Source organism: Lentzea sokolovensis, from assembly GCF_033949975.1.
GTDB classification, from domain to species: Bacteria; Actinomycetota; Actinomycetes; order Mycobacteriales; family Pseudonocardiaceae; genus Lentzea; species Lentzea sokolovensis.
The window spans coordinates 676,724-906,133 of record NZ_JAXAVU010000010.1 but is presented as its reverse complement, the minus strand read 5'-3'; the positions used below and the strand labels follow the sequence as shown (position 1 = coordinate 906,133).

The following is a 229,410-nucleotide window of genomic DNA, read 5'->3' as shown; positions in this document are numbered from 1 at the left end:
CGGGAAGTAGGTGGCGTAGTAGGCGCCCATCCAGCTGCCGCCGGAGTAACCGACCCAGTCGACCTTCTTGCGGCCGATCACCTGGCGCAGCAGGTCCAGGTCCTTCACGGTCTGGTCGGTGGTGATGTACTTCCCGAGCTCACCGGACTTGGCCTGGCAGAACTTCGCCTGCAGCTCCATACCGCTGTAGATCAGGTCCAGGTTCGCCCTGCTGCGATCGCGCGGGTCCGTCGAACCGAGCGTGTCGTACCCGCCGCACGTGACGTTGCTGCTGGCGCCCGTGCCGCGCACGTCGATGCCGTAGATCTCGGCGTTCTCGCTGAGCTTCGGCCGGTCGAGATAGACCATCGGCAGCGTGCGTCCCTCACCGCCAGGCCCACCGGGGTTGGTGAAGACCGCGGTCTTCGCCTTGCCGTTCAACGGAACCGTGCGGCTGACGGCGATCGTGATGGTCTTGCCGTTGCGAGGGTTGTTCCAGTCCATCGGGGCGGTGAAGCTGCCGCACTGCAGCCGTTCGAACCCTGGTTCGTCGGTGCACTGCTGCCAGGTGATCCTCTGATCGGCCAGGCCGGTCGCCGCCTGAGCCTGTGGTGCGATGAACAGCGATGTCGCGGTGACGACGGTGAGTGCCACCGCGATCTTCTTGCGGTACATGCGTTTCCCCCTTCTACCAGCCGAGCCGGGTGGCGAGCTGCCGTGCCTTCGCGAGCGAGTTCTGCGCGCTCTGCCCGTCGGGAGCGGGCAGTGGAACGCCGGGGCACTTCAGGTCCGCGGCGGGAGTCACGCCGTCGACGAGGTAGCGCTCGACGATGTCGTTCACGCACGGGTTGCCGAAGCCGTAGATGCCGTGGTCACCCTCGTCCTCAACGGTGAGCAGCACGGAGTTCCTGAAGTTCCGGTGGGCCCGCTGCGCCTGCTCGATCGGCGTCGCCGGGTCACGCACCGACTGCACCATCAGCGTCGGGGCGACGCCGATCCCGGTCGGCTGCTTGAGCTTCACGTCCGGCCGGTCCCAGAACGCGCACGGGCCGGCGATCTGGGTGTAGCCGACGAGCGGCCACTTGGCGCCGTCCTGCGCGCCGTCGCGCTCCAGGTACTTCCTGCCGCCCTGGAACGGCGTGTCGTTGCAGAGGATCGAGTAGGCGGTGCCCAGCTGGGCGTCCGGGTAACTGGCCAGCGTCTTCAGCTGCGGGGACACCGCGCCGGCCAGCTCCGCGAGCCTCAGCGCGCCCTCGGGGAAGCTGTCCTTGTTGTACAGCGTGCTCCGCAGCACGAGGTCGAGCGTGACGCCGTTGTAGACGCCGTCCGGTCGCGTGACGGGCTGCGCGTTCAGCTTGGCGCGGGTGCGTTCGTAGGACTGGCGCACCTCCTCGCCGGTCTTGCCCAGGTGGTAGACCTCGTCGTACTTCGCCACCCACGGCAGGAAGTCGACGCGGAACCGGCGTTCGAAGGCCATGCCCCAGTCGTCGAAGATCGGCTGCCACGGCAGGGTGAAGTCGACGTTGGAGTCGAGCACGATCCGGTCGAGCGTCTTGGGGAAGTAGGTGGCGTAGTAGGCGCCCATCCAGCTGCCGCCGGAGTAGCCGAGCCAGCTGACCTTCTTCTTGCCGAGCACCTGGCGCAGCAGGTCGAGGTCCTTCACCGTCTGGTCGGTGGAGACGTACCTGCCGAACTCGCCCGACTTGGCCTGGCAGAACTTCGCCTGCAGTTCCATGGCGCCGTAGAGCAGGTCGAGGTTGGCCTTGCTGCGATCACGCGGATCGACCTGGCCGTCGGTGTTGAAGCTCCCGCACGTGACGTTGCTGCTCGCGCCGGTGCCGCGCACGTCGATCCCGATGATCTCGGCGTTCTCGCTCAGCTTGGGCCGATCGAGGTAGAGCAGCGGGATCGTGCGGCCGGGTCCACCGGGACCGCCGGGGTTGGTGAAGACCGTGGACTTCGCCGTGCCGCTCTTCGGCGTCAGGCGGCTGACGGCGATGGTGATCGTCTTGCCGTTGCGCGGGTTGTTCCAGTCCATCGGCGCGGTGAAGCTGCCGCACTCCAGTCGTTCGCCGCCTGGCGGAAGTCCCGGCGTTCCCGGGGCGAAGCACTGCTGCCACTGGATCTGCTGGGTTGGTGCTGCCAGTGCCTGTGGTGCGATGAGCAGGGATGTCGCTGTTACAACGGCAAGTGCCGCCGCGATTTTCTTTCGTAGCATTCGAGCCCCCTCCAATGTGCCTACAGCTCATCGGTTTTCAGGACTCTGAACATCCGCTGAAGGATGACGGACTCGTACGACTTGGGTCTTAGGCCACCCGGCCAAACAGCCATGACATGCGTAATGGTCCCGTAGGTGGAGACCCCGGTGTCATGATCGAAGGATGGGGAGATCCGAGATCGTCAACGTGGCCGGACTGGCCGGAGAAGAACGCTTGGAGTTCGTGCTGGAAGTGGCCATCCACCCGTTCACGATCGAGGTGCTGGAGCCGGGCCACCTGGCTTCGACGATCAGTGGGCGTGACGTGCGGGAGTGCTTCGACGCGCTGCGGAGACAGCTGGAGGACCACGGGATTCTGCTGTGCTGCATGGGCAGTCGGCCGGACGTGTGGTCGTCCGGGATGTTGCACCAGTTCTCCGACGGCAGGGAGGCCTACCTGCACAGGGAGGGAGAGAAGGCCACCAACGACGACGTGGTGGACATCTTCGCTCCCACCGATGCCTCGGAGGTCGTGACGCTGGAAGAGCAGCGGGCGGCGTTCCTCGACGCGCACCCGATCCTGAAGGAGCGCCTGATTGCGAAAGGGGCCGTCCCCGCACCGGGAACGGCCCCTTCGTCGTCAGCTGAAGATCAGCAGGATTCCTTGTAGAAGTACTTCGAGTTGGCCGACACGTCGTCCTTCGTGATGGCGACGAGGTCCGTCTCGATGTTGCGCTTGTTCTCCTTGCCGTCGATCGCGGCCAGGGCCTGCTCGACGCCCTGCTTGCCGATCGTGGCGGGGTCCTGGGCGATCAGGGCCTGCACGGTGCCCGCCTTCAGGTCCTCCACCTGCTTGGGCGAGGCGTCGAAGCCGACCAGGTTCACCGCGCCGGTCTTGCCCGCGTTGCGCAGGCCGGTCGCGGCGCCCTCACCGCTGTTGAGGTTGGTCGCGAACACGCCGATCAGGTCCGGGTTCGCCGCCAGCGTGGCGGTCACCTTCGAGGCCGCGGTGGCGGGTTCGTTGTCGGTGTACTGCTGGCCGATGTACTTGAGGTTCGGGTAGGCCTTGATGGCGTCCTCGAAGCCCTTGGCGCGCGCGTCCGTCGTCGACGTGCCCGCCTTGGTGTTGAGCACCAGCACCGAGCCGGTCTTGCCGGCCGCGAGCTTGTTCAGCGTCTCGGCGGCGAGCTTGCCGCCCTGCTCGTTGTTGGACGAGATGGAGGAGACGCCGATCGAGGTGTCCTGGAGCTTCGTGTCGACCTCGACGACCTTGATGCCCGCGTCCTTGAGCTGCTTCATCGGGCCGGCCATGGCCTTGTCGTCGGTCGGCGCGATCAGGACCGCGGCGGGCTTCGACGCGAGGACGCCCGTGACGATCGGGGTCTGCTGGGCCGCGTCGAACTTGGCGGGGGCCTGCGTGTCGAACTCGTAGCCCGCGGCCTTGGCCGCACCCTCGAAACCGCACTGCATCGAGATGTAGAACGGTTCCGCCGAGATGCCGGGGATCAGCACCAGTTTCTTGTTCGCGGCGGAGTTGCCCGAGTTCGAGTCACCAATCTGCCCACCCCCGCCACACGCGGCGAGCAGGAAAGCGGCTGAGACAGCCACTGCGGAGCGGATCTTCATTGGTCCAGCACCTTTCCTAACGTTGGTTGCGCGCCCGCCGCCGGGTCTGGTCCAGCCACACGGCGGCCACCAGCACGATCGCCACGGCGATCGGCTGCCAGAACTCCTTGACCCCGATGATCACGAGGCCCTTCTCCAGCACCGCCGGGATGAACACGCCGAAGACCGTGCCCAGCACCGAACCCATGCCGCCGAAGATGCTCGTCCCACCCAGGACGACGGCGGCGATCGCGTTCAGGTTGTCCGTCTCGTGGCCGGTGACGACCGCGACGCGGAAGAACGCGTTGCCCATGAACCCCGCGAGACCCGCCAGGGTGCCCGCGAGCAGGTACACCTTCGTCAGGTGGCCGCGCACCGAGATGCCGACGCGCCTGGCCGCCTCCTCGTTCGAGCCGACCGCGTACGTGTAGCGGCCGAAACGCGTGGTGGACAACAGCAACGCGCCGAGAGCGGTGACGATCGCGGCCACGATCACGATGTTCGGGATGCCGAAGTACGTGCCGGAACCGAAGGTGGTGTTCAGCTTGTCCGGGATGCCGGACACGTTGGAACCGTTGTTCAGCAACAAAGCCGCGCCCTGCGCCGCACCGAACGAACCCAGGGTCACGATCAGCGGCGGGATCTTCGCCCGCGAGATCAGCAGACCGTTGAGCAGACCCCAGACCGCGCCGCTGACCACGGCGACCAGCAGGCCGAACGCGATCACGCCCCAGCCCGCGTTCGTCGCGTCGCCGCCGGACACCGAGTTCATCGCCATCGCACTCGACACCGACGCGAACACCAGCACCGAACCGACGGACAGGTCGATGCCGGACGTGATGATCACGAACGTCATGCCGACCGACAGCACCAGCAGCACGGCGGTCTCCGCGAGCAGGAACTGCAGCGTGGTCACCTGGAAGATCGCGTCCGGACGGATCGCGCCGAACGTGGCGACCAGGACCAGCAGCACCAGGCCGATCCAGAGCGTGTTCGCGCCGGTCAAACGCTTGAGCAACGGGATGCGCTGCTCGTCCGGCTGAGTTGACAACGTTGTCTTCTCATCGGTCGTCATTACGCCGCGTCCTCCTGAGTGAGCGCACCGGTCATCGCGCCGACGAGCTCTTCCACGCTGGTGTCCGAGGCCTTGAAACGGGCCACGCGCCGGCCGAGGCGCAGCACCTCGACGCGGTCGGAGACCGACAGCACCTCGGGCATGTTGTGCGAGATCAGCACCACGGCGATGCCCTCGTCGCGGACGCGCTTGATCACTTCCAGCACGCGTTCCCGTTGTACGACACCGAGTGCGGCCGTCGGCTCGTCCATGAACACGAGCTTCGACGCCCACGCCACCGACCGCGCGACCGCGACGGACTGGCGCTGGCCACCGGACAGCGCCGCGATCGGCACGTCGATGCTCTGCAGCGTCGCGCCGAACCGCGAGAAGTGCTCGGCGGCCTGCCTGCGCATCGCCTTCTTGTCCAGCACGCCCAGCAGACCGAGGACGCCGGGCTTGAGGATCTCCCTGCCCAGGAACATGTTCGCGGCCGGGTCGAGGTCCGGCGCGACCGCGAGGTCCTGGAAGACCGTCTCGATGCCCCGGTCGCGGGCGTCGTTGGGGGAGCTGAGAACGAGCGGCTCGCCGTCGAAGAGCAGCGTGCCGCTGGTGGGCTGCTCCACCCCGGAAAGGCACTTCACCAGAGTGGACTTGCCCGCGCCGTTGTCGCCGATCAGCGACACGACCTCACCGGGATAAGCGGTGAACGCGGCACCGCGGAGAGCCTCCACGGTGCCGTAGTTCTTCGTGAGATCACGAGCCTCCAGCAACGGCTGGCTCACGGTTCACATCCTTCAGTGACTACACAGCGGACAGAACGGGTGGACGGCAGCGGATCGCCACCAGGTCACCGGTCAGACCGAGCTCGCCGGCCGCGTGAGGCACGACGAGGGTGCTGCCCTTGTGCACCTCCAGCTCACCGAGCTGGCCGGAACCCTCCAGCACGACCAGCACGGCGAACGACGGCTCCAGTGCGAAGGAGCCCTCCACGTGCAGGCGGTCGGCCTGGAAGAACGGGTCCGCGTCGTGGCCGAGCAGATCGACCGACGGCGCCCACTTCTCGGACGTCTGACGCACGAGCTTGTCGAGCTGACCGCTCCAGCCCTGCCGGTCCACGCAGTCCAGCGCGACGTCGTAGCCGAGGCCGAGGTGGCCGATGTCGGCGTTGGCGAGGAAGCCCTGCCACTCCAGCGTCACCGAGAAGTCCGTGGGCTGCTGCAGTTCGACGATGAAGACGCCCTCGCCGATCGCGTGCGGCACGCCGGCGGGCACGAAGACCGTGTCACCGGGCCGGACGCAGATCGGGTTCAGCGCGTCGAGCATCGCCGAGGTGTTCTGCGTGGCGACCCAGTCCGCGACGGTGGCGGCGGGCACGTCGTCGCGGAATCCGATGTAGACGGTCGGGGTCGACCCGGTCGTGCCCACGACGATCCACGCTTCGGTCTTGCCGTGGCGGCAGTTCAGGTGCGAGGACGCGAAGGCGTTCGACGGGTGGCAGTGCACGGGCAGGCGCTGGCCCGCGTCGAGCAGCTTCACCAGCAACGCCGTGTCGCCGCCGAACTTGGCCGCGTGGTCCGCGCCGAGCCATCCCGTCGGGTCCGCTTTCACCGCGTCGCGCAGGAGCACGCCGTTTGGCAACGTTGTCAGCCCTGCGTCGTCGCGTCCGTAGAGCGTGGTCGTCGACGCCACCCAGTCCTCGGGGCCGAAGTCGCCACTGGTCCCGCCGCGCAACGCGGCGATCGCCTCACCGCCGCGGTAGAACTGCTTCGGCTGGTTGGCGGGCAAGTTGACAGGCTGGTGGAGAACACCAGAACTCACGCGTGGACCTCCCCGGATCCTCGTGGCACCAAGCGCACCGGCAGCACGACGCGGCGCGGTGGTGAGTTGTCGCCGTCCAGTCGGGCGAACAACAAATCGGTGGCCGCCTTGCCGAGCGCGCTCGCGTCGTGCGCGATCACGGTCACCGGCGGCGACAACAGGTCGGCGAGTTCGAAGTCGTCGAAGCCCACCAGGGCGGGCCTTTCCGCGACGCCCGCGAGCGCGCGCAGGATGTACACGGTGATGCGGTTGTTGCCGGCCACGATCGCCGTCGCGGGCTCCCGCATGCTGTGCAGGCGCTGCAACGTGGTCCTGACGCTGCTTTCGTCGTGCGGTCCCATCGCCACGAGTTCCTCGTGGTAGCCGATGCCGGCTCGCACGCAGCCCTCGCGGTAGCCGCGCAGGCGCTCGTTGGCGGTGAAGATGTCCGGGGCGTCCCCGAGGAACGCGACGCGGCGGTGCCCGTGCGAGGCCAGGTGCGTGACCGCCTCGACGGTGCCGCCGATGTTGTCCACCAGCACGGTGTCGGCCACGACGTCGCCGGCGGGCCGGTCCAGGAACACCACGGGCGTGCCCGCGCGCATCTCCGGCACCAGGTAGCTGTGCTGCAGACCGGCGGGCACGATCAGCAGCCCGTCCACGCGCCTGCTGCAGAACTCCAGCGCGAGCTCGCGCTCGCGGCTCGGATCCTCGTCCGACGACCCCGAGATGACCTGTCTGCCGCGCAAACGGGCGATCTCCTCGACAGCGCGCGTCACGCCGGAGTAGAACGGGTTGCCGACGTCTTCCAGCACCAGCCCGATCGTGCCGGTGGACGAGCCTCGGCGCAGGTTGCGGGCACTCAGGTTCCGCCGGAACCCGAGCTGGTCGATGGCCGCCAGCACGCGCTCCGCGGTGGACGGATGCACGCCCGGCTCGTCGTTGACCACGCGTGAGACGGTCTTGATGCTCACGCCCGCGAGCCGCGCGACGTCGTTCATCGTCGCACGACGTACCTTGCGCTGACCGGCTACGGGCCCGCTGGGGGACAACGTTGTCATAGTGGGCGTATCTCACCTTGGCTTTACGGCCTTGTCAACAGTTCCTGACCGGTCAAGGGCGCGGACGCCTATGGCTCACAACGCTGCCTGCGACGCGACGAGCCGGGTCATGTGCGCCGACGGAGTGACGCCCAGCTCGCGGTGCAGAAGGGCGCGGTACTGCTGGTAGTGCCGCAGCGCCGACCCGTGGTTGCCCTGGGCGAGGTGCGCCGCGATCACCGTCCGGTGCGCGGTCTCCCGCACCGGGTCGATGGAGATCGCGGTGAAGGCGGCCTCCAGCGCGGCGAGGTGCGCGCCGGCCGAGATGAGGTGCTGGGCGATCGCCTCCAGCGCGTGCAGCCGGACCTGCTCCCACCGGCGCCGTTCGGGGGCCAGCCAGTCGTCGGCCCAGTAGGGCAGCAGGTCCCGCGACAGGGCGCCGGTCAGGTCCTCCGCGGCGGGTGCGGCGGAGCTGACGACGAGGTGGGCCGCCTCGACCGCCCGGCAGAAGTCGACGGTCAGCGCGGGGGACAGCCGCAGCCGGTCCACCGAGGGCTCGACGACCGGCCGTTCCGTCGCCCGGCGCAGGTGCCACAGCGCCTGCCGCACGTTGGCCGTCGCCCGCTGCCTGCGGCACTCGGGCCACAGCTGCTCGGCGGCGGCCTGCCGGCTCACCCCGTCGCCGTGATGGATCGCCAGGTAGGCCAGCAGCCGTTGCGCGCCCTTGGGCAGCGTGACGTCACCGCATCCGGCGAGCAGCTCGAACCGGCCCAGCAACACCAGATGCGCGTCATCGGCTTCTCTCATCGCGGTCCTTCCCTCGGCCGTCCCGAGCATCACCCGGCCGCGTCTCCAGGGCATCTCTCACCCACCTGTCGCGGCGTCCCGCCGACAACCGGTCAGCGGTGGGCACTCAGTCGTGCGGACTTGACCACCACCCGGTCGGGAACGAGCAGCGACGGCGCGTTGCCGGTTCCCCGGTCGTTCGCCCGGCACCCGTAACGCCAATGGCCCAACGGAACCCGCTCGGCCCAGTCCAGCCCATCGAGTGACGCCGATGCGTCCGCGACAGCACGTCGTGCGTCGCGGCGACTTTCAGGAGACGGGGCCACCGGAGCGTGTGTCACCGAGGCCGAACCGGCCCCGACGACATCCAGCCCAGGAGCGCCACCATGACGGACGGACAGATCAAAAGCGTCGACATCCGGATCGCCCCGGAGGACCTCAAGACGCTGAAGGACAGCGGCTACAAGATCTGCTTCGCGAAGAAGGTCAACGAGACCTACAACGTCGTGTGGCAGTCGGCCGACAACTACCTCCACGAGAACAAGTTCTCGTGGCAGCCGCTCTACCGGCTCTTCGGCAGCAACACCTTCCAGGGCAACGTGAGCGTGGCCGTCTCCACCAACGAGGTGGCCGTCGGCCTCGGCGACCAGGCGACGCTGGACAAGGAGGGCATCCTCGGCGAGGCGGTCACCGGTGGTCCGAAGACCGGTATCACGCTGGTCAACGACTTCGGCAAGATCCACCCCGGCCTGTCGGCGTACTCGACGGACATCAACGGCGTCGGCTCGACGACCCCCATCTACGTCGCCGAGAACCAGATCGTCTCCGGCAGCGACCTGCTCACACCGGTGGAGGCAGTGCAGGTGTGGTTCGAACAGGACGTCGTGACGGGCACCATGTTCAGCGTGGCCAGGTCGAACGCCGTCGACATCGACCTGACCGCGACCAACTCGGCGGTCCGGCTCTACAGCGGTGGCGCGTGGTCGACACCGAAGTCCGGTGCGCTCTACGTGGACCCGGTGACGATCCTGACGATCGTCGCCGGCCTGACCGCGGCGGTCATCGTCCACGACCTCGCGACGAAGATCGCCTCGAAGCTGACCGGCGTCTACAAGGACATCAAGGTCGACGTGACGGCGGCGGACGGGAGGAGCGTCAAGATCGTGTACAGCGAGCAGCCACGCCTCACCGGTGCCAGGCAGGCCCAGACGCAGCTGCTGCTCCTGAACCCGACCGCGATCGACCAGCTCTCCGAGTTCGCCCTGGAGGCGTTCGCGCAGCTCGGGGTGGGTTACACGACGCTGAACGCGATGCCGGCCCGCTGACCGCGCCGATGTCCAGAACCGGACAGGTGATCGTCATGGTCTTGACCTGGACCGTGTGCGCTCAGCGATGATCTGGTGACGGACAGCGTTCTCAGCCCACGCGGGTCCGGCGAGTAGGCCCCCGGGCCGGGGTGCGCATGCGGCGGCGGTCGCACCCCGGCCCGGTCCCTCACCACCCGGCCGGACCACCCGACCGGACCATCGGGCCACCCCACACCACCCCAGGATCCCAACTAGGGTGAAACCCGTGGACGCACTGGATCCCATTGAGTCGGTCAACACCTTCATCGGCACAAAGGACGAGGGCAACACGTTCCCCGGCGCGTCCATGCCGTTCGGCAAGGCGCATTCCAGCCCGGTCGGCTCCCACTACGCCGGTTATCGCTACGACGACCAGCAGATCCGCGGCTTCGGGCACTTCTTCCTGTCCGGCGCGGGCTGCTGGGAGCAGGGCGGCCTGGTCCCGATCCTCCCGGTCACGCAGCTGCCGCAGAACTTCGACCACAAGCGGTACGCCAGCGGCTACACGCACGACGGCGAGATCGGCAAACCCGGCTACTACAAGGTCAAGCTGGACCGGGACATCACCGTCGAGTGCACGGCGACCACGCGCGCGGGCGTCGAGCGGTACACGTTCCCCGGCGGCGTCCAGGGCACGCTGCTCGTCAACGTGGGCCAGGCCAACGACAAGGAACCGGTCAGCGCCAGTTCCGTCAGGATCGTCGGCGACCGGACGATCGTCGGAACCGTGGAGACGCAGGCGTTCTGCGGTGGCCGTCCGTACCTCACGCACTTCACCACCAGGTTCGACCGCCCGTTCACGCAGTTCGGCACGTGGGGTCCGACAGGATCCAAGGCGGGCCAACGGGATTCCGCCGGCGGCGCCGGGCTCAGGGGCGCCTGGGTGACGTTCGGCCCCGGCCCCGTCACGGCCATGACCGCACTGTCCCAAGTGGACGAACGAGGTGCGGCGAACAACCTGGAGACCGAGACCGGCGGCAGGACCTTCGACGACCTCCGCAACGAGGCGCAGGAAGCCTGGCGCGCGGAGCTCGGGTGCATCGAGATCGAGACGGACGACTGGGACGAGCGCGCGGTCTTCTACACCGCGCTCTACCACGTGCTGCTCCAGCCGCTGACCGGCAGCGACGCGGACGGCAGGTACCGGGGCTTCGACAACCAGGTCCACCAGGCCGACGGCTGGACCTACTACGAGTACTACTCGCTGTGGGACACCTACCGCGCGCACAACCAGCTCCTGGCACTGCTCCGCACGAAACGCTCGCAGGACATCGCGCGGAGCATCCTGGCGATTCACGACCAGGGCGGCTGGCTCCCGCGCTGGGCGTACGCGAACCAGGAGACGAACTGCATGACCGGCGACCCGGTCACGCCGTTCCTGGTCGACCTCTGGCGCTTCGGTCACCTCAAGGGCTTCGAAGAGCAGGCGTACCAGGCACTTCTGCGGAACGCCGACGGCGTCCCGCCGCAGACCTCCCGTTTCCAGGGCAGGTCCGGCAACCCGAACTACCTCGCGAACGGATTCGTCCAGTACGACAAGCGCTTCCCGAAGAAGGGCCAGGACACCGATCCGCACCACGGCGCGTCGGCGACCCTGGAGTACGCGCTGGCCGACGCCACGCTCGCGATCATGGCCGCGGAACTGGGTCACGCGGAAGACGCGGAACGGCTCCGCAAGCGCGGCCTCAACCACCGCGCCCTCTGGGACAACAGCGTCACGGACCGGGGCTTCACCGGCTTCCCGCGGCCGAAGCTGCAGGGCGGCGCGTGGCTCAGCCCGTTCACGCCGCAGGGCCCGGAGGGGTTCCACGAGGGCACGGCGTGGCAGTACCAGTGGCTCTGCCAGCACGACATCACCGGGCTGATCACGGCGCTCGGCGGCAAGGCGGCGGCCGAGGCGCGGCTGGACGACTTCTTCGCGTACCCCGACCTCTTGAAGGATCCGGCGAAGACCGTCCGCGAGAAGTGGGTCGTGGGGCCGTACGACTACTACAACCAGTTCAGGTACAACCCGAACAACGAGCCCGATCTGCACGCGCCGTGGATGTACGCGCTCATCGGCAAGCCGGAGAAGACGTCGGTGGTCGTGCGAGCCGCGCAGACGTTGTTCGTCAACGGGCCGGCGGGCGTCACGGGCAACGACGACCTCGGCACGATGTCGGCCTGGTACGTGTTCAGCGCGCTCGGCATGTATCCGGCCGTGCCGGGGACCGGCGAGTTCGTGCCCCACGCCCCCAAGTTCACGAAGGCCGTCGTCCACCTGGAGAACGGCAAGGACATCGTGATCAAGGCGGAGGCGGCCGACGTCACGAAGACGCAGGTGGTGCAGCGAATCCGCAGCGGCTGGCTCTCGAAGACGAAGGATCGGATCGAGCTCGCGGAACTGCGTTCGGGGACCACGCTGGAGGTCGACCTCCGCACACTTTCCAATTGAGATGCCGAAACGGTCGTAGTCTCGTGCGATGGGCATCTGCGCGAGCTGCGGCACGGGCTTCGCGCCCCTGCCGTCGCGGGCGCGATATTGCTCGAACGCGTGCCGTCAGCGCGCCTATCGCCGGCGTTCCGCCGGAACGTCCACTGTGGTCGTTGAGCTGCCCCGCTACGACGACGCGTTCGTCGGCAGGGAGAGCGAGCTCGCGGAGCTGCTTTCGTTGCTGCGCAAGCACAGGATGCTCACGCTGGTCGGGCCGGCCGGGGTCGGCAAGACGCGGCTCGCGGCCGAGCTCGCCGGACGTGCCAGACGCACCGAGGTCCGCACCGTCGAACTGGGCAGGCTGAGCCGGCCGGAGCAGGTGGTGCAGGCGGTCGCGGAAGCCGTTGGGGTGTACCAGCACGCGGGTGTCGCGCTCCGGACCACGTTGCTCCAGGAACTGACCAATCGCCGAATCTTGCTGTTCGTCGACAACTGTGAGCATCTCGTCGAAGAATGTTGTGCCGTCGTGGACGCGCTCCTGTCGCGGTGCCCGAACGTGCAGGTTCTCGCGACCAGCAGGGAAGCGCTGAGATCCATCGGCGAGGTCGTCTATCCGCTGCACGGCATGGCAGCCGATGCGGCGAGGTTGTTCACCGAACGCGCCGGAACCAGCGGCGACCACGTCGCGATCGCGACGATCTGCACTCGCCTGGACGGCCTGCCGCTGGCCGTCGAACTGGCCGCGAAACTCTCCGGATCGGTGCCGCCGGCCGAGCTCGCGGACCGCCTCGACCACCGGCTCGACCTGCTCAGCGACGCCGGCGAGCAGGTGCGCCACCAGAGCCTGCGGGCGGCCATCGCGTGGAGCCACGACCTGCTGACCGCGCACGAGAAAGAGCTGTTCCGGCGGCTCGCGCTGCTGCCGGGCGGGTTCGGGCTGGAGATCGCCCAGGTCGTGCACGGCGGCGCGGTGATCGGCCTGCTGACGGCGTTGCAGGCGAAGTCGTTGGTGGTGCGGGAGAACGACGGCCGGTTCCGGATGCTCGAATCGGTCGGTCTCTACGCCCGGGAACGGCTTGAGGAGCAAGGCGAGCACGAGGTGACGGCCGAACGGATCGTCGAGTGGCTGTGCGAGAAGGGCGAACCCGCCGTCTCGTCGTCGATCCTCACGCCGGAGCAGGTGAAGACGCAGCACCAGGAGTACGACAACGTGGCGTACGCGTTCGCCCATCTGGTGGCATCGCGCGACGACCGGCGGCTGATGCTCGCCACGATGCTGCTCAGGGTGTGCTTCGACCGCGGCTACTTCGCCGAGGCCGGCGCGGTGCTGATGCAGGTGCTGGACCAGTCGCCGGCCGACGGCCGCTACCGGATCCTCGCGCTGGAGTACGCGTCGCTGCTGGCGGGCCACGACCAGCGGCACGACGAGGCCGTGAAGTACGCCATCGAGGCGGTCGAGACCGCGGAGGCCGGCGGGCAGGACCTGATCATGTGTCGCCTGTTCCGGACGTTAGCGAGCGCTTACGACGGCATGGGCGACGTGGCGAACACCGCATGGGCGTTACGCCGATCGATCCAGCACGGCGTGAGCAACGGCAACGACGTGAGTGTCGCTGTGTCCAGCCAGAACCTCGGCTGGCGGCTGCTCGTCCAGGGTGACGTGGACGCCGCCGCGGCGCTGATCGAGGGCGCGTTGCCGGTCCTCAGACTCCATGCACGGCAGGACGTCGTGGCCGTCGCGGTGCACACGTCGGGCTGCATCGCGTTGGAACGAGGGGATTTGGCGGCGGCCGGCGCCCGGTTCGCCGAGAGCGCGCGGATGACGGCGACCACACCGCGAGCCGTGCTGGAGTCGGTCGAGGGCCGAGGCCTGGTCGCGATGCTGTCCGGACGTCACGAGCTCGGCGTGCGGCTTCTGGCCGCCTGTCAGCAGATGCGCGCGACGTGGGTCGTTCCGTCCGAAACGTGGTGGCGGCGGAAGAGGGACGCCGCGCTGGACCTCGCACGGGAATCCTTGTCTCCACCGGCTTTTCAACGGGCGCTCGGCGCCGGTCGGGCGATGGACGTGCGGCACGCCCTGGAAACCGCTCTGGACAAGGAGATCGTGCAGGAACCGGTGCTCAGCGACCGGCAGCGGATGGTCGTCGAACTCGTGGCGCACGGCCTGACGAACGCGCAGGTCGCGGCCAAGCTCGGCATCTCGCACCGCACCGTGGAATCCCACGTGCACAACGTGAAATCCGTGTTGAATCTTTCGTCTCGCGCGCAGCTCACGGCCTGGGCCCAGTCGCATTGACGCGTCCAACTGAGACGTAACGCTGCGGTTCATCCGGATGACTTCCCGCCCCCTGCCGTTCATTGTGAGTACGACAACGGAAGGGGAGGGGTGACGTGGAACCGTTCCGCCTGCTGCACCCCGACCTCGTGCCCCAGCAGCGCGAGTCGTTGCAGCACGCCGCGTCCACGCTCGTCCAGATGGGGCTGGACGACACGGTGCTCTCGGCGTCGCCCGTGCACCAGCGCCTCGCGCGCGTGGTGCTGGCGAGCAGCGGCGTCATCGAGTGGACTCCCGGCTACTGGGTCCAGGACGACGCCCTCGACGAGCGCTTCGGCGTCGTCCGGGTCGGCGGCGACCGCGGCGGGATCTTCCTCTCGGGCGTCCTGATCGCCTACCTCGACGTGCTGGAGAACGCGGCCAGGATGGGCACCTCGATCACCGAGGACTCCTGGCGCACCCTGCTCTGGGCGCCGACCGCGCTCTTCGACCACGTGCTGCGCCGCCCCCAGGTCGGCATGACCGTCGTGACGCCCGGCTGCGGCGCCGAGGACCTGCCGTTCGAACGCACCCAGGCCGGCCAGCGCCTCTACCTCGCGCTGATGCAGGCCGTCCGGTTCGCCGTCAGCGGCGTCCTGCGCGCCCAGGACGACCGCACCCTCGTCGAGGACTGCGTGACGCTCGCGACCGCGTGCCTGCGCGCCGCGGCGGTGGCGCTCGCGTTCGCCTGCGACGTCCCCGGCGACCCGGCGCTTCCCGTCGTGGAGACCACCGAGCACCGCTACCTGTGGCAGGTGATCAGCGAGGTCCGCGCGGCCGTCCCGCGTGCGCGCTTCGACCAGTTCGCGGCCGCTCTCCGCAGGCTCAACGACGTGTACACCGCCTGTCCGCTGCTGGTCGCGGGCGGCTGACCCACTTCGTCTCGACTTCGCTCCGACTTTCGTCTTTCCGCCCCGCGAACCACCAGGTGCTGACCTACCGTCACGCCCATGACGGAGGAACGGTCGGCGGTCGTGGTGCGGGACGTCCGCAAGAGCTACGGCGACTTGAAGGCGGTGGACGGGGTCTCGTTCACCGTGGCCGAGGGCGAGTTCTTCGGCATCCTGGGGCCCAACGGCGCCGGGAAGACCACCACGCTGGAGATCGTCGAGGGGCTGCGCAAGCCCGACAGCGGTGAGGTGCGGTTGCTCGGCGAGAGCCCGTGGCCGCGCAACGTGAAGTTGTTGCCCCGCATCGGTGTTCAGCTGCAGGCGACGTCGTTCTTCGACAAGCTGACGGCCAAGGAACAGCTGCAGACGTTCGGCGCGCTCTACGGCGTGAGTCACGGCACGGCCGCGGACATGCTGGAACTGGTCGGCCTCGCGGACAAGGCGAACGAGCAGGAGAACAAGCTCTCCGGCGGTCAGCGCCAACGGCTCTCGATCGCGTGCGCGCTGGTGCACGACCCGGACATCGTGTTCCTCGACGAACCGACCGCGGCCCTCGACCCGCAGGCCCGCCGCAACCTCTGGGACGTGCTGCGAGCCATCAAGGAACGCGGCAAGACCATCGTCTACACCACGCACTACCTGGACGAGGCCGAGATCCTCTGCGACCGGGTGGCCATCATGGACACCGGCAGGATCCTCGCGCTCGACCGGCCGGCGGTGCTGGTGCGCGGCCTCGACGCGCCGACCCACGTGACGCTGCAGAAGGGCGTTCTGTCCGTTGTGGACGCTTCCGCTCTCGAAGGTGTCGACGAGGCGCAGGAGGACGAGGTGTCGCTGACGCTCTCCACGCGCCGCCCGGCTCCCGTGCTGTCCGCGCTGGCCGAACGCGGCGCGCTCGACGGCCTGCAGGTCCGCACGGCCACCCTCGAAGACGTTTTCCTCAACCTGACCGGGCGGGAGTACCGCGCATGACCGCGTTCAAGACGCTCTCGGTGGCGATGCTCAAGGGATTCCTGCGGGACAAGGTGACGTTGTTCTTCACCTTCCTGTTCCCGTTGATGTTCCTCATCATCTTCGGCCTGATCCTGCGCGACGTCGGCACGGACAAGACGAAGATCGCGCTGGTCGGCGACGGCCCGATCGTGTCCGCGCTGCGCGACAGCGGTGCGCTGGAACTGGAGCCGTACGACGACGAGAGCTCCGCCGTGCAGAAGGTGAAGGACGGCGACCTTCCCGCCGCGCTGATCATCCGCGGGCAACAGCTCGACGTGCGGTTCGCGCAGAGCGACCAGGTCAAGTCCGCGACCGTGCTCGGGATCATCAACGGGTTCGTGGACAAGGCGAACCTCGCCGCGACCGGGCAGCCGCCGACCTTCACGTTCGCCGCGGAGAAGGTCGAGGACGCCTCGCTGAAGCCGATCCAGTACCTGACGCCGGGCATCCTGTCGTGGGGTGTGGCGGTGTCGGCGGTCTTCGGCTCGGCGCTGACTCTCGTGTCGTGGCGCCGCAAGCAGGTGCTGCGGCGCATCCGGCTGGCACCCGTCTCGACGGGTTCCGTGCTGTCGTCGCGGATCCTGGTCAGCGCCGGCGTCGCGCTGGTGCAGGGCGCGACGTTCATCGGCATCGCGTCGCTGCCGGTGTTCGGGCTGCAGCTGTCCGGGCAGTGGTGGCTGGCGATTCCGTTGCTGCTGCTGGGAACCATCGCGTTCTTCGCGCTCGGCATGCTGGTCGGCGCGTTCGCCAAGACCGAGGAGGCGGCGTCGGCGGCCGCGAACATCGTGGTGCTGCCGATGGCGTTCCTGTCCGGCACGTTCTTCCCCGTCGACCAGGCGCCCGCGTGGCTGCAGACCGTGTCGAAGATCTTCCCGTTGCGGCACATGAACGACGGCATGCTCGACGTGCTGGTGCGGGGCAAGGGGATCGAGGCCTTGGTGATGCCGGCGGCCATTTTGGTCGGCTTCTCGCTGGTGGTCGGTTTTGTGGCCTCCCGCGTCTTCAAATGGGAGGAATAGGACTGTGTTGGATTGCCGCGCCTCCGGCGCGACGGAGGGTTCGCCTTCAAGTCGGCCGGACGACCGACGCGAACCCTCAGGGTGGTTGCCGTGTGCCGCCGGTCACGGTTCATGATGGGGAACCATGACGTTCTCCAGCGTGGTCGGACGGTTCCGCATCCTCGCCCTGGCCGAGGCCATCTCCTGGGCGGGCCTGCTGCTCGGGATGTTCTTCAAGTACGTCGTCGTGCAGAACGAGATCGGCGTCAAGGTCTTCGGCCCGATCCACGGCCTGGTCTTCGTCGGCTACGTGCTGGTGACGCTGATGGCCGTCGCGCCGCTGAAGTGGGACGCGCGCACGACGGTCCTCGCGCTGCTCGCGAGCATCCCGCCGTTCGGCACGGTGATCTTCGAGCGCTGGGCCTCGAAGACCGGCCGCCTCAGCGAACCAGCCGCCGAACAGCTCTGAGCTCCACCTCGGGGTCGCCGTCGTGGTAGATCCGCTCGGACTCCTCGATGTTGTCCAGGAACTCCTGGTACTTCACCGCGTTGTGCAGGTGTGACGCGCGGCGGGCGACGTCGAGCGCTTCGAGCGGGCGGCTGTCCGGGCGGTGCTCGAGCCACGCCTCGCTCCACACCTTCCGGATGTGGTCGTGCAGTTCCGGCCCGGCGTACTCCATGACCCGGCACGCGTCGAGCGCCGGGTGGCCCCACACCGCGTCGGACCAGTCGATGACCTCGCCGCTCCTGCGCCAGTTGCCGGGGTGGAAGTCGCCGTGCGTCAGCGTGTCCGGCAGCCCGAACGACGGCATCGGCACGGTGGTCGGCCGCAGCCGCGCCTCGCCGGCCAGCGCGTTCTGCACGGCCACCCAGCGCGGCACGATCAACTCGACGTGCTCGGCCGTGACGGGCCAGCACTTGTCGCCCGGTGCGTCGCCGAGCAGGATCCGTTGCGGCGCCGCGGCGATCAGCGCCGGGACCAGCGTCGGGTCGTGCGCGCCGACCATCTCGATCACCGCGCCCTCGTCGGCGAAGAACGACGGAATGGCCTTCAGCCACACCGGGCCGTTCGCGGTGGGCAGCCGGTGCACGGTCGAGAGGTTCCACGTGCGGACCTGAACGGACGGGCCGGTGCGTTCGACGTGCTGGTCGGCCCACTCGATCAGCTCGGCAGGGCCGCCCGGCCGCGCGTACGGCGCCCGGAACTCCGCGTCCGCCTCGGGCTCCTGAGCTGGGTGGAGCTTCGCGCGGTCGGGTTCGCCGTGCGCCTCGACGTGGTAGGTGACCAGGCCGTCCTGCGGCGCGGTACCGCCCTCGACGGAGATCAGTCTGAGCACGCTCGTCCGGACGCCCAGGTGGGCTTCGAGCACCTCGTTGACCGGTTCGACGTGGTTCCAGTCGCGGGTGGGCACCGGGAGAGCGTCCGTCCGGCCCGCGAACCCGCCCGGCGCGCTGACCAGGGCGATGATCGTCCGTTCCGTCACTTGGTCACCAGTTCCCTGACGGTCCTGAGCTCGTGCGCGGGGTCTTTCTCGTGGTAGATCCGCTCGGAGTCCTCGATGTTGTCGAGGAACTCCTGGTACTTCACCGCGTTCAGCAGGTGCGAGGCGCGGCGGGCGGCGTCGAGCGCGTCGAGCGGGCGGCTGTCCGGACGGTGCCGGAGCCACGCCTCGCTCCACACGCGACGGAGGAGATCGTGGAGATCGGGCGGGCAGAACCCGAGGAGCCGGCCGGCGTCCAGCGCGGGATGCCCCCACACGACGTCCGACCAGTCGATGATCATGCCACCGCTGAACCAGTTGCCGGGGTGGAAGTCGCCGTGCACCAGCGTGTCCGGCAGTCCGAACGACGGCATCGGCACGGCGCACTGCCGCACTCGGGGCTCGCCTGCCAGCGCGTGCTGCACCGCGACCCAGCGAGGCACGATCTCCTCGACGTGTTCGGGCTTGGTGTTCCAGCAGTCCTCTCCTGGAGCCTCACCGAGCAGGACTCGCCGCGGTGCCGAGGCGATCACCTCGGGCACCAGGCCGGGGTCGTGCGCGGCGACCATCTCGATCACCGCGCCCTCGTCGGCGAAGAACGACGGGACGGTCTTCAGCCACGCGAAGCCGTTCGCGGTGGGCAGCCGATGCACGCTCGACAGGTTCCACGACTTGACCTGCACGGCCGGGCCGGTGCGTTCAACGTGCGCGTCGGCCCACGCGACCAGTTCGGACGGGCCGCCCGGTCGTGCCCACGGCAGTCTTCGCGGGGCGTCCGGAGCGGGCTCTTCCGCCGGGTGGAGGTGGGTGCGGTCAGGTTCGCCGTGCGCCTCGACGTGATAGGTCACCAGGCCTCCGCCGGGAGGGTCGCCACCCTCGACCGAGATCAGCCTGAGCACGCTCGTCGGGACGCCCAGCAACCGTTCCAGCGTCTCGTTGACGGGTTCGGTGTCGGCCCACCACGGTGACTCGACCGGGAGTGCGCCGGTCCGGCCCGCGAACCCGTTGGGCCCGCTGACCAGGGCGATGATCGACCGTTCCGTCACGCGACCATCATCGCGGGACGATCAACCGGATTTCAGTCCTCGAAGTCGCCGCTCGCCCGGCGGACCTTGGCGAGCAGGTCCGTGAGCTGCTCGGTCTGCCGGTCGGTGAGGCCCTTGAGGCCCAGGTTGACGTCGACGACGGCGGCGGTCGCGCTCTCCCGGCGCTGCAGGCCCGCGTCGGTGATCTCGACCAGCGTGGTGCGGCGGTCGGTCGGGTGCGGCGTGCGGCGGACGAGGCCGTCGCTCTCCAGCCGGTCGACGATGTTCGTGACGCTCGTCGGGTGCAGTTGCAGGCGCTCGCCCATGACCCGCATCGGCAGCGCGCCCTTGCGGGAGAAGTAGAGCAGCACCAACGCCTCGTAGCGCGCGAACGTGAGCCCGTGCGGTTTGAGAGCTGCGTCCACGGCGGACTGGATGATTTGCTGGACACGCATGACGCTCGTGACGGCGGCCATCGATGTGGAGGAACCCACCCGGTCGTCCCACAGCTCGGCCGCGCGGGCGATCGGATCGAACGGCAGCGGTGTCATGGGCAACGAAGCTACCAGTCAGTACTACCCGTGGATCACGAGGAGGCACGTGTGCTTGTCGCGTTCAGCGTCGCTCCGTCCGGTTCGGACGAAACAGGAGGCGTCGCGAAGGCCGTCGCCGAGGCGATCCGGGTCGTGCGGGAGTCCGGCCTGCCCAACGAGACGAACGCGATGTTCACCTTGATCGAGGGGGAGTGGGACGAGGTGATGGACGTGGTCAAGCGCGCGACGGAAGCCGTGCAGGCCAGTTCCTCGCGCGTGTCCCTCGTGCTCAAGGCGGACATCCGGCCCGGCTACACCGGTCAGCTCAAGGCCAAGGTCGAGCGGATCGAGGAACACCTCTCCGACACGCCGTGATCCGATCCGGTTCCGGCACGTCTCCTCGGATGGCCGAACGCTCTACGCCGGCCCGGTGAGTGCACCCGTGCACCGGCGTTCGCTGGGTTAGCGTGTCGGGCGTGGACGCGAGACAACTGTGGTTGAGGTTCGAGCCTTACCACGACGTCACGTACTTCACGCCCGAATCCCGTGCGGCGACCGACGCGCTGGGCTGCAAGGGCGGATGGATGGGCTACTTCGGCATGCGCGCCGCACCGCTGGGCGCCGCGTCGCCGGAGCTGGTGACGGCGGTCTTCTACAACTTCGCGCCGCGCATGGTCTCCCGTGCGCTGCCGGACGCGTGGGCGGTCGCCTCGCCGTCCGAGTACCTGCGTGTTCGGCTGGCGGGTGCGGACGACGCGTTGCGTCGTCTGCTGGGCTCGGTGGACACGCCCGAAATCGCCGAGGCGGCTGCTTTGGCTCGTGCCGCGGCCATGGCGGCGCCTCTCGCCGGGCGTCCGTTGGCTGCGGCGAACCGTGCGTTGCCGTGGCCCGCCGAGCCTCATCTGGAGTTGTGGCACGCCTGCACGATCCTGCGCGAGGCCCGCGGCGACGGTCATGTGGCCGCGCTGGTGGCTCAGGGCGTAGGGCCGTGCCAAGCGCTTGCGCTCTATGCGCGTGAGCATTCCCTCGATCCGGCATACATGCGCACCGCGCGTGGTTGGACTGTCGAAGAATGGGAAGCAGTGGAGGGAATGCCCGGTGACCTTCCCGCGGTGGAACGCGCCACGGACATGGCCGCTCTTAGTCCGTGGGAGGCACTGGGTGCAGTTGGTACGACGCGGTTCATCGACCTGATGACACCGCTGGCTCTACGCATCGCCTCAGCCAACGAGGCGATGCGCGTCAACCCGATGGCCCTGGACCCGGTCCGGGAACTAGCCGTGCCAGGATGGAACACGTGACAAGGCCTGATCCTCGCAAGACCGCCGCACTGTCCGCCGCGCTTTCGGGCGCCGTCGATCTGGGCGCCCTGAAGGCCCGCGCCGACGCTGCCCGCACCGCCGCCGCCACGCCGGCCGCTGCCGCCGCTTCCGCGCCCGACAACGGCTCTGTGCCGTGGATCGTGGACGTCACCGAGGCCTCGTTCCAGGCCGTGGTCGAACAGTCCCTGCAGGTGCCCGTCGTGGTGCTGCTCGGGGCTTCCTACAGTCCTGAGTCGCAGCAGCTCGCCGCGTCTCTGACCCGGTTCGCGTCTGCGTCCGGTGGGGCTTGGATTCTTGCCCGCGTCGATCTGGAGGCCTCGCCTCGGATCGGGCAGGCGTTCGGGGTGCAGTCGGTGCCCACGACCGTGGCCGTTGCCGCTGGTCAGCCTATTGATGCGTTTGCCGGGCCCATTGACGACGGTGAGTTGTCGCAGTGGATTGCCCGGTTGTTGGATGCTTTGCGGGAGCGGCTGCCTGGGATTCGGGCTGGGGAAGCCCGGGCCGGGGCTCCTGTCGTGGCTGAGGAAGACGTTGTCGAGGACCCTCGGATCGTTGCTGCCGAGGAGGCCTTTGAGCGTGGGGACTATGTTGCCGCTCAGGGGTATTACTCGGAGATTCTGGCGGTTGAGCCTGCTCACGAGTTGGCCAAGGAAGGGCTTGCTCAGGCTCGGTTCGCTGAGCGGGCCGAGGCTGTTGATCCTGCTGTGATCGGCAAGGCTGATTCCGCGCCTGAGGATGTTGACGCTCAGTTGGCCGCTGCCGATGCCGAGGTTGCCGGGCAGATGGTTGACGAGGCGTTTTCTCGGCTTGTTGCGACTGTTCGGCGGGTTTACGGGGAGGATCGGGATCGGGTTCGGTCGCATTTGGTCGGGCTGTTCGAGTTGTTCCCCGCCGATGATCCTCGGGTTGCTGCGGCTCGGCGGAGTCTGGCTTCTGCGTTGTACTGATTTGTTGTTCCGCGGCTTTGTCGGGTGGCTGGGTTGCGGGCGGCGGGTTCTGTTGCGCGCTTCCCCTGGGGGCTCTGCCCCCAGACCCCCGGCAATCTGATCGGGGGAGGGCGCCCTCGGCGGGTAGATGGCACGCCTGTTGCGTTGGGCGGCCGCCGGTTGCTTAGAAGGTTGCGTTGGCGGTGGGGTCCCGTCACGAGCCGCACCAAGAGCGGGCCACATGCGTGAAGGGGTGTCAACTCGACGAAAAGCGTGTCGAGTTGACACCCCTTCACGCATGCAGCAAGAGCTGTGGCGCGACTCGTGACGGGACCCCACCGCCGGGCCCGCTCGGTAAGGACGGCTCGCCTTCGGCTTCGCGGGCGATCAGATGCTTGCCGTGATCGCGCGCTTGCTAGGGGCGTCTGCGTTCCAAAAGGACTGTGTCTCGCCATTCGCCGTGGTGTTGCGCGATTCGTTCGCGTACTCCCACTGTGCGGAAGCCTGCTTTGTGGTGCAGGGCGATGCTTGCTCTGTTCTCCGGGAAGATCACTGCTTGCAGGGTCCACAGGTCATCCTCGTCTGCTGACTTGACCTGGTGGTGCAGCAGGGTTTTGCCCACGCCCTTGCCCTGGGAGGCGTCGGCCACGTAGATCGAGGTCTCGACCACGCCCGCGTAGCACTCGCGTGCCGAGATCGGGGTGGCTGCTGCCCACCCTGCTGTTGCGCCGTCCACCTCGGCTATCCAGCGGTGGTCCGGTAGCCACTTGGATTCCAGGGTTCTGCGGGACGGGACTTCTGTTTCGAACGTCGCGTTGCCTGAGGCCATGCCTTCGCCGTAGATGCGGCGGACGTCCGACCAGTCCGCTGTGGTCATGGGGCGGATGGTCACGCCTGGTGCTGGGCGGACTGTGCCTGTGGGCAGGGTGCCCATCACCGCGTCCGCTGCTTGGGGGAGGCCCGTGCAGCAGGCCGGGTTGACGGTGACGAGGGTGGTCGTGCCTTCGCGCTGGACGTGGAGGAAGCCGACCTCTGCCAGTTTGCGGACGTGGTGTGAGCAGGTGGACTGGCTCACGCCCAGCAGAGTGGTCAGTTCGCCGACGGTGACCGGGGCCGACGCCGAGGCCACGTGGTGGAGCAGGCGGACTCGGGTCGGGTCGGACAGCGTCGAGAACCATGAGGCGTAGGTCGTGGCTTCATCGGTTAGCACGGGGCAAGTATCGACGGTGGTCGATGGAAGAATCAAACTGAATACTTTTTGACGCAGAACGACAGGCCTCGGAAGAAGCCGTCGCCGAACGCCTCCACGCGGGCGAAGCCTGACGGGACGGCTTTGCCGTTGACGTCCGCTGCGATGAGGCTGTCGTCGGCCAGGAGTTCTGCCACCGCCTCGTCGAGGTCTCCTGGGGACAGGCGCAGGCCCGCTGCTGCGTCGGGGCGGTTCGTCAGGCCCGCCCAGGCTCCGGTCAGGCACGCGGTGCGCTGGCCTGCGGCGTCGTCGTCCAGGTCGAAGCCTGTGGCGTGCTGGATGGAGAGGGAGAAGCGGGAGGCGATGACGGCGAACGCCGCGAAGTCGCCGATGCCGCCCTTCGAGCCCCTCTTCGGGGGTGTGCCGATCTTCACCAGGGACGGGAGGTCCAGCTGGAGCTGGTTGACCGCGGGGCAGTAGGAGGCAGGCGAGGTGGTCTGGGCGTCCGCGCAGGGTTTGATGCCCGCCTTGTCGAAGGCCGGGAACGCCGCGCCGCTCGTCTTGTAGGCGTCGCGGAGGGATTCTTCGAGGGCCCTGAGGTACTTGTCCTCGTCGATCTTGGCGTTGCCGCGGCCCTGGCCCTGGTCGGTGTCGGAGAGGTCGAAGGGGCGTTCGGTGATGCGCTTGGCGATCTCGGCCTCGTTGATCTCGGCGCAGCGGGCGGCGCCTCGGGTGAAGCCGAACTGGAAGGCCGAGACTCGGTCGAACGCGCTGCCGTGGGCGCCCTGCTTCTCGAACGACGTGCCGGCGCTGTCGCGGATGAAGAACATGGTCTGCAGGACCTGGTTGAGGCCCTCGCCGGTGGAGAGTTCGAAGTGCTTCGACTTGTTCTCGGCGACCCAGCGCATGAAGACGCCGGTGTAGCAGTCGGCCTGCTGCTCCTTGACGATCGACGGGGTGTTGGCGCCGATGTTCGAGGCCGGGCCGAGCTTGTACTGGACGGCGTGGCCCATCTCGTGGGCGAGGACCGTCACGACGGCCATCGGGCCGAACGAGTCCTTGAGCATCGGCAGGAGTTCGCCGCGGTCCCAGGTGATGCTGTCGTCCAGCGCGCAGTAGAACGCGTTCGCGATGCCGGTGGTGTTGAGCTTGCAGACCTCGACGCCCTTGCCGTTGGAGTCGTAGGAGATGACGCGCTTCACCGGCTCGAAGGTCTTGCCGGGGAACGAGTTCGGGAACTCGCCCTTCCAGAACTCCTGCACGTCGGCGAGGGTGTTGATCGCGAGGCGGTCCATCTCGCCGCCGTCGCCGTTCTCCACGCTCAGGTCCGCGTCGGGCACGCCCGCCTTGGGGCCGGACGGGCCGTTGGAGATCTCCAGGCCCGCGACCTTGGACGGGTCGGGGCGCTCGCCCTTCGGTTCGCCCTCGACCACGGAAGCGCACGCGGTCAAGGCTGCGGTCACGGCCAGCGCGACGGCGATTCGTCCGAATCCCATGAGGTCAGACCCTACTAAGCGCGTTGTGGGCTGTTCGGCGAGGACCCTGCGGCCAAACGTGAAACTCTCTCACCCCCTGGGGTGATTCCAAGACTGTGCGGACTCGTTTTCGTTGTCTCGCAGAGGTTTCGGAGCGCACAGTCCCTGCGAGGCAAGCCTTCAGCGTGGAAGGAGTTCGGCAGTATGGGTAGAACGCGCTGGGCACGGTTCGTCGGGGTGCTCGGTATCGGTGTCGTGGGCGCCGGTGCCCTCCTCTTCGGCATGTCCCAGGGAGCGCTGGCCGCCTCGTTCGCGGTGTCCGGCACCAATTTCAAGGTCTCCGCCGAGAACTTGACGGGCCAGGGATTCGTCCAGTTCGGCGGTGTCGACGCGGGCGCGGGCAAGGTGCACGTCGTCGCGGTCAGCGGGTTCAAGACGGCGAGGCTCGACAAGTTCTGCCAGTCGGTGTTCGTCCCCGGCATGCCGATCGTCGGTGACGTGACGATGCGCATCACCGCGGACGGCGTCGGTGGCATGTCCGCCGACAACCTGGTCGTCAACCTCACGGACCTCAGCGGTGACCTGGTCCTCGGCAACCCCGAGATCGGCGTCGACGCGAGCAAGGTGACGAAGGGACCGGACAACCTCAGGGGTCTGCCGGGCTCGTTCGGTCTGCAGGCTGACACGGCGAACATCACCTCGTTGCAGCAGACCGCCTGGGCCACCACGGCCCAGACCATCAGGTTCAAGGGCATGAACCTGACCATTCGCCAGGGGAAGCAAGAGTGCTTCTGAACTTCTGGCGCGGCTTCACCGCGTGGCGACGTGGCCGGCCCTTCTGGGCCGGCCTGTTCGTGGCCGTGGGCGCGCTCCTCATCCTGTTCCCGCCGTTCGCCGGCCTGAAGTTCGGCGACCTGATGATCTCGATCCAGACGCTCGGCGGCGTCTCCGCGCTGTTGATCGGGACGCTGCTCGGGATCTGCGCGGCCGCGTTGTGGCTGCAACCCAGGTTCCGGCTGGCGGCGGGCATCGTCACGGTGCTGCTGTCGCTCGTCGCGATCGTCGTGACCAACTTCGGTGGCTTCATCATCGGCACCATCTCGAGCCTGCTCGGCGGCGCGCTCGCCGTGGCGTGGACGGACGAGCCCAAGAAGCCGAAGGAGTCGAACGAGCCGAAGGAGCCGAACGAGCCGGAGACGACCCAGAGGGTTCAGCCCACATGATGCGAACACAGCCGCTGGCCGCCGTCGCGATGGTCGCGGTGCTGGCGCTGCAACCGCCTTCGAGCACCGAGCCGCCGCCGTCGTCCACCCCCGGCAGCAGTTCACCGGCCCCGACCAGCACCACGTCGGAGCCACCCGCGTCGAGCACCAGTTCCACCCCACCGCCGGCGTCGTCGTCCGTGCCGACCCAGCCGCCCAGTGCTGAGCCGTCCTCGACGCCGCCGCCCCCGCCACCGGCCCCTGCACCGGTGGCGGCCGGAGGGCGCGAGTGGACCCTGACGGCATCGCGGCTCGACCTCGGCGGCCTCAACTTCGTCGGGATCGTCGACGCGCTGGTCAGCGGCCAGGTCATCAAGGTCCTGAAGTTCACGGCCAACGACATGAAGATCAAGGACCTGGTGCAGTCCGGCGAGATCTCGCCGGGCGTCAGGCTGGTCACCACGGCCCGGCCGGGCAGCACGTCCACGGTGTCACCGGGACGTATCGAGCTGTACACGGTGCAGCTCAAGGGCAACCTGGACCTGCTCGGGATCAAGATCCCGGTGGACTACACGGCCGCGCACCCGCCGCCGTTGAACGTGCCGTTCGTGACCTTCACCGAGGTCACGGTGCGCAACACGGACCTGGTAGGCGGCACGCTGAAGATCCCGGGCGCGCGGATCTCGGTCGTGTCCGACCAGGCACCGGTCGAAAGACGCTGAAGCCCGCACCTGGCCTGAGCCGGTGCGGGCTTCCGCTCGTTCAGAAGACCGTCAGACGCCGCACTTCTTCGCGCCCTCGAACACGCCCTCCCGGAACCGGGCCACGCGCTCGAACCCGGGATCCACGGGGTTGCCGCCCTTGGCGTCACGGGCCGCGTAGTCGAACTGCAGCAGCACGGTCACGGCCTCGTCGAAGTCACCCGGCGACAGCCCGAACCCGTCCTGACGCTGGAACACCGCGCCCGTGTACGCCCCGGCCAGGCACAGAGCAGCAGCGGAGGCGCCCTCGCCCTCGGTCGGCTTGCCGAACACGGCCAGTTCGGCCATCGCGTACCGGGACGCGATCAGCGTGCCCGTCGCGTAGTCGCCGAGTTCCTTGTGCAGGGCCGGTAGCTCGTCCTTGGTGTCGATCTTGATGGTCTTGTCCGACGGGCAGTACGCGACGGGGCCCTGGTCGCCGGAGCAGTTCGGCTCGGACTGGGCGGCCTCGGCACGCGGCGACGGCCAGGTCTTGCCGGCGGTCGTGGCCAGGTTCTTGAAGAAGCCGTCGAGGTCGGGCGTGACGGACTCGAGCATCTCCGAGAACGGCAGGTTGCCGCCGTTCGCGCGGTCCTTGACGCTGGTGAACGCGCGCTGCGTGAACTTGCGGTTCTGCACCGACATGGCCGCGCAGAACTTCGTGCCCTGCTCGTAGCCGTCCTGGAACGCCGCCACGCGGTCGAACGCGCTGCCGTGCGCCTGCTCGTCCTCCGGGGACGTGCCCACCGGGTCGCGGAACGTGATCAGCGCGCCCAGCGCCTTGTCCAGGGCGTCCGCGTTGATGTCCAGGCGAGCCGACTTGCCGTCCGTGACGTTGCGGACGAACGAGCCCGCGAAGCAGTCCGCCTGCGCCTCGGTGAGGATCGTCGGGTACTTGTCCGGCTCGCGGCGCTCGGCCTCCGGCGTGATGCCCATGCGGTTCTGCACGGCGTGGCCGATCTCGTGCGCGAGCACCACGACCACCGCGGCCTCGCCGAAGCGGTCCTGCAGCACCGGCAGCAGAGACGCCCTGTCCCAGGCGACCGCGTCGGCGGCCGGGCAGTAGAACGCGTTGCCCTCCACGTCCGCGGCCTTCTGCGTGCACGGTGGCGGCTTCGCCGTGGCGTCGGCCGTGTCGACCGAGAAGTAACCGCCGCTCAGCGGCTTCCACGGCTTGTTGAAGGTCGTCTGGAACGAGTCGGTCCAGAACTCCTCGATGTCCGTGAGCGCGGTCGCGGCCAGCTTGTCGATCGGGCCGTTGTCCGAGCCGCGGACCTGGACCGTGGCGCTGGACGCCTCTTTCTTCACCACCTTGGCGGCACGCGGGCGCCCTGGGATCTCAGCGGTGCAGCCCACCGCGAGCAGGGCGGTGGCGACGATCAGCGCGATGCTCCGGTGCCGCATGAACCCATTGTGCCTGCCGGCCGGTCTCAAGGGCGTCCCAGTCGTCCAAGTCAGGCGCATACAAGGGGCAACGTGCGCCGGGCTGATCAGGTTCACCGGCCCGGCGCACGCCGTTTGGATTCAGTCGGTGTCGACTGACGGATCAGGAACCAGCCACAGCACGCCCGACGGCGGTAGCTGCAGGATCGCGGAGTACGGCCGCCCGTGCCACGGCCTGGCCTCGGCGTCGACGCCACCGAGGTTGCCCACACCGGAACCGCCGTAGTGCGCGGCGTCGGTGTTCACGAGCTCCTTCCAGCGTCCGGAAGAGGGCAGGCCGACGCGGTAGTCGTGGTGCGGCGACCCGGAGAAGTTCGCCACGCAGGCGAGCGTCGAGCCGTCCTCACCGACCCGCAGGAACGACAGCACGTTGCCCGCCGAGTCGTTCGCGTCGATCCACTGGAACCCCTCCGGTGTGACGTCGTGCGAGAACAACGCCGCCGCCGTCTTGTACACCGAGTTCAGGTCCCGCGTCAGCGCCTGGATGCCCTGGTGCAGCGGCTCCTGCTCGACCAGGTGCCAGTCCAGAGACCGCGACTCCGACCACTCCTGCCGCTGCCCGAACTCGCCACCCATGAACAGCAGCTGCTTGCCGGGATGCGCCCACATGAACGCCAGCAGCGACCGCACACCGGCGGCCTTGTTCCAGTCGTCGCCCGGCATCCGCTGCCACAACGAACCCTTGCCGTGCACCACCTCGTCGTGCGAGAGCGGCAGCACGAAGTTCTCACTCCACGCGTAGACCAGCGAGAACGTCATCTCGTTGTGGTGGAACGAACGGTGGATCGGCTCGCGCGACAGGTAGTGCAGCGAGTCGTGCATCCAGCCCATGTTCCACTTGAAGCCGAACCCGAGCCCGCCCAGGTGCGTCGGCCGCGTGACGCCCGGCCACGCCGTCGACTCCTCGGCGATCATGACCACGCCGGGGTGCCGCTTGTAAACGGTCGCGTTCAGCTCCTGCAGGAACCGGACCGCGTCGAGGTTCTCCCGGCCGCCGAACTCGTTCGGCAGCCACTGGTCCGCCGGCCGCGAGTAGTCGAGGTAGAGCATCGACGCGACGGCGTCCACGCGCAGACCGTCGAGGTGGAACTCCTCGATCCAGTACAGCGCGTTCGCCACCAGGAAGTTGCGGACCTCGTTGCGCCCGAAGTCGAAGACGTACGTGCCCCAGTCGAGCTGCTCGCCGCGGCGCGGGTCGGCGTGCTCGTACAGCGGCGTGCCGTCGAACTTCGCGAGCGCCCAGGCGTCCTTCGGGAAGTGCGCGGGCACCCAGTCGACCAGCACGCCGATGCCGCGCTGGTGCAGCGTGTCGACGAAGTACCGGAAGTCGTCCGGCGTGCCGAACCGCGAGGTCGGCGCGTAGTACGAGGTGACCTGGTAGCCCCACGAACCGCCGAACGGGTGCTCGGACACCGGCAGCATCTCGATGTGCGTGAAGCCCATGTCCTCGCAGTAGTCCGCGAGTTCGACAGCGAGCTCCCGGTAGCTGAGACCGGGCTTCCACGAGCCGAGATGCACCTCGTAGGTCGACATCGGCGCGTTCGCCCACTGCGTGGCCTCGCGCCGGGCCTCCCACTCCGCGTCCTGCCACTGGTACTCGGACCGCGTGACGACCGAGGCCGTCTGCGGCGGGACCTCCGTCGCGAACGCCATCGGGTCGGCCTTCTCGTGCCAGATGCCGTCCTGGCCGAGGATGCGGAACTTGTACCGCGAGCCCGCCACGACGTTCGGCAGGAACACTTCCCAGACACCGCTGGAACCCATGGAGCGCAACGGGTTCGCGCGCCCGTCCCAGCCGTCGAAGTCACCGGTCACGCGCACACCGCGCGCGTTCGGCGCCCACACCGCGAACGAGACACCGGTGACGTCACCGGTGGCCGTTTCGTACGAACGGACATGTGCGCCGAGCACGTCCCAGAGCCGTTCGTGCCGGCCCTCGCCGATCAGGTGCAGGTCCAGCTCGCCCACGGTCGGCAGCCACCGGTACGGGTCGTCGACCTCGACCGCGGGACCGCCGTTGTACTTGACCAGGAGCCGGTAGTCGCCGGGGGCCTCCGGCAGCTCGCCCTCGAAGAGCGCGTCGGCGATGCGGGGCAGCTCGACCTGCTTGTCGCCCCACGCCACCGCGACCGAAGTCGCGCCTGGCCGCAGGGCCCGCGCGATCACCTGGTCGCCGACGGTGTGCACACCCAGCACCGAGTGCGGGTCGTGGTGCGCGCCTGACAGGAGTCGGTCCAGGTCGGCCTTCACGGCTTACTCTCCTCCAGAAGTCATCCGGGCGATCGACGACAGCGGAACCGTCAACCACTCCGGCCTGTTGGCGTGCTCGTATGCGACCTCGTAGACCGCCTTGTCCAGCTCGAACGCGCGCAGCAGCTGCGCGTGGTCCCGCGGGTCGCCCGCCACCTCGGCGTAGCCGTCGCAGAACGCCGCCCGGTTGCGCTTGGTCCACTCCATCGCGCGGTAGGCGAGCTGGTCGTCGTCGGGCTGACCGACGAGCAGCTGCCGGGCCGCGTAGTCGAACGACCTCAGCATCCCCGCCACGTCGCGCAACGGCGACCGCAGCGCGAGACGGTCCTCGACCTTGGCCGCGGGCTCGCCCTCGAAGTCGATCAGCAGCCAGCCGTGCACGGTCCGCAGCACCTGTCCGAGGTGCAGGTCGCCGTGGATGTGCTGGATCGGGAGCGCGCCGATGTGCTCGCGCGCCTCCTCGAACGCCGCGCGCAGCGGTTCCTCGTGGCGGCCCAGTTCCGGCACCGCCTCCAGCACGACGCCCAGCCGCCGTTGCATGCCGGCGATGGCGCGCGAGATGGCTTCCTCGTCGGCGATCTGGGTGCCCAGCGCCTCTGCCAGGTCAGCGTGCACCTTCGCGACCGCGTGGCCGAGCCGGTGCGCCTCACCGGCGAAGTCGCCGCCGACCTCGAACGCGTGCAGGTCGGCCTCGGCCATCAGGTCGCGCACCGAGGTCTTGGCCATGTCCCAGCCCTCGACCGCGTCCGGCAGGAACTCCTGCAGCATCGCGAGGGTGACCTGCTGGTCGTTCAGTTCGGTCGAGATCGCGCCCAGTGGCAGCGCGATGTGCTCGCAGCCGACCGAACGCAACGCGCGGTGCATCGTCAGATCGCGGTTCTCGCCGTTCGCGAGCTTGCGGAAGATCTTCAGGATGTACTGCTGGCCGTAGATCAGCGACGTGTTGGACTGCTCGACGCCGATCGGCCGTCCGCGCAGGCCCGAGCGCAGTTCGGTGCCGGGTTCGTGCGCGAAGGTGATGCCGTCCACCTCGTGCCCGGACGCGATCCGGTCGAGCAGCACGCCGTTGTGCTCGGGGTCGAGCAGCACGTCCCAGGCGCCGGTGCTCAGGCTGAGCGCGCCCTGGTACTGCTCGGTGCGGCCCGGCTGTTCGACCTCGAAGATCACGTGCACCAGATCGCCGTCCACCACCGTCGTCCTCAGTGGACGGACGGCCGTGATCGGCTTGTCCTTGCCGCCGAACCACCTGGCGGCCGGGAGCAGATCGGGCAGTGAGGCGACCAGCTTCTCGACTAGTTCGTGGGGGTCGGTCACGCGGGGTTTCACCTCATCTCGCTGTCGTCGCCCGCCTCTACCAGCTGGAACCAGTAGAAACCGTGACCCGGAAGGGTCAGCAGGTAGGGGAGTTCCCCGATCGCGGGGAATTTGACACCTCCGGTGAGCTCCATCGGCGCGTAGTCGCGGTGCTCGGAGAGGTCCAGCTCGACGGGTTGCGGGAAGCGTGACAGGTTGTTCACGCAGAGCACGATGTCCTCGCGGCCGTCCGGGCGCTTCCACTGCCTCTTGTAGGCGAGCACGCTCGGGTTCGAGCCGCCGAGCTCGGTGAAGTCGCCCTCGGCGAACGCGTGGTGCTGCTTGCGCACCTCGATCATGTGCCGGGTCCAGTTGAGCAGCGACGTCGAGCTGTTGAGCTGCGCCTCGACGTTGAGGCCCTGGTAGCCGTAGACCGGGTCCATGATCACCGGCAGGTAGATCCGGCCGGGGTCGCAACTGCTGAAGCCCGCGTTGCGGTCCGGGGTCCACTGCATCGGCGTGCGGACGGCGTCGCGGTCCTGCAGCCAGATGTTGTCGCCCATGCCGATCTCGTCGCCGTAGTACAGAACGGGCGAGCCGGGCAACGACAGCAGCAGTGCGGTGAACAGCTCGTGCTGGTTGCGGTCGTTCTCCAGCAGCGGGGCGAGGCGGCGGCGGATGCCGATGTTCGCCTTCATCCGCGGATCCTTGGCGTACTCCGCGTACATGTAGTCGCGCTCTTCGTCGCTGACCATTTCGAGGGTGAGCTCGTCGTGGTTGCGCAGGAAGATGCCCCACTGCGCGTTCTCCGGGATCGCCGGCGTCTGGGCCAGGATCTCCGAGATCGGGAACCGCGACTCCCGTCGCACCGCCATGAAGATCCGCGGCATCAACGGGAAGTGGAACGCCATGTGGCACTCGTCGCCGCCGACGGCCTGGTCACCGAAGTACTCCACGACGTCCGACGGCCACTGGTTCGCCTCGGCCAGCAGGACGCGGCCGGGGAACTCGTCGTCGACGACCTTGCGGCACTTCTTCAGGAACTCGTGCGTGCGCGGCAGGTTCTCGCAGATCGTGCCCTCTTCCTCGAAGAGGTAGGGCACGGCGTCCAGACGGAACCCGTCGATGCCGAGGTCGAGCCAGAAGCGCAGGGTGTCGAGCATCGCCTCCTGCACGTCCGGGTTCTCGTAGTTGAGGTCCGGCTGGTGGCTGAAGAAGCGGTGCCAGAAGAACTGCCCGCGCACCGGGTCGTAGGTCCAGTTCGACGACTCCGTGTCGACGAAGATGATCCGCGCGTCGCTGTAGCGCGAGTCGTCGTCGCTCCACACGTAGTAGTCGCCGTACGGACCAGTCGGGTCCTGACGGGACTGCTGGAACCACGGGTGCGCGTCACTGGTGTGGTTGAGCACCAGGTCCGTGATCACCCGGATCCCGCGCCGGTGCGCCTCCTCCAGCAGGTACACGAAGTCCTCGACGGTGCCGAACTCCGGCAGCACCGCCCGGAAGTCGCTGATGTCGTACCCGCCGTCACGCAACGGCGACGCGTAGAACGGCGGCAGCCAGAGACAGTCGACGCCCAGCCACTCCAGGTAGTCGAGGCGCGAGGCGAGTCCTCTGAGGTCGCCGGTGCCGTCGCCGTTGGAGTCGCTGAACGCCCGGACCAGGACCTCGTAGAAGACGGCGCCCTTGTACCAGTCCGGGTTGGGCTTCGCCTGCCGCGCGGACCGGTAGTCCTCTGCCTGGGGCTCGACCAGCAGGCCGTCGTCGGTGACGGCTTCTCCGGTGTGCGGGACACCATCCAACCCGAGTGCAGCGTCGGGACGGGAGTCGTCGGCCATTGTTCCCACCTCGTCGGGGGTTGTGCGGTTGATCAGCTGAAACGCCGCTGAAGGCTGACGACGTGCGCGGTGGCACGCCACGGTTCGAGGCGGACGTAGTTCGCCTGACCCCAGTCCCAGGTCTCCCCGGTGACCTCGTCGTGCGCGATCACGCGTTCATGCCAGTCGAATCCGAGCTCGGGCAGGTCGAGGTACAACGTCCCCTCCTGCGCGTTGTGCGGATCGAGGCTCACGACGACCACGACCGTGTCGCCCGTCTCCGGGTCGCGCTTGGAGTAGGCGACCAACGCGTCGTTCTCGACGTTCTGGAACCGCAGCGTGCGCATCTGCTGAAGTGCCGGATGCGCCTTGCGGATGTGGTTCAGCTTGCGCAGCCACGGTTCGAGCGAACGCCCGTCCGCCAGTGCGCGTGCGTAGTCCCGTGGACGCAGCTGGTACTTCTCGGAGTTGAGGTACTCCTCGCTGCCGGGCTTCACGGCCTCGTACTCGAACAGCTCGTAACCGCTGTACACGCCCCACGTGGGGGAGAGCGTGGCCGCGAGTGCCGCGCGGAGCCCGAACATTCCGGGACCGCCGTGCTGCAGCGACTCGTGCAGGATGTCCGGCGTGTTCACGAACAGGTTCGGCCGTGCCTCGTCCCAGTGGTCGCGGACGTCCTCGCCGAACTCGATCAGCTCCTGCTTGCCCGTCCGCCACGTGAAGTACGTGTAGGACTGGGTGAAGCCGAGCTTGGCCAGGCCGTAGAGGCGGGCGGGGCGGGTGAAGGCCTCGGCCAGGAACAGCGTGTCCGGGTAGACCTCCTTCACCTTCCAGATCAGCCACTGCCAGAAGTCCGGCGGCTTGGTGTGGGGGTTGTCGACCCGGAAGATCCGCACCCCGTGCTCGGCCCAGAAGAGGACCACCCTGAGCACCTCGTGGTAGAGGCCCTGCGGGTCGAGGTCGAAGTTGATCGGGTAGATGTCCTGGTACTTCTTGGGCGGGTTCTCGGCGTACATGATCGTGCCGTCGGGCTGCGTCGTGAACCACTCCGGGTGCTTGAGCACCCACGGGTGATCCGGCGCGCACTGCAGCGCGAAGTCGAGCGCCACCTCAAGGCCGAGTTCGTTCGCCCGCGCGACGAGCGCGTCGAAGTCCTCGATCGTGCCGAGCTGCGGGTGGATCGCGTCGTGCCCGCCCTCGTCCGCGCCGATCGCCCACGGTGATCCCGTGTCCTCGGGCGTCGCGACGAGCGTGTTGTTGGGGCCCTTGCGGTTGACCCGGCCGATGGGGTGGATCGGCGGGAAGTAGACGACGTCGAAGCCCATCGCCGCGACCCGGTCGAGCTCCTTGGTCGCCGTGGCGAACGTGCCGTGCACCGCCTGGCCGGTCTCGTCGATCCCGCCGGTGCTGCGCGGGAAGAACTCGTACCAGGAGCCGTACGCCGCCTTCTTGCGGTCGCACCAGATCTTGTGGGTCTTGCCCTTGGTGATCAGCTCGCGCACGGGGTGCTCGAACATCAACTTCTGCACGTCGGCCGCGAACGCCGGCGCGACCCGTTCGGCCAGCGGCCGGTCCTCGTCGCGCAACGCCGTCGCCGCGGACGTGAGCAGAGCTCGCTCTTGCCTTCGATCGGGTCGCCTTGCCACCCGATCGAGTAGCTGGGCGCCGATTTCGAGATCATTTGCGAGATCACCGGGACCCTGCCCCGCCGCGATCTTCACCTCAACGGCGTGGTTCCAGGTGCCCCAAGGGTCACTCCACGCGTCGATCCGGAACGTCCAAGCGCCTTCTTGGTCCGGAACCACGGTCGCGCCCCACCGGTCGAGGCCGATTCCGACCTCGTGCATGCGGGTCTGGCGAGCGACTCGGTCGTTCGGTCCGCGCCAGCTGACTGTGGCCGCGAGTTTGTCGTGTCCCTCGCGCCACACCGTGGCCGAAACCGGAATGTGTTCCCCCACAACGGCTTTGGCTGGATATCTGCCAGCCGACACCACCGGGGAAACGTCGTCGATTCCGAGTCGTCCGCTCATCGGCAACGCCCTTCCGCCGTGTCGCTTCGCGTCAATCCGTAATCCTGCCTTGCTCGATCAAGCCGTCTGACAGCGGGTTACCCCTTGTAGATCCGTACCCCGCCACTGTCGATCGCACACCTTGAGCGCTCATCGTGTCCAGGGTCTCTCGGCCACGTTCCCGGCATTCGGTGTCCTCTTCATTGGACTCTTCCTCGACAACTCACCGTGTTAAGAGGGCGCTACAGGTACCGTGCGCGCGTGAACAAGCTTGGCGATCGCTACGTACTGCTCGATCAGCTCGGCGCGGGTGCGATGGGCGTCGTGTGGAGGGCACGCGACGAGTTCCTCCACCGTGACGTGGCGGTCAAGCAGCTACTTCTCAACGACGTCCAGTCGAACGAGTTCCACGAGGCCGTGCAGCGCGCCATGCGTGAAGGCCGCATCGCCGCGCGCTTGCAGCACCCGAACGCGATCGCCGTGTACGACGTCGTGGTCGAAGACGGCAAACCGTGCCTGGTCATGGAGTACCTGCCGTCCAAGAACCTCTCCTCGATCTTGGAGAACGGCCCGATGCCCCCGATGGAGGCCGCGCGCATCGGCTCGCTGGCCGCCGGGGCGCTGACCGCCGCCCACGCCGCGGGGATCGTGCACCGCGACATCAAGCCCGGCAACGTCCTCATTGGACGCGACGGCACCGTCAAGATCACCGACTTCGGCATTTCGCGCGCTTTGGGCGATGTGGCCGTGACCAAGACCGGCATGCTCGCGGGCACTCCCGCGTACCTCGCGCCGGAACTGGCGCGCGGCGCCGCGCCCGCGCCGCCGTCCGACGTGTTCTCGCTCGGCGCGACGATCTACGCGATGACCGAGGGCGAACCGCCGTTCGGCAAGAGCACGAACGACCTGGGTCTGCTCTACAAGGTCGCGCGCGGCGAGACCCGTCCGCCGATGCGCTCGGGCCCGCTCACCGGCCTGTTGACCAGGCTCCTCGCGAACGAGCCGTCGCAGCGCCCCACCGCGGCCCAGGCCGCCGAGGAGCTGAAGGCGATCGCGTCCGGCGCCCCGGTCCCGGTCACCCGAGTGATCCCGCCGCGCCCGATGACCCCGCCCGCCGGCACCGCCGTGATGGGGGCCGCGGGTCCCGGCACCATGCAGGGCCCGCCGTCCCGCACGATGCCGCCCCAGGCGCCGCGCACCCGTCCGCCCGCGCCGCTGCCCGAGACCTACGACGACTACGACGGCTACGAGCCCGAACCGGAGCCGAAGAAGAACTACCGCGGCCTCGCGGTCGCCGCCGCGATCCTCGGCGTGCTCCTGATCGCCGGCATCACCTACGCGATCGTGAACAGCGGCGACAAGGACAGAAGCACCGCCGCCGGTCCCAGCTCGTCACCGAAGAGCACGTCGCAGACCCCGGAGCCCACCTCCGAGAAGCCGAAGCCCACCAAGCCCACCGCCACCTCCGAGAAGCCACCGCCGCAGACCTCCCAGAGCCAGCCCCCGTCGTCGAAGCCGCCGGCAACCAAGTTCACCCCGGCCCAGGTCACGACCTTCGTGAAGCAGCACTACGCCAAGCTGCCGTCGAACGTCGAGGCCGCCAGGGGCGACTGGGACCCGGACCAGGCGCCCGGCCTGGCCGGCGAGAAGGCCTTCTGGAGCAAGTTCTCGAAGCTCGCGGTCCAGGGCAACCCGGTGGTCACGCCCAACGACGACGGCACCTTCTCCGTGACGACGGCGCTGCAGCTGACCGACGCCGAGTCGAACAAGACCGATCTCCAGGAGCACACGCTCGAGATCTCCGGGAAGGGCGCCAAGCTGCTGATCACGGGCGAGGAGAAGGGCTGATCGGGCGCGTTCCGGTCTTGACCGGTTCTGCAAGTCGTTGCAGGTCTGACCGGGAACGTTGTCAGGCACTCAGGGGTGGCAGGTAAGTTCGCTCGTCATGCGAGCACTTCGCCGGTTCACCGTCCGAGCCAGCCTGCCGGAGCCCTTGTCCGCGCTCAGCACGCTCGCCACCAACCTGCGCTGGACGTGGCATCCGCCCACGCAGGACCTCTTCGCCTCGATCGACCCGCGCGTCTGGTCCGAGGTAGGTGGCGATCCGCTGCGCCTGCTCTCCGTCGTCGACGCGGGGAAGCTGGAGTCACTCGCGAGAGATGAGCAGTTCCTGCTCAAGCTCCACGCGCTCGCCTCCGACCTGGAGCGTTATGTCGGAGGGCCGCGCTGGTACCAGCGCAGGCAGGAGGAGATCACCCAGCGCCGTGAGCACGGGGCGCCGGACACACCGCTGCCCACGAGCGTCGCGTACTTCTCGATGGAGTTCGGCGTGCACGAGGCGCTGCCGAACTACTCGGGTGGTCTCGGCATCCTCGCCGGCGACCACCTCAAGGCAGCCTCCGACCTGGGCGTTCCGCTCATCGCCGTGGGTCTGCTCTACCGGTCCGGCTACTTCCGGCAGTCGCTGTCGCTCGACGGCTGGCAGATCGAGCACTACCCGGTGCTCGACCCGCGCGGGCTGCCGCTGGAGCTGCTGACCGAGCCGTCCGGGCTGCCGTTGCTGGTGCACGTGGCCATGCCGGGCGACCGGATGCTGCGCGCGAAGATCTGGAAGGCGCAGGTCGGGCGCATCCCGTTGCTGCTGCTCGACTCGGACGTGGAGCAGAACGACGAGGACCTGCGCGGCGTCACCGACCGGCTCTACGGCGGCGACCAGAACCACCGGATCCGCCAGGAGATCCTCGCGGGCATCGGTGGCGTGCGGGCCGTGCGCACGTTCTGCGAGCTCACCGGCCATGCGCAGCCCGAGGTGTTCCACACCAACGAGGGCCACGCCGGGTTCCTCGGCCTCGAGCGGATCCGCGAGTACATCACCAACGATGGCCTGGACTTCGATCAGGCGCTCACGGCCGCGCGTGCCGGTGCGGTGTTCACGACGCACACGCCCGTGCCCGCCGGCATCGACAGGTTCCCGGTCGACCTGGTTCAGCACTACTTCGGCGCTGAGAACCTCGTGCCCGGCGTGAACACCCAGCGCATCCTCGCGCTCGGGGCCGAGGACAACCCCGGCATGTTCAACATGGCCCACATGGGCCTGCGGCTCGCCCAGCGCGCGAACGGTGTGTCCAAACTGCACGGTGAGGTCAGCCGGGACATGTTCCGCGCCCTCTGGCCGAACTTCGACGGCACCGAGGTGCCGATCGGCTCGGTCACCAACGGCGTGCACGGCCCCACGTGGGCTGCTGCCGAGATGAGCAAGCTGCTCGGAGCGTCCGAAGCGGACACCCAGACCAGCTCCGGGTTCGGCATCGGCGCGTTCGAGCCGGTCACCGACGCGGGGCTGTGGGAGCTGCGGTCGACGTTGCGCGGCCGGCTGGTCGACGAGGTGCGTCGCCGGCTGCGGGAGTCGTGGCTGCAGCGCGGCGCGTCGGCGCTGGAGCTGGGCTGGACCGACTCGGTGTTCGACCCCGGCGTGCTGACCGTGGGCTTCGCACGGCGCGTGCCGACGTACAAGCGCCTCACGCTGATGCTGCGCGACCCGGAGCGGCTGCGTTCGCTGCTGCTGCACCCCGAACGGCCCGTGCAGCTCGTCGTGGCGGGCAAGTCGCACCCGGCCGACGACGGCGGCAAGGCGCTGATCCAGCAGATCGTGCGCTACGCCGACGAGGCGGGCGTGCGGCACCGGATCGTGTTCCTGCCGGACTACGACATGTCCATGGCCCGGTACCTGTACTGGGGCTGCGACGTGTGGCTGAACAACCCGATGCGCCCTCTCGAAGCGTGCGGCACGTCCGGCATGAAGTCGGCGTTGAACGGTGGCCTCAACCTGTCCATCCGGGACGGCTGGTGGGACGAGCTGTACGACGGCTCGAACGGCTGGGCCATCCCGACGGCGGACGGCGTCAACGACCCGGTCCGCCGGGACGACCTGGAGGCCAACGCCCTGTACGAGCTGCTCGGTCAGCAGGTCGCGCCGCTGTTCTACGACCGCGGCGAGGACGGCGTGCCGACCCGCTGGATGTCGATGGTCCGGCACACGCTGGCCTCTCTCGGCCCGGTCGTGCAGGCCTCCCGCATGGTCCGCGAGTACGTGGAGACCTACTACGCGCCGGCCGCCGCGTCCGCGCAGAACGTCGTCGGTGAGGGCTACCGGGGCGCCAAGGAGCTCTCCGCGTACCGGCACCGGCTGCGCGCGTCGTGGACGCGGGTGCGGGTGCTCGACAGCGACCTGGTGCTCGGCGGCTCGTCGGTGCCGGTGCTCGGGTCGCCGGTCATCGTGCGGGCGCGCGTCGAGCTGGCAGGGCTGGAACCGTCCGAAGTGGACGTCCAGGTCGTGCTGGGCAAGGTGTCGCACGACTCCGACGAGTTGAAGGACATCGTGTCAGCGCCGATGAACTACGCGGGCAACGGCAACTACGAGGCCGAGGTGCCGCTGCCGCACGCTGGAGCGCTCGGTTACACCGTGCGCGTGCTGCCGCGGCACGGCCTGCTGGCGACCTCTGCGGAACTCGGCAGGGTCGTTCTGGCTAGTTGATCGCTTTACGAGATCGACACAGGGCATCCAGTTCGCCTTCAAACGGCGAGCTGGATGCCCTGATGTGTTCGTCTTCCTTGTTGCCTGTTCACTGGTCGTGACGAGCTTCAGGCGTGTGCCCGGCTTTGGGCTTCCCTCAAACGAATGACCCATTTTTCGAGTGGGTGAATTCGCGATCTCCGCTGGTAGGGGCACGTGTGCAGGCTTACGCTCCATGGCATGGAATGAACCGCTCCTGAATTCATTGAGGGATTTCCGGTGCGGCTCCAAGTGAATTGCGCATTTGAGGAAGAAGGTAGCCGTGAAGAAAACGATTACCGCACTCTCGCTCGTCGCAGCTCTGTTCACCGCCTCGACCATCCCGGCTGCCAGTGCGTCGCCCGCCGCGCCAGAACTCCCAGCCGCCTGTGCCGGTCTCGTCCAGGACCTCGCCGGAAAACTCACGAAAACCGTCAGCAGTCTCCTGCCCCTGCCCAACGTGGGCGCCGTGACACCGTTGATCGGTGACCTTCTCGGCCTCGTGACCGCGTTGCAGAGCTCGGGCTGTCTGCCGACACCCCCGGTGAGCGTGCCGGGCGTGCCGATACCGGTGAAGGCCGCCGAGTACACCGGCCCGGTCGACCAGTGCCTGCCGGTCGTGCTGAACCTGATCTCCACCATCGCGGGCCTCGGCGGCACGGTCCTCGGCGCCGCCAGTGGCGCGCTACCTGACGTCGGCAAGCTCACCGGCCTGCTGACCACGTTGCTCAAGACCGTCACCGACCTGCTGAGCAAGTGCGGCCTGCCGGCGCCTCCCGGCGGCCTGCCCTCACTGCCCGGCCTCCCCGGTCTGCCGGTCGAGAACAGCTGATCCGAATATCGCGGGGTGAGAAGGGCCCGTCACCGGTCTCGGTGACGGGCCCTTCTCGTGTGCGCGGAGCGTAGTATTCCTTTTGGTGCGGAATAGGTGCGTCGAGCTGCGCGGTCACCCATTTGTCGCAGTTCAAGCGTTTTCCGGTAAAGCACACAATGGTGCTACCGATTCGTTTCTGTGCGGAAGTTGTGGTTAACCTGCAATTGCTCGATCCGCTGCAATCAGAACGGAACAAACGCAGATGATCAAGAAGGCAATCGTCCTCGGAGTCGCAATCGCAGGCATGGGCCTGTTCGCGTCGACCGCACAGGCCGCTCCCACTCAGAGCAGGGATGTGCTGGACACGCAGCTGGTGGGCCCGATCTCCATCACCGCGCTGTCGCACAACCCGTGGACTCCCGGCAACGGCAACGTCACCGGATCGGGCAACATCGGAGGCAACGGAAACAACGTCGGAAACAACAACAACGGCGGTAACGGCAACAGCAACGGTGGCGGCGGCAACAACGTCGGTGCGGGCAACTCGGGTGGGAACGGCAACAATTCGCCCGGTTTCCCCGGCTGAACTGACCGCCTGCGTTAGCTGATCTCCAGACGGGCGCGGGTCGCCGCCACCCGCGGACTCCAGCCCGCGAGCTCGTGCGCTTCGGCCACGAGTTCGCGGGCCTTCGCGTTGTCGCCGTCCGCCATCCACGCCCGCGCGATGGTGATCAGGTCGTCGGCGCGGCCCACGGCGTTCTCGCTCGACTCGGCGGAGTAGCCGGCGAGCTGCCGGGCCTTCTGGGTGTCGCCCTCGATCAACGCCATGATCGCCAGCGTCCCGTTCGCGCGCTGCTTCGGGTAGCCGGCCTCGTAGGCGTTGCCGAACATGCTGCGCGCCGTCTCCAGCCCCACCTCCGGCGGGAACTGTCCCGACTCGACCGCCAGCACGGCGACGCCGGCGGTGGTCGCCATGACGAACGCGAGGTCGCGCGTGCTCAGGTCGTCGCGTCCGGTCAGCCCGATCACCGTCTGCAGTGCTTCGAGGTACCGCTCGCGGGCGCACGCGGTGACGATCTTGAGTCCCACGACGGTGAGCAGTTCGGGGTGCTCCCGCACCAGCCCGGCGTAGATCCGCTCGGCCTCGTCGAGGTCACCGCGGCGATAGGCGTCCATGCCGGCGGCCACGCCCGGACGCGCCTCCAGTTCGCCGAGCGGTCGGCCGGTCATCTTCGGCAGCGAGAACACGTACCAGCCAAGGCTGGTGTGGCCTGCCTTCTCGACCGGCACGAGCTGCAGCAGGAAGCAGGCGGTGGCGGCGAGGGCCATGCCCTTGCCGAACGCGCTGCCGATCGCGAGCCACGTCAGCGCCGCGACCGCCGCGCAGAAGGCGATCGCGAACACGCCGTTCAGGACGGTTCGCCTGCGCACGCCCGGCTTGAGACCGGTGATCCCGATCGTGGCGAGCACGGGGATGGCGCGCAGCGTGACCCGCCGGTGCGTCCACGTCCACGACTTGACCTCGGCGCCGAGACCGATGATCACGTGGGTGATCCGGAGTCCGAAGAGGACGGCGCCGAGCGCCAGACCCGCCTGGACCGAGGTCAGTTCCACGAGCAGGCCGACCAGCGCTCCGGCGAGGCCGAGGTGGAACTCCGGGAGGGTCCAGACGACCGTGCCGGCCACCACCAGTGCCGTCGCGATCCAGCGCACAACTGTCACGATCACCAGACGTTACCGGCGTGACAGCGGTTCCCCCTCGTCAGACCACCGGCGGCGACCCGCCCTCGCGGATCGGCAGCCCGGCCGCGCGCCAGCCCCGGTACCCGCCGACGAGGTCCGTCGCGTTGGGCAGCCCGACGCGTTGCAGGTCCCGCGCGGCCAGCGACGACGCCCAGCCCTCGTTGCACACGACGACGACGGTCGTGTCCGCGGTGAAACCGGGCAGCCGCCAGTCGCCGTCCGGGTCGAGCCGCCACTCCAGCACGATCCGCTCGACCACGACGGAGTTCTCGATCTCGCCCTCGGCCAGCCGGTTGTGGGCCGGCCGGATGTCCACGACCAGCACGTCCTCCAGCGCGAGCACCTCGTGCGGTTCCAGCCGCTTGAGGTGCGACCGCGCCTCTTCGAGGATGGTGTCGAGGTTGCTCACGGGCCCTCCAGGTCGGCCAGCTGACGCAGTTCGGACAGCGGCAGGCGCTGCGCGGGCAGCGGCGGGATCGAGTCGGGGATGTCGAGCAGCGACGCGTACTCGCGGGTCGGCACGAGCGGCGGCGAGTAGGCGTGCACGGTCGCGGCCGGGCCGTCGAACGGGTTGAGCACCTGGTGCGCCCGCCCGGACCCGAAGCCCAGCGCGTCCCCGGTGCCCCGCACCGCGGACCGGATCGGCCCGGCGGGGTAGCGGTAGTCCTCCTGCAGCTGACCCGTCAGCACGGTGAACGAGCCGGCCGAGCCGCCGTGGTCGTGCGGTTCGGTGCCCTGGCCGGGCAGCCACGACAGCAGCCACAGCTCGACGCCCTCGGTCAGCCCCAGCCGCGCCCACCAGCGGCGTTCGGTCGAGTAGTCGAGGATCTGGAGCAGTCCGGTGGTCAGCTCGCTCGCCACGAACGAGGTCAGGTCGCGCAGCTCGCGTGGCGTCCACAGCGACCGGGACGGGTGGATCACGTCACGCAGCAGCTGACTGTCCAGCGTCGGGTGGAGATCGAATTGATCTTGGTCGGCATAGGTCGAAGTCACGCACTCGCTCCTGAAGGCCGCGTCGGGTACGGGGTAGCGATCAAGACGCGACGCAGGGCGCTGTCAGCGCATGCGTCGCGTCGAGCTACACCCGCACGACGCGACGAGCACGAGGTCGATCGTGCGGTCGGTCCAGCAATAGACGACCACGAGCGTGATGGTGCCAGACGTTCTCCGAATGTGGCTAGAGCGTCCACTGGCCGGAAGAACCTCTGTCACAGAGTCAAGTCACCGCAAGGAGTTCAGCGCGGAAGCCGGAGCAGCAGCAACGAGCGCGCCGCCACCGTCACCTTCTCCCGCGGCGCGAAAGAACCGGGATTGGCGGGGGAGCCGTCCGCCGTCGTCGTGTCCAGGTACGGCTCGTACGCCGGCCCGTAGCGCTCGTGCGGCAGCGTCACGCTGATCTCGTCCGCGCCGGCGTGCATCAGCATCAGCCACGAGTCGTCGGACACGAGCTCGCCGTCCCGCGTGCGCGAGAGGCAGTTCGAGCCGTCGATGAACATGCCGAGCGTGCGGCGGCCCTCGTCGAACCAGTCCGTCTCGGCCATCTCCTGCCCGTCCGGCCGGAACCACACCAGGTCCGGGTTGCCGCTGGGCGTCGTGCGGCCCTCGAAGAACTCGGGCTGCCGCAACGCCGGCGACGACGCGCGCAGTTCGATCAGCCGTTGCGTGAACCCCAGCAGCGCCTTCCCCGCGTCACTCGTCGTCCAGTCGACCCACGAGATCCGGTTGTCGAGGCAGTACGGGTTGTTGTTGCCGCCCTGGGTGCGCCACATCTCGTCGCCCGCCGTCATCATCGGCGTGCCGGTCGACAGCAGCAGCGTCGCGAGCAGGTTCCGCGCCTGCTTGGCCCGCAGCGTCAGGACCTCGGGATCGGTCGTCTCACCCTCGGCGCCGCAGTTCCACGAACGGTTGTCGTTCGTGCCGTCGCGGTTCTCCTCGCCGTTCTCCTCGTTGTGCTTGTCGTTGTACGACACCAGGTCGCGCAGCGTGAACCCGTCGTGCGCGGTGATGAAGTTGATCGACTGCCAAGGCCGGCGCAGGTCGTCCGCGTACAGATCTGAAGACCCCGAGAGCCGGTACGCGAGATCGCGCACGGACGTGTGGCCGCGCCAGAAGTCACGGACCGTGTCGCGGTAGCGGCCGTTCCACTCGGCCCACTGCACCCCGAAGTCGCCGACCCGGTAGCCGTCGCCCGTCGCGTCCCACGGCTCGGCGATCAGCTTGGACCGGCACAGCACCGGGTCCGTCGTGATGGCCGTCAGCAGCGCGCTGTCGCGGTCGAAGAACCCGCCGCCGGGACGGCCCATGGTCGAGGCGAGGTCGAACCGGAACCCGTCGACGCCCATCTCGTCCGCCCAGTACCGCAGCGAGTCCGTGACCAGCCGTACGACCTGCGGCGACCCGGCGTCCAGCGTGTTGCCGCAGCCCGTGATGTCGACCGTGCTGCCACCACCGGCGTGCAGGTAGTACCCCGGCGCGTCGTAACCGCGGAACGAGACCGTCGGCCCGTCCGGACCACCCTCGCAGGTGTGGTTGTAGACGACGTCGATCAGCACCTCGATGTTCGCCGCGTGCAGTGCCGCGACCATCGTGCGGAACTCCTGGATCTCGCGGCCCGGTTCGCTCGCGTAGGCGGCGTGCGGCGCGCAGTAGCCCAGCGGCGAGTAGCCCCAGTAGTTGCTCGCGCCCCGGCTCAGCAGCGACGGCTCGTCCAGGAACGCCTGGACCGGCAGCAGTTCGACCGAGGTGACGCCGAGCCGGGTGAGGTGCTCGATCGCCGCCGGGTGCGCCAGCCCGAGGTACGTGCCGCGCAGCTTCTCCGGGATCTCCGGGTGGTTCTTCGTGAAGCCCTTGACGTGCATCTCGTAGATGACGGCCTCTTCGAACGGCACCTCGGGCTTCACGCCCGTGTCCACGCCGCCCGGTGAGCTCACGACCGAGAGAGGCACGCTGCCGAGCGAGTCGACCGCGGACGGCGGCCCGTGCATCGGATCGCCCACGTACCCGAGCACGGCGTTCAGGTCGGTGATCCCGCCCTCGATCTGCCGCGCGTACGGGTCGACCAGCAGCTTCGCCGGGTTGCAGCGCAGGCCGCGGCCCGCGTCGTACGGCCCGTGCACCCGGAACCCGTACCGCTGACCAGGCGTGACGCCGGGCACGAGCCCGTGCCAGACGCCGAACGTCCGTTCGGTCAGCTCGACCCGTTTCTCGGCTCCGTCGTCGCCGATCAGGCAGACCTCGACCGCGTCGGCGACGTGGGACGTCACCGCGAACCGGACACCGCCTGCTTCGGCGTGTGCCCCCAGTGGGAACGGTCGGCCTGCCAGCACCTCGGACTCGGGTCGCGTAGCCATACCTCCGATCTTGGCATCCGGCACCGACAAAAAACTTGAGAGTTCACACAGGCGGCCCAGCGGCCTCACCCGGTGCGTGGGACACCCCGATGGAGGACCCGTGCATGGCCGTTCGGAAGAATGGAGCCGTGGCGGACGTCGACGTGACAGATCTGGTCGTGCACATGGCGGGCGTATCGGTCCGCCGCGGGAAGAACACGCTGGTCGGAAACATCGACTGGAGCGTGGAGCTGGACGAGCGCTGGGTGGTCCTCGGCCCGAACGGAGCCGGCAAGACGACCCTGCTGAGGCTCTCCAGCGCCGACCTGCACCCGACCAAGGGCAAGGTCCACCTACTGGGTGAACGTCTGGGCAAAACGGACGTCCAGGAGCTCAAGCCCCGGATCGGTCTCTGCTCCGCGGCACTCGGCGGCCGCATCCCGCCCGACGAGACGGTCGTCGACCTCGTCGTCTCCGCCGGCTACGCGGTGCTCGGCCGCTGGCGCGAGGAGTACGGCAAGCAGGACACCGACCGCGCCCGCGAACTGCTCGGCACCCTCGGCATGGCACACCTCGCCGACCGCCTCTACGGCACGCTGAGCGAGGGCGAGCGCAAGCGCACGCTGATCGCCCGCGCGTTGATGACCGACCCCGAGATGCTGCTGCTCGACGAGCCCGCCGCGGGCCTCGACCTGGGCGGCCGCGAGGACCTGGTCGCGAAGCTCTCGGAGCTGGCGCTCGACCCGGACGCGCCCGCGATGGTGCTGGTCACGCACCACGTCGAGGAGATCCCGCCCGGCTTCACGCACGCGTTGCTGCTGCGCGAGGGCTCGATCGTCGCCCAGGGCTTGCTAGACGACGTCCTCACCGAAGAGAACCTCTCCAAGACCTTCGGCCAGGACCTGGAGCTGCAGAAGTCGGGAGACCGCTTCTTCGCCCGCCGCAAGGTCTGAGAACTGTGCTTGTCGGCCGCTGCTCCGCAGACGGCGGCGAGTTCGCCTTCAAGTCGGTCGTCCGGCCGAATCGCCGGCACCGAATTGGGCTTCGCCGAATTCGGCACCGGCGGTTGACCGGACGACCGACGCGAACTCGCAACTACTGGCCGGTAACGTACGGTCGGTCCCGTTACTCATCGAGGAGGATCTGAGTGGCTGAGTTCGTGAGGCTTGAGGTCGAGGACGGGATCGGCACGATCCGCCTGGAGCGGCCGCCGATGAACGCCCTGAACCGGCAGGTGCAGACCGAGCTCCAGGCCGCCGCGAAGGAGGCCTCGGAGCGTTCGGACGTCTACGCGGTCATCGTCTACGGCGGCGAGAAGGTCTTCGCGGCCGGTGCGGACGTCAAGGAGTTCGCGCAGATCTCCCACGCCGAGATGACGTTGCGGGCCAAGGGCCTGTCGGACGCTCTCGGCGCGCTGGCCTCGGTGCCCAAGCCGACGGTCGCCGCGATCACCGGGTACGCGCTGGGCGGCGGCTTCGAGGTCGCGCTCGGCTGCGACCGCCGCATCGCCGGCGACAACGCGAAGGTCGGCCAGCCCGAGATCCTGCTCGGCCTGATCCCCGGCGGTGGCGGCACGCAGCGCCTCGCCCGGCTGATCGGTCCGTCGAAGACCAAGGACCTGCTCTACAGCGGCCGGTTCGTCGGCGCCCAGGAGGCGCTGGAGATCGGCATGGTCGACGAGGTCGTGGCACCCGACGACGTGTACGCCGCGGCCGTCCGGTGGGCCAAGCAGTTCGTCGGCGGGCCGGTTCTGGCCCTGGCCGCGACGAAGGCCGCCGTCGACGGTGGTCTCGACACCGACCTGGAGTCGGGTCTGAAGCTCGAAAGCCACCTCTTCGCGGCGCTGTTCGCGACGGAGGACAAGAAGGCGGGCGTGGAGTCGTTCATCGAGAACGGTCCTGGAAAGGCGAAGTTCAGTGGCAACTGACCCGGCACCCAACCCGCACGCGACCGCGGAAGAGGTCGAGGCGGCTTACAAGGACACCAAGCTCGCGCAGGTGCTCTACCACGACTGGGAAGCGGGCACGTACGACGAGAAGTGGTCGATCTCGTACGACGACCGCTGCATCACCTACGCGACGGACAGGTTCCGCGCCGCCGCTGGTGACGTCGGGCCGTACGAGCACGCGCTGGAACTGGGCTGCGGCACCGGCTTCTTCCTGCTGAACCTCATGCAGGGCGACGTGATCAAGAAGGGCTCGGTCACCGACCTGTCGCCCGGCATGGTCGAGGTCGCGCTGCGCAACGCCGAGCACCTCGGTCTCGACGTCGACGGCAGGGTCGCCGACGCCGAGCGCATCCCGTACGACGACAACACGTTCGACCTCGTCGTCGGCCACGCGGTGCTGCACCACATCCCCGATGTGGAGGCGGCGATGCGCGAGGTGCTGCGGGTGCTCAAGCCCGGCGGCAAGTTCGTGTTCGCGGGCGACCCGACGAACATCGGCAACTTCTACGCCCGCAAGCTCGGCCAGGTGACGTGGTGGCTGACCACCAACATCACCAAGGCCGTGCCGGTGCTGGGCGACTGGCGCCGTCCGCAGGAGGAGCTCGACGAGTCCTCCCGCGCCGCGGCCCTGGAAGCCGTCGTCGACCTGCACACGTTCGACCCGGACCAGCTGGAGGCGACCGCCAGGCGCGCCGGTGCCGTTCGTGTGCGCGCGGCGACCGACGAGCTGTCCGCGGCGCTGTTCGGCTGGCCGGTGCGCACGTTCGAGGCCGCTGTGCCGCGCGAGAAGCTGGGCTTCGGGTGGGCGATGTTCGCCTACCGCACCTGGCAGAACCTCTCGTGGGTCGACCAGAACGTCCTCTCGAAGGTGCTGCCGCGCGAGGTGTTCTACAACGTGTCGATCACCGGCCAGAAGACTTCCTGAGTTGGGCTACGCGTTCACCACCGCCGACGTGGCGTTCCTGCGCTCTGCCGCCGGAACCGCCGCGTTGGCCGAGGTGGACGCGTTGCCTTTTTCCGACGCTTCCCGGTTGCGCGACGTCGAGGTGGCACGGAGGCTTCTCGGGCCGTCGTTCGCCCCGGTCGTGGAAACCGTGCTGCTGCGGCGTCGCGCGGTGTCCAAACTGGACTCTGCCGGTTCCTGGCTCTTCACCGACGACGCGCTTCAGCAGGCCACGGCCTCCGCGGTCGCTCGTCATCGCGCCCTGCGGTTCGTTGATCGCGATGTGCACGACGTGACGTGTTCGGTGGGGGCGGATCTTTTCGCGTTGAGCGCGGTGGCGTCCCGTTGCCTCGGCTCTGACCTCGATCCTGTGCGGCTTGCCATGGCGCGCAACAACGTTCCGGGGCAGCTCGTCGTTCAGGCCGACGCGTTGCGGCCGGTGTCGAGGGCCGGTGCCGTCACCGCTGATCCGGCTCGCCGCGATTCCGCCGGCCGTCGCAAGTGGAATCCTTCCGACTTCGTGCCGCCGCTGGACGAGCTGTCCGAGGTGTACGCGGGCGTTGATCTCGCGGTGAAGTGCGCTCCCGGCATCGACTTCGCGGTCGCGCCGTGGGCTGCCGAGATCGAGGTCGTGTCGCTGGACGGTGCGGTCCGGGAAGCCTGTCTGTGGACCCGAGGCCTTGCCACGCCTGGGGTTTCGCGCCGCGCCTCCGTTCTGCACGGCTCGGATTCGTGGACCCTGACGGATGCCGAACCGGACGACTGCGCGGTCGCCCCTCCTGGCGCGTGGATCGTCGATCCGGACGGCGCGGTCGTGCGCGCCGGTCTGGTGCGGCACTACGCGGCGCGGCACGGGCTGTGGCAGCTCGACGAACGCATCGCGTACCTGAGCGGGGACAAGCCGCCGCCGGGCATCCGGGCGTTCCGCGTGCTCGAACACGGGCACTACACGGAGAAGTCGCTCAAGTCGTTGCTGAAGACGCGCGGGGTCGGCCGGCTGGAGATCCTGGTGCGCGGGCTGGACGTCGACCCGAACACGTTGCGCAAGCGGCTGAAGCTCTCCGGCTCCGCGTCGGCCACGGTCGTGCTGACCCGGATCGGCTCAAAGCCCGTCTTCGTGCTGTCCGAGGCTGAGCGCACCTAGCAGCAGGTCGAGGCGGGTCTCGTCGTGGGCCGGTCGCAGTCTGTTGCCCTGCACGAGGGTCGCGATGCCGTGCAGCGAGCTCCAGAAGACCTCTGTCAACGCCTCCAGGTCTCGTTCGCCTCGGACGGGTTCGACCGCGGCGACCAGTTCTCCGAACGCGTCGAGCAGTTCCTGCGGCACCTCGTCCGTGCCCCACGGAATGTCGGACTGCTGCACGAACATCGCGTCGTAGAGCGCGGGCCTTCGCCGCGCGAACTCGAGGTACGCCTCCGCTGCGGCCCGCAGCCGTGACTCTCCTCGCGACGGACGGGCTTTCCGCAACAGCCGGGCCAGCTCACCGCACCCCTGGATCGCGACGGCGCGCACGATCGCGTCCTTGCCCTTGAAGTGGCTGTAGAGCACCGGCTGGCTGTACTCGACCTTCTCGGCGAGCCTGCGCGTGGTGACCGCGTCCCAGCCGTCCGATTCGGCCAGGTCCCGGGCGGCGTCGATGATCAGCTGATGGCGTTCGGCTCGCTCACGCTCACGCCGGTTCTGGATGCTCACCCGCAGAATCTAGCACTGCTAGACAATCGAGCGCTCGTAGTGTTAGCGTCGCTCCTGTCGCTAGCAGTGCTAGATTCTTTCGGAGGATGCAATGCGCTTGACCACGATCATGGGGTGGCTCGTCGTGCTGGCCGGTTTCTACTTCGGCCTCAGCTACCTGCTGAACGGCGACGCCGCCGCGTCGGGTTTCGGCATCGTCGACCCGACCGGCTACTACGTCGTGAAGGGCGTGCGCGATGTCGCGTACGCACTGACAGCCCTGATCCTGCTGCTGATGGGCCAGCGGCGAGCCCTGGGCTGGGTGGTCCTGGCGGACTCGATCATCCCGATCGGCGACTGCCTCGCCGTGATCACGCATGGCGGCACGGTGGGCTACGCGCTCATGGTGCACGGCTCGGCAGCCGTGCTGGTGCTGCTCACGGCCGGTTTGCTGCTGCGGGAGACAGCCCCCGAACGGCCTCGCGCAGTTCCGGCTCAGTGATCTCCCCGAGCAACAGCCCGGTCAGCACGTGGAACGCCCGCGCCAGTTCGTCGGGATGCGTGGACAACACGAGCGTCCCGGTGAACGCGCCGGCGTCCTGCAGGTCGTCCAGCCCCCGCCCCTGCACCGCGTTCACCCCTTCGCGCAGGCACCACAACGACATCACGTGGTCGCGCATCCCGTTGATCATGTAGACCGCCTGCCACGAACGCCCGCGCGCGATGGACGACCGCGCGTGCAGCGCGTACAACCAGGCAAGCCCGATGAGCCCGTCCCGGTCGGGCTGCCCGGCCTGCGGCAGGTCGTTGGTCTCACCGAACAGCAGCTTGAACGTGGGCCCGGTCGCCCCGAACTCGTCCGACGGCCAGAACGCGACGTCCACCTGCAACGTCGACCGCATCAGGAACACGCGGAACAGGACCGCGCCGCGCCGGACGTCAAGATGGCCGACGGCGCCGCACGCGTACATCAACGCCGTCCAGTCGTCGACCACCGCGTCCAGGTCGCGCTCGACCGACAGCGCGAAGTCGATGTCGGACCAGCGATCTTCCTTGCCCACCGCCGCCGACCCGGTCAGCGCCGCCCCGACCACCCTGGGATCGACGTCGGCGGCGTTGACGAGGTCGCGGCGCAACTGATCACGCTCAGAAACCGAGAACACGCTCCAAGATTATTGACTGCGGCATCAGCTTCGCTGGAGACCGCGACATTCCACGTCAGCCGGGCTTGCGCACGAGATTCGTGTACCCCGCCAGCGCCAGCGTCGCCAACCCCCACACAGCAAGTTGCACCAGCCAGATGGCCGCCGTGAACGCCTGCCCCTTCTTCGACGCGGTGTCCAGATCGCACCTCGTCCGCATCCCGGTCATCGCCAACGGCAACCCGCGATCCAGTCCGAGCCCGACCAGTTCGACCGTGGAGCAGGGAACTCCCGCACTGGCGACCCGTTCGGCGACGTGATGTCCGGGACGGGTGTCGACCTGCCCGGCCCACCAGCCGATCGCCCCGGCGGCAACGAGCACCAGCAGCAGCGCGGCGGCGGTGCGGCGAGCCCGGTAGCCGTACCCGGCCAGCACTCCCCACAGCCAGTGGAACCACCGCGTCAACGGCCCACCCAACGACTGGGGGCTGCGCCGGCGCAGATCCGTCTGTTGCGCCATGAGAATCCGGCGCACGGTCCCGTCGTGTCCGGCGGCTCGCTCGACCGCGGCAAGCCGTTGGTAAGCGGACGCGTGATAAGCCGGTGTGTGGCAGCGGATCACGTGCAGCCACTGTTCCCAGTCCCACCCCGATCCGAGGGCGGGGTAGGAGAAGTCGTCGATGCGGACGAGGCTTTCGTGTTCGCACGCCGGGCCGCGGCCGAGCGCGGGGCACAGCGCCGCGTGCGGCAACCTCGCGGACACCCCCACCACCATGTGCTGGAGGTTCATCACCAGCTCCGACGCCGAACTCAGTTCGACCGTGTCCGCACAACCGAACCGGCCGTCGACGTGGGTGCCGATCAGGCTGAGCGCGGGGCCGTCGCCGCCCGCGGAGAACCGGTTCTGGCCGATCATCACCAGGGAGTCGCCGATGCGGGCACGGTCGGCCCTGATCGCGGGACCGGCCGTGTTCGTCAGGGTCGCACCGGCGAACTGGAGGGCGTTCCCGATGCGGGCGCCGGCCAGGTCGGCCGCGCCGAATTCGTCGTGCCCGGTGAGGACAAGACCGTCCCGCAGCAGGAAGTTCCCGTCGACCTGGATCCCGTTCGACTCCAGCGCGGGTCCCGCGGCGTTGGTGATCTCCGTGCCCGTCATCTCGGCATGTCCTGAGATGTGCGCGCTGACGAGGCGGACCGAGCCCGCTTCACCGTGCCCGGTGATCCGATTGCCCTTCCGCAGCGAGAAGTTGCCGCCGACGGTGACGTTGTCGAAGACCAGCGCGGCACCGGCGCTGTTGGTGATCTCGGACTCCGCCACCTTGAAGTTCGCCGCGACGTGGGCGCCGAAGAGGTTGAGCGCGCTGCGGCCGTCCCCGGCGATCCGCACGCCTCGCATGGTCAGGTTGCCGCCGACCTTCAGCCCGTCGGCGTGCAGCGCGGCGCCACCGGTGTTGATGATCTCCAGGTCAGCGAACTCGACGTCGCCCGCGATGCGCGCGTCGAGGAGCCTGATCGTGCCGCGGGCGTCGTCTCCGGTGAGCTGAATCCCGCCGCGCAGGAACAGGTCGCCGTCGAGCTGGAGGCCGTTCGCGTGGATCCCGGCGCAGCGTCCGCCGTAGAAGTGCAGTTCCGGCAAGCTCGCGTAGCGGGCCATGACGGGCTCGTCGATCGTGCAGTCGCTGAAGCTCAACCCGGCCACGGCTTTCACGCGGACGAGGTCGAGAGTGCCCTCGATCCGCACCCCGCGCAGTTTCACCCCGCCCGGATCGAGCTCACCGCGCCGACCCATCAGCAGCTCCCTGACCAGGCCGGCCCGCACCACGTTGGCGGGCTCGGCGCACTCCAGCCACTCGCCGTCGCGGGCCGCCTTGATGAGCCGCTGCTCGATGTCGGTCACGTCCGGATCATCCCCTCGACGGGTGCGGCTGGGCCGGTGAACCGAGCCGCACCCACCGGGATGGACTAACCCAGTGCCACCGCGAAGATGTGCATGTTGACGTCATCCGGCAGTACGACGCTCGCCAGCGTCTTGCCCTCCGGAGCCACGTACGTCTTCGTCGCGAAGATGTGCGTGGCGACCTTCTCGCTGCCGCCGCCCGACTGGTTGCGGTACGGCGTGTTCGCGACGATCACGTTGCCGAAGCTCGGCGCCGCCCCGCCGCCGCCCAGCGTCCAGTCGCTGAAGCCGACGTCCACCGATGCCGTGGTGCCGTCCGTGAACGTCACCGTGGCCGGCTTCGTTCGCGCTCCGTTGGCCGCGGAGCCGACGAAGGAGAGCTTGGTTCCGGACAGGGCAAGCGTTTGCTTCGTGGCGGTCGCGTTGTCGGGACGGCCGGGAGGCGACGACGGCCACGTGAACGTGAGGCCGTCGACGGTGCTCGTGCCGCCCGGCGGAAGACCGGCCGTGGCCAGCGCTTCCCGCGAGTAGCTGTAGCCGCCGCCGTCGAAGTCGCCCTCGCCGGTGGCGTCGGCGGAGGCGCCCACGTTGTTCACGGCGGCGAGCATGCTGCCCGCCGGCGCGACCTTCACCGTCTGCGGCAGCACGACCGGCTTGGCCGCACCCTCGACGGTCACCGTCACGGTGATGTCGTAGAAGCCTTGCGCGGTACCGGCTTCGGCCGTGACCGTGAACTCGGAAGGCACGGCACCGGTGGTGGGCGTGAACTTCAGCGTCTCCGGGCCGGTGATCGTGTAGGTCGCCTTCGGGTCGCCGTCGTAGAGCTTGACCGAGTTGACCTTCGCCGTGACCGACTTGCCGGGCTCGACCACGAGCTGCCGCGGTTCGACGGTCAGGAAGTACGGCTGGTCGTGCTTGATCGGCTTCTCTCCGTCGCGGAACGACGGCGGGGCGTCCGTCGCACCGGTGCCCCACGCGGAAGGTGCCTTGCCCAGCACGAAGTCCAGCTTGCCGCCGCTTTCCACGAACGACTCGGGCAGCCAGGTCTTCGAGGACGCCTTGCCGTTGACCTTCAACGACTGCACGTACTTCGTGGCGGCGTTGGCCTGAGGCGCGGTGATCGTGATGTCCTTGCCGCCACCGCGGTTGATCTTCACCGACGTGAACAGCGGGCTGCTCAGCACGAGCTCGGCGCGCGACGGCACCTGCGGGTAGATGCCCATCGCGGTGAACACGAACCACGACGACATCGCGCCGAGGTCGTCGTTGCCGGGAATGCCGCCGGGGGCGTTCTTCCAGAGCGTGCCGATCGTCTCGCGCAACGTCTCCTGCGCCTTGGCGGGCCGGCCCGTGTAGTTGTAGAGCCACGGCACGTTCACGGACGGCTCGTTGTCCAGTTCGGACTTCGCACCGCCGCGACCTGTGAGAGCCCAGCTGCCGTCGGCGTTGTGGAAGAAGTCGTCCAGCCGCTTGGTGGCGCGCTCACGGCCGCCCAGCGAGTCGACGAGCCCGGCGACGTTGTGCGTGACCATCCACGTGTACTGGGCGCTGCTGCCCTCGACGAACCCGTTGCCGGTGTCCGGCGTGAAGTCCTTGACCCACGTGCCGTCGGCGTTGCGGTTGCGGATGTAGCCGCCGGTGCTGTCGGCGACCGGGTCGAAGTTGTTCTGCCACCACTGAGCGCGTTCGGCGAACGTCTTCGCGATCTTCTTGTCGCCCGTGCGTTCGGCGAGCTGGCTGATCGCGAAGTCCGCCGCGGAGATCTCCAGGGTCTCCGCCGCGCCGCCCCACGCGTTCGACACGGACGGCATGTACTTGTTCTGCAGGTACTTGTCGAGCGACGGCCGCTGCCCGACCGACATCACGGCCCAGCCGTCCTTGCTCAGGTCCAGCGGCGTGGGCACGGTCGCGGCCTTCACCAACGACTTCAGCGACGCCTTGACGTCGTACCCGTCGCCGCCGAACGCCGAGATGGCCGCCAGCGCGATCGGCGCCGGGTCACCGTTCATCACGTGCGTGCCGCCGCCGTTGTGCGTCCAGCGGTCCCACACGCCGTTGTTCTGCTCGGACTGGTTGAGCAACGACTGCGCGATGTCCGAGCCGATCTGCGGTTCGAGCATGGTGAGCAGCTGCAGCTGCGAGCGGTAGATGTCCCAGCCGGAGAACGTGCCGTACTGGGCTTTCTGCCGTCTCTTGTCGATCTTGTGAGTCTTGCCGTCGAACCCGGCGTACTCGCCGTTGACGTCGCTGAACAGGTTGGGGTGCAGCAGGGAGTGGTACAGCGCGGTGTAGAACTTCGTCCGCTCGTCATCGGAGCCGCCGCCGACCTCGATGCGCTTGAGCTGCTTCTGCCACGCGATGTGCGCGTTGTCCCTCATGTCCTCAATGGACTGACCCTTGTTCTCGGCCTTGAGGTTCGCCTTCGCGTTGTCCAGGCTGACGTAGGAGATGCCGACCTTGACCCCGACCTGCGAACCGGGCGCGAAGCCGAGGTAGGCGCCGGAACCCTTGCCGAGCACCGGCCAGCCGTTCGTCCCGTACGTCGTGCCGCCCTTGGAGGACGTGCTTCCGGCCGTGACAACGTTGTCCTGGTACGTGCCGACCTCGGTGAACGCCTGGTCGAACTCCGCCACGAAGTGCAGCGTGTAGTAGCTGCGGCGGCCGACCTGGTTGATGTAGCCGCAGAAGTTGCCGCTGGTCACGGAGCCGGTGATGGTCCGCTTGTCCTTGTCGATCACCGTCTGGGCGTCGGACGAGCCGACCTGCGACTTGGAGGTGTTGATCAGCACCGTCGCCGGCTTGTCGGCGGGGAAGCTGAACCGCGCGGCACCGGTGCGTTCGGTGGCGGACAGCTCGGCCTTCGCGCCGGACTTCAAGGTCACGTCGTAGCGACCGGGCTTGGCCACCTCGTCCGCGTGCGCGAACTCGCTGGCGTAGATGGCGTCGGTCGCGTCCGTGGTCGGCGACGTGGTGACGGCCCCGACGTGCGGGAAGATCGGGATGTCACCGCTTCCGCCCGCGCAGCCGGTCCCGGACATGTGGGTGAGGCTGAAGCCGCGGATCTTCGTGGCGTCGTACCGGTATCCGCCGGGAGCCGCGGCGCGCAGGGTGTTGCCGCGACTGGCTTCCGGGCTGAAGGAGAACATGCCGAACGGCACGACCGCGCCGGGAAAGGTGTTCCCGAGGTTGGTCGTGCCGATGAACGGGTTCACGTGTGCGGCCGGATCCGGCACCACCTGGATCTGGGGCTGAGCGGAGGCAGGGACCACTCCGAACGTCATGGCCACCGCTACCGCAGCTGTCGTGAGGACTCTTCGCTGCATGGTCGCGGACCCTACTTTCCGTGCCCGCCCAACCCCAGACAGCGACGTGAAGTTGTCGTCAAACGGACAAGCGCTGCTCCATGAAGGCCCTCAGCGCGGGCCAATCGCAGTCTTCCGCGACCTCTACCTGGTGCTTTCCCTCGACGAGCGCACCCTCGTCGTCGATGTCGAGGCCGTGCGTCTTCAGGTGCAGGGTGCCGGGCACGATCGCCTCCGCCACGGCGACGGCGTCGTGGATCAGGATGCCCTCCTCGCGCCCGGACATGTTCTGCTCGGAATGCCTCGCGAGGTACGCCCGGTAGGTGCCGGTGAGGTTGCTGAGCACGGGATCGACGTTCGCGAGGAACTCGGTGTCCGCGATGCACCGCTGGGTCAGGTTGAGCGGCACGACGATCGGGTTGCCCTTGCGGATGACCGTCCGCGCGGCCTTGGCGTCCGCCCAGAAGTTGAACTCGGCACGCGCGGTCATGTTGCCCAGGCCGAGCCCGCCGCCCATGACGATCAGCCGTGGGAACTCGATGCCGGCTTCGAGCGCGTGAGCGATGTTCGTCAGCGGCCCGATGGCCGCGACCACGGTGTCCGGCTTGAGGTTGTCCGCGAAGAACTGCACGACGTCGTCACCGCGGATGCCTTCCGCGTTCTCCGGCAACGTGTGCGCCTGCCCGCCGAGCCCGTCCTCGCCGTGCACGTCCGCCGCACCGCCCGGCCCGCCGAAGCCCCGGATCACCGGCACGTCGGTGCGGCCGAGGTGGGCGAGCAGGCGCAGCGCGTTGGCCGTCGTGAGGTCGAGCCCGACGTTGCCGAAGACCGTGGTGAGGCCTTTCAGCTCGACCTCGGGACTGCGGGCCGCGAGCGCGATCGCGAACGCGTCGTCGACGCCGGGGTCGGTGTCGATGATGAGAGGAATCGCCATGCCCCTAGGGTGCCTGAGACTCGGCGCCGACCTCGGACACGTCCCACACGACACAGCGCACACCAGGCGGCTCCGTCGCACCTTGGTCGAGCATGTCCTGGTGATAACGGCGCGCGTCCGCCTCGTTGTCGTACACCTGGATCATGTGGCCGTCGAGCGTCCACGTGCCGTGCACGAACCCAGGCAGCCCGACCTTGCTCGACGCCATCAGCGGCACCTGCGCCCGCAACGCGTCGATCGCCTCGGGGCTGATGTCCCAGACGCCGATGACCGCCCACATGTCGCACCTCGCGTTCGTCGAGGCCACTTTAGAACCGTGTCCAGCGCGCCGGCAGGCCGAAGTTAGAGTCTTCGTCCATGACTTCGATGTGGGGCGCACCCGTCTGGACTCGCTGGCGCAGGTCGCGCCGTGACCCGATGCAGGCGCGGTTCCTCACGATGGCCTCCCTGCGCTGGATCCTGCGCCACCGCGCCTACACCCCCTGGTACATCGTGCGGTACTGGCGGCTGCTGAAGTTCCGCCTGCTCAACCCACACGTGGTGCTGCGCGGCATGGTGTTCTTCGGCAAGCGCGTCGAGGTCATGGCCCGCCCCGGCTTCGGCCGCCTGGAGATCGGCCGCTGGGTGCACATCGGCGACGGCAACGCCATCCGGTGCCACGAGGGGTCGCTGCGCATCGGCGACAAGGTCGTGTTCGGCAAGGACAACACGGTCAACTGCTACCTCGACATCGAGATCGGCGCGTCGTCGCTGGTCGCGGACTGGGTCTACATCTGCGACTTCGACCACAAGGTCGAGGACATCACGCTGCCGATCAAGGACCAGGGCATCGTGAAGTCGCCGGTGCGCATCGGACCGGACTGCTGGCTCGGCGCCAAGGTGACCGTGCTGCGCGGCACTCGTGTCGGCCGCGGGTGCGTGCTCGGAGCGCACGCCGTGGTGCGCGGGGACGTGCCGGACTTCAAGATCGCGGTCGGGATGCCGGCCCGGGTGGTGCGGGATCGGCGGGCCGACTACGAGGCCGATGCGCAGCGGCGGGCGGACATCGCGGACATGGCCCGCAAGGCCAAGGACGCCTTGGCCAAGCGAGCGGAGGCCTGACGGGTCAGCGAGTTGCGTGCCGCTGCCAGGTCAGCGGCACGAGCTCCGGGCGCTTCGGCGTGAAGCCGTCACCCGGCTGCCGCCCGATGAGCTTGTTGCGCGTCCGCGTGTAGGCGACGGGCAGCACCTGGTCGCGCAGCCACCGCCAGTGATCGAGAACGGAAGCGCTCGCGGCCGTGCCCTCCAGCGGCATCAGCCAGGACTCGTCAAAGGCGACGTCCAGCGCCGACAGCACGTGGCCGGCCAACCGCCTGTGCCCCAACGACGACAGGTGCAGGCGGTCCGGGCCGAAGTAGCGTGAGTCGTGCACGCACTCGTCGGCCTCCACGTCGACCAACACCGCGCCGTAGCGGGACGCGGCGTTGCGCATGGCGGAGTTCAAGGTCTCGATGCGCGGACGCATGCGCCGGCCGAACGGCATGCGGTGCGAGATGTCGCTCAACGTGAAGACGGCGACAGTTGGCGCGAACGACGTCACGGCGCGCACCATCGCGTCTGCCCGCTCAGCGATCTGGTCCGTAGTCGCGTTGGACATCACGTCGTTGCCGCCGCCGAAGAGCACGACCAGGTCGGGCTCCAACGCCGCCGCGGACGGGACCTGCTCCACCAGCATCTGGTCGAGACGGCGGCCGCGCACGCCGAGGTTGGCGTAGCGGAAGCCCGGCGCGTCCAGTGCGGACGCGACCCGGTCCGCCCAGCCCCGGTAGCGGCCGTCGGGAAGCAGGTCGTCCAGGCCCTCGGTGCAGCTGTCCCCGAGTGCCACGAAGCGTTGGTATTTCATTCAGTCCTCGGTCACCTGTTGTTAACGGGACCGGCGACTGTAGCGGACCTAGGTGAACAGATTTCCCGTCGCGATCTTGGGGCGGCCCAGGACGCGTGGTTCGCGCACCAAAGCCTTGGCGTAGACCGAAGCCGTGTCGGTGGCGATCGTGGCCCAGTTGAAGTCGGAGACCAGACGCGCCTTCGCGGCGCGCGCACGGGAGGCGGCCGAGGCGGGATCGGACAGCACGTCACGCACGGCGCGCGTGAGTCCGTCCACGTCACCGGGGGCGAACGACAGGCCCGTCACCCCGTCCAGCACGACCTCGCCGAGTCCGCCGGCGGTCGACGCGACCAGGGGCGTTCCGGCGGCCGCCGCTTCCAGGGCCACGATGCCGAAAGGTTCGTAGCGGGAGGGCAGCACGACGGCGTCGGCCGCGGTGAGCAACGCCGCCAGAGACCTGTCGGACAGATGGCCGACGAACTCCACGGCCCGCAGCACGCGGTGCTTGCGCGCCTGGTCCTGCAGCCACTCGGTCTGTGAACCGCCACCGGCCACGACGACCCGAGTGCCCCGGTGGACGCGGCGGATCCGGGGGAGTGCGGCGATCAGGTCCTGGATGCCCTTCTCCCACTCGATGCGGCCGAAGAACAGCAGCAGCGGATCACCGTGCGGCGAGTACGTGCGCCGGGCAGCACCGACGTCCTTCGCCCGCACCTTCCAGCCGCCCGGCTCGATGCCGTTGTGCAGCACGGAAACGTCGGCGGTGTCCACTTCGAACAGATGCGCGACCTCGCCGCGCATCGCCGACGAGCAGGTGATCAGCGAGTCGGCGCGGTTCGCCAGCCACCACTCCACCGAGTGCACCTGCTGGTTCAGCGGATGCGACAGCCAGCCCGAGTGCCGACCGGCCTCGGTCGCGTGGATCGTCGCCACCAACGGCACGCCGAACGCCTCGGCGAGCGCCACGGCCGGATGCGCGACCAGCCAGTCGTGCGCGTGCACGACGTCGGGACGCCACGAGTCCAGCGCCAGCCCGGCACGCGTCATCGCGTGACCCATCGCGAGCGTCCACGCCAAGAGGTCCTTCTCGAACACGAAGTGCGCGGGATCCTCGGCGACGCGGACCAGCCGCACGCCCTCGCTCACCACGTCCACCGTGGGATGCGTGATCGCATCGGTGCCCGAAGGTTGACGGCACAGCACGACGACGTCGTGCCCCTGCGCGGCCAACTGTGTCGCGAGCGCGTGGACGTGCCTGCCCAGCCCGCCGACGACCACCGGCGGGTACTCCCACGACAACATCAGCACGCGCATCCCGCTACCCCATTCCTCGCGCGTCCAGGTGCCCGAACGGGCCGTCTGCCGCGCGGAGCTCCGTTGCTCTCGCCTGTCCACGACCGTTTCGCGTCAACGCCGCGAGCTCGCTGAAACGATCGCTGTGAATCTTCGCGCGGTAGCGGGCGTAGTCGGCGGCCGAGTCCTTGGTGACCATGAACGCCCAGTCGCTCGACAGCGCCAGCAGCGCCTCGCGCACCGCCTGGTCCAGCACCGGATTCCGCACGCCGGAGGAGAAGTCCAGCCCCAGCAGTTCCTTCTGCACCGACTCGTTCAACGACACGATGTCCGACACCTGCGCGCCGTCCCACACGCGCCAGTCCTTGCCGCTGCCCCACGACGACGCCGGCAGCTCGACCGGAGCGCCCACGTGCCCGGCCTCGACGGCGCCCCGCAACGTCGTCACGCGCACGCCCGCTTCCGGCAGCGCACGCAGCACGGCTTCCAGCCACAACGGACCCTCGTGCCACCAGTGCCCGTACAGCTCGGTGTCGTAGGCCGCTACGACGAGACCGCCGTCGATCGCGCGCAACCGCCGCACGACCGTTTCCACGAAGTCGGCGACGTGCCTGTCGAGAGCTTCGCGCGCCAGCAACGGGTCGTACGGCCGCTTGTCCTCCGGCGCCACGTTCTTGCCCGTCACCCGCGACGGCTTGAGGCCCGTCGGGTGATCGTAGGTGTGAAAATCCCGGTACGCGGCATCGCCCGGATAGCCGACCTTCGGCGACCAGACGCGGTACGAGACCTCCAGATCACGCCCGAACGCCAGCACGTCGGACGAACCGACGGGATGCGCGGACGACGTGTCGCCGTGCAGCGCGGGCCCGTCGACCATGAAACGCCGCACGCCCGCCGTCGCGTACCCCGCCTCCATGCCGGGCGAGTAACCGCATTCCGGCGCCCAGATCCCTTCCGGCGCACGGCCGACGCGCAGCGCCGTGTCGTCCAGACCGGTTCGCAGTGCGAAGGCCCGCACCCGCGGATCGAGCAACGGCTGGAAGGGATGCGTGGCGGGCCCGCCGAGCAGCTCGATCGTCGAGGAGTCCACAAGGGACCTCAGAACGGGCGAGAACCCGTGCCGCCACTGGGCTTCGAACCGGTCCAGCGCCCAGGACGACGCGCGGTGCTCGTACGCCGACAGTTCCGGCAGCCGTTCCCCGGCGAAGTGCGAGCGCAGGTGCCAGTTGCCGAGCCAGTCGTGCATGCCGCGCAGGCAGTACGGATCGTCCAGCTGTGCGGCCAGGATCGGGGTGACGCCGAGCGTCAGCACGTCGGAACGGCCCTCGTCGGCGAACCGGCGCAGCATGTCCACGATGGGCAGGTACGAGTGCGCCCACGCCTGGTAGAGCCACTCCTCGCCGACCGGCCACGCGCCGTGGTGCGCGAGCCACGGCAGATGGCTGTGCAGGACGAGGCAGAACGTGCCCTCGGAAGCCTTGGAAGTGTTGCTCGACGTCACGGACGCACCGCCACGGCCACGAGATCGAGGCAGCCGTCCATGTCGTCAGGGGTGATGTCGAAGTCCTCCACCGTCACCGACTCCACAGCCTCCTTGAGCTCGGCCGGCCACGGTGCACCGGACAGCGCGACTTCGACCTGTGCGTTGATGATCTGTCCGTTCAGGAGCGTGTCAAGCCTCTGTCCGTGACGCAGTCCCGTCAGTTCGTCAACGCGGAAACCAGCCTCGCGCAGCATCTCGTCCAGTTCGGACGGTGCGAGTTCCCTGGTGTGGAACGGGTTCAGCGGTGTGTCCTGGCCGGGCGAGAACGTCAGCCTGTTCGGCGTCGTCACGATGAGCCTCCCACCTGGACGCAGCACCCGCAGGCATTCCGCCAGGAACCCCTCCTGGTCCCACAGGTGCTCGATGACCTGCAGGTTCGCCACGACGTCGACGCTCCCGTCGCGCAACGGCAGCGCCGCCAGGTTCCCGCGGAGCACGTTGAGCTGCGGGTACGCGCGCGACACGTGCTGCGACGTCAGCTCGTCGTAGTCGAGCGCGATCACCCGGCGCGCGACCGTGCGGATCAGCTGGGCGCCGTAGCCCTCACCGCAGCCCGCCTCCAGCACGACGGCGTCCGCGCAGTGGCCGATGAGGTGGAGATATGCGGCCTCATGGCGCCTGAACCAGTAATTCTCTTCCGCGATACCGGGCACGGTGCGTTCGCCGGTCAGGGGGAGGGTCACGCCCGCCAGGTTACTTGCCAGTAGACCGCCTGCGAACTACCTGGTGCGCGATGGCGGTCGCGATGCCCGCCGCGGCGAGTGCCGCCGTCGTCGTGAAGTCCATGTACTTGGACAGGCTGGGCGCCTGACTCGGCCCGGCCAGCCACATCGTCAACGGGGTGGCGTAGGCCAGCGTGAGGGCTCCTGACCACCAGCGCAGGGCTTTGGAACGGCCTTTGCGCAGGCTCGCGACGAGGACGACGGCGATCGGAATCCCGGACAGCAGGCCGAACTTGCCGATCACCATGACGGGCACGGCCCAGGCCGCGACCAGGATGCGCTTCGACGGGTGGACGGAGGCGCGGGTGTCAGTGGACATGATCTTCTCCCTTGGGTTTCAGGTGCCGGTTCCGGGCGTCAGCTCTGGGTGGGACGGGCTTCGGCCGCGGCCTTGAGGTCGGCCAGCCAGAAGTCGAGACCGGGGCCGAGGAGCTTGACGGCCGTGGCCGGGTCGGCCTCCACCTGGGCGCCGATCCAGCTCTCCTCGGTGCGGACCAGGACGCCGCCGTCGACCTCGGTGAAGGTCCAGACGTGGACGCCCTCGTCGATGCCCAGACCCTGGCCGACGGCGGGCCCGCTCCAGCGCACGCACTCGCGGGTCTTCACGTCGAGGACGGTCGAGGTGATGTTCAGCGTGGTGGCGGGCGTCGTCGGCGTCGCGGGTGCCGGGGTCGTCCACTCGAACTTCGAACCCGCCCGCAGCTCGCCCTGGTCCAGCCTCTTCGCGCTGGTGACGGCCTTCTGCCAGGCAGGCCAGCCCTCCACCTCGGTCTGCACCTTCCAGACCGTGCTCAGCGGCGCGTTGATGCGGGTCTCGGTCCGGTGGTGCAGCTGGGCGGCGGGGTTGATGCCCTTGCCTTCGCACGTCACCGAGTTCGACGCGGCGGTGCTGCTCGGCGCGGGCGAGCTGGACGGCGCGCTCTGGCACGCGGTGATGGCGAGCAGTCCGGCGCTGAGCGAGAGGGCGGTCAGGGCGGTGCGGGTGCGGGTCATGGGACCTCTCCTTTGGTTCGTTAGCGGCAGTCACCGTAGTTAGAAGCTCTAACTCTTGTGACATGCAGAAGCTAAACTGAAGCCCGCGTGACTGTCAATAACGAATGTGAGAGGGTCTAACCATGACGGAGTCGGCAGGGAACCCCCGAGAGCGCTACCGGGCCCAGGTGCGCGACGAGGTCAAGCGGCACGCGTGGGACCAGATCGCCACGGCCGGGGTGACGGCGTTGTCGCTCAACGCCATCGCCAAGGAGATGGGCATGAGCGGGCCCGCGCTGTACCGGTACTTCGCCGGTCGCGACGAGCTGATCACCGCGCTCATCCGGGACGCCTACCGCAGCCTCGCCGACACCGTCCGCGCCGCCCACGCGACCGGCACCACCGCGGTGGCCCTCGCCGCGGTCATCAGGGAGTGGGCCCTGAGCGACCCGCAGCGCTACCTGCTCATCTACGGCACGCCCGTGCCCGGCTATCACGCACCCGACGACGTCACCGCGATCTCGGACGAGATCCTGACGGTGTTGCTGGAGGTCTGCGCGGGCGAGCCGGACGAGCAGCCGAAGACCCCGTTCGACGTCGTCCTGGGCATGAGCCGGGGGTGGGCGGGCGCCCTGCCCGCGTCGTCGCCGACGGTGCACCGCGCGTTGGCCTTCTGGACGCGCCTGCAGGGCGTGCTCTCACTGGAGCTCGCCGGTCACCTCACACCGCTCGGGTTCGATCCGGGGCTGCTCCTCGCGGAGGAAGTCGCCGAGCTCTGATCAGAACGGCGAGACGGTGACGGCCAGCGCTCCCGGTCCCACGTTCGCGCCGATCGCCGCGCTGACCTGCGTCAGGACGACGTCGCGGGCGTGCGGGATCCGCTTCTGCAGCATCTCGAGCAGCACGTGGCCCTCCTTCTCGGCCGCGAAGTGCTCGACCGCGAGGTCCACGTTGCGTCCGTAGGCGAGCGCCACCGCCTTGTCCACGAGCTTCGCCAGCGCGCGGTCGCGGCCGACGACCTTGTCGAACGGCTCCACCTCGCCGTTCACGACCGTGAGCAGCGGCTTCACCGAGAGCGCGTCACCGAAGAGCTTCGCCGCCGCGCTGACCCGCCCCGCCTGGCGCAGGTAGTGCAGCGTGTTGACGTAGATCAGCACGTTGGCGTCCCGGCCGCGCTGCTCGGCGACGCCGCGCGCGTTCTGGACGTTGCCGCCGCTCTGCACGATCCGCGCGGCCGCGAGCGCCGCGAACCCGAGCGTCATGCCCGACGAGTGCGAGTCCACGATGAACACCGGCACGCGCGACTTGGCCGCGGCCACCTTCGCCGCGTCCGTCGCGGGGGAGAGCTTCGGCGTCACGTGCACCGAGATGATCGTCTCCGCGCCCTTCGCCCACGCGTCCTGGTACGCCCAGAAGAACGCGTCCGGCGCCGGCGGCTGCGTCGTGATCGGGATCTGCGCCTCCATCGCCTGCAGCAGACGGTCGGTCGGCACATATGCCTCGTCGATCAGTTCCGACCCGATCTTGAGCTGCATCGGGACCGTGATGATGTTGAACCGATCCGCCAGACGGGCCGGAAGCGACGCGGTCGAGTCGGTGACGACGGCTACTCGTGAGGACACGAACGAGAAGGCTAACGAAGCGTGATCGAAGTAGCCACGACCGATGGAAGGCAATTCGTGTGATCTCGACCTTGATGGTCGCTTTCCGTGCACGGCGAACGCACGGAGTGAACACCCCGAAAAGGAGCTCTGCTTGACACAATCGGGTGACTGCGAGCCGTTTGGTGTTGATCTACAGATGTCGCGTTTGCCCAGGAAAGACGGGTTATTCCACGTGTTACATCATCTCCGTCCGTCCATTGTCGACGCTGGTTGGGGTCACCGCCCGTGGGTAAGCTCGCACAATCTTCAGCCCGGTTGAGTGAGTAGGTGACCATGGGTGCAAAAGAGCAGGAACTAGTTCCGCTGCACGCCGGTTTCGACGTTGTCTACCGAGGTTTTCATCGACGTCAGGTCATCGACCACATCGAGAATCTCGAGGAGCAGCTGCGCTTCACGAGCCTCGACCGGGCCGAGGCGCTGGCACAGGCAGCCGATCTGCGCAAGCTGCTGGAAATGACGCGGCAGGACCTGGAGGAGGCGCGCGCCAGGATCGAGCGCCTCGAATCCACTTCGGGCACTCACGCGAGCGCCACCGAACGGATGCACCGCATGCTCCGCCTCGCCGAGGACGAGACGGCGGAGATGCACCTGCAGGCCGAACGCGAGTGCACGGATCTCCGTGCGCGCACCGACGTCGAGGTCGCCGAGTTGCGCGCCGACGCCGAACGCGAATCCGCCGCCATGCGCGCCGAAGCCGAGTCCGAGCTCTACGCCTCGCGCCAGGACTGCGCCACCCGCGCCGCCGCAATGGAACGGCGCGAGCTGGAGATGGAACGCCGCTGCACCGACCTCGAGGCCCAGCACCGCCAGCGCGCCGACGAGGTGGAGCGCGAGTGCACCGAGGCCGTCGCCCAGGCACAGGCCGACGCGGACATGCTGCTGCGGGAGACCGCTCTGCAGTGCAACTCGCTGGAGGCCGACTCCGAACGCAAGCGCGAGAAGGCCCAGCAGTTCTTCGAACTCACGATGACCCGGCGCCGCAACGAGGCCGCGCAGCACCTGCAGGAGCAGGAAGCGCTGGCGCGGGCGCGTTCGGAGTTCATGGTGAAGATGGCGTGCCGGGAGGCCCAGCGCCGCCTGGCCGAGGTCGCCGACCGGACCGACGAACTGCACGAGCTGAAGCGGGTCGTCCACTCGCAACTGTCCGCCGCCCGCGCCGCCCTGTCGGTGGCCGCGGATCGCGTCGCCCCGCTCCACATCCCCGAACAGGTGGCCGCGTCGTGAAGCGCTGGGTCCCGCTGCTCGTCGGTGCGTTGATGGTGCCCGCGACGGTGACGGCCTTCGGTTTCTCCGTGTACGGCGACGAACTGGAGACGGCGCTGTCGTCGTCACCCGCCGTGCCGGCCGTTCTCGCGGGCCCGGTGCCGGTCTCCGACTTCATCGCCCCGCTGCGGATGGAGCCGCCCGCACCGGTGTCGCTGCCCGCGGCGGTGGCGCAGGAGGCGGTGCGGAACCTGTTCACGTCGCACGCCGTCAAGGGCATCACGTTCGCGCCGGGCACCGCGTCGTTGGTGGGCCGCGGTGAGGACGTGCGGCGTTCTCTGGCCAGTGTGCTGCGCAACGCCACCGGCTCGGTGACGTTGGTGGCGCACGCGTGGAACGGCGAGACGGCGTCGCACCGTTGCGACGTGCTCGCGATGGAGAGGGCCGGCCTGCTGCGGCAGTACCTGGCCGAGCAAGGGGTGGACAGCGAGATCACCACTCGCGTGATCGTGGACCCCGTGTGGGGCCCGCCCTCGGACTTCGGACCTCAGATCGACGTCCTCGTCAGCTAGGAGCCTTCGCAATGGCAGGGGCAGTCGGGATCGTCTTCGGACTGTGCGTGCTGTCCTTCACGTTGGGGGCAGCCCTCATGTACGTGCTGGTGCGGCGCCGCGAGGACTCGGCACCGGACGTGTCTTCGCCGTCGGAGGCGCCGGCCGAGCGGACGTGGGTGGAGAAGCCCGTGACCGTCGAGCCGGTGGACGACGAGTACGACACGAGGCCGATTCACCGCAATCCGGTGATGGGGCTGCGGCAGCTGGAGCCGCGGCTGGAACCGGCGCTCGCGTCGCTGGCCGAACCGGTCGCGGAGTCGGTCGCCGAACCGGAGCCTGTCGCCGAAGCAGCTGCCGAGCCGGAGCCTGTCGTGGCCCCCGAACCAACCGTAGTGCCGAGCACCGACAGTCCTGAGGCCGTCGAAGCCGTCGCCCAGGTAGCCGCCGAAGAGTCGGTCGCCGAGGAGCCTGTCGCGGAACTGGTCGAGGAATCCCAGCCCGAAGCCGAACCGGAGCCCGCCCCGCCGCCCGCGGTGCAGACCGCGCTGCCCCCGCCCGCCTCACCCCAGCCCGCCGAGCACACGACGTGGGTGGAGCGCGAGGACTTCCGCCAGCGCTACCTCCGGACGTTCGAAGAGGTGCGCCGCAAGGCGGGCAGCAACTGAGCGCGGCAACTGAGCGCGGCAACCGAGTGGGCTGTGTCGGAAAGTCATCGGTTCACGTCCGAAACTCGCCGGAAAGATGTCGGTGCCTGCTGATATCAATCGATCATGACTTCCGCCACTGATCGCACGAAGCTCTTCCACGCCCTCCACCGGTCCGGTCCGCTCGCCCTCCCCAACGCCTGGGACGTCGCCTCCGCCCTCATCGTCGAGGCGGCCGGGGCCAAGGCCGTCGCCACCACGAGTGCCGGAGTGGCGTGGAGTCTCGGTGCCCCGGACGGCGACGCGCTCGACCGCGATCTGGCCATCGAGCTCGTCGCCAGGATCGCGAAGGCGGTCAGGGTGCCGGTGACCGCGGACATCGAGTCCGGTTTCGGCAGGGACGCGAAGGAGGTCGGCGAGACGGCGAGGGCCGTCGCCGAGGCCGGCGCGTCCGGCGTCAACATCGAGGACGCTTACGGCGCAGGACTCCGTGACGTGCGGGAGCAGCAGGAGCGGCTGAAGGCGGCACGCGAAGCGGCGCCGGATCTCTACATCAACGCGAGGATCGACGTGTACCTGCGCGGCATCGGTGAGCCGCAGGACCGTCTTCAGCACACGCTGGACCGCGCGAAGGCGTACCTGGAGGCGGGCGCGAGTGGCATCTTCGTGCCGGGAGTGACCGACCTCGACACCGTCGAGGAACTGGCCGGGAAGATCGACGCGCCGTTGAACGTCCTGGCGGGTCCGGGTGCACCCGCGGTCCACGAGCTGGGGACCGCGGGCGCTGCCAGGATCAGCGTCGGCACCGCGCTGGCGTCAGCGGCTTACGCGACGGCCAAGAGGGCGGCCGAAGAGCTGCTGTCGAAGGGCACCTATGACAGCACCGAAGAGGGTCTGGGCTACGGCGAGCTGAACGCACTCTTCAAGGATTAGTGCTTCTTGCCACCGCGGAGCTTGCGCAGCAGCTGCTCGGCCTGCGCGCGCTTGCGCGGGTCCTGAGCCATCTGCCGTGCCTTGGCTTGGAGCTTGTGGCCCTGCGGACTGCGCAGGAACCTGGTGATCTTGTCCATGAAACCGGCCATCGGTCCTCCAGGTGTCCGTTACGTCCACTTCAACGGACGGAACAGCACCCGGAGTTCCCGAGGGTCACACCGGCGAAACTGTGATGCCCAGCGCGCCGGGGCCCACGTGGGCGCCGATGGCCGAGCTGACCTGCGTCAACATGAACTGGCGGACGTTGGGCACGCCGGTCCGGAGCTTGCGCAGCAGGCGGGCTGCCTTCTCCGGGGCGTCGAAATGTTCGACGGCCACGTCCACGGTGTCGGTGCCCGCGCGCTTGATCGCGATGTCCAGCATCCGGTTGAGGGCGCGGTCGGCGCCGATCACCTTGTCGAGCGGCGTGATCTGGCCGTCGGCCATCGTCAGCAGCGGCTTCATCGACAGCACACCGCCGACCAGTGCGGCGGCGGCGCCGATGCGGCCGCCGCGGCGCAGGTACTCGAGCGTGTCGACGTAGATCAGCTCGGTGGATCTGTCGAAGCGCCGTTGGGCGGTCGCGAGCACCTTCTCCACGTTGCCACCCGCCTCCGCCACCTTCGCGGCGGCCTGGACCGCGTAGCCGATGCTCATCCCGCAGGTGTGGGTGTCGACGACGTGCACGGGCACGCGGACCTTGGCAGCGGCTTCCCTGGCCGCCTCCACGGTCGCGGACTGGCGGCTCGACACGTGCACGGACACGATCGAGCGAACGCCCGACGCGGCCAGCTCGTTGTACGTCCAGAAGAACGCGCCCGGATCGGGGGGAATCGTCGCGACGGGCACGTTCGAACGCATGGCCGAAACCAGGTCCGGGACCGGGATGCGGGACTCGTCGTCGGTGTGGTCGCCGATCCGCACCTGGATCTGCACCACTTCGATGCCGAGTCGATCAGTCAGCTGCGCCGGGAGGCAGGCCGTGGAGTCGGTCACGATAGCTACTCGCCGGTACATGTCAGCGCAGCCTAGACCCCCGAATGGGTTACGTCTCAAAAGGTGGCGCCACCGGGTGAGAACCATCACGCTTGCGGGGTGCTTGCTGGCGTTTGCAGGGGTGCTACTGGCGGGTAACATCCGGTTTGATGGCAGGGTCGTGAACACTCGGCGGCGCAGTCCCTAGAGTCCTCCGCGCAAGCGTCGCCGCCCGTCCGCAGGAGGTCGAAGAGGACCTATGAACATTGTTGTCCTGGTCAAGCAGGTGCCTGACACCTGGTCCGAGCGCAAGCTCACCGACGCCGACCACACCCTTGACCGCGAATCCGCGGATGCCGTGCTCGACGAGATCAACGAGCGCGCCGTCGAAGAGGCCCTGCTGCTGCAGGAGGCCCACGGTGGCGAGGTGACGGTGATCGCGATGGGTCCCGACCGCGCTACCGACGCCATTCGCAAGGCGCTGTCGATGGGTGCCGACAAGGCGATCCACGTGAGCGACGAGGCGTTGCACGGCTCGGACGTGCTGGCGACGGCGAAGGTCCTCGCGAAGGCGATCGGCACGGTCGAGAACGTCGACCTGGTCATCGCGGGCAACGAGGCGACCGACGGCCGCGCGGGCGCTGTCCCGGCCATCCTCGCCGAGCTGCTCGGCCTGCCGCAGGTCACCCAGCTGCGCAAGGTCACGGTCGAGGGCACGACGATCAAGGGCGAGCGCGAGACCGACGAGGGCGTCGCGTTCCTCGAGGCGTCGCTCCCGGCCGTGGTCTCCGTGACCGAGAAGATCAACGAGCCGCGTTACCCGTCCTTCAAGGGCATCATGGCCGCGAAGAAGAAGCCCGTCTCCACGCTTTCCGTGGCGGACCTCGGCTTCGACGCGTCCGAGGTCGGCCTGTCCGGCGCGTGGACCCAGGTGCTGGAGGCGGCCCCCAAGCCGCCGCGCAGCGCGGGTCAGCGCGTCGAGGACGGTGGCGACGGCGGATCCAAGATCGCCGAGTTCCTCGTCGGCCAGAAGCTCATCTGAGGGAGGGGAAATCATGTCTGAAGTTCTGGTTCTGGTCGACCACGTCGACGGCGAGGTCAAGAAGGTCAGCTACGAGCTGCTGACGGCCGCGGGCCGCCTGGGCACCCCGGCCGCGGTGGTCGTGGGCGCACCCGGCACCGCGTCGAAGATCCGCGAGTCGCTGGGCAAGTACGGCGCCGCGAAGGTCTACGCCGTCGAGTCCGACGACGCCGCCGGCTTCCTGGTGACCCCCAAGGTCGACGCGCTGGCCGCTCTCGCCCCGAACGCGTCCGCGGTGCTCGTCTCCGCGACGATCGAGGGCAAGGAGGTCGCGGGCCGTCTTGCCGTGCGTCTCGGCTCCGGCCTGCTCGTGGACGTCGTCGACATCGAGGCGGACGGCACCGGCGTGCAGTCCATCTTCGGTGGCGCGTTCGTCGTCAAGGCCAAGGTCGGCACCGGCACCCCGGTCATCACCGTCCGCCCCGGCGGCGTCGAGGCCGAGGAGTCCGCGGCGGACGCCGTGCTGGACGAGTCGGTCTCCATCTCCGTGGACGCCGCCAAGTCCGCCCGCGTGACCTCGCGCGAGGCCATCACCGGCGGCGACCGCCCGGAGCTGACCGAGGCCTCGGTCGTCGTCTCCGGTGGCCGCGGCGTCGGCTCGGCCGAGAAGTTCTCGACCGTCGAGGAGCTGGCGGACTCGCTGGGCGCCGCTGTCGGTGCCTCGCGCGCCGCCGTCGACTCCGGCTACTACCCGCACCAGTTCCAGGTGGGCCAGACCGGCAAGACGGTCTCGCCGCAGCTGTACGTGGCGCTGGGCATCTCCGGTGCCATCCAGCACCGCGCGGGCATGCAGACCTCGAAGACGATCGTCGCGGTCAACAAGGACCCCGAGGCCCCGATCTTCGAGATCGCCGACTTCGGTGTCGTGGGCGACCTGTTCAACGTCGCGCCGCAGCTGACCGAAGAGGTCAAGAAGCGCAAGGGCTGAGCACAGCTCTCTCCGGATGGCCGTCCCGCAGCAGCGGGGCGGCCATTCGCCGTTTCCGGGGAGGAACGGTGGATGGTGGCCGGACGAGACTCACCGGCGGGTTTGTCCGGTTCGTGATGCTAAGTGTCGTCAGTGGTTTGTCAGGGGTTTCGCGAAGTCTGTCCGCATCGAAACCGATCTAAGGGGATCAAAATGGGGCAGCTCAAGCGCATGACGACCGTGGTGCTCGGCTTGGCCGTGGCCGCCGGATTCATGACGATCGCCGCCGCGCCGGCCAGCGCGGACCGGCCGTGCACCGGTCGTCAGCAGAAGCTCTACTTCATGGGGGAGAAGGACGCGAACTTCGGCGGTAGCGGCATCGTGACGCTTCTCAACTGTCACGCGACCAAGCGCAGCGCCAGCATCGACGTGTCGCGCGGGTTCGACCCGGACTGCAAGAGCATTCCGTTCGGTGAAACCCGCTCGTTCGAGTACAACCGGCTCAAGGGCATCGCCTCGTACAACAAGCCGAAGTGGTGCTGATCGACCCCACGCAGCACGAAGGCCCCTCCCCGAAACGACCCGGGGAGGGGCTTGTCGCAACTCCGCCCACCCAGACGCGACCACCAGCGGTTAACCCGACTGCCACTGACCAGACATCGTTCTGACCTGCTGCGATTAGCCGACCCGGCTTCACCCTGGTTCGCATGACGCAGCCGGAACTGCTTGTCAGCACCCCCGCCCAGCAGGGCGCGGACGCTCCCCGCTACTCCCTCCTCGTCGCCCGTGACAGCGCGGAGGTCGTCGCCGCGCAGAGACTGCGCTACGAGGTGTTCGCCGGTGAGATGGGGGCGACGCTGCACACCGGCGTGCCCGGCCACGACGTCGACGAGTTCGACCAGTACTGCGACCACCTCGTGGTGCGCGACGACCGCACCGGCGAGATCGTCGGCGGGTACCGGATGCTGCCGCCGGAGCGCGCCAGGGAGGCCGGGCGGCTCTACGGCGACGGCGAGTTCGACCTGACCAACCTGAACGACATCCGCAGCTCCACGGTCGAGACCGGCCGTTCGTGCGTGCACCCCGAACACCGCAACGGCGCCGTCGTCAGCCTCGTGTGGGCGGGCATCGCGCGGTACATGCTGCTCAGCGGCCACAAGTGGCTCGTCGGGTGCGCGTCGATTCCGCTGCAGGACGGCGGCACCTTGGCGGCCGGTGTGTGGGACACGGTGCACGCCAAGCACTACGCGCCCGAGCAGTACCGGGTCACGCCGCACAACCCGTGGGACGTCGACGCGGTCGCACGGCCCGACAAGACCGTGTTGCCGCCGCTGCTCAAGGGCTACCTGCGGCTCGGCGCCAAGATCTGCGGACGGCCCGCGCTCGACGCGGACTTCGGCGTCGCCGACCTCTTCATCCTGCTCGGCATGGACCACGTGGATCAGCGCTACCTGAAGTTCTTCCTGGGGGAGACGTCATGAGCCACGCCTGGATGCCTGCGTCGCCGTGCGGTGACGGGTGCGTCGGCAGCACACCGCAAGAAGTCGCCAAGCTCCGGCAGGTCTGGCGGGCCGTCACGGCCGTCACCGCGATCCTGTGCGGCGCGTGGATCGCCCTCGCACTGCTCCTGCCGGGCAAGCAGCGCGAAAGCGTTGTCCGGCTGTGGTTCCACGCCATCCTGCGGGCGTTCGGCGTGAGGCTGGAAGTCCACGGCGCCAGGAAGTTCCAGGAGATCCCGAAGCGTGGCGTGCTCGTCGCGAGCAACCACGTGTCGTGGCTCGACGAGCTCGCGATCGACTCGGTGCAGCCCGTCAAGATCGTGGCCAAGAAGGACATCAAGAACTGGCCCGTGCTCGGCCCGATCATCACGGCGGTGGGCACGGTCTACCTCGACCGCGAGAAGCTGCGCGAGCTGCCGCGAACCGTGAACGAGCTGGCCACCACGCTGCGCAACGGCAGCGCGGTCGCCATCCACGCCGAGGGCACGACGTGGTGCGGGCTCGCGTCCGGGCACTACAAGCCGGCGTTGTTCCAGGCCGCGCTCGACGCCGGTGTGCCGGTGCGGCCGATCGTGCTGCGCTACCGGATCGGCGGCCACCTGACGACGCAGCCGGCGTTCGTCGGCAGCGACACCCTCATCGACTCGATCCGCCGGGTGCTCAAGGCCCGCGATCTGGTCGTCGAGGTCCACGTGCTGGACGAGATCGCTCCCGGACGCGCAGGCACCCGACGGGAACTGGCGAAACTTGCCGAAGAGCAATCAAACCGCTTGACCTCGACCGAACTGGAGATTGCACCATCTACAGGTGACTCTCACCGCGCGCGAACCATCACGCCTCTGGTCGCCTGAACGCCGCTGGCCCACGACGGGCATCCTCCTGCTGGTCACCCTCTTCGCCTTCGAGGCGATGGGTGTCGGCACGGCGATGCCCACGATGGTCCGCGAGCTGAAGGGCGAGGCGCTGTACGCGTGGCCGTTCCTCGCGAACCTCGCGGCGAGCGTCATGGCCACGGTCTTCTCCGGACGGCTGTCGGACCGCAGAGGCCCCAAGCCCGCAATCCTGATCGGCGTGGTGCTGTTCCTCGCCGGGCTCGTGGTCGCGGGCGTCGCCGAGAACATGGCGGTGTTGCTCGCCGGCCGGGTGCTGCAGGGCTTCGGCGTGGGCTTCCTGATCGTCGCCGTGTACGTGCTGATCGCGGTCGCCTACCCCGAGGACAGCCGGCCCGCCGTGTTCGGCGCGCTGTCCGCGGCCTGGGTGATCCCATCGCTGGTGGGGCCGGCGGTCGCGGGCTGGGCGACCGAGCACCTGAGCTGGCGGTGGGTGTTCCTCGGGATCATCCCGCTCGTGCTGCTCGGGATCGTGCTGCTCGTGCCGGTGCTCAAGAAGCTCCCTCCGCACGCCGAGACCCCGCCGATGAGGAAGTACCTGCCGCTCGCCGCCGTGGCCGTGGGTCTGGGCGTGGTGGGCCTGAGCTGGGGTTTGCAGCACCGCACGTGGTGGCTGATCGCCGTGGCGTTGCTGCTGCTGGCACCCGCGCTGCGCGTCCTGCTGCCCAAGGGCACGCTCCTCGCCCGCCGCGGCCTCCCCGTCACGATCCTCGCGCGCGGCCTGCTCGCGGGCACGTTCTTCGCGGTCGAGGGCTTCATCCCGCTGACGCTGTCCGTCGTGCACGGCTACTCGCCCCTGGAGGCGGGGATTCCGCTGACGCTGAGCGCGCTCGGCTGGGCGAGCGCGTCGATGTGGGCGTCGAGGCACCCCGAGATCGAACGTCACACGCTCGTCCGCACCGGGTTCCTGTTCGTCGCGACCGGTGTCGCGGCCGTGACGCTCATCGCACCCACGTGGGGCCCGGCCTTCCTCACGCCGGTCCTGTGGGCTGTGGCGGGCGCGGGCATGGGCATGGCGACGTCCAGCGTCGGCGTGCTGATGATGGCGGCATCACCCGAGGCCGACCGGGGTTTCAACTCGGCGGCGCTGCAGATCTCGGACATGCTGTTCTCGGCGACCATGATCGGACTCGGCGGTGTGCTCGTCGTGGCGACGGCGCCGACCGCGGGCGTGGTGGTGCTCAACCTGTCGATGGCGGCGTTGGCGGTGGTGGGAGCGATTCTGACCGGGCCCCGCATGCGGGCTACCCTTGAGACCTGATGGCTTATCTCGACCACGCGGCCACGACCCCCATGCACCCGCAGGCGGTCGCGGCCATGACCGAGGCGTTGTCCACCACGGGCAACGCCTCGTCGCTGCACACCTCCGGCAGGCGGGCGCGGCGGGCGATCGAAGAGGCCCGCGAGAACATCGCCGACGCCCTGGGCGCCCGGCCGTCCGAGGTGCTGTTCACCGGCGGCGGCACGGAGAGCGACAACCTCGCGGTCAAGGGCATCTACTGGGCGAGCGGCCGTCGCCGTGTGCTGGCATCGGCCGTGGAGCACCACGCCGTGCTGGACGCCGTCGAGTGGCTTGAGCAGCAGGGCGCCGAGGTCACCTGGCTGCCCACCGACCGCTTCGGGCGAGTCTCCCCGGAGTCGGTGGCCGAGGCGCTGGACGACGACGTAGCGCTCGTCACCACGATGTGGGCGAACAACGAGGTCGGCACCATCAACCCCGTGCACGACATCGCCGCCGTGTGCGCCGCACGCGGTGTGCCGTTCCACACGGACGCCGTGCAGGCCGTGGGCGCGGTCCCGGTCGATTTCGCCGCTTCCGGCGCCTCCGCGCTGACCATGACCGGCCACAAGGTCGGCGGGCCCTACGGCATCGGCGTGCTGCTGCTCGCACGGGACGTGAAGTGCACGCCGTTGATGCACGGCGGCGGCCAGGAGCGTGACGTCCGGTCCGGCACCCTCGACGTGCCGTCGATCGTCGGCCTGGCGCGCGCGGTGCGGATCTCGGTGGAGGAACAGGCTTCCCGGGCCGCCGAGATCGCGGCGTTGCGGGACGAACTGATCGCGTCGGTGCGCGCGGTGGTGCCGGACGTGATCGTGAACGGCGACCCGGCGTACCGCCTGCCCGGCAACGCGCACCTGACGTTCCCCGGCTGCGAGGGCGACAGCCTGCTGATGCTGCTCGACGCGCGCGGCGTCGAGTGCTCGACGGGCTCCGCGTGCACGGCCGGCGTCGCGCAACCGAGCCACGTGCTGCTCGCGATGGGCGTCGAACCGGCGTTGGCGCGCGGATCGCTGAGGTTCTCGCTCGGGCATACGTCGACCCGAGCGGACGTTGAGAAGCTGGTGTCGGTCATCGGACCGGTGGTGGAGAGGGCCCGCACGGCGGGCCTGGCAGGCATGAGGCGGTCCCGGAAGGTGGTCAAGCAGTGAAGGTCCTCGCGGCGATGAGCGGTGGTGTCGATTCCGCGGTGGCGGCGGCACGCGCCGTCGAAGCGGGACACGACGTGACGGGCGTGCACCTGGCGTTGTCGGCGAAGCCCGGCACCCTGCGCACGGGCGCCCGTGGCTGCTGCACGATCGAAGACGCCCACGACGCCCGCCGCGCCGCGGACCTGATGGGCATCCCGTTCTACGTCTGGGACTTCGCCGAGCGCTTCACCGAAGAGGTCGTGGAGGACTTCGTCGCGGAGTACGCGGCAGGTCGCACGCCGAACCCGTGCCTGCGCTGCAACGAGCGGATCAAGTTCGAGGCGTTGCTGGACAAGGCGATCGCCCTCGGCTTCGACGCCGTCTGCACCGGCCACTACGCGCGCCTGGAGATGGTCGACGGCCGTCCCGAGCTGCGCCGTTCCGCCGACATGGGCAAGGACCAGTCCTACGTGCTGGCGTCGCTGACCGCGGACCAGCTCGCGCACGCGATGTTCCCGCTGGGCGATACGCAGAAGGACGACGTGCGCGTCGAGGCGGCGTCTCGCGGGCTTTCCGTCGCGAAGAAGCCGGACAGCCACGACATCTGCTTCATCCCGGACGGTGACACGCAGAAGTTCCTGGCGGGCCGCATGGAGACCAAGCCGGGCCTGCTGATCGACGACGCGACCGGCGCGGTGCTGGGCCGCCACGCGGGCGTGCACGAGTTCACCGTCGGGCAGCGCAAGGGCCTCGGCATCGACGGTCCCGCCGCCGACGGCCGGCCGCGGTACGTGCTGGCGCTGGAGCCGGTGTCCGGGAACGTGCGGGTCGGTGCGGTCGAAAAGCTCGCGGTGACCGGGATTTCCGCTTCGTCGCCGGTCTCGCACGTCGAGCTGGACGGACCCGTCGAGTGCGTCGCGCAGGTGCGCGCGCACGGAGGCACGGCTCCGGCCGTCGCCGAACTGGTCGACGGCGTGTTGCGGGTGCAGTTGCGGGAGCCGTTGAAGGGCGTGGCGCCCGGTCAGGCCGTGGCGATCTACCGCGAGGACGCGGCGGGCGACATCGTGCTGGCCAGCGCGACGATCGACGCGACCAGCTAATTCGCTTGTAGGGCTGGGAAAGCGGATCTAGCGTTCGCGGCGTGACGTTCATCGACACGGCGTTCGCCGACACGCAGGACCTCGCGGTGCGGGCTCGCAGCGCGTTCCGGTGCTTCGTCAGCCCCGCGGACCGGCGGAAGCTGATCGGTCGTGCCCGGCGCAACGACGAGCCGGTGTGGGTGGTGTCGCCGCTGCGCCGCCTCGGGGCTCGCCGGTTCCGCCGGACTAGCTGGGACGCCACTCCGAATTCGCTCCGCACAGGAGCACGCAGGGCAGCTCACTCGACACATCGCCCCTGAGGAACGAGGCGAACGCCGCCGCACCGGCGGGTTCGACCGCGATCCTGAACTCCTCCCACAGCCGGTCGCGCGCCGAGAGGATCTCCGCGTCGGTGACCAGCGCCGAGGAAACGTTGTGCTGCTTCAGGATTTCCAGTGACAACGAGCCCGCACGCGTGGCGCCGAGCGCGTCGGCGGCGATGGAGTTGACCACGGAGTCGACGGGTTCGCCGGCCTCCAGGGCGTTGTGCATCGCGCAGCAGTTCTCGGGTTCGACGGCGACGACGTGCCGTCCGCCGGACGCCAGCGCGGCACCCGCGACGAGTCCGCCGCCGCCGACCGCGACGAAGATCGTGTCGACGTCCGGGGCGTCCTCGACGATCTCCTGCGTGACCGTGGCCTGGCCCTCGATCACCGTCCGGTCGTTGTACGCCTCGATGTACGGCAGATCGAGCTCGCGGGCGGCCGCGGCGGCTTCGGCGTAGGTGTTGCCGTGACGGATCAGCTTGGCGCCCAACGCTTCGATGCGCCTGGTCTTGGTCTCGGGCGCGGTCACCGGGACGAACACGGTGGCGTGTGCGCCGAGCAGCTGGGCGGCCTGGGCGACGGCGATGCCGTGGTTGCCGCCGGACGCGGTGACGACCTCGGAGACGTTGAGCGACAGCAGGGTGTTGACGGCGCCACGCAGCTTGAACGAGCCGGTGAGCTGGAGGTGCTCCAGTTTGAACACGAGCGGTCGACCGTCTGCTGACACGCGCATGATCGGGGTCCGGCGGACGTACCGCGACAGCGTTCTCATGAGACCAGCTTCCACAAGAACTGCACGAGAGTCACGAGACCCAGCAGGAAACACACCAGGACGAACGTGCCGCCGGCCATGACGACCAGGCAGGCGCCCCAGGACGTCTCCTCGTTCGGCGTCGCGTCGAGTTCGTGCTGCAGTTCGACCCGCGCCTCCAGGTACAACGCGGCGAGGCGGGTGCGGGCGGTCTCGGTCGGCGCCTCGTCGACGCGGCCCTGCCATGAGAGCGCGACCAGACGGGCGTCTGCGCGGCGGTAGGCGCGTTCGAAGGCCACGAGTTCCTCGGGGTCGCGGTCCTCGGAGAGATAGGTCCAGCGACCTGCCTGTGCCGGCTGGCCGAGCACCCGGTAGACCTCGGCGAGACGTTCCCTGAGGTCGAGCCGCCGCGGGTAGGTGCCGACGAGTCCGGCGACGCGCTGACGTGCGCTGAGCACGCTCGCGAGGTCGCCTCTTCGTAGCTCCTCGGCCGCTTTGTGGAGCGTCAGCTCTACCGGCATGAAGATTAGTTTTGCAGGTAGGGCTAGCTTTGACCCGTGTTCGGCCTATCGCTGCTGGTCTCCGGCCTCGCCTGGTGGCTGGGTCTGTACCTGCTCGCCCGCGACCCTCGCAAGCCGCTGCTGTGGTGGGCGGGCGCGGGGATGATCGGCTATTCGGCGGCCGTCGTGGCGCCACATCCCGTGGTCATCGGGGTACCGGCGCTGGCCTGGACGGGTGCGGTCCTGTTGCTCTGCCGGCCCGAGTTGATCAGGTGGTGGCTGCTCGCACTGCTGCCGTTCTTCGCCGCGTCCTTCTTCGTGCCATGGATCGCATTGCTTCCCATGGCCGTGGCCACGGTTCTAGCCATAAGAAAACGTGCTTACTTTTCACTCGTTGGGGTGATGTTCGGCCTTTCCGCGGGTGCGTTCCTGCTGGGCCTGCTGCCCGACGCGATCACGCTGCCGTCGCTCGGGTTCGACGTGGTGGTGTTCGGCGTGCTGGTCGCCGTCACCGACGCCGTCGAGGAGGGCGAGTCGATCCGCGCGGACATGCTGCGGTCGTTCGTGATCTCGGCCTTCACGGCGGTGCTGTTCGGGTCGCAGGTGATCTTCTTCGGTGGGCAGGAGTTGCTCGTCTTCACGACGGTGGCGGCGGCGATCGCGGTCCAGGTGCTGGCGAACCCGCTCGCCTTGTTGGTCGACCGTCTCGCCGTGCCCGCGGTCGCGGCGGAACGCGCCGAGCTCCGTGACGCCGCCGAGTCGTTGCCGAAACGCCGGCCGCTGGTGACCGAGGACGAGGCGGAGTTCGCCCGGCTCACCCGCAAGGCTCTGAGCCATTACGGCGATCTCGGAAAACTCGTCGCGAGCCCGTTGATCGCACTGACCGACGAGGGTCCGCCGCTGGATCGAGCCGCGCAGTTGAAGAGCATGCTGCTGGCTTCCATTCAACGACTCAAGCCTCTTGGCGGCGATTTCGGCACGAGCGACGAATGGCGTTACTACAACGCCGTGTACTTCTACTACGTCAAGGGAATCCGCCCCTATTCGGTCCGGACCAAGCGCGAGGACCTCGACGCGGAGGACCGCCGCGCGCTGCAGTGGTTCGTGACACAGGTCCCCGAACGCACGCTCCACAACTGGCAGAACGCCGCCGCACGCCTGGTCGCGGCGGACCTGATGGCAGGAGTTGGCAGCGCTTGACGTGGTGTTGGCAGCGTTGGGCGGGCCATGGTCGGGCCATGTTGAAATTCGCCTTGAAACTCGACGGTGTCGCTTCGTTCGCACTCGGCCTGCTGACCCTGCTGATTCGCCCGGAAGTCGGAATGCCGGTGGGCTGGCAGATCGGACTCGGTTCTTTCTGCGTGATCTACGGCGTGGGCGTGTTCTTCCTGGGAACCCGCGCCACGCCTGACCGCCGAATCGTGCTGCTGGTCATCATCGGAAACCTGGTCTGGGCCGCCGACAGCATTCTGGCCGCGGAAATGAGCTGGTTCCCGCTCACCGGCGCCGGCGTCGCGCTGGTGCTGGCTCAGGGACTCGCGGTGCTCGGCTTCGCGGTGCTGCAGTTCATCGGCCTCAGGAGCGCAGGGTCCGCGACCGACCGCGGAACTCAGCCACGATCTCGCTCCCACGCCTGACCGTGATGTCGTAGATCCCGCTCCGGCGGAACCGGGTCCGTTCCACCGCCTCCGCCACCAGCTCGTCGCCCTCGTGCACGGGCCGGATGAAGTCGATCTCGGCCGTGGCGGCGACGGTGACGGACCCGGCCCTGTTGCAGGCGCAGGCGAACGCGCTGTCCGCCAGCAGGAACACATAACCACCGTGCGCGATGCCGTGGCCGTTGATCATGTTTTCCGCGACCGTCATCCGCAGCGAGGCATAGCCGTCGCGCAGCTCGACGGGCTCGATGCCCAGGGCGGTGGACGCCTTGTCGGCGGCGAGCATCTCGGCAGGACCATTCATTCGTGGCAGCGTAATCACTCTGAAGGTGGTGTCACGCAGCGTTCGAGCCGCCTTACTGTCCGACAGGCTTGATCGCTCAACATCGGAGGTGGGCACCATGGGTGGTTGTTCTTGCTGTGGCGGTTGCACGGGTCCGGGCTGCGGTTGCTGCAGCTCTTGCTGAGCGCTTCAACGGAATGAGGAAGGCCGTTGCGGGGACGGAAGTTCCCGCAACGGTCTTCGCTCCGCAGGGGCGAAATCAGCCCGCGTAGGTCTTGAACATGTTCGTGAATTCCCAGTTGGCCTGCGAGATTCCACTGCACGTGGGCGAAACACCGCCGCCGGGGCACGAACCGTTGTCGCGGCCGGCCGACCAGAACGCGATCCGTCCGACGTGGTTGGCCTTCGCGTAGTCGACGACCTTGCGCGCGTCGGCCTGCGTGGTCGTCGGGCCGGTGTCGTTGCGTCCGATCATCGGCGTGAGGCCCAGCAGTGCCTTCAACTGCGCGTCGGACTTCGACGGCCAGATGGCGCGCATCTGTCCGAGGGTGGCGGTGGCGGCGTTGACCATCGCGTCGCCCCAGCTGCCCGTGTAGCCGAAGTTCATCAGCATCGGGTTCACGAGGACGTTGACGCCCTTGGCGGCCGCGTCCTTCAGCACGTCCACCGAGTACGGGTCCATGCCGTAGTCCTGGCCCTGGATGCGCATCGTGTAGCTGACGGTGGTGCCGCGGGCGTCCTGCAGCTTCTTCAGCGCCGCGTTCACGGTGGCCTGCGGGATCGTGGCTTCCACGTCGACGTCGATGCTGTTCGAACCCACGGCGTCGAGCACGGCCACGTAGGCGTTGTACAGCGAGTCGACGGACGTGCAGACGTGCTCCAGGTACGGGCCCATGGCGCCGCCGGTCGCGACGATGACGCTGCCGCCTTGGGCCTTCAGGGCCTTCGCGTCGTTCACGATGCGGCTGTCGTTCAACGGCACCGTGCCGCCCCACGCGGGTGCGCAGCCAGAGGACGAGCCCAGCGCGAACGCGAGCGTGAAGTGCTTCTGGCCGGTCGCGTTGGCCACGTCGACGAGTGACGGCGTCGGCATGGTGATGTCGATGTACGGAGCGACGAGCGCGCTACCGGGCGTGGGCGGCACATCGGACGTCGTGGTGGTGGTCGGCCCGGTCGTTGTCGTGGTCGTCGTGGTGGTCGTGGTGCCACCACCGCCGCCGCACGGAACGCCGTTGAGCTTGCAGTTCGTGGGCAACGCCGAGCCGCTCACCAGGAAGCCGAAGCTGGTCGAGGCACCCGCGGCGACGTTGCCGTTGTACTCGCGGTGGGTGAACGTGTGGTGGTTGCCGCTGCTGGTCGCCGTGGCGTCCCAGTACGAGCCGAGGGTCGCGCCGGCGAGGTCGAACTCCAGCTTCCAGCCGGTCAGCGCGGTCGTGCCCGCGGTGATCGTGAACTTGCCCTGGTAGCCGGAGCCCCAGCTCGAGTCCTGGCTGAACGCGGCGGATTCACCGGCCGCGGAGGCGGTGGGAGCCATGGCGACGAGTCCGGCCACCAGTGCGGTGGCGGCCCCGGCGGCGAAAAGCGCAAAGCGGGCCATCGGGTGTGGTCCTTCCGGCAGGGGAGGAAGGGAGTGGTGCAGGACCACGGGGCGCGTCGCGGTCCTGCACCACGTGCAGGGAGGCGCCCGTACGTTCAGCGCCTGCTCAATCACGGTAAGTGGCCTAGACCACAGCGTCAATGGGTCTAGACCTCTTCTGTCTGCCGGACAGTGGAACAATTCGGCGGGTGCGTGGAGCAACTGGAATCGGATCGCTGCCCGGAACCGACATCGACGAGGCGGCGCGTGTCGTCGTCGGAGAACTGCCTGAGCTGCCGCACGTCCCGGAGCTGCCTGGCCGGGGAGTCGGCGCGGACATGATCGGGCGCACCGCCGGCCTGCTCGTCGACCTCGCGATCGAGGTCGTCACCTCCGGCTACCGGGTGAACCCGCGCCCCGGCCGTGACCACCGCCGTGCCGTGGATCTGCTGCGAGGTGACCTGGACGCGTTCGACGAGGCGTTGGAACGTGCCGGTGCGCAGCCCGAGACGGTCAAGGTGCAGGCCGTCGGGCCGTGGACGTTGATGTCGAACATCGAACTGATGCGCGGCCATCGGGTGCTCACGGACCCAGGTGCGGTCAAGGAGTTCGCCGCGTCGCTCGCCGAGGGCCTCCAGCAGCACGCGGCCGAGGTCGCCAAGCGCACCAAGGCGAAGGTCGTCGTGCAGATCGACGAACCGGGCCTGCCGGCCGTGCTGCAGGGCCTGCTGCCGACGCCGTCCAAGCTCGGCACCGTGCCCGCGGTGCCGGGACCGGACGCGCGCAACGTGCTCGCCGTGGTGATCGAGGCCTTGAAGGACCACGAGGTGATCGTGCACTGCTGCGCGCCGCACCCGCCGTTCACGCTGCTGCGCGAGGCGGGCGCGACGGCCATCTCGTTCGACGCGACGCTGATCAAGGGTGCAGAGGCGCTCGACGAGATCGGCGAGACGTGGGAGGCGGGTACGACGCTGGCGCTCGGCCTGGTGCCGAGCCTCGACCCCGGCGTGCCGGTCGCGTTGAAGGACGTCGGGCAGCGGGCGTTCATGCTGGTGGACCGTCTCGGCTTCCCGAGGTCGATCCTCGCCGAGAAGGCGCTGCCCACTCCGACGTGCGGTCTAGCGGGTGCTACGTCCACTTGGGTCAAACGCGCGCTGGCTCTGACCCGTGACCTCTCCTCGTCATTTTTGGAGCCGCCTGAGGGCTGGTGATGTCCGGTTTGTGCGGCTAGTCTGCTGCGAACTATTAGGAAACTTTCTTAACCGAAGGCCAATCGCCGGGCCTGGACCGGGAGTTCCCCACATGCGCATCAGACTCGCGGCACTCGTCGCCGCAGTGCTCACAGGCGTGGTCGTGGCGCCTGCACAGGCCGCGCCCACCGGCCAGATCCGGCTGGATCAGGTCGGGTTCGGCACCTCCGAGCAGAAGCACGCCTACGTGCTCGGAGGCGCCGCGAACACCAGGTTCTCCGTCGTGGACAGTCGCGGCCGCACCGTGCTCACCGGTAGGACGGGCGCCTCGACGGGCTCGTGGAGCGAGAAGTTCCCCGCGGTGCACCCGATCGACTTCTCCAAGGTCAGGGCGCCGGGAACGTACCGGATCAAGGTCGGCACGACGACCTCGCCGGCGTTCAAGGTCGACTCGCTGAAGAAGCTGTTCTCGCCGGTCGCGCACAACACCGTCGAGTTCTTCCAGGCGCAGCGAGACGGCGCCGACGTCGTCCCTGGCAGGCTGAACCGCAAGCCCGCCCACCTCACCGACCGCGAGGCGCTCGTCTACGAGACGCCGGTGTTCGCGGGCGAGGGCGGTGACCAGATCGCGGCGCCGTTGAAGCCGACGGGCGCGAAGGTCGACCTCGAAGGCGGCTGGTTCGACGCGGGTGACTTCGTGAAGTTCACGCACGCCTCGTCGTACTCGACCGCGTCGATGCTGCTGGCGTTGCGCAACAAGCACAACGACGCCCTCTACGACGAGGCCAAGTTCGGCCTCAAGTGGCTCGACAAGGCGTTCGACGAGAAGACCGGCACGCTCTACGCGCAGGTCGGCATCGGCACGGGCTCCGAGGAGTTCGGCTTCGTCGGCGACCACGACGTGTGGCGCCTGCCCGAGGCCGACGACAAGCTGAACGTGAAGCCGGGCGACAGCGAGTACTTCATCAAGTACCGCCCGGTGTTCCGCGCGAACGCCGCCGGCGAGAAGATCAGCCCGAACCTCGTCGGCCGCGTGGCCGGGTCGTTCGCGCTGGCCGCGCAGATCGCGGCCGACCGCAACCCGCGGGTCGCGCGTTCGTACCTGGACAAGGCCGCGCAGCTCTTCGCCCTGGCCAAGACCTCGGACGTCGGCGAGCTCGTGACGGCGTTCCCGCACGCGTACTACCCGGAAGAGTCGTGGACCGACGACATGGAGTTCGGCGCCACCCAGCTCGCCCTGGCCGCGAAGGCGTTGCACGACAAGCGCTACAGCCAGTTCGCGAAGGCCGCCACGCACTGGGCCAAGGAGTTCCTGGCGACGCAGGACCCCGACACGTTGAACGTCTACAACATCTCCGCGCTCGGCCACGCCGACCTCGCGCCGTTGCTGAAGAAGGGCATCCCTGGCGCCGAGGTGACCGAGAAGCAGGTCGTCGGCGACATCCAGCGCCAGCTGCAGAAGGGCGCGGACGCGGCCAAGACGTCGCCGTTCCGCACCGCCGCCAACGTCGAGACCTGGGACGTCGGCTCGCGCACGTTCGGGTACATCACCACCGCCGCGCTGTACGAGAAGGTCACCGGCGACAAGTCGTACGAGACCTTCGGCACCCAGCAGCGGGGCTTCGCCCTCGGCACCAACGCCTGGGGCACGTCGCTGATCGTCGGCGTCGGCACGAAGTTCCCCGAGTGCCCGCACCACCAGGCCGCGAACCTCTCGGGTTCGCCCAACGGCGGCTCGAAGGTGCTGGTCGGCGCCGTGATCAACGGCCCGAACGACGCCACCCTGTTCGGCGACCTCGGTGACATGCCGGCGGGTTCCGTCGACTGCACCAAGCCCTACACGCTCGAGTTCAACTCCGAGAAGTCCGTGTTCGCCGACGACCTGCGCTCGTGGCCGAGCTCCGAACCGGCCATCGACTTCACGGCGACGGGAGTGCTCGGCTTCTCGCTGATCGCGAACTCCTGAGTGGCGCCGGCGCGGGACTGGGTGTCCAATTCGGACTTGTGCTCAGGCTCGCGCTGGTCTTCTTGCTGCTCACGGCCGGTACGGCGCATGCGCTGCCGGTGAAGGTCTCCTGCCGAGTTCCCGGCGTGCACGATGCGGACGTCATCCGTGTCGTGCACGCCGTCGGTCTTTCTCGGGGCGTGAGCGACAAGGTGATGCTCGCCGGGTTCGAGGCCGGGTGGGTCGAGTCGCACATGAACAACCTCGACTGCGGCGACGCGGACTCGCTGGGCGTGTTCCAGCAGCGGCCGTCGATGGGCTGGGGCGCGCCCGAGCAGATCATGGACGTCTCCTATGCCGCGGGCCGGTTCTTCGAGTACGCGGTGCGCGTCGACCGGCCTGATCTCTCGGCCGGGTTGCTGGCTGATGCCGTGCAGCGGTCGTGCTGCCCGGAGCGGTACGACCAGGCGGAGGCGCGCGCGGGTTCGATGCTGCGGCAGGCCTGGCAGGGAGGTCCCGAGGTGGTGGCCGGCGTCCTGCACGTCGTGGAGGACGGCGATGTCTGGGCCGATGGCGCGCGGCTGAGCACGTCGGGTGCCTTCGTCGGGCGTCCTTCGGTGGCCGGCCGGGTCGTGTTCGCCCGAACCGCCCGTGGCGAGGTCATGGCGCTCGCGGACGGGACGTGGCGGTCGGTGGCGTCGGGCGTGGCCGGCGACCCCGAGGCCGTGGTCCGTCCTGATGGGACGGTCGACCTGTACGCGGTGCTGGCCGACGGCAGCGTCGCGAAGATGAGCTCCGGATGGCAGGCTTTGAGCCCGGCCGGGTTCGCCACCGGCAAGCCGTCCGTGATCGCCTACCCGGACGGGTCCGCGGCCGTCTACGTCCGCTCCGGCACCAAGCTCATGGCCGGCGCCGCCGGCACGTGGCGCGAGATCGCCCAGGGCCTCGACGCCTCACCCGAAGCGGTGCTCCGTCCAGACGGAACGATCGGCGTCCACACCTTGATCGACGGACGCCCGCACCGCCTCACCACGACCTGGGAACCATTGGGCGAAGGCCGTTTCATCGACACCGTGTCCGCACAGGCAGATGGCACGGTCTACGCGCGCACGGCCGAAGGCAAGGTGCTCAAAGTCGGTTGAACGGCTCCGCATATCGGAACGCCCCGGCAGGCACGTCACCGAACAACCGGGCCTGGAAGTGCGGCGCCCACGCGGAGACCGGCGGCGTGATCCCGAACTCCGAAGCGAGCCGGAACCCGAACCGCGAGTAGTACCTGGGGTCACCCAACAGGATGACCGCGCGCTCGCCCCGAGCCTCCGCCGCACCCAGAACCGCGTGCACCAACGCCGACCCGATACCCACCCGTTGGTGTGAAGGATGCACGGCGATCGGCCCGAGCCCGAGCACCGGCACCTCGTCGATGTACCCGCGCGTGCACACGACGTGCCCGAGCACCTCGTCCTCCACCAGCGAGAACTCCGGGATCCAGCCCTCGTCCGCGCGCAGCCAGTCGATCAGCGTGGCCTCAGGCCCGTTCTTGAACGCGAGATCGGTGACGGCGCGAATGGCGTCGATGTCTGCGGGCGTCTCCCGCCGGATCAGCATGACGCGCACTGTGGCCAAACCCGTCGTCGCGCGCCACTCAGTTTTCGCCCCCATACTCCGCAGCGTGGTCGTGAGACAGACCTTGATGGTGTGCGTACTTGCCGTGCTGGCCTATCTCGGCGTGTGGTGGGCGTTCAGCGGAACCGACGAACCCGCCCGGACGGCACCGGAGTCCCTGTTCCTCACCGACTACTCCAAGGCGGAGAAGGGCAGTTGCGTGAGGTTCGAGGGCCCCGGCGAGAACGATCTGGGCCTCACCGTCGTCGACTGCGGCGGCGGCCGGGCCGCGCTGAAGGTCGGCACCGTGCTGACCGCGACCAGCGCGGAGTGCCCGCGCGGTGACTACAAGGTGTTGCGCGACACCAGGCACGACGCCGCCCTGTGCCTGATGCCCAACGCCGCGCGGGGAGACTGCTTCGAGCTCGACACCGACGATCTGCAGAGGTCCGTCGTGTCCAAGTTCGACTGCGCGGCGCCGCGGGTGAACGTGCAGGTCGTCGACGTGGCGGAAGAAAGTTGCCCCGAAGAGGCCGAACTCGGTGTTCCCTATGAGGACATGACGCTCTGCCTGAGGAGGGTGCGTTGATCGTCTTCGAGGGTCCCGCCGAGTTCGACGCGTGGCTGCACGAGAACGGCGCGAACGAGACCGAGCTGTGGCTCAAGTACGCCAAGAAGGGCTCGGGGATCAAGACGATCACCTACGGCGAGGCGCTGGACGTCGCCTTGTGCCACGGGTGGATCGATGGACTCACCCGGTCCGTGGACGAGACCTGGTACTCGCAGCGGTGGACGCCTCGACGTCCGAAGAGCAAGTGGTCCAAGCGCAACTGCGGCAAGGTCGAGGAGCTGATCGCGGCGGGCAAGATGCTGCCGGCCGGGCTCAACGAGATCGAGAAGGCCAAAGCGGACGGGCGCTGGGACGCGGCCTACGCGGGTCCGGCGACGATCGAGGTGCCGGACGACCTCACCGAGGCGCTCAAGGCCAATCCCAAGGCGGCCGAGTTCTTCAAGACGTTGAACAGTCAGAACAGGTACGCCGTGCTGCTGCGCATTCACGACGCGAAGAGGCCGGAGACGCGGCAGAAGCGCATCGCTCAGTTCGTTGAAATGCTGGCGGAGGGGCGCAAGCTCTACTCTTGAACATCATGAAGTGGTTCCGCCGCAGCAAAGCCGAAGACGTCGTCCCCGCACACCTGCCGAACGCCGAGGAAGCCGCACAGCGGTTCTGGGAGCGGTGGTTCGAGCTGGTACCGGTGGTCAGCGCGGCGCTCGGGGACGGCGAACCGCATCGGGTCGAGGACGAGCTGCGGGACCTCGTGAGCTCGTTGCACCCGGACCTCGTGTTCTCTCTCGAGCAGGGCCACATGGCGATGTACGCGCTGGTGATCACCGGTCAGGAAGACCCGAGGCTGCGCCCGTACACCGACGCGTGGATCGACGCCGCGCCGCCGTCGGACATGGTGTGGGAGTTCCACGACTCGGTGCCGCCGGTGCCGGACCCGACCGAGGTGATCGTGAACCTCGGACAGGTGAAGATGCGGCTGGGGGACTACCGGGTGGTGGCACAGGTGGACGGTGACGTCGTGGACGTCGCGGTCTACCACCCGGCGCTCGCGGACCTGAGCGACCAGCACCGGCGGACGATGACGTTCCTGCCGCTGGACGTCACTCTCGGCGAGCGACTGGCGGGGGAGCGGTTGCGGCGCGTGGAGACCGCGGAGCTGGAGCCGCAGGGCACGATCAGCCTGCTGGAGCTGCGTTCTCTGGTCAGGGAACTCGCCGGGCGAACCGAGCGCTGAAAACTGTCAGACCTGGTCACTAAGCTGTGGGACGTGACCAGCGAGAGCCTTGAAGACGTCCCGGCAGAGGTCCGCGAGCGGCATGCCGTGCTCGCGGAAGAGGTGCGCTCGCACCAGTTCCGCTACTACGTGCTGGACGATCCGATCGTCACCGATGGTGAGTTCGACGGTCTGCTGGGGCAGCTGGAGGCGTTGGAGGCCGAGCATCCCGGCCTCGCGACGCCCGAGTCGCCGACGCAGCTGGTCGGCGGCACGTTCTCGACCGAGTTCAAGGCGGTCGACCACCTGGAGCGCATGCTCAGCCTGGACAACGTCTTCGCCCAGGACGAGCTGACGGGGTGGTTCGAGCGCGTTCAGAAGGAGATCGGCTCCGGCACGCACTTCCTGTGCGAGCTGAAGATCGACGGCCTCGCGATCAACCTGCTCTACGAGAAGGGGCGGCTGACGCGGGCGCTCACCCGTGGCGACGGCCGCACCGGCGAGGACGTCACGCTGAACGTCCGCACGATCGCCGACGTTCCGGTGGTGCTGAAGGGTTCCGCCGAGTATCCGGTGCCGGAGCTCGTCGAGGTGCGCGGCGAGGTCTTCTTCGCGGTGGAGGATTTCCTGGCCCTGAACGCCTCGCTGGTCGAGCAGGGCAAGCCGCCGTTCGCGAATCCGCGCAACACGGCCGCGGGGTCGTTGCGGCAGAAGGATCCGAAGGTCACCGCGTCGCGCAAGCTGCGGATGATCTGTCACGGCATCGGCAAGACCGAGGGCTTCGAGGTGGCCAGCCAGTCGCTGGCCTACGAGGCACTGAAGGCGTGGGGCCTGCCGACTTCGCCGCACACCGAGGTGCTCACCGACCCGGCGGACGTTCGCAAGAAGGTCGAGTACTGGGGCGAGCACCGGCACGACGCGGTCCACGAGATCGACGGCCTCGTGATCAAGGTCGACGAGGTCTCTCTGCAACGGCGCCTCGGCACGACGTCGCGGGCGCCGAGGTGGGCCATCGCCTACAAGTACCCGCCGGAAGAGGCCACCACCACGTTGCTGGACATCCAGGTCCAGGTCGGCCGCACGGGCCGCGTGACGCCGTTCGCGCTGATGGAGCCGGTGAAGGTGGCCGGTTCGACGGTCGCGCGGGCCACGCTGCACAACGGGTCCGAGGTCAAGCGCAAGGGCGTGCTGATCGGCGACCGCATCGTCATCCGCAAGGCGGGCGACGTGATCCCCGAGGTGCTCGGCCCGGTGCTGGCCGCGCGCCCGGCCGACGCGCGCGAGTTCGTGATGCCGACCCGCTGCCCCGAGTGCAACTCGGTGCTGCGGGCGATGAAGGAGGGTGACGTCGACATCCGCTGCCCCAACGCGGAGACGTGCCCCGGTCAGCTGCGCGAACGCCTGGCGTACCTGGCCTCCCGCGCCGCGCTCGACATCGAGGTGCTCGGCTACGAGGCGGCCGCCGCGATCACCGAGTCCACGATCTACACGAACGAGGCCGACCTGTTCGACCTCGACGCCGACGCGTTGCGGCAGGTCGAGCGCTTCACGACCAAGAAGGCCGGTGAGCTGTCCGCGAACGCGGTGAAGCTGCTGGACAACCTGGAGGCGGCCAAGGAGCGTCCTCTGTGGAGGGTGCTGGTCGCGCTGTCGATCCGCCACGTCGGCCCGACGGCCGCCCGCGCGCTGGCGCAGCAGTTCGGCTCGATGGACGCGATCATCGAGGCTCCGGAAGAGGCGCTGGCCGGTGCCGAGGGAGTCGGGCAGACCATCGCGACGGCCGTGGTCGAGTGGCGCGAAACGGAGTGGCGCCAAGGCGTCGTGGAGCGCTGGCGGGCCGCGGGCGTGCGGATGGAGGACGAGCGCGACGCGTCCATCGTCCGCAACCTCGAAGGTCTGTCCATCGTGGTCACCGGCTCGCTGACGGAGTACTCGCGCGACTCGGCCAAGGAGTCGATCCTCGCCCGCGGCGGCAAGGCGGCGGGCTCGGTCTCCAAGAAAACCGCTTTCGTCGTGGTCGGCGACTCGCCAGGATCCAAGTACGACAAGGCCGTCTCGCTGAAGGTCCCGGTCCTCGACGAGGCGGGCTTCCGCGTCCTGCTGGAACAGGGCCCGGACGCGGCGAGGGAGGTGGCCCTCCCCGTCGACGAAGGCTCAGTGGAAGAAGGCGCAGATGGCTGACCTGATCATTCGCCCGGCAACGGAGTCCGACCTGCCGGCGATCGGCTCCGTGACGTTCGAGGCGTACCGCGCGGAAGGCTTCGTGGACGCCCACGACGACTACGCGACCGTCCTGACCGACGCCGCCTCCCGCTTCCGCGACGCCGAACTGCTCGTCGCCCAGGACGGGTCCGGCACCGTCCTGGGCTCGGTGACGGTCGTGCATCCCGGCACGCCCTACGCCGAGATCTCCAGGCAGGGCGAGCTGGAGTTCCGCATGCTGGCGGTGACGGCGGCGGCGCGCGGCCGAGGCGTGGGCGAGACGCTCGTGCGTGCGGTGATCGACAAGGCCCGCGAGGCCGGCGCGACCCACGTCGTCCTGTCGTCGTCGGAGAAGATGCTGGCGGCGCACCGGTTGTACGAGCGGCTGGGCTTCACCAGGCTGCCGGACCGCGACTGGTCCCCGTTGCCCGGCATCAATCTGATGGCCTACGCCTACGGACTGCCGCTTTGAGCAACCCGCCGACGACCGGCTGGGGTGCGGGCAGCCGTCCAACGCCGACCTGGTTTCCGGTGCGCATTGCCACCGGAAACGAAAGTCCGCAGAAGAGCTGTTCAAGTGCCGACTTGACTTCAAACGCAATGTGAGCAATCCCGTGGACTCCAGAAAATTGGTCTGAATGGGCCAAGAGCTCGATTGCCCCGACCTGTCATGCTCGTCGAGGTCATGGGGGCGCGAATGGGGGTTCGCGAGGAGATGGATTGCGGCGAGGAGGGCTGGGGATCCATTGTTCCTCGTCTCCGTTGACGCCTTCGTCGTCGACGAAGGGGAATTCGATGAGACGTAAGACGTTGTCGTGCGCCGTGGTGCTCTCATCCGCGGCGCTGATCGCGAGCAGTACGAGTGCGTTCGCGGATCCGCAGCGAATCAGCTCGCACGATCGGCAGCGCATCGCCGAGATCTCGCAAACCTATTTGCAGCATCGCGCGGACAAGGTGACCGCACGCCCGCAGACCGACGGGTTCGGCGTCAAGATGACGGACGGCCTCACCGCCGAACTGGAGGAGGACGTCCTCGAACTCGCCGACCGGCGCGAGGACTACCGCGAGATTCACGGCGGATACTCGCGCGCGCAGGTCGCCATCACGCTCGACGGGGTGAAGCAGGCCGCTGACGGCAGGAGTGTCGTCGCACACGTCCGCGAACACACGCGCCTGTACTACGTCACGCCCGAGCCGGGGGCGTCGGACTCGTCCGGTCACGACATCGGGCACGACCTCACGTTGCAGCGCTCGGGCAGCGGCTGGGTGCTCTCCGGCGTCCAGGCGCTGCTCGGCAGCGGTCCGGCGCCGGCGACGCAGATGCGGAAGGCACCACCGCCGTCGCAGTCGAAGGCGCCCGAACCGTCGGCGCGCAAACAGCCGGCTTCGACGGCGAAACCGTCGGACGGCCCGCGCGACGAGAAGATCATGGCGAACGGCTACATCTACGCGGGGATGGTCAAGTACGCCTACCGGTGGGGTGCCAGCCCGAACCCGAACTTCCGCACTTACGACCAGGACTGCACGAACTTCATCTCGCAGATCATGGAGGCGGGCGCCTGGGAGTACGTCGACGGCGATCGCACGGACAAGGGCTCCTGGTACTACGGCAGCTGGACGTGGACGACCAGCTACACCTGGGCGGCCGCCGAGAACTGGTATTGGTTCGCGTTTCAGCGGTCGGGCCGGACGCGCATTCTTGCGAGCGTGTGGGATCTTGAGATCGCGGACGTGCTGCAGGCGGACTGGGATCCGTGGAACGGCAACATCATCGACCACTCGATGTTCGTGTCCAAGGTTCAGGGCGGCGAGCGCTATTTGACCTATCACACCGAGAACAAGGTGGACGTTCCGTTGACGGAAATGGTGCGCAACAACCCCAATGCCAATTGGTATCCGCACCGCACCTGATTTGGAGTATTGTGAACCTCATGATGAGGGGTGGCTCGGAAGGGCAGGGTGTGATGCACCCTGCCCGTTTCGTTCTCGCGTCGGTGTTGGTACTGATGCTGTGCGCGTGCTCGACCGGCGCGGACGGCGGCGCGGACGACCCGCGCGCGGCCGTCGACACCTATCTCACCGCGATGAACAACAAGGACGAGGCAGCGCTCCGCAAGGTGCTCAGCGAGTCCCAGCGTGACGAGGCGGCAGGCCACCTGTCCGCTCACGGCGGGAAAGGTCTGGCGGTCAAGTCCGTGGACCTCACGCAGGACTTCGGTCCGAGCTTCGCCAACGCCCACGTGACGGGCGAGTACGCCGACCGGTCCGGCTACGACGAGCGGATCGTGGTGTCGAAGATCGACGATCGCTGGTACGTCGGAATCCCGGGTCCGGCGCCGGCGAGGACGAGCCCTGCCAAGTCCTAGTTCTCCTGGGACTTCTTGATGATGCGTGTGCGCAGCGGACCGTCTCCGGCGGCGCGGTCGTACAGCAGGTCACGCAGGACCTCCGCGGGCAGCGATCTCAGCGCGTCCTTGAGCTCCACGTCCTCGGCGTCCGGCGGCGGCACCGTCTCGCCCCGGTCCAGCAGCACCAGCCCGACAGCCACGCAGTGCTTGCAGAAGAACCCCTCAGACCCGTGCGGACAGGTGCACGCGCCCATCAGATGCGTCCCCGACCACGACAGCTCCACCACGTACGCCGCGTCGTCACCGCCCCGCACCCGCGCCGCCACGTGCCGGCTGTGCACCCGCAGGGACAGCACCGACTCGCGGTAGGTCAGGCCGCGCCAGTACGACTTGGTGCCCGCGCGGTGCAGCAGCAGCTCGGTGGTGAGGGTCGTCGACACGAGGGTCATCCAACCGGGTGACCACAGAAAGGATCAACATGATCGCGATCGGCCCACTCGAACCCGCGGACCGCACCACGTGGCAAGAGCTCTTCGAGGGCTACAACACCTTCTACGAACGCACGCTGCCAGCGGAAACGTACGACGAGAAGTGGCAAGCCTTCCAAGCCAACGAAAACATCCACGCCCTATGCGCCCGCGCCGACGACAAGGTCGTGGGCATCACGCACTTCTTCAAGCACCCCAGCACGTCCGGCCCGGACGTCTGCTACCTGCAGGACCTCTTCACCGCACCCGAGGCGCGCGGCCGGGGCGTCGGCCGCGCGCTCATCGAGGCGGTGACGGATTGGGCGAAGCAGCAGAACTGCTGCCGCGTCTACTGGCACACCAGCGAGTGGAACGACACCGCCCGCAAGCTCTACGACCAGATCGCGGAGAAGACGCCGTTCGTCCACTACCGCATCGTGCTCTAACGAGCCGTCGTCTCCAGGTCGAGCAACGTCACGGCCGCGCGGAAGTACTTGTTGGTGCCCAGGTCACGCACGGTCTTGATGTTGAACGCGGCCTTCAGCTTCTCCGCGTCGCCGGGGCTCACGCCCTGCAGCGCGTCCACGGGGGCGTCCAGGATCTCGGTGAGCGGCTTGTCCTCGTAAGCCTTGTCGAGGAGCGCGTCGAGGTTCACGGTGATGGCCATGATCTTCATACCTCCAGAGGTGGGGCGATCACGGCAGATTCTGGAGTGAGTTCGGAGATCCCGCAGAACGTAACGACGCTCGTCGCCCTCCCGATGAGGCGGTCATGCACAAGCTCGAAGCCCACGAGGTGCCTCTGCACAAGGTGTTCGGCAGCGACTACGACTTCCGGATTCCTGACTACCAGCGGCCCTACGCGTGGGAGGTTGAGCAGGCGCAACAGCTGCTGGAAGACCTCGTCGAAGCCGTGGACAGCGACGAGCCCTACTTCCTCGGGTCGATGGTCCTCGTGAAGACCGACGGCAAGGCGGATTCCGAGGTGATCGATGGTCAGCAGCGGCTCACGACGCTCACGATCCTCCTCGCGATCGTCCGCGATCTCGCCACGCCAGGGGGAATCCAGAACTCGCTCGGGAAGATGATCGTCGAGCAGGGCGACGAACTGCTCGGACTCGAACCGAAGCCGCGACTCGCGCTCAGGGAACGGGATCAGGCCTTCTTCCGCACCTACGTGCAGCAGCCAGGGCGCATCGAGGACCTGGTGGCGCTCGGCGATGGAGCGCTGAAGACCGACGCGCAGAAGGCGATCCGGGACAACGCCAAGGTGTTGCGGACCACTCTCGTCGAACAGGGCGAGGAAGCGCGGCACCGGCTGGTCAAGATGATCAGCGCACAGACGTTCCTCGTGGTCGTCAGCACGCCGAACCTGGCCAGCGCGCACCGCATCTTCAGCGTGATGAACGCCAGGGGACTCGACCTCTCCCCGGCGGACATCTTCAAGTCGAAGGTCATCGGCGAGCTCGACGACGAGTACGCCAGGAAGTGGGACGAGGCCGAGGTGCGGCTCGGCCGCGGCGACTTCGCCGACCTCTTCCTGTACATCCGGATGATCTTCGCGAAGGAACGCGCCAAGCAGGACCTCATGACCGAGTTCCCGAAGCAGGTGCTGAACCAGTACCTCTCGGGACGACAGGCCGAGTTCGTCGACGACGTGTTGGTCCCGTACGCCGAGGCCTACCAGCAGATCCGTGACTTCGGGTACGAGTCGACGGTCAGGGCCGAGCAGATCAACTCGTGGTTCCGGCGGCTGGCCCAGATCGACAACAGCGACTGGTTGCCGCCCGCGTTGTGGGCTGTGCGCCACCACGGTGACGACCCGGTCTGGCTGGACGGATTCCTCGGCAGGCTGGAGCGGCTCGCCGCCAGCTTGTTCATCCGCCGCATCTACACGACGCCCCGTGTGATCAGGTATTCCAACCTGCTGCGCGACCTCGCGGCAGGCCACGGGCTGGAATCTCCGGCGTTCGTCCTCGACGCCGACGAACGCGCGGAAACCGTGCGGCAACTCGACGGCACGCTCTACCTGGTCCAGAAGACGCGGCGGTACGTGTTGCTCAGACTCGACGAGATGCTGGCCGGGGATCCTGGTGCCGTCTACAAGTTCCCGGTCATCACGGTGGAGCACGTCCTGCCGCAGAACCCGAAGGAGGGTTCGGTGTGGCTGAGTGACTTCTCCGCGGAGGAACGCGCCACCTGGACCCATCGACTCGCGAACCTCGTGCTGCTCAACAGGTGGAAGAACTCCGAGGCCGGCAACAACGACTTCAACACCAAGAAGAAAAAGTACTTCATGACCAGCAAGGGCGTGTCGGGGTTCGCGTTGACCAGTCAGGTGGTTGCGCAGCCCACCTGGACGCCCGCAGTGCTGGAGACCAGGCAGAAGGAACTAATGCGCACGCTCGCCGAGGGCTGGGAGCTGTGATCAGCGTTTCCGCTTGACCGCGACCACGATCACCGTCACCACCGCGAGCAACCCGGCCACCCCCAACGCCAGATCGCCCACAGCCAGCTCGTTCCCTTGGGCGAGCACCAGGGCCAGTCGCATGACCTCACGGTAACCCTTGGAGCAACGCCGTCAGAAGGATTGTGTGGGACCGTATGAGGTGTGCTGCAAGCCTGCCTGAACGGCTCCCGCACAGCCGAGGAGCATCCGGCCCTGCCGTTGTCGCCCGAGCGCCTCGCCGAGGACGCGGCCGACGTCGCCGCGCTCGGCGTCACGTCGGTGCACATCCATCCGAGAGACGTCATCGGTGCGCTCACGCTCGTGGGGCCTGAGGTCGCCACGACGATCGCCACCGTCCGCGCCGCCGCGCCGGGCATCGAGATCAGCGTGTCCACGAACGTGCCCGGCAACCGCGCCACGTTGATCGGCAGCTGGGCGCCGCTCGCGGCGGGTCGGCCGGACATCGCGAGCGTGCACGTGGATCAGCCCGGCTGGCGTGACCTCGCGCAGGCCCTGCACCGGGTCAACGTCCACGTCGAGCTCGTCGTCGAAAGCCCGGCGAGCCTGAACGACCTGCCGGACGGCATCAGCCGGATCACGGTCGGCGCGACGCGTGAGACGGCGGAAAGCCTGCTCGCGCAAGTGGAACCACTCGGCCTGCCGGTCTTGTTGCACGGCCGTGACGCCGACGCGTGGTCCGTCCTCGATTACGGCGCGCTCCTCGAACACCACGTGCGCATGGGGTTGGAGGACACGCTTCAGATGCCCGACGGCCGCCGAGCGAAGAACAACGCCGAGCTGATCGCCATGGCCCGGAAAAGGCAGAGGTCGAGGGCCCCGAGTTAGTCGGGGAGCACCACCGCGACGATGCCGGCCAGGTGCGCCAGTCTGGCCACCTCGGCGGCGCGGAACATCGGGCCGCCAGGACGGCCCACGACGAGCACGCGGTCCGGCTTGCCCAGTGGGGTCGCGGCGAGTTCGGTGCCCAGCTCGCGCCAGGTCTCCGGTACCCAGTCCTCCTCGCCGTCGAGCACGGTCGCGCGCTCCAGCGGGAACCACGGCACGTTCGCCATCCGGGTCTCCGGGGCGGCGGACGACGAGGTCAGCCGGTTGATGCCGGTGCCTTCGGGACCTACGACGACGGCCCAGCCGGCGCGGATGATCTTCGGGACGCCCTCGGTGAAGACCTCGAGGCCCTTGTGCGGGGCGTCGGCGATCTCCTCGACCAGTTCGAGTTCGCGGTGGGTGTCGAGGATGCCCGCGTACGGGCGCACCGCGTCGACCTCGACGCCCTCGATGGACTCCGCCGCGGTGATCAGGGTGTCCGGCAGGCGGCCGGACGGCAGCTCCACGACGAGGTCGTCGATGGCGATGCCGGAACCGCGTTCCACCACGTCGACGCTGAGTATGTCCGCCCCGATCTCGCCCAAAGCCGTTGCGACCGCGCCGAGGGTGCCGGGACGGTCCGGGAGCTGGACCCGGATCAGGAACGACAAGGTGAACGCCTCCATAGCTCGTGCGCGAGACCCCGCGTCTTGCGCCGTTGCCGGTCGGTGATTCTCGCAGACGCATCGTCAACGCATGACCCGCTGTCCGCGTTGCAAACCGGTTAAGTTGACGTGCCGGTCAACCATAGAGGCGGTAACCCGTTCGAAGGCGCGCCTGACCAGCCCATAGACTCACGGGGTTCCCGATTCGTATCCCGACCCTACGGGGGTTGACAGGAGTGCCCAGCATCTCCCGCGACGAGGTCGCGCACCTGGCGAAGCTCGCCAGGCTGGCTGTTACCGAGGACGAGCTCGACTTGTTCGCCGGCCAGCTCGACGTGATCCTCCAGTCGGTGGCCTCGGTTGGCGACATCGCCACGGCCGACATCCCGCCGACGTCGCACGCCGTTCCGCTGACCAACGTCTTCCGCGAGGACGTGGTCCGTCCGAGCCTCGGTCAGCAGCAGGCGCTCTCCGGCGCTCCTGAGGCCGAGGACGGCCGGTTCCGCGTGCCCCGCATCCTGGGTGAGGAAGCATGACCAACGACCTGATCCACGCCACCGCGGCCGAACTCGCCGCGAAGATCCACAGCGGCGAGATCTCCAGTGTCGAGGTCACGCAGGCCCACCTGGACCGCATCGCCCAGACCGACGCGAAGGTCCACGCCTTCCTGCACGTCGACGCTGAGGGCGCGCTCACGCAGGCCCGCAAGGTCGACGCGGCCGTCAAGGCCGGTGAGCAGGTGTCCCCGCTCGCCGGCGTGCCGTTGGCGCTCAAGGACGTCATGACGACCGAGGGCGTGCCGACCACGGTCGGTTCCAAGATGCTCGAAGGGTGGATCCCGCCCTACGACGCCACGGTGACGCGCAAGCTCAAGGAAGCCGGCGTCGTCATCCTCGGCAAGACGAACATGGACGAGTTCGCCATGGGTTCGTCCACCGAGAACTCGGCGTACGGCCCCACGCACAACCCGTGGGACCTCGACCGCATCCCCGGCGGCTCCGGCGGTGGCTCGTCCGCCGCGCTGGCCGCCCTGCAGGCACCGCTCGCGATCGGCACCGACACCGGCGGCTCGATCCGCCAGCCCGGTGCCGTGACGGGCACCGTCGGCGTGAAGCCCACCTACGGCGGTGTGTCGCGTTACGGCCTGGTGGCCTTCTCCAGCTCGTTGGACCAGGCCGGTCCGTGCGCGCGCACGGTGCTCGACGCCGCGTTGCTGCACGAGGTCATCGCGGGCTACGACCACATGGACTCCACGTCCATCAACGCGCCGGTGCCGCCGGTCGTCGCCGCTGCCCGCGAGGGTCTGTCCGGCGACCTGTCCGGCCTGCGCATCGGTGTCGTCACGCAGTTCACCGGCGAGGGCTACCAGCAGGGCGTGCTGCGCAGCTTCGAGGCCGCCGTGTCGCAGCTCAAGGAGCTCGGCGCGGAGATCGCGGACGTGTCGTGCCCGAGCTTCGACTACGCGCTGCCAGCGTACTACCTCATCGCGCCGAGCGAGTGCTCGTCGAACCTCGCCCGGTTCGACGCCATGCGCTACGGCCTGCGCGTCGGCGACGACGGCACGCGCAGCACCGAGGAGGTCATGTCGCTGACCCGCGAGGCCGGCTTCGGCCCCGAGGTCAAGCGCCGCATCATGATCGGCACGTACGCGCTGTCGTCCGGCTACTACGACGCGTACTACGGCTCGGCCCAGAAGGTCCGCACGCTGATCACGCAGGACTTCGCGAAGGCGTTCGAGAAGTTCGACGTGCTCATCTCCCCGACCACGCCGACCACGGCGTTCAAGATCGGCGAGCGCGCGAACGACCCGATCGCCATGTACAAGGCCGACCTCTGCACGATTCCCGCGAACCTCGCGGGCACCCCGGCCATGAGCGTGCCGAGCGGTCTGTCCGATGAGGACGGAATGCCGGTCGGCCTGCAGATCATGGCTCCGGCGCTGCAGGACCACCGCATGTACCGGGTGGCCGCGGCCTACGAGGCCGCGCGCGGCGCGTTCGGAGGTCCGTCACTGTGAACATCAAGAAGGCACGGGGTCTCCTCGGTCTCGCCGGTGCCGTCGCGGGAGCCGTGGGAGCGTTCTCCGGCTTCCGGAACGCCCGTGCGAAGAACGACAAGCTGATGCTGGCGAACGCGATCGCCACCATCGCCGTGGCGGTCACCGGTGCGGCGCTGGCCGCGCGCGCTCTGCGGAAGGACGACTTGGCATGACCTCTCTTGTTGAGCTGATGGACTACGACGAGGTCATCGAGAAGTACGACCCCGTCCTGGGCCTGGAAGTGCACGTCGAGCTGCACACCAACACGAAGATGTTCTGCGGCTGCGCCAACGTCTTCGGCGGCGAACCGAACACGAACACCTGCCCGATCTGCCTCGGCCTGCCGGGCGCGCTGCCGGTGGTCAACGCCAAGGCGATCGAGTCCGCGATGCGCATCGGCCTCGCGCTCAACTGCGAGATCGCCGAGTGGTGCCGGTTCGCCCGGAAGAACTACTTCTACCCGGACATGCCGAAGAACTTCCAGACGTCGCAGTACGACGAGCCGATCGCGTTCAACGGCTGGCTCGACGTGACGCTGGACGACGGCGAGGTCATCCGCGTCGAGATCGAGCGCGCGCACATGGAGGAGGACACCGGCAAGTCGCTGCACGTCGGCGGCGCCACCGGTCGCATCCACGGCGCCGAGCACTCGCTGCTCGACTACAACCGCGCCGGCGTGCCGCTGATCGAGATCGTCACGAAGATGATCCCAGGCACCAAGGAACGTGCCCCCGAGGTCGCTCGTGCGTACGTGACGGCCCTGCGCGACCTGCTCAAGGCGCTCGACGTGTCCGACGTCCGCATGGACCAGGGCTCGCTGCGCTGCGACGCGAACGTCTCGCTCTCGCCGAAGACCACCGGCGCCCTGGGCACCCGCACCGAGACCAAGAACGTCAACTCGCTGCGCAGCGTCGAACGCGCCGTCCGCTTCGAGATGACGCGTCAGGCCGCGGTGCTGGAGTCCGGCGGCGAGGTCACCCAGGAGACCCGTCACTTCGACGAGTCGTCGGGCAGCACCTCACCGGGCCGCAAGAAGGAGACGGCGGAGGACTACCGGTACTTCCCGGAGCCCGACCTGGTCCCGATCGCGCCGTCGCGCGAGTGGGTCGAGGAACTGCGCCTCACCCTGCCCGAGCTCCCCTGGGAACGCCGCGCGCGCATCCAGAAGGAGTGGAACCTCACCGACGAGGTCCTGCGCGACCTGGTCAACGCGAACGCGCTGGACGTCATCATCGCGACGGTCGAGGCGGGCGCGAAGCCGGACGAGGCCCGCTCATGGTGGGTGTCCTACCTCGCGCAGCAGGCCAACTCGAAGGGCATCGAGGTCACCGACCTCGCCATCACCCCGGCCCAGGTCGCGAAGGTGATCGAGCTGGTGAACGCGGGCACGCTGACCAACAAGCTCGCCCGCGAGGTCGTCAACGGCGTCCTGGAGGGCGAAGGCTCCCCGGAAGACGTCATCGAGAAGCGCGGCCTCAAGGTCGTCTCGGACGACTCGGCACTGGAGAAGGCCGTCGACGAGGCCCTCGCCGCCCAGCCGGACGTCGCGCAGAAGATCCGCGACGGCAAGGTCCAGGCCGCCGGCGCCATCGTCGGCGCGGTCATGAAGGCCACCAAGGGCCAGGCCGACGCCGCGCGCGTGCGCGAGATCGTGCTCGCACGCTGCTCGTAGATACACATTCGCCATAAAAATCACAAAGGGTCACCTGTTCGTGCAGGTGGCCCTTTGTGATCTTAGGCCGACTGAGTGGCTGTTAGCTAAATGAGACGTATGTCTGTAGCCGTGTGTGCGAGTCTCTGCGTGCAACTCATCTGGGGGGATGGGAAGTAAATAGTCCAAACGAGGGGGGAATCCTCATGACTGTTCAGCGCGAGAACTTCGAAGTGGCTGCGACCGAAGTCGTTCAGGAAGCCGAGTCCGTGCTCGAAGGAACTCCGGTCACGCCGCAACCGGAGCCGACGCCGGTTCCTTCGCCGCCGCCGGCGACCACACCCAAGCCGCCCGTCACGCCGCAGTGCTGTGGCCGGCCGCCCGGCCCGATGATGCTGATGGGCACCGCCGACTCCGGTGGCGACGTCGAGCACGACCCGTCCTGCGAGAACCACCCCGACAACCTGGCCAAGCAGGAAGTGGCCAGCTAGTCACCCTCCGCGTTGTCCGTCGACCTGGCTGCGCCTGGTTGGCGGACAGCGCCTTTTGGGGGTATGTGGTGTGATGATCACATGCCCGCTCGTGCACTGGACAGAGCGCGCGAGTTGTACAAGAGCGGATGGGCAGAACAGGAGAACTACCGGGCTCCTGCGGCCATCCGATTGCTCAACCGTGCGCTCGCGCACACCGATCGCGCTCCCGACAGTCCGGAACGGACAGACCTGCGGGTGCGCATCCTCTACACCCTGGGCCGCAGCCTCGGTGAGACCAGCGGCATGTCCGTCGCGGTCGGCACGTTCGACGCGGCCCGGCGTGAGGCCGACACACTGGCCGACCGCAGGCTGCGGGCATTGCTGAACGGGTGCATCGACCACAGCCAGGGCAACATCATTCTGCGGCTGGGACAGCCGGAGCAGTCGGTCCAGTGGTTCGGCCCGATCATCGCGTTCATCGAGAACGAGATGGCTTCCGCAGCAGACCGCCTCGAGTCGAATCTCGTGCGGCAGTTGGCTTCAGCGCTCATCGCGCGTGCCTTCGCCAACGCCGCCATTCGCCGCCGCGACATCGCCATCGCCGATCTTGAACGTGCGAGCGCGCTCGCACGGGAGCACCAACTCGACGACCTTTACCCGTACACCCAGCACGCTCTGGCCAACACCTACAAGCAAAGCGGCGATCTCGCGGAGGCGTTGAGGTACTACGGGGAGGCCGAGCGCGTTCTCCGTCTGCAGGAGCAGGCTTCTCTGCTCAGCGGGGTCCAACTCGACCAGGCCGAAGCGATGCTCATGATCGGACTGTCCGATGAGGCCGGTCGGGCGCTCGACGAGGCGCTGCCGGTGATGCGCAAGGAGAAGGTCGGGCAGGACATCGCCGAGGTCGAGATGTTCCGCGCCTCGGCCGCGTTGCTGGACGACCAGTTCGACCTCGCACGAAGGATGGCGAAGGCGTCCTGGCGCAAGCTCGTGAAGCGCGGCAGCACGTGGTGGATGATGGCCGCGCTGATCGAGCTCTGGGCGCACGCCATGCAGGCCAAGCGCGTGACGAGCGCGTTGGTGCAGAAGGCGCTCGCCTTGTCCGATCATCTCGCCGCCAACCACCTCGTGGACGAGGCGAGGCTCGCGAAGCTGCTGGCGACGCGATTGGAGATCCGTCGGGGGAAACTCGCCGACGCGGAGGAACTGCTGCGCCAGTTGCCCAGCCCGCGCGCGGTCACCCCGATCGACCACCGCATGCAGCGCAGGCTGGTGCTGGCCGAACTCGCCCTGGCCAAGGGAGATCGCCGTACCGCGCTGCTGCACGCCCGCAAGGGGCTCGAAGAGCTGGGGCAGGTGCGCGACCAACTAGGTGGACTCGAGCTCGTGTCGGCGACCGCCGTGCACAGCCGTGAGCTCGGCGAGCTGGCGATCCGGCTGGTGCAGGGGAGCAACGACGCGCGGCGGCTGTTCGTCTGGCTGGAACGGACGCGTGCCCAGACCTACCGCTACGAACCGCTGGAACACGTCGAGAACCCCGAATTGGCCGAGCGGATCGTGGAGGTGCGCGGGCTCGGTCGTGATCTGATGCGCGCCGGTCTCGACGGCAGGCCGACCACCGAGTTGCGCACGAAGCTGGCGAAGGCGCAGCGGGAGGCGAACCGGCTCGGCTGGAACTCGCAGCGGTGGGGCAGGCCGCGGCCGATGGCGGGGCTCGGCGAGGTGATCGCGGAACTCGGTGAGCGGGCCATGGTGAGTTTCGTGGTGTCGGACGGCGGGATGGTCGCCGTCGTCATCGCGGGCGGACAGGTCCGGACGGTTCGGCTGGGTGCTGCCAAGGACGTGCTGGAGAGCGCGCAGAAGCTGCACTTCGACCTCAACGCGCTGGCACCGGACTACCTGCCGCAGCCGTTGGTGCAGGTGATCGGAGGCTCGGCGCGCAGGCAGGCCGACGTACTGGACGCCATGCTGATCAAGCCGTTGCACCACCTCATCGGTGAGCGCGAGTTGGTCGTGGTGCCGACGGGCACGCTCTACGCGGTGCCTTGGGGGGTCATTCCGAGTCTGCACGGCAGGCCCGTGGCGACGGCGCCCAGTGCTACGGCGTGGCTGGCGGCGACGCAGTCCGGCAAGCCGAAGACCGACAAGGTGTTGCTGGTGCGCGGACCGAGTCTGCTGTTCGCGGACGGTGAGTTGGATCGGCTCGCGGCGCACCACGTCAAGGCGACGGTGCTGTCGGGGGAGGACGCGACCGCGGCGGAGGTCCTCGCGCATCTCGACGGGGCCGATCTGGTGCACGTCGCCGCCCACGGTGAGCACGAGACCGAGAACGCCCTGTTCTCCCGGCTCGAACTGGTCGACGGCCCGCTTTTCGCGCACGAGCTGGGTCGGTTGCGCAAGCCGCCCGCGCACGTGGTGCTCGCGGCGTGCGAGCTGGCGTTGAACCGCATCAGGCCTGGTGACGAGGCTTTGGGGTTCGCCGGCGCGATGCTGGCCGGTGGGACGCGGACGGTGGTCGCCGCGGCCAGCAAGGTCGGGGACGAGGCCAGCGCCGCGGCGATGGCCGACTACCACCGGGCGCTGGTGGCCGGTGCCGCGCCGGCGGTGGCGTTGGCTGAGGCGATGGCGAAGGACCCGTTCCGCCGGCCGTTCCTCTGCCTCGGGTCGGGCTAGGCCGATCGAGTGGTCGTCCGGCGAGAAGCCGCTGGTCAGCGGTGACTTCCACGCTGGCTGCGAAGGTTCTTGGTGAACTTCTCTCGTCGTTGTGCCATCTTGGTCTGGACCGAGGGGATGCAACGGCCCGCCTATCGGCTCTAGTCGATACGCGGGCCGTTGTGCGAGAAACAACCGCATGCGCAGAACTCTGCTCGCTGTTCTCCTGGCGGCCGCCGCGGTGGTAGCGGCGCCCACGACCGGAACAGCGCAACCGTCGAGTCCGGATAGAGAGCCTGGCAACGGGCCTGAGCGCAACGAGATCGCCACTCTGGACAACGCTTTCCAAGCGCAGTCCGTGCTGGCTCAGGGGGAGAACCAGGCCGACAGACACCAGGGTTACCCGCGCCGGACGAAGCTGCGGACGTACCCGGAGAACGCGGCCGACAAGTCCATCAAGCTCGGCCTCGCGCCCTACCACTCGCTGGCGCCGAAGCTGAACGCGTTGCAGCAGAAGAGCAACAGGATCTCCGTCGAGGTCGTCGGCCAGTCGGGACTGGGCCGCGACCTGTACCTGGTCACGCTGACCGCGCCGGAGAGCGCGACGGAGACCCGGATCCAGGAACGGTTCCGCGCCACCATCGAGGAAGGGCGCAACGTCCCGGCGGGGCTGTACAAGGCGCCGATCTGGATCAACAACAACATCCACGGCGACGAGTGGGAGGGCACGGACGGCGCGTTGCGCGTCATCGAGCACCTCGCCACGAGCAACGACGCCGAGACCCGCTCCCTGTTGCAGCGCAGCAGGGTCTACTTCAACCTCACGGCGAACCCGGACGGCCGCGTCGCCGGCACGCGCGCGAACAACGCGGGCTTCGACCTCAACCGCGACTTCGTCACGAGCTCCCAGCCCGAGAACCGGGCCATGCAGGACATGGTGGAGCGCACGCAGCCGTTGATGATGCTGGACGAGCACGGTTACGTGACGAACACGCTGATCGAGCCGACCACGCCGCCGCACGGCCAGAACTACGACTTCGACCTGTACATCAAGCACGGGTACGCCGGCGGCCTGCTGATGGAGAAGGCCGTGCAGGCGCTCGGGCATCCCGAGACGGCGAAGCCGGAGATCCCGTTCCGCGACTACCCGGTCGGCGAGTGGGACGGCTGGGCACCCATCTACACCGCGCAGTACTCGATGTACCACGGTGCCGTCTCGTACACGATCGAGATCCCGCAGCAGGTCAACCGGCAGGCGTACGAGACCCTGCCCGCGACGGAGCTGCAGCGGCGTTCGAAGATCAACACCGACGTCGTCGAGGCCACCATCAAGACCACGCTCGACTACGTGGACGACAACCGGCGCGACCTGATCGCGAACCAGACGGAGATGTTCCGCCGCGGTGCCGCCGGTGAGGCGCAGCGCTACATCCCGGACGGCTTCGTCCCCGGGTTCGGGCCGGAAGACCGCTTCAGCACCGAGTTCCCGCGCGCCTACGTGATCACCGCCGAACGGTCGGCACCCGCCGCCGCACGGCTCGTCGACCAGCTGGTCCGGCACGACGTCCGGGTCGAACGGGCGGAAAAGCCGTTCACGCTGGGCGGTAAGCGTTATCCGGCCGGGTCGTACGTCGTGGACATGCACCAGCCCAAGCGCGGCCTCGCGAACGTGATGCTGGAGCAGGGCAGCGACATCTCCGACAAGGCACCGGTCATGTACGACATCTCGGGCTGGAGCCACCGCCTGCTCTGGGGCGCGTCGGTCGACATCTTCCAGCGCGGTCAGTTCCGCTTCGACGGCAAGCCGGTCGTGGCCGCCGCGCCGACCGGAAACGTCGACGCCGCACCGGGTGCCGACCTCGCCCTCGCACTGACCGACCAGAAGGACGTCAGCGCCGTCAACGACCTGCTGTCGCGCGGTCTCGGCCTTCGCCGCCAGGACGACGGCACGATCGTCGTTCCGGCGAACGAAAGGGCCGCCGCGAAGGAGGTCGCCGACCGCTACGGCGTGCGCTTCACCACCGCCAAGCCAGGTGGTCAGGCGTTGCAGCGCAAGGTGATCGCGGCCGCCGTGTCCGCCGACGAGCTGCAGGTGCTGCGCGAGTCCGGGTTCGACGTCCGCACGATCTCCACCGCGGTGCTGAACGCGGGCTTCGACTGGTCGCGCATCGACGCGCTGTACGTGGGCGCGGGCCTCAACTACGCCCAGCTCAACGCCACCGCCAAGGCCGCGCTCGACGAGTTCCTCAAGCGCGGCGGTGTCGTCACGCGAGGTGCGACGGGCAGCAGGTTCAACACCGACGCCAAGCTCCTGCAGGCCACGCCGACGGCCGGCTGGGAGGACGCCAACGGCGTGGTGAACGTCGTCAACGGCACCGGCCCGATCGGCGCCAACGCGTTGCCGCACTCGTTCGTCTACGCGCCACAGTGGTTCACGAACCTCGGCACGGGCGTGACGGTCGAACAGCGCTACGGCAGCACGGTGATCGCCTCGGGTCACTGGCACGCACGCGACGACGGCACTGGCGGCCAGGACGCGGCAGCGGGGCAGGCGGCGGTGGTGTCGGGTACGGCGGCCAACGGCACGAAGGTCGTCCTCTTCGGCACTGAACCGATGTTCCGCAACCACCCGAAGGGCCTGTACGCCCAGGTGGCGCGGGCGCTGTTCTGGACGAGCACCCGCTAGGGGAGAACGGGGCGGGGAGCCCCGACAAGCCTCCCCGCCCCACTCGCTGTACCCCACAAGAGGGTTCCCGCTCGGCGATCTCGGAAACCCCTGGTCAGGACACCCCAGGCGGCAGGAAGCCGTGCGCCGACAGGTCGAACCAGTTGCCCTCGGGATCGATCGCCCGGTACTCCGCGAACGGCCGGTCCCCACCGCGCAGAGCCGGCTTGGGCTCCAGCGTCTCCAGGTACGGCGCCACGTCCTCCACCTGGAACCCGAAGTGGTTGAAGCCGGTCGGCACGTCGCCGTCGAGCCGCTGCTGGATCAACGCCAGGTTGACGTACCCGTCGGTGACGAAGTGGCTGCCGTCGGGGTCCGTGTGGAACAACGACATCCCGAACCGCGACGTGTAGAAGTCGGCCATCTCCTTCGCGTCCTGCACGACGAACGCGATGTGCCGCAACCGTGGCCTGCTCATGCCGTTCCCTTCGGGATCATGTTGTGGAACGCGGCGATCTCCCACCCGTCCTCGCGCCGCACGACGACGGCCTGCGCGTGGGTGGTGATGCCCGCCGGGGCGATGGACGACGTGACGTGCACGACCGAGACAACGTCGGTCAACGGCCTGATCAGGCTGATCTCCGCGGTCAGCTTGGTGTCGCGGTACGGCCCAGCGAAGAGCTGGGAGTGCCCGAGAGCCACCGCGTGACGCCCGAACAGCTCCTCACCGCGCACGGTCACGAAGTCGACGTCCTCGGCGAAGACGGACGCGAACGCCGCGCCGTCGCCGACGGCCCAGCCCTGCTCCATGCGTTGCCACAACGAGTAGATCTGCTCGGTCATGAATGGTTCGTCCTCAACGGCAGGCGTAGGCACTCGGAGTCCCACGCGGCGAGCGAGTAGTAGAGACCGCCATGGCGGCGTTCGAGGTAACAGACGACGTTCACGGGCCATCCGCTGTTGCGGAACATGTGCTCGTCCATCGGTGTCGGGCTGTCGCTCAACGGCCGGTTCCGCTCGCACTCAGGCCCGAGCCGGTGCCAGTCCGGGTGCAGGTGGATCGAGCCGAGCACGTCCATGCCGGAGGCGTCGGCCTTCCGCGTGATCGTCAGCAGGTCGGCCGGATCCAGCCACCACGCCCGCACCGGGTTCTCGTACGCCGTGCCGAACTTGGGCACGATCGTCGACGCGAACTCCTCCCGCGCCGAGGGGTCCGTCAGCCGCGCGTTGCGGCCGAACGCCACCTCCGACACCACGGCCTCGGTGCCGGCGGATCGGCCGAGCAGCACCGCGAAACATGGTCTCGGTTCGTCCTCGGTGATGAACGAGTATTCGGCGGACGCGGCCTCCAAAAACGTTTTCACAGCGCGATCCGAAAACAACACCGCGTCGGTGCGCGTCGGGCGCTCGGCCAATTCCATCACGTCGGCGAACGTATCGAGACCGGGTCGTCTCAGGCGAGATAGCGAAGCGTATTGGCCCTATTACATTGCGCGATAACATCGGGCTCATGCGTCTGGAAGTGCGGCATCTCGAACTGGTCGTGGCGATCGCCGACTGCGGCAGCCTGCGCAAGGCCGCCGCCCGCCTGCACCTCACCCAGCCCGCGGTGACGACGCAGCTCAAACGCATCGAGGACCATCTGGGCGGCACGTTGTTCCTGCGCACGGCCGATGGCGTCAAGCTCACGCCGACCGGCCAGGACTTCGTGCAGGAGGCGCGGTCGATGCTCACTCAGCTCGTCACGCTCGAACGCGTAACGCGCCGTAACACGCAAAGTCCCACCGCTCCCACCAGGCTCGCGGGAATCCCCGCTTATCACTTCGGACTACTCGTCGGCGCGTTAAAGGACAACGTCACCAGTCGCACCATCAAGGAGACGGGCACGCTCACCGCCTTGCTCACCACCGGCGAACTCGACATCGCGGTGATGCGTCAATTTCCCGGTACTCCGCTGACACTGCCGCCGAACGTCGGACATCGCCTGCTCACCCGCGAACCGCTGTTCGTCGGCGTGCCCGACCAGCATCCCGGAGCACGAGAACCCGAGATCGGACTCGAAGCGCTCGCCGACGACAAGTGGGTCATGCCGGAGCCCGACGACAGCGGCATGAACGCCCACTTCGCCCGTGAGTGCGCGGCCGTCGGGTTCGAGCAACGGATCGGGCACTTCAGCAGCGAGGCGCACGTCGTGCTGACGTTGATCAGGGAGTCCGGCGCGGTGTGCCCGCTCTACCCGGTCGGAGGCACCCCGCCCGGCGTCGCCCGCCTGCCGATCACCGGGAACCCGCTGGTGCGCGAGGTCGTGCTGGCCTGGCGCACGGACGCGCCGGTCGCCGGGGAGATCGACGACCTGTGCGAACAAGTCGCCACCGGATACCTGAAGCTGGTCGAGGAGAGCGAGGTCTACGCGCGGTGGTGGCGCGCGGGAGGAGAGGCGTTCGCCCTCAGTCCTTAGTGCCGCCGCCGTTGTTCGGGCGCACGATGATGACGACCCGGTCGTCGGACGAGACGGGCTGGCCGCCGTTCTTGTTGACCGTGCCGACCAGCGACGCCGACTCGTTCAGCATCTCCATCGGCCCGAGCAGACCGAAGCCGTCCTCCGCCATCGCGATCTCCGGCTTCCCGGTGAAGGCTCCCGCGGAGTTCATCGACAACGACTGGTAGCCCGGCGTCTTGGACGTGGCCACGGACAGCTGGTCCGAGAACGACGAGCACCCCATCACTCCGGGCCTGTCGGGCCACGCCCACGCGACCTCGCCGAGCTTGCCGGGGACGACGCGGTAGACGACGTCGCCGCTCGCCGCCCAGTCGGTCACCCAGATCTTCGAGGTGTCGGCCGAGACGCACAGGCCGCCGGGCAGCCTCAGCCCGGACGAGACGACGGTGCTGCCCGCCGTCGGGTTGCCCTGGGCGGGCTGACCGGAGCCGTCGATCCGCAGCACCTTGCCGGCCAGCGAGTTCGGGTCGGCGGCCAGCGCGGGGTTCCCGGCGTCACCGGTCGCGACGAGGATCGCGCCCTTGCGGTCGCTCGCCAGCACACCGCGGTTGCCGGAAGGCCCCTTCGGGATGCCGGTGAGGATCGGTTTGGGCGTGTCACCGGGCGCGATGCGCAGCACGCGGTTGTCCGTCGCGGTCGTCACGTAGACGTACGCGAGCTGGTCCTCGGCGAACGTCGCCGACAGCGCCAGCCCGGTCAGTCCGCCGTCGGTCGACGCGTCGACCTCCAGCTGGGCGATCACGACGGGGTCGACGTCCTTGGTGACCTTGACCAGGCGCCCGCCGCGTTCGGTCGCGTAGGCCGCGACGCCGCCCTGGGCGTCGGCGCCGATCGGGGCGACCCCCGTGACGGTGTTGAGGCACGTGGCCACGACGGCGGGGTGGTAGTCCTTGCAGCCCTGCGGCGGCGGCACGCTCTGCGGTGCCGGGTTGCGGCCGGGGTCACCGGGCGTCGGGCGGTACTCGCCGGGGAGCTCGGGTTTCGGGCCTGCCTGCGGGGTCAGCTGTGGCTGGGCGCTCCACTGGGTGGGCGCCGGCTCGTCGGGAAAACTCGCACAGCCCCCTGCCAGCAGGCAGACGGCGGTCAGCAACGCGACGGAACGAACCACGACTCCAGGTTAGGTGCGCGGCCGTGAACCGGAAGTGAACGCCTCCGCGGTGGCGAAGTCGACCGACCGCACCCGGTCGAGCAGCAGGTCGAGTTCGGCGGCGACCTCCTCGGGCGCTTCCAGCGGCAGGTAATGGCTGCACGGCAGCACGCGCAGCCGCGCCTGGGGCAGTGCGCCGACGGGCCCGGACATGCTCTCCGTCGTCGCCAGCAGGTCGTCGCGACCGGCCAGGAGTGTGACGGGGCACACGATCGGGGTGAGGTCCTGGCGCGGCGTCTCGCCCAGCGCGAGCGCCAGCGTGAAGTACCAGCGCCAGTCGTGCTGCAGGAACCGGCTCACCGCCTGCGTGACGGCCTTCTGGTCGCTGCTCGGCTTGATCACGCCGCTGTGCCGCAACAGGAACGTCGTCGCGTCCGTCACCGGGAGGCGGTGCAGCACCCTGTCCAGCACCGGACCGGCCTGCTGCAGCAGCTTCGCGCTGGTGAGCCCGACGAGCCGCCGGACGTTCTTCGGCACCAACGGCAGCATGGCGTCGAACGAATCACCCGGCGCGCCCGCGACGAGCAGCAGGCCCGCCACGCGTTCCGGATGACGCAACGCCAGCTCGGCCGCGATCGTCACGCCCATCGACCAGCCCATGACGACGCACCGCTCGATGCCCGCCTCGTCCAGCACGGCGAGCGCGTCCGACACGTGGTCGTCCAGCGAGATGCTGCGCTCGTCGACCGGCCGGTCGGATCCCATCGTGCCGCGCATGTACCAGCTGAGCAGGCCGCCGCGATCGGCCAGCGACGGCCACGACTCGGGTCCGGAACCCACGCCGGGGCACAGCAGGACCGGTGTTCCCTCACCTGGTGCCTGCCACGCTCGGATCTTCGTGCCGTCCCACGCGATGACGTCGTGCTCCCGCATGAACGACATTCTGACGTACTTTGCTCTGGTGACGCTCACCGTGCTCGTGCCAGATGATTTCGGAGTCCAAGCGCTGTCCCAGGTGGACGGTGTCCGGCCGGTCCGCTACGTGCCGGGGGAGCCGCTGCCGTCCGGCGCGCGCGACGCCGAGGTCCTGATCCCCCGGTTCCTCGCCGGAACTGACCCGCGCGAGGTGTTCGCGCAGCTGCCCAATCTCAAGCTCGTGCAGTTGCTCAGTGCCGGCGCGGAGAACTTCATCGGCAAGGTGCCGGACGGTGTGCTGCTCTCCACGTGCCGGGGCGCGCACGGCGGCAGCACCGCGGAGTGGGCCATCGGCGCGTTGCTCGCGATATACCGAGACTTCCTCGTTTTCGAACGCGCCCGCGCCGAGGGCCGCTGGGACTACCACCTGACGGACACCTTGCAGGACAAGAAGGTCCTGATCGTCGGCGCCGGTGACCTGGGCGAGCAGCTGAAGCGCCGCCTGGAGCCGTTCGACGCCACGGCGACCCTGGTCGGCCGCACCGCCAGGGACGGCGTGCACGGCCAGGACGAACTGCCGTCGTTGCTGCCGGAGTTCGACGCGGTGGTCGTCTTCGTGCCGATGACGGAGGAGACCCGCCACCTCGTCGACGCCAAGTTCCTGGCCGCGATGAAGGACAACGCGATCCTGGTCAACGGCGCGCGGGGGCCCGTCGTCGACACCGACGCATTGCTCGCCGAACTGAATTCCGGGCGACTGCGCGCGGCCCTGGACGTGACCGATCCCGAACCGCTGCCGGCCGATCATCCACTGTGGACCGCGCCGGGCCTGCTGCTGACCCCGCACGTGGCCGGATCCTGCACGGGGCACACACAACGCGCCTACGCGATCGCCGCATCGGAAATCTCCAGGTACGGTGCAGGAGAGCGCCCTCGCAACCTCGTGAACGGCCTGTACTAGAAGTGTGCTAGTCCGTTTGGGTGAACCTGGGCTGCCGTTCGGCTCTCGCGCGCCCGCATGAGGTCTCACTAGCGTGCGGGCGTGGCTACTCACGACAAAGGCTCGACGAGTTCGAGCGCTTTCTCCGACGACTCGTTCTATTCGAGCAGCGGAGGGGGAGTGCACCACTTCGACGACGGCACGGCCAGAGTCGGCGGAGACACGGTCCAGTCGTACGACTCGTCGACGAAGGCGTTCGACAACTCGGGTTACACGCCGCTGGAGACGTCCACTGTGGACGACCGCGACGACGACCTGTTCGACGACGACCGCAAGAAGTTCGGCTGGACGGCCGGGCCCGACATCGGCCTGCTCGGCCTGCGCGCGGTCCTCGGCGGCATCTTCGTGCTGCACGGCCTGCAGAAGGTGTTCGGGCTCTTCGGCGGCCCCGGCATCAACGGCTTCGCGCAGTCGCTGGAGAAGATGGGCTACCGCGAGTCCACCGTCCTCGCCTGGGTCACCGGCATCACCGAGCTGGCCGGCGGTGGCCTGCTCGTGCTGGGCCTCTTCACGCCGCTGGCCGCGGCGGGCCTGCTCGCGGTGATGGCCAACGTCATCGCGCTGCAGTACAAGGGCGGCTTCTTCGGCCCCAACGGCGTGGAACTCGAACTGGCACTCGCGGGCATGGCGTTCGCGGCGCTGTTCGCCGGGCCCGGCCGGGCCGCGCTCGACTACAACCGCAGCTGGTTCCGCCACCCGCTGGCGGCCGGGTTCATCGCGCTGGTGATCGGCATCGGCGGCGCCGCGGTGACGTACTTCGTCTTCCGGTAGAACAGCCCTGTGCGGAAGAACGTGACGGGAGCGGTGCTCCAGCTCGCCCTGCTGGTGATCGGGATCCCGGTCGTCTACCTGGTGGCGTTCCCGTTCGGCCTCACCGCGAAGTCCCTGCTCCCGCCGCTCGGCCTGCTCGCGGGCCTCGTCGTCGGCGGCGTCATGGTCAAGAAAACGGAGCAGCCCGTCAGCGGACCGCTGACGGGCTGGCTCGTTTTCGGCGCCGCTATGACGCTCGCACTGGTTCTTTAGAGGTCCGGGTTGCGCACGGCACCAGTCGACGCGTCGGTGGCCATCCGCGCGTAGGCCCGCAGCGCCGCCGTCACCGGACGGATCCGGTCCACCGGCTGCCACGGCCGTTCGGAGGCCTCCATCTTGGCGCGGCGCTCGGCCAGCACGTCGGCGTCCACCAGCAGTTCGAGGCGCCGCTCGTGCACGTCGATCAGGATCCGGTCGCCGTTCTGGACGAGACCGATCGTGCCGCCGCCCGCCGCCTCCGGCGAGATGTGCCCGATCGACAGGCCCGACGAACCACCGGAGAACCGGCCGTCCGTGATCAGCGCGCACTTCTTGCCGAGACCGGAACCCTTGAGGAACGCGGTCGGGTGCAGCATCTCCTGCATGCCGGGGCCGCCTGACGGACCCTCGTACCGCACGACCAGGACCTCGCCCGCCTGGATCTCCTTGTTCAGGATCGCCGAGACGGCCTGCTCCTGGGACTCGACGACGCGCGCCGGGCCCTCGAAGTGCCACAGCTCCTCGTCGATGCCCGCGGACTTGATGATCGCGCCGCGCTCGGCCAGGTTGCCGCGCAGCACGTTCAGGCCGCCGTCACGGGTGTAGGCGTGCTCGTCGTCGCGGATACATCCATTCGAGGCGTCGGTGTCCAAAGAGGACCAGCGGTTCGACGTCGAGAACGCCTCGGTCGTCCGCACGCCACCGGGGGCGGCGTGGAACAGCTCGATCGCCTCCGGCGACGGGTTCTCCGCGCGGATGTCCCACTTGCCGAGCCACTCGGCCATCGTCGGCGTGTGCACCGACGTGACGTCGTCGTTCAGCAGGCCGGCGCGGTAGAGCTCGCCCAGCAGCGCGGGGATTCCACCGGCCCGGTGCACGTCCTCCATGTGGTAGTCGGAGTTCGGCGACACCTTCGACAGGCACGGCACGCGGCGGGACAGGTCGTCGATGTCCTGCAGCGTGAAGTCGATCTCGCCCTCCTGCGCGGCGGCGAGGATGTGCAGCACGGTGTTCGTCGAGCCGCCCATGGCCATGTCGAGCGCCATCGCGTTCTCGAACGCCTTGCGGTTCGCGATCGACCGCGGCAGCGCCGACTCGTCGTCCTCGCCGTACCAGCGCTTGCACAGCTCCACGACGACGCGGCCGGCTTCGGAGAACAGCTCGCGGCGCGCGGCGTGCGTGGCCAGCGTCGAACCGTTGCCCGGCAGGGACAGGCCGAGGGCTTCGGTGAGGCAGTTCATGGAGTTCGCGGTGAACATGCCGGAGCACGAACCGCACGTCGGGCACGCGGAGCGTTCGACCTCCGACAGCCCGTCCTCGCTCACGGCAGGGGACGCGGACGCGGAGATCGCGGTGATCAGGTCCGTCGGCGCGACGGCGACACCCTCGACGACGACGGCCTTGCCGGCCTCCATCGGGCCGCCGGACACGAACACGACGGGGATGTTGAGCCGCATCGCCGCGTTGAGCATGCCGGGCGTGATCTTGTCGCAGTTGGAGATGCAGACGATCGCGTCGGCCTGGTGGGCGTTGACCATGTACTCGACGGAGTCGGCGATGATCTCGCGGCTGGGCAGCGAGTAGAGCATCCCGCTGTGGCCCATGGCGATGCCGTCGTCGACGGCGATGGTGTGGAACTCGCGTGCGACACCGCCCGCCTCGCGCACCGCCTCGGCCACGATGTCCCCGAGATCGCGCAGGTGCACGTGGCCCGGCACGAACTGCGTGTAGGAGTTGGCGATCGCGATGATCGGCTTGCCGAAGTCGCTGTCGGTCATGCCGGTCGCGCGCCACAGGGCGCGGGCTCCGGCGGCGTTGCGACCGTGGGTGGTGGTGCGAGAGCGGAGCTGAGGCACTGCTCCTCCAGATTCAGTTCAAGAAAAAGGCGCGCGGGACGCGGGGGTGAGGCGTCCATCAGTCTGGGAGCGGTGCCTCAAAGGTTACTTGTGCGCAGACTCGCCGAGACCAGCAGACAGGCCAGTGCGAGCGTGATCACGTGCACGACGGTGCACCACAGGCAGATCTTGCCGATGATCAGGAACTCGGCCGCCACCAGGTAGACCACCATCAGCACGCCGACGCCGACCGCGCCGAGACGCACCCATTTCAGTGCGTCGATCCGCCACGCGAACGGGAGGCAGATCACGGTCAGGAACGCGAAGAACGCCAGGCCGAGGAACGCGACGGGGATGCCCAGGAGCTCCGACTGCTCGCTCGTGGTCACGGTCTCGCAGTCGATGACCGCGTCCGCCGAGCACAGCAGCGCGTTCGCGTTGAAGTGCGTGTACGTCAGATAAGCCGAGGTCAGCAGGCCCGCGACGGACAGCAGCAGGCTCAGCAGCGGAACTCGTTTGATCACTTCTCCGACTCTACGACCTCTTCAGCGACCTCTTCGGCGGGCTCCTCGGCGACCGGCTCTTCCTTGACGGTCGGGTCCGGCACGCGGCCACCGCTGATCAGCGACAACGCCGGCAGGTGCATGAACCGCACCGCGGGCAGCGTCACCTCGGAGTCGTCGTCCTTCACGGCCTTCAGCCAGCCCTTCTGGACCAGCCGGATCGACTTCAGCTCGGCCCACTTCACCGTCGTCGTGCCGAACACACCGCGGGCGACGAGCTCGTCCTCGGTGACCGTCGTGCGGTTGCGGACGACCCAGTACGCGTAGCCGAGCGGGAGAACGTAGAGCGCTTGCAGTCCCGGAGCGAGCCACGCCACAGGGGTGACGCAGATGGCGATCAAACCCGCTGCGAGCAGGGCCGTTGCCGGGATGCGAAAGACCAGCTTCTTCACTCGGACGATTGTTCCACGTCCACGATCCGGGAATTCCATCCCGCAGAGTTGACGCACTCTTGCGCGAGGCGATAACGTCCGCTTCATGCAGCGCACGCTCGTTCTCGTACTTCTCAGGCGCGTCGACGCCTGAGCCGAACAGCCTGCGTCGACGCGCGACCCTCGCACGACCCAACTTCGGGTTGTCGAGGGTTTTTTCGTGTCCGGACCCCGATACCCACGAGGCAAACCAATGACCAGCGCACCATCGCGACAGGCTTCCGAGCCCTCGTCGCCACGTCCAGGTCCGCGGCCCAAACCGGCTCCGCCCACTGGCGCGCCGATTCGAGTGACCGGGGCTCAGTCCCTCGTCCGCTCGCTTGAGGCGGTCGGGTGCGAAGTGGTGTTCGGCATTCCCGGCGGGACGATCCTTCCCGCGTACGACCCGCTGCTGGACTCCACGAAGGTCCGGCACATCCTCGTCCGCCACGAGCAGGGCGCAGGACACGCGGCGACCGGATACGCGCAGGCCACCGGCAAGGTCGGGGTCTGCATGGCGACCTCGGGTCCGGGTGCGACCAACCTCGTCACCCCGATCGCGGACGCGAACATGGACTCCGTCCCCATCGTCGCGATCACCGGCCAGCAGTCGCGGCCGCTGATCGGCACGGACGCCTTCCAGGAGGCGGACATCTGCGGCATCACGATGCCGATCACCAAGCACAACGTGCTCGTGACCGACCCGGCGGACATCCCGCGGGCGATCGCGGAGGCGTTCCACATCGCGTCGACCGGCCGACCCGGCCCGGTCCTCGTCGACATCCCCAAGGACGTGCTGCAGGAGCAGACCAGCTTCTCGTGGCCGCCCGAGATGCGCCTGCCCGGTTACCGGCCGACGACCCGGCCGCACGGCAAGCAGGTCCGCGAGGCCGCCAAGCTGATCGTGGCCGCCCACAAGCCCGTCCTGTACGTCGGCGGCGGCGTCATCAAGGCCGACGCGCACGCCGAACTGCTGCGCCTGGCCGAGGACACCGGCATCCCGGTCGTCACGACGCTGATGGCGCGCGGCGCGTTCCCCGACTCGCACGAGCAGCACATGGGCATGCCCGGCATGCACGGCACCGTCGGAGCCGTTGCGGCGATGCAGAAGTCGGACCTGCTGATCGCCCTGGGCGCCCGCTTCGACGACCGCGTCACCGGTCAGCTGAACTCGTTCGCGCCGGACGCGCAGATCATCCACGCCGACATCGACCCGGCGGAGATCTCCAAGAACCGCCGCGCGGACGTCCCGATCGTGGGTGACTGCAAGGAGATCATCACCGAGCTGATCGACGCCGTCCGCACCGAGCGCGAGACGGCCAAGGCCGTCGACCTCGCCCCGTGGTGGGAGACGCTGAACTCGATCCGCGAGACGTTCCCGCTCGGCTACGACTGGCCGGAGGACGGCACGCTGTCCCCGCAGTACGTCATCGAGCGGATCGGCAAGTTGTCGCCGGCCGACACGATCTACACCGCGGGCGTCGGCCAGCACCAGATGTGGGCCGCGCAGTTCGTGAAGTACGAGCACCCGCGCACGTGGATCAACTCCGGTGGCCTCGGCACGATGGGCTTCGCCGTTCCCGCCGCGATGGGAATCAAGGCCGGTGAGCCGGGCCGCACGGTGTGGGCCATCGACGGCGACGGCTGCTTCCAGATGACCAACCAGGAACTCGCCACCTGCGCCATCGAGGGCCTGCCGGTGAAGATCGCCGTGATCAACAACGGCAACCTGGGCATGGTCCGCCAGTGGCAGACGCTGTTCTACGGCGAGCGGTACTCCAACACGGATCTGGGGACGCACAAGCACCGCATCCCAGACTTCAAGCTCCTGGCGGAAGCCCTCGGTTGTGCGGGCCTGCGCGCCGAGTCGCGCGAGGAGGTGGACGAGGTGATCGGAAAGGCGTTGGAGATCAACGACCGCCCGGTGGTCGTCGACTTCGTCGTCGGCAAGGACGCCCAGGTGTGGCCGATGGTCGCGGCCGGCACCGGCAACTCCGAGATCATGGCCGCCCGCGGCATCCGCCCCCTGTTCGATGAGGACCTGTGATGACCAGGCACACGCTGAGCGTTTTGGTCGAGGACAAGCCCGGCGTGCTCGCACGCGTCGCCGGCCTGTTCTCCCGCCGCGGCTTCAACATCGAGTCGCTCGCGGTCGGCCGCACCGAGTACCCCGACATCTCGCGCATGACCATCGTGGTGTCGGTCGACGAGCTGCCGCTGGAGCAGGTGACCAAGCAGCTCAACAAACTCATCAACGTCATCAAGATCGTGGAGCTGGAGCCGAGTGCTTCCGTTCAGCGGCAACTGGTGCTGATCAAGGTTCGCGCGGACGCGACGGTGCGGTCGCAGGTCCTCGAAACCGTTCAGCTCTTCCGCGCGAAGGTCGTCGACGTGTCACCGGAGGCCGTCACCATCGAGGCCACCGGCACGTCTGAAAAACTCGACGCGTTGCTGCGCATGCTTGAGCCCTACGGGCTTCGCGAGATCGTCCAGTCCGGCATGGTCGCCATCGGCCGTGGCGCTCGTTCCATCACCGCCACCGCGGTTCGTTAGAACTAGAAAGTAGGGAATTACTGTGAGCGTCGAGATCTTCTACGACGACGATGCCGACCTGAGCATCATCCAGGGCCGCAAGGTGGCCGTGATCGGCTACGGCAGCCAGGGCCACGCCCACGCCCTGTCGCTGCGCGACTCCGGCGTGGAGGTCCGCATCGGCCTGCAGGAGGGCTCCAAGTCCCGCGCCAAGGCGGAAGAAGAGGGCCTCGAGGTCGGCACCCCGGCCGAGGTCTCCGCGTGGGCCGACGTGATCATGATCCTGGCGCCGGACACCGCGCAGCGCCACATCTACGCCGACGAGATCGCCGCGAACCTCAACGAGGGTGACGCGATCTTCTTCGGCCACGGCTTCAACATCCGCTACGGCCTCATCACGGTTCCGTCCGGTGTGGACGTCGCCATGGTCGCGCCGAAGGGCCCCGGCCACCTGGTCCGCCGCCAGTTCGTCGACGGCAAGGGCGTCCCCGCGCTCATCGCCGTCGAGCAGGACGCCTCGGGCAACGCGCAGGCTCTCGCCCTGTCCTACGCCAAGGGCATCGGTGGCACGCGCGCCGGCGTCATCAAGACGACGTTCAAGGAAGAGACCGAGACCGACCTCTTCGGCGAGCAGGCCGTCCTCTGCGGTGGCGCTTCGGCTCTCGTCCAGGCGGGCTTCGAGGTCCTCACCGAGGCGGGCTACGCCCCCGAGGTCGCGTACTTCGAGTGCCTGCACGAGCTCAAGCTGATCGTCGACCTCATGTACGAGGGCGGCATCGCCCGCATGCGCTACTCGATCTCCGACACCGCCGAGTTCGGTGACCTGACCCGCGGCCCGCGCGTCGTCACCGCCTCGGTGAAGGAGGAGATGAAGAAGATCCTGGGCGAGATCCAGGACGGCACCTTCGCGAACGAGTGGGTGGCCGAGGACGACAACGGCCGCGCCAACTACAAGAAGCTCCAGCAGGAGGGTGAGAACCACCCGATCGAGGTCACCGGCAAGAAGCTGCGCGACATGATGTCGTGGGTGGACCGCCCGATCACCGAGACCGCCTGACCTTCTTCGAGGCTTTCTCCCAGGGAGGCCCGTGGAGCGTGTGTGACGCTCCGCGGGCCTTTCCGCTTTCGTTCGCATCCATCCGCTAGCGTCTTTCGCATGACCGAGAGCGCGCCGATCTACGACGACAAGGCCCACGTGCGCGGCAAGCTGGACCTCCGCAACGCGCAGTGGAAGCGGCCGCCCGAGCCGGAGCCGGAAGACGGCCACGTCGAGATCGCCTTCATCGAGCACACCGACGGCGCCACGTACGTCGCCATGCGCAACTCCAAGCAGCTCGAACCCGTCCTCACCTTCACGATGGCGGAGTGGGACGCCTTCGTGCTGGGCGCGAAGGACGGCGAGTTCGACGAGCCCTGGTAGCAGCCAGAACAGCGTCGGCGACCTCCTCCAGTGACCGCGTGCCGTCGACGATCACGGCACCGAGACCCCGGTACGTGGCCTCCATGTGCACGTTGTGGCTCAACGCCGCCGCCAACTCCTCCGGATGCTTGCCGAACGAGTTCGAAGTGCGAGTCCTCAACCGCTCGCGCATCGTCGCGTCGTCGATCACCAGGCACACCACCACGTCGAACAGGTCCCACACCTCCGCCTCGTTCTCGACGCAGCCGCAGAGGAACGCATCCCGCTCCCCGGCCTCCGCGACAAAGCTCTCGACCCGCGCACGGCTGATCCGCCACCCGAACCGGTCGAGCCACCCCTGCGGCACCGGGTCGGGCGGGTCGGCGACGACCTGCCCGCTCACCCGGTCCACCCACTGGTTGAAGCCCTCCCAGTCGGCGTCGACCGCCAGCTCTCCCTTGCTCTTGAGCAGCGAGCAGACCGTCGACTTGCCGGCCCCCGACGCCCCGGTGATCCACACGAGCGGCATCTTCGAAGCGTCCCACGGCGGACAATTCATCAAGGCCGACCGCGGGCCCGGCGCGCGGCGCCAACCGATCGCAAACCGACCCGCCTGGCCTGCCTGACCTGCGGAATGCAGAAGTCCGCAAGAAACCTGCACACCCCCTCGGACATGGTGGCCTCACATCTGCCGAACAGGGGAGAAAGCCTTGAGGAAGATCTTCGTGACCGCCGCGGCCGCCGCGCTCACCGCGGCGGCGCTGCTCGTGCCGGGAAGCGCGTCGGCGCAGGACATGGGTGTGCAGGCCACGTGCGACCCGGACAAGCACGTGAACATCCACGTGCAGAAGCGCGGCAACTTCATCGACGGGCTCGGCGGGTTCTTCAACTGCGATCAGGCGACCACCGGCTACACGATCATGGTCCAGGAGAAGACGACCCTCAGCTGGAAGGACCACGTCGTCCGGTCCGGCGTGTGGAAGACCAACCAGTACGCCGTCACCACGTACACCTGCAACGGCACGAAGACGAAGACGTACCGGGCGCTCATCAAGGGCGGCATCGGCACTCACGCGTGGATCCGCACGTCCAGCAGCATCAAGGTGGCGTGCGGATGACCGTCGCGCACTAACACGCGCCCCTTCGCCCTCGTCCGCGGTGTCGTGGACCAAGGCGAGGGGGCGGTGTTCGCGCCACCGCACTCGCCAACGCAAGGCGACCACTTACGAAGGCTTGGCGCGCGGTGCCACCCGGAAAGCCGGCAACGCAAAGGCGACCACGTACGAGGCCTGGCGTGGCGATGCGAAGCGAGCCGTCTGAACCTTCAGGGCTGGGTAGCGGTGCACCCCGCTCATGGCGATTGGGGCTTGACCTCAAGCCCCAATCGCAACCCCGCACTTCATCACGACCCGCGCGCCTACTCCCGCAAGGCGACCACCCTCAAGGAACGCGACCAACCCCGCTGGAACGCGACAAACGCCCGCAAACCGACCCGCACGGCCTCCGCACGACCCCGTCCGTCAACGCCCGTCAACGCCCGCCCAAGGCGAAGCCCTCCACCCGCCCTACGTCAACGCCCCACCCGTTCCCAGGGCGTGGGCGCCACTCTGTCGGGTGAACGCCACGTCCACCCATGCTTCGTCCCATACTGCAAGACGCGGGCGGTGACCTGAGCCACCCGGCGGAATGCGCGCGCAAGGCCGGTGTCTATGCTCGTTAACAGTCCGGACACATTGCGGTGCTCCGGTCGGCGCGGGCCAGCCGCCCCCGACCACGCCCGCGCCCCACGATCCGACCCTTCCTGGGAGCGATGTCCGTGAGCAACACGAGCCGACCTGTTGTCCTCATCGCCGAGAAGCTCGCGCCGTCCGTTCTGGACGCTCTCGGTGACGGCGTCGAAGTGCGCCACGTAGACGGCACCGACCGCGAAGCCCTCCTCACCGCCGTCGCCGACGCGGACGCTCTGCTCGTCCGGTCCGCCACCCAGGTGAACGCCGAGGTCTTCGCGGCCACGCGCAAGCTGAAGGTCGTGGCCCGCGCGGGTGTCGGCCTGGACAACGTCGAGGTCCCGGCCGCCACGCAGAACGGCGTGATGGTCGTCAACGCGCCGACGTCCAACATCGTCAGCGCCGCCGAGCACGCTGTCGCGCTTCTCCTGAGCGTCGCGCGCCAGATCCCGGCCGCGCACGAGACGCTGCAGAACCACGAGTGGAAGCGCTCCAAGTTCAACGGCGTCGAGCTCAACGGCAAGACGGTCGGCGTCGTCGGCCTCGGCAAGATCGGCCAGCTGTTCGCGCAGCGCATCGCCGCGTTCGGTGTCGAGCTCATCGCCTACGACCCGTACGTCTCGGCCGCGCGCGCCGCCCAGCTCGGCATCGAGCTCGTCAGCCTCGAAGAGCTGCTCGAGAAGGCGGACGCGATCAGCATCCACCTGCCGAAGACGCCGGAGACCAAGGGCCTCATCGGCGCCGAGCAGCTGGCGAAGGCCAAGCGCGGCGTCATCATCGTCAACGCGGCCCGCGGTGGCCTCATCGACGAGGAGGCTCTCGCCGAGGCCGTCAGGGAGGGCCAGGTCGGCGGCGCCGGCATCGACGTCTTCTCCACCGAGCCCACGACCGAGAGCCCGCTGTTCAACGTGCCGGGCATCGTCGTCACCCCGCACCTCGGCGCGTCCACGGCCGAGGCGCAGGACCGCGCGGGCACCGACGTCGCGAAGAGCACCATCCTGGCGCTCGCCGGCGAGTTCGTGCCGGACGCCGTCAACGTCCAGGGCGGTGCGGTCGGCGAAGAGGTCCGCCCGTACCTGCCGCTGGTGCAGAAGCTCGGCACCGTCCTCAGTGCACTGTCGCCCAAGGCCCCGACCAGCGTCACCGTCGAGGTCCGCGGCGAACTGTCCAATGAGGACGTCGCGATCCTGCCGCTCGCCGCGCTGCGCGGGGTGTTCTCCAAGGTCGTCGAGTCGCAGGTGACGTTCGTGAACGCGCCGAGCCTCGCCGCGGACCTGGGCGTCAGCGTCGAGCTCGTCAAGGAGACCGAGAGCCCGAACCACCGCAGCCTCGTCACGGTGAAGTCGGTGCACGCGGACGGCAGCACGTTCAGCGTCTCCGGCACGGTCAGCGGCATCGCGCAGGTCGAGAAGCTGGTGAACATCAACGGCCGCAACTTCGACCTGAGGGCCGAAGGCACCGTCCTGCTGCTGGAGTACCCGGATCGTCCGGGTGTCATGGGCACCGTCGGCACGCTGCTCGGCGAGGCCGGCGTGAACATCGAGGCCGCGCAGATCAGCCAGACCGGCAACGACGCGGTCATGGTGCTGCGCGTCGACCGCCCGGTCGACACCCAGGTGCTCGACCCGATCGGTGCCGCCGTCGGTGCGCGCACGGTCAGGTCTGTCGACTTCGGATAGTCACGACAAACGGGAAGGGGACGGGCAAAGTCCCCTTCCCGTGTTCGTCGTCATTCACAACGAAGTCGTAACAGGCAACTATCCGTAGACCACATTCATACTTTCGGGGCAGTCGCAGACACACGATCAGCGATTAGCGTCCCCACGAGGTTGACCCGGTGCCGTAGAGGGCACGGCACTGTCTTTCGGGTCGAAGGCACACACCTCGGTTGGGGCAAACGTTGTGAAGAGACGATCGAGTCTGGTGGTGTTCTCTGCCATCACCACACTGCTGATCGCACCTGCCACGGCACAGGCGCAGAGCGAACCGCTCGCGCAGCCGGTCAAGGGTGCGCACGGGTTGGACGCGAAAGCGTTGCACCTCAAGGTTTCTCCCAGGCTGAACGCCGCGGGCTCGGTCACCGCGTTCGTCGCGCTGGACCGCAAGCCGGCCGTCGACGCGTTCGACGAGAAGAAGAGCCAGGGCAAAGAGGTCGCGAAGCAGGCCGCCAAGCAGGCCAAGAACGACACGTCGGCCACGGTCGACCAGGTCGTCGGCCAGCTCAAGACCGCTGACACGCAGACCAAGGAGCTCTACCGCACCTCCAACGGCGTCCCCGGCGTCGTCGTGAAGGCCGACGCGCAGAAGGTCCGCGAACTGGCCCAGCGCCAGGACGTTCTCGCCGTCTACCCGGTCGTGCCGAAGAAGCGCCAGAACTCGAACGCCGTCCAGCTCACCAGGACGCTCAACGTCTGGCAGCAGTACGGCAAGCTCGGCGACGACGTTCGCGTCGGCATCATCGACACCGGCGTGGACTACACCCACGCGAACTTCGGCGGCCCCGGCACGGTCGACGCGTTCCGCGCCGTCGACCCGCGCGCGAAGGACCCGAACTTCCCGACCGCGAAGGTCGTCGGCGGTTACGACTTCGTCGGCGAGGACTACGACGGGGAGAGCACCGACCCGGCGATCAACACGCCGAAGCCGGACCCGAACCCCATCGACTGCAACGGTCACGGCTCGCACGTCGCGGGCACCACGGCCGGCTTCGGCGAGAACGCCGACGGCAGCACGTTCAAGGGCGACTACGCCAAGCTCGACGCCGCGAAGCTCAACGAGATGAAGATCGGCCCCGGCACCGCGCCGAAGGCCCAGATCTTCGCGCTGAAGGTCTTCGGCTGCGAGGGCTCGACCAACGTCACCTCGCAGGCGCTCGACTGGTCGCTCGACCCCGACGGCGACGGCGACTTCTCCGACCACCTCGACGTGGTCAACCTGTCGCTCGGTTCCGACTACGGCGCACCGGACGACCCCGACAGCCTCTTCGTCAAGAAGCTGTACAAGGTCGGCGTCATGCCGGTCTTCTCCGCGGGCAACGGCGGCGACCTCTACGACATCGGCGGCTCGCCGGGCAACACGCCCGAGGCCCTGACCGTCGCGTCCGTGCGCGACTCGTCCGTGCTTCGTGACGGCGCCGTGGTCACCGGCCAGGGCGCGAAGCCCGGCCAGTACAGCCAGAACTTCACCGGCTACCTGGACTACGACAAGACCCTGCCTGTCGTGAAGCTGACCCAGGCCGGCAACCTCGACGGCTGTCAGCCGATCACCGAGGCCCTCGCGGGCAAGTACGTGTGGCTCGAGTGGGACGACAACGACGCGACGCGCCGTTGTGGTTCCGGTGGCCGCACCAACAACGCGCAGGCCGCCGGTGCCGCGGGCGTGGTGCTGTCGTCCACTTTGAACAACTTCAACGCGGGCATCGCGGGCAACGCGACCATCCCGGTCTTCCAGTTCACCGGCGACGCCACCACCCAGGTGCGCCCGCTGCTGGACGCGGGCACGCTGACCGTTCGCCTGGCAGGCGTCCTGCGCACCACGGTGCCGACGTTCGACCAGTCCATTTCGGACACCCCGAGCGCGTTCACCAGCCGTGGCACCCGCGGCCAGTCCATCAAGCCGGACGTCGCGGCCCCCGGTGACACGATCTCGTCGACCGCGGTCGGTTCCGGCAACGACCGTCTGGTGATCTCGGGTACGTCGATGGCGTCCCCGCACGTCGCCGGCATCGCCGCCCTGGTCCGCCAGGCGCACCCGGACTGGACGCTGGAAGAGGTCAAGGCCTCGATCATGAACACCGCCGGTGCGGACGTGAAGGAGGACGGCAAGACCTTCGCGCCCAACCGGGTCGGCACCGGCCGCGTGGACGGCAAGTCCGCGATCGACAACCAGGTCCTCGCGTACGTCGAGGAGGACAACGGTTACGTCAGCGCGAACTTCGGCGTCGTCGAGGTCGCCAAGGCCGTCTCCAAGTCCAAGACCATCAAGCTGGTCAACAAGTCCACGAAGTCCGTGGAGTACAAGGTCGGCTACACCGCGGCCACGACGATCCCCGGCGTGAGCTACGTGCTCTCGCAGGACAAGGTGAAGCTGAGCCCGCGCGGAGTCGCGCGCGTCAAGGTGACCCTGAAGATCGACGACCCGAAGGCGCTGCGCAAGACGGTCGACTCGACCGTCGAGGCCAACCAGCTCGACGTGCCGCGCCAGTTCCTCGCGGACGCCTCCGGGCGCGTGACCTTCACGCCGACCGCCGGTGCCACCGTGCCGCTGCGCCTCTCGGTCTACTCGGCGCCGAAGCCGGTCGCGGACATCAAGACCGCGTCCAGCCTCAAGTTCCGGGGCAACGACAAGCAGGCCGTGCTGAACGTGACCGGCAAGGGTCTCGACCAGGGCACCGGCTCGCAGGCCTACCGCTCGCTGATCAGCGTTCTCGAGCTGCAGGCCCAGTCGCCGAAGCTGCGCGACTGCAAGCGCAACGTCACCGAGAACTGCGCGCTCAACGAGACCGCCAAGGGCGGCGACCTCCGCTACGTCGGCGCGGCCTCCACGGCCCCGTTGGCCAAGGCGCAGGGCAAGCCTGAGGAGGCGCTGCTCGCGTTCGGTGTCGCGACCTGGGGCAACTGGTACAACCTGGGCAAGAACACCATCCCGTTCGTCGACATCGACACCAACGGTGACGGCACGGCGGACTTCGAGGTGTTCGCGACCCGCCTGACCGACACCGACCTGCTGGTCGCGTCCACCGTGGACCTGAAGACGGGCGAGACCGTCGACATCCAGGGCGTGAACGGCCTGTTCGGCGACGTCGACGCGAACGTCCAGGACACCAACGTCGTCGTCCTGCCGGTGCTGCTGAGCGCACTGGGCATCGACGCGACGAAGGACACGGCCCGCCTCTCGTACGTCGTGGGCGTCGGTGGCTACTACGCCGCGCCGGGCAACGCGAACAAGCTCGTCGACGTCATCGACCGCAACCTGTCCTACGACCCGCTCAAGCCGGGTCTGTGGGCGCAGGGCGGCGGCGACGCGGCGCTCTCGTACCTCGCGAAGCCGGGTACCGCGCTCGTGGTGAACAAGAACGAGGCCTCGCTGAAGGCCGACAAGTCCGAGGGTCTGCTGGTCCTCAACCACCACAACGCCAACGGTGACCGCGCGTCGGTCGTCCTGGTGAAGTCGAGTGGCCGGGGCGGCGCCTACTAGATCGGATGTTTCACGAGAGGCCCGGTTCTTCGTTTGGAACCGGGCCTCTCGGCATGTCACGGCCCGGAACTGCCTGCCGTCACCCCTTGACGCGACCCCGTTCCTGCGGTCGAGTGACACTCGAAAGTGGGATATGGGCCGTGTGGGTGTCCCGCAGTACGGGAGATAACACCCCGATGGGGTGTCCGGCATGCGGCGGGCGGCCTGGATGCCGGTAGCCTTTCGCGAAGGAAAGTAGTCCCACCAATTGGGGACTGACACCTGGGAGGTGTGTGGATGCGGCTCGCAGTGATCCCAGGAGACGGGATCGGGCCCGAGGTCATCGCTGAGGCCCTGAAGGTCCTCGGAGAGGTCGTTCCGGCGGCCGAGATCACTCGCTACGACCTCGGCGCGGCGCGCTGGCACGCCACGGGAGAGTTGTTGCCCGAGTCGGTGCTGGGAGAGCTTCGCCAGCACGACGCGATCCTGCTCGGCGCGGTGGGCGACCCGTCGGTGCCGAGCGGAATTCTGGAGCGGGGCCTGCTTCTGAGGCTGCGCTTCGAACTCGACCACCACGTGAACCTCCGCCCGGCTCGTCTCTACCCCGGTGTCCGCAGCCCGCTCGCGGACCCGCCGGAGATCGACATGGTGGTGGTCCGCGAGGGCACGGAAGGCCCGTACGCGGGCAACGGCGGCCTGCTCCGCAAGGACACGCCGCACGAGATCGCCACCGAGGTCTCGCTGAACACCTCGTTCGGCGTCGAGCGCGTGGTTCGGGACGCCTTCGCGCGTGCGTCGAACCGTCAGCGCCGGCACCTGACCTTGGTGCACAAGACGAACGTCCTCACGCACGCCGGCTCGTTGTGGTCGCGCGTCGTGGAGGAGGTCTCGCTGCAGCACCCGGACGTCACCGTGGCCTACCAGCACGTGGACGCGGCGACCATTCACATGGTCACCGACCCGGGCCGTTACGACGTGATCGTCACCGACAACCTGTTCGGCGACATCCTGACCGACCTCGCCGCCGCCGTCACGGGTGGCATCGGCCTGGCCGCGTCGGGAAACATGGACGTGACCCGTCGCAACCCGTCGATGTTCGAGCCGGTGCACGGTTCGGCGCCGGACATCGCGGGCCAGGGCATCGCGGACCCGACGGCCGCCGTGCTGTCGGTCGCGCTGCTGCTCGACCACCTCGGCGAGCACGAGTCGGCCCGCCGGATCGAGGCCTCCGTGGCCTTTGATCTCGCTACCAGGGACCACCAGTCGCCTGGGGCCACCTACGCCATCGGCGACCGTCTCGCGGCACTCGTGTCGTCGAACGTCCGCACTGGCTGAGGTTCATCCGCTAGACGTTTTGAAGCCCGGCCGGAGAATCCCCGGCCGGGCTTCGGCGTTTCCGCGCGTCGGTCAGAGCTGGCCGTTGGCCTCACGCCACGCGCGCTCCTTCTGGATCCACTCGTTGTCCTGCGGGAACTCGTCGATCGTCGGCACGCGCCGGATCTCGGTCTTGAAGCCCGGGCCGGTCAGCGGCATGCGCTTGGCCCACTCGATCGCCTCCTCCTTCGAGGACACGTTGAGCAGGTAGAAGCCGTTGAACAGCTCCTTGGTCTCGCCGTACGGGCCGTCGGTGACGACCGGGGGTTCGGCGGAGTAGTCGACGACGACTCCCTCGGACGGCTCGGAGAGACCCTCGGCGGCCAGCAGCACACCGGCGCGGATCAGTTCCTCGTTGTACGCGCCGATCGTCTCCAGCATCTTGTCGAAGTCGAACTCGCCCATGTTCGCGTAGGCCTCGTCGGTGGCACGCATGATCAGGATGTACTTCACGGTGGATCTCCTCGCTCGGTGTCTTCCTCGGTGACGTCCACAGGTCGAACGGGCCGCGGGCCGGATCGACATCACACCCGGAGAATTTTCGAACTTTCTGTTTTCGCAGGTAGGGTCGGGTCAGTCGTGCGTGGGGGAAGACCGGTCGAAGTCCGGCGCTGACCCGCAACGGTAGGTCCCACCTGGGACGAGCCCGAACACCCGCTCACGGTGCCCGAGAACTTCCGACTCCGCCGTGGACTGCGGGAAGGACCCAGTGCTCTCCAAGATCAGCGTGCTCGTCGGCGTGCTCGCCGTCAGCCTCGTCGCGGGCGTCGCGCTCGGCCCCGTCTCCGTTCCGTTCGACCTCACGCTCGAACTGCTGTGGGCGGCGCTGACCGGTGGCACGATCCCCGCGGACCTCGCCGGGCAGTACCACATCGTCTGGGACATCCGGCTTCCCCGCGTCCTGCTGGCCGCGGTCGTGGGAGCGGGTCTGAGCACCGTCGGCGTCGCGATCCAGGCGATGGTGCGCAACGCGTTGGCAGACCCCTACGTGCTCGGCATCTCGTCGGGCGCGAGCGTGGGGGCGACGGCGGTCGCGACGCTCGGAATCCTGTCCGGCCTCGGCGTCTACGCGTTGTCGGTGGGAGCGTTCCTGACCGGTCTCGGCGCCACGGCCCTGGTCTACATCACCGCGCGCACGAGCCGAGGGCTCACACCGTTGCGGCTGGTGCTGACCGGGACCGCGCTCGCGTACGGGTTCTCCGCCGTGGCGATGCTGCTGGTGTTCCAGGCGCCGCGAGGTGAGGCGGCGCGGGCCGCGATGTTCTGGCTGCTCGGCAGCCTCGGCGGCGCGAACTGGCAGTCGCTGCCCGTCGCCGCCGTCGTGACCGCGGCCGGCATCGTCTACCTGACGACCAAGGCGCGGAAGCTCAACGCGCTGGCGATGGGCGACGAGACGGCGACCACGCTCGGTGTGGCGGTCAACCGGTTCCGCACGCACCTGTTCATCGTCACTGCCGCCATGACCGGTGTGCTGGTGGCGGTCAGCGGCGCCGTCGGATTCGTCGGGCTGATGCTGCCGCACCTGACGCGCATGGTGGTCGGCGCCGACCACCGCAAGGTCCTGGCGCTCGCACCGCTGGCCGGAGCGTCGTTCCTGGTCTGGGTCGACGTGGCCGCGCGGATGCTCGCGGCGCCGGAGGAACTGCCGCTCGGCGTCATCACGGCCGCACTCGGCGTGCCGTGCTTCATCTTCCTGATGCGCCGCAGGTCCTACGTCTTCGGAGGCCGCTGATGCGCGTCGAACTGCACGACGTCACCGTCCGGAACATCATCTCCGGCATTTCGTTGAACGCCTCCGGTGAGGTCGTCGGCATCGTCGGCCCCAACGGCAGCGGCAAGTCGACGACCTTGCGGTGCGTGTACCGGGCGCTCAAGCCCGACGCCGGCACCGTCCTGCTCGACGGCGAGAACGTCCACAAACGACACGACGTCGCCCGCCACCTCGCCGCGCTGACCCAGGAGTCGCAGGTCGAGTTCGACTTCACGGTCGCCGAGGTCGTGGAGATGGGCAGGCTGCCGCACGACCGCGATCCCGCGCGTGATTCCCGGGTGGTTTCCGAGGCACTGTCCACCGTGGACGTTTCGCATCTCGCTTCGCGCAGCTTCCTCAGTCTGTCCGGTGGTGAGCGTCAGCGCGTTCTCATCGCTCGCGCCATCGCCCAGGAGCCACGCGTGCTCGTGCTGGACGAGCCCACGAACCACCTCGACATCCGGCATCAGCTCGACGTTCTCCGGCTCACACGTGGGCTGGGCGTCACGGTGTTGACGGTTCTGCACGATCTGAACCTCGCCGCTTCCTTCTGCGACCGGCTGTACGTGCTGGACGAAGGCCGGATCGTCGCCTCCGGCACGCCCGTGGACGTGCTCGTGCCTGAACTGATCGCCAAGGTTTTCCACGTCACCGCGCACGTCGTGCGGCATCCGACCACAGGAGTTCCCCAGCTCCTGTTCGACCAGGAGGTCACCCCTTGAGAGCCGTTGTTCTTGCCGCTGTGCTGGTGGTGTCCGGCTGCGGCGCCACGGTCGCCCAGGACACCTCCGCATCCGACCCGGTGACCGTCACGAACTGCGGTCAGCAGGTCACGTTCGACAGGATTCCGTCCAAAGTGGTCACCAACGACACCGGCATCACCGAGTTGATGTTCGCGCTGGGGTTGAAGGATCGGATGGCGGGTTACGTCGTGTCCGGTGTCGACACCGTCGACGTGCGGACCTCGCCGTGGAAGGCCGAGTTCGGCAGTGTGAAGCACCTGTCCGACAAGATCTCCAAGGAGGTCGTGCAGGGGGTCAACGCCGATCTGGTGTTCGCCGGGTGGAACTACGGGTTCAGCGAGAGCACCGGGTTCACGCCGGACTCGTTGAAGGCTCTGGGGATCGGGACCTACCAGCTGACCGAGGCCTGCCGGAACGGGGTGGGGAAGCAGCGCGGGATCATGCCCGCGCTGGATGCGCTGTACACGGATCTGCGCAACCTCGGGAAGATCTTCCGGGTCGAGGCCAAGGCCGAGGAGCTCGTGAAGGGGTACCAGGAGCAGATCGCCGGCGCCGCTCGGTTGATGGAGGGCAAGCCCCGGCCGAAGGTGTTCCTCTTCGACAGCGGGCAGGATCAGCCGTTCACGTCCGGGAAGAACGCCGCGCCTCAGGACGTGATCTCGAAGGCCGGCGGGGACAACATCTTCGGGGATCTCAACGACAGTTGGACGACGGTCAACTGGGAGACCGTGGTGCAGCGGAACCCGGATGTCGTGTTGATCGTGGACTACGCGGACGGGGAGGCGAACACGCCTGAGCAGAAGCAGGCGTTCCTGGAGGGCTTCGCTCCGCTCGCCAACTCGCCTGCGGTCCGGGGGAAGCGGTTCTTCTCGCTGCCGTATGCGGCGTTGGTGGAGTCGCCTCGGAACGCGGCTTCGATCGAGGCGTTCGCGAAGTTCCTGTCCCAGGGGTGAGGCCGTCGGGTTGGTTCAGTCACCTTGCGAGGGTGGTCCCTCGGGTGGTGACGGAACTGAGCGGGGTTGCGATTGGGGCTTGACCTTGAGCCTCTGGCGGGATGCTTGACGGCCGGAAAAGGCCGGGCTGAAAAGCGCCCGGCCGTGCCCATGAGGTTCAGACGGCTCGCTTCGCATCGCCACGCCAGGCTTCGTACGTGGTCGCCTGGCGCGGGTGGCACCGCGCGGGGCGGGTTGCGGCGGCTGGTTCCTGTTCCAGCAGAGGGGCGCTTTGCGTTCAGTCACAGGCGTGAACCCGTGACCAGATAGTGGGAGATTTCCTCCCGTCGCTTGGTACACCGCGCCGGGCTGTGGCAGCATCGCCGACATGCTTCAGCACGTTGCCATCATTATTGACGAGCGCGTCGGGTAGTTGCCGCCCCTGGCACCCGACGCGCAGACCTCTCGCATCCCGCGGGGGGTCTTTTTGTTTGCCCGGATGAGGAGATGAACCCCGATGGCCGGCCCGACCGACGAGTTCCACGTCTACGACACGACGTTGCGCGATGGCGCACAACGTGAGGGCATTTCGTACTCCGTCACGGACAAGCTCGCGGTCGCGCGGCTGCTGGACGGGCTCGGCGTCGGGTTCATCGAGGGCGGCTGGCCCGGCGCGCTGCCCAAGGACACGGAGTTCTTCGCTCGTGCCGCGGCCGGGGATCTGGAGTTGAAGCACGCCAAGCTGGTCGCGTTCGGGGCCACGCGCAAGGCCGGGGTCAAGGTCGAGGAAGACCCGCAGGTCAAAGCGCTGATCGACAGTCAGGCGCCGGTGGTCACGCTGGTGGCCAAGTCGGACCTCAGGCACATCGAGCGCGCGCTGCGCACGGACGCCGACGAGAACCTGAAGATGGTGCGCGACACCGTCCGGTTCCTGAAGGACCACGGAAGGCGCGTTTTTCTCGACGCCGAGCACTTCTTCGACGGGTACGCGTTCTCGCCGGACACGAGTCTGCGCGTGCTGGAGTCCGCTGTGGAGGGTGGCGCGGACGTCGTCGTGCTGTGCGACACCAATGGCGGGCAGTTGCCGTTGGGGCTTGCGGAGACGGTCGCGGAGGTTGTCGCGAAGACCGGTTTCCGCGTAGGAATTCACTGCCAGGACGACACGTCCTGTGCGGTGGCGAACACACTTGCGGCCGTTCAGGCGGGCGCGACGCACGTTCAGTGCACCGCCAACGGATATGGCGAGCGGGCAGGCAATGCGGACCTGTTCGCCGTCGTGGGAAACCTCGTGACCAAACTCGGCATGGAGGTGCTCCCGATCGGGGCACTGGCCGAGCTCACCCGTGTCTCCCATGCGTTGGCCGAGATCGCGAACATCGCACCCGACACCCACCAGGCTTATGTCGGGTCGTCAGCATTCGCTCACAAGGCGGGTCTGCACGCGAGCGCGATCAAGGTGGATCCGGAGCTGTACAACCACATCGATCCGGACACCGTCGGCAACGACATGCGGGTGCTGGTCACCGAGATGGCCGGTCGGGCGAGCATCGAACTCAAGGGACGTGAGTTCGGGCTCGACCTGGCCGGCCGGGGGACCGAGGTCGGCAGCGCGTTGAAGCGCGTGAAGGAGTTGGAGGCGAAGGGCTGGTCGTTCGAGGCCGCGGACGCCTCGATGGAGCTCTTGTTGCGCACCGAGCTGTCCGAACTGGACACTCCGCCCTTCACCCTGGAGTCCTACCGGGTCGTGCTCGATCACCGGTCGGACGGCGAGATCGTGTCCGAGGCCACGGTCAAGGTGCACGTGGCGGGGGAGCGGGTCATCGCGACGGCCGAGGGCATCGGGCCCGTGCACGCTCTGGACGCGGCGCTGCGCAAGGCGTTGCTGCCGCACCTGTCCTGGTTGGACACTGTGGAGCTGGCCGACTACAAGGTGCGCATCCTGACCGAACATCCCGGTACCGATGCCGTGACCCGTGTCCTGGTGGAGTCCACCGACGGTGAGCGCGAGTGGACGACGGTGGGTGTGCACGGGAACATCGTCGAGGCCTCCTGGCTTGCGCTCTGTGACGCACTCGTCCACAAATCCATGCGAAGCGGCTGACCTCGTAAACTGGGGCCGTGCGCATCGCCCGAATTGCTCATCCCCAAGGCGTGGCCTTCGTCGCCGTTCACGGCGACGAGGCCGCGGAAATCGCCGAACACCCCTTCGGCACGCCCACGTTCACCGGCCGCAAGTGGCCGTTGGCGGACGTGAGGCTGCTCGCTCCCATCCTGCCGACCAAGATCATTGGTGTGGGGCGGAACTACGCCGACCACGCCAAGGAGCTCGGCAACGAGGTTCCCGCGGAGCCGTTGCTGTTCTTCAAGCCCAACACGTCGGTGGTCGGCCCGAACGTGGAGATCAAGCTCCCGGCCGTGTCCGAGCGCGTCGACTTCGAGGGCGAGCTCGCGGTCATCATCGGTCAGCCGTGCCGCGACGTGCCGAAGGCCAAGGCCGCGAGTGTGATCATGGGCTACACGATCGCCAACGACGTCACGGCGCGCGACCTGCAGAAGAAGGACGTGCAGTTCACGCGTGCCAAGGGTTTTGACACGTTCTGTCCGTTGGGTCCGTTCATCGAGACCGAGTTCGACCCCTCCGACGTCCGCGTCGTCACCGAAGTTGACGGGGAAGTCAAACAGGACGGCCGTACTTCGTTGATGGTGCACGACATTCCGTCACTCGTGGAGTACGTCTCCGGCATCATGACGCTGCTGCCGGGTGACCTGATCCTGACCGGCACGCCGGCCGGTGTCGGGCCGATGAGGGCCGGACAGACGGTCTCCGTGACTGTGGACGGCCTTGGCACGCTCACCAATCCGGTCGCAAATAGGTAGCCGTACGGAGCAATCCGGCGTCCGGCAGGTTACGCATCCGGGTACCCGCGAGTAACTTCCCGGTGTCATGACGGACCTGGCGTCCACCCGTGTGTTGCTGGTCGACGGATCGCAGCTCATCACCGAAGGGCTGCGGCTTTCGCTGCATCGCACGCACTGCTTCCGCGTTGTGGGCATCGCCCACACCGTGGCCGAGGCTGCGCGCAGTCTGCGGGGCACAGTGGTGGACCTGGTCGTCACGGACTTCGACGTGCCGGGCGCCGGACCGCTGCGCACCGTGCGGGACACGGCGCAGTACAGACCGAGCGCCCGCGTCGTGGTGCTGTCCAATGCGGACAGTCCGAGCTGGGCCCGCGCCGCTCTTGACGCCGGCGCGGTGGCCTACCTGCTGAAAACCTCGCCGGTGGCCGAGCTGTTACCGCTGATCGCGGCCGCGGTGAGGGGTGCTCCCGCCACGATCGACGCACGGGTGGGATCGCTCGCGCGCCTGCCGTCGCGGATGCCTCCACCCGCGTCACTCGGCCGGCTGTCGGCACGGGAGTTCGACGTGCTGGCCGAGATGGCGAAGGGGATGGACAACGCGCGCATCGCCCAGCGGCTCTTCATCAGCAACGACACCGTGAAGACCCACGTGAAGGCGATCCTGCGCAAGCTGGGCGCCCGTGACCGCGCCCATGCCGTGGCGTTGGTGCTCGGCGAGAGCTCCGAGGCCTTCGTCACGACCTAGCGATGGTCTGCGGTGCCCTGCGCGCGAAGTCCGGCGCGTGCTCGGGACGCGGCCCGATCGCGATCACGTAGGCCGGCACCGCCTGCAGGAACGGCAGCTTCTGCGAGACCTTGAGCACGAACGGCGTGCCGGTGCTCGAGACCGTCGCCGTGCTGTTGAGCCTGCGGCCCAGGAACAGCCGGTGGACGACCCGCTGCATCGTCTGGATCACCACGGTCGGGAACAACCTGCGTCCCCGCACCTTCGCGAGCGTCGCGTTCGTGACCTTGCCGTCCCGCAACGGCCGCGCGAGCACGGTGGCCGCGGCGACCGCGTCCTGCACGGCGAGGTTGATTCCGACGCCGCCGACCGGTGACATCGCGTGCGCGGCGTCACCGATGCACAGCAGCCCGTCGACGTGCCAGTGCCGCAAGCGGTCCAGCTTCACGTCGAGGAGCTTCGGGTCGTCGATGGTCCTGATGTGCTCGACCCGGTCCGCGAGCCACGGGACGAGCGTGACGACCCGTTCGCGGAACTTCTCGACGCCCTCGGCGCGCACGGCTTCGTCCGTTCCCTTGCGGATCAGGAAAGCGCACTGGAAGTACTCGCCGCGTGGAATGAGCACGAGCCCACTGCCGGCGCTGAACCTGCCGCCGCCACCCTTGACCGGGTCGTTCTCGTTGCGCGGCAGGCGGAACCACCACACGTCCATCGGTGCGCCGAAGCTGTAGACCGGCAGTTCCACGGCCGCGCGCAGGATCGAGCTCCGTCCGTCCGCGGCCACGACGAGGTCCGCTGTGATCTCGCCCTCGTGCCCGTCGACGCGATCCCGGTACTTCACTCCCGTGACCCTGTTGCCGCTCTTGGTGATCGCGGTGACCTCGGTGTTCATCCGCAGCGTGAACGTCGGTTCGAGCTTGCCCGCGTCCGCCAGCAGGTCCAGGAAGTCCCACTGCGGCACCATCGCGATGCGCTTGTTCGGACCGGGAAGCCGGGACAGGTCGGCGATCGTGGCCTTGGCGCCGCCGTCGAGCATGGCCTCGATCTTGTCGACGTCCTGGTGCGGCACCTGCTCGAACGCCGGACCGAGCCCCAGCTCGTCCAGCAGGTTGAGCGTCGACGCGTGCACCGTGTCGCCGCGGAAGTCGCGCAGGAAGTCACCGTGCTTCTCCAGCACCGTGACCTCGACGCCACCGCGTGCCAGGAGCAGTCCCAGCACCATTCCGGCAGGTCCGCCGCCGACGACGAGACAGGTCGTCCTCTCCATGTCGATCCCCTCTTTTCAACCGGTGTTGAATTAACTCCAGCATGCTCTTGATCGCCAGGTGCGTCAAGCGGAGTTCCAGTGGCGCGGCTCTCGTTCGGGTCCGGTCCACTGTGGACAGTCTGGGGACCCAGGCATCGAAAGGGTTGCGGCTGGTGCGGAATGTCGTTGTGCGAGCTAGGGTGTCGCGCTCGCGGAACCGCCCGTTCGGGCAGGGATCGTTGCGCCGCCGAATAACACTCGACCGGGTGATTGCGTTCGGCGCTCGGAGGAGTGTCGCTGGTTCGTTCGGGGCCTCAAGGTCTGCTGGATCGTGCAAGGACCTATAGGAATCACCTCGTTAGCCGAATCGGACGAGGCCCCCTCGCACCTAACCTTCCGGAGTGACAACTGCGTCCCCGACTTTCACGCGTAAGAGAACCGGCGAGATCCGCGCTGTCTGCCTGGACGTCGACGACACACTTGTCGACTACAGCAGTTCCTCGCGAGCCGCGTTGGCCTCGATGGTCGGTAACGCCGACGCCTGGTCGTTGTGGCAGCGAATCACCGACGACCACGTCTCCCGTCAGCTCGCCGGTGAGCTCCAGTACGAGGCGATGCGCAACATTCGCACCCAGGCCTTCTTCGCCGCACTCGGCGAGGACCTCGAGCTGGAGGAAGCCACCCGCCGCGAGCTCGGCCGCCAGGAGGTCCTCAGCTCCGGCTGGTGCCTGTTCCCGGACGTCATCCCGATGCTCGACTGGCTGCGGGCCACCGGCCTGCCCATCGCCGCGATCAGCAACGCGTCGGGCCGCCATCAGCGCGTGAAGATCGCCCAGCTCGGCCTCTCCGAGTACTTCGACGCGGTCCTCATCGCCGGCGAGGTCGGCTGCGCCAAGCCGGACCGCGTGATCTTCCACACCGCGTGCCTCGCCCTGGGAGTCTCGCCCGGCGACACCGTCCACGTGGGAGACCGCCTGCACGCCGACGCCATCGGCGCGCGCGACGCCGGAATGCACGGCGTCTGGATCAACCGCACCGGCCCCACCGGCGGCACACTGCCCGCGGGCCTGTCGTCCATCACGACGCTCGCGGAACTGCCGGAGCTCCTCGTCTGCGAGCTCTCCACCGCCAGCGCCTGAGATGTGCCCTGAGACCGGCCCCTACCTGCGTGTATGCGTTCAGGTGGGGGCCGATTTCACTTCTGGTGGGGGCGTGGTCTAGTATTTCTCACGGCAGCAACGAGGACCTCGGAACTCCTTCGGGACAACGAAGTCGATCGTGAAAGCCAATGGGGTATGGTGTAATTGGCAGCACGACTGATTCTGGTTCAGTTAGTCTAGGTTCGAGTCCTGGTACCCCAGCTGCTGCGGAAGAACTGCCCTCGGGTAAGCTTTCGGAGCTGCTGAAATAGAATTGAATAGCCGGATTTGGACCGGCCAGAGCGATCTGATAAGGTTCAAACCAGCAAGAAGTTCTAGGGCCCCGTCGTCTAGCGGCCTAGGACGCCGCCCTCTCAAGGCGGTAGCGAGGGTTCGAATCCCTTCGGGGCTACAGAGGTGTCAGAGGCCTGTCTGCGGAGTGCGCAGACAGGCCTCTTTCGTCTGTGTCCTCTGGGGGTCGAGCCCCCAGACCCCCAGCCGGCGGGCTCCGCCCCCGGACCCCCGGCGTGAGTGTTGCCCGGACCTTTCGGTTAGCGCTTCGCTTCGCTCGCGAATGGGTGGGGGCCTCGCTTCGCTCGTCCTGTTGATATGCGTGACGGCGATCACCCAATTCGTGGGGTGTGCATTCTTAGCTGGGGTGCCTATCCCGTCGGCGCCGAGCAATCTCGGGCCAGTGCGACATAGCCATCTGTCCATCAGGCTGCCGCCTGTCCGACCGCATTCGCTGGCGCCTCGCTTCGCTTGGCGGGCTTGCCCACTGCCTTGGAGCGTCCCTCCGGCTCGTTTCCTGCCGGCGCTCGTTGCTCCCGCGTTGCGGGGGGCTCTTCCTCGGGGGCGTTGGGCCGGATGGACCTGGTGTCTGTTGAGGCGTGGTTGCCGCGTGTCGTTTGGGATGGGCGGCGTGTCGGGGGTGGAAAAGCGTCGGCCGCCCTGCCGGTGGGAGGGCGGCCGAGAGGCTGCGTTGGTGCTTTAGAGGCGGCTTTGTAGCGCTTCGGCTGCGGCCAGTAGGTCCGCTGCCCAGCGGGCGCCTGGGCGGCGGCCCATTCGGTCAATTGGGCCGCTCACCGAGACTGCGGCCACTACGGCGCCTGAGGAGTCTCGTACTGGGGCTGAGACTGACGCCACGCCTGGTTCTCGTTCTGCCACGCTTTGTGCCCAGCCTCGGCGGCGGACTTCCAGGAGCGTGCGTTCGCCGTAGACGGCGTCGGCCAGGACTGCGCGTTGGGTGCCCGGGTCTGACCACGCGGCCAGGACCTTGGCGCCTGAGCCCGCCGTCATCGGGAGCCTGGCGCCGATGGGGACCGTGTCGCGCAGGCCTGAAGGAGGTTCTGCCGAGGAGACGCAGACTCGTTGCATGCCGTCGCGGCGGTAGAGCTGCACGCTCTCGCCGGTGATGTCGCGCAGGCGCGGCAGTACTGAGGAAGCGGCGTCCAGCAACGGGTCTGTCGCGCCGCCCGCGAGTTCGGCCAGAGCGGCGCCAGGGCGCCAGCGGCCGTCGGAGCCTCGGCGCAGCAACCTGTGCACCTCAAGGCCTACGGCCAGGCGGTGCGCGGTCGCTCGCGGGAGGCCGGTGCGGTTGCACAACTCGGCCAGGCCACAAGGATCTTTTGCTACGGCGTTCAACACGGCCACTGCCTTGTCCAGCACGCCGATCCCGCTATGCTGTCCCACAAGCCGATACTAACTTCCCAGACAGTGAGAAGTCCAGATCTGTCGGCGCGTCCATAATGTGGGAGATGTCGCGATGAGCCGCACGCTCGCGGAGAAGGTGTGGGAGGCACACGTTGTGCGCCACGGAAGTGGCGCGGAGCCGGACCTGCTTTACATCGACCTCCATCTGCTGCACGAAGTCACCAGCCCCCAGGCGTTCGACGGGCTGCGCCTTGCGAACCGCAAGCTGCGCAGGGCCGATCTCACGATCGCCACCGAGGATCACAACGTTCCGACCGTCGACATCGACAAGCCGATCGCGGATCTGGTGTCGCGCACGCAGGTTGAGACGCTCCGGCGCAACTGCGCGGAGTTCGGGGTGCGGCTGCACCCGATGGGGGACTTCGAGCAGGGCATCGTCCACGTGGTCGGCCCGCAGCTCGGCCTCACGCAGCCGGGAATGACGGTGGTGTGCGGCGACAGTCACACGAGCACCCACGGTGCGTTCGGCGCGCTGGCGTTCGGCATCGGCACGTCCGAGGTGGAGCACGTGATGGCGACGCAGACGTTGCCGTTGCGTCCGTTCAAGACGATGGCCATCAACGTCAACGGCCCGCTCGGCGAAGGCGTCACGGCGAAGGACATCATCCTCGCCGTCATCGCGAAGATCGGAACCGGTGGCGGACAGGGCTATGTGCTCGAGTACCGCGGCGACGCCATCGAGGCGCTGTCGATGGAAGCGCGCATGACGGTCTGCAACATGTCGATCGAGGCGGGCGCGCGCGCCGGCATGATCGCACCGGACGACACGACTTTCGACTACATCTTCGGTCGTCCGCATGCGCCGTCCGGCGCGGACTGGGACGCGGCCGTCGAGTACTGGAAGACGCTGCGCACCGACGACGACGCGACTTTCGACGCGGAGGTCGACATCTCCGCGGCCGAGCTGACTCCGTTCGTCACGTGGGGCACGAACCCCGGCCAGGGCCTGCCTCTGAGCGCGAACGTCCCCGACCCCGAGAAGATCGCGGACGAGAACGAGCGCGTGGCCGCCGAGAAGGCGCTGACGTACATGGGCCTCGAGCCCGGCACGCCGCTGCGCGACATCCACGTGGACACGGTGTTCCTCGGCTCCTGCACCAACGGGCGCATCGAGGACCTGCGCGCCGCGGCGGACGTCATCAAGGGGAAGCACGTCGCTTCAGGAGTACGGATGCTGGTCGTCCCCGGTTCGATGCGGGTGCGCAAGCAGGCCGAGGACGAGGGCCTGGACAAGGTCTTCCTCGACGCGGGCGCCGAGTGGCGGCAGGCCGGCTGCTCGATGTGCCTTGGCATGAACCCGGATCAGCTCGCGCCCGGCGAGCGCAGCGCGTCGACCTCCAACCGCAACTTCGAGGGCAGGCAGGGCAAGGGCGGCAGGACGCACCTCGTCTCCCCGCTCGTCGCCGCCGCCACGGCCGTGCGCGGCACCCTCTCCGCCCCCGCAGACCTGGAGGTCTGACCATGGACGCCTTCACCACCCACACGGGCGTCGGTGTGCCGCTGCGCAGGTCCAACGTGGACACCGACCAGATCATCCCGGCCGTCTACCTCAAGCGCGTGACCCGCACCGGGTTCGAGGACGGGCTCTTCGCCGCCTGGCGCGGCGACGAGCACTTCATCCTCAACCAGGAGCCGTTCAACACGGGCAGCGTCCTCGTTGCGGGCCCTGACTTCGGCACCGGGTCCTCTCGGGAACACGCCGTCTGGGCGTTGATGGACTACGGCTTCCGGGTCGTCATCTCGTCCCGGTTCGCGGACATCTTCCGGGGCAACTCCGGCAAGCAGGGGCTCGTGGCGGCGCAGTGCAGCCAGTCCGATGTCGAGCTGCTGTGGAAGTTGCTGGAGTCCGAACCCGGCACGGCGGTCACGGTGGACCTCACCGACAAGACCGTTCGCGCCAAGGACTTGGTTGCCCCGTTCGAGATCGACGACTACACCCGCTGGCGCCTTCTCGAAGGCCTCGACGACATCGCTTTGACGTTGCGCCACGAGCCTGAGATCAGCGCATTCGAGGGCAATCGCCAGACTTGGTTGCCCACAACGGATCCGCTTCCGGCGGTCTGAGAGGGGGCCGGATTCTCCCCTTGAGAGGGGCGAATCCGGCGCCTCCTGTCCCTCGAAGGGGCGCAATTAGCCACGCCACAACGAAAAATCTGGCGTGGCGATTGGTATTTCTCGCGTTTTGGGCCTACCGTTGCGTTCTAGTCGGCCCGCTCTCTTAGGGCCGTGAGCGTCCTGGGAGGGACTGACGGTGAATAAGGCCCAGCTCATCGAGGCGCTCGCCGAGCGCCTTGGAGACAAGAAGACCGCCGGCGCTGCTGTTGACGGCCTCGTGGACGTGATCGTCCGCAGCGTCAACAAGGGCGAGAAGGTCAACATCACGGGCTTCGGCGTCTTCGAGAAGCGCGCCCGTGCGGCTCGCACCGCGCGCAACCCGCGCACGGGCGAGACCGTGAAGGTCAAGAAGACCAACGTGCCCGCGTTCCGCCCCGGCTCGACGTTCAAGGACGTCATCAGCGGTGCGAAGAAGCTGCCGAAGGCCGTTGCCGCCAAGGCTGCCGCGAAGCCCGCGGCCGCTGCCGCCGCGAAGCCCGCTGCTGCCAAGGCTCCGGCGACCAAGGCCGCGACGACCCGCGCGACGACCACGACGCGCACCCGCACGGCCGCGGCCGCCACCAAGGCGCCCGCGACCCGTCGCACCACCACGGCTGCGGCGAAGCCCGCTGCTGCCAAGGCGCCTGCGAAGGCGACCGCCACCAAGGCCGCCGCCACCAAGACGGCTGCTGCGAAGGCTCCGGCCAAGCGCGCCACGGCTGCTGCCAAGCCGGCCGCTGCCAAGACGACGGCTGCGGCCAAGCCCGCTGCGAAGACCGCGGCTGCGAAGCCGGCTGCTCGCAAGACGGCTGCCAAGAAGAAGTGAGACGGGCCTCCTCAGGGAGGCTGCGTCACTTCAGGAACCACGCGGAAGGCCCCGGTGTGCGCACACCGGGGCCTTCGTGTGTCCGGGTAAAGGTGCTTGGCCTGCGGGAAAGGCGAGCGGGGGGGCCGTGGAGGTGTCTGGCACGCCTGGGATGCGACGAAGGCGGTGGGGGAGTCGCTTGGGGCGTCCGGGAAGCCGCGGCAGGCGTGGAGGACCTGCTTGGCACGCCTGGAACACGGCTGAGGCGGTGCGGCGTGCCCATGCGGTTGGGATAGCTGGAGAGCCGTCCCGCATTCGCCACAAGACAGGGGAGAAGCCTCTGCCGAGGCTTCGGAAACGTTCCGCCGAGCCGGAGACAGCCCGCCTGCGGCACGAGTCTGACGCGACAGTCAGAATTCCGGAACCCGGCCTGGAGGATTGCCCGGCGCGGTTCCTCCGAACCCCCGGCCCGCCAATAGAAATAACGCCGACGCGCCTGCGAACGCCCCCGGCGCAAGCGAAACCGCCGCCTTCCGACCCGACTTGGTTGCCACAGGCGAACTTTCGTCAGAGCGGGAAGACGGCGGCTGAAAACGTCTGCAGCAGCGCTTAGGGACGCGGCAGCGGCGAGGCCAGGTAGTGCGCCGACACCAGGGTTGGCCAGCTCGAAGGCGAGTCCGAAGTGGACCACGTGCCGAACGGCCTGGTGAAGGCCAGCACCCACGCGCTGCCCTTCTTGCAGGGGATTTCGTCGAGCCGCAGCCCGCCCATCTCCGCCAGCGACTGCACGACGGACGGAATCACGCCGCCCTGTGAGGAGACCACGGCCCGGCCTTCGTCGGCCGCGACCTCCAGCAGGCGCACGAGACCGGCGTCCGGGTCGGGCCAGTAGCCCTCCTCCGACAGCCGATGCTCCTCGACCATCTCCACGGACAGGTCGGTTGCCACGGCCCGTACGGTGTCCGCGCAACGCACCCTGGGCGCGGTGTGGACGCGCACCGGTGCCCACAGGGGCAACAACGTGCGCAGCGCGGCGGCCTGGCGCCAGCCCGCGTCCGAGAGAGGGCGGAGGTCGTCGTCGCCGTCCCACTCGGAACGCTTGCCGGCCTTCGCGTGCCGCACCAGCACGACCAGCAGCAGGTCCGCGGGCAGGCGCGCGAACTCCGCCAGCACGTCCCGGTCCGGTTCGTAGGTCAGCAACTCCGACGCCTCGGCGACCGGAAGCCACCGCAGAACGTCGACCTCTTCGTTGGCGACGAACGAACCGGAAACGGCCTGAGCGGCGTAGTAGTCGACGGTCTTCGGCACGCCCTTCACCGAATACGACACCTGCCGGAGATGGCGGCCGAGCACGCAGGAGAAGCCCGTCTCCTCCTCGATCTCCCGCACGGCGCAGGCGGGAATCGTCTCTCCGGGGTCGAGTTTGCCCTTCGGCAACGACCAGTCGTCATAACGCTGACGGTGCACGACCGCGACTTCGACGTTTCCGTCCGCATCGCGCCAGAGCACCGCCCCAGCAGCTTTGATCACCCAAGAGCTCCGTGCCTGTGCAGCAGTTCCATCTGATGGTCCCGCACGGACGAGCCGTCCGACGGCGAGGCTTCCCATTCTCCGTCAGCGCGCAGAACCCAGCAGCGCGTGTGCGGGTCGAGCGCCGACTCGAACATGTCGGCCAGTTGCTTGGTCAGCCGCGGGTCGGCCACGCGCAGGGCGACCTCGACGCGGCGGTCCAGGTTGCGGTGCATCATGTCCGCGCTGCCGATCCAGTACTCGTCGCAGGCGACGAAGTGGAAGACGCGCGAGTGCTCCAGGAACCGGCCCAGGATCGACCGCACCTGGATGTTCTCCGACAGTCCCTTGATGCCCGGCTTCAGGCCGCAGATGCCGCGCACGACCACGTCGACGGGCACACCGGCCTGCGACGCCCGGTACAGCGCGTCGATGACCTGCTCGTCCACGAGCGAGTTCACCTTGATGCGCACACCGGAGGGCTCGCCCGCCTGCGCGCGCTCGATCTCCAAGTTGATCCGGTCGACGATTCCCTTGCGGACGCCGTAGGGCGCGACGAGCAACGAGCGGTACTCGTCCTGACGCGCATAACCGGTCAGCACGTTGAAGAGGTCGGTGAGGTCCGCGCCGATCGTCGGCTCGGCCGTCAGGATGCCGACGTCCTCGTACAACCGGGCGGTCTTCGGGTTGTAGTTGCCGGTGCCGATGTGGCAGTAGCGGCGGATCGTCGAGCCTTCCTGGCGCACCACCAACGACGTCTTGCAGTGCGTCTTCAGGCCCACCAGGCCGTAGACGACGTGCACGCCGGCCTTTTCCAGCGCCCGCGCCCACTTGATGTTCGCCTGCTCGTCGAAGCGCGCCTTCAGCTCCACCAGCGCCACGACCTGCTTGCCCGCCTCGGCCGCGTCGATCAGAGCATCGACGATCGGCGAGTCGCCCGAGGTGCGGTACAGCGTCTGCTTGATGGCGAGCACGTGCGGGTCGGCCGCGGCCTGCTCGATGAAGCGCTGCACGGACGTGGAGAACGAGTCGTACGGGTGGTGCACGAGAACGTCACCCTCGCGCAGCGTCGCGAAAACGCTCTTCGGCGTCTCGCGCTCCCCGAACGCGGGGTGCGTCGCCGGCACGAACGCCGGGTCCTTCAACGTCTTGCGGTCGATGCCGTAGAGCTGCCACAGGCACGAAAGATCGAGCAGACCGGGCACGGTGACGACGTCGTGCGGGTCGACCTCCATCTCCCGCAGCAGCAGTTCGAGCATGTGCTCGGTCATGTCGTCGGCGACTTCCAGCCGCACCGGCGGGCCGAACCGGCGCCGCGCGAGCTCGCGTTCCAACGCCTGCAACAGGTCCTCGTCGCGGTCCTCCTCCACCTCGAGGTCCGCGTTGCGCGTCACCCGGAACGCGTGGCACTCGATGACCTCCATGCCGGTGAACAGCTCGCCCAGGTGCGCGGCGATGAGTTCCTCCAGCGGCAGGAAGGTCGCGGAGGAGGACGACCGGTCCCCTTCCACCCGAACGAGACGCGGCACGTTGTCCGGCACCTTCACGCGGGCGAACCGCTCGCCGCCGCCCTCGGGATCGCGCACGGTCACCGCGAGGTTCAGCGACAGTCCCGAGATGTAGGGGAACGGGTGCGCCGGGTCGACGGCCAGCGGCGTCAGGACCGGGAACACCTGCTCGCTGAAGTAGTTGGAGAGCCTCAACCGGTCGTAGTCCGTGAGGTCGCCCCACGTCACGATGCTGATCCGGTGCTCTTCCAGACCGGGCCGGATGTGGTCGAGGAACGCGCGGGCGTGCTGCTCCACGAGTTCCTGCGAGCGCTTGGAGATCGACACGAGCTGTTCCTGCGGGGTGAGCCCGTCCGCGCTGCGCACCGAGAGACCGGTCTCCGCGCGGCGCTTCAGGCCCGCGACCCGGACCATGTAGAACTCGTCCAGGTTCGAGGCGAAGATCGCGAGGAACTTCGCGCGCTCCAGCAACGGCTGCGAGGAGTCCTCGGCCAGGGCGAGCACGCGGGCGTTGAAGTCCAACCAGGACAGTTCACGGTTGAAATACCGGTCGTCCGGCAGGTCGGTCGGTATCGCGCTCGACGTCACGGCGGGCGGCGCGGAAGGCACGCCGCGCAACGGAGCGGCGGCCGTGGGCCCCCGTTCGACCTTCGCCCGCGTCGTGGACACCCGCCGGGTCGCCGCGCGAGGCTGCTTGCGCGGGGTCGCCGCTTCCGCCTTCGCACGCGTGGCGCGGCGTCGCGAGGGGGTCGCCTTACCGTCGTTGTCGTCGTCCTTGCTCACGTCACGCATTGTGGCGCACTATCGCCGTGAGCGCCCCCAAGCAGGACGTCCGTATGGTGAACTCCTCGTCACAGAACAGGCATGCGAAGAGCGGTAACGGCCCCGCCGGGACTACGTTCGAGGGTCACCCGCTGCCCCGGACGCAGCATTCGCCAGCCACCCGCCGTGACGGCTTCGGCACTCACGTCGACGAGAACGCCGTCATCACGCAGAACGACGGCAGAGCCGTCCCTGTTAAAAGTAGACACGGTCGCCTGCACGGATCAGAACCCTAGACGTTCGGACCTACACGTCTCGTTCGGCGCGCTGCCAGGGTCGATTCATGAAGGTTATTGCCACGATCACCGCGGCGACCCTGTTGGCCTTCACCACGGCAGGACTGGCTTCGGCTGCCTCAGCCGAACCCAGGACTCCGCAGGTGGACAAACCACGACTGCAGGCGGCGGCGAAGAACGTCCGCCTCAAAGCCTCACTTCCCGGTACCGAACGGGCCATCTCGATCGCGTTCGCCCAGTACGGCAAGCGCGACGTGGCGTTCGTGAGCATGGAGACCGGGCTCAAGACGTTCGACGTCACCGACCTCGACAAGCCCAAGCTCCTCGACCACCTCACCAAGGAGGAGATGGCGCTGCCGGGCGACGACCCGACGAAGCGCTTCTGGGAGAACGAGGACATCAACGTCGACCCGAAGCGCAAGCTCGCGTTCCTGGCGCGCGAGGTCAACTCGTTCGGACGCGCACTGCCCGGCGACCGCCCGACCGGCAACTACATCGTGTCCGCTGTGGACCCCGCCGACCTCAAGATCCTCAGCTTTCACCGGCAGAACACCGGTCACACGAGCACCTGCGTCAACGACTGCCAGTTCCTCTGGACGGCAGGACTGGACAGGTCGGACGCCAGAACTGGACGGATCTTCGTCACCGACATCCGTGATCCGAAGACCCCGAAGGAACTTCCTGTCTCCGTCGACGTCCGCGGCAAGGCAGGCGAGGGGAAGATCACGCACGACGTCCAGGTCGACGCGCAGGGCATCGCGTGGGTCGCGGGCGACGACGGCACCCGCGGCTACTACACCCAGGGCTGGCACCGCGACCCGTTGAGCGGCAAGTACCGAGAGGCGAAGGCGTGGGATCCCGTCGCGTACGCGGGCGGCACGGTGCCGAAGGCGGACATGCCGACCTCGTTCACGCACAACTCGTTCCGCCCGATCGGCCGCACGCTGCTCGACGGCCCGTTGCCCACGCGTGAGAACCCGCCGGGCTCACTCCTGCTGCACACCGAGGAGGCGTTCGGTTCGCCCACGTGCAAGACCGAGGGCCGGTTCGTCATCTCCTCGCTGCAGGGCACGCACAACGGTGAGGGCTGGGGCGAGCAGCCCAAGGAGATGAAGACCGTCGGCATCTGGAGCCCTGACGACCAGGAGGGCACGATCCCCGGCGACGTCACGTGTTCCGCGCACTACTTCGACGTGCAGAAGAGGATCGTGGCCTACTCCTGGTACAACCAGGGCACGAGGTTCCTCGACATCTCCAACCCCGCCAAGCCGATCCAGATCGGGTACTGGCGGCCGGACACCGCGACGTCGTGGGCTCCGTACTGGCACCGGAACACCGTGTTCGTGGCGGACATCTCGCGTGGCGTCGAGATCCTGCAGCTGGAGAAGGGCGCCTACGAGGCGCAGGCGAGCGGCACACCCGTGACGCTCACCGCCCACCACGCCAGGGAACTGGCCAGGGAGAGCGACCGGGAACCCGTGCCGCTCGCCCCGAACCCGTTCTACGGCTGGGCCTGCCCGATGGTCGCGAGCCGCGACGACTCGGACTGCGGCGTGGGAGCCTGCGGCGCACCCTGCTGAGTTCGATCCTGATGGGCGACCCCTGCCCTGACGGCGGCTTTCGCGCGCTGGCGGGTGATCACGCGCCGGCCGAGGTTGATCATCGGGATCTCCACGGTCACGTAGAGGACACTCGCCAGCGCCAGCCCCAGTGCCGTGACCACGACGGACTGGCCGAGACCGGACAACGCGGGCCAGAAGAACGCGATGATCGTCGCGGCGATCGTCTGCACGAGGTAGAGCGAGTATGAACGCTCGCCGACGAACTGCATCGGCTTGGTGGACAGGAAGGTCGTGGCCGGTCCCGGCGCGATCATCGCGGTCAGCAGCACCGCCGTAGCGAGCGCGTACACCGGGATGACCAGCACGTGACCGGGGATTCCGTTGATCCCGTCGAGGAAAGCGGCGATCGGCTTCACGCTCAGGTGCACCGCGACGAATCCCGCGGCGACGACCACCTGCGCGACCCGGTTCGTGAGTGGGCGCAGCAGGGCGAATCCGCGCGGGCTGTGCAAGGCGATCGCGAGCAGCACGCCGGTCAGGATCGAGAAGTAGTGCAGCGGCCAGCCGGGGTTGCTGTGCGACGCCGTGAAGTTCACGACCACCAGCGCGAGCAGCATGCCCAGGACGGCGGCACCGGCGCGGCGCCGCAGCACGACGGTGCCCAGCGCGATCGCCACCAGCGGCCAGACCAGGTAGAACTTCTGCTCGATGCCCAGGGACCAGGACTGCCCGTACGGGCTGGCGCCGGCGAACTCGTTGGTGAACGTGAGGAAGTACTTGAGCGCGGAGCCGATCCCGTTGCTGACGAACGTGCCGAAGAGCACCGATCCGGCGACCGTCACGAGCAGGACCACGAAGTAGACCGGCAGAATCCGGAAAGCCCGCCGCAGGTAGAACTCACCGAGCGAGATCTCGCCGGTCCTGGTCTCCTCGCGCAGCATCAGCGTGGTGATCAGGAATCCGCTGAGGACGAAGAACATCTGGACACCGGCCCAGCCCTGGAGCCAGTCGGGGCCGCCGTAGTGGAAGAAGACGACCAGCACCGCGGCAATCGCACGCAGGCCGTCGAGGGCGGGAAAGCGGCGCAACGCCAGGTAGTCGGCGTGCGTCAATGAACTCATGCAGGTACACCTCAGGACAACGCGTCGGGGAACGACGTCGGGGGATACGTCGTTTGCAGCAGGGGATACGGATGTAAAGGTGCCGGGGTTCCCCGTTGAGTTGCTTAAACCAACACTTTCGTGTCGTTCGTCACGGCATCAACACCTGCTCAGCGGTGAAAGCTCCGAGAGCGGGGCGGCCGCCGCGACGCGCCAGCCCTGCTGTGTCAACGCTCCGCCGTGGACTTCCAGCCAGTACGCGCCTTCGGTCGTGTGCATGGTCGCGCCGCTGCGGATGTCCGTGACGTAGGACGACTCCGACTGCCACGACACGAAGTCGCCGCTGACCCGCGGGAACACGATGCCCTCCGTCCTCGGCACCGACTTGATCCCGGCCAGCTCACGAGGTTCGGTCCACCCCTCACGCCAGCCGTGCAGCTCGTTGTCCTGCGTCCACACCACCGTGCTGCCGTCGGACGCCACGCTGCCGGCGGGTGCCGCGTTCTTCAGCTGCTCGGGCAACGCCGCCTCGGCGCGGAACCTCCCGTCCTGCAGCCAGACGACCGCGTCGCCGAGGAACACGGGTTCTTTGCCCTGGCCGACGATCCTGTCCTTCTTCTTCGCGAGGTCGTAGAGGTGCACGCCTTTGCTGTCCGACCAGGCGGCTTTGCCGTTGTGCACCACGGCCCCGCTGTCACCGATCGGCACGGGCGCGCCGTCGTTGCGCGAGTCCCACGCGTAGGTCGTGGTGGTGTGGTCGGCCGGGCTCGGCGTCGTCGAGAACGTGACCCAGCGTCCGTCGAACTCGACGCCGAAGAGCTGCGCGTCGTTCTGCACCGCTATGACCTGCTGGCGTTTCCCGTGATCACGCAGCACGAGCTCGGTGGTCCTGTTGCGCGTGGTCTTCACCAGCGTCGTGCCGGCGTCCTCGTTCGCGGCGACGACGGTGACCTTCTCGTGCGAGCCCGCCTCTGTCCTGTTGCGCGACAGTCTGTCTTTCCAGTCCTGGGGCAACTCCGCCCTGCACGTGCTGAGCTTGCTCTCCGCCGTGTAGTCGGATGGACGGTCGATCGGAAAGGCGGCCACACAGCCCGCGAGGGCCGTGACACCCGCCAGCGCGATGAGCGCTCGCATCAGTCTCCCAAGTCGTGATCACCCCGGTGACCCGGAAGACGCGTGAGGACTGCTCAGGTTGTCCAGGCGGGCAAGGCGTTCGCGGTGTGCGTGCCGAGGCCGAGCATGAGCGCGAGCCGCAGGTCTTCTTCCGTGTCCACGTCACAGCGCAACGACGGCCACGCGCCGATCAGCGCGACCGCACCGGAAACGCGGTGGTGCCCGGCCGACCCGACGCCGAACCTCGGGTCGAGTTCTCCACCGGGCGCGGCGAGGAGCAGCGTCGTGCCGGTGCCCTGCCGGTCCGGCACGAACGCACGTCGTCCGGCCGAGGCTTCGAGCGCGGCCTGCAACTCGTCGGGCCTCAGCGCCGGCAGGTCCGCCTGAAGGGCGCCGATCCGGGACGACCGGAGCGTGCGTGCGCCGTGCTTCAAGGCCGCGTTGAGTCCGGGCTCGACGGGCTCCGGCAGCGACTCGACACCGAGAGCGGCCATTTCGGACGCGACGGCCGGATCCGATGTGATCGTGACCACTCGGCGGACACCGGGGGTGGCGATCGCGGCGCTCACCGTGTCGAGGGCGAGCGCGAGCGCCAGCGCCGCGTGTGAGACCGGATCTCCGCCGGTCGCGCTGGTCAGCCTGGTCTTGGCCCTGTCGAGGGTCTTGACCGGGACCACTAGGTCAATCTCATCCCGCACCTCGCCATAGTCCACGATTCGCGGACTACTGTGCTGTCGGGCGCAGATCTACGCAGGGTGAGGAGAGGCCTCGTGGCCAACAGGGAGAAGGGCGGCTTCTGGGTCGGGGTCGCCGCGGCGATCGTCTACCCCATGTCGTTCGTGCTGGGCAGGCACCGGATCCTGCACGGGGAGCGCATCCCGCGTCAGGGGGCGGCCCTGCTCGTCATGAACCACATCTCGCACCTCGACCCGTGCTACGACGCCGTGTTCGTGCACCGCAACTACCGGGTGCCGCACTTCCTGGCGAAGCACAGCCTGTGGAACGTGCCGATCATGGGCCGGATCCTGAAGGGTGCGAACCAGATCCCCGTCTACCGGGGCACCACGGACGCCCAGCAGAGCCTGCGCGAGGCGCACAAGGCGCTGGCGACCGGTCAGATCGTGGTGATCTACCCCGAGGGCACGATCACCAGGGACCCCGACGGCTGGCCCGCGAACTCGCGCACCGGCGTGGCCCGGCTGGCGCTGCAGCACGACGGCCCGGTCATCCCCGTCGCCCGCTGGGGCACGCTCGACCTCTACAACCACTACGCGAAGAAGTTCCGGCCGTTCCCGCGCAAGACGATCACGCACTTCGTCGGCGAACCTGTCGACCTCTCCGCGTACCGCGGCAGGGAGGAGACGCTCCCGATGCTGCGCGAGGTCACGGACCTGCTGATGGGCGCGGTCAAGGAGCACCTGGCAGAGGTGCGTCAGGAGCCGGCCCCCGAGGGCTTCTACGGACCCAGGAAGGCCTGAACACCATGGCGATCGAACGTGTTGCGGTGCTCGGCTCCGGTTCGTGGGGCACGGCGTTCGCGAAGGTCATCGCGGACTCCGGTCCCGAGGTCGTGCTGTGGGCGCGGCGTCAGGACGTCGCCTCGGAGGTCACCGAGACCCGCGTGAACTCCGGCTACCTGCCCGGCATCTCGTTGCCGGCCAACCTCACGGCCACCTCCGACCCGGCGAAGGCGCTGGACGGGGCGGACGCGGTGGTGCTGGCCGTGCCGTCGCAGACGCTGCGGGTGAACCTGTCGGCGTGGAAGGAACTGCTGCCGCCGGACGCGACGCTGGTGTCGCTGTCCAAGGGCGTCGAACTCGGCACGCTCAAGCGGATGAGCGAGGTGATCCGCGAGGTCGCCGGTGTCGACGAGTCGCAGGTCGCGGTGGTGTCCGGGCCGAACCTGGCCAAGGAGATCGCCGTCGAGCAGCCGACCGCGACCGTCATCGCGTGCACGGACCACGACCGCGCGGTCGACCTGCAGCACGCGTGCTCGAACTCGTACTTCCGCCCGTACACCAACACCGACGTGGTCGGCTGCGAGCTGGGCGGGGCGTGCAAGAACGTCATCGCGCTGGCGTGCGGCATGGCCGCGGGCATGGGCTACGGCGACAACACGATGGCGTCGATCATCACGCGCGGCCTGGCCGAGACGGCACGACTGGGCGCGGCGCTGGGCGCCGACCCGCTGACGTTCGCGGGCCTCGCCGGTCTGGGCGACCTGGTGGCGACGTGCGCCTCGCCGTTGTCGCGCAACCGGTCCTTCGGCGAACGGCTCGGGCGTGGCGACACTCTCGCGCAGGCGCAGGAAGCCGCGCACGGACAGGTCGCCGAGGGTGTGAAGTCCTGCTCGTCGATCCGCGAACTCGCGGCGGCGAACGGCGTCGACATGCCGATCACCGAAGGCATCCACCAGGTCTGCCACGACGGACTGAGCGTGCGGGACCTCGGTGCCGCGCTGCTGGGCCGCGACCGGAAGCACGAACGCCAGTGAGCCCCGAGCTCGGTGACGGCACGCGGGTCGTCCACGCTGTTTCAGGCGAGCCCGGGGATCCTTTCGGCGCTCAGCCGGTGTTCGCGTCGGCGTACCACCTGGGCGGCGAGGACTACTACGGCCGCGCCGGCAACCCGACCTGGCGGGCCCTCGAATCCGCCCTGGGGTCGCTCGAAGGCGGGGAGTGCGTCGTCTTCCCGTCCGGGATGGCGGCCATCTCGACGTTGCTGCGGACCGTTCTGTCCACTGGGGACACTCTGGTCGTCCCGTCGGACGGTTACTTCCTGACCCGGAAGTTCGTGTCCGAAATGGACGTGAACGTGGTCGAGGTGCCGACGGCCGGGCCGTACCCGTCCTTCGAGGGCGTCCGGCTGGTCCTCCTGGAGACGCCGTCGAACCCCGGTCTGGACGTCTGCGACATCGCGGAGCTGGCCTCGCAGGTGCACGCCGCGGGCGCGTTGCTGGCCGTGGACAACACGACCGCGACGCCGTTGGGGCAGCGGCCGCTGGAGCTGGGCGCGGACGTCGTGGTGGCCTCGGACACCAAGGCGGTCGCGGGGCACAGCGACGTCCTTTTCGGACACGTGACGCTGGCTTCTCCCGAGCTGGCGGTGAAGGTGCGGGACGCGCGGACGATGAGCGGCGCGATTGCGGGGCCGTTCGAGACGTGGCTCGCGTTGCGCGGCCTGGGAACCCTGGACCTGAGGCTCGCGCGGCAGGCGGAGAACGCGGCGGCGATCCACGCGGTGCTCAAGGGCCGGGTGGCGAACCTGCGCTGGCCGGGCGCGTCGGACGATCCCTCGTACCTCGTGGCGGCGCAGCAGATGCGGCGGTTCAACGGCGTGCTGACGTTCGAACTGCCGGACGTGGCCGCCGTGGAGAGGTTCCTGTCGCGCTCGAAGCTCGTGTCGGCGGCGACGTCGTTCGGCGGCCTGCACTCGACCGCGGACCGGCGGGCCCAGTTCGGCGACCCGGTGCCCGAGGGCCTGGTGCGCTTCTCGGCCGGCTGTGAGGACACTCGAGATCTGGTCGCGGACGTGTCCCACGCTTTGGGACTGGATTGACGGAGGGTCCCGTTTTCGGGACCCTCTGCTCCATGTCCTTCAACGCATGTTGCTGTTGTACCTGGCGATAGTCCCGCGTCCTCTTTTCGCGCACTCGCCTGGTTAGGACTTTTCCCCGATGTTCGCCGTTCCCGAGAACAGCGTCGTTCTGCCTGAAAACACCCAGCTGCTGCACCCCGTCCGGGTGGCTTTGGCGTGGGCGGCCGACCGCGACCGCTGGAAGCACCTGCTCCGGTACGACCCCGAGGAGCGCTTCTCGGCGTTGGTCGACAAGACCGGTGACCAGGAGATCTGGCTGATGAGCTGGCTCCCCGGTCAGGTCGCGTCGCTGCACGACCACGACCACACTTCGGGTGCGTTCACCGTGGTCAACGGCCTGTTGACCGAGGTCGTGACCACGAAGATCCAGGTCGTGCACACACTTCACGCCGGTCAGTCGCGCGTGTGGGGCCCCGGCTACGTGCACCAGGTGCGCAACGACGGTGTGGATCCGGCCGTGTCGATCCACGTGTACCGCCACGGCACACGCGCCATGACCCCGTACCGCTACGACCCGGTCAACGGGCCCGTTCGCTGACGTGCGGCGGGATGGCCTTGTCCGTCTCGTGCGGCACTGGCGCACCCCACGACTGGATGAGCGGCATGTGCCCGGCCCACACGAGGTTCGCTTCGAGGTCGGACGGCTCCTCGCCCGGTCCGCCGTCGCGCACCTTGACGCTCGCCTCGGTGAGGTCGATCTCCAGCGCGGCGGTCTGCGCGAGCTCCTTCTTGGACGGCCGGCGCGCGTAGTCCCAGCTGCCCGGCGTCACGTGCTCGACGATCGTGCGCAGGGCGTGCTCGGTGTCCTCGGCGATCTTCGCGGTGCCGTGGACGATCGCCGACCGGTAGTTCATCGAGTGGTGGAACACCGACCGCGAGTAGACGACGCCGTCCACCAGCGTGACCGCGACGCAGACCTGCTTGCCTTCGAGCATGCTCCTGATGGACCGTGAGCCCGTCGACCCGTGCAGGAAGATGGTGTTGCCGTCCCGTCCGTACGCGGTGGGGATGAGGAACGGCGCCCCGTCGACCTCCACGGAGAGATGGCACACCATGCCCGCGTCGAGGATGTCGTAGAGCACCTGGCGGTCTTCGACGGCTCGCTTCTTGCCGCGGATCACGGTGCTGCGAGGAGTGGGGGAGAGCTGCACGTCAGAGGTCATGTCTCTACTGTGCGCGGGGAAGTGGCATCATTGAAGCGCCATTTCTGATCGATCCGAGAAGGCCACTTTGGCTGAGACCGCACTTCCCGTCGCGCTGGACCGCGAGTCCGCCGAACCGCTCGCCGTCCAACTCGCCGACGCACTCCGCTCGGCGGCGTCGGAGGGACGGCTTCGTGCGGGCGACCGTTTGCCGTCCACGCGCGCGCTGGCCGACAGTCTCGGAGTCTCCCGCACGGTCACTGCCGCCGCCTACGAACAGTTGCACGCGGAAGGCTGGATCGCCGGCCGGCACGGCTCCGGCACGTACGTCACCACGACGCCCCCCGGCCCGTTGCGCAAGCGTTCGCGCAAGCCCGTCGCGCCCGCCATCACCGACTTCGTGGACCTCGGCACCGGCGCGCCCTGGGCCGGTGGCCTCGACCGCGCGGCCTGGCGCAGGGCGTGGCGCGCGGCGGCGGACGCACCCCCGCTGTCCCGTCCCGAACGCGCGGGCCTGCCCGAATACCGCGAGGCCATCGCCGAACACCTGCTGCGTCACCGGGGTCTGGCCGTCAACGCCGACCCGGTGCTCGCGACCGGCGGCACCACCGCCGTGCTGACCGAGATCGCGGTCGCGGTGCTCAAGCGCGGTGACGCCGTGGCCGTCGAGGAACCCGGCTACCAACGGGCGGTGGGCGTCTTCCGCGCCAACGGCCTGAAGGTCGTCCAGGCGGCGGTCGACGCCGAAGGGCTGCTGCCGGACGCCGTGCCGGCGGGTGTGAAGGCCGTCTACTGCTCGCCCGCCCACCAGTACCCGCTGGGCGGCCGCATGTCGGCGGGGCGCAGGGTCGCGCTGGTCGAACGGGCCCGGCGCGACGGCTGGCTGGTCATCGAGGACGACTACGACGGCGAACTCCGCTACGACGTCGCCCCGCTGCCGTCACTGGCCGCGCTCGCCCCGGACGTCGTGGTCCACCTCGGCACCACGAGCAAGATCCTCACGCCCACGCTGGGCGCGGGCTGGATGGTCGCGCCCGAACACATCGCCACGACCGTGCTGGAACACCGCGATCTGACCGGCACCAGCCCGTCCGCCGCCGGCCAGCGGGTCGTCGTCGAACTGGCCCGCATGGGCGACCTCGGCCGGCACCTGCGCAAGCTGCGCCGCGAGCTGTCGGAGCGCCGCGCACTGATCATCGACACGTTCGCGGACGCCGGCATCGAGGTGCTCGGGGACGACGCGGGCGCGCACGTCGTCGTGCTGCTGCCCGGCGCCGAACGGGAACGCGACCTCACGCGGCAGGCGCTCGAACGCGGCCTGCGGGTGGACGGTCTGGCCAGGCACTACGTGAACCGGGCCAAGCTGCACGGCCTCGTCATCGGCTACAGCGCGTGCTCTCGGGAGCAGTTGGTGAACGCTCTGCCGGTGCTGACGGCGCTGCTCACAGCGAACGGCTGACGACGACCACCTCGCGGTCCGTGACGAAGCCCAGCTGCTCGTTCACCCTGATCATGGGGGCGTTGGTCGCGTCCGTCCCGGTGTCGACGCTTTCGAGCGCGGGCCGGTCCGCGAGCAACCAGCGCAGCATGTGCGCCTTCACGGCTCGGGCGAGTCCGTGGCCGCGATGGGCGGGCGTGACCATCGTGCTTCCCCAGCGCGCGTGCGCCGAGTCGCCGGGCTGCAGTGCAACGTCGGTCAGCGCGACCACGAGGCCGGTGGCCTCCTCGATCGCGACGGCAACGCGTTGCTCGACTCCGCCGGCGCGAGCCTCGGCCTCCTCGGCCCGCACCACCTCCGGCGTCCACTCGGGAGCCCGCAGCGCGGACTCCATGGCCGGCGCGTCGTGGATCGACTGCCGGGTCACGGCGACCGACGCCAGCAAGTGCTCCGGCGTCACACCGATCCACCGCTCCAGCCGGTATCCGGGCGGTGCCTCGATCTCCCAGGAAGCCGGATCGGTGCCGGCGATCGTCAGCAGCTGCATCACCCTGGACGCGGCCACGCGGAACCCGCGCGCCACCGCCCACTGCTCGCCCGCGCTGCCCTTGATCACACCCCAGCTCTCGAACGTGTCCCGTCCGCGGGCGCGCAACTCCGGCAGCAACGCCTCCAGCAGCGCGGTGCCGACGCCCTGCCCGCGGTGCTCCGGGTGCACCGTGATCGGACCGATCGCCAGCCGTGCGTTCATGCCACCGAGCAGACCCACGGAGGTGATGCCGACGCCTTCGCCGTCGCGGCGGGCGATCAGACGGATCACCTCGTCGAAATCCGGGTTCGTCTCCCGCAATGACGCGATGATCCGCTCCCTGCTCGACGCCGGATGCGCCGCGATCCGCACGTCCGCGTAGGCCTGCACCGCGGCCTCGTCGTCCAGGTCGAGCGCTTTGATCTCCAGCACGCGACCGAGGCTAACTGGCAGGTGGGCACAATCGCCCAAACGGGTAGGGTCGCCCGCATGACGCAGCGCAAGACGAGGGTGGCCGTGGTCTTCGGCGGCCGCAGTTCCGAGCACGAGGTCTCCTGCCAGTCCGCCAAGAGCGTCCTGCCCTACCTGGACGCGGACCGGTTCGAGGTGGTGCCGGTCGGCATCACGCCGCAGGGGCAGTGGGCACTCGGCACGGACCCGAGCGCGCTGGAGGCAGGCGCCGGCAACCTCCCCACGCTGCGCAACCAGACCGTCGCCGCGATCGAACCCGGTCAGGCGCTCAAGGACGTCGACGTGGTCTTCCCGCTGCTGCACGGCGCGTGGGGCGAGGACGGCACGATCCAGGGGCTGCTCGAACTCGGTGGCGTCCCGTACGTCGGGCCCGGCGTGTTCGCCAGCGCCGCCGCGATGGACAAGGTCTTCGCCAAGAAGATCCTCCAGGCGGAGGGCCTCGACGTCGGCAAGTTCGTCGCTCTCGACCGCGCCGCGACCACGCTCACCCTCGACGAGCGCGAGCACCTCGGGCTGCCGGTGTTCGTGAAGCCCTCGCGCGCCGGATCGTCCGTCGGCATCTCGAAGGTGTCCGACTGGAACGACCTCGACGCCGCGATCTTCGAGGCGCGCCAGCACGACCCCAAGGTCATCATCGAGGCCGCCGTGCCCAACGTCCGCGAGATCGAGCTCGCGGTGCTGGAGTTCCCGGACGGCCGCGTCGAGGCCTCGCTGCCCGCCGAACTGCGTCCGGTCGGCGAGAGCGTCGAGTGGTACGACTTCAACGCCAAGTACGTCGACGACTCCTACGAGGCCGACATCCCGGCGAAGCTCGACGACGACGTCACCGCGCGGCTGCGCGAACTCGCCGTCACCGCGTTCAAGGCGCTCGACTGCCAGGGTCTGTCCAGGGTGGACTTCTTCCTGACCGAGCAGAACGAGCTGATCATCAACGAGCTCAACACGATGCCCGGTTTCACGCCGATCTCCATGTACCCCAAGGCGTGGGACGCGACCGGCATCGACTTCTCGACGCTGCTGACCACGCTGATCGAGACGGCGATCGCCCGCGGTTCGGGACTGCGTTAAGGCGCTGTCCTGACCGGCTTCTTGGGCAGGAGGTCGCGCACCGTCGTGGAGATGTCCTGCAAGGGTCCGGTGCCCGCTTCGTCGGGCACCGTCAGCGCCACGTACGCGTCGCGGTCCACGATCACCCACGTGGAACTGCCGGAACCGGGCAGCTGCAGCCACTGCACGTCGGAGATCACCCGCAGCTGCGAGGTCGCCGACAGCTCGTTCGGCCGCGGCAGGCCACAGCGCAGGACCACCGGATCGTGTTTGGCGTCACCCCACGCCACCGTCGCGAGAGGTGCGGGGGAGGCGAGTTCCCGGCGCGGCAGCATGTCCTTCCCGGACGGCAGCCCCACCGGCAGCTTCTCGGTCAGGGTCACGCACGTCGGTGAGCCCGCGTCGGGCGCGTCGATCGAGACCAGTGCGAGGGGGCCCGTGCGACCGGGCACGTCCTCCGACTGGTTTCCGGTGCCCAGCACCAGACCGAGGCCGGCGACACCGATGGCGAGCACGACAGCGAGCCCGACCGCCGCGAGCAGCGGCCGGGACAGCGCTGACGTGGATTCCTGCTGAGTCACCCGGTTATGACAACACGGGCTAGAGATGTACCACCGGGCAGGTCAACGTACGAGTGATGCCCTCGACGTTCTGGATGCGCGCGACCACGAGCTGGCCGAGCTGGTCGACGGTCTCCGCCTCGGCGCGCACGATGACGTCGTACGGTCCGGTGACGTCTTCGGCGGTGGCTACTCCGGCGATCCCGGAAATCTCGGAGGCGACTGCGGCGGCCTTGCCGACCTCGGTCTGGATGAGGATGTATGCATGCACCACGGCGTGCCCCTTCGTCGCGACAGGTTGGGTCGAGGTAGGAACGTGTCACGCAACGTACCCCAGTTGGGGTTCCGAATGCTCAGATTGGGAGGCAACTTTGCGTCCGGAGCCGCCGCGCGACGCGGAGACGGTCGCCGACGTGGGTGAGTTCACTCTCATCCACCGGGTGACGGCCGGTCGGGCGCAGCCGGAGACGACCATCCTCGGTCCCGGTGACGACGCGGCCGTCGTCGCCGTCCCGGACGGACGGGTCGTCGCCTCGATGGACGTGCTCGTCGAGGGTGTCCACTTCAGACTCGACTGGTCCAGTCCCGAGCAGGTGGGCCGAAAAGCGGCCGCGGTGAACCTCGCCGACGTCGTCGCCATGGGAGCGCTGCCGTCTGCCCTGCTCGTCGGCATCGCCTGTCCCGCCGACACCCCCGCGTCCGTCGTCGAGGGGATCATGTCGGGACTCTGGCAGGAGGCGGCGACGGCCGGCGCGGGCATCGTCGGGGGCGACATGGTCAGCTCCGGGACGCTCGTGATCTCCATCACCGCCATGGGAGACATGAACGGGCTCGAGCCGATCACGAGGTCGGGAGCGCTCGTCGGGGACGTCGTGGCGGTCGCCGGAAGGCTCGGCTGGGCCGCCGCGGGACTGGCCGTGCTCGGTCGCGGATTCCGTTCGCCGGTCGGCATAGTGAACGCCCAGCGCACCCCGGAACCGCCGTACGAGGAAGGCCCCAGGGCCGCCGAGGCGGGAGCCACTTCGATGATCGACGTCTCAGATGGACTGCTGCAGGACCTGGGCCACATCGCGGACTCCTCCGGCGTGGCGATCGACATCCGCACCGAACTGCTGCCGTTGCACCCGCGCCTGCTCGACGTCGCGTCGGCGCTCGGCGGGGACGCGCGGCACTGGGCGCTCACCGGAGGCGAGGACCACGCCCTCGCGGCGACGTTCCCCGGCCCCAAGTCGGTTCCGCCGAACTGGACGACCATCGGCACGGTCCGGGCGGGCGAAGGTGTGACGGTCGACGGCAGGAACTACGAAAAACCTCCTGGCTGGGAGCACTGGCGCGCGTAGGATTCAATCTCGTGGAACTATGCACGCGCGCGTATGACCATCCAGACTCGGTCAAGATGATCGCCGACCTCCAGCAGGTCTACGTCGAGCGCTACGGCGACGTCGACGTCACGCCGGTCGATCCGGCGCAGTTCGCCGCGCCCCTGGGCTACTTCGTCATCGGGTACCTGGACGGCGTTCCCGTCGCGTGCGGCGGCTGGCGAGTGAACGACGAGCTCGACGGTGCCGCCGAGATCAAGCGGATGTACGTCGTCGACTCCGCACGCGGCAAGGGCCTCTCGCGGCTCGTGCTCGCGCACCTGGAAGCCACCGCGCGCGAGGCGGGGCTGCTGCGGATGGTGCTGGAGACCGGATTGCGCCAACCCGAGGCGATCGCCCTGTACACGTCCAGCGGCTACGAGCGGATCGACAACTTCGGCGTGTACCGGGACCACCCGGAGAGTCGCTGCTTCGGGAAGTCGTTGTAGGTTCGGGCGCATGGCCATCTATGCGCTGGGGGACTACACGCCGCAGATCCACCCGGAGGCGTACGTGCACCCGGACGCGACGGTGATCGGCGACGTCCGCATCGGCGCGTACTCGTCGGTGTGGCCACAAGCCGTGCTGCGCGGTGACTACGGGCGCATCGTCGTGGACGAGCGCACGTCGATCCAGGACGGCACGGTCATCCACTGCACCGAGGTCCACCCGGTGCACATCGGATCGTCGTGCGTCATCGGCCACAACGTCCACATCGAGGGCGCGACGGTCGCGGACGAATGCCTGATCGCGTCGGGTTCGGTGGTGCTCAACGGTTCCATCGTGGAAAAGGGCGCGATCGTCGGCGCCGGCGCGGTGGTCTCGTTCGACGGCCACGTCCGCGAACGCACGATGGTGCTGGGAGTTCCTGCTCGCGAACGTGCCGGACACGTTGTGCCGGAACAGGCCTGGGCATTCATCGTGGAGAAATACGTTCAGAACATCGCTTTGTACCGGGAGAAGCTCCGTCGGCTCGATTGAGTGAGATAGGGTTCACAGCCGTGGCTCGTCCCCTCAACGAAGTTGTCGAAGCCGGTTGGGCTGAAGCTCTCGCCCCCGTCGCTGACCAGATCGCCGCCATGGGTGAGTTCCTGCGCGCGGAGGTTTCCGCCGGTCGCACCTATCTTCCCGCGGGCGAGAACGTGCTGCGTGCTTTTCAGCAGCCGTTCCACCAGGTGAAGGTGCTGATCGTCGGCCAGGACCCGTACCCGACGCCCGGCCACGCGGTCGGCCTGTCGTTCTCGGTGGCCCCTGACGTGCGGCCCATTCCGAAGTCATTGGTGAACATCTACAAGGAATACGCCGAGGACCTCGGGCACCCGTTGCCGTCCAACGGCGACCTGACCCCGTGGTCCGAGCGCGGTGTTCTGCTGCTCAACAGGGCGCTGACCGTGCAGCCCGGCAAGGCGAACTCCCATCAGGGCAAGGGCTGGGAGAAGGTGACCGAGCAGGCGATCAAGGCTCTCGCGGCTCGTGACGCACCTCTCGTGTCGATCCTGTGGGGCCGCAACGCGCGCAATCTGCGTCCGTTGTTGGAACCGTTGCCCGCCATCGAATCCGCGCACCCGTCGCCGCTTTCCGCGCACGCCGGGTTCTTCGGTTCGAAGCCGTTCAGCCGCGCCAACGAACTGCTGGAGAAGCAGGGCGCCGACCCGATCGACTGGAAGCTCCCGTAGTTGTCCGGGCAAGACGTGATCTGACGCTGACGGCCGCAGGCGCGGCCGTCAGCGAGTTCGGCAACGCGTTGTCGTTGCTGGTGCTCGTCTTCTGGGCGACGCCGATCAGCCCGCTGCTGGTCGCCGCCATCCTCATCGCCGAACTGCTGCCGTTCGTGCTCGGCGCCCCGCTCGCCGGTGTGCTCGTCGACCGCTTTCCCAACCGCCGCCTGCTGATCATCGCGCTGGTGTTCCAGGGCATCGCCATCTCGGCCATCGCGCCACTGATGGGGCAGCCCTTGTTCGTGGTGGCGCTGGTGTTGCTCTCCGGCTGCGGCCGCGCGGTCGCCCAGCCCTGCATTTCCGCACTTGTGCCGCACATCGCCGGCGAGGAGCAGGCGACTCGTGGTTACGCGTGGCTCAGCACGGGGCGCAGTCTCGGCAGCATGGCGGGCGTCACCGGCGGCGCGTTGCTCGCCGGGATCTTCGGTCACCCCGCCGCGTTGCTCATCGACGGCGGCACGTTCCTCGCCTACGCGGCGCTGCTGGCGTTCGTGCGATCGGAACGCAGGCCCTCGGCTGCGCACGAGGCGCGTCCCAGTGCGCTCGCGGGCATCCGGCACGTGCGGCGGGACCCCGTGCTGTTCACGGCGGTCATCGGGCTGTCGTTCTGCGTGGGAGCGGTGGTGGTGGTCAACGTCGCCGACCCCGCGTTCGTGCGGTACGTGCTGCACGGTGACGAGTTCGTTCTGGGTGCGATGCAGGCCTGCTGGATGACCGGGATCCTGGTCGGCAACAGGATCGCCGCGCGGCTCGAGACCGTGTCTTGGGTGGCGTACGCGATCGCGGTCGCCGCCGTCACCACGGGCGTCGGGGTGCTGATCCCGGCCACGTTCCCGTTCCTCGTGACGGCGGGGATCGGCTGGCTCATCGGTGGTGTGTCGAACGGTGTGCACAACGTGGCCTTGAACGCCGTCGTGCGGTTGCGCACGCCTGATGAGATGCGGGGGCGGGCGTTCGCCGCGGTCGGGTCGATGGTGATCGGCGCGAACCTGGCCGGGACGGCTGCCGCGGGCGGGTTGTTGCTGGTCATCGGGCCTCGGGCAGTTTTCGCGCTCGGGGGCACCGGCGCGTTGCTCGCCGGCGTCGCCTGCCTGGTGTTCGTGCGCCGAGCCCTGAAACGCGAGAAGAGCCCGGCCGAAGCCGAGCTCTTCCCGAACTAAAAACGAACTGTGGCGGTGATCAGCCGCGCACGACCTTGCCGGCCTTCAGGCAGGACGTGCACACGTTGATCCGCTGGCGCTGCGAGGCCGAAACCTTGGCGCGCACAGACTGGATGTTCGGGTTCCAGCGGCGGTTCGTCTTCCGCTGGGAGTGCGAAACCGAATGGCCGAAGCCCGGCCCCTTGCCACAGACGTCGCACACGGCAGCCACGTCAGCCACTCCTTCAGGTTCCTCAAGCGGTAAGTCTCGCGTCCCGGTGGGCGCGCAAGCGTGCACAAGCCTCAACCGGGCACGGCAACTCAACGAGGGTAACCGGTGGCATCACCTGCGACCAAACCGGGTGGATACTCTCGCCGCCATGCAGGTCATGGATGCGGTCGCGGTGCGCAGATGGGCAGACGCCTGCGTGCGGTCGTTGGACGCCAATCGGGAGTCGATCGACCAGATCAACGTCTTTCCCGTGCCGGATGGTGACACAGGTACGAACCTGCTGCACACGATGCAGTCGGCGCTCGACGCGCTGCTGCGCTCGCCCATGTCGACGGTGGGGGACGCGCTCTCGGCGCTGGCCCGCGGCGCGCTGGCCGGGGCGCGCGGGAACTCGGGCGTGATCCTGTCTCAGGTGCTCAGGGGCCTGGCGGAGACCGTGCAGGAGGTGTCACTGGTCACCGGCACCGCGTTGCGCAAGGGCCTGCACCGGGCCGATGAACTGGCCACCGCCGCTGTGTCCAAGCCCGTTCCCGGCACGGTTCTGACCGTGCTGCACGCCGCGTCCGAGGCGGCTCGTGACTGCGAGTCGGACGAACTGGACGACGTGGTGATGGCGGCGTCGCGCGCGGGTGCCGTCGCACTGGCCGATACGCCCCGTCAGTTGGCCGTGCTGGCCAAGGCCGGGGTGGTCGACGCGGGCGGGCGAGGGCTCGTTGTGTTGTTGGACACATTGGCCGCGGTGATCACCGGCCAGAGTGTGGAAACGCCGATGGACGCGCCCCTGCTGCCGCGCACGCCGGAGTCGCTGACGACCGAGCGCGAGAGCGGGTCGTCGGAGTTCGAGTACGAGGTCATGTACCTGCTCGACGACACCTCGGACGAGGCGGTGGCCGAGGTGCGCGCCACGCTGAACGGGCTGGGCGACTGCGTGTCGGTCGTGGGGGACGGGGCCTCGTTGTGGACCGTTCACGTGCACTGCAACGACATCGGCGCGGCCGTCGAAGCGGGTGTGCGCGCTGGGCGTCCGCACCGCATCACGGTGGCGCGGTTCGCTGACCAGATCGCCGCGCAGGCTTCTCGGTTCGTGCGCGACCGGGCGATCGTGGTGGTGGTGAGTGGCGCCGTGGACCTGTTCCGTGCGGAAGGCGCCGCGGTGTTCGACCTCGCTTCTACTACTGCGACGCCCACGGACCTGTTGTCGGCCATCGTGTCGACGCGCGCGCGTCACGTCGCGGTGCTGCCGGGCGATCCGGACATCCGTGAGGCTCTGGAAGAGGCCGTGGCGTACGCACAGGCCGCGGGGCAGGACGTAGTGGTGGTGCCGACGTTCTCGCCCGTGCAGGCCCTCGCGGCGTTGGCGGTGCACGATTCCTCTCGGCGCGCAGGTGACGACGTTGTCGCCATGGCAGAGGCCGCCGCCGCCACCCGCCGTGGCGAGCTCGCGATCGCCGCGGACGAGGCCCTCACGTGGGTGGGCCGCTGTCAGCCGGGCGATCTGCTGGGCATGCTGGACGGCGAGGTCGTGCTGATCGAGCCGGGTCCTGCGGCGCCGGAGTCGTTGATGGACCTGTCCTGCCGCCTGATCGACCGCATGCTGGCGGGCGGCGGCGAACTGGTGACGGTGATCCTGGGCGCCGATGCGCCCGAGGGCCTGGCCGACGTGCTGGAGGACCACCTGAGGGTCACCCATCCGGAGGTCGAGCTGACGGCGTATCCGGGCGGTCAGCCGGACGCGGTCATTTTTGTCGGTGTCGAGTAGTTCAATAGGGCGCGATGATCTCCTTCGACGACAAGCTGCAGCCGTTGCTCGGCAAGAAGACCGCCGACGCACTGGAGACCGGCCTCGGCCTCACGACGGTCGGTGACCTGCTGCGCCACTACCCGCGCCGCTACGACGAGCGCGGGAAGCTGACCGACATCAGGTCGCTGGAAATCGACGAGCACGTCACGGTGCAGGCCGAGGTCCGCAAGTGCCAGAAGCGCCAGATGAAGGCGCGCCGCGGCCAGATGACCGAGGCCGTCATCACCGACGGCACGTCGGAGCTGCACCTGGTGTTCTTCGGCAAACCCGCGTTCGTCGCCGAGCAGGAACTCCTGCCGGGCACACGCGCGCTGTTCGCCGGCAAGGTCGGCCGCTACCGGCAGAACCTGCAGCTGGTGCACCCGGCGTTCGAGGTCCTCACCGCGGAGCAGGACGGATCGTCGTTCCTGCAGGCCTTCCTGCCCGTCTACCCGGCGTCGCAGCACATCAACACGTGGAACATCGCGAACTGCGTGAAGCAGCTCCTGGAGATCTGGGACGGCGTGCCGGAGGACCCGCTGCCCGAGGATTTCCGTCTCGAACAGGGCCTGATCGGCCTGGAGGACGCGCTGCGGTCGATCCACCGGCCGGACAGCTGGGCGCAGATCTCCGTGGCGCAGCTGCGGTTGAAGTGGGACGAGGCGCTGGCCGTGCAGCTGGCCCTGGCGCAGCGCCGCAAGGCGTCCACGGCCCGTCCGGCGCCCGCCTGTGCGCGCAGGTCCGGCGGCATTCTCGACGCGTTCGACGCGCGGCTGCCGTTCACGCTGACGGCAGGCCAGGTGGAGGTGGGTTCGCAGGTCTCCGCTGATCTCGAGTCGACCGTGCCCATGAACCGCCTTCTGCAAGGAGAGGTGGGTTCCGGAAAGACGATGGTCGCGTTGCGAGCCATGCTCCAGGCCGTCGACGCGGGCCGGCAGTCCGCGATGCTCGCCCCCACGGAAGTCCTTGCGGCACAACATGCTCGCTCGTTGACCGAGATGCTCGGCGACTTGGCCCAGGCAGGCCAGCTGGGCGGCGCGGAAGACGCCACGCGCGTGACGCTGCTGACCGGTTCGATGAACACGGCCCAGCGCCGTCAGGCGTTGCTCGACATCGTGACCGGCGAGGCGGGCATCGTCGTCGGCACGCACGCGATCATCCAGGAGAAGGTGGAGTTCCACTCCCTGGGCCTCGTCGTGGTCGACGAACAACACCGCTTCGGCGTGGAACAACGAGCAGCGCTCTCGGCACGCGGCGAACGCGAGAACCCGCACGTGCTCGTGATGACGGCGACCCCGATCCCGCGCACGGTCGCCATGACGGTCTACGGCGACCTGGAAGTCTCGGCCCTGCGCGAACTACCCGGCGGCCGCTCACCGATCAAGACCTCGGTAGTCCCCGTCCGCGAAAAGCCGGCGTGGCTCGACCGCGCCTTCGCCCGAGTGCGCGAGGAGGTGGCGAAGGGCCACCAGGCGTACTTCGTCTGCCCGCGCATCGGCGACGAGGAACCGGCGAAGTCCGAAGACGAGGACAAGCGCCCGGCCCTGTCCGTGATCGACGTGGCCACCATGCTCGCGCAGGGCCCGTTGCGCGGCCTGCGAATCGAGATCCTGCACGGCCGCATGCCCCCGGACGAGAAGGACGCGGTGATGCGCGCCTTCGCGGCCAACGAGGTCCACGTCCTGGTGGCCACCACAGTCATCGAGGTGGGCGTCAACGTCCCGAACGCCACCGTCATGGCCATCATGGACGCGGACCGCTTCGGCGTCTCCCAGCTGCACCAGCTCCGCGGCCGCGTAGGCCGAGGCAGCGCCCCAGGCCTGTGCCTGCTGGTGACCGAAATGCCGGAGATGACGGCCACGATGGAACGCCTGCGTGCCGTCGAGTCCACTCTGGACGGCTTCGAACTGGCCCAGCTCGACCTCGAACTGCGCCGCGAGGGCGACATCCTGGGCGCCGCCCAGTCAGGCCGCCGCTCGGGCCTGAAGATGCTGTCCCTGCTGCGTGACGAGGACATCATCGCGGACGCCCGCACGGCAGCGCAGCAGGTCGTGGACGCCGACCCGGACCTGGCCGAGCATCCCGGGCTGGCGGGGATGGTGGCGACGCTGCTGACGGAGGAGCGCGCCGACTTCCTGGAGAAGACCTAGCCGCCGCGACCGCGCCGCGGCGGTGGTGCCGCGTGCAAGCGCGGGCGAGGCGCGGAGTTCGGGCCGCGTGCGGGGATGAGGCGCGAGGTGCGTGCGGCGGAGGTTGAGCCGCGTGTGCGCGGACGAGGCACGGGGGCATGCTGCAGGGTGTGCGCCGCGGGGTTCTTCCCGTGTGTGGGAGGGGCGCGGAGCGGGTGCGGGCCCTGCTTACCTGGCAGCCGCTCTGCTCGGCGCTACCCCGCATGGCCCGCCATTCCGCTGGCTCGCCACCCTGCACGGCCCACCACTCCGCTGGCTCGCTACCCGGCACGGCCCGCCACCCCGCATGACCTGCCATTCCGCTGGCTCGCCACCGCGCTGGCTCGCCACCCGGCATGGCCTGCCACTCCGCATGGCTCGTCACCTGGCACAGCCCGCCACCCGGCATGGCCCGCTACCCCGCTGGCTCGCCACCTACGCGCCTCGCCACCCACCCCACCTGGCCTGGCCGCGTCCGTCCCCTACCCACCCCACCCGTCTGGCCGGCCGCGTCCGTCTCCCACCCACATCACCTGAAGGTGTGCGCGTGCCAGGTGCCGGAATCGTCCGAAATCCTCGGTACGTTCCCACCCGTGCGTCGCATGATCATCACCGCCCTGGCCGTCGCCCTCACCGTCCTCTCCAGCCCGAGCCCGGCCCTGGCGAGCCCCGTCGTGCTGACCGGCGAGGAGTCCCGCTACCCGCACGCGATCCGCCTCGAACACGGCCCCCAGCGCGGCTCGATCCTGGTGGCGCTGCACGGGGACCACGTCGTGGACGTGCTCAAAGCGAGCCGCAACGGCAAGCGGTTCAAGAAGATCGCCGCGTTCACCGACGACGCCGGTTCGACCGCTACCTGCTGCGGGCACCTCTACGAGCTGCCTCAACGGGTCGGCGACATGCCCGCGGGCACGGTGTTGTGGGCCGGCTCGGCCGGCTTCAAGGCGGAGACGCTCAAGGCGCGGATCTGGCGCAGCGACGACGCGGGAGCGTCGTGGCGGTACCTGTCCGAGTGCGCGCGAGCGAAGCCTGGAGGCGGGCTCTGGGAGCCGGACCTGTCGGTCGACGCCGAGGGCAGGCTCAACTGCTACTTCTCCGACGAGTCTGAAAAAGGACACAGCCAGTACATCGGGCGGACGGTCTCCAACGACGGCGTCCTCTGGTCGGCCAAGCAGAAGGTCGTCGCGGTCGAGCCCGGCTGGCTGCGGCCGGGGATGCAGCAGGTCAAGCGGTTGCCGACGGGCGAGTACTACATGATGTACGAGATCTGCTCGCAGCCGAACCAGTACTTCTGCGAGGCGTACCACCGCACGTCACCGGACGGCGTGAACTGGGGCGATCCGAAGTGGCACGGCAAGCGGCCGACGACGAAGGACGGCAAGTACTTCGCGCACACGCCGTCGATCGTGCTCGCGCCCAACGGCACCGCCACCGGACGTGTGCTGCTCATGGGGCAGATGCTGATGTCCGCGAACGGCAAGGTCGATCCCGGCAACGGCAGGACGATCTTCGTCTCCGAGAACGGCGGCCGGGACGGCTGGTACGAGATTCCCGCGCCCGTTCCGGTGCCGGGAGCACGCGACAACTACTGCCCGAACTACCACCCGACCGGCGTGCCGTCGCTCGACGGCAGGGAGTTCATCGGGTTCGCGAGCGACTTCGCGGCGAACGGCAGCTGCCACACGAGCTGGGCCACGAGCAGCCTGCCGCCGTTCCCCGGATGAACCTCTAGTCCTGCTGCCGCGGCTTCGGCAGCTGCTCGGTCTTCTGCTCACGAGCCGGGGCGGCTGCCTCGTCCGCGTCCGCGGAACCGTCCTCCAGAGGCTTGAGCACCGACATCGCCGCCTCCACCGCAGCCTGCGCGGCGTGGAACTGCGTGGCGAGGTTGTCGTGCGCCGAACGTAGCGACGACTCCTTCTCGGACGCGGCGGCCGCGCGCTGGTCGGCCTCGGCGACGGCCGCGGCCGACCTCTCCTCGGCCTCGCGCACCAGTGCCGACGTCCTGGCCTCGGCGTCGCGGACGAGCGCGACCGCCTTCTCGTCGGCCTCGCGCAGGGTGGTCGCGGCCTTCTGCTCGGCCTCCGCGACGGTGGTCGTCGCCTTGTCCTCGGAGACGCGCAAGGTGGTCGCGGCCTTTTCCTCCGCCGCGCTGACCAGGGCGATCGCCTGTGCGGACGCCTCGGAGGAGATCTTCTCGGCCTTCGCCAGCGACTCGGCCTCGAGTTCGGCGAGGGCCTTCTCCGCCTCCGCCTGCCTGGACTTGAGCTCGTCGTCGAGCCTCTGCAGCGTCTCGACGCGCTTGACCTCGGCCTCGGCGGAGATCCGCTCGGCCTCGGACCGCGCGTCCGCCAGCACCTTCTGGTGCTCGGCGGTCAGCGTCGCCTTGAGTCCGTCGTACTCCTTGTCCAGTTCGTCGTGGTACGCCTTGTACTTCGCGTCGAGCTCGGCGCGGTGGGTGTCCAGGTCCGCGGACTTCTTCTCGAACTCGGCGGCGACGCGCTCACCGTTCGCGCGCACCTCCGCGACCAGCGCCTCGTGCTCGGCGGCGAGCTTCGCCTGCAACGCCGAGTGCTCGGCCTCCAGCTCGGACCTGCGGCCGGCGGTCTGCTGGTCCAGCTCGGCGTGGCGCTGCTGGTAGTTCATCTCTAGCTGCTTGCGGCGCGCCTCGGTCTCGGCGAGCAGGCGCTGGTGGGCGTCGCGCTGTTCCGCGGCCCACCTCTCGGCCTCGCCGCGCGTCGCGGCGGCCTTGTCGAGGGCGTCCTTGCGGATGTCCGCGATCTCTTCCTCGGCCAGGCTCATCATCACGCGCACACGCTCGGTGACGTTCGACGCGCTCACGGGACTGCTGGCGAGGTTCTGGAGCTGGATCTTGGTCTTGTCGAGATCGGCGCGCATCGAATTGAGGAGCTTGGTGAGCTCCCCCACCTGCGCGGCGGCCGCGTCACGGGAGCGGTTCGAGTTCTTGAGGTCGAACTCCAAGCGGGTGACTCGTTCGTTCACCTGTCGCTGGTTGTAACCACGAAGGACAACGTCGAAATGCGGTGTGCGGGCAGTAGGCTGCCCGGCTCCATCAGCCCCGGCCATATGGCTCACCCTACCGAGATAGTCGCGAAGATCGTCACTCGATCTGGTTAAACCCACTACCGGCCGCAGTCTGACCGGGTGGTGGGTATCCACTTTGCTCTCATCACGCGAGAATTGGTGTGAGCAAGACCGATCAGGATGACACCCATCACGTGGGACAGTCCTCCCAACAGGCAAGAGTCGCACGGTAACGTGCCACGACTGATGACTGCCGAGTAACACCGGGAGGGCACGGATGTTCCGCAAGGTTCTTGTCGCCAACCGCGGCGAGATCGCGATTCGCGCGTTCCGCGCCGCCTACGAACTGGGCGCGGGAACGGTCGCCGTCTTCCCACACGAGGACCGGAACTCGCTGCACCGGTTGAAGGCGGACGAGTCCTACGAGATCGGTGAGCCCGGACATCCCGTCCGCGCCTACCTCTCCGTCGAAGAGATCATCAAGGCTGCCCGCAAAGCCGGCGCCGACGCGATCTACCCCGGTTACGGCTTCCTGTCGGAGAACCCGGAACTCGCGATGGCGTGCCGTGAGGCAGGTCTCACCTTCATCGGCCCCGTGGCCGAGGTGCTGGAGCTGACGGGCAACAAGGCGCGCGCCATCGCCGCCGCCCGCGAGGCCGGGCTCCCCGTGCTGGAGTCGAGCCCGCCGTCCTCCGACATCGACGCGCTGCTCGAGGCGTCGAAGACGATGCGCTTCCCGGTCTTCGTGAAGGCCGTCGCCGGTGGTGGTGGCCGTGGCATGCGCAAGGTCGACGACCCGGCCGCGCTGCGCGAGTCCCTCGAAGCCGCGTCCCGCGAGGCGGAGTCGGCGTTCGGCGACCCGACCGTGTTCCTCGAACAGGCCGTGGTCGAACCGCGCCACATCGAGGTCCAGATCCTCGCCGACGGCCAGGGCAACGTGATCCACCTCTTCGAGCGCGACTGCTCCGTGCAGCGGCGCCACCAGAAGGTCATCGAGATCGCGCCCGCGCCGAACCTCGCACCCGAGCTGCGCGACCGCATCTGCGCCGACGCGGTGAAGTTCGCGAAGCACATCGGCTACCGCAACGCCGGCACCGTCGAGTTCCTGCTCGACCCGCAGGGCCACTACGTCTTCATCGAGATGAACCCGCGCATCCAGGTCGAGCACACGGTCACCGAAGAGGTGACCGACGTCGACCTGGTGCAGTCGCAGATGCGCATCGCGTCCGGCGAGACGCTGGACGACCTGGGCCTGTCCCAGGAGACCGTGCAGCTGCGCGGCGCGGCGCTGCAGTGCCGCATCACCACGGAGGACCCCGCCAACGGGTTCCGCCCGGACACCGGCACGATCAGCGCCTACCGCTCGCCCGGTGGTTCCGGCATCCGGCTCGACGGCGGCACGGCGGGCGCCGGCATGGCCATCAGCCCGCACTTCGACTCGATGCTCGTGAAGCTCACGTGCCGCGGCCGCACCTTCGAACTCGCCGTCGCCCGTGCGCGCCGTGCGATCGCGGAGTTCCGCATCCGCGGTGTGTCCACGAACATCCCGTTCATCCAGGCCGTGCTGGACGACCCGGACTTCTACGAGGGCCGCGTCACCACGTCGTTCATCGAGAAGCGCCCGCACCTGCTGACGGCGCGCCACTCGGCCGACCGCGGCACGCGGCTGCTGACCTACCTCGCGGACGTCACGGTCAACCACCCGAACGGCACCCGCCCGACCGCGGTCGACCCGCGCGAGAAGCTGCCGGTCATCGACCTGAACGCCGAGCCGGCCCCCGGCTCCAAGCAGAAGCTGGTCGAGCTCGGGCCCGAGGGCTTCGCGCGGTGGATGCGGGAGAGCAAGGCCGCCGGCGTCACGGACACGACGTTCCGCGACGCCCACCAGTCGCTGCTCGCCACCCGAGTGCGCACCAAGGACCTGCTTGCCGTCGCACCGCACGTGGCGCGCATGACGCCGGAGCTGTTGTCCCTGGAGTGCTGGGGCGGCGCGACCTACGACGTGGCGCTGCGGTTCCTCGTGGAGGACCCGTGGGAGCGCCTCGCGTCGTTGCGCGAAGCGGTGCCGAACATCAACCTGCAGATGCTGCTGCGCGGCCGCAACACGGTCGGCTACACGCCGTACCCCGAGGCGGTCACCAAGGCGTTCGTGCAGGAGGCGACGGACACCGGCATCGACATCTTCCGGATCTTCGACGCGCTGAACGACGTCGAGCAGATGCGCCCGGCGATCGAGGCCGTGCGCGAGACCGGGACGGCGATCGCCGAGGTCGCGCTCTGCTACACGAGCGACCTGTCCAATCCGGACGAACGTCTGTACACACTGGACTACTACCTCAAGCTGGCCGAGCAGATCGTCGGCGCCGGCGCTCACGTGCTGTGCGTCAAGGACATGGCCGGCCTGCTGCGGGCACCTGCCGCGTCGCGCCTGATCACCGCGCTGCGCAAGGAGTTCGACCTCCCGGTCCACCTCCACACGCACGACACGGCCGGTGGCCAGCTCGCGACCTACCTGGCCGCGATCCAGGCGGGCGTGGACGCGATCGACGGCGCGACCGCGTCGATGGCGGGCACGACCTCGCAGCCGCCGCTGTCGTCGATCGTGGCGCTGACCGACCACACCGAGCGCTCCACGGGGCTGAACCTCCAGAACGTCTGCGACCTGGAGCCGTACTGGGAGTCCGTGCGCAAGATCTACGCGCCGTTCGAGTCCGGCATCCCCGGCCCGACCGGCCGCGTCTACCACCACGAGATCCCCGGTGGTCAGCTCTCGAACCTCCGCACGCAGGCCGTCGCTCTCGGCCTCGGCGAGAAGTTCGAGGAGATCGAGTCGATGTACGCGGCCGCCGACCGCATGCTCGGCCACCTCGTGAAGGTGACGCCGTCGTCCAAAGTCGTCGGTGACCTCGCGCTGCACCTCGTGGGCGCGGGCGTCGCACCGAAGGACTTCGAGGCGGATCCCGGCAAGTTCGACATCCCGGCGTCGGTGATCGGCTTCCTGCACGGCGAGCTGGGCGACCCGCCCGGCGGCTGGCCGGAGCCGTTCCGCAGCAAGGCCCTCGAAGGCCGCCCCGCCCCGAAGCCGGTCGAGGAGCTGTCCGCCGAGGACGAGGCGGGCCTCGCCGACGACCGGCGGGCGACGCTGAACAGGCTGCTTTTCCCGGGGCCCACCAAGGAGTTCCGCACGCACCGCGACGCCTACGGCGACACGTCGGTGTTGCGCTCCAAGGACTTCTTCTACGGCCTGCGTCCCGGCGAGGAGTACTCCGTCGACCTGGAGCCGGGCGTCCGGCTGCTGATCGGCCTGGAGGCGATCTCCGAGGCCGACGCGCGGGGCATCCGCACGGTCATGGCGACCATGAACGGCCAGCTGCGCCCGATCCAGGTCCGCGACCGTTCGGTGGACGCCGACATCCCGGCCGCCGAGAAGGCCGACCGCACCAACCCGAACCACGTGGCGGCCCCGTTCGCCGGCGTGGTGACGGCGGCGGTGGCCGAGGGCGACCGCGTCGACGCCGGTCAGACCGTCGCGACGATCGAGGCCATGAAGATGGAGGCCGCGATCACCGCCCCGAAGGCGGGCGTCGTCGGGCGCCTGGCGTTGCGCGGCGCCCAGCAGGTAGAGGGCGGCGACCTCCTGATCGTCCTGGAGTAACCCGTCTCGTGAAGGGCCCGGTCTCGTCGAGGCCGGGCCCTTTCGCTGTGCGGGGCACGCGGAACTCCACGACGATTCCCTGCGTTGCACCGGGCACGGGAGTCAGGGGAAGAGGGTTTCGCACATGAAGAAGGCGTTGGCCGGACTGCTCGGCCTGGCGGGTGTGGCGTGGGCGTTGAAGGACGTGCCGCGGCAGCTCGGCGGGAAGCCGGATCCGGTCCACATGTCGCGCTCGCCGCGTTTCCGCGACGGGAAGTTCCACAACGACAAGGAAGTCCGCACGGTCCCGGACCGGGACTCGTTCTCGATCAGCGACTTCGTGCGCGGTGGACAGGACCGCAAGCCGGCGGCGGAGGTGCCGCTGGTGGGACCCGCCACGCCGGTCACCGACGGACTGCACGTCACCTGGTACGGCCATGCGTCCGCACTGATCGAGGTCGACGGCGCCGCCGTGCTCCTCGATCCTGTGTGGAGTGACCGCGTCTCGCCGTCCGCTCACCTCGGCCCGAAGCGGCTGCATCCGGTTCCTCATCAGTTGTCTGATTTGCCTGATGTGAGTGCGGTCGTCATCTCGCACGACCACTACGACCACCTCGACATGGAGACCGTGCGGGCGCTGACCGCGGGAACGTCCGCGGTGTTCGTGGTGCCGCTCGGGCTCGGCGCCCACCTGGCCCGCTGGGACGTGCCCGCCGACCGCGTCGTGGAACTGGACTGGGACGAGTCGCACACCGTCAACGGGTTCACGCTCACTTGCACTGCGGCACAACACTTCTCCGGCCGTTCGGTGCAGCGCAACGTGACGCTGTGGGCGTCCTGGGTCATCAAGCGCGGTGAGCGTGCCGTGTTCTACAGCGGCGACACGGGCTACTTCCCGGGCTACGCGGCCATCGGCGCGGAGCACGGGCCGTTCGACGTGGTGCTGATGCAGGTCGGCGCGTACAACGACGCGTGGGCGGACATCCACATGACGCCGGAGGAAGGCGTTCAGGCGTTCAAGGACCTAGGTGGCGATCTGCTGATCCCGGTGCACTGGGCGACGTTCAACCTCGCGCTGCACCCGTGGGGCGAGCCGATCGACCGCGTGTGGCGGGAGGTCAAGGCGGGCGGGCTGAAGCTCGCGGTGCCGAGGCCCGGCGAACGGGTGGACGTGGACAAGCCGGCCGAGGTCGACGGCTGGTGGCAGGCGCTCGCCTAGACCGTCGAGCGCAGGCGGCGGACGGCACGCAGGATCTCGTCGCGGTGCTTCGCCGCCTTCAGCCACGCAGGCAGCTTCGCGAGGATCGTCATCCGCCGTACCGACGACGGATGCGGGTCCTCTCGGAGCGTCGCGCCGACGTAGGACTCCAGCAGGTCCAGGTGTGGAGCGTTCAGCGCCCACAGCGTGTGCCCGGCGCACGGTGTTGTCAGCCAGAGGTCCGGCACGACGCGTGAGGTCTCCCAACACCACACACGCTTATACGTTCGGGCGTGCGCGCACGAGGGGCACACGAGACGGTCGGACGTTACGACGGCTTGGGCCGAGCACGACGGGCACGCCATCAGGACCGGAGTGGCGGCCAACTCGCACAGGCAGGCGCCAGAGTCGCGGTGGCGGGTCATGCGGACAGGATGCACCTGGGACGATGGACCGGTGACACGAATTGTTGCCGGGACCGCGGGAGGCCGCAGGCTCAAGGTCCCGCCCAAGGGCACGCGCCCCACGTCCGACCGCGTGCGGGAAGCGTTGTTCAGCTCTCTCGAAGCGATGATCGACCTCGACGGCACGCAGGTGCTCGACCTGTACGCCGGGTCGGGGGCGCTCGGGTTCGAGGCGCTGAGCAGGGGTGCGGCGCACGCGACGTTCGTCGAGTCGGACAAGCGGGCCGCCGACGTGCTCAAGGGCAACGCCAAAGAGCTCGGGTTCGCGAACACGGTCGTCGTGAATCGCACGGCCGAGGCGTACGTCGCGGCCGAGGGGGAGAAGTTCGACGTCGTGTTCGCCGACCCGCCCTACGCCGTGGGCGACGACGAGCTCGCCAAAGTGCTCCGCGGGATCGTGCCCAGGCTCGCCGGGGACGCCATCTTGATCGTGGAACGTGCTTCGCGAAGCGGCGAACCAGCGTGGCCTGAAGAAGTGGAATCCTTGCGTGCCAAGCGTTACGGGGACACGGCCGTGTACTGGGCGCAGGTGCGTGCTGATGGGTGACGAGAACCACGGACACGCCTGGAGGCGTCCGATCGGGTGCTAACGTCCGGCGCATGACGCGTGCCGTGTACCCCGGCTCCTACGACCCGGTAACCAACGGTCACCTGGACATCATCGGGAGAGCCGCGCACCTCTTCGAAGAGGTTGTCGTCGCCGTGCTCATCAACAAGAACAAGCGCACCTTGTTCGACGTCGAAGAGCGCCAGGAGATGCTGATCGAGGTCACGGCGCAGTGGGACAACGTGCGCGTGGACTCGTGGCACGGCTTGTTGGTCGACTACTGCCGCGAGAACAACATCAAGGCCATCGTGAAGGGCCTGCGCGCGGTCAGCGACTACGACTACGAGCTGCAGATGGCGCAGATGAACCACCAGCTCACCGGCGTCGACACGCTGTTCATGCAGGCCAGCCCGCAGTACTCCTACCTGGCGTCCTCGCTGGTCAAGGAGGTCGCGACGTACGGCGGCGACGTCTCGACGCTGCTGCCCGCGTCCATCGAGCAGCGACTGCAGCAGCGCCTCGCCGAGACCAGGTAGTCGCCGCACTAGAGCGCGAGCTTCATCCCCACGTGGGACGCGGTGAACCCTAGCCGTTCGTAGAACCGGTGCGCGTCCACCCGTGACGCGTCCGTCGTCAGCTGCACCACGCCGCAACCGCGTGCGCGCGCCTCGTCGATCGCCCACCTCAGCAGGTGCTCGCCGAGGCCGTTGCCGCGCTGGTCGGAACGCACCCGCACGGCCTCGACGGTCGCGCGGGTCATGCCCAGGCGCGACAGGCCGGACGTGAACGTCAGCTGCAGCGTGCCCACGACCTCACCGCCGGCGTCGGCCACGGCCAGGTACTGGTGCGGGTCGGCGTCGATCACCTCGAACGCCTTCAGGTAGGCCGGGTCGCCCGGCGTCTCGCGCCGCGCGCCGAGCGGGTCGTCCGCCAGCATCGCCACGATCGGGTGGACGTCGGCGGCGACGGCCCGCCTGATTGTGATCTTCACGTTTCTCCCCGGCTGGATGTGGGCAAATCCTGACACGCCCTGCCGATCTCCCTCTCCCGAGGAGATCGGCAGGGCACACTTGCGGGTGGGAGTCACAGGGGTTAGGGAGTGAGACGTGTACCGGGTGTTCGAGGCACTCGACGAGCTCGTCACGATCGTCGAGGAAGCGCGCGGAGTACCGATGACCTCGGGCTGCGTGGTGCCGCGCGGCGACGTGCTCGAACTGCTCGACGACGTGCGTGACGCGATCCCTGCCGAACTCGACGACGCGCAGGACGTGCTGGACCACCGCGACGAGGTCGTCGGCAAGGCCAAGCACGAGGCCGAGTCGGGCGTGTCCAAGGCACGCGCGGACGCGGATCGCATGCTCGCCGAGGCGCAGGCCGAAGCGGAGGCGATGCTGTCCGACGCGCGCGCCCGCGCCGAGCGGATGATCGCCGAGGCGGAAGATCAGGCCGAACGGACCGTGTCCGCCGGCCGCCAGGAGTACGACGACCTGGTTGGCCGCTCGCACGCCGAGGCCGAGCGCATGATCCAGGCGGGCCGCGCGAACTACGAGCGCGCCACCGAGGACGGCCGCGCCGAGCAGGCGAGGCTCGTCAACGAGCAGGAGGTCGTCCGGGCGGCGCACGCCGAGTCGGCGCGACTGCTCGACGCCGCCCAGAACGAGTCGATCCGGCTGCGGTCGGAGTGCGACGCGTACGTGGACGGCAAGCTCGCGGACTTCGAGGACCTCCTCGCGCACACGCTCAGGTCGGTCGGCAAGGGCCGCTCGCACCTGCGCGGACCGGCCGTCGCGGGTGCCGCGGCGCCGTTCGACTACGGTTCCTGACGAACCAGCTCGCCCGGACGTGTGATTCGCGCTACGTCGGACAGGTGCGATCACCTGCCGATTTCACGCACGGGGGCGTCGTCCCGTACCCTGGACCGGCTGGACGTGGTAGGTCCCCGCCGGCAAAACCCGAAATCATGACTGAGCATCGTCACGCGTCCACGCGTCCCACAGCATCCGGTCCCTGGGTCATCGACACCAGGGACATCGGCCGTCGCGCCGGCCTCAGCCGACCCTTCGTCAGGTCGGTTCCCGGCGCAGGAGTGGGGCTGCTCGGGGTGATCGCGGTGCCCGAGGACGGGGAAGTGGAGCTCGACCTCCTGATCGAATCGGTCGTGGAGGGCCTGCTCGTGTCGGGGACAGCGTTCGCGAAGGTCGAAGGGGAGTGCTCGAGGTGTCTCGAGCCGCTCACCGATGAGGTTGAAGTCCGGATCACCGAGCTCTACGCCTGGCCGGACAGCACCACGGAGGCGACCACTGATGAAGACGAGGTCAGCCGGATCGTCAACGATCTGATCGACCTCGAGCCTGTGGTGCGGGACGCCATCGTTCTCGCACTGCCGCAGGCACCGCTCTGCGAGCCGGACTGCAAGGGGCTTTGCTCCGAGTGTGGTGGCAGGTGGGCGGAGCTCGGGCCCGACCACGGGCATGAGACGATTGACCCTCGTTGGGCCGCGTTGCAAGAGCGGTTCAGCGATGACAACTCGGAGGAGAAGTAGTCGTGGCCGTCCCGAAGCGGAAAATGTCGCGTTCGAACACCCGTGCGCGCCGTTCCCAGTGGAAGACGTCTGCCGTGCACCTGGTGGCGTGCTCCAACAAGGCTTGCCGCCAGCCGAAGCCGCAGCACGTCGCCTGCCCGGCCTGTGGTCAGTACGCTGGCCGCCAGGTCGCTCAGCCGGCCTGATCTCCTCGGCGACGTAGTGGGGGGAAAGCCGCCGCGCGCACCGCAAGCGGACCGCGCGGACCTGCTCGAAGCGCTCGGCGTCCACCTGGACGCCGAGCTGCTCGTGCTGTCGCTCACCCACAGGTCTTACGCGTACGAGAACGGCGGCTTGCCGCCGAACGAGCGTCTCGAGTTCCTGGGAGACGTGGTACTGGGGCTGGTCGTGACCGACCACCTCTACCGCACTCATCCCGACCTTCCAGAAGGTCAGCTCGCTAAGCTCCGTGCCAGCGTGGTCAACATGCACGCGCTGGCCGGCGTCGCGCGCAACCTGAGTGAGGGCGGGCTCGGTGCACACCTGTTGCTCGGTCGTGGCGAAGAACTGACCGGGGGCAGGGACAAGGCGAGCATTCTCGCTGACGGTCTCGAGGCCGTCATCGGTGCGGTGTACCTGCAGTTCGGTATCGATACCGCACGAACGTTCGTTCACCGGCTGTTCGATCCGCTCTTGGCCAAAGCTCCGCTTTTGGGTGCTGGACTGGACTGGAAGACAAGCCTGCAGGAGCTCACCGCTCAAGCCAGTCTCGGCGTCCCGGAGTACCGCGTGGACGACCAGGGGCCGGACCACCGCAAGGAGTTCACCGCCACGGTGCTCGTCGGTGGCCAGCCCTACGGCAAGGGTGATGGGCGCACCAAGAAGGAAGCCGAGCAGAAAGCCGCCGAAGCGGCTTATCATGTTCTGTCGGAACGGGCCAAGGCCGAGCAGGAGTCGGTCGTGGCCAAGAACGGACAGAATGGCGCCTCGGTGACGCCAGGGATCTCCCCAACCGAGGAAGACTGAGACCGCAAATGTATGCGACCAGGAACCGCACGAACCGCCGCACGCGCACCAATCGCGGGCCGGTGAACACCTCCCGCAGCGGAGGCATCCAGGGACTTGTGCTGGTCAGGGACACGAGCCGCGCGGGTGTGTGGGTGCTCAAGCCCACCAAGCCGCAGGCCGCCGTGATCGAGGCGCAGCCCGTCGACGAGGGCAAGTCCGAAGCCTGACGTGCCCGAACTCCCAGAGGTCGAGGTAGTACGCCTCGGCCTCGAAGCCCACGTCGCCGGCCGGGTCATCTCCTCGGTAGAGGTGTTGCACCCACGCGCCATCCGCCGGCACGACCTGGGCTCCTTGGACTTCTGCGCGCGCTTGGTCTCGCAACCGATGGTGGCAGCCAAGCGCCGCGGCAAGTACCTCTGGGTCGAACTGGCAGACAAGGCCGCCATGCTCGCGCACCTGGGCATGAGCGGCCAAATGCTCGTCCAACCCTCGTCGGCCCCCGACGAGAAGCATCTGCGCGTCCGTTTCACGTTCGACGACGGCGGACCCGAACTCCGTTTCGTTGATCAACGCACCTTCGGCGGCCTCGCTCTGGCCGAGTTGGTCGAGGTCGACGGGACCTTGGTCCCCGACTCCGTCGCGCACATCGCTCGCGACCCCATGGATCCCTTGTTCTCCCGTGATGCTGCCGTGCGCGCGTTGCGCCTGCGTCACACCGAGGTCAAGCGCGCTTTGCTGGACCAGACCCTGGTGTCCGGTATCGGCAACATCTACGCCGACGAGGCTCTGTGGCGCGCGAAGCTGCACGGCACCCGGATGACGGACAAGCTGGCCAAGGTCAAGGCCGCTGAGTTGCTGGACCACGCCACCGACGTGATGCGTGAGGCGCTCGGCCAGGGCGGAACCTCGTTCGACGCCCTGTACGTCAACATCAACGGGCAGTCCGGGTACTTCGACCGGTCACTCAGCGCTTACGGCCAGGAGAACCGGCCCTGCAAACGGTGTGGCGCCGCGATCGTGCGCGAGCCGTTCATGAACAGATCCTCCTATTCTTGCCCGCGTTGCCAGCCGCGTCCCAGGATCTGACCGAACCTCGTTTTCCCGCGTGATCAGGAAACAGGAAACCCCTTCCGCCTCGCGGTGCCGACTGTGCATCCTGCTGGAGTGCTACGAGAATTCCCACTGCACTCCGTAGGAAAGACCGCCGACGAGGTCGACGAACTCGGCGCACGTCTCATTCGCGAGATCGAGCGCCAGCAGATGCGACGACGGAACTCCATCCGCCACAACGCTGTGCGGGACACCGTCATGTCGCCACACCCGGATAGGCCGCAGGTCCGGAGCGAATCGCACGACCACTCTGAAGTGGCGGCAGCTGCGATACGGCACGTAAACGTATCGCGGCGCCATTCGCTGGCCCGGCGGGATCCGATGTATCAGTCCCAATGTGTGTCGCTCGTGCTTGCGCAAACGTTTCGGGAGCCGGACCGTCGTCTGGAAGTTCGTCGTCGACTCCTGGAGCCTGCCCGCGAGCAGGCCGCCGAACCAGATGTCGGTGTGCAGCTCGATCCGCTCGTCCTGGCCGGGGTGTCGTGGCACGTCGATCGAGGTGGCGATCTCGTCGAGGGTCTGGGCCGTGACCAGGATGCGCCTGCGCTCGTAGGCGACCGGTGTCTCCTGGTCCAGGCGCAGCACGACGTCGAACGAGTCGATGTACCAGCCGCTGCCGCCGTGGCCGGCGCCGGACAGCAGGGTCGACCCGGACGCGGCGTGTTCCGCGAGAGTGCCGAACGCCTTGTCGATCCGCCTGCGCGCGGTGCGGGCATCGCAGACCAGCGACTCCGCGAGGTCGTCGATGCGGTCGGTGAGATTGACGTCCGCGGCGTCGGAACCGATGTTCAGGCCATGTCGGGCGGCGATCTGGAGTTCCGCCGGCAATCTGGTGACCAATTCCTCTAGATACGCGGTGAGTTTCTGCCGCATTGCGTCGACATCGTCGCCCGACGCGCCGAACAGCTCGCAGAACTCCGGATCGATGCGCTGATCGAGGTCACGATTTCGCATACCGAGGTTCTTTCGGAGTCGCAGCAGGTTCGCGGCCACAAGTGCCGCCATGTCGTCCACGACCTGCATTCTCCACCATGATCCGGATCATTTCGGGGCAGAAACATGACAGCTGTCGGTCAAACCTGACAGCGGATGCGCCTGGAATGTCCAGTCGCGTTCAGTGACCATTTCCCGGCATGCACCACCTGGATGGTCGTAGTGGACACCCGAGTGGACGCATTTCCTTCACGTCATTGAGGACCACTTTGCGAGACTGGACACGGCCCCCGGCGAAACCACTCACCTATCGCTGGTACGACCGGCTGCTCGACGGACGGCACGGTCGCCGGGACGGCCGCGCCGGGCTCTCCGGTGAGACGGGATGGCTGCGGGCGCTGCGCCAGCTCACCTCCGAGCAGGTGAGCGGGGAACTGGTCGAAGGTCAGCGCGATCTGGCCGAGCTCACCGACCGCAGGAACACCTCGGCGAGCCCCGTCGAGGCGCTGCGCGACCGACTGGCACGACTGGAGCTGGAGCTCGCCGAGGCGGACGAGGAACCGGACCTCGACGGGCCGGTGCGACTGGCCGACGACCGCTACCCGCCCGAGTTCGCGACGAGCCGCCGCCGCAACGCGCACATCGCACACCGCCAGGACGTCGAACGGCGCTACTTCGACGCACAACGCGCGTTCGGAGAGGCCGTCCAGCTCGTTTCGATGCTCGACCGCGAGATCGAACGGCTGGAGGAGGTCGTCCGGCTGCGGGCGTCGATGGTGCGGGCGCACGGCTCGCGACGCATCGCCTGCTACTGGCAGCACTTCGCCCGCGCGCACCGCGACCACGCCAAGAAGGCCGGCGAGACACCGCCGCGCGACCCGGATCTGCCGTGGGACGACGAGGGAGGGCGAGACCTGTGAGCAAACCGGAAGAGCCGGAGTCGCTGGAGTTCACGCCGTCCTCGGTGGACGAGGCCGCCGCGCGAGCCGAGATCGAGCGGCACGCCGAGAGCCTGCGGCACTCGGTCGACGAGGCGGTCGGGCATCCGCTCGACAACCTGATCAACGCCTGGGCGGACAAGTGGGTGGCCGACGTCGAGGCCGAGCACGCCCTCTACCTGGCTCGGGCGGAGGCGCCGCTCGGCACGGCCAACACCCGGCTGAACGAACTGGACGTGGCACGGCAGCGGGACTCCCGGCGGCTCGACGAGACCGACCAGGCGCGCAGTGCCGCCGTCAGCGCGCTCGGCGAGGAGAAGCCGCTGCTCGGCGGCCGCCCCAAGTCGATCTACCTCCACCTGATCGCCCTGGTGTTCGCCGCGGCCGCCGACGTGGCCGCGTTCATCCAGGTCGTGAACCTCCTCGGCAGGCAGCGTCAGTGGGTGACGGTGCTGCTCGTCATCGGATTCACCTCGCTGGTGATCTACCTCGCGCACCTCGCGGGCACGCTCGCGAAGGACAGGAGGTGGAAGTCGGCGACCGCCTGCCTGGTCGTCTGGGCGACGATGGGACTGCTGGCCGCGTGGGTGCGGCTGATCGCGCCGCCACCGGCGAGTGCGAAGGTCCAGGTTTCCCTCGACCCGGTGGCCACCAGTTCCAGCTCCGGGAACACGGAGTTCGCGTTCGCTGGAGCGGCGCTCTTCCTCGCCCTGTACCTCGGCAGCGGACTCGCCGCGGGCTTTGGCGCCTACCTGACCCATCACGCCGGACGCAGCGCGTTCATCGCCGCGATCGCCGCGTACCGGGGCGCGGTGAGGAAGGTCCGCGCGATCGAACGCGAGCACGGCGCCGCACGCACGACGTGGCAGGCCCAGATCAGCGCCAGGGACGCCGCCGCGAAGGTCCTCGTGGCGCAGAAGGCCCGCCGGCTCGCGCTCGCCGAGGAGCTCAAGCAGTACACGCGGGTGTTGCTGGCGGGAAAAGCCCGTGACCCGTCGGTCACCGACGCGATTCTCGCCGAGGACAAGCGCCCCTACGACTACTCCACCAACGGATCTTCTGGAAGGCACGCATGAACCGCCGCCTGCTCGCCGCACTCACCGCCGCGCTGCTCGTGCCGTCACTGGCCGCGTGCGACTCCGAGAACGCCATCCCCGCTCCGAACTTCACGCCCTGCACCGTGGCGCACGACCAGCCGATGGCGTTCGTCGTCGGGGCGCGGGCGAACGTGCCGAAGCCCGAGGTGCCCGAGGCGGTGAACAACCTGATGACCGGGGTCGCTCGGGCGCACAAGCCGATCACGCTGGTGCGGCTCGACGGCAAGCCCGAGTACGTCTTCAGCGAGGACGCCCCGGCCGCCGCGGAGAACCCCGACACCGATGCCGCGGAGGTGCAGCAGTACCTGAACCGGATGACCGTGGCGTTCCGGGACAAGATCCGCGCGCAGTCACCGGAGGCGAACGTGCTGCGGGCGTTGACGATCGCGTCGCAGAAGGTCGGGCCGGGCGGCACGATCGTGCTGATGGACTCGGGGCTGCAGACCGTGGCCCCGCTGCGGTTCGGTGAGGACAACGTCCTGACTGCCGACCCCGCCGAGGTCTCCGCGTTCCTCTCGAAGGAGAGGCAGCTGCCCGACCTGTCGGGCCGGTCCGTGGTGCTGGTGGGGCTCGGCCTGACCGCGCCGCCACAGCCGGAGCTGGATCCGCGCTGGCAGACCAACGTGTTCGACGTCTGGAAGTCCGTCGTGGAGGCCGCCGGCGGTTGCGCGGCGAAGGTGCTGCACGGGTCGACCGCGGCCGCCGCTGTCGAGTCGCCGGCCGTCTCCGTCGTGAAGCCGCCTGAGCCCGTGCAACCGAAGACGTGCGGCACGGTCGAGCTGGGCGAGGCCGACAACATCTCGTTCAAGCCGGACAGCGCCGAGTTCCGCGACCCGGCCGCGGCACGGACCACGTTGCAACGGCTCGCGGACACCATGCGCGCCAAGAAGCAGAAGGCCGACCTCATGGGCACCACGGCGAGCGTCGGCCCGCCGCCGGGACGGGTCGAGCTGTCCGCCCGGCGCGCGGCCGCGGTCAAGACGGTGCTGGTGGACCTGGGCATCCCCGCCGACACGATCACGACCAGGGGCGTCGGCACGGACTGGCCCGGCCACGTGACCGACCTCGGTCCCGGTGACGTGCTGCTGCCCGGGCCCGCCGCGCGCAACCGCAAGGTCGTCGCCGCCCTGACCTGTCTCGAACAGTGACGTTCGGCGCCTGGTGGCACGGCACCCGTGACAGCAGGCTCGGCATTCCGGCTCCCGGCGCGCGGTCGACCCCGCACCGGGAGGTGCTGATCCGCGGCGCGCACGAGGCGTTCGAGAAGGAACGCGTCGAGCACGAGTCCATGTCCACAGTGGATCGCGAGGAGCTGGCGCGGCTGCGGACGTTCCGCGTGCACGTCGTCGAACGGCAGGCGCGGGCAGAGCTCGATCTCTCCCGCGCCGGCGTGCCGTTGTCCGAGGTGGCGCTGACGGCACGGCGGCCGGGTGAGGAACGCCGGGGCGTCGCGGTGATCAGGATGCGGCGCGGCCGGGAACACCAGAAGTCGGTCGCGGAGGCCGACCGCGCCGTGCGGTCCGCCAAGGCCGACCTCGACCGGCTGGACGCGGAGATCGCGGCGGTCGAGGACCGGGTCGATCGGCACTTGACGGTCGCTGCGGTCAGGTGCCGGCGGATCCACCGGCTCACGCACCGGCAGATCGCGGTCTACCTGCGTGCGCTGGTGCGAGCGCACCCACGGGGCTCCGCGGCGCTGGCGGGGATCAACCGGCTCGATCCCGGCCTGCCCGAGTGGATCAACCCCGAACGGGTCCGCCCGGAGTCGCCGGACCCGGCACCGCCCCTGCCCACGCCAGAGTCGCAAGGGCCTGATGTTCAGCGCTTTCCCTTGCGGGACAGAACGTTCATCGGCCGCCATGAGGACTGCGAGGTCCGCATCGACGGCTACCAGGTGGCCGAGAAGCACGCGGTCATCGAGCGGAAGGACGAGCGCTGGGAGCTGCGCGACCTCGGGCGCTCCGACGGCACGTTCCAGGGAGGCAGGCCGGTCCGGCGCACCTCGCTCGCCGCGTTGTCGGTGTTCGACATCGCGGACCACCGGTTCCAGGTTAGCAAGGACGAGCGGGAACTGATCGTCACGCCGCTCGGCAAGTGCGATCTCGTGGTGCACGACCTGTCCGCGGCCAACGACCGCAACGGCAGGCCCAGGCTCATCGACATGTCGCTGGTGCAACGGGAACGCACCGTGCTCGCCGTGCTCGGTCCGTCCGGCGCAGGCAAGAGCTCGTTGTTCTCCGCGTTGCTCGGCGAGCTCAAGACGCTCGGAGGACATCTGTACTTCGAGGGGCTCGACGTGCGGACGCACCGCGAGCAGCTGCGCAGTCAGCTCGGGTTCGTGCCGCAGGACGACAGCATGCACCGTGCGCTGAGCGTGGAATCGTTGCTGCGCTTCGCGGACCGGCTGCGCAGGCCGTCCGACCGGGGTGACGGCGACGACGTGGTGCTCGACGTGTGCGAGCAGCTGAACCTGACCGAGCACATCGGCAAGCCGGTGCACCAGCTTTCCGGAGGACAGCGCAAACGCGTGTCCGTCGCGCTGGAGATGCTGAGCAGACCGCGGTTGCTGATGCTCGACGAACCGACGTCCGGGCTCGACCCCGGCATGGACCGAGACGTCATGGAGATGCTGTCGCGGTACGCGGACAGCGGCTGCACGGTCGCTTTGGTGACGCACGCGACCGAGCATCTCCACTTGGCTGATCAGCTGCTCGTGCTCGCGCCCGGCGGACGCCCGGTCTACTGCGGACCGCCGGGAGGCGTGCTCGACGCGCTGGACGTGCCCTCCTACGCGGATCTGATGAAGCTGCTGGAGGGCAAGAACGGCAAGGAGAAGGTCGACCGGCTGGTGGCGGACTACCGGGCGGGTCCCGTGGTCGAACGGGCCGGCCAGGCGGTGCGGGAGACCGCCGCGCAGCAGGCCGAACCGACGCCGGAACGGCAACGCGGCAGGTTCCGCGCGTTCCTGCGGCAGTTGCCGATCCTGGTCGCGCGGCAGGCCGTGCTGACGTTCTCCTTGCCGGCCGGGCTGATGCCGTTCGCCATCGCCGTCATCGCGGCGGTGATCGCCGCCGGGGTGTCCGAGGACGACGTGCTGCGCCTCGGCGAACCGGCCGCGAACGCGACGGCCGCGTTGAGCATCCTCGTCACGTTGTGCGTGTTGACCGGCCAGGCGTTGAGCTACAGCAACCTGGTGGAGGAGCACAACATCATCGTCCGGGAACACCGCACCGGCACGGTCACCGCCGCCGTGGTGCTGTCGAAGTGGCTGGTGTTCGCGGCCATCGCGGCGATGCAGGGTGTGATCGCCGCCGGCGTGTTCGTGCTGTGGCGCCACACACCGGACCACGCCGTCACGGGGATGCCGTCCACGATCGAGCTCATGGTCGATCTGATGGCGACGAGTGTGGCCGCCATGTCGCTCGGGCTGTTCATCTCCGCCTGCTGCAAGGACCTGAAGACCGCGGTGACCGTCACCTCGCTGGTGGTCGTGGCGCAGGTGGCGCTCAACGGCGTCACCACCGACCTGTCGGAGTTCGGCGTGGACGCGGTCGTGTCCTGGATCCTGCCGGCCAGGTGGGGACTCGCGGCGGCAGCGTCCACTGTGGACCTGCGGGGGATCTCGCCGGTGGCGGCGAAGGATCCCGTGTGGCAGCACACGAACGGGTGGTGGCTGTTCGACCTCGGCTGCCTCGCCGTCCTCACCGTGGTGTTCACGTGGCTCGCCGTGCTCAGGCTCAACCGAAGGTTACGGTGACAGGTCTTGGATGCGCTGAATTCGAACGTGCACCTCGTCGGCGACCGTGCGCCGCATCCAGAGTTGCCGACGGTAAGCGGTTTCGACGGTGAGCCCGACGATCAGACCGATGGCGGCGAGCACGATCGCGGGCACCCAGAGCCGCATCGTCGGCAGTACCGCCGAGGTCATCAGCCCCACCGCCGCCGCGGACCAGGCCGTGCCCAGCAGCAGCTGTTCCGCGTGGTCCGCCGTGAGCCAGCTCCACCTGCTCCTGGTCCCGTCCCTGGAGAGCACGTCGGCGGCGTTTTCCAGATGCGTGATGTGCCAGCGAACCCGTTCCGGATCGCCGCCTGCCGCGTGCTTGCGCAACAGCCGTTCGAGCTCGCGGCGGACCGGGCCGGGCTTCACCGGTTCCTTCAGCCGCACCGGCCAGTGGTCCTCGCGGAACTTCTCGATCTTGTACAGCTCCAGCACCAGGAAGACCAGGTACATCGCCGTGCCGCCGGCCATGACGACGAGCAGCGGACGCAACTGGGGCTCGATCGGCGAACTGAGGACGATCGCCACCGAGAATCCCGTGAACATGATTCCCGCCGGCGCCACCACGAGCAGGCTGTACCTGGTCGGATCGAAGTCCTGCGCGATCCGCTCCGCCGAGTTGATCTGTTTGCGGCTCAGCGAGGCCAGCGCGGTCAAGATCATCACCACGACCAGGATCGCGGTGGCGGAGACCGAGGCGTAGACGGCGATGTCCCGCGCATCGGTCGGCAGCAACAGCACCGGCGCGGTGAACGCCGCGACACCGAGCAGAACGGCGAGCGGTCCCACCCACGGGCGTGCCGGCGTCTGCCCGATGGCCGCACGCCGCCGGGGCTCGCCGGAGATCTTCTCGCAGAGTCGGTCGTGCCCAGGGTCGTCAACGGTCCGGTGCGCTTGGAAGTTCGCGAACTCCCTGATGGTTCGCGGAAGTTCCTTCGCCCTGGGCATCTTCGCGCCGTCCATCAGCAACGGGATGATCGTCTTCCCCGCGGCGAGCGCCCACATGATCTCGTTGTGCACCCAGTCCGCGCCGTCGGTCCTGAGCTCCGTCGCCCAGCCGGGGTGCACCACGACGATCACCACGTCGGACCTGTCGAGGTGGCGGCGCAACTGATTGGGGTAGCGGCGGCCGTGCCGGATCGCGGCGGAGTCGAGGAAGACGGCGTTCTCCCCGAACTCGGAGACGAGCCGCGCGTAGAGCGTTCGGACGAAGGCGATGCGCTCGTCGTGCCGCCGGTAGTTGATGAAGGTGCCGCCCATGTCAAGCGACCGTAGCGGGCCTGCCGCGGTGCGCGACATGACAGATGAGCGGGCCCGTGTGGCGATTCGTTGTCATGTAAAGGGAAGCAGGTGACTACGCACAATGCGCGGCATGAGCTTGGTCAAGACGCGCTGGCTGAAGCCGGGTCTGGTCGTGGCGGCGGTGATCGTCGTGCTGGCGGCCGTGTTGCAACTGACCGGCACGCTGCAGGGTTTCTCGCCGTTCCGGGTCGAGACCATCGACCGCAGCCATCCCGCTGTGCTCAAGGAACTGCGCGACCTGAGCCAGTACCACGCGGCGACCGGCGACTACGAGGTCGTCATCGACATCGAGAAGGACGCGCCGTGGTTGCCGGACTTCCTCGCCGGTGAACGCACGCTCTTCGTCGGCGCGGGCACCGTCAACGCCTACGTCGACTTCGGCAAGCTCGTCGAGGAGATGCTGGTCATGTCGCCCGACGGGAAGTCCGTCGAGGTGCGGATCCCCGAGCCGGTGCTCGACAAGCCGAACCTCGACAACGAGCGCAGCTACGTCTTCGACCAGAAGCGCGGCCTGGTCAACCGGCTGGGTTCGGTCCTCGACACGCAGAGCCAGCAGGAGTTCTACCTCGCCGCCGAGAAGCGGATCGCCGGAGCGGCCGACAAGTCCGAGCTGCGCAAGCGTGCTTCCGAGAACACGAAGACCATGCTCACGGGACTGCTGCGAGCACTGGGATTCCAGGTCACGGTGGTGGAGAACCGATGAGCGGCGGCATCTTCGTCAGCTACCGCAAGAACCACAAGAACGGGCGTCGTGGCCACGCTCCGGCGGTGGACGCGTTCGTCGAACGCCTGCGCACCCACTTCGGGCGAGCGAAGGTGTACGCCGACACGGGCCTCAGCGCCGGCGAGCACTACCCGTCCACGATCGACGGCTGGCTGGACAAGTGCGAGGTTCTTCTCGTGTTCGTCCACCAGGAGTGGCTGGCGGACCTGGTGGAGCGCAAGGACGAGCTCGACTGGGTCCGCAGGGAGATCAAAGCCGCGCTCGACGGTCGTCGTCACGTGGTTCCGGTGCTATTGGACAAGGCGACCATGCCGAGCAAGGACAGGTTGATCGCCGAGGGCTTCGACGACATCGCGCAGCTCGGCACGCGGCAGTACCTGCCCATTGCCTTCGGCGAGTGGAAGTACGCCGGCGACGAGCTGATCGGCCTGCTCGAAAATCGCGTCGCCACAGAGGAGTTGCCCACGCCCCTGCGTCTCGATCCGGTTCGTTCGCGCAGCGCATGGCCTGTGGTGGCCACAGCGCTGTTCGGTCTGGTCGCGCCGTGGTTGTCGGTCCGGCTGCTCGTACCCGAGGCAGAGCTGTGGCAGGTCTGGTTGGTCGCGCTCGCCCTGGCGCTGGTCTTCCCCCTGGTGATTCCACTCGGGACGGTCGCGTTCGTCTACGCGGCCAGGGTGAGGCTCGACGAGAGCGACAAGCACTTGGCGGAGATGGCACACGACCAGAAGGTCAACATCACGGTCGGTCTGTTCGTGGCCGCGATGGGCATCATCACCCTCTTCGTCGGCGACCACGTGCCATGGCAGGGGAAGTTGCTCGTGCTCGCGGTGATCGTCGGGTTCACCGTCATCGAAGGTGACTGGTGGCTGCGAGATCGGCGCAACAACCCTCTTTGGCCGTATGTCCGCCTCGCTCCGCACCCTGCATCAGTACGTGGCGCATTGGCGCACGTCGAGCGCTTCATGAAGGACCATCGCCCACTGCTGACCAGGTCGCAGCGGGAACAGGTCGAGTTCGTTCTCGACCAGGTCGAGTGGGCGGTGGACCGGCTCCACGACCTCTGTGCGTTGTCGCGGTGGGCCTGGCTGCGCAGGTCCGTCGTCTGGTTGCCCGCGTTGCACGTGCTGCTCGTCGCCGCGGTGATCGGTAGCGCGGTGGCCGCGCTCGTCGAGGGCGGCTGGGGTCACGCCGGTCTGCTCGTCGGCGCTGTCGTTGCCGCGGTGCTCTGCCACCTCTTCACCGTCGATCGCGCGTACCGGCTGCAGCGCTGGCGCCGGCAGGTCGTGGCCGACGCCGCGCCCGCCGAGGTGGCACGCTTGCGAGCGGTGCTCGTCGAGATCAGCATCCCTCCCGCCGCTTCTCAGGAGACCACCGAATGAAGATCGTCGTCGCCCTGCTCGCTCTCGCTCTCGCAGGTTGTGCCGGTGAGGTGCCGAGTCCGGCCACCCAGCCGCCGGCGACCACCATCTCGGTCACCTCGTCCGCTCCGAGCGGGTCGAAGATGCCGAAGGTCGTCGAGATGAGGCTCACCGACGCGAGGAAGTTGCTGAAGGAGCAGGGACACCGGGTGGCGGAGGAGGACGAGACGGGCCAGAAGCGGGAGATCCTGGAGCCGCTGAACTGGGTGGTCGCCTCCCAGTTGCCCGAGGCCGGCGCCGAGGCGCCGAGCGGGACGCAGGTGCTGCTGAAGGTGCGCAAGCCGACCGACGGCTCTGCCAGTCAGGAGCCTCCGGTCAAGGGCGCCGTGCCGAACGTCGTGTGCCTCGACCTGCAGAAAGCGCAGGACACCCTGCAGGATGCGGGCTTCTACCTGCTCGGTTCCGAGGACGCGACGGGGCAGCGCAGGCAGCAGGTCGCCGACAGGAACTGGGTCGTGGTGAGCCAGTCGGAGCCGGCGGGCAGCACGCCCGACCCCAAGACGAAGATCGTGCTCGGCGCGGTGAAGTTCGGCGAGCCGACCGGTGGGTCCGGCTGCAAGAGCTGATCGCGCCCGCTTTGCGACGGCCCCCCGGTCCCGGACCTGGGGGCCGTCTTCATGCACCACGGATGTACTAGCGGATTAGACAGTACTGCGCACTGCGTAGTACCGTTCAAGGCGCAACAGTGCTGACTCCTCGGATAGACGAGGTTCGTTTGGCGACCGGAACGGGCTTCGCCGATTTCGACCGCCAAGCCGAGGCGGAGGGGGCCATGGACACCAGTCAACTGCTCAAAGGGGTGCTGGACCTGGCCGTGCTTGCGGTTCTGCGCAAGGACGACGGGTACGGGTACGACGTGGTGCGCAGACTGCGCGCCGGGGGACTGAACGAAGTGGGTGACGCGTCGGTGTACGGCACACTGCGTCGGCTCTACAACGCGGGGATGCTGACCTCGTACGTGGTGCCGAGTGAAGAGGGCCCGCACCGCAAGTACTACAGCATCAACGAGACCGGGCGGGCGCGCCTGGCTGAGTCGAGGGAGACGTGGAGGTCGTTCGCCAGCACGCTGGACGGCCTGCTCGAGGAGGTCGCAGCATGAACACCCAAGCGCTCGGTGTCGAGTACTACCTGGCCGGGATGCGTGCCGCCCTCGACGACCTGCCGCCCAACGAGGTCGCCGAGATCATGGAGGACGTCGAGGCGCACGTCGCCGAACTGTCCACCGAGCTCGGTGAGGACGAAACGCTGGAGCAGCGGCTCGGGTCTCCTGACCAGTACGCGCAGGAACTGCGGCAGGCGGCCGGGTATCCGCCGAAGACCGAGCGGTTGCCGGTCACCACGAAGGGCGGCTGGCTGACCAGGCCTCGGGTCGCCGCGTGGGGGCTCGCCGCCGCCACCGGTGTCACGCTGCTGGCGGGGACGGCGGCGTTGCGGCAGTCGGCGATTCTGCTGCTGCCCGGGGTGATCCTGGTGCTCAGCTTCGCTCTGGTGCACGACCGCGGGCCGCTTCAGCAGGAGATCATGAACCTGCCGGAGACCCACCGGCTGAAGAAGTGGCTGACGCCGGAGCAGGGGACGCCGGCGGAACGGGCGCTGACCTACCTGAAGTCGCTGCAGCCCGCGTGGTGGTTGATCCGGGCCTGTCTGATCGGGCTCGGGGCGGTGCTGCTCGCCAGTCGCGACATCCTCGGATTCCTGGCGCTCGCCGCGGTCGCGGTGGTGTCGGTGTTCGCCGGGCCGCGGGCCAAGGTCGACCGGCGGTGGCTGTGGTTCAGCCTGCCCGCGTCGGCACTGGCGGTGGGACTGCTCTTCCAGGTGATCGACGTGACGGCGAACCAGCTGGCGTACGGCTCGTCGTCGCGCTCGTCCTATCCGCAGCCGATGGTCGAGACGTACCAGAACATCTACGCGTACGACGAGAACGGCAAGTTGCTCACGAACGTGCTGTTGTACGACCAGGACGGCCAGCCCATCAACGCGCCGCGAAGCTACAACAGCTGCAACGAGCCCGGTAACGGGCCTGAGCCGGTGATTCCGGCTAACCGCTATCCGCGGCCGAAGATCGACTACCAAAACGGTGTTTGTTACACGGTGGCACCGAGCGTGTCCGCTCCGTCATCAACGGCGAGTACACCACCGTCGAGTTCTGGAAGCGCACCTTCGAGCTCGGTGCCACCCACTTCCGTGTCACCCAGCAAGTAAACGTAGGAGCGGGGCCCGTCGGGGGGTCCCGCTCCTACTTGTTCTGCTGTGGTTCGGCCAGGCCCCGCAAAACCGGCATGGCCGAGCGCAGGTGTTCTCTGTCTTCTGGCGAAAGTTCGGACATTCTTTCACTCAATAGTTCGGCTTCGCCGTGAGCGAGCGACAGGATCGTCTCGCGACCGACTTCGGTGAGCACGACTATCGTCGCTCTGCCGTCGGCGGCATCTGGCTCGCGACGGACGAGGCCGGTGGACTCCAGGCTGGTCACGACGGTTGTGGCGGTCGGCTGCGAACACAGGGCGCGCACCGCGATCTCGCCGATCCGCATCGGGCCGTGGGCGCTCAGTTCTGACAGCACCAATAACTGGGTGGGTTGCAAACGGCGGGCCGGAGCGGCCTGCCGAAGACTTCGCACCAGCCGGTGCACGGCCACCACGAGTTGAAGTGCCTCGTGGTTGGTGACGGTGGTGGGCATCGTTTCTCCGCGCGCATGTGATTGTCCGAATTCGGACACGAACCCTGGCACTTTCCCTCATTCACGCTCCGCGCGCTATCCGCCAACTGCCGATAACCCATTCGGCCGTTGTGGTGACGCGGGGTGTCACGGCGCGCGTCCGACACACTTAAATGTGCTGGTAAACGGCGTAAAAAGCGCAGCCTAGCTCACTCGAACGGGCGCCGTGCTGAAGCATGATTCAACGAGACAGATCTCCTGACAGAACTGTGGGAAGGCGCACTCGTTTCGCCGTGTGGCGCAGCGCATACCACCGAACGGTCCATGCCAGGTCAGGAGCAGACTGGGCCGGTGAGTCCGAAACCCCGACGTGGCGAGCTTCGCATCCATCTCGGCGCCGCTCCCGGTGTCGGCAAGACGTTCGCCGCGCTCGGTGAGGCGCACCGCAGGCGGGAACGCGGCACAGATGTGGTCATCGGATTTGTGGAGACCCACGGCCGTGCGAAGACCGCCGAACTGGTCGAAGGCCTGGAAATCGTCGCACGCAGGCACTCCGCGCACCGAGGCGTCGAACTCGCTGAGATGGACGTCGACGCCGTGCTGGCACGTGCGCCGCAGCTGGCCGTCGTCGACGAACTGGCCCACACGAACGCGCCGGGATCCCGTAATGCAAAGAGGTGGCAAGACGTCGAGGAACTCCTCGAAGCCGGGATTGATGTGCTGTCGACAGTCAACATTCAGCACCTGGAATCGCTCAACGACGTCGTTCACCGCATAACCGGCGTGCCGCAGAAGGAAACGGTGCCCGACGAGGTCGTGCGCAAAGCCGACCAGACGCAGCTCGTCGACCTCACACCGGAAGCGCTGCGCCGGCGGCTCGCGCACGGCGACGTCTACGCGGCGAACAAGATCGACGCCGCGCTCGGCAACTACTTCCGCGTCGGAAACCTCACGGCGTTGCGCGAACTGGCGTTGCTGTGGGTCGCCGACCAGGTCGACGTCGGGTTGCTGCGCTACCGGACCGAGCAGCAGATCACCGACACATGGGAGACGCGCGAACGCGTCGTCGTCGCGATCACCGGTGGCGCGGAGAGCGAGACTCTCATCCGTCGCGCGCGTCGCATCGCCACGCGCGCGGGTGGCGACCTTCTCGTCGTGCACGTGCTTCGCGGTGATGGCCTCGCAGGCGCCGATCCGCACTCACTGCAGAAGTACCGCAAGCTCGCCGAGGACGTCGGTGCCACGTTCCACACCGTTGTCGGCGATGACGTGCCGACGGCGTTGCTGGAGTTCTCACGGGGCGTCAACGCCACACAGCTCGTGGTCGGCACCTCGCGCCGTTCGCGGTTCGCGCGCGTGTTCTCGGCGGGTATCGGCTCCACGGTCGTGCAGGAGTCCGGCGCGATCGACGTCCACATGGTCACGCACCCGGCGACGACCAGCGGCTGGCGTGCGCGTTTCGCGGGCAGTCCGTTGAAGCCGAGCCGGCTCGCCTGGGGCTGGTTCCTCGCGGTCGCCGGTCCCGCGCTGGTCACCGCGGCCGGTGCGTCGCTGCGCGGCGGACTGAACTTCTCCACGAACGTCATCGGCTACCTGCTGGTCACGCTGGTCGTCGCGATCGTCGGTGGGCTCGGCCCCGCGATCGCCGCCGCGCTGATCAACGCGTTGCTGCTGAACTTCTTCTTCACCGAGCCCTTCTACACGTTCACCATCGACGCCCAGCAGAACGTGCTCACCTTCTTCGCGATGATCATCGTGGGCGTCTCCACGGCGTTGGTGGTGGACCACGCTGCTCGTCGTGCGACCCAGGCAGCGCGCGCTCGCACCGAGGCCACGCTCCTCGCGTCGTACGCGCGCACTGTGCTGACGAACCCGTATCCGCTCGCACGGCTGTTGGAGAAGGTGAAGGAGAACTTCGGACTGACGTCCGTCGCGCTGTTGGAACGAGTCGACGGCTCCTGGGAACGGGTCGCGTGCGTCGGCATCAGCCCGTGCGACGAGCCCGACGACGCGGACGTCGACATCGCCGTGACCCCGGAAGTGCACCTGGCGCTGCGCGGCCGTTCGCTGCCGGCGTCCGACCGCCGAGTCCTCGAAGCGGCCGCGGGCCAGGCGTTGCTCGCGCTGAGGCAGCAACGCATGACAGAGCAGACCCTCGAAGCCCAGCGCCAGGCCTCCCGCACCGAGCTGCGCACCGCGTTGCTGTCCGCCGTCGGCCACGACCTCCGCACGCCGCTGACGTCGATCAAGGCATCAGTGGGTTCGTTGCGCGACCCGGAACTGCGGCTCTCGGACTCCGACACGGCCGAATTGCTGGAGGCGGTCGAAGAGTCGGCGGACCGGCTCACCGGCCTCGTCGACAACCTCCTCGACTCCTCCCGCCTCGCCACGGGCGCCGTGGAACCGCAGTTCCGCGCCGTCGACTACTACGAGGCCGTCGCACGGGCCCTGGTCGGCCAGCCCGGCGACATCGAGGTCGACGTCCCGGAGTCACTGCCGCCCGTCCGCGCCGATGTCGGCCTGCTCGAGCGAGTGATCGCGAACGTCGTCGGCAACGCCCTGCGTTACGCCGGAGCCGTGGCGTTGCGCGCATCGGCCCACGGCTCCGAAGTGGAGCTGCGCGTCGTCGACCACGGCCGAGGCCTGCCCAGCGGCACGGCGGACCAGGTGTTCGCCCCCTTCCAGCGCCTGGGCGACCGCACGCCGGGTGGCGTTGGTCTCGGTCTGAGCGTGGCGAAGGGCTTCACCGAGGCGATGGGAGGCACGATCACCATGGAGGACACACCCGGTGGCGGCCTCACCGTGGTGATCTCACTCCCCGCAGAGGAGAGGGTCGCGTGACAAAAGTACTGGTGGTCGACGACGAGCCGCAGATCGTGCGCGCTCTGCGGATCAACCTCTCGGCCCGCGGCTACGAGGTCCTCACGGCCCCCGACGGCACCACGGCCCTCCGTCTGGCAGCAGACGGCAAGCCCGACGTGGTGGTGCTGGACCTGGGTCTGCCCGACATGGACGGCACCGACGTCATCGCGGGCCTGCGGGGCTGGACCAGCCTCCCGATCATCGTGCTGTCCGCCCGCACCGACTCGACCGACAAGGTCGACGCCCTCGACGCCGGCGCCGACGACTACGTGACAAAACCATTTGGCATGGATGAACTTCTCGCCCGCCTGCGCGCTGCCGTCCGCCGCTCGGCCGCGGCAGGCCCCGAGGACGAGCCGATCGTGAAGACGGCCTCGTTCACCGTCGACCTGGCGGCGAAGCGCGTGCTCAAGGACGGCATCGAGGTCCACCTCACGCCCACCGAGTGGGGCCTGCTGGAGGTGCTCGCACGCAACGCGGGAAAGCTCGTCGCGCAGAAACAGCTGCTGCGCGACGTGTGGGGGCCCGCGTACGAGAAGGAGACGCACTACCTGCGGGTGTACCTGGCGCAGCTGCGGCGGAAGCTGGAGCCGGAGCCCGCGCGGCCGCGGCACCTGCTCACCGAGCCCGGCATGGGGTACCGGTTCGAGCTGTGATGGACGAAGTGGAGCCGTTCGAGCGCGCCCTCGCCGCGTTGACGCGGGAGACCGGCTGCGTGGTCGACCTTGAGGCTGAACACGGCCTTCGGGAGGTCGGCAACGCAGCGTTCCGCTCGTCGGATCAGGTTTGCGTGACGTTGGCGCACGAACCGGACACCGCGTTGTCGTGACGTGGGCGCTGCTGGTGCACGAACCGACGGTGGCTGCGCACGCGGTGGTGGTGCCACGGATGGTCGCGCGGACGACCCGGCCGGCACGTGAGCCAAGCCCGCCGGTCAGGATCCTGAGTTGTCCACAGATCGCCGAGTGGTGGGTTGACTGGCGGTTTTCGCAGATAGGGTGGCTTTGTTGGCCGGTCTGCCCCCTTGGGAGGGCGGGGCCTTGCCACCGTGCGATTTCGAACGCCGACTACCTCACGCCGAGCTCGTAGCCGCTAGGGCTTCGGGTCCGGCGGCGGCGTGCTCGACGACGAGGAGGCCGGCGGCTCGGTCGACGGCGACGTCGAGGACGAAGAGGTCGACGACGGCGGCTCGGTCTGAGACGGCGGCGGGGTGCTCTGCGTCGGCTTGGTCGGCTTTGCCGGGTCGGTGGTCAGCTGCGGCTGGTCGGGCGTGCCCGGCTTCGGCTGGTCCTGCGGGCGGGCGGCCTGTTTGCGGTCCGGTGCGGACGACGGCTTCGGGGCGCCGGAGGACACCGTGACCACGACGGTGCTGGTGCTGCCGTCGGGGGCGACGCTCGTGATGGTCTGCACGATGTCGGCGGACGTGCGTTCCGGGCTCGCTTCGCGGCCGGAGGCGGCCAGCATGGAGGCCACGGTGGCGAACAGGGTCGCCACGACCACGCCGCCCGCGGCCAGCATCACTGCCGTGCCCACGCGCTTCTTCGGCTGGGCCTGCTCTGCCGATGACTGCGGATGATCTTCCTCGAACACCACTCGCTCCTCGGGGGAAACCCGGTCGGATGGACTTGCGTTCGAGTTATCGGCGGAAACGAACCATCGCCTCAGCAGAGCCACACCTTCGTGTAGCTCTGCGTCACTTGGCGGTGACGGGCGTAACCCTAGGGCGTGGTCGTCGTTGTCGTCGGGTCCGTCGTGGTGGTCGTCGTCGACGTTGTCGTGGTCGTGGACTTCGTCGTAGTCGTCGTGGACGACGAGGTGACCACCGGCGGCGGGTCGTCGGTCGTGACCGTCGTCGTGGTGCCGTCGGGACGCGTGATGGTCGTGACGCGCGTCTGCTTCTTCGTCGTCGTGGTCGCCGAGGTGGCGGTGGTGGTCTCCGGGGCCGACGACGTCTGTTCGACGGTCGTGGTCGGCGCGGAGGTCGGGACGATGCTCAGGGCGTCGCGCACGGCCTCCTTGCGCGGCGGCTGGGTCGCCGGCGACTCGGAGGCGCTGTCCGAGCCTGCGGCGAAGGAGGCGACGGCGGCGAAGACGGTCGCCAGCACGACGCCTGAGGCGGCTAGGACGACCTGCGGCGCACCTCGGTAGAAGCGCGAGCGCGAGTCCGGTTCCGGGCTCTCGTACACGAAGTTTCCCCTGCTCGAACGGTCAGCGGCCGAAGTTCTGGGTCCAGTAGTTGCCGCGGGTGTCCAGTCCCACGCCCATCGTGGTGAAGCTGCAGTTCTCGATGTTCTGGCGGTGACCGGTGGACTTCATCCAGCCGTCCACGACCGCCGCGGCGGTCGGGTAGCCCATCGCGATGTTCTCGCCGCCGGGCTTCGGGTAGCCGGCTTCCTTCATTCGCACGTCGAACGTCCTGCCGTCCTGCGACGTGTGGGAGAAGTACTTCTTGGTCGCCATGTCCGTGCTGTGGGCCTGCGCGGCGGTCGTGATGCGGTCGTCGATCACGAGGGCCTTGCACCCGGCCGCGGCACGGGCGTCGTTCGTGAGCGCGAGCACGGCCTGCTCCGGCGTCTGGCCGGTCGGCTGCTGCGCGGGCGGCTGAGCGGGCGGCTTCGGCGCCTCGGGGGGTGGCGTCGTCGTGGACGGGGACGCCGGCGTCGAAGGCGTGGAGGAAGGCGTCTCGGACGTCGCCGAGGTGGCGGGCACCGAGGAGGAGGTCTGGGAGGCGGGAGCGCCGGTGTCGGCGTTGCCGCCGTCGGACTGCGATCTGTTGCCGTTGGGTGCGGCGGCGTTGCCCGTTCCGAACTGGTTCGCCGCGTCGGTGCTCTCCTGCTGCGCGGCATTGGTGAAACCGATGCCGAGAGGGGAGGTGCCGGAGAGGGCGAGGCCGCCGATTCCGGTTGCACCGATCAGCAGGCCGAGTAAGAGGCTGCGGGCACTCACGAGCCGGGACCGTACCACTAATGGGTGACAACCCCAGAGTGCGTCTTCGGTCACCTGGCGTGACTACGCAACCATTCGGAGGTGGACGTGCGACTAAACGCGTGGGTGCGAGGACGGGTTCAGGGTGTTGGTTTTCGCTGGTGGACGCGAGCCAGGGCGCTAGAACTGGGCCTGGTCGGGAGTGCTTCGAACAGGCCTGACGGGCGGGTCGAGGTCGTTGCCGAGGGTTCGCGGGAGAACTGTGAACAACTGCTGAAAGCTCTCCGTTCGGGTGAAACCCCCGGACACGTCGAATCTGTCGGTGAGCAGTGGTCGGACGCCAGGGGTGATCTGACCGGGTTCATCGAGCGCTGAACCGTTCTCGGAGGGATGGCGTAGTAGGAGATCGTGGACTCCTCGGAAGACGTCCTCATCCAGCTGTACGACCGCTGGAGAGGCCCGCTGCTGCACTACGTGCTGCGGCTGGTCGACGGCGACTATCAGCAGGCAGAGGACGTCGTGCAGGAGACCCTGCTCCGCGCGTGGCGGCACCACGAGGAGTTGAAACCGGACGACGCGGCGCCGTGGCTCTACACGGTCGCGAAGAACCTGGTGATCTCCGGCTACCGCCGCCGCAACGCACGCGCGACCGAGGTGCCGCTCGAACCGGTGGACCTGCCGCCGGTCAGCGACCAGGTCGAACACGTGCTGCAGACGTGGCAGATCGCGTCGGCGCTGCGGGCGCTCACGCCTGAGCACCGGACGGTCGTCATCGAGCTCTACTACCGCCGCCGCACCGTCGCGGAGGCCGCCAAGACGCTCGGCATCCCGCCGGGCACGGTCAAGTCGCGCTGCTTCTACGCACTGCGGGCGCTGCGCGACGCGCTGGAGGAAAGAGGGGTGACCGAGGCGTGAGCTGCCAGCACACCGTCGACGTCGGCGCCTATCTCTTCGGCTCGCTCGACCTCAAGGAACGAGCCGCGTTCGAACGTCACCTCGGCACCTGCGACTGCTGCAAGGCCGAGATGCTGCGGCTGGCCCCGTTGCCGGGCCTGCTCGGCCGCCTGACCCTGGAGGACGTCGAGAACCTCGACGAGATCCCCGCCAGCCCGCCGGCGCCGAAGCACGACCAGCGCCGCGTGCTGATCGCGTGCGCGGCTGTCCTCGTGCTGCTCGCGCTGGTCGGGGGCAGTTTCTTCCTGCGGCAGACGCCGTCGCAGGACACGGCGGCGCCGCCCTCGTCGTCCCAGCCACCCACCCCGATCTGGGCCGCCAAGGACGCCGCCAGCGGCGTGAACGGCGAGGTGTCGATGGTCTCGAAGACCTGGGGCACCGAGATGTGGTTCAAGCTCGGCGAGGTCAGGCCAGGCGCGCGCTGCAAGGTCATCGTGTTCGACCGCCAGGGCCAGCGGGAGGTCGGTGGCTGGTGGGGTTCCGACCACGCGGCTGACGAGCGGATTCCCGGTTCCACGTCGTTCAAGGTCGACCAGATCGAACGCATGGAGGTGTCCGACGAAAGCGGGCTGTTGGTTACTCTCCGTCCATAGAAACGCAGGTCAAGGCCCGCGTCCCGCATCACCCGCAAGCGCTTGGGTACTCTGCCCCGCGTGCATCTCAAGAGCCTGACGCTGAAGGGCTTCAAGTCCTTCGCCTCGGCTACCACGCTGCGCTTCGAGCCCGGCATCACCTGTGTGGTCGGCCCCAACGGGTCCGGCAAGTCCAACGTGCTCGACGCGCTGCGCTGGGTGATGGGCACGCAGGGCGCCAAGGACCTGCGCGGCGGCAAGATGGAGGACGTCATCTTCGCCGGCACGTCCGGCCGCGCGCCGCTCGGCCGCGCCGAGGTGACGCTGACGATCGACAACGCCGACGGCATGCTGCCGATCGAGTACACCGAGGTGTCGATCACCCGCCGCATGTTCCGCGAGGGCGCCACCGAGTACGAGATCAACGGCAACTCGTGCCGTCTCATGGACATCCAGGAGTTGCTTTCGGACTCCGGCATCGGCCGCGAGATGCACGTGATCGTCGGTCAGGGCCAGCTCGCCGCGATCCTCGAGTCCAAACCGGAGGAACGGCGCGCGTTCATCGAAGAGGCCGCCGGCGTCCTGAAGCACCGCAAGCGCAAGGAAAAGGCGCTGCGCAAGCTGGAGGCGATGCAGGCCAACCTGACGCGCCTCACCGACCTCACCGCGGAACTGCGCCGCCAGCTCAAGCCTCTCGGCAAGCAGGCCGAGATCGCCCGCCGCGCGCAGGTCGTCCAGTCCGAGCTGCGGGACAGCAAACTCCGCCTGCTCGCCGACGACCTGGTGACGCAGCGCGAGACCATCGCGCAGGAGGAGCACGACGAGGCGAAGGCCCGCGTGCGCCGCGCCGAGGTCGAGAAGTCGTTGCAGTCCGCGCAGTACCAGCAGAACGAGCTGGAGGAGCGGGTCGCCGCCGACGCGCCGAAGCTGCAGGCCGCGCAGGACACCTGGTACCGGCTGTCCGCTTTGGAGGAACGCCTCCGCGGCACCGTGCGCCTCGCCGCCGAACGAGCCCGTCACCTGTCCGACGTCGTGGACGCGCCCAGCAGGGGCCGCGACCCGGACGACCTCGACCGCGAGGCCGAGGAGACCGCCGAGATGGAGCTGGAGCTCCAGGAAGGCGTGACGGAGGCCCGCATCGCGCTGGCGGAGGCCGTGGAGACGCGCGCCGAGCTGGAGCGCATGGTCTCGCAGGCGGAGAAGGCGCACATCGCGGCCGTCCGCGCGATCGCCGACCGCCGCGAGGGCCTCGCCCGCCTGTCCGGTCAGGTGGAAGCGTTGCGCAGCAAGACGAGCGCGACCGCCGAGGAGATCGAACGACTGTCCGTCACGCTGTCCGAGGCCTCCGAACGCGTCGAGTTCGCGTCGATGGAGCTGGCCGAGGCTCGCGAGATCACCGGCACCGAGGACGAGGACGACCACGGCCTCGACGAACGCCACCGCCAGGCCGTGCAGTCCAACGACGCGGCCAGGCAGCGCGTCGAGGAACTGGTCAAGGCGGAACGCACGGCAGAACGCGACATCGCGTCGTGGCGAGCCCGTGTGGACGCTCTCTCGCTGGGCCTGACGCGCAAGGACGGCGCGGGCGCGCTGCTCGCGTCGGACGTGCCCGGTCTGCTGGGTTCCGTCGCCGCGCTGCTGACCGTCGAGCCTGGTTTCGAGGTGGCGCTGGCCGCCGCGCTCGGCCCGATCGCCGACGCCGTCGCGGTGTCGTCCGGCGATGGCGCGCTGCAGGCGCTGAAGCTGTTGAAGGAGAAGGACGCCGGCCGCGCGGGCGTGCTGATCGGCTCGCACGGGTCCGCTGTGGACACGAGCCAGTGGGGCTACCTGCCGCACGGCGCGCGGTGGGCGATCGACGTCGTGCACGCGCCTGAGGCGTTGCGCCCGGCGTTGGCCCGCGCGCTGGATCGCCTTGCTGTGGTGGGAGATCTGGACACCGCGGCCGGCTTCCACGGCCGCGCGGTGACCCGGGAGGGCGACCTCTTCGGCACGGACTGGGCCGTCGGCGGCTCGGGTGCCCAGGGCCAGAGCGTCATCGAGGTGCAGGCCGCCGTCGACGAGGCGCAGGAGCAGCTCGCGACCGCCGAACGGGCGCTGGAGCACGCTTCGGCCGCACTCGAAGGCGCCCGCGCCGAGCAGCAGGCCCGCCGCAAGGTGCTCGACGCGGTCAAAGAGGCCATGCAGGAGGCCAAGGTCCGCCAGGCCCGCTCCGGCGAGCGGCTCAACCGGATGGCCACGGCCGTGCGCTCCGCGGAGGCCGAGGTCAACCGCATCTCCGAGCAGCGCGCCAAGGTCGAGCGGTCGCGCGAGGAAGCCCTGATGAAGCTGGGCGAGCTCGAAGAGCGGCTGCTGATGGCCGAGGAGGAGCAGACCCTCGACGACGAGCCGGACACCGAGCAGCGCGACCAACTGGCCGCGGAGCTCGCTCAGGCCCGTCAGGGCGAGATGGACGCACGTCTGGTGCAGCGCACCGCGGAAGAGCGCGCACGGGCGTTGCAGGGCAAGGCAGAGGGCCTCCGTCGTGCCGCACGCGCCGAGCGTGAGGCCCGCGAACGCCACGCCCGCGCCACCCAGCACCGCGCCCGTGGTGCCGTGGTGGCGAAAGCCGTCGTCCGCGGTGGCGAGCAGGCATTGGAACGCATCGAGCTCTCGCTGTCCCGTGCCGCCCGCGAGCGCGACCAGGCGCAGGAACGCCGTGCACAGCACGAACTCCTGCTGACCCAGGTGCGCGCCCTGGTGCGGGAGATGTCCGGCGAGCTGGAGAAGCTCGTCGACGCCGTGCACCGCGACGAGGTCATGCGCGCCGAGCAGCGCATGCGCATCGAGCAGCTGGAAACGAAGATCGCCGAGGACTTCGGCATCGGCCTGGAAGACCTCACCAACGAGTACGGGCCCGACGTCATGGTGCCCGCCTCGGCCGCGGAGATGGCGGAGTACCAGGCCGCCAAGGAACGCGGCGAGCAGGTCACCGAGCCGCAGCCGATGCCGTTCGACCGCGACACCCAGATGCGTCGCGCCAAGCGTGCCGAGCGCGACATGTCGTTGCTGGGCAAGGTGAACCCGCTGGCGCTGGAGGAGTTCGCGGCGCTGGAGGAGCGCTACAAGTTCCTCTCCACGCAGCTGGAGGACATCAAGGACACCCGCCGCGACCTGCTCACCGTCGTGAAGGAGGTCGACGACAAGATCCTCGAGGTCTTCACGCTGGCCTACGAGGACGTGGCGCGTGAGTTCGAGGTCGTCTTCAAGGTCCTGTTCCCGGGCGGCGAAGGCCGTCTGGTGCTGACCGAGCCCGACGACATGCTGACGACCGGCATCGAGCTGGAGGCCCGCCCGCCCGGCAAGAAGGTCAAGCGCCTGTCGCTGCTCTCCGGTGGCGAGAAGTCGCTGGCCGCGGTCGCGATGCTGGTCGCGATCTTCCGCGCCCGCCCCTCACCGTTCTACGTGATGGACGAGGTCGAGGCCGCGCTGGACGACACGAACCTGCACCGGTTGATCACCCTGTTCGAGCAGCTGCGGGAGAAGTCGCAGCTGCTGATCATCACGCACCAGAAGCCGACCATGGAGATCGCGGACGCCCTGTACGGCGTCTCGATGCGCGGTGACGGCATCTCGCAGGTGATCTCGCAGCGGCTGCGCACGTCCAGCGACGTGCCTGCGCGTGCGGCGGCGAAACCCGTCGCGGCGGCGGAGCCGGTGGAGACCGCGGAGCCCGTGGCGGAGCCGGTGGAGACCGCGGCGGAGCCTTCGCCCGAACCGGCGGACGCGGCGGACGCAGAGGTCTGAGAGGGCGGCCGGAGCGGTGCCTGGGGGGCTTTAACCTGCCCCGGCCGCGGCCTCTACGCGCCTGAAGGGGTGAGATCCCCCGGTTCCACCTCACCGCTCCAGGTGCGCACGGGCCACTCTGCCGGACGACCCTTGTGGAAACCTTGTATCGCCAGGTCAGGCGCCGCGCGAGTCCAGCCTTGCCGCCTGTTCCGGCGTGGGTGCGGTGCCGCCGAGGTGTGCCGGCGCCCACCACGCGCCCGGCTCGGTCGGGTAGGAGGCCTGCGCGGTGTCCAGCAGGTCCTGCATGCGCTTGCGCAGCACGTCGTCGCCGGAGTCGCCGGGGGAGGGCTCGAACGGCTCGCCGATGAGGATGGTGACCGGCACGTGCCGCTGGGTCAGGTCCTTGGGGCGGCCCTTGGTCCACAGTCGCTGGGTGCCCCACAGCGCGACGGGGATGATCGGCACGCCGGCCTCGTGGGCCAGGCGGTTCGCGCCGGACTTGATGTCCTTGACCGTGAACGAACGGCTGATGGTGGCCTCGGGGAAGATCCCGACGACCTCGCCGGTGCGGAGCGCGGACAGGGCCTGCTGGTAGGAGGCCTGGCCCGCGCTCCGGTCGACGGGGATGTGGTGCATGCCGCGCATGAGCGGGCCTGCGATCTTGTTGGCGAAGATCTCGTGCTTCGCCATGAACCGCGTGAGGCGCCCCGAGGGATGCGCCCCGTATCCCGCGAAGATGAAGTCGAGGTAGCTGACGTGGTTCGACGCCAGCACCGCTCCACCAGTGCGCGGGACGTGGTGCGCCCCCTCCACGGTGAGCCGCACGTCGAGCACCTTGAACATGAGCTTCGCTGCGGCGATCACCGGGGGATATACGCGATCCGACATGCTTCCGAACGGTAGCCTAGGGAACCTACTGGCCGGTAGGAGCCCCTTCGTGTTCTCGCATGATCTTCGGCACGCCCGCCAGGTCCTCGTCGTTGCAGAGCAACTTGAGGTCGTAGTACGGGTTGCCGTGCGTGTCGTCGTAGTCGAGATGAACTGCGATCACGTCCACGGGTTCGCCCAGCCAGTCCTGGGTCTGCCGCAACCAGGCGGCAGCACGTTCCAGAGCTGACGGAAGATCATCGTCTCGGAATTCGACCGGCCGATACGGAACTCCCTGGACACCGTCCCGGATGTTCGGCGGCAAGGGCAGGTCGACGGCCACCCCGGATTCGTTGAGATCGAGTTGGATCGTTTCCTCACTCACCGTAGAAGAGTCCCCCACCCTCACCTGCCCTGCAAGCCCGAATCTGGGTGTTGTGCCCGTGACGTCGGTGTTCGTGCTACGGCATACCAGCGCCGGGGAGGGCACCGGTGTGAGTGTTGTCTCCTGCGTCATGTAGGGCGCTTCAAGTACGCGATGTCGCGCTTCACCTTGGTGATCCGGTCGTGGGTGGGCATGAGCACGCGGGACAGCGTCGCCAGCAACCGCTCCAGATCCTCCACGGCGCCCTCGGCGTCACCGGCCTGGTAGCGCAGGTTCGCCAGCAGCTGAGTGGTCTCCAGGACGTCGTCGTGCTCGGGACCGAGGACGCGGGCCTGGTCGCGCAGCAGCGGCTCGCAGACCTCGATGGCCTTGCGGAACTGCTTCGCCGTGCCGAGCACCCGCGCCAGGTTCAGGCGAACGCCGAGGGTCTGGTGATCGTCCGCGCCCATCGCCGCCACGTGGTCCTTCACGAGCGACCGGAACTCGGCGGCCGCTCCCCTGAAGTCGCCTGCATGGGCCTTGGCCTGCGCCGACGCGTTCCTGGCTGCCAGCTCTTCGAGGTCTCGGACGGGGGACATCCACGCCATTTTACAGAGCCGCACGATCGTGACCTGAGACCGCGGAAAACTCCCTCGCTTCGAACGGCCGTGCGAGCAACCATTCCTTCTATGTACGACATCCGTTTCGCCGAACCTGGCGACCTCGGCGCCACGATGGCGCTGCTGGTCCGGCTCCAGGCCGACAACGCGCATCACATCGGGTACCTCGGTGAGACAGTCGAAGAGCTCCGCGCGGAGCTCGGCGAGTTCGAGCCCAGCTGGGCGGACTGCACGGTGGTGGCCGTCGATGCCGACGACAACATCACCGGCATGCTCAGCGTGGAGATCGACGCCGAGCTCGGCCGTGCGTGGCTGCACGGACCGTTCGTCGACGTACCGGTCAACCACCCCGCGGGCAGCCGCATCTGGGACCAGACCGCCGACGCGATGTTCCGCCGCGCCACCGAGCTTCTCACCGGCATCTCCGATCTCGAGCTCTACGGGCACACAGCCCACCGGCGATTGGCGGCGTTCGCCGAACGGCACGCCTTCAGCGCGGGCAAGGCGAGTGCCATCCACATACTCGACAACGGGGACCTGCGCACGTTGCTGCTCAGGGACGCCAAATGTCCCAGCGACCGTGAGATGCGCGTCCTCCCGACCGATCGGTTCGTGCACGAGGCCGTCGCGGTCCTGCACGAACGATGTTTCCCGCGGACCTACCTGTCCGGGAAGCAACTCGTCGAATCCGATCCGCAGAAGCGCACGATCGTCGTCGCCATGGACGGCCGGCGCGTGCTCGGGTACGCCGCGGGCAAGGCCCAACCCGAGGAGTACTACGTCGATTTCGTGGCCGTCGAACCCGATGTTCGCGGTCAGGGCGTGGGCGCTGCTCTCATCACCGAACTGCTGTGGAAACTCGCGGCGGACCACGGTGCGAGGCCGCAGGCCGCCGCGTCGATCCACGCGGGCAACGAGTCGTCGCAGAACATGTTCGCCCGACTAGGATTCCGCCTTCACATCGAGCTCGTCGCGTACCGGCACACCGCGTGAGTGCCGCAATGACAACAACCCACCCACGAGCAAGGTGACCGCCACCCCCAGGGGCGTGTTCCACCAGCCGGTCAAGGACTTCAGGTCAGCTGTGGCCTTGCCGAAGTTGATCGTCGGCGTGCTGCCGGCGAACTTGACACCGAGAATCACGAAACCGACGACCAGCACCGTCGACACGAACGCGATGATCGCGTCCACCTGCGTGACGCGCTTGAAGATGAGGCCGAGGAGGAAGGCCCCGAGCAGCGCGCCGTAGGTGTAGCCGGCGATGCCGAGCGCCTGCACCACGATCGGATCCGCCGTGGTCTTGTTCGAGGAGGCGAACAGGCCCGCGCAGACGATCAGCAGACCCGCCCACACGAGGGTCCAGATCCGTCCGTGGCGCAGGCGCTCGTCGTCGGTCATCGGGGTCCTGCGGATGCGTTCGTAGACGTCTGTGACCGTGCTGGAGGCCAAGGCGCCCAGCGACGACGACAGCGCGGCCGCGAGGATGCCGGCGATCACGAAGCCGGACAGGCCCGACGGCAGCGAGTTGACGATGAAGTAGCCGAAGAGCTCGTCCTTGTTGCCGAGCTTCAGGTCCTTCACCGGGTCCACGCCGTTGTAGAACGCCCACAGCATCACGCCGATGAACAAGAAGAACGCGAACTGCAGGAACACCACGAAACCGGAGGCGATCAACGCCTTCTGCGCGGACTTCACGTCCTTCGTGGACATGAGGCGCTGCACGATCAGCTGGTCCGCGCCGTGCGACGCCATCGAGAGCAGCGCGCCGCCGAAGAACGCCGCGATGAACGGGTACGCGCCCGTGAGCGGTGACGAGGTGAAGTCGAAGATCTGGAACTTGTTGACGTCCACGGCCTTCGAGAACCAGCCGTCCGACAGCTGACCGGACAGCCACCAGATCACCACGGCGCCACCGAGGACGTACCAGAGCATCTGGATGGCATCGACCCACACGACCGCGCGCACGCCGCCGAAGAAGCTGTAGAACACCATCGCGATGCCGAGCACCAGGATGATCGCCCAGTAACCCGCGTTGATGCCGTACTGCGCGAGCACGAGCTTGATCGGGATCGCCGTGGCGAAGAGCCGGATGCCGTCCGCGAGCAGGCGGGTGAAGAGGAACGTCACGGACGCCGTGGCGCGCATGCCGTTGCCGTATCGCTTGCCCAGGAAGGCGTAGGCCGTGACGAGGTCACCGGCGATGTAGCGCGGCAGCAGCACGAAGCTGACGATGATCCGGCCGACGATGTAGCCGAGCGCGAGCGTCAGGTACGTCATGCCTCCCTGCGCGGGCGTCGCCATGTACGCGATCACCGGCACGCTCAGCACCGTGAGCGTCGAGGTCTCCGCGGACACGACCGACAGGCAGACGACCCACCACGAGATGCGCTTCTCGCTGACGAAGTAGTCGGTGGACGACTTCTGCCTGCCGCCGATCCACATGCCGAGCAACGGCATCCCGACGAGGAACAGGGCGATGATCGCGAGGTCTAGTCCGCGCACTTCGGGTCCCCCACATTCAGCTTGGTCACGGCGGTGGTGACGGGCTCCGGCATCCTGAGCGGTCCGTTGCCGGGCGTGATGCTGCCGAGCAGCCTCGGTCCGGACGCGCCGGTCGCGGACGGCGTGTTGCCCGCGATCCCGTGCCACGTCAGGAATCCGAGCAGCGCGGCGAGGTAGGCCTCCTTGCCGTCGCGCGGCAGGCCCAGCGAGTCGCTGATCTTCAACGGGATCGGGTCGAGCGCTCGGGTGAGCGCCTCGACGAGCACCGGGTTGCGCATTCCGCCGCCGGACGCGACGACCACGCTCGCGTCGTGCGCGCGGCAGGCGTCGGCGATGGTGCGGGCGGTGAGCTCGGCGAGCGTGCGGAGCATGTCCTCGGCCTGGACGGTGGGAAAGCCTTGGAGGTACTCGGCGTTGAAGTGCTCCTTGCCCGTCGACTTGGGCCACGGCTTCGCGTAGTACGGGTCGGCGAGGAGCTTCTTGAGGACGTCCTCGCGGACCGTGCCCCGGCTCGCGAACTCGCCGTTGGTGTCCTGGCGCCGTTCGCCGTTGGACAGGACTTCCATGACGGCGTCCATCAGCGCGTTGCCGGGGCCCGTGTCGTAGGCGATCGGCTGGCTGCCGGGTCTGACGACGGTGATGTTGGCGATGCCGCCGATGTTCAGCGCGATCGCGGGCGCGTTCTCGGCCATGCCGGCGAGCCACAGCGCGTCGAGGGTGCTGGCCAGTGGCGCCCCCTGGCCTCCCGCGGCGACGTCGCGGACCCTGAGGTCGGCGACGACGGGGACGCCGGTCCGTTCGGCGATCCAGGCGGGCTGGCCGAGCTGCAGGGTGCCGAGGCAGTCGCCGTCCTGGACCTCGTGGTGCACGGTCTGCCCGAGCGAGGAGATCAGGTCCGCCGGCAGGTACCCGGCGGCGACTTCGCCGAAAGCCTGCCCGAGCGACGTGTCGAAGGCGCACACTTCGGCGAGGTCCCGCGGTTTCTCCAGCAGGTCCTTGGGGAAGGGGTGCTCGGCGCACTGCACCGGCACGAGTTCGACCACGTCACCGTTGATCGACAGGTCGGCGACGGCGACGTCGATGCCGTCCATCGACGTGCCGGAAATCAGTCCGATCACCCTCACGACGTGTGGTCTATTCCACAGCGTGGCGGGGCGCAAGAGCCTTGGTGAAATCTTCGCCTAATTGAGCAATACATGGTTGACAGGTCACATGAGGGTCTGTGAAACCATGAGCCCGTGCCCACGTCCTCCCTTGTCCTGATCCTCGTCGTCGTGGCGGTCGTGCTGATCGCCGCGCTGGTGACCGGTGTGGTGCTGACGCGTCGCCGTCGCATCAGCCTGACCCAGAAGGAGGAGACGCCGAGGCCTGGCGGATACCAGGCGTCGTCCGGGATCTCACTGACCCCGGCGGCCCCCGAAGCCACCGTCGTCGAGGCCGTGGCCGTCGCCGAGGTCGCTCCGGTGGAGCACCCGGTCGCCGACCGCACCGAGGTGGACGGCCAGCCGGGCGTGGGCGACGACGCCTCCGTGCCGCGCGACTCGGTGAAGCGCGGCTTCGTCGAGGTCGACCTGCCCGTCGAGGCGTCCGAGGTCGAGGAGATCGAGCCCACCTCCGGCCGCCTGGAACGGCTGCGCGGCAAGCTCTCGAAGTCGCGCAACGCCTTCGGCATCTCGCTGCTGGGGCTTCTGGGCGCCGGCGACCTGGACGAGGACTCGTGGCAGGACGTCGAGGACACGCTGCTGATCGCGGACCTGGGCGCGGCGCTGACCACCGAGATCGTCGCGACTTTGCGTTCGAAGCTCGCCGGGTCCGGGGTGCGGACCGAGGCCGAGGCGCAGGCTCTGCTGCGTGGGGTGCTGATCGACGCTCTTGGGCCGAAGATGGATCGTTCGTTGAAGGCTTTGCCGCACGCCGGCAAGCCCGCCGTGTTGCTCGTGGTCGGCGTCAACGGGGTTGGCAAGACCACCACCACCGGCAAGTTGGCGCGCGTTCTGGTCGCTGACGGGCGCACGGTGTTGCTGGGGGCCGCTGACACGTTCCGCGCTGCTGCGGCTGACCAGTTGGAGACCTGGGGCAAGCGGGTCGGCGCGGAGACCGTGCGCGGGCCTGAGGGTGGGGACCCTGCCTCTGTGGCCTTCGAGTCGGTCAAGCGCGGTGTGGACACCGGGGTCGACACGGTGCTGATCGACACCGCTGGGCGGTTGCACACCAAGAAGGGCCTGATGGACGAGCTTGGCAAGGTCAAGCGCGTGGTCGAGAAGCAGGCTGTGGTGGATGAGGTTCTGCTGGTGCTGGATGCGACTACCGGGCAGAACGGGTTGACTCAGGCTCGGGTTTTCGCGGAGCAGGTCGACATCACCGGGATCGTGCTCACCAAGCTGGATGGTACGGCCAAGGGTGGGATTGTTTTTCAGGTTCAGCGGGAGCTCGGGGTGCCGGTGAAGCTGGTTGGGCTTGGGGAAGGGGCTGACCACTTGGCGCCGTTTGAGCCTGGGGCGTTTGTGGACGCTTTGCTGGGCTGACGCTTCGTTCGTCGCGTTCCCCGGCTTGCGGGCGGCGGGTTCTGTTGCGTGCTTCCCCTGGGGGCTCTGCCCCCAGACCCCCGGCAATCTGATCGGGGGAGGGCGCCCTCGGCGGGTAGATGGCACGCCTGTTGCTTTGGGTGGCTGCCTGTTGCTTAGAAGGGTGCGTTGGCGGTGGGGTCCCGTCACGAGCCGCACCAAGAGCGGGCCACATGCGTGAAGGGACCCCACCGCCCTGACCGCTCGGTAAAGACGGCTTGCCTTCGGCTTCGCGGGTGCTGCCTATGCGGTTGCGGCCTGGTCCGCCAGTCGCTTCGCGACTGCCAGCACCTCCGGCAGGATTCGGGCTACCGCTTCCTTCGTGAGTCGTCCCTCCGGGCCCGACACCGACACCGCTGCCAGAGTTGGGCCGCCGATCACCGGCACCGCGATGCACCGGACGCCCAGTTCCTGTTCGGACTCGTCCAAAGCGAAACCGCGCGCCGCGATCTCGTCGAGTGAGTCGAGCAGTTCGGTTGGGTCGGTGATCGTGTTCGACGTGTACGCGGGTAGGCCCGTGCGTTCCAGCAGTGCGCGTACGTCTGCGCGCGGTAGTTGCGAGAGCATCGCCTTGCCCACGCCGGTGCCGTGTGGCAGCAGGCGGCGGCCCACCTCCGTGAACATGCGCATCGAGTGTTTCGACGGCACCTGCGCCACGTAGACGACCTCGTCGCCGTCCAGGACTGCCAGGTTCGCCGTTTCTTCTACCGAGTCGACCAGCTGTGACAGCAGGGGGCGTGCCCAGGTGCCGTATTGGCGTGAGGCGGTCTCGCCCAGGCGGATCAGGCGGGAGCCGAGGGTGTAGCGCCGGTTGCTGTTCTGGCGCACATAGCCCAGCGTGACAAGGGTGCGGATCAGGCGGTGGATCGTGGGCAGCGGTAGGCCCGACGATGCCGCGAGCTCGGAAAGTGAGGCTTCGCCGCCTGCGTCTGCCAGGCGTTCCAGCAGGTCGAAGGCTCTTTGCAAGGACTGCACGCCACCAGTGGACACGTGCGGCTCCTCTCATTGCAGTTCCGCAATGCAAAAACTATAGTCCACACAGCAAAACCGAGAGAGGTGGATCCAGGTGCAGGTCCTGACCGAAGAGGCTCTTGAGTTCGTCGCGAAGCTGCATGAGGCGCACGCCGCCCGCAGGGACGAGTTGCTCGCCCTTCGCAAGGAGCGCCGGCCCCTCGGGTTCCTTCCCGAGACGCAGGACGTGCGTGACGGGGAGTGGACGGTGGCTGAGGCGCCGGAGGCGCTCCGTGATCGGCGCGTCGAGATCACCGGGCCCACCGAGCGCAAGATGACGATCAACGCGCTGAACTCCGGGGCGAAGGTGTGGCTCGCGGATCTTGAGGACGCGAACACGCCGCACTGGGACAACGTCGTGCAGGGGCAGGTGAACCTGTACGAGGCGGCGCGCGAGACGATCGAGTTCACCTCGCCGGAGGGCAAGGAGTACAAGCTCAAGGGCGGGCCGTATCCGGCGATCGTCGTGCGGCCGCGCGGGTGGCACCTCGACGAGCGCAACCTCCAGTTCGGCGGCAAGAACGCCGTGGGCGCGCTGGTCGACTTCGGACTGCACTTCTTCCACAACGCCGAACTCGGCAAGCCGTACTACTACCTGCCGAAGATGGAGTCGCACCTAGAAGCACGGCTGTGGAACGACGTCTTCACGACGGCGCAGCGGTTGCTCAACGTCCCGCACGGCACCATCAGGGCCACGGTTCTCATCGAGACGATTCCGGCCGCGTTCCAGATGGACGAGATCCTCTACGAACTGCGCGACCACGCGTCGGGGCTCAACGCCGGTCGGTGGGACTACCTCTTCAGCGTCATCAAGTACTTCCGTGACGCGGGTGCGGACTACGTGCTGCCGGACCGCAACAGCGTGACGATGACGGCGCCGTTCATGCGCGCGTACACCGAGCTTCTGGTGAAGACGTGCCACAAGCGCGGGGCGTTCGCCATGGGTGGCATGGCCGCGTTCATCCCGAACCGCCGTGACCCCGAGGTCACCGAGAACGCGTTGCGCAAGGTTCGCGAGGACAAGACGCGCGAGGCGAACGATGGTTTCGACGGGTCGTGGGTGGCGCATCCTGATCTCGTGCCGATTTGCCGGGAGATCTTCGACGGAGTGCTGGGCGACCGGCCGAACCAGATCGACAAGCAGCGTCCGGAGGTCAGCGTCACGGCCGAGCAGCTGCTCGACTTCAAGTCGGCGGGTGGCGCGGCGACGCGGGCAGGGCTGGAGGCCGCTGTCGACGTCGGCGTGCGCTACATCGCGTCCTGGCTGGGCGGCAACGGCGCGGCGGCGATCCACAACCTGATGGAGGACGCGGCCACCGCGGAGATCAGCAGGTCCCAGATCTGGCAGTGGATCAACAACAAGGTCGTGCTCGACGACGGCACCCAGGTCACCGCGGACGCCGTGCGGGAAGTGCTGGCGCGAGTGGGGAACGGGCTGGAGGGGCCGCACGTCGCGGCGGCCGTCGAGCTGTTCGAGCAGGTCGCGTTGTCCGAGGACTTCGTGGACTTCCTGACGCTGCCGGCGTACGAGCGCATCTGATGTACGAGACATCGCTGTCCCCGGAGGACGTCGCGCGGGTGACCGCGCGGCTGTCCACTGTGGAACGTGGCTGGCCGGTCGGCCGTCAGCCCGTGCACACGTGCTACGTGCCCGCCGGACGCATCATCGGGTCCACGATCGCCGACTGGGGCCGCGAGGCGCTGGAGTCGATCGAACCGGAGCTTCTCCCGGAACTGCCCGAGGGCGTGCTCGAGCGCGTCGAGGCCAAGCTCCGCAGCGAGCCGATCGAGGATCTGCGGATCGACTTCGAGGACGGCTACGGCGCGCCCGAGGACGACGTCGAGGACATGGACGCCGAGAGCACGGCGAACCTCGTGTCGCGCTGGCTCGCCGACGGCACCGCTCCGCCGTCGTTCGGGTTGCGGATCAAGTCGTTCGACACGGCGGAGTTGCGCGAGCGCGGACTGCGCACGCTGGACATCTTCCTGACAGCACTGGGAGAGATTCCGCCAGGTTTCGTCATCACTTTCCCCAAGGTGACATCAGTCGACCAGGTCGAGGTGTTCGGGGAGGTGCTCGACCTCTTCGGCAAGGACCTGAAGTTCGAGATCCAGGTCGAGACGACGCAGTCCGTTGTGGACAGCAGCGGTCGCCTGGCCATCCCTCGGTTCATCGAGGCGGGCCGCGGCCGGGTGACAGGTCTGCACTTCGGCACCTACGACTACACGGCGGGCTGCGGGCTGTCCGCGGCGCAGCAGCACCTGGCCCACGGCGCGTGCGACTTCGCCCGGCACGTGATGCAGGTTTCCGCTGCTGGCACGGGGGTCCGGCTGTCGGACGGCTCCACCAACGTGCTTCCCGTCGGTGATCAGAAGAAGCACGGCTGGGACACGCACTACCGGTTGACGCGACGGTCGCTGGAACACGGTTTCTACCAGGGTTGGGATCTGCACCCGGCACAACTGGTGACACGATATGCGGCTGTTTACGGCTTCTACCGCGAAGGTCTGGAGGCGGACGCGGCGCGGCTGAAGGCGTACGTGGAGAACGTCTCAGGAGGCGTTCTGGACGAGCCGGCGACCGCCCAGGCGTTGTCCTCGTTCTTCCTCCGAGCGGTGGACTGCGGTGCGCTCGATCCGGTGGAAGTGCAGGTCGCGACAGGTCTGGACGAGTCAGCACTGCGGGGGCTCGCCACCCGATCGAGCTGATCGGGTCATCACCCGTTCGTGTGGTTCTGTCAATGGGTGTCGAATAGTGCGGGCAATGGGTGCAGGGTGGCTCGCATGAGCATGCGAGCGGGCCTGTGGACCGGGCTACCCGACCTCGACGCCGCCGAGCACAAGTACCAGGTCGTCGCGTGCGAGGCGGACGTGGACACGTTGATCAGGCTGCTGGGGCGGCCCGAGTGCAACGACGGATCGCTCGACCACTTCGGCCGTGACCTCACCTCCGAGGGCGACCCGGACCACAACGTCGTGCTCGCCGTACGTGGCGCGTGGGGTTACATGTACTACGTCGACAACAGCTTCATGGGCTGGCCCAAGGGGTCCGAGGAAGCGCCGTACGTCAACGAGAAGTACACGGACTTCCCTCCCGGCGTCGGCGTTCCGCTCGGCCTGTTCCGGCAGCTGCTGATCGAGTTCATGATCTCCGGCGAACGACCGACCGGCGTCGGCTGGTACTCCGAGGCGGATCTGTTCCACTCGTGGCGTGATCAGCAGATGTCCTTGCGCACGACCGAGAACCGCTGACTCTCAGCTGATCGCTGGTTGAATGGCCTCATGAAGGCCGTGGTGACAGGTGGGGGAATCGCCGGGTTGCTGGCGGCTCGCGTGCTCGGCGAGTCCCACGATGTCGTTGTCCTGGAACGCGACAAGCTGACGAACGAGCCAGAGCACCGCGCGGGCGTGCCGCAGGGGAGACACACGCACGGACTGCTGGTGCGCGGTGGCGAACTCCTGGAAGAGCTGTTTCCCGGCTTGCGCGACGAACTCGTTGCGGAGGGGGCGGTGCTCGCCGACGCGGGGGACATGCAGATCCTCAACCCTCTCGGCTGGCTCGCCAAGACGCACCTGGGGCTGCCGCTGTTGTCGCTGAGCCGCCCGCTGCTGGAGACCTGCATCAGGCGGCGCGTCAACGCCGAGATCGTGGACGGCGTGCACGTCACCGGGCTGTCGTTCCGCGACGGCACCGTCGACGGCGTGCTCACCCGTGACGGCAGGGTCGACGCGGACCTGGTCGTGGACGCGTCCGGCAGGTCGTCGAAGCTGGCGGCCTGGCTCGCCGAAGCGGGGATCACGACGCCGGAACCCGAGGTCGTCGACTCCGGCACCGGGTACGCGACCCGGATCTACGCCGCGCCGGAGGACTTTCCCGTGGTGTACGCGGAAAGTCTGTCCGCGCCGAACCTTCCGCGCGGCGTCGCGGCGATGCGCGTCGAGGGCGACCGGATCATGGTCACCGCACAGGGCGCGATCGGTGATCACCCGCCGCGCGACCTCGACGGCTACCAGGAGTTCCTGGACTCGTTGCGAGTACCGATCTCCAAGATGCTCGCCGACGCCGAACCGCTCACGCCCGTCTACCTGTTCGCGCGCACGGCCAGTCGCCGCAACGCTTTCGAGGACGTGGCGAACTGGCCGGGCGGACTCGTGGCGGTCGGAGACGCCGTGTGCGCGTTCAACCCCGTGTACGGGCAAGGCATCACGGTGGCCGCGATGGAGGCGCTGTTGTTCCGGCGGCACGAGGACTTCAGTGCCAAGGGGTGCCGGGCGTTCCAGCGGAAGATCGCGAAGACCTCGAAGGGGTCGTGGGTGATGTCCAGCAACGCCGACCGCAGCTGGGTGGAGACCCGGCGCGGCGGCCTGCTCGGCTGGTACCTGAAGAAGTGGCAGGCCGGGATCGTGCGGGATCCCGACCTGTTCCGCCGCTTCGTCCGGGTCGTGCACATGGTCGCCACGCCGGCGAGCCTGCTCAACCCGGTGGTGTTCAGAAGGCTGGCAAAGTACTCCAGGCCTGGCCCGCGTCCGGAGCGTCGTCCCGCAGGATCGACCCCTCGATGAGCCCGTACGGGCGGTCCGCGGCGTAGAAGACCTCGTTGTCGTTCTCCAGGCCGAACGCGCTCAGGTCCACGAGGAAGTGGTGCTTGTTCGGCATGGAGAGCCGCACCTCGGCGACCTCAGGACGTGCGTTCAGCACGGCCTCGCCCATCGCGTACAGCGTCTGCTGCAACGACAGGGAGTGCTTGTCCGCGAACGTTTTCAGCATCACGGAGCGGATCTCCGTGAACGACTTCGCCCAGTCGACGTCCGTGCCGGCGTAACGCCAGCGGGCCGTCACGGACGTCGCGAGGATGCGGTCGTTGGTCTCCTTCAACGTCGTGTACGGGTCCTTCGGGTAGCCGTGGAACTCCGAACCCGTCGACTTCAGCACCACGAGGTCGCGTACGCCTGACACGACCCACGCCTGTGAGCCCTCGATCGTCACCGCGGTGGTGCGCTTTTCGTTAGACCCCTGTGAGAACGCGTGGTCGTGGCCGTCGATGCGCTCCCACGCGTGCTCGTCGATCAGGATCCGTGCGCCGGAAATGGCCTCCTGCGTGCCCACGAAGTGGCGGCCCAGGCGCAACGCGAAGTCCTCGATCTCACCGACCGGGGCCTCCTTCGCGAAGGCGTAGACGGTGTTCTTCTGCGTGTCGGTCGCGAGCACCTTGGTGTTGTCACCGGTCAGGTGCGTGTCGGAGAGGTCTCCGCGCAGCGAGGTGCTGACGGTCAGGTCTTTGATGGTGTGCACGGAACCGTTGCGCGACACCGTGACGAGGCGGTTCTCCGCCTTTCCGTACTGGTTGGGGCCCAGGACGATGGCCATGTTCAGCTCCCGATCAGCTTCTGCAGCCGCAAGGCGGCGATCTTCGCGAGTTCGTCGTTGACGACGCGGAGCTCGACGTCCGGCGGGTTGTCCATCCGCGAGGACAGGTTGTCGAGCATCTCCGCACCGCTCAGGCCGGTCGCGCACACCAGGTAGATGTGCCCGAACCGATCCTCGTACGCGGCGTTGGCGGCCGCCAGGCGATCAGCCTGGGAGGCGTCCACACCGGACTGTTCGGACCGCGACCACTTCGCCGACACCCCACCTGTTCTTTGTCGTTCGCCGATGCGCGGGTGCCCGGCGATGGCGCCGAGCACCTCCTCGTCGGAAAGTCCTTGTGCGGCAACCGAAGAAGCCGCGAGGAGTGCATCCACCGACGCGTAGGGCCTGCCCGCCACCATCGCGTCGATCCAGCGGGGTACCGCGAGGCACTCGGTGAGCAGAGGTCGCAGTTCGGCCTCCGGGGCGCTGTTGAAGCTGTCCACGGCTCTCCAAGTTTCTGTATCGCGGAATCTAACTTCCACATTCTTGACCTGGGTCGAGCGAGATGTCTAGTGTCTCCATAGAGCGAAATCCAACTTCCGCAATGTGGAAGGAACAGCCCAAGATGTTCGACGCAAACCTGTCCATGCTCTTCACGGAGCTGCCCTTGCTGGAACGCCCGCAAGCGGCGCGGGCCGCCGGGTTCGACGCGGTCGAGATCTGGTGGCCGTTCGCGGACGCCGTACCCGAGACACGGGAGATCGAGGCGTTCGAGAACGCCGTCGTCGACGCGCAGGTGCGCCTCGTCGGCCTCAACTTCTTCGCGGGCGACATGCCGGCGGGAGATCGCGGGCTCGCGAGCTGGCCGGGCCGCGAGACGGAGTTCCGGACGAACGTCGAGATCACCACGGCCATCGCGGCCCGCCTCGGCTGCCGCACGCTCAACGCGTTGCACGGCAACTTCGAGACGACCGCGCAGACCGTCTCCAACTACCGCTTCGCCGCCGACGTCGCGGCGGAGATCGGCGCCCAGCTCGTGATCGAACCGCTCAGCGGCGCGCCGAAGTACCCGATCAAGACCGCCCACCAGGCGTTCGAGCTCATCGACGAGATCGACCGCGGCAACGTGAAGCTGCTCGCGGACCTCTACCACCTCGCCACGAACGGCGACGACCTCGACCTCCTCGCCGACCACGTCGACCGCATCGGTCACGTGCAGATCGCAGACGCTCCCGGACGCGGTGAGCCCGGCACCGGCGAGCTCGACCTCTTCGGGCACCTGCAGAAACTCCGCGCCAACGGCTACACGGGCTTCGTCGGTGCCGAGTACAAGCCCGTCACCCACTCCTTTGCTTGGAGGGATCAAGCATGACTCGCATCGGTTTCATCGGCCTCGGCATCATGGGCAGCCCGATGGCGGCCCACCTCGTAGCCGCCGGGCACGACGTGACGGGCTTCGACCTCAGCTCGGCCTCGCTCGACAAGCTCGTCGCGGACGGCGGCAAGGCTGCTTCCACCGCACAAGAAGCCGTGAGCGGCGCCGAGGTCGTCATCACGATGCTGCCGAACCACCCGCAGGTCGAGGCGGTGATCGACGAGGTCACGTTCGACGACGGCACTCTGCTGGTCGACATGAGCACGATCCGCCCGTCCACGTCGATCGGGATCGCGAAGAAGCTGACGAACGTCCGCGTGCTCGACGCGCCGGTCAGCGGCGGTCAGACCGGTGCCGTGCAGGCGAGTCTGAGCATCATGGTCGGCGGCGACGAGGCCGACTTCGCCGCCGCCAGGCCGTTCCTGGAGGTCGTCGGCAAGACGATCGTCCACGTCGGACCGCACGGCGCGGGCCAGGTCGTGAAGGCCGCGAACCAGCTGATGGTCGGCGGCATCTACGCCCTCGTGGCCGAGTCGATCGTGCTGCTGGAGGCGTCCGGCGTGGACCCGAAGGCGGGTCTCGACGTGCTCGCGGGCGGTCTCGCGGCGAACCGGATCCTGGACCTGAAGCGCGAGTCGATGATCGCGCGGGAGTTCCAGCCCGGCTTCCGGATCGACCTGCACCACAAGGACATGGGCATCGCACTGGACGCGGCACGCGCCGCCGACGTCGCGCTGCCGGTCACCAACCAGATCGCCGCACTGGTCGCGGCGGCACGCGCGCAGGGTTACGGGTCGCTCGACCACTCCGCGCTGCTCAAGGTCATCGAGAACTTCGCGGGAAGGTCCTGACAAATGCCGAAGATCCCAGTCATGCAAGCGGTCGTCGAGGTCCTGAAGTCCGAGGGCATCGACACCGTGTTCGGCTGCCCCGGCGCCGCGATCCTGCCGCTGTACAAGGCGATGGAGCAGGACGGTTCGATCGAGCACCTCATCGTGCGGCACGAGGAGGGCGCCACGCACATGGCGGACGGCTGGTCGCGCACGACCGGAAACGTCGGCGTCGCGATCGGCACCTCTGGTCCCGCCGGCACGAACATGATCACCGGGCTCTACACCGCGCAGGCCGACTCCGTGCCGATCCTCTGCATCACCGGCCAGGCCGCGGTGTCGAAGCTGCACCAGGAGGCGTTCCAGGCCGTCGACATCGTCTCGATCGCCGCTCCCGTCACGAAGTGGGCGGTGCAGGTCAAGGAAGCCGCGCAGATGCCGTGGATCTTCCGCGAGGCGTTCCGGATCGCCCGCTCCGGCCGGCCGGGCCCGGTCCTGATCGACCTGCCGATCGACGTTCAGAAGCAGGAGATCGAGTGGGATTCGAGCATCGACGAACCGTTGCCGGTGCCCAAAGTCGTGCCCTCCGACGCACGGGTCGAGCGCGCGCTGGAGATGTTGCTGGCTGCGGAACGCCCACTGCTGCTCGCCGGTGGCGGTGTCATCCTCGGCGAGGCGTCCGCCGAGTTGCTGGACCTGGCTGAGTTCCTGCAGATCCCGATCCAGGCCACGCTGATGGGCAAGGGCGCGATCGACGAGGACCACCCGCTGTACGCGGGCATGACCGGCATCCAGACCTCGCAGCGCTACGGCAACGCGTCGTTCCTGGAGTCGGACCTGGTGCTGGCGCTGGGCGCGCGCTTCGGCGACCGGCACACCGGTGACCTCGCGACCTACCGCGGCGACCGGAAGTTCATCCACGTCGACGTCGAGCCGACGCAGATCGGCAAGGTGTTCGGACCCGATCTCGGGATCGTCGCGGACACCAAGCTGTTCCTGCAGGCACTCCTCGAAAAGGCGAAGGCACGGGGACCGCGGGTGGCCGGCGAGTGGGTCGACCGCTGCCAGGAGCTCAAGCGGACGCTGCCGCGCCGCGAGGACTTCGAGACCGTGCCGGTCAAGGCGCCGCGGGTCTTCAAGGAGATCAACGAGTTCTACGGCCCGGACACCTACTTCGTCACAGCCATCGGGCTCTACCAGATCTGGTCCGGCCAGCACCAGAAGGCGCACAAGCCGCGGCACTACCAGGTCTGCGGCCAGGCAGGACCGCTCGGCTGGGAGATCCCGGCGGCGATCGGCGTGAAGAAGGCGCGGCCCGACGCCGAGGTCGTCGGCATCGTCGGCGACTACTCGTTCCAGTTCCTCGTGGAGGAGCTCGCGGTCGGCGCCCAGTACGACGTGCCGTTCGTGCTGATCATGCTGAACAACGAGTACCTCGGCCTGATCAGGATGGCCGAGGACCACGGTGGCTACGACATGAAGTACGAGGTCGACATCCACTACGACACGAGCGGCTCGGACAACGTGAAGATCATGGAGGCCTACGGCTGCTCCGGCGTCCGGGTCGCCGATCCGAGCGAGATCCGCGGCTCGCTGGAGTGGGCGCGCAAGGAGGCCGACCGCACGTCCCGGCCGGTGCTCGTGGAGATCATGATCGAACGCGAGGGCAACACCGCGAACGGCACGTCGATCGCCGCGATGAAGGAATTCGAGCCGCTGCCGTGAGTTCAGTGATCGTCGCGCCGGACAAGTTCAAGGGATCGCTCACCGCCCCGCAGGTCGCTGCCGCCGTCGCGCGCGGCCTGCGGGAGGCGGTCCCGGACGTGGACGTGCGCCTCCTCCCGGTGGCCGACGGCGGCGACGGCACCGTCGACGCCGCCGTCGCCGCCGGGTTCGTGAAGGTGGGGCGCTGGGTCACCGGACCCGCCGGTCGGCCCGTGCCCGCGTCCTTCGCGGTCAAGGGCACGACCGCCGTGGTCGAGGTGGCCTCGGCGGCCGGGCTGACGTTGTTGGAGCGGCCCGCGCCCCTCGACGCCACCAGCTACGGCGTCGGTGAGCTGCTGAAAGCCGCTCTGGACGTCGGCTGCACCACGATCGTGCTCGGGCTGGGCGGCAGCGCGTGCACGGACGGCGGCGCGGGGATGCTGGAGGCGCTGGGCAAGGCGTCGTTCGACGGCGTCGACCTGGTGCTGGCCTCGGACGTGGACAACCCGCTGCTCGGTCCTTCCGGCGCCGCGGCGGTCTACGGGCCGCAGAAGGGAGCGTCACCCGAGCAGGTGAAGATCCTCGAAGCGCGACTCGAAGCGTTCGCCCAGCGCGTCGGCCCCGTGCACGCGTCGGAACCGGGAGCGGGTGCGGCCGGTGGGATCGGGTTCGCGGCGCTCGCGGTGCTGGGTGCGCGGTTCCGGCCGGGCATCGAGGTGGTGCTGGAACTGGCCGGGTTCGCGCAGGCCGTGGCGGACGCGTCGCTGGTGATCACGGGCGAGGGGTCCCTGGACGCGCAGACCCGGCACGGCAAGGCGCCGTACGGGGTGGTCAAGGCCTCGGGTGACGTGCCGGTGGTCGCGGTGGCGGGGCAGTGCTCGGTCGAACCCGGTGACCTGGGGCTCAAGGCCGCTTACGCACTGTTGGACGTCGAACCGGACGTGACCCGGTGCATGGCTCAGGCGGAGACGCTGCTGGTTGATCTCGGCGGTCGCATCGCCCGCGACTGGGTGTCAGAGTGAGTGCCATGGACCTGGTCTTCCGCGCCCGCAGGGTCGTGACCCCGCAGGGTGAGATCGCGTGCGACGTCGGTGTGACCGACGGCCGGATCGTGGCCGTCGAACCGCGCATCGACTCGCCGAACGTCGTGCACCTGGCGGACGACGAGGTGTTGCTGCCAGGCCTGGTCGACACGCACGTGCACGTCAACGACCCCGGCCGCAGCGACTGGGAGGGCTTCGAGACCGCGACCAGGGCCGCCGCGGCCGGTGGCGTCACGACGATCATCGACATGCCGCTCAACAGCATCCCGCCGACGGTCGAGGTGGCGGCGCTGGAGATCAAGCGCAAGGCCGCCGCGGCCGTGTCGGTGGACGTCGGGTTCTGGGGCGGCATCGTCCCCGGCAACCTCGCCGACCTGAAGCCGTTGCACGAGGCCGGCGTCTTCGGCTTCAAGTGCTTCCTGCTGCACTCGGGCGTGGACGAGTTCCCGGCCGTCACGACCGCTGAACTCGAAGCGGCTCTGCGGCAGCTGGCCACGCTCGACGCGTTGACGATCGTGCACGCCGAGGACGCGCACACGGTTCGTGACTCGGAGCCGGACTACGCGGGCTTCCTGGCGTCACGGCCGCGCGAGGCCGAGAACAAGGCGATCAGCGACGTCGTGGAGCTGACCCGCAGGACCGGCGCCCGCACGCACGTCCTGCACCTCTCGTCGTCGGACGCGCTCTCCATCCTGGAGGCCGCGAAGCGCGAGAGCCTGCGGATCACCGCGGAGACCTGCCCGCACTACCTCACGTTCACCGCCGAGGAGATCCACGACGGCCAGACGGAGTTCAAGTGCTGCCCGCCGATCCGCGAGGCGGAGAACCGCGAGGCGTTGTGGCAGGGGCTGCGCGACGGCGTGATCGACCTGGTCGTCAGCGACCACTCGCCGAGCACGGTGGAGCTGAAGGAAGGCGACTTCGCGACGGCGTGGGGTGGCATCGCGTCGTTGCAGCTCGGTCTGCCGGCGGTGTGGACGGGCGCACGGCAGCGCGGCTTCCAGCTCACGGACGTCGTTCGCTGGATGGCGACGCATCCGGCGCGTCAGGTCGGGTTGGAGACCAAGGGCGCCATCGAGGTCGGCAAGGACGCGGACCTCGTGGTGTTCGCACCGGACGAGACCTTCCTGGTGGACAAGAACAAGCTCCACCACCGCAACCCGGTCACGCCGTACCACGGCCGCACGCTGAACGGCGTTGTCCGGCAGACGTGGTTGCGCGGCAAGGAAATCAGCCAGACCAGGGCAAGTTCGCCCAAAGGAAAGCTGCTCAGAAGAGGAGAAGCATGACCGAGTGGACCCGGCTCCCCGACCTCGCCTCGCGCGCGGTCGGAGGTGGTGTGGTGTGGGCGAACGACGAGCTGTTCGCCGAGCGGGAGAACCTGATCAAGCCCGCCGAGCCGGTCTACCAGACCTACACCTTCGGTCACAAAGGCCAGGTCTACGACGGCTGGGAGACCCGCCGCCGTCGTGAGGAGGGCGTGGACCAGGCGGTGGTCAGGCTCGGCATGCCCGGCGTCGTGCGCGGCGTCGTGGTCGACACGGCGTTCTTCAAGGGCAACTACCCGCCGTTCTGCTGGGTCGAGGGCGCCCAGGTCGACGGCTATCCGGGCGCCGACGAGATCACCGAGTGGTTCCCGCTGGTCGAACGCACCGCGCTGAAGGGCGACGAGAAGCACTACTTCGACGTCACCGAAGGACGTCGCGTCACGCACGTACGGCTGACCATCGACCCGGACGGCGGTGTGGCTCGGTTGCGCGTGCACGGCGAACCGCTCGCGGACCCGCGTCTGCTCGTGGGTGGCATCGACCTCGCCGCGCTGGAGAACGGTGCCGTCGTCACCGGCTGCAGCAACATGTTCTACAGCTCGCCCAACAACCTCATCGCCCCTGGTCAGGCCACGGTCATGGGGGAGGGCTGGGAGACCGCGCGCCGGCGTGACGACGGCAACGACTGGGTGTCGCTCAGGCTCGCCGCGCCCGGTGCCGTGCAGCTCGTCGAGCTCGACACCAGCCACTTCAAGGGCAACGCGCCGGGCTGGGCGTCCGTCCGCGGCTGCGACGAGCGCGCGGACCCGGACACGTGGTTCGACCTGCTCCCGCGCACCCGGCTGCAGCCCGACACGCGGCACCGGTTCGTCGTGGACGCGACCGAGGCGACGGCGGTCCGGCTCGACATCTATCCGGACGGCGGAATGGCGCGCCTCCGAATCCTCGGCACCCCTACGAGTGACGGTCTAGCGCATCTGCGGGAGATGTGGGCCAAAACGACTAACTGACGGTGGTTGTCCGACCACGGTCTGATTCGGATCCCTACCTAGGTTGGTTGTCTGCGTCACACGATCGGTGGAAGCGTTCCTCCCGCAAGTTCGGGGATCCAGGGAGGAATTCCATGCAACCGATGGTGCGCGCCTTTGGTGCCGCGATCGCCAGTTCTGCATTGGTTCTAGGAGCGAGTCAGGTCGCGATCGCGGCTCCGGAAGGGCAGCCGGAGTACCAGGTCGGCGCGGTCGACTGGAAGCCGTGCGAGGAGAAGCCGACGGTCGACTGCGGCTTCCTCGAGTTGCCGATCGACTACTCGAAGCCGAACGGTGAGAAGTTCAAGCTGGCCGTGTCGCGTCTCAAGGCGGCCGACCCGTCCAAGCGCATCGGCGCGATGGTGATCAACCCCGGTGGACCGGGTGGTTCGGGCGTCGACTTCTCGATGTTCGCGGACCAGTACTTCAGCAAGGAGATCATCGACAAGTTCGACGTCATCGGGTTCGACCCGCGTGGTGTCGCGCGCAGTGCGCCGATCAAGTGCTCCGCGGAGTTGCTGCAGAAGACGCCGTCGAGCTACCCGAAGACCAAGGCCGAGTTCGACGCGCTGGTCACGTTCAACAAGGTGCTGCGCGAGGACTGCGCCAAGCAGAGCGGCGCGATCTTCAACTTCGCCTCGACCGCGGAGGTGGCGCAGGACATCGACTCCATCCGCCGCGCGCTGGGCGAGAAGAAGATCAACTACTACGGCATCTCGTACGGCACGATCATGGGCCAGCACTACGCGGAGAAGTTCGGCAAGAACATCCGCGCCATGATCATCGACTCCAACATGGACCACAGCCTCGGCACCAAGCAGTTCCTCGACTCCGAGGCGCGCACGGCCGAGGACTCGTTCAACGAGTGGATCAAGTGGAACGACCGGGACGCGTCGTCGCCGTTCCACGGCCAGGACCTCCGCAAGATCTGGAAGGACCTGCTGGCCAAGGCGGAGCGCGGCGAGGTGCCCGCACCCTGGGACCCGAACGCCAAGCTGACGCCGGAGGACCTCGGCGGTGGCGTGGTCAGCATGGCCTACGGGCCGAACTGGAAGGGCTTCGCCGACCAGATCAAGCAGATCATCGACGGCGCGCAGGCCCCGAAGGCGGCCTTCTCGGCGTTCGCCGCCGAGGAGACGTTCGACAACCCGTTCCCGGGCATCTTCTGCAACGACTACAACCTCCGCGTCAGCTCGTGGGGCGAGTACCAGTCGCTGGTGAAGTCCGAGTACCGGATCGCGCCGAACACGCGTGGCTCGTCGCTCGGCCACGGCGCCATGATGGGCTGTGTCGGGTTCCCGAAGGCCACGAACCCGCAGCGCACGCTGAAGATCAAGAACTCGCCGAAGATCCTGCTCACCAACGCCAAGCACGACCCGGCGACGGCGTACGAGTGGGCGGTCAACGCGCACCGTCAGACCCGTGACACCACCGTCTTCGTGACCTACGAAGGCTGGGGCCACGGCGTCTACGACCGCAGCGAGTGCACCCTGAAGATCAACAACGAGTACCTGGTCTCGCTGAAGCTGCCGCGCAGTGGCACGTCGTGTGCCGCTGTTGAGCCGCCGGCCGAGGCGTCGATCATGTCCGCGAAGCCGCGGATCCCGGCGGGCCCGTTCTCGGTTCGCTAACGCTGGTCAACTGCTATACCCCCGGTGTATACCCCGGGGGTATAGTCCTGCGCCATGGCTGGCCTGTGGTGGCCTCGCGGTAAGGGTGCGTGGGCGCGTTTCGCGTTCACGGCAGCCGGTGTGGCCGTTGGTGTCACGGTGTTGATGCTCTGCCTCGCTGCCCAGGGTGCGTTGCAGGGCCGTTCCGACCGTTCGGCGTGGCAGTACACGCGCGCGGACACGCCTGGCACCGGCTCTGTGGGCTGGCTGGCCGTCACCGACTACTTCCGCGGCGAGCAGATGCTGCGGATCCACGTCGCCGACGTTGGCCCCTCTTCGCCTTCGCCGGGCTTTCCGTTGCCGCGTCCCGGTGAAGTCGTCGCCTCTCCGGCGATGCAGCGGTTGTTCGAGTCCACTCCGGACGATCAACTCGATGATCGTTATCCGGGCGTGGTCGTCGGCACGATTCCGGTGGACCTGCTGGCCCATCCCGCGCAGCTCGTCGCCGTGGTCGGCGGGCAGGTACCTGGCATGTTCACCGCGTCCGGCATCGC

General features: G+C 68.5%; 221 protein-coding genes, 2 tRNA genes, 1 pseudogene and 1 riboswitch (2 of these 225 only partly in view). Of the genes and pseudogenes, 140 read left to right on the top strand and 84 right to left on the bottom strand.

Annotated features, from left to right (window positions below; all coding sequences use genetic code 11):
• Together SK854_RS26330 and SK854_RS26325 are read right to left on the bottom strand one after the other, a co-directional pair.
• On the bottom strand, positions 1-654 hold the 5' end (the start) of the coding sequence (locus tag SK854_RS26330) for an alpha/beta hydrolase (RefSeq protein ID WP_319977767.1). It extends 864 nt beyond the left edge of the window; the window shows 654 of its 1,518 coding nt (coding positions 1-654); it begins with the start codon at positions 652-654; its stop codon lies beyond the left edge, outside the window.
• 13 nt (positions 655-667) lie between these two features.
• Entirely contained in the window at positions 668-2,197 is a 1,530-nt protein-coding gene (locus SK854_RS26325; RefSeq protein WP_319977766.1) for an alpha/beta hydrolase, read from the bottom strand.
• A gap of 163 nt (positions 2,198-2,360) precedes the next feature.
• Here SK854_RS26325 and SK854_RS26320 point away from each other — a divergent pair, with 163 nt between their 5' ends.
• Complete coding sequence (locus tag SK854_RS26320; protein ID WP_319977765.1) at positions 2,361-2,846, top strand: hypothetical protein; 486 nt, start codon at positions 2,361-2,363, stop codon at positions 2,844-2,846.
• Here SK854_RS26320 and SK854_RS26315 read toward each other — a convergent pair.
• The 6 genes from SK854_RS26315 to SK854_RS26290 all read right to left on the bottom strand — a co-directional run bounded on the left by SK854_RS26315 (position 2,828) and on the right by SK854_RS26290 (position 8,536).
• Positions 2,828-3,802, bottom strand: coding sequence for an ABC transporter substrate-binding protein (locus tag SK854_RS26315; RefSeq protein ID WP_319977764.1), 975 nt, complete (start codon positions 3,800-3,802; stop codon positions 2,828-2,830). The genes SK854_RS26320 and SK854_RS26315 overlap by 19 nt on opposite strands.
• A gap of 16 nt (positions 3,803-3,818) precedes the next feature.
• Positions 3,819-4,856, bottom strand: coding sequence for an ABC transporter permease (locus SK854_RS26310; RefSeq protein ID WP_319977763.1), 1,038 nt, complete (start codon positions 4,854-4,856; stop codon positions 3,819-3,821).
• The gene (locus SK854_RS26305; protein ID WP_319977762.1) at positions 4,856-5,620 is read right to left on the bottom strand and encodes an ATP-binding cassette domain-containing protein; all 765 of its coding nucleotides are present in this window, start codon (positions 5,618-5,620) and stop codon (positions 4,856-4,858) included. The genes SK854_RS26310 and SK854_RS26305 overlap by 1 nt, the downstream gene beginning before the upstream one ends.
• Before the next feature lie 19 nt (positions 5,621-5,639).
• Complete coding sequence (locus SK854_RS26300; RefSeq protein ID WP_319977761.1) at positions 5,640-6,623, bottom strand: class I mannose-6-phosphate isomerase; 984 nt, start codon at positions 6,621-6,623, stop codon at positions 5,640-5,642.
• Positions 6,624-6,652: 29 nt separating this feature from the next.
• A complete protein-coding gene (locus tag SK854_RS26295) occupies positions 6,653-7,636 on the bottom strand; it encodes a LacI family DNA-binding transcriptional regulator (protein WP_319977760.1) in 984 nt (327 codons plus the stop codon).
• A gap of 135 nt (positions 7,637-7,771) precedes the next feature.
• On the bottom strand, positions 7,772-8,536 hold the full coding sequence (locus SK854_RS26290; RefSeq protein WP_319977759.1) for an AfsR/SARP family transcriptional regulator: 765 nt from the start codon (positions 8,534-8,536) through the stop codon (positions 7,772-7,774).
• 311 nt (positions 8,537-8,847) lie between these two features.
• Between SK854_RS26290 and SK854_RS26285 the strand changes: the two genes are divergently transcribed.
• From SK854_RS26285 to SK854_RS26255, 8 genes and pseudogenes are all read left to right on the top strand, one after another.
• Complete coding sequence (locus SK854_RS26285; RefSeq protein ID WP_319977758.1) at positions 8,848-9,786, top strand: hypothetical protein; 939 nt, start codon at positions 8,848-8,850, stop codon at positions 9,784-9,786.
• A 226-nt stretch (positions 9,787-10,012) separates the two neighbouring features.
• Positions 10,013-12,241: a GH92 family glycosyl hydrolase gene (locus SK854_RS26280; RefSeq protein ID WP_406601835.1), complete on the top strand. Its 2,229-nt coding sequence runs from the start codon at positions 10,013-10,015 to the stop codon at positions 12,239-12,241.
• A gap of 28 nt (positions 12,242-12,269) precedes the next feature.
• Positions 12,270-12,788 (top strand): annotated as a pseudogene (locus SK854_RS48275) (AAA family ATPase); the annotation flags it as partial.
• A 1,251-nt stretch (positions 12,789-14,039) separates the two neighbouring features.
• On the top strand, positions 14,040-14,516 hold the full coding sequence (locus SK854_RS48270; protein WP_406601834.1) for a helix-turn-helix transcriptional regulator: 477 nt from the start codon (positions 14,040-14,042) through the stop codon (positions 14,514-14,516).
• Positions 14,517-14,611: 95 nt separating this feature from the next.
• Positions 14,612-15,406: a hypothetical protein gene (locus SK854_RS26270; RefSeq protein ID WP_319977755.1), complete on the top strand. Its 795-nt coding sequence runs from the start codon at positions 14,612-14,614 to the stop codon at positions 15,404-15,406.
• 78 nt (positions 15,407-15,484) lie between these two features.
• Complete coding sequence (locus SK854_RS26265; RefSeq protein WP_319977754.1) at positions 15,485-16,396, top strand: ABC transporter ATP-binding protein; 912 nt, start codon at positions 15,485-15,487, stop codon at positions 16,394-16,396.
• Positions 16,393-17,436, top strand: coding sequence for an ABC transporter permease (locus tag SK854_RS26260; protein ID WP_319977753.1), 1,044 nt, complete (start codon positions 16,393-16,395; stop codon positions 17,434-17,436). The genes SK854_RS26265 and SK854_RS26260 overlap by 4 nt, the downstream gene beginning before the upstream one ends.
• A gap of 124 nt (positions 17,437-17,560) precedes the next feature.
• A complete protein-coding gene (locus SK854_RS26255; protein WP_319977752.1) occupies positions 17,561-17,884 on the top strand; it encodes a DUF3817 domain-containing protein in 324 nt (107 codons plus the stop codon).
• Here SK854_RS26255 and SK854_RS26250 read toward each other — a convergent pair.
• The 3 genes from SK854_RS26250 to SK854_RS26240 are packed head-to-tail and all read right to left on the bottom strand — an operon-like array spanning position 17,856 to position 20,472.
• A complete protein-coding gene (locus SK854_RS26250) occupies positions 17,856-18,899 on the bottom strand; it encodes a phosphotransferase (RefSeq protein ID WP_319977751.1) in 1,044 nt (347 codons plus the stop codon). The genes SK854_RS26255 and SK854_RS26250 overlap by 29 nt on opposite strands.
• Positions 18,896-19,942 carry a phosphotransferase family protein gene (locus tag SK854_RS26245; protein ID WP_319977750.1) on the bottom strand — a complete coding sequence of 349 codons (1,047 nt, stop codon included), beginning with the start codon at positions 19,940-19,942 and terminating at the stop codon, positions 18,896-18,898. The genes SK854_RS26250 and SK854_RS26245 overlap by 4 nt, the downstream gene beginning before the upstream one ends.
• A gap of 32 nt (positions 19,943-19,974) precedes the next feature.
• Positions 19,975-20,472, bottom strand: a complete 498-nt coding sequence (locus SK854_RS26240; RefSeq protein ID WP_093592887.1) for a MarR family winged helix-turn-helix transcriptional regulator — start codon at positions 20,470-20,472, stop codon at positions 19,975-19,977.
• 51 nt (positions 20,473-20,523) lie between these two features.
• Between SK854_RS26240 and SK854_RS26235 the strand changes: the two genes are divergently transcribed.
• From SK854_RS26235 to SK854_RS26225, 3 genes are all read left to right on the top strand, one after another.
• Positions 20,524-20,829, top strand: coding sequence for an MTH1187 family thiamine-binding protein (locus tag SK854_RS26235; RefSeq protein WP_319977749.1), 306 nt, complete (start codon positions 20,524-20,526; stop codon positions 20,827-20,829).
• Positions 20,830-20,930: 101 nt separating this feature from the next.
• Positions 20,931-21,755: an SCO6745 family protein gene (locus tag SK854_RS26230; protein ID WP_319977748.1), complete on the top strand. Its 825-nt coding sequence runs from the start codon at positions 20,931-20,933 to the stop codon at positions 21,753-21,755.
• Positions 21,752-22,723: a tetratricopeptide repeat protein gene (locus SK854_RS26225; RefSeq protein ID WP_319977747.1), complete on the top strand. Its 972-nt coding sequence runs from the start codon at positions 21,752-21,754 to the stop codon at positions 22,721-22,723. The genes SK854_RS26230 and SK854_RS26225 overlap by 4 nt, the downstream gene beginning before the upstream one ends.
• A gap of 394 nt (positions 22,724-23,117) precedes the next feature.
• Here SK854_RS26225 and SK854_RS26220 read toward each other — a convergent pair whose 3' ends face one another.
• A complete protein-coding gene (locus SK854_RS26220; protein WP_319977746.1) occupies positions 23,118-23,912 on the bottom strand; it encodes a helix-turn-helix domain-containing GNAT family N-acetyltransferase in 795 nt (264 codons plus the stop codon).
• 32 nt (positions 23,913-23,944) lie between these two features.
• Positions 23,945-25,387 carry a neutral zinc metallopeptidase gene (locus SK854_RS26215; RefSeq protein ID WP_319977745.1) on the bottom strand — a complete coding sequence of 481 codons (1,443 nt, stop codon included), beginning with the start codon at positions 25,385-25,387 and terminating at the stop codon, positions 23,945-23,947.
• A gap of 183 nt (positions 25,388-25,570) precedes the next feature.
• On the opposite strand from SK854_RS26215, the gene SK854_RS26210 reads away from it, so the two are divergent.
• The 3 genes from SK854_RS26210 to SK854_RS26200 are packed head-to-tail and all read left to right on the top strand — an operon-like array spanning position 25,571 to position 27,290.
• Complete coding sequence (locus SK854_RS26210) at positions 25,571-26,161, top strand: DUF6230 family protein (protein WP_319977744.1); 591 nt, start codon at positions 25,571-25,573, stop codon at positions 26,159-26,161.
• Positions 26,152-26,589, top strand: coding sequence for a DUF6114 domain-containing protein (locus SK854_RS26205; protein ID WP_319977743.1), 438 nt, complete (start codon positions 26,152-26,154; stop codon positions 26,587-26,589). The genes SK854_RS26210 and SK854_RS26205 overlap by 10 nt, the downstream gene beginning before the upstream one ends.
• Positions 26,586-27,290 (top strand): hypothetical protein, encoded by a 705-nt coding sequence (locus tag SK854_RS26200; RefSeq protein ID WP_319977742.1) that lies wholly within the window; start codon positions 26,586-26,588, stop codon positions 27,288-27,290. Before SK854_RS26205 ends, SK854_RS26200 begins: the two co-directional genes overlap by 4 nt.
• Positions 27,291-27,341: 51 nt before the next feature.
• Here the strand turns inward: SK854_RS26200 and SK854_RS26195 are convergent, their stop codons facing one another.
• From SK854_RS26195 to SK854_RS26175, 5 genes are all read right to left on the bottom strand, one after another.
• Positions 27,342-28,712, bottom strand: coding sequence for a neutral zinc metallopeptidase (locus SK854_RS26195; RefSeq protein ID WP_319977741.1), 1,371 nt, complete (start codon positions 28,710-28,712; stop codon positions 27,342-27,344).
• 120 nt (positions 28,713-28,832) lie between these two features.
• The gene (gene glgB, locus SK854_RS26190) at positions 28,833-31,001 is read right to left on the bottom strand and encodes a 1,4-alpha-glucan branching protein GlgB (RefSeq protein ID WP_319977740.1); all 2,169 of its coding nucleotides are present in this window, start codon (positions 30,999-31,001) and stop codon (positions 28,833-28,835) included.
• Positions 31,002-31,004: 3 nt separating this feature from the next.
• Positions 31,005-32,315, bottom strand: a complete 1,311-nt coding sequence (locus SK854_RS26185) for an aminoglycoside phosphotransferase (RefSeq protein ID WP_319977739.1) — start codon at positions 32,313-32,315, stop codon at positions 31,005-31,007.
• 8 nt (positions 32,316-32,323) lie between these two features.
• Positions 32,324-34,132 (bottom strand): maltose alpha-D-glucosyltransferase, encoded by a 1,809-nt coding sequence (gene treS, locus SK854_RS26180; RefSeq protein ID WP_319977738.1) that lies wholly within the window; start codon positions 34,130-34,132, stop codon positions 32,324-32,326.
• 32 nt (positions 34,133-34,164) lie between these two features.
• Positions 34,165-36,141 carry an alpha-1,4-glucan--maltose-1-phosphate maltosyltransferase gene (locus SK854_RS26175; RefSeq protein WP_319977737.1) on the bottom strand — a complete coding sequence of 659 codons (1,977 nt, stop codon included), beginning with the start codon at positions 36,139-36,141 and terminating at the stop codon, positions 34,165-34,167.
• Between the two features lie 240 nt (positions 36,142-36,381).
• Here SK854_RS26175 and SK854_RS26170 point away from each other — a divergent pair, with 240 nt between their 5' ends.
• The 4 genes from SK854_RS26170 to SK854_RS26155 all read left to right on the top strand — a co-directional run bounded on the left by SK854_RS26170 (position 36,382) and on the right by SK854_RS26155 (position 42,072).
• Positions 36,382-37,968 (top strand): serine/threonine-protein kinase, encoded by a 1,587-nt coding sequence (locus SK854_RS26170; protein ID WP_319977736.1) that lies wholly within the window; start codon positions 36,382-36,384, stop codon positions 37,966-37,968.
• A gap of 97 nt (positions 37,969-38,065) precedes the next feature.
• Entirely contained in the window at positions 38,066-40,654 is a 2,589-nt protein-coding gene (glgP, locus tag SK854_RS26165; protein WP_319977735.1) for an alpha-glucan family phosphorylase, read from the top strand.
• A gap of 301 nt (positions 40,655-40,955) precedes the next feature.
• The gene (locus tag SK854_RS26160) at positions 40,956-41,504 is read left to right on the top strand and encodes a hypothetical protein (protein WP_319977734.1); all 549 of its coding nucleotides are present in this window, start codon (positions 40,956-40,958) and stop codon (positions 41,502-41,504) included.
• Between the two features lie 244 nt (positions 41,505-41,748).
• Positions 41,749-42,072: a hypothetical protein gene (locus SK854_RS26155; protein ID WP_093592931.1), complete on the top strand. Its 324-nt coding sequence runs from the start codon at positions 41,749-41,751 to the stop codon at positions 42,070-42,072.
• Positions 42,073-42,086: 14 nt separating this feature from the next.
• Here SK854_RS26155 and SK854_RS26150 read toward each other — a convergent pair whose 3' ends face one another.
• The 4 genes from SK854_RS26150 to glgX form a co-directional block, all read right to left on the bottom strand.
• Positions 42,087-43,208, bottom strand: a complete 1,122-nt coding sequence (locus tag SK854_RS26150; protein WP_319977733.1) for a hypothetical protein — start codon at positions 43,206-43,208, stop codon at positions 42,087-42,089.
• 40 nt (positions 43,209-43,248) lie between these two features.
• Positions 43,249-43,638 carry a rhodanese-like domain-containing protein gene (locus tag SK854_RS26145; RefSeq protein ID WP_319977732.1) on the bottom strand — a complete coding sequence of 130 codons (390 nt, stop codon included), beginning with the start codon at positions 43,636-43,638 and terminating at the stop codon, positions 43,249-43,251.
• Positions 43,635-44,222 (bottom strand): cysteine dioxygenase, encoded by a 588-nt coding sequence (locus SK854_RS26140; protein ID WP_319977731.1) that lies wholly within the window; start codon positions 44,220-44,222, stop codon positions 43,635-43,637. The genes SK854_RS26145 and SK854_RS26140 overlap by 4 nt, the downstream gene beginning before the upstream one ends.
• 242 nt (positions 44,223-44,464) lie before the next feature.
• Complete coding sequence (glgX, locus tag SK854_RS26135) at positions 44,465-46,579, bottom strand: glycogen debranching protein GlgX (RefSeq protein ID WP_319977730.1); 2,115 nt, start codon at positions 46,577-46,579, stop codon at positions 44,465-44,467.
• Between the two features lie 104 nt (positions 46,580-46,683).
• Here glgX and SK854_RS26130 point away from each other — a divergent pair, with 104 nt between their 5' ends.
• The 4 genes from SK854_RS26130 (at position 46,684) to SK854_RS26115 (ending at position 50,593) form a co-directional block, all read left to right on the top strand.
• Entirely contained in the window at positions 46,684-47,511 is an 828-nt protein-coding gene (locus tag SK854_RS26130) for an ABC transporter ATP-binding protein (protein WP_093593759.1), read from the top strand.
• Positions 47,512-47,705: 194 nt separating this feature from the next.
• Entirely contained in the window at positions 47,706-48,485 is a 780-nt protein-coding gene (locus tag SK854_RS26125; RefSeq protein WP_319977729.1) for an enoyl-CoA hydratase/isomerase family protein, read from the top strand.
• Positions 48,475-49,431: a class I SAM-dependent methyltransferase gene (locus SK854_RS26120; protein WP_319977728.1), complete on the top strand. Its 957-nt coding sequence runs from the start codon at positions 48,475-48,477 to the stop codon at positions 49,429-49,431. The genes SK854_RS26125 and SK854_RS26120 overlap by 11 nt, the downstream gene beginning before the upstream one ends.
• Position 49,432: 1 nt before the next feature.
• Entirely contained in the window at positions 49,433-50,593 is a 1,161-nt protein-coding gene (locus SK854_RS26115; protein ID WP_319977727.1) for a THUMP-like domain-containing protein, read from the top strand.
• On the opposite strand, the gene SK854_RS26110 is transcribed toward SK854_RS26115, so the two are convergent.
• Positions 50,552-51,139: a TetR/AcrR family transcriptional regulator gene (locus tag SK854_RS26110; RefSeq protein WP_319977726.1), complete on the bottom strand. Its 588-nt coding sequence runs from the start codon at positions 51,137-51,139 to the stop codon at positions 50,552-50,554. The genes SK854_RS26115 and SK854_RS26110 overlap by 42 nt on opposite strands.
• 97 nt (positions 51,140-51,236) lie before the next feature.
• Between SK854_RS26110 and SK854_RS26105 the strand changes: the two genes are divergently transcribed.
• Entirely contained in the window at positions 51,237-51,620 is a 384-nt protein-coding gene (locus tag SK854_RS26105; protein ID WP_319977725.1) for a DUF4267 domain-containing protein, read from the top strand.
• Here SK854_RS26105 and SK854_RS26100 read toward each other — a convergent pair.
• From SK854_RS26100 to SK854_RS26080, 5 genes are all read right to left on the bottom strand, one after another.
• On the bottom strand, positions 51,556-52,281 hold the full coding sequence (locus SK854_RS26100) for a nucleotidyltransferase domain-containing protein (RefSeq protein ID WP_319977724.1): 726 nt from the start codon (positions 52,279-52,281) through the stop codon (positions 51,556-51,558). The genes SK854_RS26105 and SK854_RS26100 overlap by 65 nt on opposite strands.
• 55 nt (positions 52,282-52,336) lie before the next feature.
• Complete coding sequence (locus SK854_RS26095; RefSeq protein ID WP_319977723.1) at positions 52,337-54,157, bottom strand: hypothetical protein; 1,821 nt, start codon at positions 54,155-54,157, stop codon at positions 52,337-52,339.
• Between the two features lie 65 nt (positions 54,158-54,222).
• Entirely contained in the window at positions 54,223-57,480 is a 3,258-nt protein-coding gene (locus SK854_RS26090) for a GH92 family glycosyl hydrolase (RefSeq protein WP_319977722.1), read from the bottom strand.
• A 58-nt stretch (positions 57,481-57,538) separates the two neighbouring features.
• The gene (locus SK854_RS26085; RefSeq protein WP_319977721.1) at positions 57,539-58,393 is read right to left on the bottom strand and encodes a nucleoside hydrolase; all 855 of its coding nucleotides are present in this window, start codon (positions 58,391-58,393) and stop codon (positions 57,539-57,541) included.
• 4 nt (positions 58,394-58,397) lie between these two features.
• Complete coding sequence (locus tag SK854_RS26080; protein WP_319977720.1) at positions 58,398-58,700, bottom strand: hypothetical protein; 303 nt, start codon at positions 58,698-58,700, stop codon at positions 58,398-58,400.
• Between the two features lie 50 nt (positions 58,701-58,750).
• On the opposite strand from SK854_RS26080, the gene SK854_RS26075 reads away from it, so the two are divergent.
• A complete protein-coding gene (locus tag SK854_RS26075) occupies positions 58,751-59,494 on the top strand; it encodes an acyltransferase (RefSeq protein ID WP_093592970.1) in 744 nt (247 codons plus the stop codon).
• Positions 59,495-59,498: 4 nt separating this feature from the next.
• Here SK854_RS26075 and SK854_RS26070 read toward each other — a convergent pair whose 3' ends face one another.
• From SK854_RS26070 to SK854_RS26045, 6 genes are read right to left on the bottom strand one after another with little or no spacing between them, the layout of a single operon-like run.
• A complete protein-coding gene (locus SK854_RS26070; protein WP_319977719.1) occupies positions 59,499-60,275 on the bottom strand; it encodes an SGNH/GDSL hydrolase family protein in 777 nt (258 codons plus the stop codon).
• A 48-nt stretch (positions 60,276-60,323) separates the two neighbouring features.
• Positions 60,324-61,571, bottom strand: coding sequence for a glycosyltransferase family 4 protein (locus tag SK854_RS26065; RefSeq protein WP_319977718.1), 1,248 nt, complete (start codon positions 61,569-61,571; stop codon positions 60,324-60,326).
• Positions 61,572-61,575: 4 nt separating this feature from the next.
• The gene (locus SK854_RS26060) at positions 61,576-63,051 is read right to left on the bottom strand and encodes a glycoside hydrolase family 57 protein (protein WP_319977717.1); all 1,476 of its coding nucleotides are present in this window, start codon (positions 63,049-63,051) and stop codon (positions 61,576-61,578) included.
• Complete coding sequence (locus SK854_RS26055; RefSeq protein WP_319977716.1) at positions 63,048-63,776, bottom strand: class I SAM-dependent methyltransferase; 729 nt, start codon at positions 63,774-63,776, stop codon at positions 63,048-63,050. Before SK854_RS26055 ends, SK854_RS26060 begins: the two co-directional genes overlap by 4 nt.
• Before the next feature lie 10 nt (positions 63,777-63,786).
• Entirely contained in the window at positions 63,787-64,134 is a 348-nt protein-coding gene (locus SK854_RS26050) for a hypothetical protein (protein WP_319977715.1), read from the bottom strand.
• A 38-nt stretch (positions 64,135-64,172) separates the two neighbouring features.
• Positions 64,173-64,808, bottom strand: coding sequence for an SRPBCC family protein (locus SK854_RS26045; RefSeq protein ID WP_319977714.1), 636 nt, complete (start codon positions 64,806-64,808; stop codon positions 64,173-64,175).
• A 122-nt stretch (positions 64,809-64,930) separates the two neighbouring features.
• Between SK854_RS26045 and SK854_RS26040 the strand changes: the two genes are divergently transcribed.
• A complete protein-coding gene (locus SK854_RS26040) occupies positions 64,931-65,566 on the top strand; it encodes a TetR/AcrR family transcriptional regulator (RefSeq protein ID WP_319977713.1) in 636 nt (211 codons plus the stop codon).
• Here SK854_RS26040 and SK854_RS26035 read toward each other — a convergent pair whose 3' ends face one another.
• Positions 65,567-66,409: a DegV family protein gene (locus SK854_RS26035; protein ID WP_319977712.1), complete on the bottom strand. Its 843-nt coding sequence runs from the start codon at positions 66,407-66,409 to the stop codon at positions 65,567-65,569. It abuts the gene before it with no gap.
• 315 nt (positions 66,410-66,724) lie between these two features.
• On the opposite strand from SK854_RS26035, the gene SK854_RS26030 reads away from it, so the two are divergent.
• From SK854_RS26030 to SK854_RS26015, 4 genes are all read left to right on the top strand, one after another.
• The gene (locus SK854_RS26030; protein WP_319977711.1) at positions 66,725-67,675 is read left to right on the top strand and encodes a coiled-coil domain-containing protein; all 951 of its coding nucleotides are present in this window, start codon (positions 66,725-66,727) and stop codon (positions 67,673-67,675) included.
• Entirely contained in the window at positions 67,672-68,226 is a 555-nt protein-coding gene (locus SK854_RS26025; protein WP_319977710.1) for an OmpA family protein, read from the top strand. Before SK854_RS26030 ends, SK854_RS26025 begins: the two co-directional genes overlap by 4 nt.
• Before the next feature lie 11 nt (positions 68,227-68,237).
• Complete coding sequence (locus tag SK854_RS26020; RefSeq protein WP_319977709.1) at positions 68,238-68,873, top strand: hypothetical protein; 636 nt, start codon at positions 68,238-68,240, stop codon at positions 68,871-68,873.
• 105 nt (positions 68,874-68,978) lie between these two features.
• Positions 68,979-69,785 carry an isocitrate lyase/PEP mutase family protein gene (locus SK854_RS26015; RefSeq protein WP_319977708.1) on the top strand — a complete coding sequence of 269 codons (807 nt, stop codon included), beginning with the start codon at positions 68,979-68,981 and terminating at the stop codon, positions 69,783-69,785.
• Here the strand turns inward: SK854_RS26015 and SK854_RS26010 are convergent.
• Together SK854_RS26010 and SK854_RS26005 are read right to left on the bottom strand one after the other, a co-directional pair.
• Positions 69,782-69,934 carry a hypothetical protein gene (locus tag SK854_RS26010; RefSeq protein ID WP_177320432.1) on the bottom strand — a complete coding sequence of 51 codons (153 nt, stop codon included), beginning with the start codon at positions 69,932-69,934 and terminating at the stop codon, positions 69,782-69,784. The two genes, SK854_RS26015 and SK854_RS26010, sit on opposite strands and share 4 nt — an antisense overlap.
• Before the next feature lie 64 nt (positions 69,935-69,998).
• Positions 69,999-70,841, bottom strand: coding sequence for a DegV family protein (locus SK854_RS26005; RefSeq protein WP_319977707.1), 843 nt, complete (start codon positions 70,839-70,841; stop codon positions 69,999-70,001).
• Between the two features lie 217 nt (positions 70,842-71,058).
• Between SK854_RS26005 and SK854_RS26000 the strand changes: the two genes are divergently transcribed.
• The 8 genes from SK854_RS26000 to mnmA all read left to right on the top strand — a co-directional run bounded on the left by SK854_RS26000 (position 71,059) and on the right by mnmA (position 78,685).
• Positions 71,059-71,841 carry an electron transfer flavoprotein subunit beta/FixA family protein gene (locus SK854_RS26000; RefSeq protein ID WP_319977706.1) on the top strand — a complete coding sequence of 261 codons (783 nt, stop codon included), beginning with the start codon at positions 71,059-71,061 and terminating at the stop codon, positions 71,839-71,841.
• 13 nt (positions 71,842-71,854) lie between these two features.
• A complete protein-coding gene (locus SK854_RS25995) occupies positions 71,855-72,808 on the top strand; it encodes an electron transfer flavoprotein subunit alpha/FixB family protein (RefSeq protein WP_319977705.1) in 954 nt (317 codons plus the stop codon).
• A 192-nt stretch (positions 72,809-73,000) separates the two neighbouring features.
• Positions 73,001-73,330: a hypothetical protein gene (locus SK854_RS25990; protein ID WP_319977704.1), complete on the top strand. Its 330-nt coding sequence runs from the start codon at positions 73,001-73,003 to the stop codon at positions 73,328-73,330.
• Between the two features lie 164 nt (positions 73,331-73,494).
• Positions 73,495-74,268 carry a GNAT family N-acetyltransferase gene (locus tag SK854_RS25985; protein WP_319977703.1) on the top strand — a complete coding sequence of 258 codons (774 nt, stop codon included), beginning with the start codon at positions 73,495-73,497 and terminating at the stop codon, positions 74,266-74,268.
• Positions 74,265-75,137: a lysophospholipid acyltransferase family protein gene (locus tag SK854_RS25980; protein WP_319977702.1), complete on the top strand. Its 873-nt coding sequence runs from the start codon at positions 74,265-74,267 to the stop codon at positions 75,135-75,137. The genes SK854_RS25985 and SK854_RS25980 overlap by 4 nt, the downstream gene beginning before the upstream one ends.
• On the top strand, positions 75,094-76,437 hold the full coding sequence (locus SK854_RS25975) for an MFS transporter (protein ID WP_319977701.1): 1,344 nt from the start codon (positions 75,094-75,096) through the stop codon (positions 76,435-76,437). Before SK854_RS25980 ends, SK854_RS25975 begins: the two co-directional genes overlap by 44 nt.
• Complete coding sequence (locus SK854_RS25970; protein ID WP_319977700.1) at positions 76,437-77,606, top strand: cysteine desulfurase family protein; 1,170 nt, start codon at positions 76,437-76,439, stop codon at positions 77,604-77,606. Before SK854_RS25975 ends, SK854_RS25970 begins: the two co-directional genes overlap by 1 nt.
• Positions 77,603-78,685: a tRNA 2-thiouridine(34) synthase MnmA gene (gene mnmA / locus SK854_RS25965; RefSeq protein WP_319977699.1), complete on the top strand. Its 1,083-nt coding sequence runs from the start codon at positions 77,603-77,605 to the stop codon at positions 78,683-78,685. The genes SK854_RS25970 and mnmA overlap by 4 nt, the downstream gene beginning before the upstream one ends.
• A 225-nt stretch (positions 78,686-78,910) precedes the next feature.
• On the opposite strand, the gene SK854_RS25960 is transcribed toward mnmA, so the two are convergent.
• Both SK854_RS25960 and SK854_RS25955 read right to left on the bottom strand, forming a co-directional pair.
• Positions 78,911-79,762 (bottom strand): serine/threonine dehydratase, encoded by an 852-nt coding sequence (locus SK854_RS25960; RefSeq protein WP_319977698.1) that lies wholly within the window; start codon positions 79,760-79,762, stop codon positions 78,911-78,913.
• Positions 79,759-80,262 carry a DUF6584 family protein gene (locus SK854_RS25955; protein ID WP_319977697.1) on the bottom strand — a complete coding sequence of 168 codons (504 nt, stop codon included), beginning with the start codon at positions 80,260-80,262 and terminating at the stop codon, positions 79,759-79,761. Before SK854_RS25955 ends, SK854_RS25960 begins: the two co-directional genes overlap by 4 nt.
• Positions 80,263-80,298: 36 nt before the next feature.
• Here SK854_RS25955 and SK854_RS25950 point away from each other — a divergent pair, with 36 nt between their 5' ends.
• Positions 80,299-81,441, top strand: coding sequence for a hypothetical protein (locus SK854_RS25950; protein ID WP_319977696.1), 1,143 nt, complete (start codon positions 80,299-80,301; stop codon positions 81,439-81,441).
• The gene (locus SK854_RS25945; protein ID WP_319977695.1) at positions 81,438-81,878 is read left to right on the top strand and encodes a hypothetical protein; all 441 of its coding nucleotides are present in this window, start codon (positions 81,438-81,440) and stop codon (positions 81,876-81,878) included. Before SK854_RS25950 ends, SK854_RS25945 begins: the two co-directional genes overlap by 4 nt.
• Here SK854_RS25945 and paaI read toward each other — a convergent pair.
• On the bottom strand, positions 81,817-82,203 hold the full coding sequence (paaI, locus tag SK854_RS25940) for a hydroxyphenylacetyl-CoA thioesterase PaaI (RefSeq protein ID WP_319977694.1): 387 nt from the start codon (positions 82,201-82,203) through the stop codon (positions 81,817-81,819). The two genes, SK854_RS25945 and paaI, sit on opposite strands and share 62 nt — an antisense overlap.
• A gap of 238 nt (positions 82,204-82,441) precedes the next feature.
• On the bottom strand, positions 82,442-83,779 hold the full coding sequence (locus tag SK854_RS25935) for a glycoside hydrolase family 18 protein (RefSeq protein ID WP_319977693.1): 1,338 nt from the start codon (positions 83,777-83,779) through the stop codon (positions 82,442-82,444).
• A gap of 140 nt (positions 83,780-83,919) precedes the next feature.
• Between SK854_RS25935 and SK854_RS25930 the strand changes: the two genes are divergently transcribed.
• The 3 genes from SK854_RS25930 to SK854_RS25920 all read left to right on the top strand — a co-directional run bounded on the left by SK854_RS25930 (position 83,920) and on the right by SK854_RS25920 (position 88,035).
• Entirely contained in the window at positions 83,920-84,969 is a 1,050-nt protein-coding gene (locus SK854_RS25930) for a methionine synthase (RefSeq protein ID WP_406601827.1), read from the top strand.
• Between the two features lie 91 nt (positions 84,970-85,060).
• Positions 85,061-86,914 (top strand): glycoside hydrolase family 9 protein, encoded by a 1,854-nt coding sequence (locus tag SK854_RS25925; RefSeq protein ID WP_319977691.1) that lies wholly within the window; start codon positions 85,061-85,063, stop codon positions 86,912-86,914.
• A 38-nt stretch (positions 86,915-86,952) separates the two neighbouring features.
• Positions 86,953-88,035, top strand: a complete 1,083-nt coding sequence (locus SK854_RS25920; protein WP_319977690.1) for a hypothetical protein — start codon at positions 86,953-86,955, stop codon at positions 88,033-88,035.
• Here SK854_RS25920 and SK854_RS25915 read toward each other — a convergent pair.
• Positions 88,022-88,501 (bottom strand): GNAT family N-acetyltransferase, encoded by a 480-nt coding sequence (locus SK854_RS25915; protein WP_319977689.1) that lies wholly within the window; start codon positions 88,499-88,501, stop codon positions 88,022-88,024. The two genes, SK854_RS25920 and SK854_RS25915, sit on opposite strands and share 14 nt — an antisense overlap.
• Positions 88,502-88,565: 64 nt before the next feature.
• On the opposite strand from SK854_RS25915, the gene SK854_RS25910 reads away from it, so the two are divergent.
• The 7 genes from SK854_RS25910 (at position 88,566) to SK854_RS25880 (ending at position 94,847) form a co-directional block, all read left to right on the top strand.
• Positions 88,566-89,087 (top strand): LppU/SCO3897 family protein, encoded by a 522-nt coding sequence (locus tag SK854_RS25910; protein WP_319977688.1) that lies wholly within the window; start codon positions 88,566-88,568, stop codon positions 89,085-89,087.
• Entirely contained in the window at positions 89,084-89,641 is a 558-nt protein-coding gene (locus SK854_RS25905) for a YdeI/OmpD-associated family protein (RefSeq protein WP_319977687.1), read from the top strand. The genes SK854_RS25910 and SK854_RS25905 overlap by 4 nt, the downstream gene beginning before the upstream one ends.
• A gap of 5 nt (positions 89,642-89,646) precedes the next feature.
• Complete coding sequence (locus tag SK854_RS25900) at positions 89,647-90,300, top strand: hypothetical protein (protein WP_319977686.1); 654 nt, start codon at positions 89,647-89,649, stop codon at positions 90,298-90,300.
• 33 nt (positions 90,301-90,333) lie between these two features.
• Positions 90,334-92,460 (top strand): NAD-dependent DNA ligase LigA, encoded by a 2,127-nt coding sequence (ligA, locus tag SK854_RS25895; RefSeq protein ID WP_319977685.1) that lies wholly within the window; start codon positions 90,334-90,336, stop codon positions 92,458-92,460.
• Positions 92,453-92,953 carry a GNAT family N-acetyltransferase gene (locus tag SK854_RS25890; RefSeq protein WP_319977684.1) on the top strand — a complete coding sequence of 167 codons (501 nt, stop codon included), beginning with the start codon at positions 92,453-92,455 and terminating at the stop codon, positions 92,951-92,953. Before ligA ends, SK854_RS25890 begins: the two co-directional genes overlap by 8 nt.
• 323 nt (positions 92,954-93,276) lie before the next feature.
• Positions 93,277-94,392, top strand: a complete 1,116-nt coding sequence (locus tag SK854_RS25885; protein ID WP_319977683.1) for an amidase domain-containing protein — start codon at positions 93,277-93,279, stop codon at positions 94,390-94,392.
• A gap of 53 nt (positions 94,393-94,445) precedes the next feature.
• Positions 94,446-94,847, top strand: coding sequence for a nuclear transport factor 2 family protein (locus tag SK854_RS25880; protein WP_319977682.1), 402 nt, complete (start codon positions 94,446-94,448; stop codon positions 94,845-94,847).
• Here the strand turns inward: SK854_RS25880 and SK854_RS25875 are convergent.
• A complete protein-coding gene (locus tag SK854_RS25875) occupies positions 94,844-95,269 on the bottom strand; it encodes an SWIM zinc finger family protein (protein WP_319977681.1) in 426 nt (141 codons plus the stop codon). The genes SK854_RS25880 and SK854_RS25875 overlap by 4 nt on opposite strands.
• Before the next feature lie 38 nt (positions 95,270-95,307).
• Between SK854_RS25875 and SK854_RS25870 the strand changes: the two genes are divergently transcribed.
• Complete coding sequence (locus SK854_RS25870) at positions 95,308-95,742, top strand: GNAT family N-acetyltransferase (RefSeq protein ID WP_319977680.1); 435 nt, start codon at positions 95,308-95,310, stop codon at positions 95,740-95,742.
• Here SK854_RS25870 and SK854_RS25865 read toward each other — a convergent pair.
• Positions 95,739-95,963, bottom strand: a complete 225-nt coding sequence (locus SK854_RS25865; RefSeq protein ID WP_319977679.1) for a hypothetical protein — start codon at positions 95,961-95,963, stop codon at positions 95,739-95,741. The genes SK854_RS25870 and SK854_RS25865 overlap by 4 nt on opposite strands.
• A gap of 104 nt (positions 95,964-96,067) precedes the next feature.
• Here SK854_RS25865 and SK854_RS25860 point away from each other — a divergent pair, with 104 nt between their 5' ends.
• Entirely contained in the window at positions 96,068-97,723 is a 1,656-nt protein-coding gene (locus SK854_RS25860) for a DUF262 domain-containing protein (RefSeq protein ID WP_319977678.1), read from the top strand.
• On the opposite strand, the gene SK854_RS25855 is transcribed toward SK854_RS25860, so the two are convergent.
• Entirely contained in the window at positions 97,724-97,846 is a 123-nt protein-coding gene (locus SK854_RS25855; RefSeq protein ID WP_281251315.1) for a hypothetical protein, read from the bottom strand.
• Positions 97,847-97,906: 60 nt separating this feature from the next.
• On the opposite strand from SK854_RS25855, the gene SK854_RS25850 reads away from it, so the two are divergent.
• Complete coding sequence (locus SK854_RS25850) at positions 97,907-98,590, top strand: 3-keto-5-aminohexanoate cleavage protein (protein ID WP_319977677.1); 684 nt, start codon at positions 97,907-97,909, stop codon at positions 98,588-98,590.
• On the opposite strand, the gene SK854_RS25845 is transcribed toward SK854_RS25850, so the two are convergent.
• Positions 98,587-99,240, bottom strand: a complete 654-nt coding sequence (locus tag SK854_RS25845) for an ACT domain-containing protein (RefSeq protein WP_177320452.1) — start codon at positions 99,238-99,240, stop codon at positions 98,587-98,589. The two genes, SK854_RS25850 and SK854_RS25845, sit on opposite strands and share 4 nt — an antisense overlap.
• 230 nt (positions 99,241-99,470) lie before the next feature.
• On the opposite strand from SK854_RS25845, the gene gatC reads away from it, so the two are divergent.
• The 7 genes from gatC to SK854_RS25810 all read left to right on the top strand — a co-directional run bounded on the left by gatC (position 99,471) and on the right by SK854_RS25810 (position 108,734).
• Positions 99,471-99,770 carry an Asp-tRNA(Asn)/Glu-tRNA(Gln) amidotransferase subunit GatC gene (gatC, locus tag SK854_RS25840; RefSeq protein ID WP_030467875.1) on the top strand — a complete coding sequence of 100 codons (300 nt, stop codon included), beginning with the start codon at positions 99,471-99,473 and terminating at the stop codon, positions 99,768-99,770.
• Entirely contained in the window at positions 99,767-101,251 is a 1,485-nt protein-coding gene (gene gatA, locus SK854_RS25835) for an Asp-tRNA(Asn)/Glu-tRNA(Gln) amidotransferase subunit GatA (protein ID WP_319977676.1), read from the top strand. The genes gatC and gatA overlap by 4 nt, the downstream gene beginning before the upstream one ends.
• The gene (locus SK854_RS25830) at positions 101,248-101,445 is read left to right on the top strand and encodes a hypothetical protein (RefSeq protein WP_319977675.1); all 198 of its coding nucleotides are present in this window, start codon (positions 101,248-101,250) and stop codon (positions 101,443-101,445) included. Before gatA ends, SK854_RS25830 begins: the two co-directional genes overlap by 4 nt.
• A complete protein-coding gene (gatB, locus tag SK854_RS25825) occupies positions 101,442-102,944 on the top strand; it encodes an Asp-tRNA(Asn)/Glu-tRNA(Gln) amidotransferase subunit GatB (RefSeq protein ID WP_319977674.1) in 1,503 nt (500 codons plus the stop codon). The genes SK854_RS25830 and gatB overlap by 4 nt, the downstream gene beginning before the upstream one ends.
• A gap of 185 nt (positions 102,945-103,129) precedes the next feature.
• Positions 103,130-103,414, top strand: coding sequence for a hypothetical protein (locus SK854_RS25820; RefSeq protein WP_319977673.1), 285 nt, complete (start codon positions 103,130-103,132; stop codon positions 103,412-103,414).
• A gap of 81 nt (positions 103,415-103,495) precedes the next feature.
• Positions 103,496-106,069: a CHAT domain-containing protein gene (locus tag SK854_RS25815; RefSeq protein WP_319977672.1), complete on the top strand. Its 2,574-nt coding sequence runs from the start codon at positions 103,496-103,498 to the stop codon at positions 106,067-106,069.
• A gap of 178 nt (positions 106,070-106,247) precedes the next feature.
• Positions 106,248-108,734 (top strand): M14 family zinc carboxypeptidase, encoded by a 2,487-nt coding sequence (locus SK854_RS25810; RefSeq protein WP_319977671.1) that lies wholly within the window; start codon positions 106,248-106,250, stop codon positions 108,732-108,734.
• 94 nt (positions 108,735-108,828) lie between these two features.
• Here SK854_RS25810 and SK854_RS25805 read toward each other — a convergent pair whose 3' ends face one another.
• The 3 genes from SK854_RS25805 to SK854_RS25795 are packed head-to-tail and all read right to left on the bottom strand — an operon-like array spanning position 108,829 to position 110,077.
• Positions 108,829-109,191: a VOC family protein gene (locus tag SK854_RS25805; RefSeq protein WP_319977670.1), complete on the bottom strand. Its 363-nt coding sequence runs from the start codon at positions 109,189-109,191 to the stop codon at positions 108,829-108,831.
• Positions 109,188-109,556, bottom strand: a complete 369-nt coding sequence (locus SK854_RS25800) for an SgcJ/EcaC family oxidoreductase (protein ID WP_319977669.1) — start codon at positions 109,554-109,556, stop codon at positions 109,188-109,190. Before SK854_RS25800 ends, SK854_RS25805 begins: the two co-directional genes overlap by 4 nt.
• A complete protein-coding gene (locus SK854_RS25795; RefSeq protein WP_319977668.1) occupies positions 109,553-110,077 on the bottom strand; it encodes a hypothetical protein in 525 nt (174 codons plus the stop codon). The genes SK854_RS25800 and SK854_RS25795 overlap by 4 nt, the downstream gene beginning before the upstream one ends.
• Before the next feature lie 146 nt (positions 110,078-110,223).
• Between SK854_RS25795 and SK854_RS25790 the strand changes: the two genes are divergently transcribed.
• Positions 110,224-111,171 carry a LysR family transcriptional regulator gene (locus tag SK854_RS25790; RefSeq protein WP_319977667.1) on the top strand — a complete coding sequence of 316 codons (948 nt, stop codon included), beginning with the start codon at positions 110,224-110,226 and terminating at the stop codon, positions 111,169-111,171.
• Here the strand turns inward: SK854_RS25790 and SK854_RS25785 are convergent.
• Together SK854_RS25785 and SK854_RS25780 are read right to left on the bottom strand one after the other, a co-directional pair.
• Entirely contained in the window at positions 111,161-112,321 is a 1,161-nt protein-coding gene (locus tag SK854_RS25785) for a PQQ-dependent sugar dehydrogenase (RefSeq protein WP_319977666.1), read from the bottom strand. The two genes, SK854_RS25790 and SK854_RS25785, sit on opposite strands and share 11 nt — an antisense overlap.
• Positions 112,322-112,330: 9 nt before the next feature.
• A complete protein-coding gene (locus tag SK854_RS25780) occupies positions 112,331-113,233 on the bottom strand; it encodes an alpha/beta fold hydrolase (RefSeq protein ID WP_319977665.1) in 903 nt (300 codons plus the stop codon).
• On the opposite strand from SK854_RS25780, the gene SK854_RS25775 reads away from it, so the two are divergent.
• The 3 genes from SK854_RS25775 to SK854_RS25765 all read left to right on the top strand — a co-directional run bounded on the left by SK854_RS25775 (position 113,232) and on the right by SK854_RS25765 (position 115,238).
• Positions 113,232-114,176, top strand: a complete 945-nt coding sequence (locus SK854_RS25775; RefSeq protein ID WP_319977664.1) for a 2-hydroxyacid dehydrogenase — start codon at positions 113,232-113,234, stop codon at positions 114,174-114,176. The two genes, SK854_RS25780 and SK854_RS25775, sit on opposite strands and share 2 nt — an antisense overlap.
• Before the next feature lie 81 nt (positions 114,177-114,257).
• Positions 114,258-114,986 carry a DoxX family protein gene (locus SK854_RS25770; RefSeq protein WP_319977663.1) on the top strand — a complete coding sequence of 243 codons (729 nt, stop codon included), beginning with the start codon at positions 114,258-114,260 and terminating at the stop codon, positions 114,984-114,986.
• Positions 114,987-114,995: 9 nt separating this feature from the next.
• Positions 114,996-115,238, top strand: a complete 243-nt coding sequence (locus SK854_RS25765; RefSeq protein ID WP_319977662.1) for a hypothetical protein — start codon at positions 114,996-114,998, stop codon at positions 115,236-115,238.
• Here the strand turns inward: SK854_RS25765 and ilvD are convergent.
• The 3 genes from ilvD to SK854_RS25750 all read right to left on the bottom strand — a co-directional run bounded on the left by ilvD (position 115,235) and on the right by SK854_RS25750 (position 118,013).
• Complete coding sequence (gene ilvD / locus SK854_RS25760; RefSeq protein WP_319977661.1) at positions 115,235-117,079, bottom strand: dihydroxy-acid dehydratase; 1,845 nt, start codon at positions 117,077-117,079, stop codon at positions 115,235-115,237. The genes SK854_RS25765 and ilvD overlap by 4 nt on opposite strands.
• A 77-nt stretch (positions 117,080-117,156) precedes the next feature.
• Positions 117,157-117,582 (bottom strand): vitamin K epoxide reductase family protein, encoded by a 426-nt coding sequence (locus SK854_RS25755; RefSeq protein ID WP_319977660.1) that lies wholly within the window; start codon positions 117,580-117,582, stop codon positions 117,157-117,159.
• A complete protein-coding gene (locus SK854_RS25750) occupies positions 117,579-118,013 on the bottom strand; it encodes a PH domain-containing protein (protein WP_319977659.1) in 435 nt (144 codons plus the stop codon). The genes SK854_RS25755 and SK854_RS25750 overlap by 4 nt, the downstream gene beginning before the upstream one ends.
• Positions 118,014-118,245: 232 nt before the next feature.
• On the opposite strand from SK854_RS25750, the gene SK854_RS25745 reads away from it, so the two are divergent.
• The 4 genes from SK854_RS25745 (at position 118,246) to SK854_RS25730 (ending at position 121,983) form a co-directional block, all read left to right on the top strand.
• A complete protein-coding gene (locus SK854_RS25745) occupies positions 118,246-120,078 on the top strand; it encodes an acetolactate synthase large subunit (RefSeq protein WP_319977658.1) in 1,833 nt (610 codons plus the stop codon).
• On the top strand, positions 120,078-120,584 hold the full coding sequence (ilvN, locus tag SK854_RS25740) for an acetolactate synthase small subunit (protein ID WP_030479767.1): 507 nt from the start codon (positions 120,078-120,080) through the stop codon (positions 120,582-120,584). Before SK854_RS25745 ends, ilvN begins: the two co-directional genes overlap by 1 nt.
• 22 nt (positions 120,585-120,606) lie before the next feature.
• A complete protein-coding gene (gene ilvC / locus SK854_RS25735) occupies positions 120,607-121,620 on the top strand; it encodes a ketol-acid reductoisomerase (protein ID WP_030479766.1) in 1,014 nt (337 codons plus the stop codon).
• Between the two features lie 99 nt (positions 121,621-121,719).
• A complete protein-coding gene (locus SK854_RS25730) occupies positions 121,720-121,983 on the top strand; it encodes a DUF397 domain-containing protein (protein WP_090051086.1) in 264 nt (87 codons plus the stop codon).
• Here the strand turns inward: SK854_RS25730 and SK854_RS25725 are convergent.
• Complete coding sequence (locus tag SK854_RS25725) at positions 121,916-122,491, bottom strand: AAA family ATPase (RefSeq protein ID WP_319977657.1); 576 nt, start codon at positions 122,489-122,491, stop codon at positions 121,916-121,918. The two genes, SK854_RS25730 and SK854_RS25725, sit on opposite strands and share 68 nt — an antisense overlap.
• Before the next feature lie 181 nt (positions 122,492-122,672).
• Here SK854_RS25725 and SK854_RS25720 point away from each other — a divergent pair, with 181 nt between their 5' ends.
• The 4 genes from SK854_RS25720 (at position 122,673) to SK854_RS25705 (ending at position 130,199) form a co-directional block, all read left to right on the top strand.
• Positions 122,673-123,080, top strand: coding sequence for a hypothetical protein (locus SK854_RS25720; protein ID WP_319977656.1), 408 nt, complete (start codon positions 122,673-122,675; stop codon positions 123,078-123,080).
• A 698-nt stretch (positions 123,081-123,778) separates the two neighbouring features.
• Positions 123,779-125,368 carry a phosphoglycerate dehydrogenase gene (gene serA, locus SK854_RS25715; protein ID WP_319977655.1) on the top strand — a complete coding sequence of 530 codons (1,590 nt, stop codon included), beginning with the start codon at positions 123,779-123,781 and terminating at the stop codon, positions 125,366-125,368.
• Positions 125,369-125,609: 241 nt separating this feature from the next.
• Positions 125,610-128,885 (top strand): S8 family peptidase, encoded by a 3,276-nt coding sequence (locus SK854_RS25710; RefSeq protein ID WP_406601833.1) that lies wholly within the window; start codon positions 125,610-125,612, stop codon positions 128,883-128,885.
• A 276-nt stretch (positions 128,886-129,161) separates the two neighbouring features.
• The gene (locus tag SK854_RS25705; protein ID WP_191301032.1) at positions 129,162-130,199 is read left to right on the top strand and encodes a 3-isopropylmalate dehydrogenase; all 1,038 of its coding nucleotides are present in this window, start codon (positions 129,162-129,164) and stop codon (positions 130,197-130,199) included.
• A 72-nt stretch (positions 130,200-130,271) separates the two neighbouring features.
• On the opposite strand, the gene SK854_RS25700 is transcribed toward SK854_RS25705, so the two are convergent.
• Entirely contained in the window at positions 130,272-130,691 is a 420-nt protein-coding gene (locus SK854_RS25700) for a YciI family protein (protein WP_319977653.1), read from the bottom strand.
• Positions 130,692-130,781: 90 nt separating this feature from the next.
• Positions 130,782-130,914, top strand: a riboswitch (cobalamin riboswitch).
• A gap of 33 nt (positions 130,915-130,947) precedes the next feature.
• On the opposite strand from SK854_RS25700, the gene SK854_RS25695 reads away from it, so the two are divergent.
• The 6 genes from SK854_RS25695 to SK854_RS25670 all read left to right on the top strand — a co-directional run bounded on the left by SK854_RS25695 (position 130,948) and on the right by SK854_RS25670 (position 137,267).
• Positions 130,948-131,970 (top strand): FecCD family ABC transporter permease, encoded by a 1,023-nt coding sequence (locus SK854_RS25695; protein WP_319977652.1) that lies wholly within the window; start codon positions 130,948-130,950, stop codon positions 131,968-131,970.
• Entirely contained in the window at positions 131,970-132,710 is a 741-nt protein-coding gene (locus tag SK854_RS25690; protein WP_319977651.1) for an ABC transporter ATP-binding protein, read from the top strand. The genes SK854_RS25695 and SK854_RS25690 overlap by 1 nt, the downstream gene beginning before the upstream one ends.
• A complete protein-coding gene (locus tag SK854_RS25685) occupies positions 132,707-133,684 on the top strand; it encodes an ABC transporter substrate-binding protein (RefSeq protein ID WP_319977650.1) in 978 nt (325 codons plus the stop codon). Before SK854_RS25690 ends, SK854_RS25685 begins: the two co-directional genes overlap by 4 nt.
• A 496-nt stretch (positions 133,685-134,180) precedes the next feature.
• The gene (cimA, locus tag SK854_RS25680; protein WP_319977649.1) at positions 134,181-135,764 is read left to right on the top strand and encodes a citramalate synthase; all 1,584 of its coding nucleotides are present in this window, start codon (positions 134,181-134,183) and stop codon (positions 135,762-135,764) included.
• Between the two features lie 17 nt (positions 135,765-135,781).
• A complete protein-coding gene (locus SK854_RS25675) occupies positions 135,782-136,540 on the top strand; it encodes a fumarylacetoacetate hydrolase family protein (RefSeq protein WP_319977648.1) in 759 nt (252 codons plus the stop codon).
• A gap of 67 nt (positions 136,541-136,607) precedes the next feature.
• The gene (locus SK854_RS25670; protein ID WP_319977647.1) at positions 136,608-137,267 is read left to right on the top strand and encodes a response regulator transcription factor; all 660 of its coding nucleotides are present in this window, start codon (positions 136,608-136,610) and stop codon (positions 137,265-137,267) included.
• On the opposite strand, the gene SK854_RS25665 is transcribed toward SK854_RS25670, so the two are convergent.
• Complete coding sequence (locus SK854_RS25665; RefSeq protein WP_319977646.1) at positions 137,257-138,513, bottom strand: FAD-dependent oxidoreductase; 1,257 nt, start codon at positions 138,511-138,513, stop codon at positions 137,257-137,259. The genes SK854_RS25670 and SK854_RS25665 overlap by 11 nt on opposite strands.
• Before the next feature lie 380 nt (positions 138,514-138,893).
• Here SK854_RS25665 and SK854_RS25660 point away from each other — a divergent pair, with 380 nt between their 5' ends.
• From SK854_RS25660 to SK854_RS25650, 3 genes are all read left to right on the top strand, one after another.
• A complete protein-coding gene (locus SK854_RS25660; protein ID WP_319977645.1) occupies positions 138,894-139,631 on the top strand; it encodes an HAD family hydrolase in 738 nt (245 codons plus the stop codon).
• Positions 139,632-139,781: 150 nt separating this feature from the next.
• Positions 139,782-139,853: transfer RNA gene (locus SK854_RS25655), tRNA-Gln, on the top strand.
• A 117-nt stretch (positions 139,854-139,970) separates the two neighbouring features.
• Positions 139,971-140,043 (top strand) — tRNA-Glu (locus tag SK854_RS25650).
• A gap of 578 nt (positions 140,044-140,621) precedes the next feature.
• Here the strand turns inward: SK854_RS25650 and SK854_RS25645 are convergent.
• Positions 140,622-141,323, bottom strand: a complete 702-nt coding sequence (locus tag SK854_RS25645) for an IclR family transcriptional regulator (protein ID WP_053736944.1) — start codon at positions 141,321-141,323, stop codon at positions 140,622-140,624.
• A gap of 73 nt (positions 141,324-141,396) precedes the next feature.
• Between SK854_RS25645 and leuC the strand changes: the two genes are divergently transcribed.
• The 3 genes from leuC (at position 141,397) to SK854_RS25630 (ending at position 144,264) form a co-directional block, all read left to right on the top strand.
• A complete protein-coding gene (gene leuC, locus SK854_RS25640) occupies positions 141,397-142,803 on the top strand; it encodes a 3-isopropylmalate dehydratase large subunit (protein WP_319977644.1) in 1,407 nt (468 codons plus the stop codon).
• A gap of 2 nt (positions 142,804-142,805) precedes the next feature.
• Positions 142,806-143,408 (top strand): 3-isopropylmalate dehydratase small subunit, encoded by a 603-nt coding sequence (gene leuD, locus SK854_RS25635; protein WP_319977643.1) that lies wholly within the window; start codon positions 142,806-142,808, stop codon positions 143,406-143,408.
• Between the two features lie 187 nt (positions 143,409-143,595).
• Positions 143,596-144,264 (top strand): HU family DNA-binding protein, encoded by a 669-nt coding sequence (locus SK854_RS25630; protein WP_319977642.1) that lies wholly within the window; start codon positions 143,596-143,598, stop codon positions 144,262-144,264.
• A 588-nt stretch (positions 144,265-144,852) separates the two neighbouring features.
• Here the strand turns inward: SK854_RS25630 and SK854_RS25625 are convergent.
• Both SK854_RS25625 and SK854_RS25620 read right to left on the bottom strand, forming a co-directional pair.
• Positions 144,853-145,770, bottom strand: a complete 918-nt coding sequence (locus tag SK854_RS25625) for an NUDIX hydrolase (RefSeq protein ID WP_319977867.1) — start codon at positions 145,768-145,770, stop codon at positions 144,853-144,855.
• Positions 145,770-148,052, bottom strand: a complete 2,283-nt coding sequence (locus SK854_RS25620) for an RNA degradosome polyphosphate kinase (RefSeq protein WP_319977641.1) — start codon at positions 148,050-148,052, stop codon at positions 145,770-145,772. The genes SK854_RS25625 and SK854_RS25620 overlap by 1 nt, the downstream gene beginning before the upstream one ends.
• 313 nt (positions 148,053-148,365) lie before the next feature.
• On the opposite strand from SK854_RS25620, the gene SK854_RS25615 reads away from it, so the two are divergent.
• Entirely contained in the window at positions 148,366-149,898 is a 1,533-nt protein-coding gene (locus SK854_RS25615; protein WP_319977640.1) for an LVIVD repeat-containing protein, read from the top strand.
• On the opposite strand, the gene SK854_RS25610 is transcribed toward SK854_RS25615, so the two are convergent.
• From SK854_RS25610 to cofC, 3 genes are all read right to left on the bottom strand, one after another.
• A complete protein-coding gene (locus SK854_RS25610; RefSeq protein ID WP_319977639.1) occupies positions 149,820-151,001 on the bottom strand; it encodes an acyltransferase family protein in 1,182 nt (393 codons plus the stop codon). The genes SK854_RS25615 and SK854_RS25610 overlap by 79 nt on opposite strands.
• 138 nt (positions 151,002-151,139) lie before the next feature.
• Entirely contained in the window at positions 151,140-152,114 is a 975-nt protein-coding gene (locus SK854_RS25605) for a hypothetical protein (RefSeq protein ID WP_319977638.1), read from the bottom strand.
• A gap of 53 nt (positions 152,115-152,167) precedes the next feature.
• Positions 152,168-152,791, bottom strand: coding sequence for a 2-phospho-L-lactate guanylyltransferase (gene cofC / locus SK854_RS25600; RefSeq protein ID WP_319977637.1), 624 nt, complete (start codon positions 152,789-152,791; stop codon positions 152,168-152,170).
• A gap of 72 nt (positions 152,792-152,863) precedes the next feature.
• Here cofC and SK854_RS25595 point away from each other — a divergent pair, with 72 nt between their 5' ends.
• From SK854_RS25595 to SK854_RS25580, 4 genes are all read left to right on the top strand, one after another.
• Positions 152,864-153,571, top strand: coding sequence for a lysophospholipid acyltransferase family protein (locus SK854_RS25595; protein WP_319977636.1), 708 nt, complete (start codon positions 152,864-152,866; stop codon positions 153,569-153,571).
• A gap of 5 nt (positions 153,572-153,576) precedes the next feature.
• Entirely contained in the window at positions 153,577-154,587 is a 1,011-nt protein-coding gene (locus SK854_RS25590) for an NAD(P)H-dependent glycerol-3-phosphate dehydrogenase (RefSeq protein WP_319977635.1), read from the top strand.
• Positions 154,584-155,651, top strand: a complete 1,068-nt coding sequence (locus SK854_RS25585; protein ID WP_319977634.1) for a cystathionine gamma-lyase — start codon at positions 154,584-154,586, stop codon at positions 155,649-155,651. Before SK854_RS25590 ends, SK854_RS25585 begins: the two co-directional genes overlap by 4 nt.
• 118 nt (positions 155,652-155,769) lie before the next feature.
• The gene (locus SK854_RS25580; protein WP_319977633.1) at positions 155,770-156,228 is read left to right on the top strand and encodes a cysteine dioxygenase; all 459 of its coding nucleotides are present in this window, start codon (positions 155,770-155,772) and stop codon (positions 156,226-156,228) included.
• Here SK854_RS25580 and SK854_RS25575 read toward each other — a convergent pair.
• Complete coding sequence (locus tag SK854_RS25575; RefSeq protein ID WP_319977632.1) at positions 156,209-156,853, bottom strand: pyridoxamine 5'-phosphate oxidase family protein; 645 nt, start codon at positions 156,851-156,853, stop codon at positions 156,209-156,211. The genes SK854_RS25580 and SK854_RS25575 overlap by 20 nt on opposite strands.
• A 67-nt stretch (positions 156,854-156,920) precedes the next feature.
• Here SK854_RS25575 and pdxR point away from each other — a divergent pair, with 67 nt between their 5' ends.
• Positions 156,921-158,291 carry a MocR-like pyridoxine biosynthesis transcription factor PdxR gene (gene pdxR, locus SK854_RS25570; RefSeq protein ID WP_319977631.1) on the top strand — a complete coding sequence of 457 codons (1,371 nt, stop codon included), beginning with the start codon at positions 156,921-156,923 and terminating at the stop codon, positions 158,289-158,291.
• Here pdxR and SK854_RS25565 read toward each other — a convergent pair.
• Positions 158,275-159,231, bottom strand: coding sequence for a GNAT family N-acetyltransferase (locus SK854_RS25565; RefSeq protein ID WP_319977630.1), 957 nt, complete (start codon positions 159,229-159,231; stop codon positions 158,275-158,277). The genes pdxR and SK854_RS25565 overlap by 17 nt on opposite strands.
• Before the next feature lie 57 nt (positions 159,232-159,288).
• On the opposite strand from SK854_RS25565, the gene SK854_RS25560 reads away from it, so the two are divergent.
• Positions 159,289-160,338 (top strand): D-alanine--D-alanine ligase family protein, encoded by a 1,050-nt coding sequence (locus SK854_RS25560; RefSeq protein ID WP_319977629.1) that lies wholly within the window; start codon positions 159,289-159,291, stop codon positions 160,336-160,338.
• Here SK854_RS25560 and SK854_RS25555 read toward each other — a convergent pair.
• Positions 160,335-160,898: a DUF3515 domain-containing protein gene (locus SK854_RS25555; RefSeq protein ID WP_319977628.1), complete on the bottom strand. Its 564-nt coding sequence runs from the start codon at positions 160,896-160,898 to the stop codon at positions 160,335-160,337. The genes SK854_RS25560 and SK854_RS25555 overlap by 4 nt on opposite strands.
• A gap of 19 nt (positions 160,899-160,917) precedes the next feature.
• A complete protein-coding gene (locus SK854_RS25550) occupies positions 160,918-161,151 on the bottom strand; it encodes an Lrp/AsnC ligand binding domain-containing protein (RefSeq protein WP_030467939.1) in 234 nt (77 codons plus the stop codon).
• Positions 161,152-161,248: 97 nt separating this feature from the next.
• On the opposite strand from SK854_RS25550, the gene SK854_RS25545 reads away from it, so the two are divergent.
• Genes SK854_RS25545 through SK854_RS25525 form a run of 5 tightly spaced genes read left to right on the top strand, consistent with a single transcriptional unit; the run spans position 161,249 to position 165,113 of the window.
• Positions 161,249-162,217, top strand: a complete 969-nt coding sequence (locus SK854_RS25545; protein ID WP_319977627.1) for a thiamine-phosphate kinase — start codon at positions 161,249-161,251, stop codon at positions 162,215-162,217.
• Between the two features lie 56 nt (positions 162,218-162,273).
• The gene (locus tag SK854_RS25540; RefSeq protein WP_319977626.1) at positions 162,274-162,684 is read left to right on the top strand and encodes a GNAT family N-acetyltransferase; all 411 of its coding nucleotides are present in this window, start codon (positions 162,274-162,276) and stop codon (positions 162,682-162,684) included.
• 10 nt (positions 162,685-162,694) lie between these two features.
• Positions 162,695-163,216, top strand: a complete 522-nt coding sequence (locus SK854_RS25535) for a gamma carbonic anhydrase family protein (protein WP_319977625.1) — start codon at positions 162,695-162,697, stop codon at positions 163,214-163,216.
• 20 nt (positions 163,217-163,236) lie between these two features.
• Positions 163,237-163,911 (top strand): uracil-DNA glycosylase, encoded by a 675-nt coding sequence (locus SK854_RS25530; RefSeq protein ID WP_319977624.1) that lies wholly within the window; start codon positions 163,237-163,239, stop codon positions 163,909-163,911.
• Positions 163,896-165,113, top strand: coding sequence for an MFS transporter (locus SK854_RS25525; RefSeq protein ID WP_319977866.1), 1,218 nt, complete (start codon positions 163,896-163,898; stop codon positions 165,111-165,113). Before SK854_RS25530 ends, SK854_RS25525 begins: the two co-directional genes overlap by 16 nt.
• 19 nt (positions 165,114-165,132) lie before the next feature.
• Here SK854_RS25525 and rpmB read toward each other — a convergent pair whose 3' ends face one another.
• On the bottom strand, positions 165,133-165,324 hold the full coding sequence (gene rpmB / locus SK854_RS25520; RefSeq protein WP_030467945.1) for a 50S ribosomal protein L28: 192 nt from the start codon (positions 165,322-165,324) through the stop codon (positions 165,133-165,135).
• A 148-nt stretch (positions 165,325-165,472) separates the two neighbouring features.
• Between rpmB and SK854_RS25515 the strand changes: the two genes are divergently transcribed.
• From SK854_RS25515 to SK854_RS25505, 3 genes are all read left to right on the top strand, one after another.
• Positions 165,473-167,083, top strand: coding sequence for a DAK2 domain-containing protein (locus SK854_RS25515; RefSeq protein ID WP_319977623.1), 1,611 nt, complete (start codon positions 165,473-165,475; stop codon positions 167,081-167,083).
• 14 nt (positions 167,084-167,097) lie between these two features.
• On the top strand, positions 167,098-169,254 hold the full coding sequence (gene recG, locus SK854_RS25510; protein WP_319977622.1) for an ATP-dependent DNA helicase RecG: 2,157 nt from the start codon (positions 167,098-167,100) through the stop codon (positions 169,252-169,254).
• A gap of 611 nt (positions 169,255-169,865) precedes the next feature.
• Complete coding sequence (locus SK854_RS25505; RefSeq protein ID WP_319977621.1) at positions 169,866-170,996, top strand: exo-alpha-sialidase; 1,131 nt, start codon at positions 169,866-169,868, stop codon at positions 170,994-170,996.
• A 4-nt stretch (positions 170,997-171,000) separates the two neighbouring features.
• Here the strand turns inward: SK854_RS25505 and SK854_RS25500 are convergent, their stop codons facing one another.
• Positions 171,001-172,272 carry a coiled-coil domain-containing protein gene (locus SK854_RS25500; RefSeq protein ID WP_319977620.1) on the bottom strand — a complete coding sequence of 424 codons (1,272 nt, stop codon included), beginning with the start codon at positions 172,270-172,272 and terminating at the stop codon, positions 171,001-171,003.
• A gap of 319 nt (positions 172,273-172,591) precedes the next feature.
• Here SK854_RS25500 and SK854_RS25495 point away from each other — a divergent pair, with 319 nt between their 5' ends.
• Positions 172,592-175,969, top strand: coding sequence for a pyruvate carboxylase (locus SK854_RS25495; RefSeq protein WP_319977619.1), 3,378 nt, complete (start codon positions 172,592-172,594; stop codon positions 175,967-175,969).
• A gap of 124 nt (positions 175,970-176,093) precedes the next feature.
• Positions 176,094-177,167, top strand: a complete 1,074-nt coding sequence (locus SK854_RS25490; RefSeq protein WP_319977618.1) for an MBL fold metallo-hydrolase — start codon at positions 176,094-176,096, stop codon at positions 177,165-177,167.
• Here SK854_RS25490 and SK854_RS25485 read toward each other — a convergent pair.
• Entirely contained in the window at positions 177,164-177,394 is a 231-nt protein-coding gene (locus SK854_RS25485; protein ID WP_319977617.1) for a hypothetical protein, read from the bottom strand. The two genes, SK854_RS25490 and SK854_RS25485, sit on opposite strands and share 4 nt — an antisense overlap.
• Positions 177,395-177,602: 208 nt before the next feature.
• Between SK854_RS25485 and rsmD the strand changes: the two genes are divergently transcribed.
• Complete coding sequence (gene rsmD / locus SK854_RS25480) at positions 177,603-178,157, top strand: 16S rRNA (guanine(966)-N(2))-methyltransferase RsmD (protein ID WP_319977616.1); 555 nt, start codon at positions 177,603-177,605, stop codon at positions 178,155-178,157.
• Positions 178,158-178,210: 53 nt separating this feature from the next.
• Positions 178,211-178,693, top strand: coding sequence for a pantetheine-phosphate adenylyltransferase (gene coaD / locus SK854_RS25475; protein WP_319977615.1), 483 nt, complete (start codon positions 178,211-178,213; stop codon positions 178,691-178,693).
• Positions 178,694-178,701: 8 nt separating this feature from the next.
• On the opposite strand, the gene SK854_RS25470 is transcribed toward coaD, so the two are convergent.
• Positions 178,702-179,142 (bottom strand): GNAT family N-acetyltransferase, encoded by a 441-nt coding sequence (locus SK854_RS25470; RefSeq protein ID WP_319977865.1) that lies wholly within the window; start codon positions 179,140-179,142, stop codon positions 178,702-178,704.
• A gap of 121 nt (positions 179,143-179,263) precedes the next feature.
• On the opposite strand from SK854_RS25470, the gene SK854_RS25465 reads away from it, so the two are divergent.
• The 6 genes from SK854_RS25465 (at position 179,264) to mutM (ending at position 182,772) form a co-directional block, all read left to right on the top strand.
• Positions 179,264-179,980 carry a DivIVA domain-containing protein gene (locus SK854_RS25465; RefSeq protein WP_319977614.1) on the top strand — a complete coding sequence of 239 codons (717 nt, stop codon included), beginning with the start codon at positions 179,264-179,266 and terminating at the stop codon, positions 179,978-179,980.
• A gap of 137 nt (positions 179,981-180,117) precedes the next feature.
• Positions 180,118-180,699 (top strand): YceD family protein, encoded by a 582-nt coding sequence (locus tag SK854_RS25460; protein WP_319977613.1) that lies wholly within the window; start codon positions 180,118-180,120, stop codon positions 180,697-180,699.
• A gap of 2 nt (positions 180,700-180,701) precedes the next feature.
• Entirely contained in the window at positions 180,702-180,884 is a 183-nt protein-coding gene (rpmF, locus tag SK854_RS25455) for a 50S ribosomal protein L32 (protein WP_030467958.1), read from the top strand.
• A gap of 16 nt (positions 180,885-180,900) precedes the next feature.
• Positions 180,901-181,704: a ribonuclease III gene (gene rnc, locus SK854_RS25450; RefSeq protein WP_319977864.1), complete on the top strand. Its 804-nt coding sequence runs from the start codon at positions 180,901-180,903 to the stop codon at positions 181,702-181,704.
• An 8-nt stretch (positions 181,705-181,712) separates the two neighbouring features.
• On the top strand, positions 181,713-181,913 hold the full coding sequence (locus tag SK854_RS25445) for a hypothetical protein (RefSeq protein ID WP_093593249.1): 201 nt from the start codon (positions 181,713-181,715) through the stop codon (positions 181,911-181,913).
• 1 nt (position 181,914) lies between these two features.
• Positions 181,915-182,772 carry a bifunctional DNA-formamidopyrimidine glycosylase/DNA-(apurinic or apyrimidinic site) lyase gene (mutM, locus tag SK854_RS25440; protein ID WP_319977612.1) on the top strand — a complete coding sequence of 286 codons (858 nt, stop codon included), beginning with the start codon at positions 181,915-181,917 and terminating at the stop codon, positions 182,770-182,772.
• An 81-nt stretch (positions 182,773-182,853) separates the two neighbouring features.
• Here the strand turns inward: mutM and SK854_RS25435 are convergent, their stop codons facing one another.
• Positions 182,854-183,819, bottom strand: a complete 966-nt coding sequence (locus SK854_RS25435) for a hypothetical protein (RefSeq protein WP_319977611.1) — start codon at positions 183,817-183,819, stop codon at positions 182,854-182,856.
• Between the two features lie 179 nt (positions 183,820-183,998).
• On the opposite strand from SK854_RS25435, the gene SK854_RS25430 reads away from it, so the two are divergent.
• Genes SK854_RS25430 through SK854_RS25415 form a run of 4 tightly spaced genes read left to right on the top strand, consistent with a single transcriptional unit; the run spans position 183,999 to position 189,521 of the window.
• Positions 183,999-184,649 (top strand): hypothetical protein, encoded by a 651-nt coding sequence (locus SK854_RS25430; protein ID WP_319977610.1) that lies wholly within the window; start codon positions 183,999-184,001, stop codon positions 184,647-184,649.
• A complete protein-coding gene (locus SK854_RS25425; RefSeq protein WP_319977609.1) occupies positions 184,646-185,743 on the top strand; it encodes a hypothetical protein in 1,098 nt (365 codons plus the stop codon). The genes SK854_RS25430 and SK854_RS25425 overlap by 4 nt, the downstream gene beginning before the upstream one ends.
• Positions 185,740-186,912 (top strand): OmpA family protein, encoded by a 1,173-nt coding sequence (locus tag SK854_RS25420; RefSeq protein WP_319977608.1) that lies wholly within the window; start codon positions 185,740-185,742, stop codon positions 186,910-186,912. The genes SK854_RS25425 and SK854_RS25420 overlap by 4 nt, the downstream gene beginning before the upstream one ends.
• Positions 186,909-189,521, top strand: coding sequence for an ATP-binding cassette domain-containing protein (locus tag SK854_RS25415; RefSeq protein WP_319977607.1), 2,613 nt, complete (start codon positions 186,909-186,911; stop codon positions 189,519-189,521). Before SK854_RS25420 ends, SK854_RS25415 begins: the two co-directional genes overlap by 4 nt.
• On the opposite strand, the gene SK854_RS25410 is transcribed toward SK854_RS25415, so the two are convergent.
• Positions 189,513-190,802, bottom strand: a complete 1,290-nt coding sequence (locus SK854_RS25410) for a toll/interleukin-1 receptor domain-containing protein (protein ID WP_319977606.1) — start codon at positions 190,800-190,802, stop codon at positions 189,513-189,515. The genes SK854_RS25415 and SK854_RS25410 overlap by 9 nt on opposite strands.
• A 112-nt stretch (positions 190,803-190,914) precedes the next feature.
• Between SK854_RS25410 and SK854_RS25405 the strand changes: the two genes are divergently transcribed.
• From SK854_RS25405 to SK854_RS25385, 5 genes are all read left to right on the top strand, one after another.
• Positions 190,915-191,547 carry a DUF4230 domain-containing protein gene (locus SK854_RS25405; RefSeq protein WP_319977605.1) on the top strand — a complete coding sequence of 211 codons (633 nt, stop codon included), beginning with the start codon at positions 190,915-190,917 and terminating at the stop codon, positions 191,545-191,547.
• Positions 191,544-192,947, top strand: coding sequence for a TIR domain-containing protein (locus SK854_RS25400; RefSeq protein WP_319977604.1), 1,404 nt, complete (start codon positions 191,544-191,546; stop codon positions 192,945-192,947). Before SK854_RS25405 ends, SK854_RS25400 begins: the two co-directional genes overlap by 4 nt.
• Complete coding sequence (locus SK854_RS25395) at positions 192,944-193,552, top strand: PASTA domain-containing protein (protein WP_319977603.1); 609 nt, start codon at positions 192,944-192,946, stop codon at positions 193,550-193,552. Before SK854_RS25400 ends, SK854_RS25395 begins: the two co-directional genes overlap by 4 nt.
• A gap of 206 nt (positions 193,553-193,758) precedes the next feature.
• Positions 193,759-194,085 (top strand): PadR family transcriptional regulator, encoded by a 327-nt coding sequence (locus SK854_RS25390; protein WP_089917641.1) that lies wholly within the window; start codon positions 193,759-193,761, stop codon positions 194,083-194,085.
• Entirely contained in the window at positions 194,082-195,188 is a 1,107-nt protein-coding gene (locus SK854_RS25385) for a DUF1700 domain-containing protein (RefSeq protein WP_319977602.1), read from the top strand. Before SK854_RS25390 ends, SK854_RS25385 begins: the two co-directional genes overlap by 4 nt.
• 34 nt (positions 195,189-195,222) lie before the next feature.
• Here the strand turns inward: SK854_RS25385 and SK854_RS25380 are convergent, their stop codons facing one another.
• Positions 195,223-195,663 carry a MarR family winged helix-turn-helix transcriptional regulator gene (locus SK854_RS25380; protein ID WP_319977601.1) on the bottom strand — a complete coding sequence of 147 codons (441 nt, stop codon included), beginning with the start codon at positions 195,661-195,663 and terminating at the stop codon, positions 195,223-195,225.
• Positions 195,664-195,966: 303 nt separating this feature from the next.
• Between SK854_RS25380 and SK854_RS25375 the strand changes: the two genes are divergently transcribed.
• The 3 genes from SK854_RS25375 to SK854_RS25365 are packed head-to-tail and all read left to right on the top strand — an operon-like array spanning position 195,967 to position 199,333.
• On the top strand, positions 195,967-198,483 hold the full coding sequence (locus tag SK854_RS25375) for a sensor histidine kinase (protein ID WP_406601826.1): 2,517 nt from the start codon (positions 195,967-195,969) through the stop codon (positions 198,481-198,483).
• Complete coding sequence (locus SK854_RS25370) at positions 198,480-199,160, top strand: response regulator (protein WP_319977599.1); 681 nt, start codon at positions 198,480-198,482, stop codon at positions 199,158-199,160. Before SK854_RS25375 ends, SK854_RS25370 begins: the two co-directional genes overlap by 4 nt.
• Entirely contained in the window at positions 199,160-199,333 is a 174-nt protein-coding gene (locus tag SK854_RS25365; protein ID WP_319977598.1) for a hypothetical protein, read from the top strand. Before SK854_RS25370 ends, SK854_RS25365 begins: the two co-directional genes overlap by 1 nt.
• Positions 199,334-199,596: 263 nt before the next feature.
• On the opposite strand, the gene SK854_RS25360 is transcribed toward SK854_RS25365, so the two are convergent.
• A complete protein-coding gene (locus SK854_RS25360; protein ID WP_319977597.1) occupies positions 199,597-200,094 on the bottom strand; it encodes a hypothetical protein in 498 nt (165 codons plus the stop codon).
• A 135-nt stretch (positions 200,095-200,229) separates the two neighbouring features.
• Here SK854_RS25360 and SK854_RS25355 point away from each other — a divergent pair, with 135 nt between their 5' ends.
• Positions 200,230-200,652, top strand: coding sequence for a hypothetical protein (locus SK854_RS25355; RefSeq protein WP_319977596.1), 423 nt, complete (start codon positions 200,230-200,232; stop codon positions 200,650-200,652).
• Positions 200,653-200,712: 60 nt separating this feature from the next.
• Here SK854_RS25355 and SK854_RS25350 read toward each other — a convergent pair whose 3' ends face one another.
• Positions 200,713-201,450 carry a CAP domain-containing protein gene (locus tag SK854_RS25350; RefSeq protein ID WP_319977595.1) on the bottom strand — a complete coding sequence of 246 codons (738 nt, stop codon included), beginning with the start codon at positions 201,448-201,450 and terminating at the stop codon, positions 200,713-200,715.
• Between the two features lie 81 nt (positions 201,451-201,531).
• Here SK854_RS25350 and SK854_RS25345 point away from each other — a divergent pair, with 81 nt between their 5' ends.
• Genes SK854_RS25345 through smc form a run of 4 tightly spaced genes read left to right on the top strand, consistent with a single transcriptional unit; the run spans position 201,532 to position 206,738 of the window.
• Positions 201,532-201,804 (top strand): acylphosphatase, encoded by a 273-nt coding sequence (locus tag SK854_RS25345; RefSeq protein WP_319977594.1) that lies wholly within the window; start codon positions 201,532-201,534, stop codon positions 201,802-201,804.
• 33 nt (positions 201,805-201,837) lie between these two features.
• Positions 201,838-202,344, top strand: a complete 507-nt coding sequence (locus tag SK854_RS25340; RefSeq protein WP_093593275.1) for a sigma-70 family RNA polymerase sigma factor — start codon at positions 201,838-201,840, stop codon at positions 202,342-202,344.
• Positions 202,341-202,976: an anti-sigma factor family protein gene (locus SK854_RS25335; protein ID WP_319977593.1), complete on the top strand. Its 636-nt coding sequence runs from the start codon at positions 202,341-202,343 to the stop codon at positions 202,974-202,976. Before SK854_RS25340 ends, SK854_RS25335 begins: the two co-directional genes overlap by 4 nt.
• 60 nt (positions 202,977-203,036) lie before the next feature.
• A complete protein-coding gene (gene smc, locus SK854_RS25330; RefSeq protein ID WP_319977592.1) occupies positions 203,037-206,738 on the top strand; it encodes a chromosome segregation protein SMC in 3,702 nt (1,233 codons plus the stop codon).
• A 156-nt stretch (positions 206,739-206,894) separates the two neighbouring features.
• Here smc and SK854_RS25325 read toward each other — a convergent pair whose 3' ends face one another.
• From SK854_RS25325 to SK854_RS25315, 3 genes are all read right to left on the bottom strand, one after another.
• Positions 206,895-207,608, bottom strand: coding sequence for a lysophospholipid acyltransferase family protein (locus SK854_RS25325; RefSeq protein WP_319977591.1), 714 nt, complete (start codon positions 207,606-207,608; stop codon positions 206,895-206,897).
• Positions 207,609-207,633: 25 nt separating this feature from the next.
• The gene (locus tag SK854_RS25320) at positions 207,634-207,972 is read right to left on the bottom strand and encodes a hypothetical protein (protein ID WP_319977590.1); all 339 of its coding nucleotides are present in this window, start codon (positions 207,970-207,972) and stop codon (positions 207,634-207,636) included.
• A gap of 128 nt (positions 207,973-208,100) precedes the next feature.
• Positions 208,101-208,550, bottom strand: a complete 450-nt coding sequence (locus tag SK854_RS25315; protein WP_319977589.1) for a tetratricopeptide repeat protein — start codon at positions 208,548-208,550, stop codon at positions 208,101-208,103.
• Positions 208,551-208,640: 90 nt separating this feature from the next.
• On the opposite strand from SK854_RS25315, the gene SK854_RS25310 reads away from it, so the two are divergent.
• Positions 208,641-209,564, top strand: coding sequence for a GNAT family N-acetyltransferase (locus SK854_RS25310; protein WP_319977588.1), 924 nt, complete (start codon positions 208,641-208,643; stop codon positions 209,562-209,564).
• On the opposite strand, the gene SK854_RS25305 is transcribed toward SK854_RS25310, so the two are convergent.
• Positions 209,514-211,073: a sodium:solute symporter gene (locus SK854_RS25305; protein ID WP_319977587.1), complete on the bottom strand. Its 1,560-nt coding sequence runs from the start codon at positions 211,071-211,073 to the stop codon at positions 209,514-209,516. The genes SK854_RS25310 and SK854_RS25305 overlap by 51 nt on opposite strands.
• Positions 211,061-212,191 (bottom strand): anhydro-N-acetylmuramic acid kinase, encoded by a 1,131-nt coding sequence (locus tag SK854_RS25300; RefSeq protein WP_319977863.1) that lies wholly within the window; start codon positions 212,189-212,191, stop codon positions 211,061-211,063. Before SK854_RS25300 ends, SK854_RS25305 begins: the two co-directional genes overlap by 13 nt.
• 120 nt (positions 212,192-212,311) lie before the next feature.
• On the opposite strand from SK854_RS25300, the gene ftsY reads away from it, so the two are divergent.
• Entirely contained in the window at positions 212,312-213,598 is a 1,287-nt protein-coding gene (gene ftsY / locus SK854_RS25295) for a signal recognition particle-docking protein FtsY (protein WP_319977586.1), read from the top strand.
• A gap of 282 nt (positions 213,599-213,880) precedes the next feature.
• Here ftsY and SK854_RS25290 read toward each other — a convergent pair whose 3' ends face one another.
• On the bottom strand, positions 213,881-214,627 hold the full coding sequence (locus SK854_RS25290) for an IclR family transcriptional regulator (protein ID WP_319977585.1): 747 nt from the start codon (positions 214,625-214,627) through the stop codon (positions 213,881-213,883).
• A 76-nt stretch (positions 214,628-214,703) separates the two neighbouring features.
• Between SK854_RS25290 and aceB the strand changes: the two genes are divergently transcribed.
• The 4 genes from aceB (at position 214,704) to SK854_RS25270 (ending at position 219,211) form a co-directional block, all read left to right on the top strand.
• Positions 214,704-216,188 carry a malate synthase A gene (gene aceB / locus SK854_RS25285; protein ID WP_319977584.1) on the top strand — a complete coding sequence of 495 codons (1,485 nt, stop codon included), beginning with the start codon at positions 214,704-214,706 and terminating at the stop codon, positions 216,186-216,188.
• A complete protein-coding gene (locus SK854_RS25280) occupies positions 216,188-217,357 on the top strand; it encodes a DUF6986 family protein (protein WP_319977583.1) in 1,170 nt (389 codons plus the stop codon). The genes aceB and SK854_RS25280 overlap by 1 nt, the downstream gene beginning before the upstream one ends.
• A gap of 75 nt (positions 217,358-217,432) precedes the next feature.
• A complete protein-coding gene (locus SK854_RS25275; RefSeq protein WP_319977582.1) occupies positions 217,433-217,900 on the top strand; it encodes an Imm1 family immunity protein in 468 nt (155 codons plus the stop codon).
• A gap of 30 nt (positions 217,901-217,930) precedes the next feature.
• Positions 217,931-219,211 (top strand): FAD-dependent oxidoreductase, encoded by a 1,281-nt coding sequence (locus tag SK854_RS25270; protein ID WP_319977581.1) that lies wholly within the window; start codon positions 217,931-217,933, stop codon positions 219,209-219,211.
• Here SK854_RS25270 and pucL read toward each other — a convergent pair.
• Complete coding sequence (pucL, locus tag SK854_RS25265) at positions 219,138-220,016, bottom strand: factor-independent urate hydroxylase (protein WP_319977580.1); 879 nt, start codon at positions 220,014-220,016, stop codon at positions 219,138-219,140. The genes SK854_RS25270 and pucL overlap by 74 nt on opposite strands.
• Before the next feature lie 2 nt (positions 220,017-220,018).
• Positions 220,019-220,540: a 2-oxo-4-hydroxy-4-carboxy-5-ureidoimidazoline decarboxylase gene (gene uraD, locus SK854_RS25260; protein WP_319977579.1), complete on the bottom strand. Its 522-nt coding sequence runs from the start codon at positions 220,538-220,540 to the stop codon at positions 220,019-220,021.
• An 83-nt stretch (positions 220,541-220,623) separates the two neighbouring features.
• Here uraD and SK854_RS25255 point away from each other — a divergent pair, with 83 nt between their 5' ends.
• The 8 genes from SK854_RS25255 to SK854_RS25220 form a co-directional block, all read left to right on the top strand.
• Positions 220,624-221,370, top strand: coding sequence for a hydroxypyruvate isomerase family protein (locus SK854_RS25255; RefSeq protein WP_319977578.1), 747 nt, complete (start codon positions 220,624-220,626; stop codon positions 221,368-221,370).
• Positions 221,367-222,224, top strand: coding sequence for an NAD(P)-dependent oxidoreductase (locus SK854_RS25250; RefSeq protein ID WP_319977577.1), 858 nt, complete (start codon positions 221,367-221,369; stop codon positions 222,222-222,224). Before SK854_RS25255 ends, SK854_RS25250 begins: the two co-directional genes overlap by 4 nt.
• Positions 222,225-222,227: 3 nt before the next feature.
• Positions 222,228-223,928 carry a glyoxylate carboligase gene (gene gcl / locus SK854_RS25245; protein WP_319977576.1) on the top strand — a complete coding sequence of 567 codons (1,701 nt, stop codon included), beginning with the start codon at positions 222,228-222,230 and terminating at the stop codon, positions 223,926-223,928.
• A complete protein-coding gene (locus SK854_RS25240) occupies positions 223,925-224,929 on the top strand; it encodes a glycerate kinase family protein (RefSeq protein ID WP_319977575.1) in 1,005 nt (334 codons plus the stop codon). The genes gcl and SK854_RS25240 overlap by 4 nt, the downstream gene beginning before the upstream one ends.
• A 5-nt stretch (positions 224,930-224,934) precedes the next feature.
• Positions 224,935-226,239, top strand: a complete 1,305-nt coding sequence (gene allB, locus SK854_RS25235) for an allantoinase AllB (RefSeq protein ID WP_319977574.1) — start codon at positions 224,935-224,937, stop codon at positions 226,237-226,239.
• Entirely contained in the window at positions 226,236-227,228 is a 993-nt protein-coding gene (gene alc / locus SK854_RS25230) for an allantoicase (RefSeq protein WP_319977573.1), read from the top strand. The genes allB and alc overlap by 4 nt, the downstream gene beginning before the upstream one ends.
• 113 nt (positions 227,229-227,341) lie before the next feature.
• On the top strand, positions 227,342-228,877 hold the full coding sequence (locus tag SK854_RS25225; protein WP_319977572.1) for an alpha/beta hydrolase: 1,536 nt from the start codon (positions 227,342-227,344) through the stop codon (positions 228,875-228,877).
• 54 nt (positions 228,878-228,931) lie between these two features.
• Positions 228,932-229,410 carry the start of an FtsX-like permease family protein gene (locus SK854_RS25220; protein WP_319977571.1) on the top strand. The gene runs 1,300 nt beyond the window's last position, so 479 of the gene's 1,779 nt are visible here — the first part of the coding sequence; its start codon is at positions 228,932-228,934; its stop codon lies beyond the right edge, outside the window.

Bases quoted from the DNA above. Each gene is read 5' to 3' on its own strand.
- SK854_RS26325 (WP_319977766.1), bottom strand. From the start codon at position 2,197: ATGCTACGAAAGAAAATCGCGGCGGCACTTGCCGTTGTAACAGCGACA.
- SK854_RS26320 (WP_319977765.1), top strand. From the start codon at position 2,361: ATGGGGAGATCCGAGATCGTCAACGTGGCCGGACTGGCCGGAGAAGAA.
- SK854_RS26315 (WP_319977764.1), bottom strand. From the start codon at position 3,802: ATGAAGATCCGCTCCGCAGTGGCTGTCTCAGCCGCTTTCCTGCTCGCC.
- SK854_RS26310 (WP_319977763.1), bottom strand. From the start codon at position 4,856: ATGACGACCGATGAGAAGACAACGTTGTCAACTCAGCCGGACGAGCAG.
- SK854_RS26295 (WP_319977760.1), bottom strand. From the start codon at position 7,636: ATGAACGACGTCGCGCGGCTCGCGGGCGTGAGCATCAAGACCGTCTCA.
- SK854_RS26290 (WP_319977759.1), bottom strand. From the start codon at position 8,536: ATGCCCTGGAGACGCGGCCGGGTGATGCTCGGGACGGCCGAGGGAAGG.
- SK854_RS26285 (WP_319977758.1), top strand. From the start codon at position 8,848: ATGACGGACGGACAGATCAAAAGCGTCGACATCCGGATCGCCCCGGAG.
- SK854_RS48270 (WP_406601834.1), top strand. From the start codon at position 14,040: ATGACGGCGACCACACCGCGAGCCGTGCTGGAGTCGGTCGAGGGCCGA.
- SK854_RS26265 (WP_319977754.1), top strand. From the start codon at position 15,485: ATGACGGAGGAACGGTCGGCGGTCGTGGTGCGGGACGTCCGCAAGAGC.
- SK854_RS26260 (WP_319977753.1), top strand. From the start codon at position 16,393: ATGACCGCGTTCAAGACGCTCTCGGTGGCGATGCTCAAGGGATTCCTG.
- SK854_RS26255 (WP_319977752.1), top strand. From the start codon at position 17,561: ATGACGTTCTCCAGCGTGGTCGGACGGTTCCGCATCCTCGCCCTGGCC.
- SK854_RS26240 (WP_093592887.1), bottom strand. From the start codon at position 20,472: ATGACACCGCTGCCGTTCGATCCGATCGCCCGCGCGGCCGAGCTGTGG.
- SK854_RS26215 (WP_319977745.1), bottom strand. From the start codon at position 25,387: ATGGGATTCGGACGAATCGCCGTCGCGCTGGCCGTGACCGCAGCCTTG.
- SK854_RS26210 (WP_319977744.1), top strand. From the start codon at position 25,571: ATGGGTAGAACGCGCTGGGCACGGTTCGTCGGGGTGCTCGGTATCGGT.
- SK854_RS26200 (WP_319977742.1), top strand. From the start codon at position 26,586: ATGATGCGAACACAGCCGCTGGCCGCCGTCGCGATGGTCGCGGTGCTG.
- SK854_RS26195 (WP_319977741.1), bottom strand. From the start codon at position 28,712: ATGCGGCACCGGAGCATCGCGCTGATCGTCGCCACCGCCCTGCTCGCG.
- treS (WP_319977738.1), bottom strand. From the start codon at position 34,132: ATGGCCGACGACTCCCGTCCCGACGCTGCACTCGGGTTGGATGGTGTC.
- SK854_RS26175 (WP_319977737.1), bottom strand. From the start codon at position 36,141: ATGAGCGGACGACTCGGAATCGACGACGTTTCCCCGGTGGTGTCGGCT.
- glgP (WP_319977735.1), top strand. From the start codon at position 38,066: ATGCGAGCACTTCGCCGGTTCACCGTCCGAGCCAGCCTGCCGGAGCCC.
- SK854_RS26155 (WP_093592931.1), top strand. From the start codon at position 41,749: ATGATCAAGAAGGCAATCGTCCTCGGAGTCGCAATCGCAGGCATGGGC.
- glgX (WP_319977730.1), bottom strand. From the start codon at position 46,579: ATGGCTACGCGACCCGAGTCCGAGGTGCTGGCAGGCCGACCGTTCCCA.
- SK854_RS26130 (WP_093593759.1), top strand. From the start codon at position 46,684: ATGGCCGTTCGGAAGAATGGAGCCGTGGCGGACGTCGACGTGACAGAT.
- SK854_RS26090 (WP_319977722.1), bottom strand. From the start codon at position 57,480: ATGCAGCGAAGAGTCCTCACGACAGCTGCGGTAGCGGTGGCCATGACG.
- SK854_RS26085 (WP_319977721.1), bottom strand. From the start codon at position 58,393: ATGGCGATTCCTCTCATCATCGACACCGACCCCGGCGTCGACGACGCG.
- SK854_RS26075 (WP_093592970.1), top strand. From the start codon at position 58,751: ATGACTTCGATGTGGGGCGCACCCGTCTGGACTCGCTGGCGCAGGTCG.
- SK854_RS26070 (WP_319977719.1), bottom strand. From the start codon at position 60,275: ATGAAATACCAACGCTTCGTGGCACTCGGGGACAGCTGCACCGAGGGC.
- SK854_RS26065 (WP_319977718.1), bottom strand. From the start codon at position 61,571: ATGCGCGTGCTGATGTTGTCGTGGGAGTACCCGCCGGTGGTCGTCGGC.
- SK854_RS26050 (WP_319977715.1), bottom strand. From the start codon at position 64,134: ATGTCCACTGACACCCGCGCCTCCGTCCACCCGTCGAAGCGCATCCTG.
- SK854_RS26045 (WP_319977714.1), bottom strand. From the start codon at position 64,808: ATGACCCGCACCCGCACCGCCCTGACCGCCCTCTCGCTCAGCGCCGGA.
- SK854_RS26040 (WP_319977713.1), top strand. From the start codon at position 64,931: ATGACGGAGTCGGCAGGGAACCCCCGAGAGCGCTACCGGGCCCAGGTG.
- SK854_RS26030 (WP_319977711.1), top strand. From the start codon at position 66,725: ATGGGTGCAAAAGAGCAGGAACTAGTTCCGCTGCACGCCGGTTTCGAC.
- SK854_RS26020 (WP_319977709.1), top strand. From the start codon at position 68,238: ATGGCAGGGGCAGTCGGGATCGTCTTCGGACTGTGCGTGCTGTCCTTC.
- SK854_RS26015 (WP_319977708.1), top strand. From the start codon at position 68,979: ATGACTTCCGCCACTGATCGCACGAAGCTCTTCCACGCCCTCCACCGG.
- SK854_RS26010 (WP_177320432.1), bottom strand. From the start codon at position 69,934: ATGGCCGGTTTCATGGACAAGATCACCAGGTTCCTGCGCAGTCCGCAG.
- SK854_RS26005 (WP_319977707.1), bottom strand. From the start codon at position 70,841: ATGTACCGGCGAGTAGCTATCGTGACCGACTCCACGGCCTGCCTCCCG.
- SK854_RS26000 (WP_319977706.1), top strand. From the start codon at position 71,059: ATGAACATTGTTGTCCTGGTCAAGCAGGTGCCTGACACCTGGTCCGAG.
- SK854_RS25995 (WP_319977705.1), top strand. From the start codon at position 71,855: ATGTCTGAAGTTCTGGTTCTGGTCGACCACGTCGACGGCGAGGTCAAG.
- SK854_RS25990 (WP_319977704.1), top strand. From the start codon at position 73,001: ATGGGGCAGCTCAAGCGCATGACGACCGTGGTGCTCGGCTTGGCCGTG.
- SK854_RS25985 (WP_319977703.1), top strand. From the start codon at position 73,495: ATGACGCAGCCGGAACTGCTTGTCAGCACCCCCGCCCAGCAGGGCGCG.
- SK854_RS25980 (WP_319977702.1), top strand. From the start codon at position 74,265: ATGAGCCACGCCTGGATGCCTGCGTCGCCGTGCGGTGACGGGTGCGTC.
- SK854_RS25970 (WP_319977700.1), top strand. From the start codon at position 76,437: ATGGCTTATCTCGACCACGCGGCCACGACCCCCATGCACCCGCAGGCG.
- SK854_RS25960 (WP_319977698.1), bottom strand. From the start codon at position 79,762: ATGAGAACGCTGTCGCGGTACGTCCGCCGGACCCCGATCATGCGCGTG.
- SK854_RS25955 (WP_319977697.1), bottom strand. From the start codon at position 80,262: ATGCCGGTAGAGCTGACGCTCCACAAAGCGGCCGAGGAGCTACGAAGA.
- paaI (WP_319977694.1), bottom strand. From the start codon at position 82,203: ATGAATGGTCCTGCCGAGATGCTCGCCGCCGACAAGGCGTCCACCGCC.
- SK854_RS25935 (WP_319977693.1), bottom strand. From the start codon at position 83,779: ATGGCCCGCTTTGCGCTTTTCGCCGCCGGGGCCGCCACCGCACTGGTG.
- SK854_RS25930 (WP_406601827.1), top strand. From the start codon at position 83,920: ATGGGTCTAGACCTCTTCTGTCTGCCGGACAGTGGAACAATTCGGCGG.
- SK854_RS25925 (WP_319977691.1), top strand. From the start codon at position 85,061: ATGCGCATCAGACTCGCGGCACTCGTCGCCGCAGTGCTCACAGGCGTG.
- SK854_RS25915 (WP_319977689.1), bottom strand. From the start codon at position 88,501: ATGCTGATCCGGCGGGAGACGCCCGCAGACATCGACGCCATTCGCGCC.
- SK854_RS25900 (WP_319977686.1), top strand. From the start codon at position 89,647: ATGAAGTGGTTCCGCCGCAGCAAAGCCGAAGACGTCGTCCCCGCACAC.
- SK854_RS25890 (WP_319977684.1), top strand. From the start codon at position 92,453: ATGGCTGACCTGATCATTCGCCCGGCAACGGAGTCCGACCTGCCGGCG.
- SK854_RS25885 (WP_319977683.1), top strand. From the start codon at position 93,277: ATGAGACGTAAGACGTTGTCGTGCGCCGTGGTGCTCTCATCCGCGGCG.
- SK854_RS25880 (WP_319977682.1), top strand. From the start codon at position 94,446: ATGCACCCTGCCCGTTTCGTTCTCGCGTCGGTGTTGGTACTGATGCTG.
- SK854_RS25870 (WP_319977680.1), top strand. From the start codon at position 95,308: ATGATCGCGATCGGCCCACTCGAACCCGCGGACCGCACCACGTGGCAA.
- SK854_RS25865 (WP_319977679.1), bottom strand. From the start codon at position 95,963: ATGGCCATCACCGTGAACCTCGACGCGCTCCTCGACAAGGCTTACGAG.
- SK854_RS25860 (WP_319977678.1), top strand. From the start codon at position 96,068: ATGCACAAGCTCGAAGCCCACGAGGTGCCTCTGCACAAGGTGTTCGGC.
- SK854_RS25855 (WP_281251315.1), bottom strand. From the start codon at position 97,846: ATGCGACTGGCCCTGGTGCTCGCCCAAGGGAACGAGCTGGCTGTGGGC.
- gatA (WP_319977676.1), top strand. From the start codon at position 99,767: ATGACCAACGACCTGATCCACGCCACCGCGGCCGAACTCGCCGCGAAG.
- gatB (WP_319977674.1), top strand. From the start codon at position 101,442: ATGACCTCTCTTGTTGAGCTGATGGACTACGACGAGGTCATCGAGAAG.
- SK854_RS25820 (WP_319977673.1), top strand. From the start codon at position 103,130: ATGACTGTTCAGCGCGAGAACTTCGAAGTGGCTGCGACCGAAGTCGTT.
- SK854_RS25815 (WP_319977672.1), top strand. From the start codon at position 103,496: ATGCCCGCTCGTGCACTGGACAGAGCGCGCGAGTTGTACAAGAGCGGA.
- SK854_RS25810 (WP_319977671.1), top strand. From the start codon at position 106,248: ATGCGCAGAACTCTGCTCGCTGTTCTCCTGGCGGCCGCCGCGGTGGTA.
- SK854_RS25805 (WP_319977670.1), bottom strand. From the start codon at position 109,191: ATGAGCAGGCCACGGTTGCGGCACATCGCGTTCGTCGTGCAGGACGCG.
- SK854_RS25800 (WP_319977669.1), bottom strand. From the start codon at position 109,556: ATGACCGAGCAGATCTACTCGTTGTGGCAACGCATGGAGCAGGGCTGG.
- SK854_RS25790 (WP_319977667.1), top strand. From the start codon at position 110,224: ATGCGTCTGGAAGTGCGGCATCTCGAACTGGTCGTGGCGATCGCCGAC.
- SK854_RS25775 (WP_319977664.1), top strand. From the start codon at position 113,232: ATGAACGACATTCTGACGTACTTTGCTCTGGTGACGCTCACCGTGCTC.
- SK854_RS25780 (WP_319977665.1), bottom strand. From the start codon at position 113,233: ATGCGGGAGCACGACGTCATCGCGTGGGACGGCACGAAGATCCGAGCG.
- SK854_RS25745 (WP_319977658.1), top strand. From the start codon at position 118,246: ATGACCAGCGCACCATCGCGACAGGCTTCCGAGCCCTCGTCGCCACGT.
- ilvN (WP_030479767.1), top strand. From the start codon at position 120,078: ATGACCAGGCACACGCTGAGCGTTTTGGTCGAGGACAAGCCCGGCGTG.
- SK854_RS25730 (WP_090051086.1), top strand. From the start codon at position 121,720: ATGACCGAGAGCGCGCCGATCTACGACGACAAGGCCCACGTGCGCGGC.
- SK854_RS25725 (WP_319977657.1), bottom strand. From the start codon at position 122,491: ATGCCGCTCGTGTGGATCACCGGGGCGTCGGGGGCCGGCAAGTCGACG.
- SK854_RS25705 (WP_191301032.1), top strand. From the start codon at position 129,162: ATGCGGCTCGCAGTGATCCCAGGAGACGGGATCGGGCCCGAGGTCATC.
- SK854_RS25690 (WP_319977651.1), top strand. From the start codon at position 131,970: ATGCGCGTCGAACTGCACGACGTCACCGTCCGGAACATCATCTCCGGC.
- cimA (WP_319977649.1), top strand. From the start codon at position 134,181: ATGGCCGGCCCGACCGACGAGTTCCACGTCTACGACACGACGTTGCGC.
- SK854_RS25670 (WP_319977647.1), top strand. From the start codon at position 136,608: ATGACGGACCTGGCGTCCACCCGTGTGTTGCTGGTCGACGGATCGCAG.
- SK854_RS25665 (WP_319977646.1), bottom strand. From the start codon at position 138,513: ATGGAGAGGACGACCTGTCTCGTCGTCGGCGGCGGACCTGCCGGAATG.
- leuC (WP_319977644.1), top strand. From the start codon at position 141,397: ATGAGCCGCACGCTCGCGGAGAAGGTGTGGGAGGCACACGTTGTGCGC.
- leuD (WP_319977643.1), top strand. From the start codon at position 142,806: ATGGACGCCTTCACCACCCACACGGGCGTCGGTGTGCCGCTGCGCAGG.
- SK854_RS25620 (WP_319977641.1), bottom strand. From the start codon at position 148,052: ATGCGTGACGTGAGCAAGGACGACGACAACGACGGTAAGGCGACCCCC.
- SK854_RS25615 (WP_319977640.1), top strand. From the start codon at position 148,366: ATGAAGGTTATTGCCACGATCACCGCGGCGACCCTGTTGGCCTTCACC.
- SK854_RS25610 (WP_319977639.1), bottom strand. From the start codon at position 151,001: ATGAGTTCATTGACGCACGCCGACTACCTGGCGTTGCGCCGCTTTCCC.
- SK854_RS25605 (WP_319977638.1), bottom strand. From the start codon at position 152,114: ATGCGAGCGCTCATCGCGCTGGCGGGTGTCACGGCCCTCGCGGGCTGT.
- SK854_RS25590 (WP_319977635.1), top strand. From the start codon at position 153,577: ATGGCGATCGAACGTGTTGCGGTGCTCGGCTCCGGTTCGTGGGGCACG.
- SK854_RS25580 (WP_319977633.1), top strand. From the start codon at position 155,770: ATGTTCGCCGTTCCCGAGAACAGCGTCGTTCTGCCTGAAAACACCCAG.
- SK854_RS25575 (WP_319977632.1), bottom strand. From the start codon at position 156,853: ATGACCTCTGACGTGCAGCTCTCCCCCACTCCTCGCAGCACCGTGATC.
- SK854_RS25560 (WP_319977629.1), top strand. From the start codon at position 159,289: ATGACGCAGCGCAAGACGAGGGTGGCCGTGGTCTTCGGCGGCCGCAGT.
- SK854_RS25540 (WP_319977626.1), top strand. From the start codon at position 162,274: ATGATCGCCGACCTCCAGCAGGTCTACGTCGAGCGCTACGGCGACGTC.
- SK854_RS25535 (WP_319977625.1), top strand. From the start codon at position 162,695: ATGGCCATCTATGCGCTGGGGGACTACACGCCGCAGATCCACCCGGAG.
- SK854_RS25515 (WP_319977623.1), top strand. From the start codon at position 165,473: ATGCAGGTCATGGATGCGGTCGCGGTGCGCAGATGGGCAGACGCCTGC.
- recG (WP_319977622.1), top strand. From the start codon at position 167,098: ATGATCTCCTTCGACGACAAGCTGCAGCCGTTGCTCGGCAAGAAGACC.
- SK854_RS25495 (WP_319977619.1), top strand. From the start codon at position 172,592: ATGTTCCGCAAGGTTCTTGTCGCCAACCGCGGCGAGATCGCGATTCGC.
- SK854_RS25490 (WP_319977618.1), top strand. From the start codon at position 176,094: ATGAAGAAGGCGTTGGCCGGACTGCTCGGCCTGGCGGGTGTGGCGTGG.
- coaD (WP_319977615.1), top strand. From the start codon at position 178,211: ATGACGCGTGCCGTGTACCCCGGCTCCTACGACCCGGTAACCAACGGT.
- SK854_RS25460 (WP_319977613.1), top strand. From the start codon at position 180,118: ATGACTGAGCATCGTCACGCGTCCACGCGTCCCACAGCATCCGGTCCC.
- SK854_RS25445 (WP_093593249.1), top strand. From the start codon at position 181,713: ATGTATGCGACCAGGAACCGCACGAACCGCCGCACGCGCACCAATCGC.
- SK854_RS25435 (WP_319977611.1), bottom strand. From the start codon at position 183,819: ATGCAGGTCGTGGACGACATGGCGGCACTTGTGGCCGCGAACCTGCTG.
- SK854_RS25420 (WP_319977608.1), top strand. From the start codon at position 185,740: ATGAACCGCCGCCTGCTCGCCGCACTCACCGCCGCGCTGCTCGTGCCG.
- SK854_RS25410 (WP_319977606.1), bottom strand. From the start codon at position 190,802: ATGGGCGGCACCTTCATCAACTACCGGCGGCACGACGAGCGCATCGCC.
- SK854_RS25405 (WP_319977605.1), top strand. From the start codon at position 190,915: ATGAGCTTGGTCAAGACGCGCTGGCTGAAGCCGGGTCTGGTCGTGGCG.
- SK854_RS25400 (WP_319977604.1), top strand. From the start codon at position 191,544: ATGAGCGGCGGCATCTTCGTCAGCTACCGCAAGAACCACAAGAACGGG.
- SK854_RS25395 (WP_319977603.1), top strand. From the start codon at position 192,944: ATGAAGATCGTCGTCGCCCTGCTCGCTCTCGCTCTCGCAGGTTGTGCC.
- SK854_RS25390 (WP_089917641.1), top strand. From the start codon at position 193,759: ATGGACACCAGTCAACTGCTCAAAGGGGTGCTGGACCTGGCCGTGCTT.
- SK854_RS25385 (WP_319977602.1), top strand. From the start codon at position 194,082: ATGAACACCCAAGCGCTCGGTGTCGAGTACTACCTGGCCGGGATGCGT.
- SK854_RS25380 (WP_319977601.1), bottom strand. From the start codon at position 195,663: ATGCCCACCACCGTCACCAACCACGAGGCACTTCAACTCGTGGTGGCC.
- SK854_RS25375 (WP_406601826.1), top strand. From the start codon at position 195,967: ATGCCAGGTCAGGAGCAGACTGGGCCGGTGAGTCCGAAACCCCGACGT.
- SK854_RS25365 (WP_319977598.1), top strand. From the start codon at position 199,160: ATGGACGAAGTGGAGCCGTTCGAGCGCGCCCTCGCCGCGTTGACGCGG.
- SK854_RS25325 (WP_319977591.1), bottom strand. From the start codon at position 207,608: ATGTCGGATCGCGTATATCCCCCGGTGATCGCCGCAGCGAAGCTCATG.
- SK854_RS25315 (WP_319977589.1), bottom strand. From the start codon at position 208,550: ATGTCCCCCGTCCGAGACCTCGAAGAGCTGGCAGCCAGGAACGCGTCG.
- SK854_RS25310 (WP_319977588.1), top strand. From the start codon at position 208,641: ATGTACGACATCCGTTTCGCCGAACCTGGCGACCTCGGCGCCACGATG.
- SK854_RS25280 (WP_319977583.1), top strand. From the start codon at position 216,188: ATGTACGAGACATCGCTGTCCCCGGAGGACGTCGCGCGGGTGACCGCG.
- SK854_RS25275 (WP_319977582.1), top strand. From the start codon at position 217,433: ATGAGCATGCGAGCGGGCCTGTGGACCGGGCTACCCGACCTCGACGCC.
- SK854_RS25270 (WP_319977581.1), top strand. From the start codon at position 217,931: ATGAAGGCCGTGGTGACAGGTGGGGGAATCGCCGGGTTGCTGGCGGCT.
- pucL (WP_319977580.1), bottom strand. From the start codon at position 220,016: ATGGCCATCGTCCTGGGCCCCAACCAGTACGGAAAGGCGGAGAACCGC.
- SK854_RS25255 (WP_319977578.1), top strand. From the start codon at position 220,624: ATGTTCGACGCAAACCTGTCCATGCTCTTCACGGAGCTGCCCTTGCTG.
- SK854_RS25250 (WP_319977577.1), top strand. From the start codon at position 221,367: ATGACTCGCATCGGTTTCATCGGCCTCGGCATCATGGGCAGCCCGATG.
- gcl (WP_319977576.1), top strand. From the start codon at position 222,228: ATGCCGAAGATCCCAGTCATGCAAGCGGTCGTCGAGGTCCTGAAGTCC.
- allB (WP_319977574.1), top strand. From the start codon at position 224,935: ATGGACCTGGTCTTCCGCGCCCGCAGGGTCGTGACCCCGCAGGGTGAG.
- alc (WP_319977573.1), top strand. From the start codon at position 226,236: ATGACCGAGTGGACCCGGCTCCCCGACCTCGCCTCGCGCGCGGTCGGA.
- SK854_RS25225 (WP_319977572.1), top strand. From the start codon at position 227,342: ATGCAACCGATGGTGCGCGCCTTTGGTGCCGCGATCGCCAGTTCTGCA.